The sequence below is a fragment of the Tessaracoccus sp. O5.2 genome (genome assembly GCF_964266725.1).
Classification (GTDB): domain Bacteria; phylum Actinomycetota; class Actinomycetes; order Propionibacteriales; family Propionibacteriaceae; genus Arachnia; species Arachnia lapidicapta.
This window is the reverse complement of record NZ_CAXWGV010000034.1, coordinates 1-179,320: the sequence shown is the minus strand read 5'-3', so window position 1 is coordinate 179,320 and position 179,320 is coordinate 1. Positions and strand designations below refer to the sequence as shown.

General features: G+C 71.8%; 185 protein-coding genes, 3 tRNA genes, 1 other RNA gene, 3 pseudogenes and 1 riboswitch. Of the genes and pseudogenes, 110 read left to right on the top strand and 82 right to left on the bottom strand.

Features of this window, described 5'->3' with window-relative positions; all coding sequences use genetic code 11:
- A partial coding sequence (locus ACFQPD_RS11005; RefSeq protein ID WP_385900690.1) for a transposase occupies positions 1-181 on the bottom strand: 181 nt, incomplete at its 3' end.
- 137 nt (positions 182-318) lie between these two features.
- On the opposite strand from ACFQPD_RS11005, the gene ACFQPD_RS11000 reads away from it, so the two are divergent.
- From ACFQPD_RS11000 to ACFQPD_RS10970, 7 genes are all read left to right on the top strand, one after another.
- The gene (locus ACFQPD_RS11000; RefSeq protein ID WP_385900688.1) at positions 319-708 is read left to right on the top strand and encodes a hypothetical protein; all 390 of its coding nucleotides are present in this window, start codon (positions 319-321) and stop codon (positions 706-708) included.
- Positions 705-1,844, top strand: a complete 1,140-nt coding sequence (locus tag ACFQPD_RS10995; RefSeq protein ID WP_385900686.1) for a tyrosine-type recombinase/integrase — start codon at positions 705-707, stop codon at positions 1,842-1,844. Before ACFQPD_RS11000 ends, ACFQPD_RS10995 begins: the two co-directional genes overlap by 4 nt.
- A complete protein-coding gene (locus tag ACFQPD_RS10990; RefSeq protein ID WP_385900684.1) occupies positions 1,841-2,455 on the top strand; it encodes a hypothetical protein in 615 nt (204 codons plus the stop codon). Before ACFQPD_RS10995 ends, ACFQPD_RS10990 begins: the two co-directional genes overlap by 4 nt.
- Positions 2,456-2,649: 194 nt before the next feature.
- Entirely contained in the window at positions 2,650-2,859 is a 210-nt protein-coding gene (locus ACFQPD_RS10985) for a helix-turn-helix domain-containing protein (RefSeq protein ID WP_385900683.1), read from the top strand.
- Entirely contained in the window at positions 2,856-3,152 is a 297-nt protein-coding gene (locus ACFQPD_RS10980; protein WP_385900681.1) for a hypothetical protein, read from the top strand. The genes ACFQPD_RS10985 and ACFQPD_RS10980 overlap by 4 nt, the downstream gene beginning before the upstream one ends.
- The gene (locus ACFQPD_RS10975; protein WP_385900680.1) at positions 3,149-3,496 is read left to right on the top strand and encodes a hypothetical protein; all 348 of its coding nucleotides are present in this window, start codon (positions 3,149-3,151) and stop codon (positions 3,494-3,496) included. Before ACFQPD_RS10980 ends, ACFQPD_RS10975 begins: the two co-directional genes overlap by 4 nt.
- Positions 3,493-4,662, top strand: coding sequence for an AAA family ATPase (locus tag ACFQPD_RS10970; RefSeq protein ID WP_385900679.1), 1,170 nt, complete (start codon positions 3,493-3,495; stop codon positions 4,660-4,662). The genes ACFQPD_RS10975 and ACFQPD_RS10970 overlap by 4 nt, the downstream gene beginning before the upstream one ends.
- 1,332 nt (positions 4,663-5,994) lie before the next feature.
- Here ACFQPD_RS10970 and ACFQPD_RS10965 read toward each other — a convergent pair.
- A complete protein-coding gene (locus ACFQPD_RS10965) occupies positions 5,995-6,933 on the bottom strand; it encodes a DUF368 domain-containing protein (RefSeq protein WP_385900677.1) in 939 nt (312 codons plus the stop codon).
- 117 nt (positions 6,934-7,050) lie between these two features.
- Here ACFQPD_RS10965 and ACFQPD_RS10960 point away from each other — a divergent pair, with 117 nt between their 5' ends.
- Positions 7,051-7,980: a GNAT family N-acetyltransferase gene (locus tag ACFQPD_RS10960; RefSeq protein WP_385900675.1), complete on the top strand. Its 930-nt coding sequence runs from the start codon at positions 7,051-7,053 to the stop codon at positions 7,978-7,980.
- Here the strand turns inward: ACFQPD_RS10960 and ACFQPD_RS10955 are convergent.
- From ACFQPD_RS10955 to ACFQPD_RS10915, 9 genes and pseudogenes are all read right to left on the bottom strand, one after another.
- Complete coding sequence (locus ACFQPD_RS10955) at positions 7,977-8,345, bottom strand: hypothetical protein (protein WP_385900699.1); 369 nt, start codon at positions 8,343-8,345, stop codon at positions 7,977-7,979. The genes ACFQPD_RS10960 and ACFQPD_RS10955 overlap by 4 nt on opposite strands.
- Before the next feature lie 38 nt (positions 8,346-8,383).
- Positions 8,384-8,674 (bottom strand): annotated as a pseudogene (locus ACFQPD_RS10950) (sugar phosphate nucleotidyltransferase); the annotation flags it as partial.
- Between the two features lie 31 nt (positions 8,675-8,705).
- Positions 8,706-9,269 (bottom strand): dihydrofolate reductase family protein, encoded by a 564-nt coding sequence (locus ACFQPD_RS10945; RefSeq protein WP_385900673.1) that lies wholly within the window; start codon positions 9,267-9,269, stop codon positions 8,706-8,708.
- An 11-nt stretch (positions 9,270-9,280) separates the two neighbouring features.
- Positions 9,281-9,943: an HAD family hydrolase gene (locus ACFQPD_RS10940; RefSeq protein ID WP_385900671.1), complete on the bottom strand. Its 663-nt coding sequence runs from the start codon at positions 9,941-9,943 to the stop codon at positions 9,281-9,283.
- Between the two features lie 190 nt (positions 9,944-10,133).
- The gene (locus tag ACFQPD_RS10935) at positions 10,134-10,979 is read right to left on the bottom strand and encodes a MetQ/NlpA family ABC transporter substrate-binding protein (protein ID WP_385900670.1); all 846 of its coding nucleotides are present in this window, start codon (positions 10,977-10,979) and stop codon (positions 10,134-10,136) included.
- Positions 10,980-11,070: 91 nt separating this feature from the next.
- Positions 11,071-11,673, bottom strand: a complete 603-nt coding sequence (locus ACFQPD_RS10930) for a methionine ABC transporter permease (RefSeq protein ID WP_385900698.1) — start codon at positions 11,671-11,673, stop codon at positions 11,071-11,073.
- 74 nt (positions 11,674-11,747) lie between these two features.
- Positions 11,748-12,767, bottom strand: a complete 1,020-nt coding sequence (locus ACFQPD_RS10925) for a methionine ABC transporter ATP-binding protein (protein ID WP_385900669.1) — start codon at positions 12,765-12,767, stop codon at positions 11,748-11,750.
- A 105-nt stretch (positions 12,768-12,872) separates the two neighbouring features.
- Positions 12,873-13,427 carry a type II toxin-antitoxin system PemK/MazF family toxin gene (locus ACFQPD_RS10920; RefSeq protein WP_385900668.1) on the bottom strand — a complete coding sequence of 185 codons (555 nt, stop codon included), beginning with the start codon at positions 13,425-13,427 and terminating at the stop codon, positions 12,873-12,875.
- A gap of 19 nt (positions 13,428-13,446) precedes the next feature.
- A complete protein-coding gene (locus ACFQPD_RS10915; protein ID WP_385900666.1) occupies positions 13,447-14,022 on the bottom strand; it encodes a hypothetical protein in 576 nt (191 codons plus the stop codon).
- 64 nt (positions 14,023-14,086) lie between these two features.
- Here ACFQPD_RS10915 and ACFQPD_RS10910 point away from each other — a divergent pair, with 64 nt between their 5' ends.
- Positions 14,087-14,680, top strand: a complete 594-nt coding sequence (locus tag ACFQPD_RS10910) for a class I SAM-dependent methyltransferase (RefSeq protein ID WP_385900664.1) — start codon at positions 14,087-14,089, stop codon at positions 14,678-14,680.
- Positions 14,681-14,684: 4 nt separating this feature from the next.
- On the opposite strand, the gene ACFQPD_RS10905 is transcribed toward ACFQPD_RS10910, so the two are convergent.
- The 4 genes from ACFQPD_RS10905 to ACFQPD_RS10890 all read right to left on the bottom strand — a co-directional run bounded on the left by ACFQPD_RS10905 (position 14,685) and on the right by ACFQPD_RS10890 (position 19,098).
- Positions 14,685-15,671, bottom strand: coding sequence for a hypothetical protein (locus tag ACFQPD_RS10905; protein WP_068749762.1), 987 nt, complete (start codon positions 15,669-15,671; stop codon positions 14,685-14,687).
- Positions 15,672-15,699: 28 nt separating this feature from the next.
- Positions 15,700-16,872: a M20 family metallopeptidase gene (locus ACFQPD_RS10900; protein ID WP_385900663.1), complete on the bottom strand. Its 1,173-nt coding sequence runs from the start codon at positions 16,870-16,872 to the stop codon at positions 15,700-15,702.
- A gap of 13 nt (positions 16,873-16,885) precedes the next feature.
- Positions 16,886-17,479 (bottom strand): MarC family protein, encoded by a 594-nt coding sequence (locus ACFQPD_RS10895; protein WP_385900661.1) that lies wholly within the window; start codon positions 17,477-17,479, stop codon positions 16,886-16,888.
- A 104-nt stretch (positions 17,480-17,583) separates the two neighbouring features.
- A complete protein-coding gene (locus tag ACFQPD_RS10890; RefSeq protein WP_385900660.1) occupies positions 17,584-19,098 on the bottom strand; it encodes an acetyl-CoA hydrolase/transferase family protein in 1,515 nt (504 codons plus the stop codon).
- A gap of 272 nt (positions 19,099-19,370) precedes the next feature.
- Here ACFQPD_RS10890 and ACFQPD_RS10885 point away from each other — a divergent pair, with 272 nt between their 5' ends.
- Entirely contained in the window at positions 19,371-19,970 is a 600-nt protein-coding gene (locus tag ACFQPD_RS10885) for a histidine phosphatase family protein (RefSeq protein ID WP_385900658.1), read from the top strand.
- Here the strand turns inward: ACFQPD_RS10885 and serB are convergent, their stop codons facing one another.
- The 3 genes from serB to ACFQPD_RS10870 form a co-directional block, all read right to left on the bottom strand.
- Positions 19,971-20,855 (bottom strand): phosphoserine phosphatase SerB, encoded by an 885-nt coding sequence (gene serB, locus ACFQPD_RS10880; protein ID WP_197971746.1) that lies wholly within the window; start codon positions 20,853-20,855, stop codon positions 19,971-19,973.
- Between the two features lie 59 nt (positions 20,856-20,914).
- Positions 20,915-22,273, bottom strand: a complete 1,359-nt coding sequence (locus ACFQPD_RS10875) for a S1C family serine protease (RefSeq protein ID WP_385900656.1) — start codon at positions 22,271-22,273, stop codon at positions 20,915-20,917.
- Positions 22,274-22,358: 85 nt separating this feature from the next.
- Positions 22,359-23,351 carry a class I SAM-dependent methyltransferase gene (locus ACFQPD_RS10870; protein ID WP_385900654.1) on the bottom strand — a complete coding sequence of 331 codons (993 nt, stop codon included), beginning with the start codon at positions 23,349-23,351 and terminating at the stop codon, positions 22,359-22,361.
- Positions 23,352-23,483: 132 nt separating this feature from the next.
- Here ACFQPD_RS10870 and cobA point away from each other — a divergent pair, with 132 nt between their 5' ends.
- From cobA to cobS, 3 genes are read left to right on the top strand one after another with little or no spacing between them, the layout of a single operon-like run.
- Entirely contained in the window at positions 23,484-24,230 is a 747-nt protein-coding gene (cobA, locus tag ACFQPD_RS10865) for a uroporphyrinogen-III C-methyltransferase (RefSeq protein WP_385900653.1), read from the top strand.
- 1 nt (position 24,231) lies between these two features.
- Entirely contained in the window at positions 24,232-24,861 is a 630-nt protein-coding gene (gene cobU, locus ACFQPD_RS10860) for a bifunctional adenosylcobinamide kinase/adenosylcobinamide-phosphate guanylyltransferase (protein ID WP_385900652.1), read from the top strand.
- A complete protein-coding gene (gene cobS / locus ACFQPD_RS10855) occupies positions 24,858-25,643 on the top strand; it encodes an adenosylcobinamide-GDP ribazoletransferase (protein WP_385900650.1) in 786 nt (261 codons plus the stop codon). The genes cobU and cobS overlap by 4 nt, the downstream gene beginning before the upstream one ends.
- 4 nt (positions 25,644-25,647) lie before the next feature.
- Here cobS and ACFQPD_RS10850 read toward each other — a convergent pair whose 3' ends face one another.
- From ACFQPD_RS10850 to ACFQPD_RS10830, 5 genes are all read right to left on the bottom strand, one after another.
- On the bottom strand, positions 25,648-26,058 hold the full coding sequence (locus ACFQPD_RS10850) for an Hsp20/alpha crystallin family protein (protein WP_385900649.1): 411 nt from the start codon (positions 26,056-26,058) through the stop codon (positions 25,648-25,650).
- Between the two features lie 118 nt (positions 26,059-26,176).
- Complete coding sequence (locus ACFQPD_RS10845) at positions 26,177-26,842, bottom strand: 2'-5' RNA ligase family protein (RefSeq protein WP_385900648.1); 666 nt, start codon at positions 26,840-26,842, stop codon at positions 26,177-26,179.
- A 14-nt stretch (positions 26,843-26,856) separates the two neighbouring features.
- Complete coding sequence (locus ACFQPD_RS10840; protein ID WP_385900647.1) at positions 26,857-28,347, bottom strand: alanine/glycine:cation symporter family protein; 1,491 nt, start codon at positions 28,345-28,347, stop codon at positions 26,857-26,859.
- A gap of 181 nt (positions 28,348-28,528) precedes the next feature.
- Positions 28,529-28,616: transfer RNA gene (locus ACFQPD_RS10835), tRNA-Ser, on the bottom strand.
- Between the two features lie 48 nt (positions 28,617-28,664).
- Entirely contained in the window at positions 28,665-29,564 is a 900-nt protein-coding gene (locus ACFQPD_RS10830) for a L,D-transpeptidase (protein WP_385900646.1), read from the bottom strand.
- 16 nt (positions 29,565-29,580) lie between these two features.
- Between ACFQPD_RS10830 and ACFQPD_RS10825 the strand changes: the two genes are divergently transcribed.
- Positions 29,581-29,742 carry a hypothetical protein gene (locus ACFQPD_RS10825; protein WP_385900644.1) on the top strand — a complete coding sequence of 54 codons (162 nt, stop codon included), beginning with the start codon at positions 29,581-29,583 and terminating at the stop codon, positions 29,740-29,742.
- A gap of 196 nt (positions 29,743-29,938) precedes the next feature.
- Here the strand turns inward: ACFQPD_RS10825 and ACFQPD_RS10820 are convergent, their stop codons facing one another.
- Positions 29,939-31,288: a Na+/H+ antiporter family protein gene (locus ACFQPD_RS10820; protein WP_385900643.1), complete on the bottom strand. Its 1,350-nt coding sequence runs from the start codon at positions 31,286-31,288 to the stop codon at positions 29,939-29,941.
- 76 nt (positions 31,289-31,364) lie between these two features.
- Positions 31,365-32,345, bottom strand: coding sequence for an asparaginase (locus tag ACFQPD_RS10815; protein ID WP_385900641.1), 981 nt, complete (start codon positions 32,343-32,345; stop codon positions 31,365-31,367).
- A 57-nt stretch (positions 32,346-32,402) separates the two neighbouring features.
- On the opposite strand from ACFQPD_RS10815, the gene ffs reads away from it, so the two are divergent.
- The 4 genes from ffs (at position 32,403) to recR (ending at position 35,754) form a co-directional block, all read left to right on the top strand.
- An RNA gene (gene ffs, locus ACFQPD_RS10810) (signal recognition particle sRNA small type) lies at positions 32,403-32,499 on the top strand.
- Positions 32,500-32,540: 41 nt separating this feature from the next.
- The gene (locus ACFQPD_RS10805) at positions 32,541-34,721 is read left to right on the top strand and encodes a DNA polymerase III subunit gamma and tau (RefSeq protein ID WP_385900640.1); all 2,181 of its coding nucleotides are present in this window, start codon (positions 32,541-32,543) and stop codon (positions 34,719-34,721) included.
- A 42-nt stretch (positions 34,722-34,763) separates the two neighbouring features.
- Complete coding sequence (locus ACFQPD_RS10800; RefSeq protein WP_385900639.1) at positions 34,764-35,093, top strand: YbaB/EbfC family nucleoid-associated protein; 330 nt, start codon at positions 34,764-34,766, stop codon at positions 35,091-35,093.
- A 7-nt stretch (positions 35,094-35,100) separates the two neighbouring features.
- A complete protein-coding gene (recR, locus tag ACFQPD_RS10795; protein WP_385900637.1) occupies positions 35,101-35,754 on the top strand; it encodes a recombination mediator RecR in 654 nt (217 codons plus the stop codon).
- 18 nt (positions 35,755-35,772) lie between these two features.
- Here the strand turns inward: recR and ACFQPD_RS10790 are convergent, their stop codons facing one another.
- The gene (locus tag ACFQPD_RS10790) at positions 35,773-37,143 is read right to left on the bottom strand and encodes a PLP-dependent aminotransferase family protein (RefSeq protein ID WP_385900636.1); all 1,371 of its coding nucleotides are present in this window, start codon (positions 37,141-37,143) and stop codon (positions 35,773-35,775) included.
- A gap of 83 nt (positions 37,144-37,226) precedes the next feature.
- Between ACFQPD_RS10790 and pdxS the strand changes: the two genes are divergently transcribed.
- The 9 genes and pseudogenes from pdxS to ACFQPD_RS10745 all read left to right on the top strand — a co-directional run bounded on the left by pdxS (position 37,227) and on the right by ACFQPD_RS10745 (position 47,111).
- Positions 37,227-38,120 carry a pyridoxal 5'-phosphate synthase lyase subunit PdxS gene (gene pdxS, locus ACFQPD_RS10785; protein WP_068749733.1) on the top strand — a complete coding sequence of 298 codons (894 nt, stop codon included), beginning with the start codon at positions 37,227-37,229 and terminating at the stop codon, positions 38,118-38,120.
- A complete protein-coding gene (gene pdxT / locus ACFQPD_RS10780) occupies positions 38,114-38,779 on the top strand; it encodes a pyridoxal 5'-phosphate synthase glutaminase subunit PdxT (RefSeq protein ID WP_385900634.1) in 666 nt (221 codons plus the stop codon). Before pdxS ends, pdxT begins: the two co-directional genes overlap by 7 nt.
- A gap of 175 nt (positions 38,780-38,954) precedes the next feature.
- Complete coding sequence (locus ACFQPD_RS10775; RefSeq protein ID WP_385900633.1) at positions 38,955-40,994, top strand: PhoX family protein; 2,040 nt, start codon at positions 38,955-38,957, stop codon at positions 40,992-40,994.
- Positions 40,995-41,519: 525 nt separating this feature from the next.
- Positions 41,520-42,455 carry an ABC transporter ATP-binding protein gene (locus tag ACFQPD_RS10770; RefSeq protein ID WP_385900631.1) on the top strand — a complete coding sequence of 312 codons (936 nt, stop codon included), beginning with the start codon at positions 41,520-41,522 and terminating at the stop codon, positions 42,453-42,455.
- Positions 42,452-43,294 (top strand): ABC transporter permease, encoded by an 843-nt coding sequence (locus ACFQPD_RS10765; RefSeq protein WP_385900629.1) that lies wholly within the window; start codon positions 42,452-42,454, stop codon positions 43,292-43,294. Before ACFQPD_RS10770 ends, ACFQPD_RS10765 begins: the two co-directional genes overlap by 4 nt.
- Entirely contained in the window at positions 43,291-44,112 is an 822-nt protein-coding gene (locus ACFQPD_RS10760; RefSeq protein WP_068749726.1) for an ABC transporter permease, read from the top strand. Before ACFQPD_RS10765 ends, ACFQPD_RS10760 begins: the two co-directional genes overlap by 4 nt.
- Before the next feature lie 289 nt (positions 44,113-44,401).
- Positions 44,402-45,064: pseudogene (locus tag ACFQPD_RS10755) on the top strand (SulP family inorganic anion transporter); the annotation flags it as partial.
- A gap of 76 nt (positions 45,065-45,140) precedes the next feature.
- Positions 45,141-45,350: a hypothetical protein gene (locus tag ACFQPD_RS10750; protein WP_385900696.1), complete on the top strand. Its 210-nt coding sequence runs from the start codon at positions 45,141-45,143 to the stop codon at positions 45,348-45,350.
- A 45-nt stretch (positions 45,351-45,395) separates the two neighbouring features.
- Positions 45,396-47,111: an NAD-dependent malic enzyme gene (locus tag ACFQPD_RS10745; protein ID WP_385900628.1), complete on the top strand. Its 1,716-nt coding sequence runs from the start codon at positions 45,396-45,398 to the stop codon at positions 47,109-47,111.
- Between the two features lie 357 nt (positions 47,112-47,468).
- Here ACFQPD_RS10745 and ACFQPD_RS10740 read toward each other — a convergent pair whose 3' ends face one another.
- The 3 genes from ACFQPD_RS10740 to ACFQPD_RS10730 are packed head-to-tail and all read right to left on the bottom strand — an operon-like array spanning position 47,469 to position 50,535.
- Entirely contained in the window at positions 47,469-48,275 is an 807-nt protein-coding gene (locus ACFQPD_RS10740; RefSeq protein WP_385900627.1) for an HAD-IIA family hydrolase, read from the bottom strand.
- A 7-nt stretch (positions 48,276-48,282) separates the two neighbouring features.
- The gene (locus tag ACFQPD_RS10735) at positions 48,283-49,329 is read right to left on the bottom strand and encodes a Gfo/Idh/MocA family protein (RefSeq protein WP_385900625.1); all 1,047 of its coding nucleotides are present in this window, start codon (positions 49,327-49,329) and stop codon (positions 48,283-48,285) included.
- Between the two features lie 18 nt (positions 49,330-49,347).
- The gene (locus ACFQPD_RS10730) at positions 49,348-50,535 is read right to left on the bottom strand and encodes an MFS transporter (protein ID WP_078920068.1); all 1,188 of its coding nucleotides are present in this window, start codon (positions 50,533-50,535) and stop codon (positions 49,348-49,350) included.
- Between the two features lie 193 nt (positions 50,536-50,728).
- On the opposite strand from ACFQPD_RS10730, the gene ACFQPD_RS10725 reads away from it, so the two are divergent.
- On the top strand, positions 50,729-52,006 hold the full coding sequence (locus ACFQPD_RS10725) for a thymidine phosphorylase (protein WP_385900624.1): 1,278 nt from the start codon (positions 50,729-50,731) through the stop codon (positions 52,004-52,006).
- 14 nt (positions 52,007-52,020) lie between these two features.
- On the opposite strand, the gene ACFQPD_RS10720 is transcribed toward ACFQPD_RS10725, so the two are convergent.
- Positions 52,021-53,904, bottom strand: coding sequence for a phosphoenolpyruvate carboxykinase (GTP) (locus tag ACFQPD_RS10720; RefSeq protein WP_385900623.1), 1,884 nt, complete (start codon positions 53,902-53,904; stop codon positions 52,021-52,023).
- Between the two features lie 131 nt (positions 53,905-54,035).
- Here ACFQPD_RS10720 and ACFQPD_RS10715 point away from each other — a divergent pair, with 131 nt between their 5' ends.
- Positions 54,036-54,647 (top strand): hypothetical protein, encoded by a 612-nt coding sequence (locus ACFQPD_RS10715; RefSeq protein ID WP_385900621.1) that lies wholly within the window; start codon positions 54,036-54,038, stop codon positions 54,645-54,647.
- A 7-nt stretch (positions 54,648-54,654) separates the two neighbouring features.
- Here ACFQPD_RS10715 and ACFQPD_RS10710 read toward each other — a convergent pair whose 3' ends face one another.
- From ACFQPD_RS10710 to ACFQPD_RS10695, 4 genes are all read right to left on the bottom strand, one after another.
- A complete protein-coding gene (locus ACFQPD_RS10710) occupies positions 54,655-56,094 on the bottom strand; it encodes an NAD-dependent succinate-semialdehyde dehydrogenase (protein WP_385900620.1) in 1,440 nt (479 codons plus the stop codon).
- Between the two features lie 177 nt (positions 56,095-56,271).
- Positions 56,272-56,345, bottom strand: a tRNA-Pro gene (locus tag ACFQPD_RS10705).
- A 45-nt stretch (positions 56,346-56,390) separates the two neighbouring features.
- Entirely contained in the window at positions 56,391-57,299 is a 909-nt protein-coding gene (locus ACFQPD_RS10700) for a metallophosphoesterase (RefSeq protein WP_385900618.1), read from the bottom strand.
- The gene (locus ACFQPD_RS10695) at positions 57,299-59,707 is read right to left on the bottom strand and encodes a transglycosylase domain-containing protein (protein WP_385900616.1); all 2,409 of its coding nucleotides are present in this window, start codon (positions 59,705-59,707) and stop codon (positions 57,299-57,301) included. Before ACFQPD_RS10695 ends, ACFQPD_RS10700 begins: the two co-directional genes overlap by 1 nt.
- Before the next feature lie 146 nt (positions 59,708-59,853).
- Between ACFQPD_RS10695 and ACFQPD_RS10690 the strand changes: the two genes are divergently transcribed.
- Positions 59,854-60,165: a WhiB family transcriptional regulator gene (locus ACFQPD_RS10690; protein ID WP_068749685.1), complete on the top strand. Its 312-nt coding sequence runs from the start codon at positions 59,854-59,856 to the stop codon at positions 60,163-60,165.
- Positions 60,166-60,216: 51 nt separating this feature from the next.
- Here the strand turns inward: ACFQPD_RS10690 and ACFQPD_RS10685 are convergent, their stop codons facing one another.
- From ACFQPD_RS10685 to ACFQPD_RS10655, 7 genes are all read right to left on the bottom strand, one after another.
- Positions 60,217-60,852: an NUDIX hydrolase gene (locus ACFQPD_RS10685; protein WP_385900614.1), complete on the bottom strand. Its 636-nt coding sequence runs from the start codon at positions 60,850-60,852 to the stop codon at positions 60,217-60,219.
- On the bottom strand, positions 60,849-61,466 hold the full coding sequence (locus tag ACFQPD_RS10680) for a TlpA family protein disulfide reductase (protein ID WP_385900612.1): 618 nt from the start codon (positions 61,464-61,466) through the stop codon (positions 60,849-60,851). The genes ACFQPD_RS10685 and ACFQPD_RS10680 overlap by 4 nt, the downstream gene beginning before the upstream one ends.
- Before the next feature lie 20 nt (positions 61,467-61,486).
- Complete coding sequence (nth, locus tag ACFQPD_RS10675) at positions 61,487-62,167, bottom strand: endonuclease III (protein WP_385900610.1); 681 nt, start codon at positions 62,165-62,167, stop codon at positions 61,487-61,489.
- Positions 62,167-62,622, bottom strand: coding sequence for a RidA family protein (locus ACFQPD_RS10670; RefSeq protein WP_068749681.1), 456 nt, complete (start codon positions 62,620-62,622; stop codon positions 62,167-62,169). The genes nth and ACFQPD_RS10670 overlap by 1 nt, the downstream gene beginning before the upstream one ends.
- Positions 62,622-62,783 carry a hypothetical protein gene (locus tag ACFQPD_RS10665; RefSeq protein WP_176715166.1) on the bottom strand — a complete coding sequence of 54 codons (162 nt, stop codon included), beginning with the start codon at positions 62,781-62,783 and terminating at the stop codon, positions 62,622-62,624. Before ACFQPD_RS10665 ends, ACFQPD_RS10670 begins: the two co-directional genes overlap by 1 nt.
- Positions 62,784-62,823: 40 nt before the next feature.
- A complete protein-coding gene (locus ACFQPD_RS10660; RefSeq protein ID WP_068749676.1) occupies positions 62,824-63,318 on the bottom strand; it encodes a phage holin family protein in 495 nt (164 codons plus the stop codon).
- A gap of 74 nt (positions 63,319-63,392) precedes the next feature.
- On the bottom strand, positions 63,393-64,136 hold the full coding sequence (locus tag ACFQPD_RS10655) for a class I SAM-dependent methyltransferase (protein WP_061620511.1): 744 nt from the start codon (positions 64,134-64,136) through the stop codon (positions 63,393-63,395).
- A 123-nt stretch (positions 64,137-64,259) separates the two neighbouring features.
- On the opposite strand from ACFQPD_RS10655, the gene ssd reads away from it, so the two are divergent.
- From ssd to ACFQPD_RS10635, 4 genes are read left to right on the top strand one after another with little or no spacing between them, the layout of a single operon-like run.
- Positions 64,260-65,261: a septum site-determining protein Ssd gene (ssd, locus tag ACFQPD_RS10650; RefSeq protein ID WP_176715165.1), complete on the top strand. Its 1,002-nt coding sequence runs from the start codon at positions 64,260-64,262 to the stop codon at positions 65,259-65,261.
- Positions 65,254-66,396, top strand: coding sequence for a TadA family conjugal transfer-associated ATPase (locus tag ACFQPD_RS10645; RefSeq protein ID WP_068749672.1), 1,143 nt, complete (start codon positions 65,254-65,256; stop codon positions 66,394-66,396). The genes ssd and ACFQPD_RS10645 overlap by 8 nt, the downstream gene beginning before the upstream one ends.
- Positions 66,393-67,175, top strand: a complete 783-nt coding sequence (locus tag ACFQPD_RS10640; protein WP_068749670.1) for a type II secretion system F family protein — start codon at positions 66,393-66,395, stop codon at positions 67,173-67,175. The genes ACFQPD_RS10645 and ACFQPD_RS10640 overlap by 4 nt, the downstream gene beginning before the upstream one ends.
- Positions 67,172-67,759: a type II secretion system F family protein gene (locus ACFQPD_RS10635; RefSeq protein WP_385900609.1), complete on the top strand. Its 588-nt coding sequence runs from the start codon at positions 67,172-67,174 to the stop codon at positions 67,757-67,759. Before ACFQPD_RS10640 ends, ACFQPD_RS10635 begins: the two co-directional genes overlap by 4 nt.
- A gap of 5 nt (positions 67,760-67,764) precedes the next feature.
- Here ACFQPD_RS10635 and ACFQPD_RS10630 read toward each other — a convergent pair whose 3' ends face one another.
- The gene (locus ACFQPD_RS10630; RefSeq protein WP_232087637.1) at positions 67,765-68,319 is read right to left on the bottom strand and encodes a polysaccharide deacetylase family protein; all 555 of its coding nucleotides are present in this window, start codon (positions 68,317-68,319) and stop codon (positions 67,765-67,767) included.
- Here ACFQPD_RS10630 and ACFQPD_RS10625 point away from each other — a divergent pair.
- From ACFQPD_RS10625 to ACFQPD_RS10535, 19 genes are all read left to right on the top strand, one after another.
- Positions 68,309-68,719: a hypothetical protein gene (locus tag ACFQPD_RS10625; protein WP_068749666.1), complete on the top strand. Its 411-nt coding sequence runs from the start codon at positions 68,309-68,311 to the stop codon at positions 68,717-68,719. The two genes, ACFQPD_RS10630 and ACFQPD_RS10625, sit on opposite strands and share 11 nt — an antisense overlap.
- A gap of 191 nt (positions 68,720-68,910) precedes the next feature.
- Positions 68,911-71,160 carry a DEAD/DEAH box helicase gene (locus tag ACFQPD_RS10620; RefSeq protein WP_385900607.1) on the top strand — a complete coding sequence of 750 codons (2,250 nt, stop codon included), beginning with the start codon at positions 68,911-68,913 and terminating at the stop codon, positions 71,158-71,160.
- Between the two features lie 148 nt (positions 71,161-71,308).
- On the top strand, positions 71,309-71,515 hold the full coding sequence (locus tag ACFQPD_RS10615; protein ID WP_068749663.1) for a DUF4244 domain-containing protein: 207 nt from the start codon (positions 71,309-71,311) through the stop codon (positions 71,513-71,515).
- A 10-nt stretch (positions 71,516-71,525) separates the two neighbouring features.
- Complete coding sequence (locus ACFQPD_RS10610) at positions 71,526-71,882, top strand: TadE family type IV pilus minor pilin (RefSeq protein WP_141679976.1); 357 nt, start codon at positions 71,526-71,528, stop codon at positions 71,880-71,882.
- Positions 71,879-72,238, top strand: coding sequence for a hypothetical protein (locus ACFQPD_RS10605; RefSeq protein WP_385900605.1), 360 nt, complete (start codon positions 71,879-71,881; stop codon positions 72,236-72,238). The genes ACFQPD_RS10610 and ACFQPD_RS10605 overlap by 4 nt, the downstream gene beginning before the upstream one ends.
- 46 nt (positions 72,239-72,284) lie before the next feature.
- A complete protein-coding gene (mgrA, locus tag ACFQPD_RS10600; protein WP_385900604.1) occupies positions 72,285-73,334 on the top strand; it encodes an L-glyceraldehyde 3-phosphate reductase in 1,050 nt (349 codons plus the stop codon).
- Positions 73,335-73,374: 40 nt separating this feature from the next.
- Entirely contained in the window at positions 73,375-74,844 is a 1,470-nt protein-coding gene (locus ACFQPD_RS10595) for a methyltransferase (protein ID WP_385900603.1), read from the top strand.
- An 86-nt stretch (positions 74,845-74,930) separates the two neighbouring features.
- The gene (gene topA / locus ACFQPD_RS10590) at positions 74,931-77,591 is read left to right on the top strand and encodes a type I DNA topoisomerase (RefSeq protein ID WP_385900601.1); all 2,661 of its coding nucleotides are present in this window, start codon (positions 74,931-74,933) and stop codon (positions 77,589-77,591) included.
- A gap of 24 nt (positions 77,592-77,615) precedes the next feature.
- Entirely contained in the window at positions 77,616-78,998 is a 1,383-nt protein-coding gene (locus tag ACFQPD_RS10585; RefSeq protein ID WP_385900600.1) for a hypothetical protein, read from the top strand.
- Entirely contained in the window at positions 78,995-79,609 is a 615-nt protein-coding gene (gene tmk, locus ACFQPD_RS10580) for a dTMP kinase (RefSeq protein WP_385900598.1), read from the top strand. The genes ACFQPD_RS10585 and tmk overlap by 4 nt, the downstream gene beginning before the upstream one ends.
- A gap of 31 nt (positions 79,610-79,640) precedes the next feature.
- Positions 79,641-80,789: a DNA polymerase III subunit delta' gene (locus tag ACFQPD_RS10575; protein WP_385900596.1), complete on the top strand. Its 1,149-nt coding sequence runs from the start codon at positions 79,641-79,643 to the stop codon at positions 80,787-80,789.
- An 81-nt stretch (positions 80,790-80,870) separates the two neighbouring features.
- Entirely contained in the window at positions 80,871-81,995 is a 1,125-nt protein-coding gene (locus tag ACFQPD_RS10570; RefSeq protein WP_385900595.1) for a DoxX family membrane protein, read from the top strand.
- Between the two features lie 78 nt (positions 81,996-82,073).
- A complete protein-coding gene (locus tag ACFQPD_RS10565) occupies positions 82,074-82,925 on the top strand; it encodes a stage 0 sporulation family protein (protein ID WP_385900593.1) in 852 nt (283 codons plus the stop codon).
- On the top strand, positions 82,918-84,576 hold the full coding sequence (locus ACFQPD_RS10560) for an alpha/beta hydrolase (protein WP_385900592.1): 1,659 nt from the start codon (positions 82,918-82,920) through the stop codon (positions 84,574-84,576). Before ACFQPD_RS10565 ends, ACFQPD_RS10560 begins: the two co-directional genes overlap by 8 nt.
- Positions 84,577-84,628: 52 nt before the next feature.
- Positions 84,629-84,701: transfer RNA gene (locus tag ACFQPD_RS10555), tRNA-Thr, on the top strand.
- Between the two features lie 60 nt (positions 84,702-84,761).
- Complete coding sequence (locus tag ACFQPD_RS10550; RefSeq protein WP_385900590.1) at positions 84,762-85,742, top strand: acetylxylan esterase; 981 nt, start codon at positions 84,762-84,764, stop codon at positions 85,740-85,742.
- Between the two features lie 8 nt (positions 85,743-85,750).
- On the top strand, positions 85,751-87,004 hold the full coding sequence (locus ACFQPD_RS10545) for an AGE family epimerase/isomerase (protein WP_385900588.1): 1,254 nt from the start codon (positions 85,751-85,753) through the stop codon (positions 87,002-87,004).
- Positions 87,005-87,091: 87 nt separating this feature from the next.
- The gene (locus ACFQPD_RS10540; protein ID WP_385900587.1) at positions 87,092-88,441 is read left to right on the top strand and encodes a flavin monoamine oxidase family protein; all 1,350 of its coding nucleotides are present in this window, start codon (positions 87,092-87,094) and stop codon (positions 88,439-88,441) included.
- 25 nt (positions 88,442-88,466) lie between these two features.
- Positions 88,467-89,516 (top strand): winged helix DNA-binding domain-containing protein, encoded by a 1,050-nt coding sequence (locus ACFQPD_RS10535; protein WP_385900585.1) that lies wholly within the window; start codon positions 88,467-88,469, stop codon positions 89,514-89,516.
- A 79-nt stretch (positions 89,517-89,595) separates the two neighbouring features.
- Here ACFQPD_RS10535 and ACFQPD_RS10530 read toward each other — a convergent pair whose 3' ends face one another.
- The 5 genes from ACFQPD_RS10530 to ACFQPD_RS10510 form a co-directional block, all read right to left on the bottom strand.
- Positions 89,596-89,934, bottom strand: coding sequence for a P-II family nitrogen regulator (locus ACFQPD_RS10530; protein WP_068750113.1), 339 nt, complete (start codon positions 89,932-89,934; stop codon positions 89,596-89,598).
- Complete coding sequence (locus ACFQPD_RS10525) at positions 89,931-91,262, bottom strand: ammonium transporter (protein ID WP_385900584.1); 1,332 nt, start codon at positions 91,260-91,262, stop codon at positions 89,931-89,933. Before ACFQPD_RS10525 ends, ACFQPD_RS10530 begins: the two co-directional genes overlap by 4 nt.
- A 114-nt stretch (positions 91,263-91,376) precedes the next feature.
- Positions 91,377-91,865, bottom strand: coding sequence for a histidine phosphatase family protein (locus tag ACFQPD_RS10520; protein ID WP_078920082.1), 489 nt, complete (start codon positions 91,863-91,865; stop codon positions 91,377-91,379).
- Positions 91,866-91,880: 15 nt separating this feature from the next.
- A complete protein-coding gene (locus ACFQPD_RS10515; protein ID WP_385900582.1) occupies positions 91,881-92,888 on the bottom strand; it encodes a TRM11 family SAM-dependent methyltransferase in 1,008 nt (335 codons plus the stop codon).
- 85 nt (positions 92,889-92,973) lie between these two features.
- Positions 92,974-93,504: an inorganic diphosphatase gene (locus ACFQPD_RS10510; protein ID WP_068750213.1), complete on the bottom strand. Its 531-nt coding sequence runs from the start codon at positions 93,502-93,504 to the stop codon at positions 92,974-92,976.
- A gap of 115 nt (positions 93,505-93,619) precedes the next feature.
- On the opposite strand from ACFQPD_RS10510, the gene dacB reads away from it, so the two are divergent.
- The 11 genes from dacB (at position 93,620) to ACFQPD_RS10455 (ending at position 103,149) form a co-directional block, all read left to right on the top strand.
- A complete protein-coding gene (dacB, locus tag ACFQPD_RS10505; RefSeq protein WP_385900580.1) occupies positions 93,620-95,041 on the top strand; it encodes a D-alanyl-D-alanine carboxypeptidase/D-alanyl-D-alanine-endopeptidase in 1,422 nt (473 codons plus the stop codon).
- Positions 95,035-96,009: a zinc-dependent metalloprotease gene (locus ACFQPD_RS10500; protein ID WP_385900579.1), complete on the top strand. Its 975-nt coding sequence runs from the start codon at positions 95,035-95,037 to the stop codon at positions 96,007-96,009. Before dacB ends, ACFQPD_RS10500 begins: the two co-directional genes overlap by 7 nt.
- A complete protein-coding gene (gene tilS, locus ACFQPD_RS10495) occupies positions 96,002-96,949 on the top strand; it encodes a tRNA lysidine(34) synthetase TilS (protein ID WP_385900577.1) in 948 nt (315 codons plus the stop codon). Before ACFQPD_RS10500 ends, tilS begins: the two co-directional genes overlap by 8 nt.
- A gap of 10 nt (positions 96,950-96,959) precedes the next feature.
- Positions 96,960-97,511 carry a hypoxanthine phosphoribosyltransferase gene (gene hpt, locus ACFQPD_RS10490; RefSeq protein ID WP_385900576.1) on the top strand — a complete coding sequence of 184 codons (552 nt, stop codon included), beginning with the start codon at positions 96,960-96,962 and terminating at the stop codon, positions 97,509-97,511.
- 80 nt (positions 97,512-97,591) lie between these two features.
- Entirely contained in the window at positions 97,592-99,640 is a 2,049-nt protein-coding gene (ftsH, locus tag ACFQPD_RS10485) for an ATP-dependent zinc metalloprotease FtsH (protein WP_385900574.1), read from the top strand.
- Between the two features lies 1 nt (position 99,641).
- Entirely contained in the window at positions 99,642-100,208 is a 567-nt protein-coding gene (gene folE / locus ACFQPD_RS10480; protein ID WP_068750129.1) for a GTP cyclohydrolase I FolE, read from the top strand.
- A 17-nt stretch (positions 100,209-100,225) separates the two neighbouring features.
- Positions 100,226-101,023, top strand: coding sequence for a dihydropteroate synthase (gene folP, locus ACFQPD_RS10475; RefSeq protein WP_385900695.1), 798 nt, complete (start codon positions 100,226-100,228; stop codon positions 101,021-101,023).
- Entirely contained in the window at positions 101,020-101,445 is a 426-nt protein-coding gene (gene folB, locus ACFQPD_RS10470) for a dihydroneopterin aldolase (protein WP_078920086.1), read from the top strand. The genes folP and folB overlap by 4 nt, the downstream gene beginning before the upstream one ends.
- Positions 101,438-102,001 (top strand): 2-amino-4-hydroxy-6-hydroxymethyldihydropteridine diphosphokinase, encoded by a 564-nt coding sequence (gene folK / locus ACFQPD_RS10465; protein WP_353081444.1) that lies wholly within the window; start codon positions 101,438-101,440, stop codon positions 101,999-102,001. The genes folB and folK overlap by 8 nt, the downstream gene beginning before the upstream one ends.
- On the top strand, positions 101,998-102,489 hold the full coding sequence (locus ACFQPD_RS10460; protein WP_385900573.1) for a DUF3180 domain-containing protein: 492 nt from the start codon (positions 101,998-102,000) through the stop codon (positions 102,487-102,489). The genes folK and ACFQPD_RS10460 overlap by 4 nt, the downstream gene beginning before the upstream one ends.
- A gap of 57 nt (positions 102,490-102,546) precedes the next feature.
- Entirely contained in the window at positions 102,547-103,149 is a 603-nt protein-coding gene (locus tag ACFQPD_RS10455; RefSeq protein WP_068750134.1) for a hypothetical protein, read from the top strand.
- A gap of 20 nt (positions 103,150-103,169) precedes the next feature.
- Here ACFQPD_RS10455 and ACFQPD_RS10450 read toward each other — a convergent pair whose 3' ends face one another.
- Positions 103,170-104,270: an NADH-quinone oxidoreductase subunit D gene (locus ACFQPD_RS10450; protein WP_385900572.1), complete on the bottom strand. Its 1,101-nt coding sequence runs from the start codon at positions 104,268-104,270 to the stop codon at positions 103,170-103,172.
- A gap of 82 nt (positions 104,271-104,352) precedes the next feature.
- Between ACFQPD_RS10450 and ACFQPD_RS10445 the strand changes: the two genes are divergently transcribed.
- Positions 104,353-104,673, top strand: a complete 321-nt coding sequence (locus ACFQPD_RS10445; RefSeq protein ID WP_353081442.1) for an Lsr2 family protein — start codon at positions 104,353-104,355, stop codon at positions 104,671-104,673.
- Between the two features lie 120 nt (positions 104,674-104,793).
- Entirely contained in the window at positions 104,794-107,304 is a 2,511-nt protein-coding gene (locus tag ACFQPD_RS10440; RefSeq protein ID WP_385900570.1) for an ATP-dependent Clp protease ATP-binding subunit, read from the top strand.
- Positions 107,305-107,366: 62 nt separating this feature from the next.
- Here the strand turns inward: ACFQPD_RS10440 and ACFQPD_RS10435 are convergent, their stop codons facing one another.
- Together ACFQPD_RS10435 and ACFQPD_RS10430 are read right to left on the bottom strand one after the other, a co-directional pair.
- Positions 107,367-107,696 carry a DUF202 domain-containing protein gene (locus tag ACFQPD_RS10435; RefSeq protein ID WP_176715173.1) on the bottom strand — a complete coding sequence of 110 codons (330 nt, stop codon included), beginning with the start codon at positions 107,694-107,696 and terminating at the stop codon, positions 107,367-107,369.
- A complete protein-coding gene (locus ACFQPD_RS10430; RefSeq protein ID WP_385900568.1) occupies positions 107,693-108,055 on the bottom strand; it encodes a YidH family protein in 363 nt (120 codons plus the stop codon). Before ACFQPD_RS10430 ends, ACFQPD_RS10435 begins: the two co-directional genes overlap by 4 nt.
- 68 nt (positions 108,056-108,123) lie before the next feature.
- On the opposite strand from ACFQPD_RS10430, the gene pgsA reads away from it, so the two are divergent.
- Entirely contained in the window at positions 108,124-108,798 is a 675-nt protein-coding gene (gene pgsA / locus ACFQPD_RS10425) for a phosphatidylinositol phosphate synthase (protein ID WP_385900566.1), read from the top strand.
- 30 nt (positions 108,799-108,828) lie between these two features.
- On the opposite strand, the gene ACFQPD_RS10420 is transcribed toward pgsA, so the two are convergent.
- The 5 genes from ACFQPD_RS10420 to ACFQPD_RS10400 all read right to left on the bottom strand — a co-directional run bounded on the left by ACFQPD_RS10420 (position 108,829) and on the right by ACFQPD_RS10400 (position 115,432).
- Positions 108,829-109,803 (bottom strand): ABC transporter ATP-binding protein, encoded by a 975-nt coding sequence (locus tag ACFQPD_RS10420; protein ID WP_385900565.1) that lies wholly within the window; start codon positions 109,801-109,803, stop codon positions 108,829-108,831.
- The gene (locus ACFQPD_RS10415; protein WP_068750149.1) at positions 109,797-111,461 is read right to left on the bottom strand and encodes an iron ABC transporter permease; all 1,665 of its coding nucleotides are present in this window, start codon (positions 111,459-111,461) and stop codon (positions 109,797-109,799) included. Before ACFQPD_RS10415 ends, ACFQPD_RS10420 begins: the two co-directional genes overlap by 7 nt.
- A complete protein-coding gene (locus ACFQPD_RS10410; RefSeq protein WP_068750151.1) occupies positions 111,440-112,492 on the bottom strand; it encodes a thiamine ABC transporter substrate binding subunit in 1,053 nt (350 codons plus the stop codon). The genes ACFQPD_RS10415 and ACFQPD_RS10410 overlap by 22 nt, the downstream gene beginning before the upstream one ends.
- A gap of 32 nt (positions 112,493-112,524) precedes the next feature.
- Positions 112,525-112,631: riboswitch (TPP riboswitch) on the bottom strand.
- Between the two features lie 49 nt (positions 112,632-112,680).
- Positions 112,681-113,718, bottom strand: coding sequence for a DNA integrity scanning diadenylate cyclase DisA (gene disA, locus ACFQPD_RS10405; protein ID WP_385900564.1), 1,038 nt, complete (start codon positions 113,716-113,718; stop codon positions 112,681-112,683).
- A gap of 37 nt (positions 113,719-113,755) precedes the next feature.
- Positions 113,756-115,432: an ABC1 kinase family protein gene (locus ACFQPD_RS10400; protein WP_385900563.1), complete on the bottom strand. Its 1,677-nt coding sequence runs from the start codon at positions 115,430-115,432 to the stop codon at positions 113,756-113,758.
- A gap of 132 nt (positions 115,433-115,564) precedes the next feature.
- On the opposite strand from ACFQPD_RS10400, the gene ACFQPD_RS10395 reads away from it, so the two are divergent.
- Positions 115,565-116,320 (top strand): HEAT repeat domain-containing protein, encoded by a 756-nt coding sequence (locus tag ACFQPD_RS10395; protein ID WP_078920091.1) that lies wholly within the window; start codon positions 115,565-115,567, stop codon positions 116,318-116,320.
- On the opposite strand, the gene ACFQPD_RS10390 is transcribed toward ACFQPD_RS10395, so the two are convergent.
- Genes ACFQPD_RS10390 through ACFQPD_RS10380 form a run of 3 tightly spaced genes read right to left on the bottom strand, consistent with a single transcriptional unit; the run spans position 116,275 to position 119,442 of the window.
- On the bottom strand, positions 116,275-117,393 hold the full coding sequence (locus ACFQPD_RS10390) for a HEAT repeat domain-containing protein (RefSeq protein WP_385900562.1): 1,119 nt from the start codon (positions 117,391-117,393) through the stop codon (positions 116,275-116,277). The genes ACFQPD_RS10395 and ACFQPD_RS10390 overlap by 46 nt on opposite strands.
- Positions 117,390-118,772, bottom strand: a complete 1,383-nt coding sequence (gene radA / locus ACFQPD_RS10385) for a DNA repair protein RadA (RefSeq protein WP_353081433.1) — start codon at positions 118,770-118,772, stop codon at positions 117,390-117,392. Before radA ends, ACFQPD_RS10390 begins: the two co-directional genes overlap by 4 nt.
- 31 nt (positions 118,773-118,803) lie before the next feature.
- Complete coding sequence (locus ACFQPD_RS10380; RefSeq protein ID WP_068750161.1) at positions 118,804-119,442, bottom strand: VOC family protein; 639 nt, start codon at positions 119,440-119,442, stop codon at positions 118,804-118,806.
- Positions 119,443-119,528: 86 nt separating this feature from the next.
- Here ACFQPD_RS10380 and ACFQPD_RS10375 point away from each other — a divergent pair, with 86 nt between their 5' ends.
- The 3 genes from ACFQPD_RS10375 to ACFQPD_RS10365 are packed head-to-tail and all read left to right on the top strand — an operon-like array spanning position 119,529 to position 121,997.
- The gene (locus ACFQPD_RS10375) at positions 119,529-120,341 is read left to right on the top strand and encodes a sugar phosphate isomerase/epimerase family protein (protein WP_385900560.1); all 813 of its coding nucleotides are present in this window, start codon (positions 119,529-119,531) and stop codon (positions 120,339-120,341) included.
- Positions 120,328-121,236, top strand: a complete 909-nt coding sequence (locus tag ACFQPD_RS10370) for a proline dehydrogenase family protein (protein WP_353082469.1) — start codon at positions 120,328-120,330, stop codon at positions 121,234-121,236. Before ACFQPD_RS10375 ends, ACFQPD_RS10370 begins: the two co-directional genes overlap by 14 nt.
- The gene (locus ACFQPD_RS10365; protein WP_385900558.1) at positions 121,233-121,997 is read left to right on the top strand and encodes a CPBP family intramembrane glutamic endopeptidase; all 765 of its coding nucleotides are present in this window, start codon (positions 121,233-121,235) and stop codon (positions 121,995-121,997) included. The genes ACFQPD_RS10370 and ACFQPD_RS10365 overlap by 4 nt, the downstream gene beginning before the upstream one ends.
- A 4-nt stretch (positions 121,998-122,001) precedes the next feature.
- Here ACFQPD_RS10365 and ACFQPD_RS10360 read toward each other — a convergent pair whose 3' ends face one another.
- Genes ACFQPD_RS10360 through ACFQPD_RS10350 form a run of 3 tightly spaced genes read right to left on the bottom strand, consistent with a single transcriptional unit; the run spans position 122,002 to position 123,310 of the window.
- A complete protein-coding gene (locus ACFQPD_RS10360) occupies positions 122,002-122,358 on the bottom strand; it encodes a fluoride efflux transporter FluC (protein WP_385900557.1) in 357 nt (118 codons plus the stop codon).
- Complete coding sequence (locus tag ACFQPD_RS10355) at positions 122,355-122,780, bottom strand: fluoride efflux transporter FluC (RefSeq protein WP_385900555.1); 426 nt, start codon at positions 122,778-122,780, stop codon at positions 122,355-122,357. The genes ACFQPD_RS10360 and ACFQPD_RS10355 overlap by 4 nt, the downstream gene beginning before the upstream one ends.
- Positions 122,771-123,310 (bottom strand): universal stress protein, encoded by a 540-nt coding sequence (locus tag ACFQPD_RS10350; RefSeq protein ID WP_385900553.1) that lies wholly within the window; start codon positions 123,308-123,310, stop codon positions 122,771-122,773. Before ACFQPD_RS10350 ends, ACFQPD_RS10355 begins: the two co-directional genes overlap by 10 nt.
- 58 nt (positions 123,311-123,368) lie before the next feature.
- Here ACFQPD_RS10350 and ACFQPD_RS10345 point away from each other — a divergent pair, with 58 nt between their 5' ends.
- The 11 genes from ACFQPD_RS10345 (at position 123,369) to ACFQPD_RS10295 (ending at position 133,181) form a co-directional block, all read left to right on the top strand.
- Positions 123,369-124,397, top strand: a complete 1,029-nt coding sequence (locus tag ACFQPD_RS10345; protein ID WP_141680009.1) for an aspartate-semialdehyde dehydrogenase — start codon at positions 123,369-123,371, stop codon at positions 124,395-124,397.
- Entirely contained in the window at positions 124,394-125,185 is a 792-nt protein-coding gene (proC, locus tag ACFQPD_RS10340) for a pyrroline-5-carboxylate reductase (protein WP_068750176.1), read from the top strand. The genes ACFQPD_RS10345 and proC overlap by 4 nt, the downstream gene beginning before the upstream one ends.
- 106 nt (positions 125,186-125,291) lie before the next feature.
- Positions 125,292-125,393, top strand: coding sequence for a 30S ribosomal protein bS22 (locus tag ACFQPD_RS10335; protein ID WP_042842924.1), 102 nt, complete (start codon positions 125,292-125,294; stop codon positions 125,391-125,393).
- Entirely contained in the window at positions 125,393-125,692 is a 300-nt protein-coding gene (locus tag ACFQPD_RS10330; protein WP_068750179.1) for a glutaredoxin family protein, read from the top strand. The genes ACFQPD_RS10335 and ACFQPD_RS10330 overlap by 1 nt, the downstream gene beginning before the upstream one ends.
- 13 nt (positions 125,693-125,705) lie before the next feature.
- A complete protein-coding gene (locus ACFQPD_RS10325; RefSeq protein ID WP_385900549.1) occupies positions 125,706-127,304 on the top strand; it encodes a uroporphyrinogen-III synthase in 1,599 nt (532 codons plus the stop codon).
- Between the two features lie 37 nt (positions 127,305-127,341).
- Positions 127,342-127,971, top strand: a complete 630-nt coding sequence (locus tag ACFQPD_RS10320) for a histidine phosphatase family protein (protein WP_385900547.1) — start codon at positions 127,342-127,344, stop codon at positions 127,969-127,971.
- Positions 127,968-128,519: a TlpA family protein disulfide reductase gene (locus ACFQPD_RS10315; protein WP_385900545.1), complete on the top strand. Its 552-nt coding sequence runs from the start codon at positions 127,968-127,970 to the stop codon at positions 128,517-128,519. The genes ACFQPD_RS10320 and ACFQPD_RS10315 overlap by 4 nt, the downstream gene beginning before the upstream one ends.
- Before the next feature lie 41 nt (positions 128,520-128,560).
- Positions 128,561-129,271, top strand: a complete 711-nt coding sequence (locus ACFQPD_RS10310) for a cytochrome c biogenesis CcdA family protein (protein WP_385900693.1) — start codon at positions 128,561-128,563, stop codon at positions 129,269-129,271.
- Positions 129,241-130,827 (top strand): cytochrome c biogenesis protein ResB, encoded by a 1,587-nt coding sequence (locus tag ACFQPD_RS10305; protein ID WP_385900544.1) that lies wholly within the window; start codon positions 129,241-129,243, stop codon positions 130,825-130,827. The genes ACFQPD_RS10310 and ACFQPD_RS10305 overlap by 31 nt, the downstream gene beginning before the upstream one ends.
- The gene (gene ccsB, locus ACFQPD_RS10300; protein WP_068750186.1) at positions 130,824-131,735 is read left to right on the top strand and encodes a c-type cytochrome biogenesis protein CcsB; all 912 of its coding nucleotides are present in this window, start codon (positions 130,824-130,826) and stop codon (positions 131,733-131,735) included. The genes ACFQPD_RS10305 and ccsB overlap by 4 nt, the downstream gene beginning before the upstream one ends.
- Positions 131,736-131,738: 3 nt before the next feature.
- Positions 131,739-133,181 (top strand): GerMN domain-containing protein, encoded by a 1,443-nt coding sequence (locus ACFQPD_RS10295; RefSeq protein WP_385900542.1) that lies wholly within the window; start codon positions 131,739-131,741, stop codon positions 133,179-133,181.
- On the opposite strand, the gene ACFQPD_RS10290 is transcribed toward ACFQPD_RS10295, so the two are convergent.
- On the bottom strand, positions 133,178-133,939 hold the full coding sequence (locus ACFQPD_RS10290; RefSeq protein WP_385900540.1) for an SDR family NAD(P)-dependent oxidoreductase: 762 nt from the start codon (positions 133,937-133,939) through the stop codon (positions 133,178-133,180). The two genes, ACFQPD_RS10295 and ACFQPD_RS10290, sit on opposite strands and share 4 nt — an antisense overlap.
- A gap of 77 nt (positions 133,940-134,016) precedes the next feature.
- On the opposite strand from ACFQPD_RS10290, the gene ACFQPD_RS10285 reads away from it, so the two are divergent.
- Genes ACFQPD_RS10285 through ACFQPD_RS10275 form a run of 3 tightly spaced genes read left to right on the top strand, consistent with a single transcriptional unit; the run spans position 134,017 to position 137,555 of the window.
- Positions 134,017-135,423: a mycothione reductase gene (locus ACFQPD_RS10285; protein ID WP_385900539.1), complete on the top strand. Its 1,407-nt coding sequence runs from the start codon at positions 134,017-134,019 to the stop codon at positions 135,421-135,423.
- A complete protein-coding gene (locus ACFQPD_RS10280) occupies positions 135,420-136,625 on the top strand; it encodes a glycoside hydrolase family 3 N-terminal domain-containing protein (RefSeq protein ID WP_385900537.1) in 1,206 nt (401 codons plus the stop codon). The genes ACFQPD_RS10285 and ACFQPD_RS10280 overlap by 4 nt, the downstream gene beginning before the upstream one ends.
- Before the next feature lie 51 nt (positions 136,626-136,676).
- Positions 136,677-137,555 (top strand): sucrase ferredoxin, encoded by an 879-nt coding sequence (locus ACFQPD_RS10275; RefSeq protein ID WP_385900536.1) that lies wholly within the window; start codon positions 136,677-136,679, stop codon positions 137,553-137,555.
- Between the two features lie 6 nt (positions 137,556-137,561).
- Here ACFQPD_RS10275 and pstB read toward each other — a convergent pair whose 3' ends face one another.
- The 8 genes from pstB to ACFQPD_RS10235 all read right to left on the bottom strand — a co-directional run bounded on the left by pstB (position 137,562) and on the right by ACFQPD_RS10235 (position 146,288).
- The gene (gene pstB, locus ACFQPD_RS10270; RefSeq protein WP_385900534.1) at positions 137,562-138,341 is read right to left on the bottom strand and encodes a phosphate ABC transporter ATP-binding protein PstB; all 780 of its coding nucleotides are present in this window, start codon (positions 138,339-138,341) and stop codon (positions 137,562-137,564) included.
- A gap of 18 nt (positions 138,342-138,359) precedes the next feature.
- Positions 138,360-139,427: a phosphate ABC transporter permease PstA gene (gene pstA, locus ACFQPD_RS10265; protein WP_385900533.1), complete on the bottom strand. Its 1,068-nt coding sequence runs from the start codon at positions 139,425-139,427 to the stop codon at positions 138,360-138,362.
- Positions 139,427-140,419: a phosphate ABC transporter permease subunit PstC gene (gene pstC, locus ACFQPD_RS10260; RefSeq protein ID WP_385900532.1), complete on the bottom strand. Its 993-nt coding sequence runs from the start codon at positions 140,417-140,419 to the stop codon at positions 139,427-139,429. The genes pstA and pstC overlap by 1 nt, the downstream gene beginning before the upstream one ends.
- A 104-nt stretch (positions 140,420-140,523) precedes the next feature.
- Positions 140,524-141,633, bottom strand: a complete 1,110-nt coding sequence (pstS, locus tag ACFQPD_RS10255) for a phosphate ABC transporter substrate-binding protein PstS (protein ID WP_385900530.1) — start codon at positions 141,631-141,633, stop codon at positions 140,524-140,526.
- A 188-nt stretch (positions 141,634-141,821) separates the two neighbouring features.
- A complete protein-coding gene (locus tag ACFQPD_RS10250; protein WP_385900528.1) occupies positions 141,822-142,694 on the bottom strand; it encodes an NUDIX domain-containing protein in 873 nt (290 codons plus the stop codon).
- On the bottom strand, positions 142,691-144,769 hold the full coding sequence (locus ACFQPD_RS10245) for an RNA degradosome polyphosphate kinase (RefSeq protein WP_385900527.1): 2,079 nt from the start codon (positions 144,767-144,769) through the stop codon (positions 142,691-142,693). The genes ACFQPD_RS10250 and ACFQPD_RS10245 overlap by 4 nt, the downstream gene beginning before the upstream one ends.
- A gap of 6 nt (positions 144,770-144,775) precedes the next feature.
- Complete coding sequence (gene mshD / locus ACFQPD_RS10240; RefSeq protein ID WP_385900526.1) at positions 144,776-145,645, bottom strand: mycothiol synthase; 870 nt, start codon at positions 145,643-145,645, stop codon at positions 144,776-144,778.
- Positions 145,635-146,288 carry a response regulator transcription factor gene (locus ACFQPD_RS10235; protein ID WP_068752729.1) on the bottom strand — a complete coding sequence of 218 codons (654 nt, stop codon included), beginning with the start codon at positions 146,286-146,288 and terminating at the stop codon, positions 145,635-145,637. The genes mshD and ACFQPD_RS10235 overlap by 11 nt, the downstream gene beginning before the upstream one ends.
- Before the next feature lie 93 nt (positions 146,289-146,381).
- Here ACFQPD_RS10235 and ACFQPD_RS10230 point away from each other — a divergent pair, with 93 nt between their 5' ends.
- Positions 146,382-147,140 (top strand): hypothetical protein, encoded by a 759-nt coding sequence (locus tag ACFQPD_RS10230; RefSeq protein WP_385900524.1) that lies wholly within the window; start codon positions 146,382-146,384, stop codon positions 147,138-147,140.
- Here ACFQPD_RS10230 and dtd read toward each other — a convergent pair whose 3' ends face one another.
- Positions 147,141-147,578, bottom strand: coding sequence for a D-aminoacyl-tRNA deacylase (gene dtd / locus ACFQPD_RS10225; protein ID WP_385900522.1), 438 nt, complete (start codon positions 147,576-147,578; stop codon positions 147,141-147,143).
- A gap of 34 nt (positions 147,579-147,612) precedes the next feature.
- On the opposite strand from dtd, the gene ACFQPD_RS10220 reads away from it, so the two are divergent.
- From ACFQPD_RS10220 to ACFQPD_RS10205, 4 genes are read left to right on the top strand one after another with little or no spacing between them, the layout of a single operon-like run.
- Positions 147,613-147,741, top strand: a complete 129-nt coding sequence (locus ACFQPD_RS10220) for a hypothetical protein (protein WP_257787953.1) — start codon at positions 147,613-147,615, stop codon at positions 147,739-147,741.
- The gene (locus ACFQPD_RS10215; protein ID WP_385900692.1) at positions 147,737-148,234 is read left to right on the top strand and encodes an FABP family protein; all 498 of its coding nucleotides are present in this window, start codon (positions 147,737-147,739) and stop codon (positions 148,232-148,234) included. Before ACFQPD_RS10220 ends, ACFQPD_RS10215 begins: the two co-directional genes overlap by 5 nt.
- A 1-nt stretch (position 148,235) precedes the next feature.
- Positions 148,236-149,165 carry a YgfZ/GcvT domain-containing protein gene (locus tag ACFQPD_RS10210; RefSeq protein WP_385900520.1) on the top strand — a complete coding sequence of 310 codons (930 nt, stop codon included), beginning with the start codon at positions 148,236-148,238 and terminating at the stop codon, positions 149,163-149,165.
- Between the two features lie 28 nt (positions 149,166-149,193).
- A complete protein-coding gene (locus ACFQPD_RS10205; RefSeq protein WP_353081769.1) occupies positions 149,194-150,543 on the top strand; it encodes an acyltransferase in 1,350 nt (449 codons plus the stop codon).
- Here ACFQPD_RS10205 and tpx read toward each other — a convergent pair.
- Positions 150,536-151,033, bottom strand: coding sequence for a thiol peroxidase (gene tpx / locus ACFQPD_RS10200; protein WP_385900519.1), 498 nt, complete (start codon positions 151,031-151,033; stop codon positions 150,536-150,538). The genes ACFQPD_RS10205 and tpx overlap by 8 nt on opposite strands.
- A 276-nt stretch (positions 151,034-151,309) precedes the next feature.
- On the opposite strand from tpx, the gene ppk2 reads away from it, so the two are divergent.
- Positions 151,310-152,266, top strand: coding sequence for a polyphosphate kinase 2 (ppk2, locus tag ACFQPD_RS10195; RefSeq protein WP_385900518.1), 957 nt, complete (start codon positions 151,310-151,312; stop codon positions 152,264-152,266).
- The gene (locus ACFQPD_RS10190; protein ID WP_385900517.1) at positions 152,263-152,691 is read left to right on the top strand and encodes a low molecular weight phosphatase family protein; all 429 of its coding nucleotides are present in this window, start codon (positions 152,263-152,265) and stop codon (positions 152,689-152,691) included. The genes ppk2 and ACFQPD_RS10190 overlap by 4 nt, the downstream gene beginning before the upstream one ends.
- Here the strand turns inward: ACFQPD_RS10190 and ACFQPD_RS10185 are convergent, their stop codons facing one another.
- Positions 152,692-153,321 carry a SatD family protein gene (locus ACFQPD_RS10185; RefSeq protein ID WP_385900516.1) on the bottom strand — a complete coding sequence of 210 codons (630 nt, stop codon included), beginning with the start codon at positions 153,319-153,321 and terminating at the stop codon, positions 152,692-152,694.
- A gap of 82 nt (positions 153,322-153,403) precedes the next feature.
- On the opposite strand from ACFQPD_RS10185, the gene ACFQPD_RS10180 reads away from it, so the two are divergent.
- Positions 153,404-153,820, top strand: a complete 417-nt coding sequence (locus tag ACFQPD_RS10180) for a hypothetical protein (RefSeq protein ID WP_068752721.1) — start codon at positions 153,404-153,406, stop codon at positions 153,818-153,820.
- Between the two features lie 27 nt (positions 153,821-153,847).
- Here the strand turns inward: ACFQPD_RS10180 and typA are convergent, their stop codons facing one another.
- Positions 153,848-155,710: a translational GTPase TypA gene (typA, locus tag ACFQPD_RS10175; protein WP_078920104.1), complete on the bottom strand. Its 1,863-nt coding sequence runs from the start codon at positions 155,708-155,710 to the stop codon at positions 153,848-153,850.
- A gap of 126 nt (positions 155,711-155,836) precedes the next feature.
- Here typA and ACFQPD_RS10170 point away from each other — a divergent pair, with 126 nt between their 5' ends.
- Together ACFQPD_RS10170 and ACFQPD_RS10165 are read left to right on the top strand one after the other, a co-directional pair.
- Positions 155,837-156,316, top strand: coding sequence for an RNA polymerase sigma factor (locus ACFQPD_RS10170; protein WP_188426963.1), 480 nt, complete (start codon positions 155,837-155,839; stop codon positions 156,314-156,316).
- Positions 156,313-157,383, top strand: coding sequence for a hypothetical protein (locus ACFQPD_RS10165; RefSeq protein WP_385900514.1), 1,071 nt, complete (start codon positions 156,313-156,315; stop codon positions 157,381-157,383). Before ACFQPD_RS10170 ends, ACFQPD_RS10165 begins: the two co-directional genes overlap by 4 nt.
- A gap of 127 nt (positions 157,384-157,510) precedes the next feature.
- Here ACFQPD_RS10165 and ACFQPD_RS10160 read toward each other — a convergent pair whose 3' ends face one another.
- The 5 genes and pseudogenes from ACFQPD_RS10160 to dhaK form a co-directional block, all read right to left on the bottom strand.
- Positions 157,511-157,951: a DUF3151 domain-containing protein gene (locus ACFQPD_RS10160; RefSeq protein ID WP_197971749.1), complete on the bottom strand. Its 441-nt coding sequence runs from the start codon at positions 157,949-157,951 to the stop codon at positions 157,511-157,513.
- Positions 157,952-157,975: 24 nt separating this feature from the next.
- Complete coding sequence (locus ACFQPD_RS10155; RefSeq protein ID WP_197971818.1) at positions 157,976-158,296, bottom strand: HPr family phosphocarrier protein; 321 nt, start codon at positions 158,294-158,296, stop codon at positions 157,976-157,978.
- Between the two features lie 3 nt (positions 158,297-158,299).
- Positions 158,300-158,698, bottom strand: a pseudogene (gene dhaM / locus ACFQPD_RS10150) (dihydroxyacetone kinase phosphoryl donor subunit DhaM); the annotation flags it as partial.
- The gene (gene dhaL / locus ACFQPD_RS10145; protein WP_068752716.1) at positions 158,698-159,333 is read right to left on the bottom strand and encodes a dihydroxyacetone kinase subunit DhaL; all 636 of its coding nucleotides are present in this window, start codon (positions 159,331-159,333) and stop codon (positions 158,698-158,700) included. The pseudogene dhaM and the gene dhaL, both read right to left, overlap by 1 nt.
- A complete protein-coding gene (dhaK, locus tag ACFQPD_RS10140; protein ID WP_078920108.1) occupies positions 159,330-160,325 on the bottom strand; it encodes a dihydroxyacetone kinase subunit DhaK in 996 nt (331 codons plus the stop codon). Before dhaK ends, dhaL begins: the two co-directional genes overlap by 4 nt.
- A 162-nt stretch (positions 160,326-160,487) precedes the next feature.
- Here dhaK and trxA point away from each other — a divergent pair, with 162 nt between their 5' ends.
- From trxA to purD, 3 genes are all read left to right on the top strand, one after another.
- A complete protein-coding gene (trxA, locus tag ACFQPD_RS10135) occupies positions 160,488-160,904 on the top strand; it encodes a thioredoxin (RefSeq protein WP_078920109.1) in 417 nt (138 codons plus the stop codon).
- A 111-nt stretch (positions 160,905-161,015) separates the two neighbouring features.
- On the top strand, positions 161,016-162,299 hold the full coding sequence (locus ACFQPD_RS10130; protein ID WP_068752713.1) for an adenylosuccinate synthase: 1,284 nt from the start codon (positions 161,016-161,018) through the stop codon (positions 162,297-162,299).
- A 9-nt stretch (positions 162,300-162,308) separates the two neighbouring features.
- Positions 162,309-163,535 (top strand): phosphoribosylamine--glycine ligase, encoded by a 1,227-nt coding sequence (purD, locus tag ACFQPD_RS10125; protein ID WP_385900511.1) that lies wholly within the window; start codon positions 162,309-162,311, stop codon positions 163,533-163,535.
- A gap of 6 nt (positions 163,536-163,541) precedes the next feature.
- Here purD and ACFQPD_RS10120 read toward each other — a convergent pair whose 3' ends face one another.
- Together ACFQPD_RS10120 and ACFQPD_RS10115 are read right to left on the bottom strand one after the other, a co-directional pair.
- Positions 163,542-165,467 carry an acyl-CoA dehydrogenase gene (locus tag ACFQPD_RS10120; RefSeq protein WP_385900509.1) on the bottom strand — a complete coding sequence of 642 codons (1,926 nt, stop codon included), beginning with the start codon at positions 165,465-165,467 and terminating at the stop codon, positions 163,542-163,544.
- A 5-nt stretch (positions 165,468-165,472) separates the two neighbouring features.
- Entirely contained in the window at positions 165,473-166,111 is a 639-nt protein-coding gene (locus ACFQPD_RS10115) for a TetR/AcrR family transcriptional regulator (protein ID WP_068752710.1), read from the bottom strand.
- A gap of 74 nt (positions 166,112-166,185) precedes the next feature.
- On the opposite strand from ACFQPD_RS10115, the gene ACFQPD_RS10110 reads away from it, so the two are divergent.
- From ACFQPD_RS10110 to ACFQPD_RS10100, 3 genes are read left to right on the top strand one after another with little or no spacing between them, the layout of a single operon-like run.
- Complete coding sequence (locus tag ACFQPD_RS10110) at positions 166,186-167,430, top strand: acetyl-CoA C-acetyltransferase (protein WP_385900507.1); 1,245 nt, start codon at positions 166,186-166,188, stop codon at positions 167,428-167,430.
- Position 167,431: 1 nt separating this feature from the next.
- Positions 167,432-168,820 carry a 3-oxoacyl-ACP reductase gene (locus tag ACFQPD_RS10105; protein WP_385900506.1) on the top strand — a complete coding sequence of 463 codons (1,389 nt, stop codon included), beginning with the start codon at positions 167,432-167,434 and terminating at the stop codon, positions 168,818-168,820.
- Positions 168,820-169,695, top strand: a complete 876-nt coding sequence (locus ACFQPD_RS10100; protein WP_385900504.1) for a MaoC/PaaZ C-terminal domain-containing protein — start codon at positions 168,820-168,822, stop codon at positions 169,693-169,695. Before ACFQPD_RS10105 ends, ACFQPD_RS10100 begins: the two co-directional genes overlap by 1 nt.
- 100 nt (positions 169,696-169,795) lie before the next feature.
- On the opposite strand, the gene ACFQPD_RS10095 is transcribed toward ACFQPD_RS10100, so the two are convergent.
- Positions 169,796-170,236: an endonuclease domain-containing protein gene (locus ACFQPD_RS10095; RefSeq protein ID WP_141680144.1), complete on the bottom strand. Its 441-nt coding sequence runs from the start codon at positions 170,234-170,236 to the stop codon at positions 169,796-169,798.
- Between the two features lie 523 nt (positions 170,237-170,759).
- Between ACFQPD_RS10095 and purB the strand changes: the two genes are divergently transcribed.
- From purB to ACFQPD_RS10050, 9 genes are all read left to right on the top strand, one after another.
- On the top strand, positions 170,760-172,190 hold the full coding sequence (purB, locus tag ACFQPD_RS10090; protein WP_385900502.1) for an adenylosuccinate lyase: 1,431 nt from the start codon (positions 170,760-170,762) through the stop codon (positions 172,188-172,190).
- Positions 172,191-172,353: 163 nt separating this feature from the next.
- A complete protein-coding gene (locus ACFQPD_RS10085) occupies positions 172,354-172,881 on the top strand; it encodes a hypothetical protein (RefSeq protein ID WP_385900500.1) in 528 nt (175 codons plus the stop codon).
- A gap of 377 nt (positions 172,882-173,258) precedes the next feature.
- On the top strand, positions 173,259-173,795 hold the full coding sequence (locus ACFQPD_RS10080; RefSeq protein ID WP_385900498.1) for a hypothetical protein: 537 nt from the start codon (positions 173,259-173,261) through the stop codon (positions 173,793-173,795).
- Positions 173,792-174,202 (top strand): hypothetical protein, encoded by a 411-nt coding sequence (locus tag ACFQPD_RS10075; protein ID WP_385900497.1) that lies wholly within the window; start codon positions 173,792-173,794, stop codon positions 174,200-174,202. The genes ACFQPD_RS10080 and ACFQPD_RS10075 overlap by 4 nt, the downstream gene beginning before the upstream one ends.
- Positions 174,203-174,298: 96 nt before the next feature.
- Complete coding sequence (locus ACFQPD_RS10070) at positions 174,299-175,966, top strand: nitrite/sulfite reductase (protein WP_385900495.1); 1,668 nt, start codon at positions 174,299-174,301, stop codon at positions 175,964-175,966.
- A complete protein-coding gene (locus ACFQPD_RS10065; protein WP_385900493.1) occupies positions 175,963-176,136 on the top strand; it encodes a hypothetical protein in 174 nt (57 codons plus the stop codon). The genes ACFQPD_RS10070 and ACFQPD_RS10065 overlap by 4 nt, the downstream gene beginning before the upstream one ends.
- Positions 176,129-176,860 (top strand): phosphoadenylyl-sulfate reductase, encoded by a 732-nt coding sequence (locus ACFQPD_RS10060; RefSeq protein WP_385900492.1) that lies wholly within the window; start codon positions 176,129-176,131, stop codon positions 176,858-176,860. The genes ACFQPD_RS10065 and ACFQPD_RS10060 overlap by 8 nt, the downstream gene beginning before the upstream one ends.
- A complete protein-coding gene (cysD, locus tag ACFQPD_RS10055) occupies positions 176,857-177,768 on the top strand; it encodes a sulfate adenylyltransferase subunit CysD (RefSeq protein ID WP_353081792.1) in 912 nt (303 codons plus the stop codon). The genes ACFQPD_RS10060 and cysD overlap by 4 nt, the downstream gene beginning before the upstream one ends.
- Positions 177,768-179,060: a sulfate adenylyltransferase subunit 1 gene (locus ACFQPD_RS10050; RefSeq protein WP_385900490.1), complete on the top strand. Its 1,293-nt coding sequence runs from the start codon at positions 177,768-177,770 to the stop codon at positions 179,058-179,060. Before cysD ends, ACFQPD_RS10050 begins: the two co-directional genes overlap by 1 nt.
- Positions 179,061-179,320: the final 260 nt, after the last annotated feature.

The window sequence follows — 179,320 nt, the reverse complement described above, 5'->3', positions numbered from 1 at the left end:
GCCAGGGGCCGAAGGACGCGGGGAGGTCCCGCCAGGCGATCCCGGTCCGCAGACGGTAGATGATCCCTTCGATCACCTCGCGGTGGTCACGGAAGGGCCGCCCCCGGCGGCCGTCCGAGGACGGCATTAACGGCTCGATCCGGGCCCACGAAGCGTCATCGAGCACAGCAAAACGAGACATGAGTCAACAATCCCGCCCATCGACCCAGATCTTTGGGAGACACGCCCTAGCCAGCCGCCCTCAGCTACAGCCCCGCAGCCGCTGGGGCCCCGCCTGTCCCTGGTCCCCCCCCACCACCTCCCGGAAGCAAAGAGCGCATGACCCACGAACCCGCCGCCATCCCCGCGACCCTCTACGCCGCCACCTGCCCGTCCTGGTGCGATGGGGGACACCCGGCGTTCCTGACCCCGGACGCCTGCGCGGACCCGGCATTCAGCGACTACGTCCTACACCGCCGCGCCCTGGCCGTGGGGGAGCGGTTCGTGGTCTCCTACGGCATCGCCGAGACCATCGACCCGGAGGACCCCGAGGGGCCCTGCTTCGTCAGCGTCATCGAACCGGGGGCCACCCATCCCGGCGCGCTATTGCACGGCACCCCCGACCAACTGCGCCAGTGGGCAGGCACCCTCCTGGCCGCGGCCGACCTGGCCGACCAGATCACCGCCCAAGGCGACGGCGACCAGACCCGGACGGGGGCCCGGCCGTGAGAGACTCCCGCGCCCTGTGGGCCGACGCCCTAGAACAACTCGCCGCCTACATGACGCGCCGCGACTACTCCCCGGCCACCATCGAGCGCGTTGCCAAGCACCTGCGCCGCTTCGCCGGATCGGTGGACCTCGCCCCCTGGGACGTGGGCCCCCACCACATCACCGCCTGGCTGGAGTCGCAGCATGTCACCCCGGCTGGGCTCTACGCCTACCGCACCAGCCTGCGCACGTTCTACCGCTGGGCCGTGGCAACCGGCCGGGTCCTGGCCGATCCCACCGAGGGCCCCCGACCACACGACCACCTGCGCAGACTGGCACCGCCCGCGTGGGAGCACGCCCTCACCGGATGGGTGCGCTACTTGCGCGCCTCAGGCAAACCCCGAACCACCATCACCACCCGACTCCAGCAACTGCGCCGCCTGGGCCGCGAGATCGGGGCCGGCCCCTGGGAGGTCACCCCCGATGACCTGGTGGACTGGCTCGCCGGTCACCGCTGGAGCCCCGCAACCTCACGGTCCGTCCGCTCTGCCGTGCGCAGCTTCTACACCTGGGCCGTGGACCTGGGCCACACCACCGCAAACCCGGCTCTAGCGCTGCCCGTCGTGCGGGTCAGCCCGCCAGTGCCCCGGCCCGCGGGGGAAGATGCCTACACCGCCGCACTGCACGGCGCCGACCCGCGTCAGCGGCTGATGCTGCGCCTCTCCGCAGAGTTGGGCCTCCGGCGCGCCGAGGTCGCCGCCGTCCATACCTCAGACCTGCACACCGATGAACTGGGGCCGTGGCTGTGGGTGCGGGGCAAGGGCAGCAAGCTGCGTCGCGTGCCCGTCCCCGCCGACCTCGCCCGCGAACTCCGCGGCCGCCCGCCGGGCTACCTGTTCCCGAGCCAGCGCGCCGACCACCTGCGCCCCCGATGGGTCGGTCACCTCGTCAGCCAGCTACTGCCCCCCGGGGTCACCATGCACCAGCTGCGCCACCGGTTCGCCACCAACGCCTACGGCCGCACCCGCGACGTGTTCGCCCTGCAACAGGTCCTGGGCCACGCCAGCCCCACCACCACCCGCCAGTACGTCCGCAGCAACGACGCCGCCCTACGCGCCCTCGTGGACGACGCCCCCGAGATGAGAGCAGCATCATGACCACCAGCACAGCACTGCACCTGACCTGCCCCGCCGGGCATCGCGTGGGGACCCTCGCCCTGGTTGGATCGGCACTCACCCTGGAGCCCGTCACCCACCGCGGGCACATCTGGAAGAGCACCCGGCGCGCCGAAGCGGAGACCCTCGCGGACCTCGCCGAAGCTCCCGACTACATCGACCCCGACGAGGTCGACCATCTCCGCAGCGAGATGCACGAGCACACCGCACTGGACTCCCTCACCCTCACCCCGGACCGCGGGGCCCTGACGTGGGCCTGCCTCGACTGTTTCCGCGCCGGGATATCCGGGGCCACCCACCGACGCCGCTCCACGTACCACCACGGACGCGCCAAGCTCCGCCCATTCCTGGCGCTACTGGCTGCCCTGGACGAGACCGCCACCGTGACCGCCATGGAGTCCCGAGCCAAGCGCCTACTAGCCACGCTGGAACAGCCTGACCCCCGAGACGTCGAGCACCTCGCAGCCCTCGCCGGGGGTCTTCCTGCGCCAGCAACTGCCCGGGAGTACGACGATTGGGAACAGTTGGTCTACGTCATCCCCTCCAGCCGCGCCGCTGCGGCACGCTGGAGACAGCGCCGCCACAGCACCTGATCCGCCTGTGGACTGTAAGCCCCCGTGAAAATGACACACCGCCCGGTAACGTAGGCAACGCCCGCATACAGCCACACGCTGAGCGGGAGTAGCCGAGCCCCCACCGGGGGCCGTGCAACCCGGGTAGTCCGACCCTCGCCAGACGAGGGAAGGCACGCGGGTTATTCGCCGCACTCGAAAGCGAGTAACCCGCAATGTCCCTACGCCCCATCCCCGAACTGCTCACCGTGGCCGACGCCGCAGCAGAGACCGGCCTCAAAGAGCGCACCATCCGCCACCTGTTCGACACCCGAGCCGTGCCCCTGGTCAAGATCGGTACGCGCCTCTACGTCCGCCGCGCCGACCTCGTCGCCTACCTCGACTCCGCCACCGTCCCAGCGGCCGGACCGGAGCGCCGCCGATGAGCACCCTCACTGTCCGCAACGCACCGCCCTGGCCTGGCCCCGCCATCACCGCGGCAGCCTCTGAGGTCCTGACCGCCTACGCCCTCTACGCACTCGCCGCACCCCACGGGCAGCCCCTGGCATTCCCCAGCAGCCGCCACCTGCGCCGCGCCTACGTACCCACGCTCAGCCGCCGAGAATGGGGCAGAGCCCTGCGCGAACTCATCGACCTGGGACTAGTGGACCCCACACCCCAACGCGTGACCGTCACCCTCCCGACGAACCTGGTCCACAGCCCGGAGCGCGCATCATGACCGCGACACCATCCCCCGCGCTCTGCGTAGCGCAAATCCGACTCACCCGCGACGAGGTCGACGACACCGGCCGCCCCATCCCCGAGGCCTGCCGCAAACTGTTCGATGCCACGTTCACCGGCGTACCCGACAACGCGCCCGTCAGAGTTGAACTGCTCCTGGGCCCGGTGACCGTGCTGCCCTTCCGAGACCCTCCGGCGAACCTCGTCTGTCCCGTCCGACCCATCCTGCTCGACCTGTGGAAGAGCGTCAGGCCGCGTCCTGTGCAACTCCACGTCAAGGGCCCTCGCCACCTCGTGGCCGAGAGCTGGGCACAGCTCTGGAACGGGGGCCCCGGCGCATGACGTCGAACGAATGGGACTACTGGACCCCTGAGCCGCCCGAGGAACCCGCGAACGAGGAACCCGAGCACACCGCCCCACCGTCGAGCTGGGCCCCCGTCGACCTGGAGCCCGTGCTCAGTGGCACCTACGTTCCACCCACACCCACGCTATGGCCCCGGGCCGATGGGCTCTGCCTGCTCTACCCCGGCCTGACCCACTCCGTCCACGGAGAGTCTGAATCCGGGAAGTCACTCATCATCCAAGCCGAGACCGCACGACTCCTGAGCGCTGGGCATGACGTGCTCTATCTCGACTTTGAGTCTGACCCCGGGAGCGTCATCGACCGACTGAGGATGTTCGGGGCCGAGCCCGACGCCATCCGCAGCCACCTGCACTACGTCCACCCAGAGACGAACCTCCAGCGCTCCGACGCCCTCCGAGACTGGGACCAACTGCTAGCCCACCCCTACGCCCTGGCAGTCATCGACGGAGTGACAGAAGCGCTGACCATGTTCGGATGGGCCACCAAAGAGAACGACGACATCACCACCTGGCATAGAGTCATGCCCCGCCGCATCGCAGACAGCACGGGGGCCGCAGTCGTCCTGATCGACCACGTAACCAAGGACTCCCAGACCCGCGGCCGGTTCGCCATAGGTGGGCAGGCCAAGCTCGCAGCGCTCAGCGGTCCCGCCTACAGCGTGGAAGTCACCCAACCGCTGGGCCGTGGCCTACGCGGTGTGCTGTCGCTGAGGATCGGCAAGGATCGGCCGGGCTACCTGCGCCAGCGGTGCGGGCCCTTCCGGCACAACGACCGCACCCAGCAAGCCGCGGTAATCACCCTGGATGCCACGGTGGACCCACCGCGCTACGAGGTCGAGCCACCACGTGAGGGGCCCGACGAGGAAGCACACGAGTTCCGCCCAACCGCTCTGATGCAGAAAGTATCCAAGGAACTGGAAGACGCCCCGACGCCTCTCAGCCTCACCCAGATCGAGAAGCGCGTGTTTGGGAATACCGCACACATCCGGACCGCGGCAGCTTGCCTGGTCTCCGAGGGATTCGCCGCGATAGAGGACGGACCCCGCAACTCCAAGCTTCACCGCATGGTCAAGCCCTACCGAGAGCGAGAGGACCCCAAGAGCGACAACTACCGCCCCGAACCTCCAGCCCTGCCCGAACCATGATCACCGCCCGCCGCTCTCACTCGCTCAGCAGCGCTGGAACGTGGTCGGGAACGGCACTCGAAAGAGCGGACGGGGTCAACCCTCAACAACACCCCTGAGTGACTCCGACCCCGTCCACGTCCTTATAGACGTGGACGTGGTCGGGGTCACTCTCACCACGTCTACGGACGGAGTCGGACGCGGTCCCGGACGTGGTCGGGGTCGCGATCTCCGAGGATGTACCCAGACCGCACCAGCCCCGGGAAACCGCCCCCGTTTTTTCTGAGCCGGTCCCCAGACAACCCCGCGCCAGTCGCCATTTTCACACGCGGTCTCTAGAAAAACGGCAGTCACTGTGGACCCCTCACCGCGGGCAGCCCTGGTGCTCTCCGGTCCGCCGGCTCACCCTCGTCCGCCGGCCGGGACTCTCGTGGTCGCCCTCGCGGGGCCACGGCTCTCGTGGTCCGCCCGGCTCACCCTCGTCCGCCGGCTGGCTGCCCTGGTGCTCTCGTCCGCCGGCCGGGACTCTCGTGGTCGCCCTCGCGGGGCCCGGCTCTCGTGGTCGCCCGCCGAGGTGGTCGGGATCCCGACCACGTCCGACGCGAGCGCCCCGGCCGCGCTCTCGTCCGCCGGCTGGCTGCCCTGGTGCTCTCGTCCGCCGGCCGGGACTCTCGTGGTCGCCCTCGCGGGGCCACGGCTCTCGTGGTCCGCCGGCTCACCCGCCGGCCGGGACTCTCGTGGTCGCCCTCGCGGGGCCCGGCTCTCGTGGTCGCCCGCCGAGGTGGTGCGATCCCGACCACGTCCGACGCGAGCGCCCCGGCCGCGCTCTCGTCCGCCGGCTGGCTGCCCTGGTGCTCTCGTCCGCCGGCTCACCCTCGTCCGCCGGCCGGGACTCTCGTGGTCGCCCTCGCGGGGCCCGGCTCTCGTGGTCGCCCGCCGAGGTGGTCGGGATCCCCACCACGTCCGACGCGAGCGCCCCGGCCGCGCTCTCGTCCGCCCCTGGTGCTCTCGTTCGCCGGCCGGGACTCTCGTGGTCGCCCTCGAGGGGCCACGGCTCTCGTGGTCCGCCGGAGCAACCGAGGCGACTCTGCCTGACTCCGGGGGCATCGGAAACGTGGGCTTTCGTGGGCTTTCGTGGGCTATCTCGCTGTATTTCCGTGTATCATGACGTTACGCAAGAGCCCCCGAAATGGCCTCTGGTTAGGCGAAATGCCTAGTTGGTGGCAGGGGTCCTGGCCCGTTCCCAAGCTTGATACGCGGGTTCGATTCCCGTCGCCCGCTCCACGCGCGCCCCGGCCACACCGGCCGGGGTTCGTTCATTCCCGCCTCTCAGCGTCGCCTTCGGCGCCGTCGTCAGAGGGGGGTGTTCGCGGACTCCTCGATCTCGTGGCGCTTGTCGCTCACGTTGTCCTCCACCTTGCTGAACAGGTAGGAGGCGATCGCGCCCACCACCAGCATCGCGACGGCGAACAGCACCGCGACCGGCAGCGTCAGCCCGCTGGCGGTCAGGCCGGCGTCGGTGAAGGCCGGGAACACGACGGTGGGGAAGATCGCCAGCGACGACCCGACGACCATGCCGAGGATCAGGTGGTACATGGCGGCGTAGTAGCGGTCGAACAGCCATGCCGCGCCTCTGGCGAGCAGCAGGACGCACACCACGACGCCCACGGCGAGCGGGATGATGACCCCGAGGTCGCCGTCCTTGATGCCGCCGGCCATCTTGTCGTAGAGGCCGAAGTAGATGAGGAAGTTCGACGGCGACATGCCCGGCACGATGACGCCGAGGCCGATGAGGGCGCCGGACCCGAACCAGACCGGGATGCTCGGTGTCACCTGCACCAGCATCTGCCCTCCGGCGAGCATGAGGAGGAAGATGGCCGCCGCGGCCACGCCGAGGATGACGAGGTGCCGCGAGGTGCGCCCATGACGGCCCGCCTGACGGTAGAGCGAGGGGAACGTGCCGATGACGAAGCCGATGAACAGGCACGTGAACTGGGCCGCGTAGGAGTCGAACGCCGCCTTGACCAGGACGGAGAACGCGAAGATGCCGATCGCCATGCCGAGCGCGATGGGGATGAAGAAGGCGACGTTGCGCCAGAACCGCTTCCGCATGTCGGCAAGGAACCGGATCATCGGGTCGTACAGGCCGAAGATGACCGCCAGGACACCGCCGGAGAGCCCGGGCAGGATCGCCCCGACCCCCACCGCGACGCCCTTCAACAGCCGCCCGATCCACGAGCGGAGGCTCTCGGGGCGGTCGATGACCGAATCATGCAGGGCGGGTGCGGCCATGGGCTCTCATTTCTCGAAGGCGTCAGCCCCTCCACACTACGCCACCGCACCGGCCGGGCCGATATGCCGCGGGCCCGGGACTGTCCGCCTGGCACCGGCGCCCGTTAGGCTCGCCCGGTGCTCACCATCACGCCCCTGAGCCCGCCGGACTCGCCCGAGGAGCCGCGCTGGCTCGAGTTCTGCGGCCTCGTCAACGCCAACGAACACGAGCTGATCGGCGGACCGCACTGGGACGTCGACCCGGTCGAGCTGTTCACCACCCAGCGGGCCGACGCCGACACCCGCCGGCTGCGCTACGTCGCCCACGTCGACGACGTCCCAGCCGGCTACCTGGTAGCCGAGACCGACCTCGTCGACGCCCCCGACAGCGCCACCGTGGCCGTGTTCGTGCACCCCGGGTTCCGCGGGCGAGGTGTCGCCGAGGCGTTGGTGGCGCGACTCCGCGCGGAGCTCCCCGAGGATGTCCGCCGGGTCCGGGCCTGGGTGGAGACCCCCGTGACCGACGGCGCGGCCCTGCGCCCGCCGTCGGGCCACGGCGCCATCGATGAGCGGCACCCAGGAGTCCGGCTCGCGCTGCGGCACGGGCTCTCGCTCGGCATGGTGGAGCGCGTCAGCCGCTACGACTTCGCCGCCCCCGGCATCGACCCCGACACCGCGTTGGCCGAGGCCGGCGCCGTCGCCGGCGAGGACTACGAGGTGCGGGAACGCGAACGCGTCCTGCTGCTCGGCAACCGCCTGTTCCACGCCGTGGTGCTGCATCGGCCGACGGGGGAGGTCGTTGCGCTCAGCGATCTGGCGCTGTCGCGGGCGAACCCCGCCGCGTTCGTCGACCAGATGGACACCATCGTGCTGCCCGGCCACCGCGGGCGCCGGCTCGGGATGCTCGTCAAGGCGGCCAACCTGATCCAAGTCCGCCGCCTCGCTCCGTCGGCCGCGGGCATCGTGACGTGGAATGCGGCCGAGAACCGCTACATGCTCGCGGTCAACGAGGCGCTGGGCTTCGTCCCGATGCTCACCAGCGGCGGCTTCGAGGCGACTCGGGGCTAGTCCCGGCCGCCCCCGGCCGGCCCGACCCGGTCGCCGCGCCGCAGCTTACGGCGCCCCCGCACGTGGGCTCCCATGCCCACCAGCACGAGACCCTCGGTCGACACCTCTCCTGCCAGGTCCTCACCGACTCCTGCCAGGTCCTCACCGACCTCAGCGCCCTTGCCGACGACGGCGCCCTCGTCGACGACGGCGAAGCGGACCTGGGCCTCCTCCCGGATCTCGACGTCGGCCAGGACGACGGCGTGCTCCACGACCGCGCCCGCGGCGACGGTGACGCCTGGACCCAGCACCGAGTCGCGGACGGTGCCGTCGATGACGCAGCCGGGGGACACCAGCGAGTTCTCGATGACCGCGCCGCGGCGCACGCGCGCCGGGAGGCGCTGGTGGTCCCGAAATCGGTCACCCGGCCGTCGTCATCGACGACGACCCCGTGGTGCGGGGCCTGGCCGATGGGGACCCGGGTGGAGACGATCGTGAGGTCGGCCTCGCGGTCCAGGTGCGCGGCCACCACCTCGGAGAAGTCGAGCCGGTACACGTGGTCGGCGCTGAGGACGAGCACGACGTCGGGGTCGAGCTCGCGGATGTGATCGCGGGTCGGGAGGTCGATCAGCCGGTAGACGCCCGCGAACGGCAGGGCGGGCTTGGCCCGCCGGTCGGTGAGGACCTCCATGCGGCCGCCCTCGCCGCCCGCCATGACGAGCGCGAGCACCCTTGGCCGCGACATCTCAGGCCTCCTGCTTCTCGACCCGGTAGACGAGCCGGGCGAACTGGCCGACGGCGGCGGCCGACACCAGGCGCAGCCGGTCCGACTCCACCCGCCGCGGAAGCAGCGGCGCGCCCCCCGTGAGCGCCACCGGCGCCACGGACAGCGCTATCTCGTCGAGCGCCCCCGCGTCGAGGAACTGCCCGGCCAGGTCACCGCCGCCGACGACCCAGATGTCGCCGTCGCCGGCCGCCTCCCGGATGGCCGGCAGCGCGTCGACCACGGGCCCGGAGACGAATCGGACGTCCGCGCCGGCGGGGACGGGGAGGTCGCGGCTCGTGAAGACGAAGGTGGGGCGGTCGCCGTGGAACTCGCTCCACTTCTCGGGGTGGGCCAGGATGTCTGACTCGGCCAGCACCCACTCGTACGTGGTGGACCCCTCTACCATGACGGTGATCCCGGAGGGGAACAGGCCCTCGTCCGGGTGCTCGCCCCCGTCGACGGCGAAGAGCCAGGCGAGGGAGTTGTGCTCGTCGGCGATGTAGCCGTTCAGGCTGGTGGCGGTGTCGAAGACGATGCGTCCCATACCCGCCGAGACTACCCGCGGACCAGGCCCACCACGTCGGACGCGTGGCCGACGACGACCTCGGCCCCCGCCTCCCGCAGCTCCTCCTCGGTCGCCGCGCCCGTGGTGATGCCCAGGGCCCGCATGCCCGCGGCCAGGGCCATGGCGACGTCCGAGACGGCATCGCCGACGTACCAGGTGTCGCCGGCGGTCGCACCGAGCCGGTCCAGCCCCAGGAGGGCCGACTCCGGATCGGGCTTGCCGCGGGTCACGTCGTCGGTGGTGATGAGGACGTCGATGAACTCGCGCAGCTCCGTGATGGTCAGCAGGTGCTCGGCCTGCGGGCCACCCTTGGCCGTCACCACTCCGATGGCGAAGCCGGCGTCGCGGAGGTCGCGGAGCATCGCCCGCACCCCGGGCAGGACGAGGTCCGGACCCGCGGCGTTCACCGCCTCATGCAGCGCCGCGCGGTACTCCGCGATGATCGCCCGCATCCGGGACTGGCCGTCGCCGGAGAACTCGTGCAACTCGTGCATCGCGTCCTCGATGGGGCGGCCGATCAGCGGGTACACGTCCCTCGGCTCGCAGGCGATGCCGTGGGCGACCAGCGTGTCGCTGATGTGCTGCGCGATGAGCGGCACGGTGTCGGCCAAGGTGCCGTCGAGGTCGAACAGGACTGCGCGGGGGGTGCTCACGCGCCCAGCCTACGGCGTCAGCACACGAGGGCGGTGGGTCGCTGGGGCGTCTGGACGCCCTGGTTGCGGCACACCCCGATGCCGCGTTCGGCCAGGCCGGCCGTGGCCGCCCTGTCCCGGCGGCGGGAATGCCCCGGGGCACGACAAGGGGCCGCCGCGGTTGCCCGCGACGGCCCTCGTCAGCGACGGATCAGGCGTTGCCCGGGATCACGTCACCCGACGGCCAGGTCTCGGCGATGAAGTCGGCGACCTCCTGCGAGTGCAGGAGTTCCTCGAGCTTCTGGATGCCCGGGTTGTCGTCACCGGTGCGCCACACGAGCATGTTGGCGTAGGGGTTGCCCTCGACCTCCTCGGACGCGATGGCCTCGCTCGGGTCGAGCCCGGCGGTGAGGATGAAGTTGGCGTTGATGACGGCCGCGTCGACGGCGGGGTCGGACAGCTGCTGCACGACCACCTCTGGCTGCGTCTCCTCGAACTTGAGACCCTTCGGGTTCTCGGCGTCCGTGAGCGTCAAAACGGTCGCGCCGTCCGGCACGTCGGTCAGGAGGCCGGCCTTCTCCAGCAGCTTGAGGCCGCGGTACTGGTTCGACACGTCGTTGGTGATGACGATGGTCGCGCCGTCGGGAATGGCGTCGATCGAGTCGTGCTTGTCCGAGAACACCTTGAGCGGCTCGATGTGCACGCCCTCGCCGGCGGTGAACTCGTAGCCCTTCTCCTCGATCTGGCTCTCGAGGTAGGGCTGGTGCTGGAAGTAGTTCGCGTCGAGCTCCTCTGAGGCGAGGGCCTCGTTGGGCAGCACGTAGTCGTCGAACTCGCGGATCTCGATCTCGAGCCCGGCCTCCTCGGCCAGGTTGTCGCGGACGAACTCCAGGATCTTGGCGTGGGGGACCGGGCTGGCGCCGACGACGAGGCTGGTGACCTCGCCCGCGGAGGCGGAACCGGCGGGTGCGCTGCTGTCGGCAGGCTCTGCGGAGCCGCACGCGGAGAGAGCGAGGGTGGCTGCCAACGAGGCAGCGACGGCGGTGAGAACTCGCATCAGGAGGATTCCTTACTGCTCGGGGCCAACAACAAGTTGGCCGATTTCTGCTGTGCCCGCTGACGCGGGCGACCCACGAGACGTGGGGGGACTATCGGTGGTCGACGCGCCGGGAGACGGTGTCGCCGAGCCATTGGACGCCCTGCACCATGATGACGATGAGGATCACCGTGATGACCATGACGTCAGGCTGGTAGCGCTGGAAGCCGTAGTTGTACGCGAGCCGGCCGAGACCGCCGCCGCCGACGAGGCCGGCCATCGCCGAGTAGCCGATGATCGTGACCACGGTCGTCGTGACGCCGGCCACGAGCCCCGGCATGGCCTCAGGGATCAGGACCTTGGTGATGGACTGCATCTTCGTCGACCCCATGGCGTGGGCGGCGTCCAGCTTGCCCGGATGGACCTCGCGCAGCGCGGTCTCCACGAGCCGGGCGAAGAAGGGGATGGCGGCGATGGCCAGCGACACCGACGCGGCGATGGGGCCCAGAGCCGTGCCGACGATCCAGCGGGTGACGGGGATGAGCGCCAGCATGAGGATGGCGTAGGGGATGGAGCGGGTGATGTTGACCACGATGCTCGACAGGAGGACGTTCAGCCAGCGGTTCTCGCCCAGCGCGCCCTTCTGCGTGACGTAGAGCACCACGCCGAGTGGCAGCCCGATGGCGACGGTCGCGAGGCTGGAGATGCCGACCATGAGCAGCGTCTCCCAGATGGCGGGGAGGACGGCCTTCTGCAGTGCCGGGTTGTTGAACCAGGTGTCGAGGAGGATCACGGGACCAGCCCTTCGACGGCGGCGGGGGTGACGGTGGTGAGCTTCGCGTCGGCGCCCTGGCTGCGCAGCACGTCGATGACGCGCTGGGGGTCGGTGCCCGGCGGGACCGAGATCCGCAGGTGGGAGAACGTGGTGCCGGCGAGATGCTCGACGCTGCCCGCCACGATGTTGAGTTCGGCGCCCACCTCGTGCGAGGTGTGGGCGACCACCGGCATGGCAGCCCGCTCGCCCGAGGACAGGACGTCGATGAGCGTACCGCCCACCGCATCCAGCGGGGCGTGCGGCGGTATGCCGAGCAGCGCCTCGGCGAGGCGGCTGTCGAGGCTGTTGACGACCTCGACCAGAGGGCCGGACTCGACGATGCGGCCACCGTCGAGGAGGGAGACCGAGTCGCAGATCTTCTTCACGACGTGCATCTCGTGCGTGATGACCAGCACCGCCAGGCCGTCGCGGCCCTTGAGGCTGAGGATGAGGTTCAGAATCTCGTCGGTGGTCTTCGGGTCGAGTGCCGACGTGGGCTCGTCGAACAGCAGCACGTCGGGCTCGGTGGCGAGCGCCCGGGCGATCCCCACCCGCTGCCGCATGCCACCCGACAGCTGCGCCGGGTAGGCGGGACCGGAGTCCGGCAGACCGACGACCCGCAGCAGCTCGGCGACCTTCGCGTCGCGCTCGGCCTTCTTCATGCCGACGAGCTCCAGGGGGTAGCCGACGTTGTCCGCGATGGTGCGGGAGTCGAACAGGTTCGCCTGCTGGAAGACCAGGCCGATCCGGCGGCGCGCGGTGCGCAGTGCGTCGGCACGGGCGGCGGTGAGGTCCACGCCGTTGATCTCGACCCTGCCCGACGTCGGGTGGTCCAGGAGGGTGAGGCACCGCACGAGCGTTGACTTGCCCGCGCCGGAGTGGCCGATGATGCCGTGGATGGATCCCGCGGGAACGGTGAGCGTCACGCCGTCCAGGGCGCGCACCTCGCGCCTGCCCTGTCGGTAGACCTTCGTGAGGTCGGTGACGGTGATCATGGGGCCCTCTCGTTCCTGCTGGTGCACTATTCAATCAGGGGAGGGCCCCGCGCCCCGAATCGGGTGGGGCGCTGTTCACCGCCGGCGAAACGCCGGCAGGCATGCTCAGTAGTGGCGGCGGACCTCGCGCGCGACGGCGTCGAACGTCTCGCGGTCCAGTACCGCGCCGACGCGGCGCACCGCGTCCGGGTCGATGCGCACGATGCGGTTGACTCGCACCTCGCTGGCGCGGCCGCGGTGGTCCCAGCCTCCGGTGCCGATGTCTATCCAGTAGCGGCCTGCCGCCGCCTCCTGGGCCTCGTCGACGTCGTGGTCCTGCGACGTCACCTGCAGGCCGAGCAGCCACGGCCCGTCGCGCCCGATGAGGAGCACCGGCCGGTCCTTGCCCTGCGCGGGATCGTCCTCGTAGGGCACCCACGTCCAGACGACCTCGCCGGGGTCCGGCCGCCCGTCCGCGAGGGGATGGTAGGTGATCGCCGGTGAGCCGCGGAAGTCGCCCGGGTAGTCGGCCGGCGTGGCTGAAGTGGGCCGCGGGGCCGGTCGCGGCGTGGTCCGGCGGCGCTTCGTCGGGGACGTCGGCCGGCTGGCGCGGTCCAGGGCACGCAGCGCGACCTCGCGCACGACTCTGAGGGCGCCGTCGAACAGGGGATTGCGAGCCATGTCGGCGAGCCTACGCGAGTCAGCGGAACCGGGGCAGCCGTCCGTACACGATGTGGTCGGGCCGCCGGTAAGGGGTGGGGGAGACGCCGCGCACCTGCTCCCAGCGCCGGACGTAGACGCCGACCGGCCGCAGCAGGAGCAGTGCGCCGCCCGCGAGGCTCAGCCCCGCGCCGATGAAGGCCCAGTCCGTCAGCACGACGGCGAAAGCGCCGGCCAGGACGACCGCGACGCCCCCGCCCCAGCGTGTCCACCGCCAGCCGTTCCAGGCGTGGAACCCGACCACCCCGCACGCCCCCGCGGCCAGTACGAGTGCGGCGGCGAGTGCCCCCTCGGCCGTGAGCGACTGCCAGGTGCCCGGTTTCGGCGACACCCACTCGACGAGGCGCGCCGACGTCGGGTACGTGTCAGGGTGCGCGGCCGCCCACCAGTGCAGCCCATACGCCACGGCCAACGCCGCCGCGGCCAGGTACTGCAGCAGCGTCGAGGCGACCACCGCCGCCGGGCGGCGCGGCTCCCCGGTCCTGGGGCTCAGGGGCACGTCGTCGCGCAGCTCCTCGATCGGGGGGAGCGTCGCGATCTCTGGCTGCTCGGACATCGCCCCCAGCGTAGCCCGCTCCCAGACTGTTGCCCGGTCCAGCGGCCGGGCGGGATACTGAGCCATGACGCGCGAGCACGACTGGGACAAGGTCTACCGCGACGCCGACCGCCTCTGGAGCGGGGAACCCAACCAGGCGCTGGTGGCCGAGGCGACGAGACTGCGACGCGGCCGAGCGCTCGACGTCGGCTGCGGCGAGGGCGCCGATGCGCTGTGGCTGGCGTCCCACGGCTGGGAGGTCACGGCGCTCGACCCGTCGCTGGTGGCGCTGGAACGCGGTCAGCGCGCCGCCGAGGGCACCGGCCTCATCGTCGAGTGGGTGGCCGGCGAGATCGGGGCGCGGCCGCTGCCGCACGACGACTACCAGCTGGTGTCGGCGTTCTACGTGCCCCTGCTGAAGGACTCACCGGCCGTCGACGCGATGCTCGCGCTGGTCGCCGACGGCGGCCGGCTGCTGCTGGTCCACCACGCTGACTTCGAGCCGAAGCACGGCAACGTGAACCCGGCCACGCTGCTCATGCCGGACGACCTGGCGGCTCGCCTGGGGGAGGGGTGGACGATCGAGGTGCACGAGCGACGGCCACGCTCGGTCGCCGTCGGCGCCGGTGCCCACCACCTCGACGACCTCGTGCTGCTCGCCCGCCGCGACGCCGGGTGACCGGTCAGGGAGCCGTCGGCAGCAGGGCCGCCGCGGCCGCGTCGACCGGCGACACATCCGGCCGCAGCGCCCGCAGCACCGGCTGCCGCAGCGCCCCGTCGGGTGTGACCTCCAGGTAGCGCACCTGCACGCACAGCATGGGCTCCACCCACCGCGCCCGGCGCGCCATCGGGTCCGTGGGCGCGGGATCGAACGGGGGCGTCGGCCGCTCCGTGTCGCGCAGGACGGCCAGGAGCGTGTCCCGCTCGCCCCTGCCCAGGCCGGAACCGACCCGCCCCATCGGGTAGAGCACCGGCCGCGAGTCGAACGTCGCCTCGTCGGCCGGCTGGCCCACCCACAGCGCGCCGAGCGCGTGCAGGTTCCCCGACTCGGGCAGCCAGCCGCCGATGACGGCGACCAGCTCCGAGCGGTGGGGGGTCTTCACCCAGGCCTCGCTGCGGTGGCCGGGCAGGTAGGGCGAGTCACGCCGCTTGCTCATCACGCCCTCCAGGCCGGCTTCGCGGGTGAAGCGGGCGAGGGCGTCGCCGTCGTCGAAGGTCTCGGAGCGGCGCCACGCCGGCCGGTCGAGGTCGAGCCGCTCCAACAGCGCCCGGCGTTCGGTCCACGGCCGGGCGGTCACGTCCTGCCCGCCGACGCGCAGCACGTCGAACACGACGAACGTGACGGGACGCTCGGCGGCCCAGCGGGCGGCCCGCGCCGCGTCGCGCACGTGCATGCGCGGCATGATCGCGTGGAACGACGGCGTGCCGTCGGGTCCCAGGGCCACCACCTCACCGTCCACCACGAGCCCGTCGGGCAGCCCCGCCGCCCCGGCGGCGACCTCCGGGTAGGCCACCGTGATGTCGCCCTCGGTCCGGTTGAGGAGCCGGATGCCGTCGGCCCGGGTCTCGGCGAGGGCGCGAATGCCGTCCCACTTGACCTCGTGCACCCAGCCGGGCCCCGACGGCGGGACCCCCGGGGTCCGCGACGGCGTGGCGAGCATGGGGCGCATGGCGTCCATCATGCCCGCGCGGCCGGGGTCAGGCGCCGATCTTGCGCAGCGTCAGCTCGGTGAACAGCCGGGCGCCGTCGGCCAGCACGCCGTCGTCGAAGCGGGCGTAGGCCGAATGGTTGAACGGGGCGGTCGCCGGATCGAGCTCCGGAGGACACGCCGACAGTCCGATGAAGCAGCCCGGCGCCTCCAGCAGCAGCCGCGAGAAGTCCTCCGCGCCCGCCAGTGGCTTCTCCCAGCGCAGGTGCCGGTCGGCGCCGAAGAGGTCGGTCACCGCCGCCGCGACCGCGTCCGCCTCCGCCGGGTTGTTGACCGTGACGGGATACTGCTCGACGATCTCGGTCTCGCCGGTGACGCCGTGTGCGGCGGCGATGCCTGAGACCACCTCCGGGATGGTCGCGAGCAGCTTGGCGCGGACGTCGGTGTCGAAGGTGCGCAGCGTCGCCTCGAGCCGGCCGTCTTCGGGGATGACGTTGGCGATGGTGCCCGCCTGCAGCAGCCCGACGGTGACGACGACGGGGTTCTGGACGTCGAACCGCCGGGTCACCATGGTGTTGAGGGCGGTGGTGATCTCGGCCAGCGCCGGGACGGGGTCGGCGGCGGCGTGGGGCGTGGAGCCGTGCCCGCCGCGGCCGACGACGCGGACCTTGGCGACGTCGGAGCTGGCCATGACCGTGCCGGGCTTGGTGGAGAACGTGCCGTGGGGGTCCAGGGCCGCCCACACATGGATGGCGTAGACCCAGTCGGGGCGGGACCCGGCGACGTCGAGGAGGCCCTCCTCGAGCATGTACCGCGCGCCGTCGACCCCCTCCTCGCCGGGCTGGAACATGAAGACGACGTCGCCGGCCAGCCGGTCGCGCCGGGCGCAGAGCTCGTGTGCGGCCCCGACCAGCATCGCCATGTGCAGGTCGTGTCCGCAGGCGTGCATCGTGCCGGTGTCGGCGGCGTACTCGAGGCCGGTGCGCTCCTCGACGGGGAGCGCGTCCATGTCCGCGCGCAGCAGCACGACCGGCCGCTTGCCCTGCGTCGCGACCTCGCCGCGCAGCACCGCGACCACGCTCGTGACCGTCTCGCCGAGGGTGATCTCCAGCGGCAGGCCGTCCAGAGCCTCGAGGATCATGGCCTGGGTCTTCGGAAGCTGGAGCCCCACCTCCGGGATCCGGTGGAGGGCGTGGCGCAGAGCGATGAGGTCCGGGGTCATGCACCCATTCATATCAGGCGAGGAAGAAGGCCTTCGCGCCCTCGAACGTCATCTGCACGGCCATGATCACCAGGATCATGCCCATCAGGCGTTCGACGGCGACGAGCGCGCGGGTGCCGACGACCCGCTGCAGGAAGCCGGAGAAGTACAGCGTGATCGCGGTGAGGGCCCACGCCGCGACCAGGCCGCCGAGGAACCAGGGCCAGTCCCCGGGATCCTGGCTGACGAGGACGACGATGACTGCGAGCAGCGACGGGCCGGCGATGTAGGGCACCGCCAACGGGACGATGAACGGCTCGTCATGCGTCTGGGGCTCCGACAGGTTCCGCTCGGGGGTGGGGAACACCATGCGGATGGCGATGAGCAGCAGGATGACGCCGCCGGCCGCCTGCAGGGCGGCCCCGTCGATGTGGAGCAGGGTCAGCAGGCCCTGTCCGAGGAACAGGAACGTCACCATCACCGCCAGCGCGATCAGGCACTCCCGCAGAATCACCCACTGGCGTCGTTCCGGCTTGGTGTTGCGCAGCGAGGTGAGGAACAGGGGCACGTTGCCGAGCGGGTCCATGACGAGGAGGAACGTGACGAACGACGACACGAGCAGCGTCATGGCAGGGGGACTCCTTGTCCGGGGGCAGAGGCGGGGCGGTCCCATCCTGCCGCATGGCACGGGGCTCCGCCGCCGAAGCGACGGGGCCCCGTGGCGTGGGTGGGTCAGAGCGCCATGGTGCCGGTCTCGAGGAACCGGACGTGCCAGCCGAGCGCGGTGGCGAGGTCGTGCGGGGTGTGATGCCCGTTGGCCTTCTTCTCGGCGAGCTTGACGTACTCGAGCAGCGGCTCACGGTAGTCCGGGTGCGCGCAGTTCTCGATCACCTTGATGGCGCGCTGGCGAGGCGCCAGCCCGCGCAGGTCCGCGAGGCCCTGCTCGGTGATGAGGACCTGCACGTCGTGCTCGGTGTGGTCGACGTGATTGACCATCGGGACGATGCAGGAGATGGCCCCGCCCTTCGCCGTCGACGGGGTCACGAAGCACGACACCCACCCGTTGCGGGTGAAGTCGCCCGAGCCGCCGATGCCGTTCTGCATGCGCGAACCCATGACGTGGGTCGAGTTCACGTTGCCGTAGATGTCGGCCTCGATCATCCCGTTACAGGCGATGACACCCATGCGGCGGATGGCCTCGGGGTGGTTCGACACGTCCTGGGGACGCAGCACGATCTTGTTACGGTAGTCCGCGGCGTTGTCGTTCATCTTCTCGGCCGCCGTCGGGCTCAGCGAGAACGCGGTCGCCGACGCCACCGTCAGCTTGCCGGAGTCCAGGAGGTCGACCATGCCGTCCTGGATCACCTCGGTGTAGGAGGTGAGATTCTCGAACGGGCCCTCCAACAGGCCGGCGAGCACCGCGTTGGCGATGTTGCCGACGCCCGACTGCAGCGGCAGCAGGTTCTCCGGCAGGCGGCCGGCCTTGACCTCGTTGCCGAGGAAGTCGAGGAAGTAACCGGCGATGGCGCGCGAATCGTCGTCGAGGGCCTTGAACGGCGTGTTGCGGTCCGCCGAGTTGGTCTCGATGACCGCGACGACCTTGTCGGCGTCGACCTTCAGCACCTTGCCGCCGATGCGGTCGCCCGCGTTCTGGATGGGCAGGGGCACGCGGTTCGGGGGCAGCGCGCCGATGGGGTAGTAGATGTCGTGCATGCCGAAGAGGTCTTCGGACTGCCACGAGTTCACCTCGATGATGATCTTGTCCGCGTGGTCCAGGTAGGTGCGGTTCATGCCCACCGAGGAGGACGGGACGATGTCGCCGTCCTCGGTGATCGCGGTGGCCTCGACGACGGCCAGGTTGAGGTGGCCCAGGAAGCCCTGCGAGACCTGCGGCCCCATGTGGGACAGGTGGATGTCCTGGTAGTACGAGACGCCGGTGTTGATGGCGCTGCGCATCTCGGGGTCCGACTGGTAGGGCGCGCGGTAGGAGATGCCGCCGGTGCGGGCCAGGGCGCCGTCGAGCTCGGGGGCGGTCGACGCTCCGGTCCACACGCCGATCCGGAACTCCTCACCCTTGGCGTGGTGGGCGTCGATGATGGCGGCGAGTGCCTCCGGGAACACCTTCGGGTAGCCGGACCCGGTGAAGCCCGAGAATCCGACATTCCATCCGTTTTCGACGAGGGCGGCGGCGTCGTGGGCCGACATCACCTTCTGCTTGAACGCCTCGTTGCGGATGCGACCTGACATCTGTCCTCCTTGAGAGATTGCGGTGCGGTCCCACCCTAGCGGGAGGGGCGCACCGATTCCGCCGCCCGTTTGGCTCTCGGACGGCGGGACGGCAACACACGGACCAGCGGCGCTCAGGGGCCGCCGGGCCCCGTCGGCTGCTACGGGATCATCCTTGCATCCCTGTGGGGCACCGACAGCGCCGGGGTGGTCGGACCACAGCCGGTTCGGCGTGCTAGGAGTGTCGGCTGACGCGTGTGCCTAGGCTGGGGAGGCAACGGGAGGAGGCCGCTGTGGCCGAGGATGATCGAACCCAACTCTGGCTGGTGCGCCACGGAGCGACGGAGTGGTCGCGGGACGGGCGCCACACGTCCACGACCGACCTGGACCTGCTGCCACAGGGACGCGAGGACGCCGAGGTCATCGCACGCAGGCTGGAGGGCGAGCACTTCGACCTGGTCCTGAGCAGCCCCCGGCTGCGGGCGCGGGAGACGGCGCGGCTGGCGGGCTTCACCGCGCCTGAGATCGACCCGGACCTGGTCGAGTGGGACTACGGCCCGGGCGAGGGCCTGACCAGTGTCCAGATCGGCGAACTCGTCCCAGGGTGGCGCATCTGGACCCACGGGGCTCCGGACTTGGACCGCGACGGCATGGCCCCCGGCGAGTCCCGGCAGCAGGTCGAGGAACGACTGGGCCGCGTGGTGGCGCGGGCCAAGGCGTCCGGTCTGCCGCGGATCCTCGTGTTCGGCCACGGTCACGCGCTGCGGGCCCTCGCCATGCTGTGGATCGAGCAGCCGGTTCCGTTGGCGGCCAGTTTCCCGTTCGTCACGGGCGCCCTGGGGATCCTGGGCTGGGAGAAGGACTCGCCCGCGCTGGTCCGCTGGAACAGCTGATCAGGCCTCGAGGGGAGCCCGGACCGTGTTGAACGCGAACGCGGCGACGGCGTCGAGGCGGGGGAACCCGATCGCGACGTCCGCGGCCGCTGCCGTGACCGGCTTGGCGCAGTAGGCCACCGACAGGCCGGCCGCGGCGAACATGCCGAGGTCGTTGGCGCCGTCGCCGACCGCGACGGTGAGCGCGGGATCGATGCCCTCGGCGTGGGCGAAGCGCAGCAGGTCCCGGGCCTTTTGGTCCCGGTCGACGATGGGACCGCTCACGCGGCCGGTGAGGCGTTCCTCGCCGTCGACGTGGTGCGTCTCGAGTTGGTTGGCGTTGAAGAAGTCGAGGCCGAGCCGCTCCGCCAGGGGCGCCACCAGCTGCGTGAACCCGCCCGACGTCACGCCCACCTTCGCGCCGCTGGCGTGTGCGGCGGCGATGAGCTCCGCCGCGCCGTTGGACAGCGTCATGGCCTGCCCCACCTCCGTGAAGATGGCCGTGGGCAGCCCCTCCAGCGTGGCGACCCGCTCCGTCAGCGATTGCGCGAAGTCCAGCTCGCCGCGCATGGCGCGCTCGGTGATCTCCGCGACCCTCGGCCCGACCCCCGCGTGGTGCGCCAGCAGATCGATGGCCTCGGTGGTGGTGAGGGTGGAGTCGACGTCCATGAGGAGCAGCCGGGCCGGCACTTTCGCCAAGGGCCCGGTCACGACCCCCACCGCGACATCGCCCGCCACCGCCCGCAGCGCGGCGCGCAGCGCCCGCGGGTCGTCGTGCTCCGTGAACATGCTGATCCGCTGCCCGTAGAGGGTCTCGTCGCTGATGACATGGCCCGTGCTGGGGATGAGGGCGACGAGGGACTCGGGAATGGGGCCCTGGGCGGCGAGCGTGACGCGGATCTCCATGAGGGACAGGCTAACCGGCAGCGGCGGGCGCAAGCCGTGGCTGCGCCCGCCGTGGACCGTCAGCGGGCGGCCGCGACCGGGGTGACGGTGATCTCGATCTCCTCGTCGTCGCGCACGACGCTCAGCGTCATCTCGCGCCCGACCCGTCCGTTGCGCACCAGAGCCACCAGCGACTCGGTGGACGAGACGGGGGCGCCGTCGACCTCGGTGATGAGGTCACCGGCCCGCAGTCCTCCCGCCTCGGCCGGCGAGCCGGCAACCACCTCAGCCACGACGGCGCCGAGCGGGCCGGTGCCGCTGACGTCGGAGGCGCTGATTCCGATCTGCGGGTGCTCGGCGACGCCCTTCTCGATCAGCTGCTCCGTGACGTACTGCACCTGCCCGGCGCCGATCGCGAAGCCGAGCCCGATGTTGCCGGCCTGGCTGGACGACGACGAGGCGAGCGACGCGATCGACGACGTGACCCCCACGAGCTGCCCCTCGCCGTTGACGAGGGCCCCGCCGGAGTTGCCGGGGTTGATCGCGGCGTTGGTCTGGATGGCGGCGGTCACGACCAGGTCGTCGCGGCCCTGCGCGATGGTGGTGTTGCTCACCGCCCGCGTGGTGACGGGGCGGTTGAGGGCGGAGACGATGCCGGTGGTGACCGTGTCGGCCAGTCCGAGCGGGTTGCCGATCGCCATCACCGGGTCCCCGACCTGGAGCTCCGACTCGTCCGCGATGGACATCACGGTGAGCTTCGACGGCGGGTCGACGAGCTTGATGACGGCGAGGTCCGTCGACGGGTCGGTCCCGACGACCTCGGCCGCGTACGACGTGTCGTCGAGCAGCACGACGATCTGGGCGTTCGAGCCGCTGCCCGACACGACGTGGTTGTTGGTGACGATGTGTCCTTCGGCGTCGATGATGACGCCCGAGCCCTGCCCGGCGGACCCGTCCTGGCCCTGGACCTGGATCGCGACGACCGCCCGGACGGCTGATTGCGCCACCTCGGTCCAGTTGGGGTTGTTGGGATCCGCCTGGACGATCTGCGTCTCGGTCGCCCCGGTGCTGGCCGAGGCCGAAGCCGATGCGGCCGAGTCAGCCACGCCGCCCGTCCACTGGGACGCGGCGAACCCGGCACCTCCGCCGACACCCGCGGCCAGGACCGCCACGGCGAGCAGGCCGGCGAGCCCCGAGCGGCGGTGGGTCGCCGAGGCCGTGGACGTGGGGGTCCCGAACGGGCTCGGCGGGCCGTACGACGCCGAGGCGTGCGACGCGGGCTGGGGGGTCGGCTGCGGATACGGCGTGCGCTGATCCTGCGTCGGGTGGGTCTGCGGGCCCGGCTGAGCCGGGGCATTCGGGTGCGCCGGGGGCTGCCACGTGTCGGGCGCCCGCCAGCCGTCACGGCTCCAGGGGTTCGGGTGCTGCTCGTTGGTCATTCAGGCCTCCTGATCGGTACCACCCCAGTTAACCCATCGAGTCTATGAGCTTCCTGTGAAACCCCTGAGCTGACTCTGATAGCGCTCAGCGCGCGGTCGTCACCGTCACCGTGTACTGAGGGTCCTGCGCGGCCACCCGGGTGGGCCCGACGCGGTCGTTCAACTCGCGCCGCCACGGCAGATGCGAGTTGAACACGCACCACAGCTGGCCGCCCGGCCGCAGCACGCGCCGGGCGTCGTCGAACATGGCCAGCGTGTCCTCGGAGTCCTTGGCCATCCCGCGGTGGAACGGGGGGTTGGTGACGATGGCATCGACGCTGGCGTCGGCCTGCGCCGCCAGGCCGGGGCCCCAGGCCACGTCGACGTCCACCCGGTTGACTTCGGCCGCGACGGCGGTGGCCGCCACGGCCGCCCAGCTGACGTCCGTCGCCGAGACGCGGCGGCCCTCGCGGGCCAGCCACATCGTCAGCGTGCCGTTGCCGCACCCGAAGTCGAGGACGTCGTCGCCCTCGAGGCCGGGGGTGCGGCCGGCGCCGGCCAGCGCCGAGATGAGCAGCCGGGAGCCCGGGTCGATCTTGGTGCCGCCGAACGTGGCGCCGTGGGCCGCGACAGCGAAGCCGAGGTCGGGGTGCTCGCGGACCTTCGGCCATTCGTTGGGCAGCCCGTTGGGCCCCCATGCGCGCAGCACCCGGCTCTTCGCGCGGCCGAGGCTCGCCGAGACCGCCGTGAAGTGGCGGCCCAGGACCTCGTTCATCGAGCGGTTGAGGTGCTTGATCCGAGCCCCGCCGATGAACGTGACGTCCGTGGCCCCCTGAACCACGGCGCACATCTCGTCGAGGGCGCCGAGGGACTTCGGCAGCCGCGCCAGGGCGAGGTCGACGCCCGCGAGGTCGGTCGGGTGCTCGACCAGATACTCAGCCGGCACCAGCTCTGCGTCGCGCCAGTCGTCGCACCAGACCCGGACATCGTCGGTGAGGGTGCGGGCGTCGTCGAGCAGGGCGGGGGCGTCGAGCAGCGCCACGGCGCCCGCCTGCCGCGGGGCCTCGTCCCAGATCAGGTCATCCACGGCATCACGCATGGGGGGGAGTCTACGGGGCCGGCAGCCCCGTCGCCGCCCCATCGGGCGGCCCCACGGCGCACACGCTGGGCACCTTCGGCCGAGAGCCGCGCCGTCGATAGGGTTGCCCCGAACCTAGCGAGGAGAGAGTCCATGGAGCAGGAGTTCGCGCCCGGCACCGTCGTGCTGGTCGGGGGAGGCCCCGGAGACCCGGGCCTCATGACGGTCGCCGGCCTGGACGCGATCCGGGCGGCCGACGTCATCGTCCACGACCGGCTCGGGGCGCTGCGGTGTCTCGACGAGGCGCGCGCGGACGCGGAGATCATCAACGTCGGCAAGATTCCCCGCGGCGAGTTCACGCCCCAGGAGGAGATCAACGCCATCCTCGTCGACCGCGCCCGCCAGGGGCGGCGCGTGGTACGCCTCAAGGGCGGGGACAACTACGTCTTCGGCCGCGGCGGCGAGGAGTGGCTGGCCTGCCACGCCGCTGGCATCCCGGTCCGGGTCGTTCCGGGCGTCACGTCGGCGGTGAGCGTCCCGGCGTTGGCGGGGATCCCCGTCACGCACCGGGGGCTCACCCAGGGCTTCGTCGTCGTCTCCGGGCATGTTCCGCCGTCGGATCCGCGCAGCGAGGTCAACTGGGCGGCGCTGGCCGGAGCCAACCTCACCCTCGTCGTGCTGATGGGCGTCCAGAACCTGCCGGAGATCTCCGCCGAGCTGCAGCGGCACGGGCTGCCGCCGGACACGCCCGCGGCCGTGATCGCCGACGGCACCACACCCGGGCAGCTCACGATCCGGGCAACCCTGGCGAGCATCGCCGGCGAGGCGGCGCGGGCGGACATCCGGCCGCCGGCGATCGTGGTGATCGGGGCCGTCGCCGCGCTCGAGCTCGAGGCCTGAAGTGGAGTTCTCCGTCCGCATCGACCCCGCCGACGCCGCCGCCGTCGAGCTGCTGGAGCGGCTCGCCGAGCGCGCCGACGTGGCTCCCATGGCCCACGCGCCGGTTCCGACCCTGGTCCTGGGCGGGGCCCGGTCGGGCAAGTCCTCGTGGGCGGAGGCGCAGTTGGCGGCGGCCCGTGACGTCGACTACGTCGCCACCTCAGAGGTGCGCGACGACGACCCCGAGTGGGCGCACCGCGTCGCCCTGCACCGCGACCGTCGCCCCGGCTCGTGGCGGACCGTGGAGACGATCGACCTGGCCTCCGTCCTGGACCGCGACGACGCCGCCCCGGTACTCATCGATTGTGCGGCCGTCTGGTTGGACCGCGTCCTCATGGCCGCGGGCGCATGGGACGACTCGCCCGGCTGGCGCGAGCGGGTCGAGCGGGAGGTGTCGCGGGTGGCCGACGCGCTGCGCCGGACGACGCGCGAGGTCATCATCGTGAGCAACGAGGTGGGATCGGGCGTGGTGCCGGCCACGCCGTCGGGCCGCCTGTACCGCGACGAGCTCGGCCGGCTGAACGCGCGCCTCGCGGAGGCGTCACGGGAGGTCTGGCTGTGCACGGCCGGGATCGCGAGGCGGATCAAGTGACGGGCTTCGTCGCGGCGCTGGGACTGTTCACGGTCATCCCCGTGCCGTCGGTGGCGGAGATCGACCGGCGACTGGCCGCCCGGGCCATGGCGGCCTTCCCCTGGGTGGGGCTGCTCGTCGGTGCCGCCGCCGGCGCCGTCCTCTGGCTGGTGACCGCCTCGGGTGCGGGTGGCCTCCTGGGGTCCGCGCTGGCCCTCGCCGTCGCCGCCGGTCTCACGGGCGCGCTGCACCTGGACGGACTGGCCGACACCGCCGACGGGCTGGGGTCGCGCAAGCCCGCGGAGGCGGCGCTGGCGATCATGCGCAAGTCCGACATCGGACCCATGGGGGTAGCGGCCCTGGCCCTCGGCCTCCTTATCGACGCGGCAGCGCTGACGTCGCTCGCGGAGCGCGGTGGCGCCTTGGCGGCGGCGGCGCTGGCAGTCGCCGCCATGGCGGGCCGGGCCGTGGTGACCGGGGCGACGGTGTCGCGGGACTCGGCCCGTCAGCAGGGGTTCGGCGCCCTGTTCATCGGCGTCACGGGGCCCGTGACCGCGGCCGTGACTGCGGCCGCGGGCTTGGTCGTCGCGGCGGTCGCGGGCTGGTTGGCGGGTGGGGTCCCGGGGGCGGTGGCCCTCGCGGTCGCGGCGACCGCGGCGGGTGCGGTCGGGCTGCTGTGGGCACGACGGCTGGCGCGCCGCCTCGGCGGCATGACCGGCGACGTGTTCGGGTCGGTCATCGAGGTGACGCAGGGGACGTGCCTCGTCGCGTCCGCAGTCCTCGCCGGCGCCCTGGGCGCCTGACGCCTCAGCCTCGCGTAACCGGGATCTTCGCCGCGGGCGCCGCCACCTGGGCGGCCACGGGCACGCGAATCTCCAGGACGCCGTCGCGGTAGGTGGCCGTGACGTCGTCCGTGGTTGCCCCGGAGGGCAGCTTGACGGTCCGGTAGAACGAGCCGTACCGGAACTCCGACCGGTAACCGTCCTTGTCCTTGTGTTCGGACTTGGCCTGCCGCTGCGCGCGGATGGTCAGGTCGCCGTCGTCGATGGCGATCTCGACGTCCTTGTCCGGGTCGATGCCCGGCAACTCGGCGCGGACGACCAAGGTGTCGTCCTCCGTGAACTCTTCGACGCGCAACCAGGACTTGTCCACGTCTCCTTCGAACCACCGCTGCACCAGATCCTGCAGGTCCGGCCAGTCGCGTCGCACCAGTGCCATGGCGAACTCCTCTCCTCCCCGGGACGACGGGGTGTCGCCCCGCTCACCTCCGCGACCATGGCGGAAGTTCTCCTTCGATTCTGCGCCCGTCAGGGGGTGGAGTCAACGGCTGCCGCAGTCACCCGAAGCCGGGCAGCCGGGCCGTCCGCAGCCACGCGCCGTCGGCCAGACGGAGCCGCCCGACGGTGGTGAGCGGACCGGCGATGTCGCGGGTCGCGTAGGCGAGCAGGGAGATCTCCGCGACATCGAGCGGGTCGATCCGCGGCGCCCGCCACCCGGCGGCCCGGGCCCGCAACTCGTCCATCGGCCGCGACACCGCGTAGTGCCCGATCGTCACGTGTGGCACGTAGCCGCCTTCGTGTGGCGATCCCTGCGTGAGCGCGGCGTTGAGGCGCACGAGCTCAGGGGCGGTCGCTGGCAGGTAGGGCACCATCGGGAACGTGTCCCACCCGCTGACCCTGACCGCGAACGGGCCGACGCCGACGGCCCGCAGCCGCTCGAGGTCCGACACCAGTCGGTCCCGGGTGTAGGGGGCGTCGACCGGGTTCGCCCCCGGCGTCGGGACGGGGCCGGCGTAGGCAACCGTGATGTGGGGCTGGCGCTGGTGGCGGGGGAGCAGCACGTCGCCCCACCGCTCCCGCGCCGAGGCCACCGCCGCCCGGACGGGAGCCGCGTCCGCCTCCACCGCCCAGACCAGGGCGTGTTCGCATCCGCCGTGCCATTCGACGAAGTCGCGGTCCTCGCAGGCGATCGTGCGGTCCGGCCCCTCCGTGGTGCCGGGCACGGACCCGCGCGCCGTCACTGCTCCGGCAGCCGCGCGAGGGTGGGGTTGTCCGCCACCCAGATGTCAGACTCCAGTTTCCCGGGCAGGTAGGGGTTGTCCGTGGCCACGAAGGGCGCGCCCTTGCGCTCGGTGAAGTCGCGCAGCGTCCCGAAGGCCCACTTGCCGAGCAGGACGATCGCGACGAGGTTGATCAGGGCCATGACGCCCATGGACACGTCCGCGAGGCTCCACACCACGTCCAGCTTGAGGAAGGCCCCGACGACGACGGAGGCGATGACCACGAGCCGCAGGGCGAGGTCGTGCTCGTGCTTGCGCCCCGTCAGGTAGTCGAGGTTCACCTCGGCGTACGCGTAGTTGCCGATGATCGTCGAGTAGGCGAACGTGAAGATCAGGATGGTCATGGGCAGCGTCATCCACTCCCCGAGATGGTGCGCGACGGCCGACTGCGTCAGCGTCGCGCCCTCGACGTCCATGCCGGGTGCGTACACGCTGGCGTCCGACAGGAGGATCACGAACGCGGTGGCCGAGCAGATGAGCATGGTGTCGACGAAGACGCCCATCGACTGGATGAGGCCCTGGCGGGCGGGGTGGCTCGTGGTCGCGGTCGAGGCGGCGTTGGGTGCGGAACCCATTCCCGCCTCGTTCGAGTAGAGGCCGCGCTTGACGCCGTTGAGGAGCGCCGCGGTCACGCCGCCGGCCGTCCCCGCGAGGGCCTCGTTGAGCCCGAAGGCGGAGGCGATGATCTCGTAGAACACGAAGCCGAGCCGGTCGATGTTGAGCACGAGGATGACCAGTGCGAGGAGGATGTAGAGGCCGGCCATGATCGGCGCGACCCACTCGGCCACGCGGGCGACGGCCTTGATGCCGCCGAGGATGACGGCTCCGGTCAGGATCGCCAGCGCGATCGCCGAGACCCACACCGGAACGCCGTGGGAGGCGTCCAGGGTTTGGGCGATGGTGTTGGCCTGCACCATCTCGAACGCGATACCGAAGGTGAACAGCAGCGCGACGGCGAAGGCTGCACCCCATCGCCACGACTTCAGGCCGCGCCAGATGTAGAACGCGGGACCACCGCGGTAGGTCCCGTCGGGCCAGGACACCTTGAAGACCTGGGCCAATGTCGCCTCCACGAAGGCGGTGGCCATGCCGATGAGGGCGATGACCCACATCCAGAACACGGCCCCCGGGCCGCCGAGCGTGATGGCGATCGCGACCCCCGCGATGTTGCCCGTGCCGACCCGCGAGGCGAGGCCGATCGAGAACGCCTGGAAGGGCGTGATGCCCGTCCCCTCATGGCGCCCGGAGTGGAGGATGGTGCGGATCATCGCGGGGAACATGCGCAGCTGCATGCCCCGGGTCCGGACCGTGAAGTAGATCCCCACCGCCGCGAGGACGTAGATGAGCACCCACGTGTACATGTAGGTGTTGATGGTGTCCAGGAACCCCAGGATCGCGTCCATGGTCTGCTCCGTCCGTGAGGGGCGGTCGATGTCTGGAGACATCATGGCACCGACGACGTGGCCGCGACCGGTAGGGCACGAACCCCTCCGGGGGTGCCACCGGCGCCGCCCCAGGTGGGCGACGGGGTGGCGGTGCTGTCGCGTGATTCCGGGCTACGCCTCGGGGCTCGGGGGCACCCCCGGCAACGAACATCGGGTCCTGTCCCCGAGGGGGCAGGACCCGATGTGGCGGAGGATACGAGATTCGAACTCGTGAGGGCGTGAACCCAACCCGCTTTCCAAGCGAGCGCCATAGGCCTCTAGGCGAATCCTCCAAGGAGGAACCCTACCCGAGGGGCCGACGGCGGCTCAAATCACGTGGATCAGTTGTAGACGATCACCTTGTCTCCGACGCGGGCCAGGTCGAACAGGCGCGCGATCGCGGCCCGGTCGCGGACGTTCACGCAACCGTGAGAGGCCCCGTTGTAGCCGTTGGCGGCGAAGTCGGCGGAGTAGTGGATGGCCTGGCCGCCGCTGAAGAACATCGCATACGGCATGGCCGTGTGGTAGAGGCTCGACACGTGGTCGCGCGACTTCCAGCCGATGGTGAAGGCGCCGTTGCGGGTGGGCGTGAGCTCGGAGCCGAAGCGCACGTCGACCACCACGTCGACCTTCCCGTTGACGACCCAGGCCATCTTGCGCTGATCCTTCGACACGCAGAACCCGCGACCGGTGAGGCACCGCGAGTCGAGCCGGAAGCCCTTCTGCACGAGGGCGTTGTAGACGATGGGCTGGAGCGGGCCGGGCGACGGCACGCCCGAGGGGGTCGGCGCCGTGGCCGGGATCCGGGTCACCGCCGGGCGACCCGCGGTGGCAAAGTTCACGAACCCGTTGAAGCGCCAGGTCCAGACCTGCTTGACGACGCCGTCGCTGAGCGTGGGCGCGGAGGCCCAGATGTAGACGCGGCACGCGCCGTACCCCGTCGCTGCGGTGTTGCACTCGCTCTTCCAGGTGCGCCCGCCGGAGTAGAACACGTCGCCGGAGACCAGGTTGTTGCCCTTCCATGCGGCCTCAGGTGACGGGAGGTAGGTCAGGTTGTTGAACGTCCAGGTGTTCTGCTTGTACCAGACGCCGTTGACGCTCTTGATCACGGTGGCGTAGATGTCGGTGAAGCAGCGCACGGTGGTGGTCGAGTACATCTCGCAGCGCGTCTTCCAGTACCGGCCGTTGACGTAGTGGTAGCCGGGCGTCACGTACAGCTTCTGCGCCGCCGTCAGCGGCACCGCCGAGACGGTCGGCGTGGGGCTGGGCGTCGGGGTCGGCGAGGCCGACTTCGTCGGGCTGGCCGATGCGGTCACGGTGGGCGTCGGGGACGCCGCCGTCGTGGGCGTGGTGCTGGCCGTCGCCGAGGGCGACGGGGAGGCCGACAGGTCGGGCACCGGGCTTGCCGTCTCGGCGTGAGCCAGCGGCGTGATGAGGAGGAGGCCGAGCGCCGCGACGGCGACTCGGAGGACAGGTGTGCGCATATCTCTCAGTTCCCTTGTGATCCGACCACGGCCATGCTAAGCCCGGGCCGGGTCGGGACGAAAACGCCTGACACCCTGTCTACGCCCCCGCGCTCGGCGGGGTTGCATCGAGATCCGATTGTCGCCGCGGGTCAGAGCACCATCGCGGCGAGCCATCCGGCCGCCAGCAGCGGCAGGTTGAAGTGCAGGAAGGTCGGGATCACCGTGTCGCGCATGTGGTCGTGCTGTCCGTCGGCGTTGAGGCCGGCGGTGGGGCCTAGCGTGGAGTCGGACGCGGGGGAGCCGGCGTCGCCCAGCGCGCCGGCCGTGCCGATGATGGAGACCGTGGCCAGGGGCGAGAATCCGAGCGACACGCAGAGGGGGACGTAAATCGCCGCGATGATCGGCAGCGTCGAGAAGGAGCTGCCGATGCCCATGGTCACCAGCAGGCCGACCAGCAGCATCGCGATGGCCGCAACTCCCTTGTTGCCCGCGAACAGGGCCGTCGTGCCCTCGACGAGCGGAGCGATCTGCTCCGTCGCGCGCATCACCGACGCGAAGCCCTGGGCCGCGATCATGATGAGGCCGATGAGCGCCATCATGCGCATGCCGCCGGTGAACACGGCGTCGGCGTCGGTCCACTTGACGGCCCCGGTGATGATGAACAGGCACAGGCCGAGCAGGGCGCCCACGAGGAGGGGGTCGGCGTCGGAGCCGGCCATCGTCAGCCAGGTCTGGACGCCGAACGACGCGACGATCGCCGCGAGCGCGACGGCGATGCGGTAGGGCTTGATCTCGGCGGGCGCGTCATGGTCGACCACGGCGTCGGGGTCGTAGTCGCGGGGGCGCCGGTAGGTCACGAACACCGCGATGAGGAGGCCGGCCACCATGCCCAGGGCGGGGATGCCCATGGCCGTCATCGGGTTGACGTCGCTGACGTCGAGGCCGGAGGAGATGATGTTGCCGTAGAGGATGTCGGTCAAGAAGATCTTGCCGAAGCCGATCGGCAGGAACATGTAGGTGGTCACCAGGCCGAACGTCAGGACGCTCGCGATCGCGCGCCGGTCGAGCCGCAGCCGGTTCATGATGACCAGCAGCGGCGGGATGAGCAGCGGGATGAACGCGATGTGCACCGGGATGATGTTCTGGCTCATGATCGACATCGCGAGGATGCCGGCGATGAGGCCGAAGGTGGTCCAGCGGGTGACCTTGTGCGACGGGGACAGGTCGTCGGCGTCGAGCTTGCGGATCATCCAGTTGGCCAGCAGTTGCGGCAGGCCCGAGTGCGCCACCGCCATGGCGAAGGCGCCGAGCAGGGCGTAGCTGAGCGCGATCTTCGCGCCCCCGGCCAGGCCGTCCTGGAAGGCGACCATCGTGGCCTCGAGGCCCAACCCCGCCAGCAGGCCGCCGGTCAGCGCGCCGAGGAAGAGGGCCAGTACGACGTGCACGCGGAGCACGGACAGCACCAGCATGACGACGACGGAGATGACGACGGCGTTCACAAGGACCCCTGGGGTGGGCGACGGTGGGCGCGCGCAGCTTATCGGACGCGGCCAGTGGCCGGCCGCCCGGGCCGGTTCAGCCGAGGGACGTCGCGATCGCGCCCCGCACGGGCTCGGCGAGCGTGACGGCGCCCACCCTCCGGCCGTGCCCGAGGACGGGCTCCGGATCGAGGGCCGACAGGGCGGCGGTGCCGTGGCCGAGCGCGGTGAGCACGGCGATGAGCACCGGCACCGTGGCGCGGTGGTGACCGTCGCCGACCTTGACGGCGATGCCCGTGCCGTCCGGCAGGCCGACCGCGTAGCAGCCCTCCGCCCCGACCTTGCACATGAGGCCGGGGACCTCGCGGTGAAGCACCACCTCGTCGCGGCGGGTCCCGGAGGCGTACTCCGGGTGGGCGCGGAAGGCGTCGGCGACGTGCCGTTCGGGCCCCTCGGCGGCGGCCGCGAGCCGCCCGAAGGACCGGGCCAGCCCCACCAGGCTGACGGCGAAGGCCGGAGCCCCGCAGCCGTCGACGACCGGGCCGCCCGCGTCCTCGCCCGTCAGATCCGCGATCGCCAGCCCGCAGGCGAGCTGAAGGGGGTGCGCCGGATCGAGGTAGGAGGCGGTGTCCCACCCCGCGCGCACGCAGGTGCGCAGCATCGCGGCGTGTTTGCCCGAGCAGTTGTGGGCCAGCGGCTCGCGGCCTCGGCCGGAGGCCAGCCACGCCGCCTGGGCGTCCTGATCGAGGGGGAGCCCCGGCGTCGTCCGGAGGTCCGAGGGCGTCAGCCCCGCGCCGGAGAGGATCGCGCGGACGCCGTCGAGGTGGAAGGGCTCGCCGGAGTGGGAGGCGCCGGAGAGCGCCAGGAGGGCGCCGTCGAGGTCGAGGCCGTGGCGGAGCATCGCGACGGCCTGCAGGGGCTTGAGCGACGAACGGGGCAGCATGGGCGAGCCGGTGTCGCCCAGCGAGAGCAGGGAGCCGCCGCCAGGCCCGGTCACGGCCAGCGCCCCGTGATGGAGACACTCGAGGTGGTCCCCACGCCACACCTCGGCCAGTACGGGATCCGCTGCATTCACCATGCGGGGGAGCCTAGGGCAGGAGTGGCGGAGGGCGTCTGTCGATGGGGTAGAGTTGGCGAAGGTTCCTCGCGCGGCGGTATCTCGCCCAACCCCCCCAGGGTCGGAAGGCAGCAAGGGTAAGTGAGCTCTGCCGGGTGCGCGAGGGGCCCTTTTCTTTGCCCTGGAATTGTCTGGCCTCTGGAATAGGGTGGGCGCGTGGACGACGAGTACGACGAGGACGAGAATGCCCTCCTCGACGAGGGATACGGCTCAGCGGACCTTCCGGACTTCGAGCCGATGGAGGGCGCCGGGCTGTTCGACGAGCCCGCGGAAGAGATCACGCAGCAGGCACCGACTATGGCCGCCGCGGTCGCCAGGGCGCCCGCCCCGCGCCGTCCCGAGGCCCCGCCGTCGCCGCTGGCGCTCTACCGCCGCTATCGGCCGGACACGTTCGCCGACGTCATCGGGCAGGAGCACGTCACCGTCCCGCTGCAGCGCGCGCTGTCCAGCAACCGGGTCAACCACGCCTATCTGTTCTCCGGGCCCCGCGGCTGCGGCAAGACCACCTCCGCCCGCATCCTGGCGCGCTGCCTGAACTGCGTCGAGGGACCCACGCCCGCCCCGTGCGGCGTGTGCGACTCCTGCCAGGACCTGGCGCGCGGCGGGCCGGGCTCCATCGACGTGATCGAGATCGACGCCGCGTCGCACGGCGGCGTCGACGACGCCCGCGACCTGCGCGAGCGCGCCTACTTCGCGCCCGTCGCGAGCCGCTACAAGATCTACATCATCGACGAGGCGCACATGGTCACGACGCAGGGCTTCAACGCCCTGCTCAAGCTCGTCGAGGAGCCCCCGCCACACACCAAGTTCATCTTCGCGACCACGGAACCGGAGAAGGTCATCGGGACCATCCGGTCGCGTACGCACCACTACCCGTTCCGCCTGGTTCCGCCCCGGCTGCTCACCGATTACCTCGGCGAGATCTGCCGCACCGAGGGAGTGGCGGTGGACCAGGCCGCGCTCCCGCTCGTCGTGCGCGCCGGCGCCGGGTCGGTGCGCGACTCGCTCTCGGTCCTCGACCAGCTCCTCGGCGGCGCCGGGGACGACGGCGTCAGCTATGACCAGGCCGCGGCTCTCCTCGGCTACACGCCCGACGCTCTGCTCGACGAGATCATGGACGCCTTCGCCGCCGGGGACGCCGCCGGGGTGTTCCGCACGGTGGACAAGGTCATCGAGGTCGGCCAGGATCCGCGTCGCTTCGCCGAGGACCTGCTCCGGCGGCTGCGCGACCTCGTCATCCTCGCTGCCGTGCCCGAGGCAGCGACCAACGGGCTGCTCGACGTCGCCGCGGACCAGGCGCAGCGCCTGCAGACGCAGGTGGCCGGCCTCGGCGCCGGGGAGCTGACCCGCGCCGCGGAGGTCATCGCTACCGGCCTGACCGACATGCGAGGCACCACGGCCCCCCGGCTGCACCTCGAGCTCATGTGCGCCCGGGTCCTGCTGCCGGGTGCCGACTCGGACGAGCGTGGCCTGCATGCCCGCATGGACCGCCTCGAACGGCGCGTCGGGATGATGGGCGGCCAGGCGGGGCCGGCCCCCGTCGAGGACTGGGCCGACGCCGGAGAGCCCACGGTGCGGATGCAGCGCCCGGCGGACCAGAGCCGCCGCGCCTCCGGCCAGGCACAGACTGCTCCGGCGGCTCCCGCTCCGGCGCCGGAGCCCGCCCCGGCCCCGGCAGCCGCGGCTCCTGCTCCTCCCGCCCCCGCCGCCGCAGTCCGCGAACCCGTGGCCGAGCGGCGGCCGGCCGCTGAAGCGCCCCGGCGCCGTCCCGCAGGCGCCCCGCCGGGATCCACCGTCGCGCCGCCCCCCGCGGCGCCTGAGCCTCCGGCCCCGGCCGGGCCCCGGCCGGACGGCGGCCCCGGGCAGCTCACCGCGGCGGAGTTGCGTCGCGTGTGGCCCAACGTGCTGGAGGAGGTCAAGCGTCGCCGGCGCTTCACCTTCATGCTGCTCAGCCAGCACGCGCAGGTGCTCGACGTCGCCGACGGCGTGCTCCACCTCGGGTTCGCCCAGACCGGGCCGCGCGACAACTTCGGCAGCGGTGGCAGCCAGGACGTCCTCGCGGACGCCATCATCGAGACCATCGGCGTCGAACTGCGGATCAACGCGGTCCTCGCGTCGGGGGAACAGGCCCAGGAACGCCCCGCCCAGCGGCCGTCCGGCGCCCCCGTCACGCCGCCCCCGCCCCCCGAGCCCGTCCGCGCGCCCGAGCCACCGGAGCCAGACGTCGACATCTCGTCCGACGACGAAGTGCTGGACAGCGCCCACAACGCCGAGGAACTGCTCAGCAGCACCTTCGGGGCCGAGATCATCGCGGTGCGCGACGCCGACGATGCCTGAGGCGCGGGCGCATAAGCTGTCCCCAGACCCATTCCAGGAGTGATGACCATGTTCGGTGACTTCGACATCAACGCCCTCATGCAGCAGGCCCAGCAGCTGCAGGAGGATCTGCAACGCGCTCAGGACCAGCTGGCCGACGCTCGCTTCACCGGCACGGCCGGCGGCGGTGCGGTCACCGTCGTGGTGAGCGGCAAGGGCGACCTCGAGGAGCTCGACATCACTCCCGAGGCGTGGGACCCCGAGGACACCGAGACCCTGTCGGCGCTCGTCATCGCGGCCTTCCGCGCCGCGAAGGCGGAGGCGGACGCCGCGACAGCCGCCGCGATGCCCGACCTCCCCGCCATGCCGGGCATGCCCGGTCTCGGCGGCTGACCCAGCCGTGTACGAAGGGCCCATCCAGGACCTCATCGACGCCCTGAGCCGCCTCCCAGGCATCGGTCCGCGGGGCGCGCAGCGCATCGCGTTCCACCTGCTCGACGCCCCCGAGGAGGACGTCATCGAGCTCGCGGACATGCTGCGGCGCGTCAAGCAGTCCACGCGGTTCTGCGAGGTGTGCTTCAACGTGTCTCAGGAGGAGCGCTGCCGCGTCTGCCGCGACCCGCGTCGGGACCGGTCCCAGCTGTGCGTGGTGGAGGAGTCCAAGGACGTCGTCGCCATCGAGCGCACCAACGAGTTCCGCGGCCTGTACCACGTGCTCGGCGGCTCCATCTCGCCCATCGACGGCCGCGGGCCGGCGGATCTGCACACGCGTGAGCTGTTCCAGCGGCTGGCGGACGGCGAGGTGTCGGAGGTCATCCTCGCCACGGATCCGGACACGCAGGGGGAGGCCACCGCCGCCTATCTCAGCCGGATGCTGCGCGACTTCGGCGTGCGGGTCACCCGGCCCGCGAGCGGACTACCGGTGGGCGGAGACCTGGAGTACGCGGACCAGGTGACGCTCGGCCGGGCTTTCGAGGGGCGGCGAGCCATGTTCGAGCCGGACCCGCGGCCTGCGCAGGCGGGCCTGCCGCACCCGTCCCCGGCGACACCCTGACCGTGCGGGCCTGCCCGGTCATCTGGGCGCGAGCGCGCGCAGGAGCGTCGCGACGGCGGAGGTCGCCTCCTCCGGCGTGCGGCCCCCGTAGTTGAGCAGGACGCCGCTGCGCCCCGGCCCGCCCGCCCAGCCTTCCGCGAGGTCCGCGACCCGGAGCCCCGCGGCCGCGCAGGCCTCGCGGACGCAGGCCGCCTCCGCCGGCCCCATCTCGAGCACCAGCAGGTGCCCGCTGTCGGTGACCGACGTCACCCCGGCCGCGGCCCGCAGCGCGTCGAGATGCCCCGCCACGGCCTCGGCCGCGGCGGACGAGCGACGCCGCGCGCGCCCGAGGCGCCGCTTGAGGCCGCCCGCCTGGAGGTAGCGGGCGAGGGCCCGCTGCAGCAGGGGGGCGACGCCCGCACCGAGGGCCTGCCGCGCCGCCGACAGGTCTTCGGCCCAGGACGGCGGGACCAGCAGGTACCCGGTTCCCACGTCACGGCCGAGGACGGCCGAGAACGTGCCGAGGTGCGCGACCCGGTCCGGCGCCAGGCTCCACAGCGGGGGCAGAGGCGGGCCCAGGTGCCGGTACTCGGAGTCGTAGTCGTCCTCGACCAGCAGCACCCCGCTGCGGGTCGCCCACGCGATGAGCGCCTGCCGGGCGGCGACGGGCATCGAGGTGCCGGATGGGAACTGGTGGTTCGGGGTCACGACGACGAGGTCGAGCGGCAGCGCGGCGTCCAGCGCCGCAGCGTCCATCCCGCCCTCCCGCACCGGGACCGGGATCACGTCGACGGCGAGCGCCTCCAGCACGCGCCGCAGCCCCGGGAACCCGGGGCTCTCCACGGCGACCCGGGGCGTCCGGCCGGACCGGCGTGCCGCCACGCCCAACAGCAGCGCGAGCCCCGCCCTGGCTCCCGCGGTGACGACGACGGTCGCCGCGGGCACCGCCATGGCCCGGACGAGGCGCAGGTGCTGCGCGACGGCGTCCTCGAGCTGCGGACCCCCGGGGGCGACGGCGGCCCGCAGCGCGCTGCGCCACGCCGCGTCGTCGAGGGGCCGCTCCGGCTCGGCCCCGGCCGTGAAGTCGGCGTGCGCGCGGCGCGGTGCTGCGCGCCCCAGGGCACCGAGCTCCGTCCGGGGCGCTGTGGCCACCAGGCGAGGTGCGACGCGGTAACCCGAGCGGTCCCGCGCGACCAGGTAGCCCTCGGCCACGAGCTGGTCGTAGGCGGCGGTGACGGTGCCGCGCGAGACCGACAGCGTGCGGGCTGCCGCGCGGCTCGACGGCACCGCGTCGCCGGAGGCCAGCGCTCCCGTGGCCACGAGCGCCCGCAGCGCCGCAGCGATCTGCGTGGGCAGCGGGGCTGACCCCGTGGCCCGGTCCAGGGTCACCGTGGCGAGCGCGTCGTGCATCACCCCAGAGTACAACTGGACCACTAGAATGCACCTGTATCTGGCTCTTGTCTGGTCCAGTGTGCGGGGCAAGGATCGACTGCATGACTGTAGAACTCGCTGCCGACCGCTCCCTCGTCAACACCGGCCTCGCCGAGATGCTCAAGGGCGGCGTCATCATGGACGTCGTCACCCCCGAGCAGGCCCGCATCGCGGAGGAGGCGGGCGCCGTCGCCGTCATGGCGCTGGAGCGCGTGCCGGCGGACATCCGGGCCCAGGGCGGAGTGGCGCGGATGAGCGACCCCGACCTCATCGACGGCATCATCGACGCCGTGTCGATCCCCGTCATGGCGAAGGCGCGGATCGGCCACTTCGTCGAGGCGCAGGTGCTGGAGGCGCTCGGGGTGGACTACATCGACGAGTCTGAGGTGCTGTCCCCGGCCGACTACGTCAACCACATCGACAAGACCCGGTTCCGCGTGCCGTTCGTGTGCGGGGCCACCAACCTCGGTGAGGCCCTCCGGCGCATCACCGAGGGCGCGTCCATGATCCGCAGCAAGGGCGAGGCGGGCACGGGCGACGTGTCGGAGGCCATGCGGCACCTGCGCACGATCCTGGGCGAGATCCGGGCCCTCGCGTCCCGCACCGACGACGAGCTCTTCGTCGCCGCGAAGGAACTGGCCGCCCCCTACGAACTCGTGCGGCGGGTCGCGCGCGATGGCAAGCTCCCCGTCGTGCTGTTCGTCGCCGGCGGCGTCGCCACGCCCGCGGACGCCGCGATGATGATGCAGCTCGGCGCCGACGGCGTGTTCGTCGGGTCCGGCATCTTCAAGTCCGGCAACCCCGCCAAGCGGGCCAAGGCCATCGTCGAGGCGACCACGCACTTCGACGACGCGGAGGTCATCGCGGCGGTGTCGCGGGGACTGGGCGAGGCGATGGTGGGCATCAACGTCGCCGACGTGCCGGCCCCCCACCGGCTCGCCGAGCGCGGATGGTGACGGTCGGCGTTCTCGCGCTGCAGGGGGCCGTCCGCGAACACGAGGCGGTCCTCGCCGGTCTCGGCTGCCACACGCGGCGCGTCCGGCGGACCGACGACCTCGACGGCCTGGCCGGCCTGGTCATCCCCGGCGGGGAGTCGACGGCGATCGCGCGGCTTGCGCGCGGCAGCGGCCTCCTGGGGGCGGTCCGGGCGCGCATCGACGCGGGGATGCCGGCCCTGGGGACGTGTGCGGGGCTCATCCTGCTCGCCGACGAGGTGGCGGACCCGGCTGCGCTCGCCGGACTGCCCACCGTCGGTGGGCTGGACGTGACCGTGCGCCGCAACGCGTTCGGGGGGCAGCTCGCCTCGGGCGAGTGGGACGTGGACCTGACGGTGTCCGCGACGACCGACGGTCAGCTCGCCTCCGGGACCGGGGCCGACCCGACCGATGGTCGGATGCGGGGCGTGTTCATCCGGGCGCCGCGCATCGAGCGCGTCGGGCCTGGCGTCGAGGTGCTGGCGGTCCGCGACGGCGAACCGGTCGCGGTCCGGCAGGGTCCGGTGGTGGCGTGCACGTTCCACCCCGAGCTGGTCCCCGACGCGACGCTCCATCGCCTCTGGCTCGCCGGCGCTGACCTGCACGACACGCCGTCGAACTCCGCCGTCGAGCCCTCATAGGGCCGCGACACCCGAGTTCGCCTGTCATTCGTGCTGGCCAGGGCGGCCCCCGGCGCCGACCGGCACCCCAGGCGGGTTCGCCAAACGTTCACCCAACAGTCACCCGAAGGTTGGGGACCTCGCCGCCCACGTGGCCTTGGATGGGGGAGTCCACCGACCCCTGAGGAGACTGACAATGAAGCGCCTGCTTCCGATGCTCGGCCACACCCGCGGCAACCGATCCGCCGTCACCTGCGAACTCAAGTGCGGCAGCGCCTGCGCGCACCCCGCCCCCAACACGTCCGGGACCGAGTCGTTCCGCGACATCGTGAGCGGGGTGTTCTCCCGCCGTGCCGCGCTCGGTGCAGGCGCGGGCGTCACCGGCGCGATCGTCGTCGGCTGGGCCGGCCAGCCCGCCGCCGCTGACTACGGCAACCCGCCCCGCGGCGGCGGCAAGCTCCCCTTCACGGCGATCGCGCCCACGGCCCGCACCGTCGACACGGTCACGGTGCCCGAGGGCTACCGCTGGGACCCGATCATCCGGTGGGGCGACCCGCTGTTCGACGACGCGCCCGAGTTCGACATCACCGCCCAGACCGGCGCCACCCAGAGCACGCAGTTCGGCTACAACTGCGACTACCTCAACATCATCTCCGACGGCCGCAACGACCGGTCCGGCTTCCTGGTGACGAGCCACGAGTACACCAACGAGAACATCATGTTCGCCCCGGAATACCGGGCATCGAACGCCAAGGACGTCGTCGACGCCGCCCTCGCCGCGCATGGGCTCTCCATCGTCGACCTCGCCCGCGACAAGGAGGGCGACGTCTGGCGCTACGTGCGCGGCGGCCGTCGCAACCGGCGCATCACCGGCTTCACCGAGTTCACCGTGAGCGGCCCGGCGGCGGGCTCCGATCTGCTCAAGACCGTCGAGGATCCCACCGGCACGCGGGTCCTGGGCACCCTCAACAACTGCGCCGGCGGCACCACCCCCTGGGGGACCGTCCTGTCCGGTGAGGAGAACTTCAACCAGTACTTCCGCGGCACCGGCTCGGCCGAGGAAGGGCGCTACGGGATCGGCGCCCGGGCCACGAGCCGCGGGTGGGAGCTCCACTACGACCGCTTCGACCTCACCAAACCCGGCTACGCGAACGAGGCCAACCGCTTCGGCTGGATCGTCGAGGTGGACCCCGAGGACCCGACGTCGACGCCGGTCAAGCACACCGCGCTGGGCCGCTTCAAGCACGAGGCCGGCGCCGTCGCGCTGTCCCCGTCCGGCCACGCGGTGGTCTACATGGGCGACGACGAACGTCACGACTACGTCTACAAGTTCGTCTCGTCGGGCACGTACCGCGAGGGTGACCGGGCGCACAACATGACGCTGCTGCAGGACGGCACGTTGTACGTCGCGCGCTTCTCCGGCAACTCGCCGCAGGCCGAGATCACCGGCACCGGTGCTCTCCCGGCCGACGGGGCGTTCGACGGCACCGGCGAGTGGATCCCGCTGGTGAGCGGTTCCGACTCCCACGTTCCCGGCATGAGCGCGGAGGAGGTGCTCGTGTTCACGCGCCTCGCGGCGGACAAGGTCGGCGCCACCCCGATGGACCGGCCCGAGGACGTCGAGCCCAACCCGGTCACCGGCAAGGTGTACCTGGCGCTGACGAACAACAGCCGACGCACCGCCGTCGACGAGGCCAACCCCGTCACCGCGAACCGCGACGGTCACGTCATCGAGCTGACGGAGTCCGACGACGACGCCGCCGCCGCGACCTTCACCTGGAGCATCCTGCTGCTGTGCGGCGATCCGGAGTCCTCGGTCTCGGCCTACTTCGCGGGCTTCCCGAAGGACAAGGTGTCGCCGATCAGCTGCCCGGACAACCTGGCGTTTGACTCGGAGGGCACCCTCTGGATCTCGACCGACGGGCAGCCCGGCACCCTCGGCCTCAGCGATGCCCTGCACAAGGTGACGCTCACCGGCCCGGAGCGTGGCCGCGTCCAGCAGTTCCTCGCGGTCCCCGTCGACGCTGAGACCTGTGGCCCGGTCATCCACGACCAGGACCAGTCGGTGTTCGTCGCCGTGCAGCACCCGGGAGAGGACGGCGAATGGGGCGCCCACACGTCGCACTTCCCGGACCAGCTGACCGACGGCCGGGTCCAGGCGGGCGACAAGGTCGCCGCCCCGCGTCCGAGCATCGTCCAGGTGACCCGCACGTCGGGCAACCGCTCGCGGAGGTGACATCCTCCCCTGAGGAGGTCGGCGTCGCGTAGCGACAGTCGGCCGTCTGTCTCCGGTCCCTGAGGAGGTCGGCGTCGCGTAGCGACCGTCGGCCGTCTGTCTCCGGTCCCTGGGGAGGTCGGCGTCGCGTAGCGACCGTCGGCCGTCTGTCTCCGGTCCCTGAGGAGGTCGGCGTCGCGTAGCGACCGTCGGCCGTCTCGAAGGGTTGTGGGTCTGGCTCTGTCTGGCGTGGAGGTTGCGTCACGACCCTTCGAGACAGCCCACGCGCCGTCGGCGGTGGGCTTCCTCAGGGATCGGGGGTGCGCCTGCGGCGGTGGGCTTCCTCAGGGGTCGGGGGGTGCGCCTGCGGCGGTGGGCTTCCTCAGGGATCGGGGGTGCGGCTGCGGCGGTGGGCGTCCTCAGGGATCGGGGGGGCGCGCCGTCGGCGGCGGGCTTCCTCAGGGATCTGGGCGGGTGCCTTCCACTGGCGGCATCTTCGTGCGCGACGATGCCAGGCCGGAGGAATCGGCGGTGGGGTGTCGTAGTGTGGCACGGGTGACGGAGCCAGTGATCACCGCCCGGGCGCTCACGAAGCGCTACGGCACCCTCACCGCGGTGGATGGGATCGATTTCGAGATTGCCCGCGGGGAGTCGTTCGGGTTCCTCGGCCCGAACGGGGCGGGCAAGTCCACGACCATGCGCATGATCGCCGCGACGTCGACCCGCACCGACGGCGAACTGACCGTCCTCGGCCTCGACACCAACCGGCACGGTCCCGAGATCCGCGCGCAGCTCGGCATCGTTCCGCAGGGGGACCTACTCGACGAGGAACTGCGCGTCATCGACAACCTCACCGTGTATGGCCGCTACTTCGGGCTGCCGCGCTCCTACGTCAAGCAGCGCGCCGAAGAGCTCCTCGACTTCGCGCAGCTGAGGGAGAAGCGAACCGCCCGGGTCGACGGCCTGTCCGGTGGCATGAAGCGCCGTCTCACCATCGCCCGCGGACTGATCAACAACCCCCGGATCATGCTCCTCGACGAGCCCACGACCGGCCTCGACCCCCAGGCCCGCCACATCCTCTGGGATCGGCTGTTCCGGCTCAAGGAGGAGGGGGTGACGCTGGTCGTCACCACCCATTTCATGGACGAGGCGGAGCAGTTGTGCGATCGGCTCGTGGTCATCGACAAGGGGCGGATCGTCGCCGAGGGCAGCCCGTCGTCGCTCATCAGGCACTACTCCACCCGCGAAGTGCTCGAGGTGCGGTTCGGCTCCGGCCGCAACGCCGACGCGGCTGCCCAGCTGGCGGGGATCGGGGACCGGCATGAGGTGCTGCCGGACCGGGTCCTGGTGTACGCCGACAACGGTGAGCACGCGCTCCAGGCCGTGCTCGAACGCGGGCTGGACCCGGTCACATCCCTTGTCAGGCGGTCGTCGCTCGAGGACGTCTTCCTCCGCCTCACCGGACGGAGCCTGATCGAGTGAGCGCGCGCCTCACCACTCACGCACCGGTCGTCGACCGCAGCATGGCCGCCGACCATCGCGTCGTCGCGCGATGGGGCTGGTGGGCGGTCGTCGAACACCATCTCCACCGGATGCGCCGCTATCTCGTGACGCTCCTCGTCACCGGCATCGGTTCGCCGGTCGTCTACCTTCTGGGGCTGGGCGCCGGCCTCGGGGTCCTCGTCGACGGCGGCTCCGGCATCGAGGGAGTGCCGTACCTCACGTTCATCGCGCCGGCTCTCGTGATGTCGACGGTGATGCTCACGTCGTCGCAGGAGAACACCTACGGCGTGTTCGGTGGCTTCAAGTGGTTCAACACCTTCACCGCGATGCGTCTGACGCCCATCAGCCCGGCCCAGATGGCGGTCGGGGTGCAGGTGGCGGCGCTGCTGCGCGTGGTGCCGGTCATCGCGTTCTACCTGGCGGCGCTGGTGCTGTTCGGGATCGCGGACCCGCTGCGCGCGCTGGCGCTGCTCCCCGTGGGGCTGCTGTTGTCGGGGGCGTTCGGCTTCGCCGTCATGGCCTGGGTGGCCACCCAGAAGGACGACCGGGGCCAGCTGTCGTTCATCGAGCGGTTCGTCGTCGTGCCGCTGACGCTGTTCTCCGGCACCTACTTCCCCCTCGACACGCTCCCTGGATACCTCCAGCCGATCGGGTGGATCTCCCCGCTGTGGCACGCCGCCGAGCTGGGCCGCTGGGCCATGTACGGGCACGTGCTATCGGCGGCCCGGGTCGCCACGCACGTCGGTGTCCTCCTCCTGGTGGCGGCCGTGGGCGCATGGTCGTCGATCAGGACGTTCCGCCGGAGGCTCGACGAATGAGCGTCGGACTGCGCGCGCGGGCGCCCCGGGTGCCCGCGCCCCTCAGAGGCCTCTACGGCGGCAACACCCGATCCGTCGTGGCCCGCGGCATGCGCGTCATCGCCCGCAACAACTGGCTCATCGTGCTGACGGGTTTCTTCGAGCCCGTGTTCTACCTGCTGTCGATGGGCCTCGGGCTGGGCGCCCTCATCGGCACCGTCGACTTCTACGGCCGCGACGTGCCCTACGCGGCGTACATCGCTCCGGCCCTCATGGCGGTCTCCGCCATGAACGGAGCCCTGTACGACTCGACGATGAACGTCTTCTTCCGCATGCGCTACGGCAAGCTGTACGACCAGATGTTGTCAACGTCGCTCGGGCCGATGGACGTGGCGCTCGGCGAGATCATCATGGCCCTCTTCCGCGGCCTGCTGTACGCCTGCGGTTTCATGGTCGTCACGACGGCGCTGGGCCTGAACCTGGCCTGGACGGCCGTGCTGGCGATCCCGGCGGCGCTGATGGTGGCCTTCGGGTTCGCCGCCGTCGGATTGGCGGCCACCAGCTACATGAAGTCGTTCCAGCACCTCGACATCGTCTACTTCGTCATGCTGCCGATGTTCCTGCTCTCGGCGACCTTCTTCCCGATCTCCGTCTACCCGGAGTCGGTGCAGTGGGCGATCATGGCCATGCCGCTGTGGCACGCCGTCGACATGGTGCGGCAGCTGACGACGGGGCTGATCCAGCCCTCGATCTGGGGTCACCTGGGCTACTTCGCGGTGATGATCGTGATCGGCACCACCGTCGCGACGCTGCGCCTGCGCGCCCTCTTCCTGCGCTGAGGCCCCGCCCCGCGTCCGGAGCCGGGTGCCCACAGGCGTACCCTGTCGGAGGAAGGGGTGCACGTGGGCAACAGGGACTTCAGGATCGAAGCGACGAGGCTCACCCCCCGAGAGGCCGTGGAGCACTACCGCTCCCTCGTCGGCCAGCACCTCATCAGCGTCGCCGGCCTGTGGCCGACGCGGCGCGATTACACGGGGCTGCGCTCCTCCTGGGCCAAGGACCTGCTCGCCGGCGTGACGGTCGGCGTCGTGGCCCTGCCGTTGGCGCTCGGCTTCGGGGTCGCTTCCGGGAGTGGGCGCCGCGGCAGGGCTCGTCACCGCCATCGTGGCCGGCGTCGTCGCGGCGGTGTTCGGCGGCAGCCACCTGCAGGTGTCCGGGCCGACGGGCGCCATGACCGTCGTGCTGCTCCCGGTGACCGCCAAGCACGGCGTCGCCACCGTGCCGCTGCTGGCCATCCTGGCCGGCCTCCTCGTCATCGCCATGGCGCTGACGGCGGTCGGACGGGCCGTCGAATTCATCCCGGTCTCGGTCGTCGAGGGATTCACCATCGGCATCGGCGTCATCATCGGGCTGCAGCAGCTCCCGCTGATCCTCGGCACTGAACGCGGTGAGGCGGAGTCGACGCTGGTGTCGTCGTGGCTGACGCTCGGCGCCACGGACTGGACCCGTGCCTGGCAGCCACTGGTGGTCGCGGCCGGCGTCATCGCGCTGCACCTCGTGGGCCACCGGTTCTTCCGGCACCTCCCGCTGTCGCTGATCGCGATCGTGGTCGCCACCGGCGCCATCGCCCGCACCGCCGTCAACGTGCGGTCGGGGGCCCGCACCCGGCTGGCGTCGGTTTCCCACGCCGTCGTGCTGCTGCTCGTGATGCTGCTGCTCGGGCCCTTGGTGTCGCGGATCCCCATGGCGGCGCTCGGCGGCGTGCTGCTGGTCACGGCTGGGCGCATGATCAACCTCCGGCTCGTGCGGACGCTCACCCACCGCCGTGGACGAGGCGACCCAGGCCGTGATCCTGCGCTGCCACCGCATGCGCATCCTGGACGCGTCCGGGGCAGATGCCATCAAGGCGGTGGCCCGGCAGCTGCGGGCCCGCGACATCGTGTTCGTGGTGCAGGGCATGACCGAGTCGCAGCTACGGACCTGTCGCCTCATGCGGGCCTTCGACGAGGACTGCCACGTGCGGGAACTCTCCGAGGCCGTCACCCGCGTCGAGCGGGACCTGGCGTCGCGGGTCTGATGCCCCGCCGTCGCCGGCCACCGTGGTCGGAGTAGCGTGGCCGCTGTGACCGAACAGCGACGTTACGAGGTCCTTCCCGGCAACCATGGCTCCCGGGTCAAGGTCAATATCCGCGGCGGAGACATCCTGTGGACCCCGCGACTCAACCGTGGCACCGCCTTCACGCACGAGGAGCGTGAACAACTGGGGCTCGTCGGGCTGCTGCCGACGGGCATCACGCCCATCGACGCCCAGCTGCACCGCGCCTACGAGCAGTTCCTCGACGCCCGCACGCCGATGGCCAAGTACCGGCGGCTGACGGCCCTGCGCGACCGCAACACCGTGCTCTTCTACCGGCTGCTCAGCGAGCACCTCGAGGAGATCATGCCGATCGTCTACACCCCGACGATCGGTGACGCCATCGAGCAGTTCAGTCACCAGTTCACCCGCCTGACCGGCGTGTTCCTGTCCATCGACGCCCCCGACACCATCGAGCAGTCGCTCGAGGCCAGCGGGAGGGGCGCGGACGACGTCGACATCATCATCGTCACCGACTCGGAGGGCATCCTCGGCATCGGGGACCAGGGTGTGGGCGGAATCCAGATCTGCCACGGTAAGAAGAGCCTCTACACCGCCGGCGCAGGCGTCGACCCGGACCGCATGCTCGCCGTCGGCCTCGACGTCGGCACCGACAACCTGGGGCTGCTCAACGACGACCTGTACCCGGGGCTGCGGCACGCGCGGGTCCGGGGCCGGCGCTACGACGAGTTCATCGAGGCCTTCGTCGCGGCCGCGCAGCAGCTCTACCCGCACGCCATGATCCACTGGGAGGACTTCGGGGCCGCCAACGCCCACACGATCCTGACCCGGTACCGCGACCGCATCTGCACCTTCAACGACGACGTGCAGGGCACCGCCGCCGTGGTCAGCGCCGCCGCGCTGGCGGCCATCAAGGGTCTGGGGGAGCGGCTGCGCGACCAGCGCATCGTCATCCACGGCGCCGGAACGGCCGGCATCGGCATCGCGGACCTGTGCCGCGACATGATGGTCGAGTCGGGGCTGTCCGAGCAGGAGGCGCACGACAGGTTCTGGTGCCTCAACAGCCGCGGCCTCATCCTGGAGGACTCCGCCGGGGTGCGCGACTTCCAGCGCCCCTACGCGAGGCGCCCCGACGAGGTGGCCGCGTGGGACACCGACGACCGCGGCCGCGTCACGCTGGCCGACGTGGTGCGCAACGTGCATCCGACGATCCTCATCGGCACGTCCGGACAGCCGGGCGCGTTCTCGGAGCCGATCATCCGCGACATGGCGGCCCACGTGTCCCGGCCCATCGTCATGCCGCTGTCGAACCCGACGACGCTGGCCGAGGCCACGCCGTCGGACGTCCTCGACTGGACCGACGGGGCGGCGCTGCTGGCCACCGGCTCGCCGTTCGACCCGGTCGTCCGGGACGAGGCGGTCTATCACGTGGCGCAGGCCAACAACGCGCTGGTGTTCCCCGGGCTGGGACTCGGGGTGGCCGTGTGCCGGGCGAGCCGCGTGACGGACCGGATGATCGCGGCCGCGGCGAGGGCCGTCGCGTCGCTCGTGCATCTGCGCGCGCCGGGCGCCCCGCTGCTGCCCCGGATCGGGGATCTGAGGCGGGTGTCCGCGACCGTCGCGATCGCGGTGGCGAGGGCCGCGGCCGAGGACGGCGTCGCGGGCGTCGAGCTGGAGAACCCGGTCCAGGACGTGTTCGACCGCATGTGGCAGCCGGTCTACCCCGAACTCGTTCTCGGTTAGGTCCGCTGGGGGTGCCGCCCTGCCGTCCCCCACCCTCGCGGTAGGCCATGGGTTTCGACCCTTCGAGACATCCCGCGGTCGCTTCGCGACGCGGGATCCTCAGGGATCGAGGGTGGGTCCCTCCGCCCAAGCGGCGTGATCCCTCCGCTCCCTGAGGAGGACCGTCCGCGAAGCGGCGTGGCCCGTCCCCCTCCGCTCCCTGAGGAGGGCCGTCCGCGAAGCGGCGTGGCCCGTCTCGAAGGGTTGTGACTGCACCGGGCAAGCAATCGCGTTGACTCTGAGGGGTAACGGAGATCTCGGGGGCTGCTCTGAGGGGGTCTCATTCGGCTAGGTCTTCCCGGCCTGACTCGCGGAAGGTCAGGAGGGGAGGAGCTGGTCGATCCGCTCGACGACGTAGGTGGGACGCTGGTCCTCCGGCAGCGCCGCGACGTCGTCGCGCGTCGACTCCCCGGTCAGGACCAGAGCCGACGGCATGCCCGCCGCGACCGCCATCGCGATGTCGGTGTGCAGCCGGTCGCCGACCATCAGACACCGCGACACCTCCAGCCCGAGGCCGCCCAGTGCCGCCTCCAGCATGACGGGGGAGGGCTTGCCCAGGCTGGCGGAGCATGCCACGCCGGTGCAGGCCTCGATGGCAGCCGTGATCGCCGCGCAGTCCGGCTCGCCGCGACCCCCGGGATACGGGCAGAACCGGTCCGGGTTGGTCTGGATGAGGATCGCGCGCTTGTGGAACCACAGCGCATCGAAGGCGATCTGCAGCTTGCGGTAGTCGAAGGTGCGGTCGTAGGACGCCACGACGATGTCGATCTCGGCGGGGTCGTCGGTCAGGCTGAACCCGGCCTCCCGGAGCGCGCGCTTGAGCGGCTCCTCGCCGACGACAAACAGCGCCGCGCCAGGGTGGTGGTCGAGCAGCCAGCGGGTGGTGGTGACGATGGTGTTGGCGATGTCCTCCAGGGCCGTCGGCAGGCCGAGCGACTCGAGGAGCGCCCGGATATCCCTGGGGTCCCGGGTCGCGTTGTTCGACAGGAACCGCACTGACCTCCCGGCCGCGCGGACCTCGCTGATGAGCCGGGCGGCGCCGGGTAGCAGGTCGTCGCCGAGCACGACGGTGCCGTCCAGGTCCAGGACGTAGGCGTCGTACCAACCGCCCGGCCGCGGGGCCATCGCGGTGCTAGAGGGTCTCGCCCGGCAGCGACACGCCCACCTGGCGGCGCAGCTCGTCCATGGTCGCCATGACGGCCAGCGTCTCGTCGAGTGGCAGGATGTCGGACTCGAGCCTGCCTTCGGCAACCAGCGCGGCGAGGTGCGCCGCCTGGTAGCACAGCCCCTCGTGGCCGGGGATGGAGCCCGCCTCGGAGGTGGCGCGCTCCCCGTCGCGGCGGGTCACGGTGACCGGCTGCGGGCCGTAGAAGGGGCCGGGGATGTCGAGGCGCGCCTCGTCGCCAGCGACGAAGGCGAGGGTGGGGGTGAGGGCGGCCAGCGTCGTCGTGACGATGCCGTGAGCCATCGGGTGCCGTTCGAATCCGGTCAGCACGGCCGAGATCTGCCGGTCCACGCCGGTGAACGCCGTCGTCCCTGCCGCCAGCGCGCGGCCGGGGGCGCCGAGGGCGAAGTGGGTGAAGCTCACCGGGTAGACGCCGAGATCCAGCATCGCGCCGCCGGCCTTCGCGGGGTCGAACAGCCGGAAATCCGGGTCCTTCGGGAACCACTGGCCGTGGTCGGCGAACGCGGTCTCGATCTCGCCGAGGGCGCCGTCGGCGAGCACCTGCCGCACCACGTCCATGTGGGGGAGGAAGCGGGTCCACATGGCCTCCATCGCCGCGACCCCGGCCGCGCGGGCGGCGTCGACCACCTCGGTGGCCTCAGCCAGGTTGCGCGTGAACGCCTTCTCCACCAGCACGTGCTTGCCGGCGGCGATGGCCAGGAGGGCGTTGTCGCGGTGTTCGCTGTGCGGGGTCGCGACGTAGACGACGTCCACCTCCGGGTCCGCCGCCACCGCCTCGTAGCCGACGGTGCTCCGCTCGATCCCGTGCCGGGCGGCGAACTCGGCGCCCTTCTCCGCGGTCCGCGACCCCACGACCACCACACGCTGCCGGGTGTGCGCGTGCAGCGCCTCGACGAAGCGTTCGGCGATCCAGCCGGTGCCGAGCATGCCCCACCGCAGCGGGGGAGCGTCCATCGGGTCGGGCGTGCGGGAAACGGGCAGCGTGAACGTCATAGGGCCCAGTCAACCACCTCAGAGGACGGTCGGCCGCGCGTTCCGGGGCGGCGTCAGCGCCGGGGTGAGGGCGAGCGCGACGAGGGCGGTGATCGGCACCACGATGAGCGCCCACCGTAGGCTCACGGTGTCGCCGACGATGCCGATCAGCGGCGGTCCCGCGAAGAAGCCCAGCCGCATGAGCCAGGTCACGAACGTCAGCCCGGAGCCGTGCGCCATGCCGGGCAGTTCGTCGGCCGCGTGCATGGCCGACGGGATGCCGGTCGCGATGCCCCATCCGGCGCAGGCGAAGCCGATGATGGTGGAGGCCGGGTGCGGGAACGCGACGGCCAGGCCCATCCCGAGCGCGGCCACGCTCACGCCCAGCGTGACCGCGGGGCGCGCGCCGATGCGGTTGACGAGGGCGTCGCCGGTGAACCGGCCGATCATCTGGGCACCCTGGAGCGCGACGAAGGCCAGGCCGGCGACGAAGGGCATGACCTCGAACATGCCGTCCATGTAGATCGCGCCCCAGGACGCGGCGCTCTCCTCCACCAGGCCGACGGACGCCCCGAGCAGGCCGAGCGCGATGAGCCGCAGCCAGAGTGAGGCGGGGATGCGGCGCTGCGGGCGGAGTTCGGCCGCGGCCTCGTCGACGGGCGCCTGGTCCTTGCCCGGCAGCAGCAGGGTGCGGGCGAACAGCGCCATGCCGCCGAACACGACGGCGGCCACGACGGCCTGCAACCACAGCGCCATCTCCACCTGCGCGGCTGCTGAACCGAGGATGCCGCCGCACACCGCGCCGATCGACCACCATCCGTGGAAGGAGTTGAGGATCGTGCGGCCGTAGAGTTTCTGGACCCGCAGCCCGTGGGCGTTCATGGAGATGTCGGTGATGGCGTCCATCGCGGCCATCGTCGCGAGCGAGGCGGCGAAGAGCGCCAGCGTCGGCGCGTTGGCGACGGCGTTGAGCATGAGGATGCCGAGCAGCAGGGTCGTTGTCGCCACCGTCGCCGACGAGAACCTCCGCACCAACCGGGCGGTGAACAGCCCCGCGATCAGGCCACCCACCGGACCCAGGCCGACCGCGATGCCGAACGCGGTGTTCGACGCTTCCAGCGCGGCCTTGATCTCCGGATAGCGCGGGAGGAGCGACGACCACGCGACGCCGTTGAGCCAGAACAGCAGGATGACGCCCCAGCGGGCGCGCACGACTTCCTTGGGCATGGGTACTTCCGAGGGGCAGGAGGGCCGTCGCGCTCGGCGCGGCGGGTGGGGTTGGAGCGCTTCGATCCTGCCAGATCGGCCCCGGCAGCACCAATGACCGGCAAACTCGGGGCCCGGCGGCGTGGGGGCGGTCGAGGGGACAGTTCGACGGCGTGTCGTGCCGGTGGGGCGGGGCGTCGGTAGCCTGGGGCGCATGAACTTCGACGTCGTTGACCTCATCCGGACCAAGCGCGACGGGGGCAGGCTCTCCGACGCGGAGATCGACTGGGTGATCGCCGCGTACACCACCGGCGGGGTCGCCGACTACCAGATGTCGGCCCTGGCCATGGCCATCCTCCTGCGCGGCATGGATCGCGCCGAGATCGCCCGGTGGACCGCCGCGATGATCGCCTCGGGCGAGCGGATGGACTTCTCGTCGCTCACCCGCCCGACCGCGGACAAGCACTCGACCGGCGGGGTGGGGGACAAGATCACGCTGCCCCTGGCCCCTCTCGTCGCGGTGTTCGACGTCGCGGTGCCACAGCTGTCCGGCCGGGGACTCGGGCACACGGGTGGCACGCTCGACAAGCTCGAGTCGATCCCGGGCTGGCGCGCGGACCTCAGCAACGACGAGATCCTCCGCCAACTCGACGACGTCGGCGCGGTCATCTGCGCCGCCGGGTCCGGCCTCGCGCCGGCGGACAAGAAGCTCTACGCACTGCGCGACACCACCGGCACCGTCGAGGCCATCCCGCTGATCGCCAGTTCCATCATGAGCAAGAAGATCGCCGAGGGCACCGGTGCCCTGGTGCTGGACGTGAAGGTGGGCTCGGGTGCGTTCATGAAGTCACTGGACCAGGCCACCGAACTGGCCCGCACGATGGTGGACCTCGGCAAGGACGCGGGCGTCACCACCGTCGCCCTGCTCACCGGGATGGACACCCCGCTGGGCCGCACCGCCGGCAACGCGCTGGAGGTGCGGGAGTCCCTCGAGGTCCTCGCGGGCGGCGGCCCGGCGGACGTGGTCGAGCTCACGGTGGCGTTGGCCCGGGAAATGTTGGCGGCCGCCGGCAAGCCGGACGTGGACCCGGCCCCGGCCTTGCGGGACGGTCGCGCCATGGACGTGTGGCGGCGGATGATCGCGGCTCAGGGCGGCGACCCTGACGCGCCGCTGCCGATGGCCGAGCATCGGCACACGGTCGTGGCCGAGCGCGGGGGATTCGTCAGCCGGATGGACGCGTTCGCCGTCGGCGTGGCCGCGTGGCGGCTCGGCGCGGGTCGCGCCCGCAAGGAGGACGATGTGCAGGCGGTCGCCGGCGTTGAGATGCATGCCAAGCCCGGCGACCGGGTCGCCGCGGGTCAGCCGCTGTTCACGCTCCATACCGCGACCCCTGAACGCTTCGATCGGGCGCTGGCGGCGCTCGACGGCGCCGTCGACTACAGCGATGCCGCCGTCGAGGTGCCGGGGCTCATCCTCGGCCGGCTCGACTGACGAACCGCCAGCGGTCACATCCGACTCGGCGCCCTCCCGAAGGCCGTCTCCAGCGCGCGCAGCTCGTCGACCATCTCGCGGGGCAGGCGCCAGCCGAACGTGTCGAACCAGCGGCCGATGCGCGGCACCTCGTCGCGCCACTCGGTCTCCGTGTATCCGACGACCCCGGCGAGGTCCTCGTCGCTGATGTCGAGGCCGTCGACGTCCAAGCCGCCCGGCGCCGGCACATAGCCGATCGGCGTCTCGACCGCGTCGACCTTCACGTCGACCCGCTCCGCGACCCACTTCAGGACGCGCGAATTCTCCCCGAAGCCCGGCCACATGAAGCGGCCGTCGGCGTCGCGGCGGAACCAGTTGACGTAGAAGATCTTCGGCAGCGCCGACGCGTCGGAGCGGCGCCCCATGTTGATCCAGTGCTGGACGTAGTCCGCGACGTGGTAGCCGATGAACGGCAGCATGGCCATCGGGTCCCGGCGCAGCACCCCGACGGCGCCGGAGGCGGCCGCCGTCGTCTCTGACGAGCAGGTGGCGCCCATGAACACGCCGTGCTGCCAGTCCCGGGACTGTGTCACGAGCGGGATGGTGTTCTCGCGGCGCCCGCCGAAGATGATCGCGTCCAGGGGCACGCCCTCGGGGCGGTGGTAGTCGTCGGACAGGATCGGGCACTGCTCGATCGGCGTGCAGAACCGGCTGTTCGGGTGCGCCGCCTTCTCGTCCGGGCGCCCGCCGACCGGCCCGCCGACGCCGCGCCACTGCCTGCCTTTCCAGTCGACGACCTGCTCGGGCTTCTCGGCCGTCATGCCCTCCCACCACACGTCCCCGTCGGGGGTGAGCGCGACGTTGGTGAAGATCGAGTTGCCGCCCTCGATGGTGCGCATGGCGTTCGGATTCGTCGCATAGCTGGTGCCGGGGGCGACGCCGAAGAACCCGGTCTCGGGATTCGTGGCGTACAGCCGGCCGTCCGCGCCGAACCGCAGCCAGGCGATGTCGTCGCCCAGCGTCTCCACCCGCCAGCCGGGGACCGTCGGCTCCAGCATGGCGAGGTTGGTCTTGCCGCAGGCCGACGGGAACGCGGCGGCGATGTGGTACTCGCGGCCCTCGGGCGAGATGAGTTTGAGGATCAGCATGTGCTCGGCCAGCCAGCCCTCGTCGCGGGCCATCACCGACGCGATCCTGAGGGCGTAGCACTTCTTCCCCAGCAGCGAGTTGCCGCCGTACCCGGAGCCGTAAGACCAGATGACCCGGTCGTCGGTGAAGTGGACGATGTACTTGGTCTCGTTGCACGGCCACGGCACGTCGGTCATCGAGCCGGTCAGGGGCATGCCGACGGAGTGGAGGGCCGGCACGAAGTCCGCGTCGCGCTCCTCCATGCGGGCCATCACCTCGGCGCCCATGCGCGTCATGATCTTCATCGACAACGCGACGTAGGCGGAATCGGTCACCTCGACGCCGAACTTCGGGTCCGGCGCGTCCAGGTGGCCCATGCAGAAGGGGATCACGTACATCGTCCGGCCGGCCATGGCGCCGTCGAACAGCGGCGTCATGATCCGCCGCATCTGGTCCGGATCCATCCAGTTGTTGGTGGGGCCGGCGTTGCGCTCGTCCTTGGAGCAGATGAACGTCTGGTCCTCCACGCGCGCCACGTCGTCGGGGTCGGTGCGGGCGAGGATCGAATTCGGCTTGAGGTCCGCGTTGAGCCGGATGATGGTGCCCTTGGCCTCCAACTCGGCCACCAGCGCGGACCACTCGTCCTCGGAGCCGTCGCAGTAGTGAATAGCATCCGGCTGGCAGAGATCCACCACCTCGTCCAACCAGGCCAGGAGGCGGGGGTGCGTGGGCGGCGTGCCCGTGGTCGGAAGGTCGACGCGGGTACGGCGGACATCTATGGCGGTGGACATTTGTCTCCTCGAAGCGACACTGCCTTACTGGACGCGCGTCGTCGTTGAGCGGCGCCCACCCCCACGTTAGCCCTCTTTGCGGCGCGAGAGGCGGCGGCGGCGCCGTTCGGGTCGCTGGTACCGTCGAGGCTGTGCGCGATGTGATGATGGCGGGCGCGGCCCTGGCCGCGGTGGCGCTGCTGGCTGCCTGCGGAGCCGCCGTGGACGACCCCGCTCCTCTTCCGACACCGTCCGGAAGTGCGGCCAGCATCGTGGCGCCGACCTCGCTTCCCCCGCTGGAGACCTCGCCGGCGCCGGAGGAGACGGCCGCAGAGCCGGAGCCCTCCCTGGAGTTGGCGCCCACGGCGACGCTCAGCCCCGTCGCCAAACCCACCCCGCAGGGCGGGCCCTGGACCGCCGTGACGGCCGCGATGTCGACGAAGGCCGACGTCGAGGCGGCGGCCGGCCTACCCGCGTCCTTCCAGGAGTTCCTCGGAGTCCGGATCGGTTACGCCGACGAGACGGGCTGCGTCACCACTCACGTGTCGGTGAGCGCCGTCCACCCGGACGGGTTCGTCGTCGGGGACGAGTCCACCACCTGTGGCGACAGGCGCACCGTGTGGGGCATCACCGAGGGCCGCTGGCACTACATCGTGGCGTTCCAGGACGCGATGCCGTGCCGCGACCTGACCCAGAACGACATCCCGCCGGGCGTGCCCGGCCTGCGCTGCCTCGACGACGTCGGCGCCGCGCGGGACTACTGAGGCCCACTCAGCGCAGTGACACCCCGACGTACTTGATCTCGAGGAACTCCTCGATGCCCTCCGGGCCGCCCTCCCGGCCGAGGCCGGAACTCTTGACGCCGCCGAACGGCGCGGCCGGGTTGGACACCAGTCCGGAGTTGAGCCCGACCATGCCGGACTCCAGCCGCTCGGCCGTCGAGAGCGCCTCGTCGAGGTTCTCGGCGAACACGTAGCTCATCAGCCCGTAGCGGGTGTCGTTGGCCAGCGCCACGGCCTCGTCCACCGAGTCGACGGTGACGATGGGCGCCACCGGCCCGAAGATCTCCTCGCGGATGCAACGCGACGACGGTGGGACGTCGGCCAGGACGGTGGGCCGCATGAAGTGACCCGGCCCGTCGACCCGTGACCCGCCGACGACGACCCGCGCCCCGTCGGCGACCGCCTCCGTCACCATGGCCTCGACGTCGTCCAGCGCCGCCGCCGACACCAGGGGGCCGACGTCGACGCCGTCGGCCATCCCGTCACCGACCGTGAGCGCCCCGACGCGGGCAGCCAGCTTCGCCGTGAACTCCTCCGCGAGGTCACGGTGGACGATGAGCCGGTTCGCGGCCGTGCACGCCTGACCGATGTTGCGCATCTTCGCGACCATCGCGCCCTCGACCGCTCGGTCGACGTCCGCGCTCGGCAGCACCAGGAACGGCGCGTTGCCGCCGAGTTCCATGGAGCACTTCAACACGTTGACGGCGGCCTGTTCGAGCAGCCTGACCCCCACGCTGGTCGATCCGGTGAACGTCAGCTTCCGCAGCCGCGGATCGGCGATCAGCGGAGCGGTGGTGGCGGAGGCCGACGAGGACACGAAGCAGTTCACCACGCCCGCCGGCACACCGACCTCGTCGAACACGTCCATCAGCAACAACGAGGTGAGCGGCGTCAGCTGAGTCGGCTTCAGGACCGCGGTGCAGCCGGCGGCCAGGGCCGGGCCGAGTTTCCGGGTGGCCATCGCCAGCGGGAAGTTCCACGGGGTGATCGCCAGGACCGGACCGATGGGCTGCTTCATCGTGAGCAGCCGCTGGCCCCCGACCGGCGCCACGGTGTAGCGGCCGTGGATGCGGGGAGTCTCCTCGGCGAACCAGCGCAGGAACTCCGCCCCGTATGTCACCTCGCCGCGGGCCTCGGCCAGCGGCTTGCCCATCTCCAGGGTCATGGTCTCGGCGAACTCGTCGGCCCGCTCCATGATGCGGGCCCAGGCCGCACGCAGCAGCTCGCCCCGGAAGCGGGGCTCGGTGGCCGCCCAGTCGGGGGCGGCCTCGACGGCGGCGTCCAGGCAGGCCATGGCGGTGGCGGCGTCCGCGTCGGCGACCCTGGCCAACTCCTCGCCGGTGGCCGGGTTCTCGATGCTGAGGGTGGGCTCGTCGTCGGTGAAACGTCCGCCGATGTAGTGCGTGGTCCGCAGCGCTGTCCAGGTCATCGTCGCTCCCGAGGTCGGTGTCCGACCAGCTTAGGGTGGCGGTCTCGGTCTGCGTCGGGGTGTTCCGGGACTTCGTCCCTCCAACCCCTTCCTCGGCCTCGGACGTGAACAAGCTCCGAGTCCCACTGAAGGCAACGAGTCCGAGGAAGGGAGCTTGCTCACTTCTCTCGGACTTCGTCGGGGTGACAGGATTTGAACCTGCGGCCTCGTCGTCCCGAACGACGCGCGCTACCAAGCTGCGCCACACCCCGATCGGCTCTGAAAGAGCCAACGGAGATACTAGCCCATCGGCGTCGTCAGGGCGAAACCGGGACCAGCGTCAGCAGCGTGACCTCCGGGCGACAAGCGAACCGGTACGGCGCGAAGGGCGACGTCCCGACGCCGGCGGAGACGTGCAGGTGCGCGGTGCGCCCCCCGGCGCGATGCGACGACAGGCCCTTCACGCGACCCGTGTCGAGGTCGCAGTTGGTGATCAGCGCCCCGTACCCGGGCACGCAGACCTGGCCCCCGTGCGTGTGGCCGGCGACGATGAGGTCCATCCCATCGGCGGTCATGGCGTCCAGCAGCCGCAGGTAGGGCGCGTGCGTGACCGCGATGTTGAGGTCCGCGGTCGGATCGGCAGGACCGGCGACGGTGGCGTAGTCGTCGCGCCCGAGGTGCGCGTCGTCGACGCCGCGGAACGCCAGGCGGTAGCCCGCGACCTCCAGCGTCGTCCGACGGTGGGTGAGATCCACCCAGCCGCGCCCGACGAACCGGTCCCTCAGCTGTTCCCACGGCAGCGTCGGGGACTTGGGCGCCCCTGACCCGTGCGACCTGCCCTCGAGCAAGTACCGGACCGGATTGCGGAACTGGGGCCGGAAATAGTCATTGGACCCGAACACGAAGGCCCCGGGCACCGCGAGGAGCCCGTCCCAGGCCGTGACCAGCGGTTCGATGGCCTCCGGCTGCGCGATGTTGTCGCCCGTGTTGAGCACCAGATCGGGCTCAAGCTCCGCGAGCGACCGCAGGAACGCCAGCTTCCGCCGCTGATACGTCATGAGGTGGACGTCCGAGACGTGCAGGATCCTCAGCTCGCGACCCCCGGCCGGCAGCACGGGCAACTCCACCCGCCGCACCGTATAGGCGGTGGCTTCGACCAGCCCCCAGCCGAAGCACGCCCCGCCGACAGCCAGCGTCGCCGCGACGGGGCGGATGGCGTGGTGCATCAGTCGCCGTCTCCGTCCGCCGGCGGCTTGCTCTCCGCAGGCTTGGTGGGCTTGGTCTCCTTGGGCGGCTCGGGCTCCTTGGTCGGCTCCGGTTCCGGCTGGGGCTTGGGCTTGGGCTCGGGCTTGGGGCCGAGGGAGACCTTGAGCCGGATGGTGGAGAACTTCACGGCCGTCTCGCTCGGAGAGATCCCGAGGAACGTGCCCTCACGGCGCGACGAGTAGACACCCTGCCGCTGAGTCTGGAAGCCGGCCGCCTCCAAGGTGCGCTTGGCCTCGTTGTAACCCATGCCCGAGACATCGGGCAGCCGTACCTTGACGCCCTCGAGGATCTCGCTGGTGGGGGCGGTGAAGTCGGTCTTCGGCTTGTCCGCCAGCGCCGACGCCATCGCGGCCTTCCAGATGAGTCCGGCGTCACCGCCGCCGGTGCCGCGCAGATACGTGCCGCTCGGGAGCCGGACGTTCTTCAGCGTCTTCTTCTTCGTCTCGTACCAGGGGTTCGTCTTGTCGATCGCGATCCAGGCGGCGCCGGCCATCTCGGGCGTGTACCCGGCGAACCAGACGGCCTGGTTCTCGTTGATCGTGCCGGTCTTACCCGCCTGCGGGCGGCCGTCGCGCAGGGCCGCAGGGCGGCCCGTGCCGTCGGCGACGACGTTCTGCAGGATGTAGTTGACGCCGTCGGCGACCTCGGGGCGGATGACCTGCTGGCAGTCCGCGGGCGGCACCGCCAGCTCGGCGCCATCCTTGGTGACGACCGACTGCAGGATGATCGGGGTGCAGTGCACGCCGCGGTTGGCGAACGTCGCGTAGGCCTCGGCCATCGACAGCGGCGTGATCTCGGCCGTGCCGAGCACGAACGATGGGGAGTTCTGGTAAATGCGGAGGTCCTGCCCCGTCGACATCTTGACGCCCACGGCGGCGGCCATGTCGATGGAGGCGCAGATGCCGGCGTCGGCCTCGAGCTGCAGGAAGTAGGTGTTGACCGAGTTCTCGGCCGCGCGCACCATGTCGATCCTCCCGTAGCTGCGGTCGTAGTTGCGGACCGTGTGGTCCTGCGTGAACTCGAAGGGCCCCGAGCAGTTGCGGAACGTCATGCCTTTGAGCGGTAGCTGCTCCGGCGCGTTGTACTCGCGCTCCGGGGTCATCCCCATGTCGAGCGCGGCGGCCATCGTGAACGTCTTGAACGTCGATCCGGCCTGGTACCCCTCGGCGCCGCCCATGGAGCGTTCGACGTTGTAGTTGTAGTACGTCTCCCCGGCGTCGGTGCCCATCTTGGGCCGCGACTGAGCCAGCGCGACGATGAGGCCGGTCTTCGGTTCGATGAGCGCCGCTCCAGCGAGGACGGGGTCGGTCGGCGCGATGAGGTCGGCAACCGCCGCCTCGGCCGCGGCCTGGGCGTCGGGATTGATGAGGGTCTGGATGGTGAGCCCGCCGCGGTTGAGCAGGTTCTCGCGCTCCTCGACCGTGTCGCCCATCGACGGCATGGCGTCGCTCAGGAGCGTCCGGCGGACGTAGTCGCACAGGAACGGGTAGGGCGACGCGGTACATCCGTTGGGGACGCGCCGCACCTGGGCGGGGTCGAACGCGACGGCCTTCGCCTCGGCCGCCCGCTCCGCGCTGATCATGCCGAGCTCGGCCATCCGGTTGAGGACGACGTTGCGGCGCTCGATCGCCTTGGCCGTGTTCTTGACGGGGTTGAGCGCCACGGGGTTCTGGACGAGGCCCGCGAGCATCGCCGCCTGCTCCAGCGTCAGATCCTTCGCCGTCGTGCCCCAGTAGTGCTGCGCCGCGGCCTCCACGCCGTACGCGCCGTCGCCGTAGTAGGCGATGTTGAGGTAGCGCTCCAGGATCTCGTCCTTGGAGAGGCGCTCCTCCAGCGCCATCGCGTAGCGCGCCTCGATGATCTTGCGCTCGAGGGTGACCTCGGTCGCCTCGCGGACGCCGTCCTTGTCACCTGCGGCTGACGCGGCCTCGACGCGGACGAGCTTGACGTACTGCTGCGTCAGGGTGGACGCGCCCTGGGTGTCTCCGGTGAGGGTCTTCACGGCAGCGCGGCCGAAGCCCTGGAAGTCGATGGCCCCGTGGTCGTAGAAGCGGTGATCCTCGATCGCGATCTGAGCGTCCTGCATGAGCGGGGAGATCTCCGACAGCGGGACGTAGACCCGGTTCTCGTTGAAGAAGGTCGCCAGCACCTCGCCGTTGGCCATGAGGATCCGGGAGCGCTCCGACTGGGGCGGGGTCTCAAAGTCCGCCGGCAGGGACTCCAGTGAGTCCGCCGCCATCTTGGCGCCGCCACCCGCCAGGGCCGCGAAGGGCACCGCCAGCCCTGACAGGAGCAGCCCCGCCAGCACGCTCACGGCGAGGAACATGAGGACGGAGTACGCCTTCTGGCTGAGCGAGGCAGACTTCATGCCCGCCAGTCTACGTGACGGTGCCGACGACGCCCCGGACGCGGGCCCGGGCCATAGTCAGCGAGAGATTGCCCCTGTTGCGATGCGCCCACAATGCGCTAGCGTCAGAGTCATCGACAGCAACTGCGCAAGGGAGGGCAGGAGATATGTCACTCGCCGAAGCTAGCGAATGGACGCTGCACGCCAAGTGCCGCGACATGGCGGACGCTCTGTTTCCGGAAGGCAAGGACCAGAAGCGGGCGAGGTCGGTATGCGTCGGCTGTCCCGTGCGGTCCGAATGCCTGGCAGAGGCCCTGGACAACCGCATCGAGTGGGGCGTCTGGGGCGGAATGACGGAGCGTGAGCGCAGGGCGCTCCTGCGCGCCAGGCCGGACATCACCTCGTGGCACGACGTCCTGGTCAGCCACCACGACACGGCGGATGCACCCATCTCGGTGCTGCCGTCCCGACGGCACTAGATCTTCCTGACGACGACGGCGCGCGGCCGGGCTGCGCGCCGTTCGTCGTCCCTAGTCCCGGAGGTAGCGCTCCGGTATCGGCTCGACTCGGCCGCGGTCCCACGGCACGGCCCAGCCGCCCAGGTCGAGGGTCCAGTCCACCAGGTGCGCGGTGAGCCCCCAGATGAACTGATCGCCCAGCACGAAGGCCGGCCCCTCGAATCCACCGGGGTGCCGCCCCAGCGCGCGCGTCGCCGGTGAGACGAGCTGCGAGATCCGGAAGGCGTGGACGGCTCCCGTCTCGCGCGGGTCCCGCGCGTACAGGGGGTGTCCGCCGGGCCAGACCGCGACGACCGTGGTGACGTCGTAGCGCGACGCCGGGACCCACAGCGGGGGCAGATGGCCGAGGATCGTCACGTGCTCCGCGGCCAGGCCCACCTCTTCGTCGGCCTCCCGCAGGGCTGTGTGCGCGAGGTCGCGGTCGGTGGGATCGACCGCACCACCGGGCAAGGCGATCTGTCCCGCGTGGCGGCGCATGGTCTCCGCCCGGGTGACGAACGTGAGGGCGGGGTCGGGCTCGTCGGTGAACAGCATCAGCACCGCCGCCGAGCGTTCCCCGCGCGGGCTGCGGTCCAGCCCGATGTGCCGGACGACCGGCTTCGCGTCGAGGGCCCGGCACAGCTCCTGGAAGACCGCTGGATGCCTCACGGGACGTCCAGGTAGGTGGTGGCCAGCTCGCGCAGCTGCTCGGTCGACTCCAGCGGGCCGGCGTGCACTCCCGTGATCCGCCCGTCGGCGTCGACGAAGTAGGTCGTGGGCAGCCCGGGGACCCGCAGGGGCACCTGCAGTGTCTTGTCCTGGTCCATGACGTGGGGATAGACCCAGCCCACGAGCCCCGCGAACTCCACCGCCCAGTCCGGCTTGGGGTCGTTGTAGTTGACGCCGACGAAGCTCACGCCGTCCAGCTCAGCCAGCCCCTCCCGCAGGAACGGCGCCTCCTCGCGACACGGCCCGCACCATTGGGCCCACAGGTTGATGATCGTCGGCGTGCGGGGCAGCCCGGCGAGGTTGACGGTAGTGTCCCCGCCGAGGCACGGCAGGGCGGTCTGGGGCAGGCCGCCGGCGACCGGAGCCGCCGCCGCGTCGGTGGCCGGGCAGTCCGGCAGCCCGAACTGCTCCCGCAACGCGGCGAGGTCCGCCGGGGCCGTGGCGGCCGTCTCCGCCGGCGCGACCGAGTCTGCCGACGGGCCTGAGGCCGCGGGCGAACAGGCGGCAAGGGCGACGACGGCCAGGGCGACGGCGAGTGCGTGGGGGAGTCTCATCGCCTCCGAGCGTACCTGCGCTAAGCGCGCGGCTCACGGATCAGACCGGCGGCCAGCACCGGATCCTGCTCCCCGATGTCGCGGCTCGGGCACAGATCCCGGACCGGGCAGGCTCCGCACGCCGGCCGCCGCGCGTGGCAGCACCGTCGGCCGTGCCAGATGACCCGGTGGCACAGCATCACCCATTCATCGGGCGCGAACAGCGCCCCGACCGCCTGCTCCACGGCGTCCGGCTTGGTGCTCGCCACCCAGCCGAAGCGGTTGGCCAGGCGGATCAGGTGCGTGTCCGGAGTGACTCCCGGGACGCCGAACGCGTTGCCGAGCACGACGTTGGCCGTCTTCCTGCCGACGCCTGGCAGCGTGACAAGGTCCTCCAGCGTGTCCGGCACCCGGCCGTCGAAGTCGTCGACGATGCGCCGGGCCAGGCCGGTCAGGGCGGCGGCCTTGCTCCGGAAGAATCCCACGGGACGGATGAGCTCTTCGATCTCCTCCAGCGGCGCGCCGGCCAGTGCCTCCGCCGTCGGGAACCGCGTGAAGAGCGCGGGGGTGACGGCGTTGACACGCCGGTCCGTGGACTGGGCCGACAGGACGGTGGCGACGAGCAGCTCGAGCGGGGAGCGGAAGTCCAGCTCGCATCGTGCGTCCGGGTAGGCCGCCCGCAGCGCGGCGTGGATGGCCGCCGGGTCACCCGGGGCAGCCATCAGACCTCGACGACCAACTCGATCTCGACGGGCGCGTCGAGCGGCAGCACCGAGACCCCGACGGCGGACCGGGCATGCGCGCCCTGGTCGCCGAACACCTCGCCCACGAGGGTCGAGGCGCCGTTGGCGACCGCCGGCTGGCCGGTGAATCCCGGCTCGCTGGCCACGAACACGACGAGCTTGACGATCCTGGTGATCCGGTCGAGGCCGCCGGCCACGTCCGCCGCGGCCGCCAGCGCGTTGAGCACCGCGACCCTCGCGGCGTCGGCCGCCTCCTCAGGTGACACCGCGCCGCCGACCTTGCCGGTCGCCACGAGGCGTCCCGCGACGGACGGCAGCTGTCCCGAGGTCCACACCTGACCGCCGACGCGGGTCGCCGGGATGTAGGCGGCCACGGGCGCGGCGACCGGCGGCAGCGCGAGGCCGAGGCCGGCCAGGCGCTCGGAGGGGAGCATCAGGCGCCCTGGATCGGCCGCTTGAAGTAGCCGACGAGGGTGTCGGGGTTGGGGCCGGGAGCGAGCTGGATCAGTTCCCAGCCCTCCGAGCCGAAGTTGTTGAGCAGTTGCTGCGCCACGTGCGAGAGGATCGGGGCGACGAAGTATTCCCACTTGGTCATGGGGCCAAGCCTGCCAGGTGGCACCGTCGAACGGCCAGCCTCACGGGCGCGCCGTGGGTCCGCTGACGTCGGCGTCGCGGAAGCGCGGCAGATCCTGCGGCCGGATCGTCACGTCGGCCCCCGGCTTCCGGGCGGTCACCGCGGCCACGACGGCGTCGAGGGTGGCCTTCGCCTCGGCGATGGTGGCGTCGGGCTTCTTCACCCGGCGGAACCGGTTCCGGCCGAGCACCGCCAGCACCAGCGCCGCGGCGACGGACACCAGCATGCTGATGAGGAACCCGAGCGTGAAGGACCCCCAGGGGCCCAGCGGGGTCACGGCGTACAGCAGCAGGCCGACGGCCAGCGCGATGAGGATGACGAGCATCCAGATGGCGTGGAAGGCGAACACGGCCGCGCCGGCGAACAGGCCTGCGCCGATGCCGGCGGCCTTCGCCGCGGGCTTCAGCTCGGCCGCTGCGAGTTCCGATTCGCGGGCGACGAAGTCGGAGACGGCATCCTTGATGTCGACCAGGGGATGGCTGGGCTCACTGGGCATGGTGCTCCTTTCGGCACTGGTCAGCCTAGTGCCCTCGGGCGCGCCGGTGGGCGTGCGACCCACTCCTGGCCCCGTCACAGGGGGATGGCCAGGCCGCTGTCGGGCAGCCGGACGGGCGAGGTCAACTCCTCGTGGGACACCCACGCGCGCCAACACAGCAGCTGGAACGGCAGACGCAGGCTCTCGCCCGGGCGCACAGCGCCGTCGTAGAGGTCCGCCACTTGGTCGAGGAGTTGGCTCAGTTGCGCCTCGTCGAGGTGGCTGGCCAGGGGCTGCGCCCGGACGAGGTTCTGCAGGTCGTCGCGGCTCACGCTGCGCCACACGCGGAACGCCCGGCGTTCCACCTCCGGGAAGTAGCGGCTCTCGTCCAGGGCCGCGAGGGCCTCGTGCCCGTAATCGCCCTTCATCGCCATGGGATCGAAGCGGCGCAGGAGCGCGGCGAGCCGGCGCACCCATGGGACCGAGTCGTCGCGGATGAGATAGGACGCGCTCAGGCACCCGCCCGGCCTGAGCACGCGCGCGAACTGCGGCAGCGCCTGCTCGAGATCGAAACGGTGCAGGCACTGGTGCGCCAGCACGACCTCGACCGCGAAAGGGTCCATGGGAAGAGCCTCGGGCCGGCCGACGACGGGGGTGACGTTGCGGATGCCGGACAGCCGCGGGACGCGGTCCACGTCGTCGCTCAGGGCGAACAGGGCGTGCCCGGCGTCCGTGAGCCGACGGGCGAGATGGGGCTCGGCGTCGACGGCCAGGCCGCGCACACCGTGCCACACCGTCAGCCAGTCGAGGGCGTCGGTGGGAAAGGCGGTGCGGCTCATCGGTTCCTTCCTGGTCTGGACGCCACCAGGGTAGCCGGGGTTCGGGCGCCGGTGGACCGGCCGGTTGTCCACAGGTCGGCATCCGCGTGGAAGATCGTCGCCCGCACCGCCCACTACGGGGGCATGACTGACACGCACGCGCTGCTCTGCGCCCGGGACCCCGTCGTCGTCGAGGCGGTCGAGGTCATCGCCGCCGCGCAGCAGGTCGAACTCCGGCACGCGAGGGACGCGGACGAGTCCAGGCAACGGTGGGCAGGCGCGGCGCTGCGGCTCGTCGCCACGGAGGTGGCGGCCCGCTGGACATCCGTGCCCCCGGGCCGTGCCTTCCTGGTGGGCGCCGACGCGGCCGAGCTGGCCCGCTGCTCGGCGGACCTGGGGCTGCCCGTACTGCCGCTGCCCGACGGCGGGGGACGGCTCGCGGAGGCCCTGGCCGGGGTCCGGTCCATGGGCGTGCCGAACGGTCGCCTGATCTCCCTCGTCGGTGCCTCGGGTGGGCTGGGCGTCAGCACGCTCGCCGTCGGGATCGCGATGACGGCACCCCGGGGTACGGCGGCCGCCGTGGTCGACCTGGCGCCGTCGAGCGGCGGGCTGGATCTGCTGATGGGCATCGAGTCGGCGGAGGGCGCCAGATGGTCGCAGCTGGCGGCGGCGCGCGGCGAGCTGGGGGACCTGGCGGCCGGCCTGCCATCGATGGGTGGCGTTCCGGTCGTCACGCAGGACCGCGAGGGGCCGCGGACCCCCACGCCGGAGGCGGTGACCGCCGTCGTCGGGGCGCTGCGCAGACAGCACGCGCTGGTGGTGGTGGACGGTCCGGCGCCACCCCTCCTGGCGCCGGACCGCACACTCCTGGTGGTCGGAGCCGACGTCCGCTCGGTGGCCGCGGCCCGCATGCGGGTGGAGGCGGGCGCAGTTGCGCCGAGCGAGCTGGTCATCCGCCGCGGACGGGGCCGGAGCCTGCCGGCAGCCGTGGTGGGCCGCGCGCTCGGGATGCCCGTCGTCTGCACCGTCGACGACGACAGGGCCGTGCCGCGACTCGCGGAGCTGGGGCTTCCGCCGGCCGACGGCCCGGCCCGCCGCTTCACCCGTCAGGTGCGCGCGCTCGCCCGGGAGCTGTGCGGTGACTGAGCCGGACCTCAGCACGCTGCAAGGACGATTGGCCGAGCTGGGGCGGCCCTACACCCCGGCCGACGTCGCAGCGGCCCTGCGGTCCCTCGGCGCCATCGTCACCGACACCACCGTCGCGGACACCCTCACTCGGCTGAGGGTGTGGAGCGCCGGGGCCGGCCCGCTGGACGACCTGTTGCGCCGCCCGGGCGTGACCGACGTCGTGGTCAACGGCCCGAGAGACGTCTACGTGGATCGGGGCATGGGCATGGAGCGCACCGACGTCGAGTTCCTGGACGACGACCAGGTGCGCAGGCTCGCCGTGAGGCTCGCGGCGCAGGCGGGGCGGCGACTCGACGATGCCTCGCCCTTCGTCGACGGTCGGCTGCCCAGCGGCGTCCGGCTGCACGCCGTGCTGGCTCCGGTCGCCTCGCCCGGCACCGCCATCTCGCTGCGGGTCCCGGCCGCGCGCAGCGTCGGCCTGGACGAGCTCCAGGCGTGGGGGGCGATGCCGCCCGAGGGGAGCAGGTTGCTGCGGTCCATCGTCGCCGGGCGGGTGCCGTTCCTCGTCACCGGAGGCACGGGGTCGGGCAAGACCACGCTGCTCGGGGCCATGCTGGCCGAGGTCCCGGCATCCGAGCGGCTGGTCCTGGTCGAGGACGCACGGGAACTGGTGCCCGACCACCCGCACTGCGTCAGGCTGGAAGGGCGCCCGGCCAACGCCGAGGGGGCAGGCGCCATCCCGCTGACCATGCTGGTGCGGCAGGCCCTGCGGATGCGCCCCGACCGGCTGGTGGTCGGCGAAGTGCGGGGCGCCGAACTCACGGACCTACTCACCGCGCTCAACACGGGCCACGAGGGAGGCTGCGGCACGTTGCACGCCAACTCGGTCGCGGACGTGCCGGCGCGGCTCGAGGCGCTCGCGGCGCTGGGTGGGCTCGGCCGCGAGGCGTGCCACGCGCAGGTCGCGGCGGCGCTGCGCGTGGTGATCCACGTCCGCAGAGCGGCCGGCGGCGCACGGCGCGTCGAACAGATCGGACTGGTACGGCGCGCGTCCGACGGTCTCGTGGTGGTGGCGCCCGCCGTCACGCTTGGTCCCGGTGGGATGGCACTCGGCCCGGAGGGCCCCGCGTTGCTGGAGCTGGTGGGGTCATGATCGCCGCCGCGGCGCTCGCGGCCCTGGCCGCGGCGGTGGCGATCGGCCCGGAGCGGCGCGTTGCGGCCGGTGCGCGGGCAGCGCGCCGGGCCGCCCTCCCCGTCCGGTCGCGGATGGTCGCGATCGCCGCCGTGGGCGCTGCCGCCGCAGCCCTGCTGGTGGCTCCCCGGTGGGCCGGATGGCTGCTCACCGTGGGAGTGATCGCGGGCACCGTCCTTCACCTCGGCGCCGCCGGGCGCCGGCGCCGCGCGCAGGAGGCGGGAGCCGCCGACTGCGCCGCGGCGACCAGGGCGCTGGCAGGGCTGCTGAGGGCCGGACAACTTCCCGCGGCTGCGCTGGGCAACGCGGCGGAGGAGTTCCCGCTGCTCCGGCCGGCCGCGGCGGCTGCGCGGCTCGGCACCGACGTCGCCGGGCAACTCTCCCGCAGCTCCGACGCCCCCGGGTATGAGGGCCTCACAATGGTGGCCGCCGCGTGGCGGCTGAGCGAGCAGACCGGCGCCCCCGTCGCCGAGGTCCTGGGCAGGGTCGCGGAGGACCTACGTGGCCGCCGGCGGGTGGCTGCGGTCGTCGAAACCGAGCTGGCGGCCGCCCGAACCACCGGCCGCATCATGGGAGCCCTGCCGATCGCCGCGCTGCTCCTGGGCGCCATGTCCGGGGTGGACACGATGGACATCCTGATCGGCCGACCGTGGGGGCAGTGGCTTGTCTTGGGCGGCGCCGTCCTGGCCGCGGGCGGCGTCCTGTGGGTCGACCGCCTCGCAGGGAGGGGGGTGCGGTGAGCACGCTCGTGCCGGCTGCGGTGCTGGCGGCGGTGGGCGCGTGGCTGCTCGCGCCAGCGCATAGCGCGCGGCTGCGGCGGCGGCAGCACCCGCCGTTCAGGATCCGGATACTGAGCCGCCCCCGCGCTCCGCGGGCGGTCCACCGCGCCCAGCTCGCCGAGTTGCCGGCCGCGCTGGACTTCCTGGCCGCCTGCCTCGAGGTGGGTCTGCCCCTGAGCCGCGCCGTGCGCGTCGTTGCCGACATCAGCCCCGCGGCCACGGCCGGGGTCCTGGCGGCGGTGGCCGCCAGGTCAGCAGCGGGCCATGCGACCAGCGAGGCGTGGACCGGAGTGCGGTCTCATCCGGTGTGGGGGCGGGTGGCCGCGGACATCGCCGGAGCCGAGCGTTGGGGGACATCGGCCGCGGGGCTGCTCCGGGCCCACGCGGAGGACGCCCGCCAGGACGGCGCCGACGCCGCCATGCGCCGCGCCCGAACGGTGGGTGTGCGCTCGGCGCTGCCGCTCATGGTGTGCTTCCTGCCGTCCTTCGTTCTGGTCGGGGTGGTGCCCATCGTGGCCGGGCTCGTCACGGACCTGCTCGGGTGACGCCCTCACCGACCGTCGTCGAGCAGATCCGGCACCGTCGTGAAGCCGTAGCCGCGCTCACGCAGGTCCTGAATGATGCCCGGAAGCGCATCGGCATCCAGCGTCGACCCGTCCTCGGGATGGGCACCGACATGCATGAGCACGACGGCGCCGGGCCGCAGCCGGTCCAGGATCCGCTGCCGGACGATGTCGGTGGTGATGCCGTCGTCGGTCCCCTTCCACCCCAGCGTGTCCACGGTCCAGCGGATCGGGATGTAGCCGGCCCGGTTGACGACCCCGATGTCATAGGGCGAGACGTCGCCGTAGGGGAACCGGAAGAGCGGGTGCGTGGTCGCGCCGGTCAGCGCCGAGATGGACCGCTCCGCCGCCGCCAGTTGCGCGCGGATCTCAACGTCCGGGATCTGCGTGAAGTACGGATGCGTGTCGCTGTGGTTGCCCACCGGATGACCGGCGGCCGCCATCGCCCGCGTCTGGCTGGGGTAGGCGCGGGCGAACTGGCCGGTCACGAAGAAGGTCGCGGGCACACCCTGCGCCTGGAGGGTCCGCAGGATGCTCGACACCGCATCGGCCGAGGCGCCGCCGTCGAAGGTCAGCGCGACGACCCGGCGCGACGTGTCGAAGGTCTCGATATCGAGCCCCGCCCACTCGGCCACGAGGCCGGCCCAGGGCACGGCCGGCGCGCTGCTGGTCTGGGTGGCGGGGGCGGATGTCGCCGGGGCCTGCGTCGAGGTGGAAGCCGGGGGAGACGAGGCCGGGCGCGTCGTGCTGGGCGCGGCCGTCGTCGCCGCGCTGCTGGTGGCAGGGGTGGGCGGCGTGTTGGATGGGGTGGGGGCCCACGAGGAGGTCGGGGTGGGGGACGGGCATGACGGCGACGGCGCGGCCGAGGACGGCGGACACGTCGGCGTGGGGCTGGCCGGTGACTCCGGTGCGCTTGACGTCCGGGTCGGAGCGGGGCTGTAGCTGCCGTCGGAACCTGGTCGGGTGGCGGGCGTCCCACAGGCTGCGAGCATCAGGGCGGCCGTCAGCGCCCCGGCCGCCACCGCGCTCCACGCCCGGCGGCGGGGATTACCCGCGCCCGTTGACCGGTGCACCGCATCCTCCTCGACACCCTCGATTCTACGCCTGTCGGTGCTGCCTGGCACAGTGGTGAGGTGCGATACGAGGGTCTGCTGAGCCGAGAGGAAGTGGCCGCCGTTTCGGTGCGCGAGTCCGCCGTCGGCGCACCGGACGCGTGGCCCGACTGGCTGTCCGCCCGCGCCGTCGCGCGCCTGGAGGCCGCCGGGATCCCTGCGCCCTGGCGGCATCAGCGGGAGTTCGCCGAGCGGCTGTTCCACGGCCGCCACGCGATCATCTGCACCCCCACCGGGTCAGGCAAGTCACTTGGCTACCTCCTTCCCATCATCGCGGCCACGGCGGAGGGCAGGCTGGGGGTGCCGGTCACCTCCACCCGCGCCCGCCTGACCGCGGCCCGGCACACCGCCCTGTACCTGGCCCCCACCAAGGCGCTGGCGCACGACCAGGCCAGGGCGGCCCAGGCGCTCGGACCCGAGAAGTGGCGGGTGGGGACCCTGGACGGCGACTCGGACGCCGCGGAACGCCGCTTCGCGCGCGACCATGCGGACCTGGTCCTCACCAATCCGGACATGCTGCACTTCTCGGTGCTGCCGGCCCACCAGCGCTGGGCCTCGTTCCTCGGCTCCCTGCGCTACATCGTCGTGGATGAGGCACACCGCTACCAGGGGGTCTTCGGCGCCCACGTCGCGCAGGTGCTCAGACGGTTGCGGCGGCTCGCGGCCCAGTACGGCGCCGAGCCGGTGGTCGCCATGTCGTCGGCCACCGCGCCCAATGCCGGCGAGTTCGCCTCGGCGCTGGCCGGCGTGGACGACGTCGCCGTCGTGGACACGGACGCCTCGCCCCACGGCCGGCGCACGGTGGCGCTCTGGCGGCCGTCGTCGTCCCTGCGGAGTGACACCGCGGAACTCCTGGCCCGCCTGACCGACGCCGGAGCCCAGACCATCGCGTTCGTCCCCTCGCGGCAGGGAGCGGAACTGGTGTCGCTGGCGGCCCAGGAGCTCGCCACCGAGCCCACCCGCATCGCGAGCTACCGCGGCGGCTACCTCGCCGACGATCGCCGCGCCCTCGAAGCCGGGCTGCACAGCGGACGGCTGCGTGGCCTGGCCAGCACGAACGCCCTCGAACTCGGGGTCGACGTCGCCGGCATGGACGCCGTGCTCGTCTCGGGCTTCCCGGGGAGGCTGTCGTCGTTCTGGCAGCAGGCCGGGCGCGCCGGACGCCGCGGGCAGGACGCAATGGTGCTGCTCCTGGCGCGCGAGGATCCCCTCGACACGTATCTGCTCGACCATCCTGAGCTCGTCTTCGACGCCCCCGTCGATCGTGCGGTCCTGCACCCGGACAATCCCCGGGTCCTGGGCCCGCACCTGGCCGCGGCAGCGCAGGAGCTGCCGCTCTCGTCCGCGGATGAGCGGTGGTTCGGCCCCACCATGCAGGCCGCGGCGCGGGCGCTCGCGGCGCAGGGCGTGCTCCGGGACAGGGGGGCGCGCTACTACTGGACCCGCCCGGACCGGGCGGTCGACTTCATCAACCTGCGGTCGCTGGGGGAGCGGCCCATCGACATCATCGAACGGGACACCGGGCGCGTCGTCGGGATGGTCGACGCCGCGGCCGCGGACCGGACGGTGCACCCGGGGGCGGTGTACCTGCATCAGGGGGAGACGTTCACGGTCGAGACCCTGGACCGGGAGGAGCGTCAGGCGCTGGTGGTGGCCAGCAGGCCGCGGTACTACACGCAGGCCCAGGCGTCGTTCGATATCGCGATCGTGCGCGAGACCGAGCGACGGGCCGTGGGCATCACCGAGGTCGTGCGCGGCGACGTGTGCCTGGACTCGCGGGTGCTGGCGTACCTGCGCCGCGACGAGGTCACGCACGAGGTGTGGGACTCGACCCCGCTGGACCTGCCGAACCGCCGCCTGACCACCCAGGCGGTGTGGTGGACGGTGCCCGCCCACGTGGCGAGCCGCCTCGGCTGGACCGCGCTCCAGATGGGTGCCGCGGCGCACGCCATGGAGCACACGGCCATCGGCCTGCTGCCGGCCTTCGCGCCGTGCGACCGGTGGGACATCGGCGGTGTGAGCACGGCCCTGCACCCCGACACGGGTCTCGCCACCATCTTCGTGCACGACGGGATGGAGGGCGGGGCCGGATTCGCGCAGCGCGGGTTCGAGGTCGCCGAACGCTGGCTCGCCGCCACCCTGGAGCGTCTCGGCTCCTGCCGATGCGACACCGGTTGCCCGGCGTGCGTCGTCTCGCCGAAGTGCGGCAACGCCAACCAGGTGCTGGACAAGGCTGACGCGACGGAGCTGCTCACCCTCCTCCTGGGGTGACCCGAGGATCCCGCCGTCCACAGGACGCGGTGTTGTCCGTGCGGATCTGTCCACAGGGTGGGCGGAGCGTGAAAGCTGCGAGGCCTTCCCCGCCATCACGGGTGCAGTCGGCTGACCGGCAGCCGGCCCCGGCCCGAGAGGATCCACCATGCATCTGCCCGCCACCACCACCCGCGCCGCCCGGGCGCGTGCCCTCGCGCAGCGAGGGCTCACCACCGTCGAGTACGCCATCGGCCTGCTCGCCGCCGCCACCGCCGCGCTCATCCTGCTGCGCGTCTTCAACGACAACAGCTTCCTGGAAACCCTCACCGACTGGGTGCTGAGCGTCTTCACCCAGGTCGCACGGCAGCGGTAGGGCCGCGAGCATGACGTCGGGACGGAGGGCCCGGTCACAGCGGGGGATGGTCACCGTCGAGTTGGCCATCGGGGTGCTGACAGCGGCGCTGCTCACCGCCTGCCTCGCCGGGCTCTCCCTCCTGGGCGTCGCGCAGGCCGCGGCGGGTGAGTCCAGCGCCCAGATCGCGAGACAGACCGCTCGGGGCGACGACGCCGCGGTCGAGCTGGCGCGGGAGCGGGTGCCCGACGGCGCCGCCGTCGAGGTGTCTCAGGAGTCGGACGGAGTCCGGGTGGCGGTCGTCGTCCCCGTCGCCGTTCCGCTGCTGGGGAGGTTCACCGTCTCCGCGGACTCATGGGCGGCCTACGAGCCCGGAGTGGGACCGTGAGCAGGAGGGGCGAGCGGGGTGCCGCGGCGAGTGTTCTCGTCGCGGGTGCCTGCCTCGCCGTCGTGTCCGTGTTCCTTGCGGCTGGCGTGCTCATCCAGTGGTTCGCGCTGATCCGAGACGGGGAACAGGCCGCGGAGCTGGCCGCGCTCGCCGCGGTCGCCGCGGCCGTGGAGGGCGAGTCGCCGTGCGCCGCGGCGGCCGCCTCCGGCACCCGGAACGGGGCGGCCGTCAGCGGCTGCGTCGTGCGCGGGTCGGGTCGCCACGTCGTCGTCGAGATCTCGGTCCTGGTGGCCCTGGACCCGTCCTTCCCGGGCGGCCCCCGCGAGGCACGGCGCACCGCGACGGCTGGCACCTGACCGCGACCTCCGGCCCGGGCGCGCGGGTGTGGCTAGAGTGAAGTCCATGACCTACGTCGCCGCTGAAGACCGGTACTCGACCATGCCCTACCGCCGGCTCGGCTCGTCCGGGCTGAAGCTGCCGGCGATCTCGCTGGGGCTCTGGCACAACTTCGGCGACGACAAGCCGCTGCAGACCCAGCGCGACATCCTGCGCCGGGCCTTCGACCGCGGCGTCACCCACTTCGACCTCGCCAACAACTACGGCCCGCCGTACGGATCCAGCGAGATCAACTTCGGCCGCATCTACACCGAGGACTTCGCGCGCTACCGGCACGAGCTCGTCATTTCGACCAAGGCGGGCTGGGACATGTGGCCGGGACCGTACGGGTTCGGCGGCTCGCGCAAGTACCTCCTGAGCTCGCTCGACGACTCCCTGGCGCGCATGCGGCTGGACTACGTCGACGTCTTCTACCACCACCGCCCGGACCCCGAGACGCCGCTCGAGGAGACCATGGCCGCGCTGGACCAGGCGGTCCGGTCCGGCAAGGCGCTCTACGCCGGAATCTCCTCCTACTCGGCCGACCTGACCCGGCGGGCGCAGGAGATCGCCAGCGGCCTGGGAACGCCACTGGTCATCCACCAGCCGTCGTACTCGGCGCTGAACCGCTGGATCGAGGAGGGGTCGCCGTCGCTGTTGGAGGCGTGCCGCGACGCCGGCATGGGGGTCATCGCCTTCTCGCCGCTGGCGCAGGGCATGCTGACCGACCGCTACCTCCACGGAGTCCCGGCCGACTCCCGAGCGGCCCAAGGCAAGTCGCTGGACGCGGACATGCTCTCGGATGAGAACATCGCACACCTGCGCGCCCTCAACGACATGGCGGCCGACCGCGGCCAGAGCCTGGCGCAGATGGCCATCGCCTGGGCCCTGCGGGATCAGGGAGACACGTCGGTGACGTCGGTCGTCCTGGGAGCGTCGTCGGTCCGCCAACTCGACGACAACCTCGGCGCCCTGGGCAACCTCGAGTTCAGCGCGGATGAACTGGCACGGATCGACGGCCACGCCGGCGTGCAGGGCGTCAACATCTGGCAGGGCGCCACCGACTCGGTGCGCTGAGGAAGCGGCGCCGGGATGCCGGCCTCGTAGGATGACGCGCATGCCCCTCGACGCAGCCGCCCTCCGCGATGCTCTCACCTCGGCCGGCTTCACCGTCGATGCGGTCCTCGACCGCATCGGGGAGGCAGGGCAGGACGGCCTGCTGCGGAACTCCACGGTCCCGGCCGACAGGGCGCTGGGCCCGGCCGACGACGCTCTCGCGCTGTTGGTGCGGCTCTTCATCCTGCAGCAGGACGTGCCGACGGCCGCCCTCACCGGCGTGATCGATGTCGCGGCCCTCACCGCGGCCGGGTACCTCCGCGACCGCGGCGCGGACGTGAGCGCCGCGATCGACATCCGGCCGTACGGCTCCGCCGACGACGGCGCCAGCGGATGGATCGTGGCCGACCCCACACCGGGGCTCGACACGCTCATGACGCCGACGCGGCCCGACTACGTCCTCGGTGTGTCGCCCGCGTCGACGACGCTCGCGCAGATCACGATGCGCCGCCCCGTCGAGCGGGCCCTCGACCTCGGCACCGGGTGCGGCGTGCAGTCCCTGCACCTTGCCCGGCACGCCCGGACGGTGGTCGCCACGGACGTCAATCCCCGGGCGCTCGAGTTGGCGGCCCTCACCGCGCGGATCAACGACGTCGCCGTCGACCTGCGCGCGGGCTCGCTGTACGAGCCGGTGCGCGGCGAGCGCTTCGACCTCATCGTGTCCAACCCGCCGTTCGTCATGAGCCCGCCGGGGGAGGACTCGCAGCGACTCACCTATCGGGAGACCAACTTCGTCGGCGACTCCCTCGTCGAAACCCTGGTGCGGGGTTCTGCCGACCACCTCAGCCCCGGTGGAAGCCTCCAGTTGCTCACGAACTGGGCCATCCTCGACGGGCCGTGGGAGGACCGGCTGCGTGAGTGGGTGCCGCGAGGGTGTGACGCCTGGGTCGTCGAGCGGGAGCGGCTCGACGTCTACGCCTACATCGAGATGTGGCTCGCCGACGCCGGCCTGGCCGGTACCCCGCGCTGGCGCCCCGCCTACGACGAGTGGCTCGCCTACTTCGACCGTCTGGGCGTCCAGGGGGTCGGGATGGGCTGGATCCTCGTCACCGCCGCGGGGCGCGCCGAGCCGCACCTGCGCCTGGAGACGTGGCCACACGCCGTCGCCCAGCCCGTCGGCGAGGTCTTCGATCGCCACGCGGCCGCCGTCGACGCCGCGACCATGCCCACCGCCGAACTCCTGGCGTCGCGGCCCCGGCTCGTCGACGTCGACCAGGAGACCATCGGCCGCCCGGGCGCCGACGACCCCGAGCACATCGTCTTCCGGCAGCGGACGGGGTTGCGCCGCGCGCTCAAGGCCGACACCGCCCTGGCCGCGACCCTGGGCGCGCTCGACGGCGAACTGGCCGTCGGGCAGGTCCTCGCGGCGGTGGCCCAGGTCCTCGAGGTGGACGCCGCGGAGCTCGCCGCGTCCGTGGTGCCGGCGCTGCGCGACGCGCTGCTCGACCAGTTGCTGCTGCCCGGGCGCTGACCCCCGCGGGGGCCGGGCGGGGCGGCGCCATTGACACCCTCAGCTATTGTTCGAGGAGTTTCCCGACCGGAGGGCAGACCACACCCATGGCATCCAAGCGTCTCGTGATCGTCGAGTCACCGACCAAGGCGACCAAGATCGCCGGTTACCTCGGCTCGGACTACATCGTCGAGTCGAGCCGTGGCCACGTCCGCGACCTGCCCACGTCGGCCGCAGAGGTGCCGGCCAAGTACAAGGGCGAGAAGTGGGCCCGCACCGGCGTCGACGTCGACCACGACTTCCGCGCCATCTATGTGGTATCACCCGACAAGAAGTCAACGATCAAGGATCTCAAGGCCAAGCTCGCGGGAGTCGACGAACTCCTGCTCGCCACCGATGGTGACCGCGAGGGCGAGGCCATCGCGTGGCACCTCATGGAGGAGCTCAAGCCCAAGGTGCCCGTCAAGCGGATGGTGTTCCACGAGATCACCAAGTCCGCCATAGACGAGGCCGTCACCAACCCCCGCGAGCTGGACGTCGATCTGGTCGACGCGCAGGAGACCCGCCGGATCCTGGACCGCCTCTACGGCTACGAGGTGTCGCCGGTGTTGTGGAAGAAGGTCATGCCCCGGCTGTCGGCCGGCCGGGTGCAGTCCGTGGCCACCCGGCTCGTCGTGGACCGCGAGCGTGAGCGCATCGCGTTCGTGCCCGCCGCCTACTGGGACCTCGACACCACGCTGGACGCCGGTCCGGACGCCGACCCGCGGACCTTCCCGGCGCGGCTCACCACGGTCGGCGACGCCAAGGTCGCCCAGGGCCGCGACTTCAACGCGGCCGGCGAGTTGACCAGCCAGGACGCGCTCATCCTCGACGAAGCCTCCGCGGGCCGGCTCGCCGAGGCGCTGCGCTCCGCGCGCCTCACCGTCGGCTCGGTCGAGGCCAAGCCGTACACCCGCAAGCCCTACGAGCCGTTCCGGACGACGACGCTGCAGCAGGAGGCCGGCCGCAAGCTGGGCTTCACGTCTCAGCGCACGATGTCCGTGGCGCAGGAGCTCTACGAGAAGGGCTTCATCACCTACATGCGTACCGACTCGGTGACGCTCGCCGGCCAGGCCATCCAGGCGGCGCGCCGGCAGGTGAAGGAGCTGTTCGGCGAGAAGTACCTCCCCGCTCAGCCCCGCGTGTACGCGTCGAAGGTGAAGAACGCGCAGGAGGCGCACGAGGCCATCCGCCCCGCGGGCGACACCTTCCGCCACCCCGACGAGACGGGACTGGTCGGCGACGCCTTCCGCCTGTACCAGCTGATCTGGCGCCGCACGCTCGCCTCCCAGATGGCCGACGCCAAGGGCGAGTCCCTCAGCATCCGGGTGGACGCCGCGTTCGACACCGCGCAGGTCGGCGGCGCCGACGTGACGACGGCGGCGCTGGTGGCCTCGGGCCGCACCATCACCTTCCCCGGCTTCCTCAAGGCGTACGTGGTCAGCGTCGACGACGACTCCGCGTCGGACGACCAGCAGACCCGGCTCCCCGTCCTGGCGCAGGGTCAGGCCCTTGAGGTGGCGGCGGTCGCCGCGTCGGGCCACGAGACCCGGCCGCCGGCGCGCTACACCGAGCCGTCCCTGGTGGCGAAGCTGGAGGAGCTGGAGATCGGCCGCCCCTCGACGTACGCGTCGATCATCCGCACGATCACGGCGCGCGACTACGTCTTCAAGAAGGGCTCCGCGCTGGTGCCCACCTGGCTCGCGTTCGCCGTCACGAGGCTGCTGGAGGAGCACTTCTCCGAGCTCGTGGACTACGCCTTCACCGCACAGCTCGAGGACCAGCTCGACGACATCGCCGCCGGCAAGGCCCAGCGGCTCAAGGTGCTGTCCGAGTTCTACCGGGGCCCCGAGGGCAGCTCGCACCACGGTCTCGAGACCCTCGTCACCGAGCTGGGCGAGATCGATGCCCGGGCGCTGTCGACCTTCCCGCTGGGCGACTCCGGCATCGACGTGCGGGTCGGCCGCTACGGCACCTACGTCGAGGCGGCCGACGGTCGCCGCGCCAACGTGCCCGACGACCTGCCGCCGGACGCGCTGACGGCCGAGGTCGCCGAGGAGCTGTTGAGCCGTCCGCTCGCCGAGGAGCGCGAGCTCGGCGTCGACGAGGCCACGGGGCATCTCGTCGTCGCGAAGAACGGCCGCTACGGCCCCTACGTCACCGAGGTGCTTCCCGAGGACGCACCGAAGTCCGCCAAGCCCCGCACGGCGTCCCTGTTCTCGTCGATGTCCCTGGACTCCGTCGACCTGCCCACGGCGCTGCAGCTGATGAGCCTGCCGAGGGTGCTCGGCGCCGACGCGGACGGCGCAGAGATCACCGCGCAGAACGGGCGCTACGGTCCGTACCTCAAGCGCGGCACCGACTCCCGGTCGCTGACGTCGGAGGACCAGCTGTTCACGATCACGCTGGAGGAGGCGCTGGAGATCTACGCCCAGCCCAAGACCCGAGGTCGCGCCGCAGCCGCGGCGCCCCTGAAGGAGTTCGGCGCCGATCCCGTCTCCGGTAAGCCGGTGGTGCTGAAGTCCGGGCGGTTCGGCCCCTACGTCACCGACGGCGAGACCAACGCCACCCTGCGCCGGGACGACGCGCCCGAGGCCCTCACGCCCGAGCGGGCCTTCGAGCTCATCGCCGAGAAGCGCGCCAAGGGGCCGGCCAAGAAGCCGGCCGCCAAGCGTCCCGCCGCCAAGCGCACCACGACGACCAAGGCCCGCGCCGCGAAGAAGTCCTGACAGCGCGGGCACTAGGGTGTCTCCATGGGCAAGAAGCGTCGCGCGGTACTGCGCCTGGAGGTCCCCTTCAGCGCGGAGCCCCCGCGGCTGACGTCGGAGGCGGTCGGGCTCGCCCGCATCCTGCGCCGGCCCGCCGCGAGTTACGCCATGGACGTGACGATCCTCGACGTCGTCGATGCGCGGCTCCTCCGCGCCGGGGTGACCCTGGCGCACCGCGTGGTCGACGGCTTCGGCGAGTGGTATCTCGCGGCGCCCGATTGGACCCCCCATCTGCCGGCCGAGCGGGCCGAACCGGTGGGCGCCTCGGGAGATCTGCCGGACGAGTTCGCCCGGCTGATCCGGCCGCTGCTGCGCCACGGGGTGCTGGGGGCGCTGGCCGCGCTGCGCTGTGAGCGCGACGAGTGGGTGCTGCGGACCACCGCCGGCGAGATGGCCGCCGTGGTCCGCGACGAGAAGGTCACCATCCGCCGCAGCGGGATCACCACCGCCCGGTATCGCGAGATCACCATCACCCCCACCGCGCACCTGACGGGCCAGCAGCGCGACTTCCTGCTCAGCGCCGCCCAGTCGGTCAACGCCACCGTGCTGGAGGAGTTCCCGACCATCCAGCAGCGGCTGGGGGCGCCGGCGACGGGCCTGACCAGTTTCCCCCGGCCCCGGGAGATCCGTCCCGACGCCAGCCTGGAGGAGTTCGTGGCCGCCATCTTCACCCGGCACCTCGACGAACTGGTGCGGGCGGAGCTCGCCCGGCGCGCCGCGGCCAGCGACGACGTCGGCGACATCAACGCCAAGCTGTGGTCGATGGGCCGGGACCTGCGCGGGTTGTCGTGGGTGCTGGAGCCGGAGTGGCGTGAGGCGACGGAGGCGGCCCTGAAGGGTCTGCCGTTCGCGACCCCTGCCGAGGCGGAGTCGCCGCTGCTGACCATCATCGACGCGCTGGCCGGAGCCGCCCGGGCCCCGCGGCTCGGAGATCTGGCGCACCGGCCGGCCGCAGAGGTCATGTTCCAGCGCGCGGAGCAGGCCACCCTGATCCTGGCGGACCGGTGCCGGTCGCTCACGGAGGACTCGTCGGACGAGCAGTGGCAGAGCGCGCTGCGGGCTGCCGAACAGCTCGAGGTGGTCGCCGCGGTGGCCGCCCCGCTGTTCCCCGCGGTCATGGGCCGCATCCTGCGCCGGCTGGGCGACGTGACCCACGATCTGCGCGGCTGTTCGTTGGGGTCGTTCGCCGGCGAGCCGGCGCTCGACGGCGTCAGCGTGCAGCAGGCGTTCCAGTTGGGCCGCGACGTGGAACGTCGCCGCGTCAAGGTCGGCGCCGCCCGCGCGGCGTTCATCGAGCGCTGGCCCGAGCGTGTCATCGAGGCGCGGAGGCTCCTGGCGAAGGCGAAGAAGAAGCGGTCGCGGAAGTGAGCGGCGGCGCGTTCGTCGTCTTCGAGGGTGGCGACGGCGTCGGCAAGACGACGCAGGTGGCCCGGCTCGCCGCATGGTTGACGGGCCGGGGCGCGCCCCACCTCGTCACCCGCCAGCCCGGGGGGACTCCGGTGGGCTCCGAGCTGCGCCGCCTGGTGCTCGACCCGGCCATGGGGCACGTCGATGCTCGCGCGGAGGCGCTGATGTACGCCGCCGACAAGGCGCAGCACGTGCACGAGGTGATCGAGCCCGCGCTGCTGCGCGGCGAGGTGGTGGTGTGCGACCGCTACGTGGACTCGATGATCGCCTACCAGGGCGCCGGGCGGGCGCTGGATATCGACGACGTGGCCCGGATCGCCTGGTGGGCCGTCGCCGGCCGACGCCCCGACCTGACCATTCTCTTGGACGCCGACCCGGCGGACGCCGTCGAGACCATCGCGGACAAGGACCGCCTGGAGGGCGCGGGCATCGAGCTGCACCGGCGCGCGCGGCGCTTCTTCCTGGACCTCGCGGCGGCGGAGCCGGACCGCTATCTCGTGCTGCCGGCGCGCTCCGGCCGCGACGACCTGGCCGCGGCCATCGCGGACCGGGTGGCCCGCCTGCTCGGCTGAGCCGTCGGCGCGGCGTGGCAGGATGTCCCGCATGGGTCAGGTGTGGGCGGAGCTCGTCGGACAGGACCGTGCGGTGGCGACGCTGCGCCGGGCGGTCGAAGGGCGTCGGCATGCCATGTCGCACGCCTGGCTGTTCGTCGGACCACCCGGGTCGGGCCGGTCGAACGCCGCCAAGGCCTTCGCCGCCGCGCTCCAGTGCGCCGACGGCGGGTGCGGGAGGTGTGAGGACTGCCGCACGACGCTGTCCGGCGCGCACCCCGACGTCACCCTGCTGCGCACCGAGCAGCTGTCGATCGGCGTCGACGAGGTGCGCTCGCTGGTCGGTCGGGCCGGGGTGTCGCCGGTCAAGCGCCGCCACCAGATCGTCGTGATCGAGGACGCGGACCGCATCACGGAGCGCGGCGCCGACGCACTGCTCAAGGGCTTGGAGGAACCGTCCCCGCGCACGGTGTGGCTACTGTGCGCCCCCAGCCCTGATGACGTCATCGTCACCATCCGCTCGCGCTGCCGCGTGGTGAAGCTGGTGACGCCCAGCGACGACGCCGTGACGCAGCTGCTCATCACCCGCGACGGCGCCTCGCCGGCGCTCGCCGCGCACGCGGCCCGGGCGGCCCAGGGCCACATCGGCCGCGCCCGCATGCTGGTGCGCTCGGAGGACGCGCGGATCCGGCGGCGCCAGGTGCTGGCGCTGCCCGGCAGCCTCACGTCGATGACGGCCTGCCTCGACGCCGCCGAGAACCTCGTGGCGGCGGCCTCGGAGGAGGCCGCGCAGACCACCGCCGAGCTCGACGCCAAGGAGATGGCTGCGCTGCAGGAGGCGCTGGGCCTGGGCGGCCGAGGCGCGAAGCCGCGATCGGCGCAGGCGGCGGTGCGGGACCTGGAGGACCAGCAGAAGGCCCGCGCCAAGCGCCTGCAGCGGGACGCCCTGGACCGCGTCCTCACCGAACTCACGGCCTACTACCGCGACGTCCTGGCCGTGCAGACGGCGCCGGGCGTGGAACTGGTCAACGCCGACCTCGCGGACGAGATCGAGCCGCTGGCCCGGCACTCCACTCCGGAACAGACCGTCCACGCGCTCGACGCGATCCTCGAGGCTCGCACGGCCCTGGAGGGCAACGTCGCCCCGCTGCTTGCGGTCGAAGCCATGCTGCTGTCGGTGTCGCGGGCGTCGCGGACCTGACGGGCCGGGCGTGTCCCGGCGGGGGCGGCGCGGCGCCGGTGCCAAGATGAGAGGGAAGTCCGCCCACCGATAGGGGAACTGATGTCGAACAACGATTGGGTCCAGCAGGGGACGCCCCGCGACGACGAATGGACCGCGGAGCAGGACGACTACGGCGTCCCCGTGGAGCCGGCCGAGTGGGACGACTACGCCTCGGAGCAGACCGTGCCCGTTCCCCCGGCGCCGGCGCAGCCGGAGCCAGTCGAAGAGCCGGCGGACCAGATCGAGGAGCCGGCCGCCGCGACGCCGGTCCCGGAGCCGGCACCGACGGATCCGGCCGGCGAGCCCGATGCGTGGGACGAGGAGCCGGCGTCGCCCGAGTTCCAGGAGACGGCCGAAGACACGACCGCGGCGCAGGAGGCCGAGGCCGGCGAGCAGGAGACCCTTCACGAGCGGGACGAGACGGCCCTCGACGAACCGACGCAGCACCACCTGCCCCCTGTGGCGCCGGAGACGGGCGCGGGCGTCGGCCCGGCCGCTGTGCCCCTCGCCGCCGGGGCCGCCGCGGGCGCGGCCGCCATGGCCGGCCTGTACCGCGGCGACACCGATCCTGAGCGCACGCAGGTCATCGACGGCGCGCAGCACCAGCGGCTCGCCGACGAACTCGCGGAGGAGGAGCGGCTCGCCGAGCAGCTCCGCGCCGATCGCGAGGCGCGGGCGCAGCGGCTCGGCCTGGTCGCGACCTCAGAGGCCAACGCGGTCCGGGAGGCTCCCGCCGCCCGGCCGCGCGGTGTGGGCCACTTCGGCAGCTTCGGGCTGTTCGTGCTGCGCCTCGTGACCGCGTCCATCCTGGGCGTGGTGGGCTACCAGATCCTCAGCGACGTCGACGCCACCGCCGAGTTCATCGGCCGCACGCTCATCCCCGAGCCCGTGACTGCGGCCTGGAGCGTCGGCTTCGGGCTGGCCGCCATGGCGGTGCTGCTGGTGATCGGCCTCGCGGTGCGCGTCGTCGGCGTGCTGCTGGCGATCGTCGCCGGCTGCTCGCTCGCGTTCATCCGCTGGGGACAGTTCAGCCCCTTCGTCGACGGCATGGAGGGCTTCCTGGGGGATCTCGACCTGCTGCTCCTCGCCGTCGGCATCGTCTTCCTCACGCTGGGCGGGGGCCGCTGGGGCATCGACGGCGCCTTCGCCAAGGCGCGGCAGAACGCCCGCGAGGCGCGGGTCTGATTTCAGGCACGGGGGCGGCGGGTCGGGGACACCGGCCCGCCGCTTTCGCCTGTTGGCGGCCTGACTACGCTGGGGCCCATGGCACGGGTGATGGCGGTCGCGTTCGAGCGTTACGGCCAGCTGCACTACCTGGACCCCGGCGACCGCGCGTACCGAGTCGGCGACTGGGTGCGGTACCCCACGCCCGACGGGGTGGAGGTGGCCCAGGTCGTCTGGGCCGCCGACGACGTCGCGGGCCCCGTCGAGGGTCTGCCCCTGTGCCCGGGCCCGGCCACGGAGCAGGACCTCCGGCGCGACGAGACGAACCGCGCACAGCGGGCGCACGCCGCGGAGGTGGCCCGCGACATCATCGCCCGGCACGGACTGCCCATGAAGGTCGTGGCGGTGGACTACGTCGACCAGTCCACCCAGTTCGACCGGCTCGTCGCCGTCTACTACACCGCGCCGCGGCGGGTCGACTTCCGGACGCTACTGGGCGACCTCGCCCGCGCGCTGGGCTCCCGGATCGACCTGCGCCAGATCGGCGCCCGGGACGCCGCCCGCCTCATCGGCGGCGTCGGGATGTGCGGCCGCGAGCTGTGCTGCACCACGTTCCTCGACGACATCGATCCGGTCTCCATGCGCCTGGCGCGGGTGCAGGGTCTCCCGCCGAATCCGCTCCAGATCGCCGGGGCGTGCGGGCGGCTGATGTGCTGCCTGACCTACGAACACCCGCTCTACGTCGACTTCGTGATGCGCGCCCCCGCCGTAGGGAACCGGGTCGACGTCGACGGGCGGGAGGGGATCGTGACCGCGCACCACGTGCCCGCGGGCTCCGTGAGCGTCCGCCACCCCGGTGGTGAGGTCGTGCGATGCCCGCTGGAGTCGGTATGTTCGACGGCGCGGAGGCGGCCGGCCTTCGCGGGTGCCGGAGAGGTCGCGGATGAGTAGGCGGGTGCGGATCACGCAGGCGGTCCTCGCCATGATCGCCCTCGCGCTGGTGTCGACCCTCTTCCTCGGCGGCATGGTGGGTGGGCGCAGCCGCGACGTGCCGGCGTCGCCCAACACACCCGGCCCGGTGACGCCGTCGCCCGTGCCGTCCGGGGAGCGGCTGCCTGGGGTGCCCGAGATCCCGGTCGCCCAGCACGAGACGTTCCCCGCCGAGCCCGGCGCCAACGCCGACCGCCAGCTCGCCTACGAGCCGCAGGGGGCCCCCGAGGTCGACCTCGCCGAGGGGCTGGGCGGCCACGCCGACTACGCGACCCAGGTCGTCGACTGGGCGCTGTGCGACGACGGCTCCGGCGCCCAGTGCGCCACCGTCACCGCGCCCCTGGACTGGGACGATCCCGACGGTTACGCCGTCGAGATCGCCGTCCGCCGCGTCATCGGCGGCGACTCGTCGCGCGGCCCGCTGTTCGTCAACCCCGGCGGCCCCGGCTTCGGAGGCCAGGAGATGGCGCAGCGTCTCGCCGGACGCTGGGAGAACTACGACACCGTCGGGTGGGACCCCCGCGGCACCGGGCAGTCGACCCGGGTGGTGTGCGGCGGCCTGGCCGAGACGGACGACTTCATGGCGCTCGACGGCAGCCCCGACGACGCCGCCGAGGATCGGGCGCTGCGCGACGGATCGGCCGATTTCGCCCAGGATTGCCGCGACGCGTCCGGGGACCTCCTCGACCACCTCACGACCATCGACGTCGCCCGCGACCTCGACCTGCTGCGCCACCTCCTCGGCGCGGAGAAGCTCACCTACGTCGGCGTCTCGTACGGCACCTACGTCGGCGCCATGTACGCCGAGCTCTTCCCGGGCTCGGTGGGCCGGCTCGTGCTAGACGCGGCCGTCGACATCACCGGCGACGACGAGGCCCCACCGCAGTCGGCCGGCTTCGAGCGGGCCCTGGGCAACTTCGCGCAGTGGTGCGCCGAGTCCGAGCTGTGTGACCTCGGCGACGATCGCGACGCCATCGTCGACGGCATCGGCGCGTTCCTCAGCGGCCTCGACGCCCGCCCCCTGCCCGTCGGCGACCGCGAGCTCACGCAGACGCTGGCGGCCGCCGGCATCGCGCTGTTCCTCTACGAGGACGAGGAGGCCTACCGCACCCTCGCCGAGGTGATCGCCCAGGGCCAGGGCGGCGACGGGGGCGCGCTCCTGCAGGCCGCCGACCTCATGAACGGCCGCAGCCCGGGCGGGTACGACACCATCGCCTACGCCTTCCCCGCCATGGTGTGCGCCGACGTCGCGGACCGCGGCATGGACGCCGTCCCCGACGAGTGGCGCGACACCTTCGACGACGCGCCGCTCATGGCGCCGCATCTCGGCATGAGCTACACCTGCGAGACGTGGACCGCCGCTCCCGCGCCCCAGATCCGCATCACAGCGGCCGGCGCCCCACCCATCCTCGTGGTGGGCACCACGGGCGACTCCGCGACTCCGTACGAGCAGGCCGTGGCCATGGCGGAGCAGCTCGAGTCCGGGGTGTTGCTCACCCTGGACGGCGCGGGACACGGCGCCGTCACCGGCGACAACGAGTGCATCGCGGAGGCCGTCGACCGCTACCTCTTCGACGGAGAGGTCCCCGAGGACGGCACCACCTGCGGGTGAGCCGCGGGCGCTTTGCTCGCGTCGGGCGACGCCGGTATAGTTCGTGCCTGCTGCCGCCCTAGCTCAGTCGGTAGAGCGACGCTCTCGTAAAGCGTAGGTCACGGGTTCGATTCCCGTGGGCGGCTCGGTGGCGAGGGCCCCGGTCGCGATCCGCGCCGGGGCCCTCGCGCTGTAGAGTGCCCGCCATGGCCAAGTTCGACCTGCCCCTCGAGGCGCTGCGCACCTACTCACCCGACATTTCCGAGGCCCCGGGCTTCGACGCCTTCTGGTCCGACACCCTCGCGGCCGATGAGCCCGTCACGCTGCTGACCGAGACCCCGGTGGACAACCGGCAGCGGCTCATTGACACCTACGACCTCACCTTCACCGGATTCGGCGGCGCCCCGGTGCGGGGCTGGCTGCACGTTCCGGCGGGCGCCACGGGTCCGCTGCCCACCGTCGTGCAGTATCACGGCTACTCCGTGTCGCGGGGGATGCCGCTGGCCTCCACGTTCGCGTCCGCGGGCTACGCGCACTTCGTCATGGACAACCGGGGTCAGGGCTGGCACGCCGCCTCGTTGTTCGACCGCACCCCCGACCCGCACCCGGCCGCCGGCGAGTTCGGCCCGCCCGGCCCGATGACCTCCGGCATCGCGGCACCCGAGACGTACTACTACCGGCGACTCCTCACCGACGCCCTGCGGTTCGCGCAGCTCGCGGCCGGCCACCGGCTGGCCGACCCGGACCGGGTCGTGGTGACCGGCGGTTCCCAGGGCGGCTACCTGACCCTCGCCGTGGCGGGCCTCGCGCCGTCCGTGGGGCTGCGCCTCGCCGGGGCGATGCCCGACGTGGCGTTCATGTGTCACATCCGCCGCGCCGTCGGGCTCACCGACGACGCGCCCTTCTCGGACATCGCCCACTTCATCAAGGCCGCTCCCCACCTCGAGGAGGCCGTCTGGGCGACCCTCGGGCACTACGACGGGGTGTCCTTCGCCCGCCGCGCCGAGTGCCCCGCCCTCTTCTCGGTCGCGCTGGCCGACACCATCTGCCCGCCGTCGACGGTGTTCGCCGCCCACAACGCGTACCCGGCACCCCGCGACATCGTCATCTACCCGCACAGCGGCCACGAGGGAGGCCAGGACGTGCAGACCTGGCGCCAGCTCGGTTGGCTCGCCGGGACCATCTGAGAGCCCCCATGACTGACCTGTTCGGAGACCACGAGGACCGGTTCACCGATCCCGTCCACCGCGAGTTCCTGCTGCGGCACCGCCGCGACCTGCTCGACTTCTACCAGCCGGAGGTGCGCCTGGCCGACGGCGGCATGGTCTGGATCGGCGCCGACGGGCACGCGATGCCCGAGATGGGTGCCCAGCTGTTCATCGGCGCACGCATGATGCACGTCTTCTCGCTGGCCGCCCTCGAGGGCCGCCCGGGGGCGGGCGACGTCGTCGAGCACGGGCTCGACTTCTACGTCGACGGCGCCGGCCGGGACCACGACCACGACGGTTGGGCGCCGATCGTGGGCGGATCCGCCCCGCAGGACCGCAAGGAGCTTTACGGGACGGCGCAACTGCTGCTGGCCGCCAGCTCGGCCACCCAGGCGGGGTTCAGCCGAGGCCCCGCGTTGCTGGCCGCCTGCTCCGATCTCATCGACCGTCGTTTCTGGCGCGAGGAGGACGGCATCTGCGTGGAGGGGTTCGACCGGACCTTCACCCACCTCGACGACTACCGGGGCCAGAACGCCAACATGCACCTCACCGAGGCCTACCTGGCGACGTTCGAGGCGACGGGGGAGCGGGTCTACCTGGACCGCGCGCTGTCGATCGCCCGCCGCATCACCGGCGCGGCGGCCTCGGGCGAGGGATCCTGGCGGCTGCCGGAGCACTTCACCGCCGACTGGCGCCCCATGCCCGACTACAACGTCGACGACCCGCGCCACGCGTTCCGGCCGTACGGCTCTCAGCCCGGCCACTGGCTCGAGTGGACCAAGCTGCTGCTGCAGCTGCGCGGCCTCGGCGCCGACGAGCCCTGGCTCCTGCCCGCGGCCACCGCCCTGTTCGACGGGGCCCTCGCGGACGCCTGGGGCGACGGCGGGGGGTTCGTCTACACCGTGGACTGGGACGGGCGCCCCGTCGTGGAGGAGCGCTTCTTCTGGGAGGTGGCCGAGGCCATGGGTGCTGCCCGGTACCTGTGGCTCGCGACCGGCGAGCAGCGCTTCCAGGAGTGGTACGAGACCTTCTGGCGCTTCGCCGACAGCCACTTCATCGATCACCGCCTCGGCTCGTGGCACTCCGAGCTGGACGCGCAGGGCAACCCGGTGGCGCTCACGTGGGACGGCAAGCCCGACCTGTACCACGTGTACCAGGCGACCCTCTACGCCGAGCTGCCCGCGGATCGCGGCTTCGCCGCGTACCTGCGCGCGGCGGGCTCGCAGCGACTAGCGGGTTAGCCGACTCCGCGAGGGTCGGGTGATGTGTGGCCTTGTAGTCTGGTGTCCGCGTCCCCCGACCCGGGGATCACGTCAAGGGAGGAACACGTGTTCGACTGCGCCATCGTCGGGGCTGGCCTGGCAGGGCTCGTGGCCGCGCAATACCTCGCGGACCGCGGGCTGAGCGTCACGGTGCTCGAGGCCCGCGACCGCGTCGGCGGACGAGTCGAGAACCGGGTCCTCAGCGACGGCTCGTACGTCGAGCTGGGCGGCCAGTGGATCGGCCCCGGTTTCGACGAGCTGCAGGCCATCATCGACGGCCTCGGTCTGGAGACCGCCGGGCTGCCCGCCCGCGGCAACCTCGTCGTCCGGCTGCGCGGCCAGGCGCTGGAGGTGCCGTCGACCGACGACAAGCCGGCGCTCACGCCCTTCGAGGTCTCGGACCTGGGGCAGGGCCTGCTCCGGCTGCGCCGCCTGGCCGAGCGCCTGCGCGACGACGCGGCGTGGCGGCGGGCCAACGACGCCTGGCTCAAGCAGGACCTGCGCCGCTGGGTCACCACCAACCTCCGCACGCAGGGCGCCCAGCGCCGCTTCGGCGAGGTCTACTCGGCCGCGTTCGGGCCCATGCCGAAGGGCGCGACGCTGCTCGAGGGCCTCCACCAGGTCAACTCCGGGCCGGACCTCGAGTCCATGCTCGCCAGCAACGGCGGCCTGCACCAGAAGCGCGTGAGCGGCGGCATGGCGACCGTCGCCGAGGCGCTTGCGGCGAAGCTCGGCGACGCCGTGCGGCTGCGCTCCGAGGTCGTCCGCGTCGAGCACGACGACCGCTCGGCCCGCCTGACGCAGGCGGACGGCGCGGTCGTCGAGGCCCGCCAGGTCATCTCGACGCTGCCGCCGCGGCTCGCGGTCGCCGTGCCCCACGTGCCCGCGCTGCCCGCGTGGCGGGCCGAGGCCGCCGACAAGGTGGCCCCGGGCAATGTCATCAAGGCCTTCCTCATCTACGACAAGCCGTTCTGGCGCGACCTCGGCTACTCCGGCCAGTCCAGCGCCGACGAGGGCGCCGTGCGCGTGACGTTCGACACCACCTCGGACAACTCGGATCGCGGCCACCTCATGGGCTTCTTCGAGGGCGCCGACGCCGACAGCCTGTCGCGGCGCTCCGTCACGCTCCGGGAGCGGGCGTTCATCGACTCCGTCGTGCGCACGTTCGGAGAGGTCGCGGCCAAGCCGCTGTCCTACATCGAGCGCGACTGGGCCGCCGAGAAGTTCACCGGCGGCTGCCACGGCGCCCACTTCGCGCCGGGGGTGTGGACCACCAACGGTCCGATACTCGCCGAGCCCGAGGGAGTGCTGCACTGGGCCGGCGCGGAGTACGCGACGCGCTTCAACGGGTACATGGAGGGCGCGGTGCGCTCCGGGCGCGAGGTGGCCGCTGTTGTCGCCCGCAACCTCGCCTGACCCCCGGCTCGGTCGCCTGCGCCTCGTGGCGCAGGGCCTCGTCTCGCGGCCGTTCGCGAGACCGGTCGACGCCGTCGCCGCGTCGATGGCCATGCAGGGCCAGGACCTCCCCGGGGTGCTGGCCTCCGCGGTGCTCCGGACGCGCTCCGGCGTCGCCGACGTCCTCGCCGATCTCGACGCGGGTCGCCTGGTGCGCGGGTACCCGATGCGCGGCACCGTCTTCCTCATGGCCGCCGACGACGTGGCGTGGCTGACCGAGCTGTGCGCACCCCCGACGCTGCGCGCGGCGGAGGCGCGCAGGCACCAGCTGGGGCTCGACGGGCACTCGGTGGACCGGGCCAGGGATCTGGCCCTCGCGGCGCTGGACGGCGGCCCCATCCCGCGGGCCGCGCTCTTCGCCCGTTGGGACGAGCACGGTCTGGTCACGGCCGGCGGACGCGGCTATCACCTCCTGTTCCACCTCATCGCCGGCGGCACCGTCTGTTACGGCCCGTGGAACGGCATCGACCAGGACGTCGTCCTCGCCTCACGGTGGCTCCCCGCGGGGTCCACGCTCGAGGGCCGGTTCAACGGCGACCGGATCGCCGCAGTGGGCGAGGCGCTGCGCCGCTACCTCACCAGCCACGGCCCGGCCACGGTGCGCGATCTGGCCTGGTGGACGAAGCTCCGGCTCGCGGAGATCCGCACGGCCCTCGCGCATGCCGAGCCGCACCTGGAGCACGATGGCGCGGTGGAGGAGCGACGCTATTGGCGCCCCGGCCTCCTCGAGGAGGCGCGGGAGGCGGGGCGCCGGGCGTCGGCGCCGCTGCTGCTGCCCGGATTCGACGAATTCATCCTCGGCTACCAGGACCGCCTGTTCGCGCTGACCGAGGCCGACCACCAGCGGCTGGTGCCGGGCAACAACGGCGTCTTCAAACGCCCGGTCGTGGCCGGGAGCGTCGTGACGGGGGTGTGGTCCCGGGCGGGCCGCCCCGGCCGCCGGTCCCTCAGCGTCGAGGAGTTCATCCCGCTGAGCGCGACGGTGCGCTCCCGGCTGGACGGCCTGTTCCGGTCGTTCCCCTTCGTCGCCGACTGACGCGCGGACGCCGATGAGGGGGCGGCGCCTGTGCGCCGCCCCCTCATCCGGAGCCTGCCTGGTGGGTGCTCGACGGCCGCTAGATGGCCGCTGCCCCCCGCTCGCCGGTGCGGATCCGGACGACCTCGTCGATCGGCGTGGACCAGACCTTGCCGTCACCGACGGCACCGGTGCGGGCCGCCGCGGTGATCAGGCTGATGATGTCCTCGGCCTCGTCGTCCTCGACCAGGACCTCGATCTTGGCCTTGGTGATGAAGTCGATGGTGTACTCGGCTCCGCGGTAGAACTCCTTGTGGCCGCGCTGACGGGCGTAGCCGGAGCATTCGGTGACGGTCATCCCGGCCACGCCGTGCTGGGCGAGGGCGATCTGGACCTGGGTCAACATGGTGGGCTGGACGATAGCTGTGACGAGCCTCATGCCTGCACATCCTCTCGGGGGGTGGGGACGATCAGCGTCTGCCGAACGCGGTAGGTGGAGTAGCCCACGTGGCTGAGGTCGTAGCCGGTCTCAGCGTGCTCCGCGGTGTCGATGCCCTGGGTCTCGGCGGCCTCGGGGACCCGCAGGCCCATGGCGACGTCGAGGACCTTGGCGATCACGAGGGTGACCACGAAGGAGTACACCAGGACCGCGCCCGCGCCGAGCGCCTGCCGCCACAGCTGGTCGACGCCGCCGCCGTAGAGCAGGCCCGCGACGCCGGCCGGCGAGTCGGGGTCGGCCAGGAAGCCGATCGCCAGCGTTCCGACCAGACCGCCGACGAGGTGGACGCCGACGACGTCGAGCGAGTCGTCGTAGCCGAGGCGGGTCTTCAGGCCGATCGCGAAGGCACACGCCACGCCGGAGAGGACACCGATGATGAGCGCGCCGAGGGGGCTGACGGAGTGTGCGGCGGGCGTGATGCCGACGAGGCCCGCGACGATGCCGGAGGCGGCGCCGAGGGACGTGGCGTGGCCGTCGCGGAGGCGCTCGACCGCGAGCCAGGCCAGCATCGCGGCTGCCGCGCCCGCCAGGGTGTTCACCCACGCGACGCCGGCGGTCGCGTTAGCGCCGAGCGCGGACCCCGCGTTGAAGCCGAACCAGCCGAACCACAGGAGCCCGGCGCCGAGCATGACCAGCGTCAGGTTGTGGGGCCGCATGGGGGTGCGGCCGAAGCCGAGGCGCGGGCCGAGGACCAGGGCGAGCGCGAGGGCGGCGGCGCCGGCGTTGATGTGGATGGCGGTGCCGCCGGCGAAGTCGATGGCCGCGATGTCGTTGGCGATGAAGCCGCCGCTCTCAGCGGTGCCGCCGTCGAAGCTGAACACCCAGTGCGCGGCCGGGAAGTACACCAGCAGGGCCCACACCGCGGCGAAGACGGCCCACGCGGAGAACTTCATGCGGTCGGCCACCGCGCCGGAGATGAGGGCCACGGCGATGATGGCGAACGCGGCCTGGAAGCCGGCGAAGACCGCCGCGGGCACCGTGAAGGTGGCCAGCTCCGGATCCATGACACCCGCCATGAACAGGAATTCGAGGGGATTGCCGAGGAAGCCGCCGATGGAGTCGCCGAACGCCATCGAGTAGCCGACCACGACCCAGAGGACCCCGACGATGCCCATCGTCGTGATCGACATCATGAGCATGTTGAGCACGCTCTTGGCTCGGACCATGCCGCCGTAGAAGAACGCGAGACCGGGAGTCATGAGGAGCACCATGGCTGCGCTCACCAGGACCCAGGCGGTGTCGCCCGCAGAGATTTCGAGAACTGTCATGGCGGAAATCCTGCTGGGGCCACGTTTCGGTGGGGCCGTCGCCCGGTAACGGTCCGGTTAGCGAATCGGCGGCCGCGGTAACAGCTCGGGGACGGCGCGTTACCGCCGCGTTAACTAGGGCCGGTTGGTGCCCTCGAGGCGCACGATTGAGAAGTCGCCGTCGGCGAGATCGGCCCAGTCGCCGTCGACGCTGAAGGTCGTGTACGCCGACGTCGGGAACCAACACTGCGCCTGGTCCGCTTCGCTGCGGTCGCTGGCGTACGCCAGTTCGGCGACCAGGCTGGGGATGCTGGGGGCGTGGCCGATCACCAGCAGCCCCGTCACCTCCGGGTCCGTCTCACCGATGCGCTGCAGCATGGTCTCGGTGCCCGAGTAGTAGAGGGCGTCCTGGAACTCGGCGGGGATGTCGAGCCCGAGAGCGGCGAACGTCTCCCGGGTGCGGGTCGACGACGACACAATCGCGTACTGCAGGCCCAGCGCGGCGAGCTCCCGACCGGCCGATTGGGCATCCTGGACGCCGCGCGGCATGAGGCGGCGGGCCTTGTCCCCCTGGGGGTTGTTGGCCTCGGTCTTGGCATGGCGCATGAGGACGAGTCGTCGCATGCGTCAGAGCCTACGTCAGGGCCTGACGGCGACGATGAGGTCGCGCTTGATGGAGGAGTCGACGCGGTGCGCGAACCGCTCCCACGCGCCGCCCGACTGCACCGTGAGGCCCGCGTCGGTGAGGATGCCGGCCAGGTCGTCGCGGGACAGCCCGAAGGTGTTCCAGCTCAGGCCGAGCGCCCCGCCGTGCATGAGCTGGCCGGCCCACACCGGGACCGCCTCCCGCAGGAGGCCCGCCGGGGACCGGTCCCGCTTGCCCGCCACGCCCCGGACGTCGGTCCCGGACGCGCCGTGGGCCACGCCGTAGGGGGCGTCGGTGACGATCGCGTCGAACTTCTTGCGGCCGAACAGCGCGGCGGAGTCCCGCGTGTCCCCCGTGAACGCGGTCACGTGCAGTGTGTGGCCGTCGGGGCGGATCTCGGCGTCGAAGCGGCGGCCGATGGCCTTGCCGTCGCGGCGCACCGACGACACGTCAGCGGTGTGCTTGATCCGCTTCCGGCGCAGGTAGGTCTTGAGATACGAGACCATCTGCTCGAACGCCTTCTGGTCCGCCTCGACCCCGTACGCGTCGTGACCGAGCAGCAGCGCCGTCGACAGCGTGGTGCCGCGTCCGGCCAGCGGGTCGAGCACCTGGCGGGGACCGGTCGGTTCGCGCGTGACCGCCGACAGCGTGACGCCCAGGAGCAGGTGCGTGAACTGCTCGTTGGTCTTGCCCGGGTACTTGGGGATCGTGACGAGGTCGTCGTCCAGGATGAACGGGCGGGGGACGGCGACGGGGCGCAGGAGGTCGCCCTCAGCGGCGAACAGCGCGAAGCACGCCGACTGGGCGGCGACGGTCTCGACCTGGCCGGCCGTCAGCTCGGGCGACTCGAACGACAGGTAGCCGACGCCGGCGACGTCGACGTCGGCGATGTCCTGGGCGAAGGGGGCCGTCAGCTCCAGCTCGGCGGCGGTCAGCGGCCCGGCCTCCCCGGCGTACACGCGGTTGGCCGACGGGGTGCGCAGCATGAGGTAGCGGGGCATTGCCCCAGTGTCCCACGAGCCGTGAGGGCGTGGTAACGCGACGGAGCCCCGCCGGGTGGCGGGGCTCCGTGGTCAGGATTGCTGCTCAGGCCAGGTTCACGTGGTGATGCTCGTAGGGCGTGCCCTTGGCGCGCTCGAACGAGGCCTGCACCTCGGCCTCGGCCTCCTCGCGCCCGGTCCACGTGGCGCCCTCGACGGACTTACCGGGCTCCAGGTCCTTGTAGACGGAGAAGAAGTGCTCGATCTCGAGGAGCATGTGCTCCGGCACCGACGACAGGTCGGTGATGTGCTTGCGGCGGGTGTCGGCGGTGGCGACGCAGAGCACCTTGTCGTCGCCGCCCATCTCGTCGGTCATCCGGAACATCGCGACGGCGTAGCACTCGATGAGGCAGCCCGGGAACGTCGGGTCCGCGCCGATGACCATCGCGTCGAGCGGGTCACCGTCCTGGCCGAGCGTGCCCTCGACGAACCCGTAGTCGTAGGGGTACTGCGTGGAGGTGAACAGGGTGCGGTCCAGCCGGATCCGCCCCGTGTTGTGGTCCATTTCGTACTTGTTCTTCGTGCCCTTGGGGATCTCCACGGTGACGTCGAACAGGATCCGGCGGCCGGGGTCCACGGGGGTGACGCCGACGGGTGCGTCTTCGCTCACTGAGGCACTCCTATGATTGAGATCGGTGCCCGCCATCGCTGCGGGTCAGCTACCCCTGCAGGATACAGGCTCGGAGGAACCTTTGACACGCACGAGCGTCGCGCGGCCGGTGCTCGCGTGGCTGCTCGTGGGCGCGATCCTCGCGGCCGCGTTCGTGGTCGCGCTGTACCGCGAGCCGCTGGCCGCCTCGGCCGGCCTGGCGCGCGACGGTGCCCCGTCCACGGCCCCGCCGTCGCTGTTCGCGCCGCCGCCGTCGCCCGAGCCGCAGCTCGGCGACGCGGGTCTGGCCGGGGCCGCGACGCCCGCCGTTCCCGGCATCGTGCCTGGTCGGGCGGCCCTGGACGCGCGCATCGCCGCCCTGGGACGCGCCGAGCTCGTCGGTGTCGACGGCGCCGCGGCGCAGGTGGCCTGGCACGCCGTCGACGTGGCGACGGGAGACGTCGTCGCCTCCAGCGGCGCGGACGCCCTGCTCATCCCGGCGTCCAACACCAAGACGCTCACCACCGTGGCCGTCATGAACGTCTTCTCAGGCGAGGAGCGTTTCGCCACCACGGTCGTGCAGCCGGAGCCCGGCCGCATCGTGCTGGTCGGGGGCGGAGACCCCTTGCTCGCCGCCGAGCCGGCGGCTCCCGACGCCTACCCGCGGCCCGCCTCGCTGCGGGAGCTGGCCGCCGCGACGGCCGCCACCCTCCTTGGGGCAGGCCAGACGAGCGTCACGCTGGGCGTCGACGCGGGGCTGTTCCCCGGGCCCGGCTGGAACGATGTCTGGCCGGCGAACTACCGCGACCAGGTCACCGAGCTGTCGGCGCTGTGGGCCGACGAGGGGCGCACGGGCGGTGGGCGCAGCCGCACGGCCGCGCTCGACGCCGCGGCCCTGTTCGCCGCGCAGCTCGCGGAGGCCGGGGTCACCGTCGTGGGGCCGCCCGTGGCCGCCGCCCGGTCGGGCGCGGAGATCGCCCGCGTGGAGTCGCTGCCCGTGCACGTCCTCGTCGAGACCGCCATGCAGCGGTCCAACAACTCATTCACCGAGGTCCTGGGGCTGCAGCTGGCGCTGGCCACCGGGCGCCCCGCGACGTTCGCCGGCGCGGTGGCCGCGATCGAGGAGCAGCTCACGGCGCTCGGCCTGTGGGATGCGGGGGCGGTCCTGACCGACGCGTCCGGCCTCAGCCGCAGCAACCGGGTCACGGCCCGGATGCTGGCCGACGCCGTCCGCCGGATGCAGACCGATCCGCGGCTGTCGGTGATCCTCGACGGGCTGCCGACGGCGGGCGTCACCGGGACGCTGGCCGACCGGTTCACCGACGCGGTCGCCGAGCCCGCCCGCGGCGTCGTCAGGGCCAAGACGGGCACGCTGTCACAGGTGGCGAGCCTCGCCGGGACCACGCAGACGGCCGACGACCGCGAGCTCGCGTTCGCTGTTGTCGTCAACGGAGCCCCGAACGGGTGGGCGGCCAAGGTCTGGACGGACCAGGTGGCCGGCGTCATCGCGTCGTGTGGATGCTGATGGAGCATCGCCCCGCGCTCGACTGGTCGGTGGCGCGCCGTGTCGCGGCCGTCACCGACGGTCAGCCCCCCGCGGTCGCACGGCCGGAGGTGGTGCGGCTGGTCGCCGACCTGCGGGTCACGGCACGGCGCGCCGGGGAGCTGGCCGCCCGGCACCTCCGCCTCGACGGCGGTGGCGCCGCCGAGATCCGGGTCGTCGACCGCCCGGGCTGGGCGCGGGCCGGCCGCCGGATGGCCGAGTCGGCGCTCGACGACCTGGGGCTTCCCGAGCGTCCCGGAGGGGCGATGACGCGCCTGCGCGCCGTCGGCAACGGGCTGGCGGCCGGCGCGGCCCTCGGCCTGGTGAGCCGCCGCATGCTCGGCCAGTACGACGCCCTGACCGGGGATGACGCGCTCTACCTGGTGGCCCCCACCATCGTCGAGCACGAGCGCAGCCACGGCTTCGTCCCCGCGGACTTCCGCCTGTGGATCGCGCTGCACGAGCAGACCCACGCGCTGCAGTTCCGCCTCGCCCCGTGGCTGCGGGGACACCTGAGCGACCTCATGCTCCGTCTGGCGGGCGACGACGCGGGACTCCTGGAGGGGCTCGCCGGCTGGCGCGCGACCCGGGACGCCGCAGCGCTGCTCGCCTCGCGACCCGGGCGGGAGGACCTGACCCGGCTGACGGCCGCCATGACCTTCCTCGAGGGACACGCCGATCACGTCGCGGACACCGTCGGGCGCCGGCACGTCCGGACCGTGGCGACCCTCCGCCGCGCCTTCCGCCGCCCCGAGGGAACCCTCATCAGCCGCGTGTCGCGCACGCTGGACAAGGGCGCGCAGTACCGCGACGGGCTCGCATTCTGTCGCGCGGTCCGGGCCGCGCGGGGGCCAGGCGCGCTGGGCGCCGCCTTCCACGACCCTGCCGCGCTGCCGACGGCCGCCGAGATCTCCGACCCCCGCTCGTGGCTGGACCGCGTCCATGGCTAGGCGCGAACTGGGCCCGGCCGCGCTGCGGGTGTCGCAGGCGGTCGCCGCGGTGCTGCCCGCGGGCGAGGTCGTGGTGGGCTGCTCCGGCGGCGCCGACTCGCTCGCGCTGGCGCTCGGGGCGGGTTGGGCCGGCCGCCGGTCGGGCACGGCAGTGCGGGCGATCGTCGTCGATCACCGGCTCCAGCCGGCCTCCGGTGAGGTCGCCGAGGCGGTGCGGGAGCTGCTGAGCGGCAGGGGGATCCCCACGACCGTCGCCCCGGTGACCGTCGACACCGCGCATCCCGGCGGGCTGGAGGCCGCCGCCCGCGACGCTCGCCTCGCCGCCCTGGCCGCGCCCGGGCTGCCGGTCCTGCTCGGCCACACGCTGGACGACCAGGCCGAGACGGTCCTGCTGGGCCTGCTGCGGGGATCCGGGACCAGGGCCCTGGCGGGCATGGCCCCGCATCGGCCCCCCTTCCTGCGGCCCCTGCTGGGCCTGCGCCGAACGGACACGATCAACGCCTGCGCCGAGTGGGGGGTGCGGCCGTGGGACGACCCGATGAACGTCGACCCGCGGTTCGCGCGCGTCGCGGTGCGCGGCCACCTCCGGGACCTGGCGGACGCGGTCGGCCGCGACGTCGCCCCCGCCCTGGCCCGTACGGCCGAGCTGGCCAGGGCGGACGCGGACCTCCTCGACGACCTCGCCGCCGCCGTGGACGTCGGCGACGACCTGCCCGTCGCCGACGTGGCGCCGCTGCCGACGGCGTTGCGTCGGCGGGTCATCCACCGCTGGCTGACGCGGCACACCGAGCCGACGATGGCGCACGTGCTCGCCGTCGCGGCGCTGTGCGAGCGGTGGCACGGCCAGGGCCCGGTCGCGGTCCCGGGTGGCCAGGTGGCCCGGCGGGCGGGGACGCTCCGGTTCGATAGGGCGGGTGCGTCCGGGATTCGGGCGCGATAGGCTGCGCTGCGTGGATGCCGCTGACGTTGCCGATGACCTCGAGAAGGTGCTCTTCTCCTCGGACCAGATCCAGGCCCGCGTGGCCGAGATCGCCGCGCTGATCGACGCCGACTACCAGGGCCGCGACGTCCTGCTCGTCGGGGTGCTCAACGGCGCCGTCATGGTGATGAGCGATCTGCAACGCGCGATGCACAGCCACGTCGAGATGGACTGGATGGCGGTGAGCTCCTACGGCTCCGGCATGCAGTCCAGCGGCGTCGTGCGGATCCTCAAGGACCTCAGCGTCGACATCGAGGGCCGCGACGTCATCGTCGTGGAGGACATCATCGACACCGGCCTCACGCTGTCGTACCTGATGAGCAACCTGGCCTCCCGCGGGCCGGCGTCGCTGGAGATCATGACGATGTTCCGCAAACCGGACGCCGCGCAGATCGACGTGCCGGTGAAGTACGTCGGCTTCGAGATCCCCAGCGAGTTCGTCGTGGGCTACGGGCTGGACTACGCCGGCCGGTACCGCAACCTGCGCGACGTCGGGACGCTCGCACCGCACGTGTACAGCTGATCGGCCGCGCCCGGGGCCGGTTGTGGGCGCTGGTAGTGTGACGGTGCGCTCGCTGTCGCCTCACTAGATCGGTCCCGACGTTGCAGAAGTTCTTCAAGAGCCCGGTTGCCTGGATCCTCATCAGCCTCCTCGTGCTGTTGCTCGGCATGCAGGTGCTCTCCACCGTCACCGGCTACCGCACGGTGCCGACGTCGGAGTCGCTCGGCGTCCTCGCCGGCGACGAGCGGCTGCAGGAGGTGCTCCTGGTCGACGGCGAACAGGTCATCCAGATCACCGACGAGGCCGGCGCCAAGACGCAGTCCTACTGGGTGGGCAATCAGGTCGACGACATCGTCCCCCTGCTCGAGGCCCGCGAGCAGGCCGGCACCCTGGACCGTTGGTCGGCGCGCAACCCCAGCCCGAGCGTCTGGTCGATGTTCCTCTACACCGGCCTGCCGTTCCTCCTGATGCTCCTGGTGTTCTTCTGGATCATGCGCTCGGTCTCCGGCGGCGGGGCCGGCGGTCCGCTGTCGTTCGGCAAGTCGAAGGCCAAGCTGGTCGCCAAGGACACCCCGAAGACCACGTTCAAGGATGTCGCCGGCGCTGCGGAGGCCGTCGAGGAACTCGAGGAGATCAAGGAGTTCCTGGCCGAGCCCGCCAAGTTCCAGAAGCTGGGCGCCAAGATCCCCAAGGGCGTGCTGCTGTACGGCCCGCCCGGCACCGGCAAGACGCTGCTCGCCCGCGCGGTGGCGGGGGAGGCTGGCGTACCGTTCTTCTCCATCTCCGGCTCGGACTTCGTCGAGATGTTCGTCGGCGTCGGCGCCTCGCGCGTCCGGGACCTGTTCAACCAGGCCAAGGAGAACGCGCCGGCCATCATCTTCATCGACGAGATCGACGCCGTCGGCCGGCACCGCGGGGCGGGCCTGGGCGGCGGCCATGACGAGCGCGAGCAGACCCTCAACCAGCTGCTGGTCGAGATGGACGGCTTCGACGTCCGCGGCGGCGTCATCCTCATCGCGGCCACCAACCGGCCCGACGTGCTGGACCCGGCGCTGCTGCGCCCCGGACGCTTCGACCGGCAGATCGGCATCGAGGCGCCGGACGTCGACGGCCGGCTCAAGATCCTGCAGGTCCACGCGAAGGGCAAGCCGCTCGCGAGCGACGTCGACCTGGCGTCCATCGCGCGCCGCACGCCCGGCTTCTCCGGCGCGGACCTGGCCAACGTGCTCAACGAGGCGGCGCTCCTGGCGGCGCGCATGAACCAGGAGATGATCCGCCAACCCCAGCTCGACGAGGCGATCGACCGGGTCATAGCCGGCCCCCAGAAGCGCACCCGCCTCATGAACGACCGCGAGCGGCTCATCACCGCCTACCACGAGGGCGGCCACGCCCTCGTCGCGGCCGCCATGCCGGGCAACGACCCGGTGCAGAAGGTGACGATCCTGCCGCGGGGCCGGGCCCTCGGCTACACCATGGTGATGCCCGACGCGGACAAGTACTCCCAGACGCGCGGCGAGCTGCTGGACCAGATGGCCTACATGATGGGCGGCCGCGCCGCCGAGGAGCTCGTGTTCCACGACCCGACCACCGGGGCGTCGAACGACATCGAGAAGGCGACCCGCGTGGCGCGCGCCATGGTCATGCAGTTCGGCATGAGCGAGCGCGTCGGGGCCGTCAAGCTCGGCGGCGGGGACACGGAGCCGTTCATGGGCATGCGCGGCACCGACTCCACGCAGGAGTTCTCCGAGGCGATGGCCGCGGTCGTCGACGAGGAGGTGGCGGCGCTCATCCACACTGCCCACCAGGAGGCGTTCGACGTCCTGCACGAGAACCGTGACGTACTCGACGAACTCGTCCGGCAGCTGTTCGCGAAGGAGACGCTCAACAAGGCCGAGGTGGCCGAGGTGTTCAAGCCGCTGCGCCGGCGGCCGAAGCGTCCGGCGTGGACGGGCTCGGACCTGCGACAGCCGTCCCAGGTCCCCCCGGTCGAGGTCCCGCCGGCGCCCGAGCGGCCCGCGGACCTGCCGGTGCCCGTCCCGTCCCCGCCGTCGCCTCCGACCGGCCCGGACTTCCGCCCCGGCGGGGATCCGCAGCCACCCGAGACCGGACCCTCCCCGTGGGGCCCGCCCGTCCCGCCCGCGGGGCACTGACATGGCGATCGACGAGGCGCGCGCGGCCGCGGCCGTCCGTGAGCTGCTGCTCGCCATCGGCGAGGACCCGGAGCGAGACGGGCTGCAGGAGACGCCGGAGCGCGTCGCCCGCGCTTGGGGCGAGCTGCTCGCCGGCCACGGCGCCGACGCGTCGGGCGTGCTGGGCAAGACCTTCGACATCGCGCACGACGAGATGGTGCTGGTCAAGGACATCGAGCTGGTCAGCACCTGTGAACACCACATGCTGCCCTTCACCGGGGTGGCGCACGTGGGCTACATCCCGTCCGAGAGCGGCCGGGTCACCGGCCTGTCGAAGCTGGCGCGGCTCGTCGACATCTTCGCGCGCCGGCTCCAGGTGCAGGAACGGCTCACCACCCAGATCGCGGACGCGCTCGTCGAGCACCTCGACGCGCGCGGCGTGATCGTCGTGGTCGAGGCCGAGCACACGTGCATGACCATGCGCGGCGTCCGCAAGCCCGGCAGCCGCACCGTGACGTCGGCGGTGCGCGGCATCCTGCGTCACCCCGCCACCCGCGCCGAGGCGATGAGCCTGATCATCGGGCGGTGACACGCGTGACCCTCGTCATGGGCATCGTCAATGTGACGCCCGATTCATTCTCCGACGGCGGGCGCTTCCTCGACCCGCAGCTCGCGGTCGACCACGCCCGCCGGCTCCTCGCCGACGGCGCGTCGATCATCGATGTCGGTGGCGAATCGACCCGCCCCGGCGCCGCCCGGGTCACCGAGGCCGACGAGCTGGAGCGCGTCATCCCCGTCGTCCGGGCGCTGGCCGCCGACGGTGTCGCGGTGTCGGTCGACACGATGCGGGCCGGGGTCGCGCAGGCGGCCATCGACGTCGGGGCCGCGCTCATCAACGACGTGTCTGGCGGCAGGGCGGATCCGGATCTGCTCGGCGTCGTCGCGCGGTCCCGGGCGGAGCTCGTCGTCATGCATTGGCGGGCCCATTCCAGCGAGATGCAGGGCCGCGCCCAGTACGGCGACGTCGTCACCGAGGTCCTCGCCGAGCTGCTCGAGCAGCGCGACGCCGCACTGGAGGCCGGGATCCCGGCCGAGCGCATCATCCTCGACCCGGGGCTCGGGTTCGCCAAGGCCTGGGACCACAACTGGACCCTGCTCCGGCACCTCGACCGCTTCGCGGCCGACGGGCACCGGGTGCTCGTGGGCGCGTCGCGCAAGGCCTTCCTCGGGGAACTCCTGGGCGGGCGCGAGCCGCGGGGCCGCGACGCCGCCACCGCCGCGGTGTCGTTCTGGTGCGCCTTGCACCGGGTGTGGGCCGTGCGCACCCACGACGTCGCCGCCCAGGCCGACGCCGTCGCCGTCGCCCGCCGCCTCCTGGCCGAGGCCCCCCTCACGCTCACATGAGCCTCCCGGCGCCCTCACCCGACGAGCCGTGCGCTAGGGTCGAGTCGACCGAAGGGAGCGAAGAGATCGACCGCATCACGCTGACGGGACTGACCGCGACCGGGTACCACGGAGTCTTCGATCATGAGCGTCGGGACGGCCAGCCGTTCGTCGTCGACGTCGTTCTCGAACTCCCCGTCGACACCCGCAGTGACGACCTGGCGACCACGGTGGACTACGGCGCGGTGGCCCGGGACGTCGAGGACGTCGTCACGGGAGAGCCGCGCAACCTCATTGAGACGGTGGCGGGCGAGATTGCGGAGCGGTGCCTCGCTCATGGCAGAGTGGAGCGTGTCACCGTCACGGTGCACAAGCCGAGTGCACCGCTCAGCCAGACCTTCACGGATGTTGCCGTCACGATCAGCAGGAGTAGACATGTCTAACGGTCCCTTCGATATCGATGTCGACACGCTGGGCAATCTGCGCCCCATCTCGAAGGTGGTGTTCAGCCTCGGCTCCAACATGGGGGATTCGGCCAGCATCCTGCAGGAGGCGGTCGACTACCTGGCCGAGACGCCGGACCTCATCGTCGTCGACGTGTCGCCGGTCTACGAGACCAAGCCGGTCGGCGACATCGAGGACCAGCCGGACTTCCTCAACCTCGTCGTCGTGGCGGAGTCGACCCTGGAGCCGCTGACGCTGCTCGACCGCGCCCAGGCCATCGAGGAGAACTTCGGCCGCACCCGCGACCTGCGCCACGGTCCGCGCACCCTCGACATCGACATCATCATGGTCGGCAAGCGCATCTCGGAGGACAGCATCGAGCTGCCGCATCCGCGGGCGCACGAGCGCGCCTTCGTCCTGGTGCCGTGGTCCGACATCGACCCCGCCGCCGAGATCGCCGGCCACGGCCGGGTCGTGGACCTGCTCGACGAGGTGGACACCTCGACGGTCACCCGCCGCGACGACGTCGTCGTCACCGCCGCCACGGGATTTTGAGCGGAGACGGCCGGCTCGGTCTGACCACCGCCCGTCAGGCCGTCATCTCGGTTCTCGCGGGCGCCGTCGTCTGCGGCCTCATCCTGCTCGGGTTCGAGGCGGCGGGTTCGTTCCCGCCGGTGGTGCCGTGGTCGGTGCCCGCCCTGATGCTCCTGCTGGCCGTCGGCGTCGCGGTGTACGCCCGATTGCTGCCCCGGCGGATCGAGGAGCGCCGCGTGGAGCCGCAGGAGTCCGTGGCCGCCCTGGCGGTCGGCAAGTCGATGATCATGACCGGCGCCGTGCTGGCCGGCGCGCACGTCGTGTACGTGGCGCGGTTCCTGCAACTGTTCGAGGCGCCGTTGCCGTCGGCCCGCGTCGTACAGGGGATCGCCACGATCATCGCGGCGCTGCTGCTGGCCGTGGCCGGTGCGATGCTGGAGCGGGCCTGCGTGGTGCACGACGATGACGACGACGAGCCCGCCGGCACCGGGGCGGCGTCGCCGGCTTGAGCCGACACGCCCACCGGCCTCCGCGGCTGGCCGCGGGGCCACACCTACACTGGCCGCATGCCTGGTCGACGCGCTTCCCAACAGTCCTCCGAGCGCACCCTCGCGCTCACCATCCTCGGGGTGGGCACCGCTGCGTCGTTGGCCTCCCTCCTCGGGGGAGTGTGGCTCGTCCGCGCCGGCGTCGTGGTGGCGGTCCTCATGGCCTTCGCCGCCACGTGGGTCGCGTGGCGTGAGGTGCGGGCCGAGCGCGAACGGCACGCGGTCGAGATGAAGCACGAGGTCGGGCTCCGCGCCCAGCAGGCCGAGCGGTTCCACGAGGAGTCCGTCGCCATGATCAGCCGCTTCAACGCGCGCGCCGAGAACCTTCAGGCGGTCATCGCGAAGCTGCGCGGCCAGCTGGGTGCCGCGAAGGCGGAACTCAGCTCGATGCGCGGCAACGCCGTGTGGTTGCGTGCCGAGGTGGCCGAGCGTCAGTCGCGGATCGAGGCGCTGGAGGCGCGCATCGCTGAGCTCGAGGCGGAGGAGACGGCCAACATCGTCGACCTGCCGCGCCGCGTCTCGCCGAGCGTGGCCGACATCTGGGGCGAGAACGAGCACCCCACGATGGTGGACCTCGCCCGTCTCAACCTCGACGGGCTGCCGGAGCTGCGGCAGGCCTGAGCCGCCGCGGGACGCCCCGCCTACTTGTCCGCATCGCCGACGGTGTAGCCCAATGAGGCCACGACGTCGGCGATGTCGTCTGTCCGGACCCCTTCCAGGGCCCGGCCCAGCGCGGACAGGTCGCTGAACGACGGCGTCCGCAGCGCCACCCGCCACGGCGTCTGGCCGCCCCGCGAGACCAGCAGGCACGACGCGATGCCCCACGGGGCCTCGATGTCCGTCTCGTGTTCGCCCTCGGGGACCTTCAGGCGGCGCGACAGCCGCACCGCCACGTCGCCGGGGGTCGCGGCGGCCAACGACCGTGCGACCCGCACCATGTCGACGCTGGTGCCGACCTCGTCGATGAGCACGGCGAACCGGGACTCGGCGTCGCCCGCGGACCGCGGGGTGACGGGCCGGAACACCTGACCGTAGGCGCAGTAGCCGCCCGCCCGGCGGTCAAGGTCCAGGCCTGCCGCGCGCGCGACGGGTCCGCTCAGCCCGTAGCCGAGACACGTCCGGGCGTCCAGGACGGCCAGACCCGAGTAGCGGCTCGTGCCGGCGAGGGTGGCGCGTAGGTCCGCCGATACCCGGGACGCGTCGTCAAGCAGGTCGTCCAGGTGGTCCAGCCAGCCCTCCGGGGCGTCGGCGGCCAGGCCGCCGACGCGGTTGAGCATGGGGTGGACCCGGTTGCCGCTCCACCCGAGCATGGCGTCGCGCAGCCGGTCCACGACCTGCCAGAGGCGGGCCGCGGCGTCCCCGTCGGCGAGGTGGCTGAGGAAGGACAGGTGGCTGTGGATGCGTGCCAGTTCCGCCAGGAGTGTCCGCAGCACGGTGGCCCGCGGTGGGGGAGTGAGCCGCATCGCATTTTCCACCGTGAGGGTCAGGCTCAATTCACCGCTGAATGCGGCGAGCCAGTCGTGGCGGTCGCCGAGCATGATCATGGAGCGGTAATCGCGGACCTCGAATAATTTCTCGGCAGCCCGATGCCCATATCCGGACGTGACGTCGGCGCTCCGGATGACTCCGGCCTCTGTCTCCACCACCACCCGCACCATTCCGGCGGAGGTGGGGTGCCGATACCCCAGCGAAATACCGGTGTGGTCGGGCAGAATGAGCCCACCGATGCTGAATTGCTGCATATTCGACAATGCCGACCCCTTTTGCGGATTCCCCGGACAGCGGTAATCTCAGCGGAGAAATCCCTACCCCCAGGAGGACACTATGGCACGCCAAGTTCGCGTGTTTCTCGTCGATGATATCGACGGGTCGCCCGACGCACGCACGATCGAGTTCTCGCTCGGCCGCGATTCCTACACCATCGACCTGACCGAGAAGAACGCCGCGAAGCTGGAGAGCGCCCTGGCGCCCTTCATCGAGAAGGCCACCAAGGCCGGCCGCAAGGCCGGCGCCGCCCGCAAGCCCGCGTCCCGCAAGTCGGACAACAACGCGGTCCGCGAGTGGGCGAGGGAGAACGGCCGCAAGGTGTCGGACCGGGGCCGCATCCCCGCCGACGTCATCGCCGCCTACGAAGCGGCTCACTGACCGCTCGCCGGGCGTGCGTTCGCGGGGGGTGAACCACGGAGCATTCGGTCCCTTCGCTTCGTTAGTAAGCTAGAAGCGGTTGCCCGGCGCGCGTCGCCGGACAACAGGAGGGAAGTTTTCATGTTCGAACGGTTCACGGACCGCGCCCGGCGCGTGATCGTCCTGGCGCAGGACGAGGCGAAGCTGCTCAATCACAACTTCATCGGCACCGAGCACATCCTGCTCGGGCTCATCCACGAGGGCGAGGGCGTGGCCGCCAAGGCCCTCGAGTCGCTGGGCATCGCCCTGGAGGCGGTGCGTGAGCAGGTCGAGGAAATCATTGGCCAGGGGCAGCAGGTGCCGACGGGGCACATCCCCTTCACGCCGCGCGCGAAGAAGGTTCTCGAGCTCTCGCTGCGCGAGGCGCTGCAGATGAACCACAACTACATCGGCACCGAGCACATCCTCCTCGGCCTCATCCGTGAGGGCGAGGGCGTGGCCGCTCAGGTGCTCATCAAGCTCGGCGCGGACCTCAACCGGGTCCGCAACACCGTGCTGCAGCTCATCACGGGCTACCAGGGCCGCGAGGCCTCGATGTCCGGGGCTCCTGAGGCGGGGCCCGAGAAGGGCAGCTCGCAGATCCTGGATCAGTTCGGCCGCAACCTCACGCAGGCGGCGCGGGAGAACCAGCTCGATCCGGTCATCGGACGCACCCACGAGATCGAGCGCGTCATGACGGTGCTGAGCCGCCGCACCAAGAACAACCCGGTGCTGATCGGCGAGCCCGGCGTGGGCAAGACGGCCGTCGTGGAGGGCCTGTCGCAGGCCATCGTGCGCGGCGACGTGCCCGAGACGCTGCGCGACAAGCAGATCTACACGCTGGATCTCGGCGCCCTCGTGGCCGGTTCCCGCTACCGCGGTGATTTCGAGGAGCGCCTCAAGAAGGTCCTCAAGGAGATCAAGACCCGCGGCGACATCATGCTGTTCATCGACGAGATCCACACGCTCGTCGGCGCCGGCGCCGCGGAGGGGGCCATCGACGCCGCCTCCATCCTCAAGCCCATGCTGGCGCGCGGTGAGCTGCAGACCATCGGCGCCACGACGCTGGACGAGTACCGCAAGCACATCGAGAAGGACGCCGCGCTCGAGCGGCGGTTCCAACCCATCCAGGTGGCGGAGCCGTCGGTGGCGCTGACGGTCGACATCCTCAAGGGCCTTCGGGACCGGTATGAGGCGCACCACCGCATCACCATCACTGACGAGGCTCTCGTCGCGGCGGCCACGCTGGCGGACCGCTACATCCAGGACCGCTTCCTTCCGGACAAGGCGATCGACCTGATCGACGAGGCCGGCGCCCGGCTGCGGATCCAGCGCATGACGGCTCCGCCGGACCTGCGGGAGTTCGACGAGGCCATCGCGGCGAACAAGCTCGAGAAGGACGCCGCCATCGACGCGCAGGACTTTGAGCGCGCGGCACGGCTCCGCGACGAGGAGCAGCGCCTCCGGGCACTGCGCGCCGAGCGCGAGGAGGCCTGGAAGCAGGGCGACTCCGACCTCCCGGCCGTGGTCGGCGAGGAGGAGATCGCCGTCGTGCTGTCCGGCTCCACCGGCATCCCCGTGTTCAAGCTCACGGAGGAGGAGTCCCAGCGGCTCCTGCGCATGGAGGAGGAACTGGGCAAGCGCTACATCGGCCAGGAGGACGCGGTCAAGGCGTTGTCCCGCTCGATCCGCCGCACCCGGGCCGGTCTCAAGGACCCGAAGCGCCCCAGCGGCTCGTTCATCTTCGCCGGCCCGTCCGGCGTCGGAAAGACCGAGCTGACCAAGGCGCTGACGGAGTTCCTGTTCGGCGACGAGGACGCGCTCATCACTCTCGACATGAGCGAATACTCGGAGAAACACACCGCGTCGCGGATGTTCGGTTCGCCGCCCGGATACGTCGGCTACGAGGAGGGCGGCCAGCTCACTGAGAAGGTGCGACGCAAGCCGTTCTCCGTGGTGTTGTTCGACGAGATCGAAAAGGCCCACCCTGACATCTTCAATTCGCTGTTGCAGATTCTCGACGAGGGTCGCCTCACGGATGCTCAGGGCCGGGTGGTCGATTTCAAGAACACCGTCATTGTCATGACGACCAACCTCGGTTCCCGGGACATCTCCAAGAGCGTCAATCTCGGATTCTCCCGGGCCGGAGACGCCGAGTCGAGCTACGAGAAGATGAAGGCGAAGGTGTCGGATGAGCTGAAGCAGCACTTCCGTCCCGAGTTCCTCAACCGCGTCGACGAGATCGTCGTGTTCCACCAGTTGTCGCAGGCCGACATCGAGCGCATCGTCGACCTCATGGTGGCGCAGATCGAGTCGCGGTTGAAGGACAAGGACATGGGCATCGAGCTCACGCCGGCCGCGAAGACCCTCATCGCCAAGCGCGGGTTCGACCCGGTGCTCGGGGCCCGGCCGCTGCGCCGTGCCCTGCAGCGCGACATCGAGGACATCCTGGCCGAGAAGATCCTGTTCGGGGATCTGCAGCCGGGACAGATCGTCCAGGTCGATGTGGCCGATGAGGGCGCGGAGCTGCCGTTCAAGTTCACCGGCGTCGCCAAGGCGGAGCTGCCGGAGTTCGAGCCGGCCTCCGACGGCGAGGGTGGCCAGGCCTCCTGAACCCGATGTCGACGGGGCGGTCCCACGGGGCCGCCCCGTCGTCGCGTTCCCGGGCTCTGGGGTCAGAGCGCGAGGAGCGACAGCACGAGCACGACGATGCCGGCCGCGGCCACCGTGCCCGCCACCACGGCGGGCAGCAGGCCGTCGGCCAGGATGCGCCCGCCGCGGGTCAGCGTGCGGTGCGTGTAGTCGTAGCGGCGCCGGCCCCACACCCCGATGACCAGGGCGGCCAGCAGGCCGAGGCCGGCGAGCAGCCAGGCCCAGTTCTCCACCGTCGGCGCGGCGATCCGCGAGTAGACCAGGGCGCCGCCGCCCAGGGACAGCGCGGTGCGCTGCCACGCCAGCCCGGTGCGCTCCGGTTGGAGGCCGGGATCGGCCGGACGGTCGGTCACCGGAACAGGAATCCCAGGACGACCAGGATCCCGCTCACGCTGACCGCCAGCGTGACCGGCAGGGCGAACAGCGACGCCGGCAGCGGGCTGTAGAGCCGCAGCGCGCGCTCGTAGCGGGCCCATCCCCACCACGCCAGCGGCGCGGCGGCGATGCCGGTCAGCATGAGCACGACCGAGGCGGCGATGCGGAACGCGTCGTGCAGGTCGAGCCCCAGTACCTCGAGCGCGATGCCGGCCGCGAGGAGGGCCAGCGAGGTCCTGATCCAGGCGAGGAAGGTCCGCTCGTTGGCCAGCGAGAACCGTGCGTCGGGTTCGTCGCCGTTGTCATAGACGGAGGCAGGGAAACGCTGTCGGGCCACCGGATCACCGTAGCGTCACTTCGGCGGGCCGTCGCCTGACCGCCGGTGCAGCTGGCTAGGGTGGTGAGGTGCTGTCGTTTCTGCGTGGCGCGTATGGACGCGCCCTGACCCCCCTGGCCCGATTCCTGTTGCGGATCGGGCTCTCGCCGACCGCCGTGACGTTCGCGGGGACGCTCGGGGTGGTCCTGGCTGCGTTGTGGTTCCTGCCGCGGGGCGAGTGGATCGCCGGCTTCGCCGTCGTGGGGGTGTTCCTGCTGGCCGACGGCCTGGACGGGACCATGGCGCGTGCCGGTGGCAGGCAGACGCGGTTCGGGGCGTTCATCGACTCAACCATGGACCGCATCGCCGACGGCGCGGTGTTCGCGGCCCTGGCGGTCTGGGCCGCGGGCCGCGACGTCGCCACCCTGTGGTGCGCGCTCGCCGCGCTCGTCCTGGGCTTCGTGGTGTCCTACGCGCGGGCGCGCGCCGAGGCTGAGGGCTGGGACGCGTCGGTGGGCATCTTCGAGCGCGCCGATCGGCTGGTCGTCGCAGGGGTGGCGGCGGTCGCCGTCGACCTCGGAGCCCCGCTGTGGGTCCTGACGCTGGCTTTGGGGGTCGTCGCCGCAGGCAGCGCCGTGACCGTGGCGCAGCGTGTCGCCGCCGCCTGGGCCGCTTCCGCCGCGTCCGCCCCGCGCCGCCACCCCGGCACGACACGCCGTCGAACTCGTGGCTCGGACTCCCTGAGCGGCCCGATCGCGGAGTAGGGCTGCTATTCGTGTCGCTGCCGGCGCCCCTCAGGCGGGCGTGACCGCGCCGCCGATCAGCCGCACCCGCACGGTGGGACCCTCCACCCGCTCGGGCGCGGACACGACGGCGCGCTGCCCGTCCGGCAGCCGCACGCCGATCTCGACGTCCTCGACGGTGTAGCCCTGGTCGACGACCGGCACCTCGACGCCGGTGTCGTCGAGCACCAGCGAACTCGGCCCGATCCCCAGCACCGCACCGACGGGCAGCGTGCCGGACCAGCCCAGCTCGTGTGCCTGCTGGTGCGTCACGAAGGCCCGGAACCCCAGGAATGCCGCGACGTCCTTGCTCGACGGCGTGCGGCGCAGCGCGTCCGGGTCGTCGATCTGCAGCAGACGACCCTCCTGCAGCACCGCGACCGTGTCCGCGACGGTGAACGCCTCCTGATGGTCGTGGGTGACGTGGATGGCGGTGGTGTGGGTCTCCCGGAGGATGCGCGCCAGGTCCTCCGCCAGCCGGCGGCGCAGCCCGGTGTCCAGGGCCGAGAGCGGCTCGTCCAGGAGGAGCGCCCGCGGCGACGGCGCCAGCGAGCGCGCCAGCGCGATCCGCTGCGCCTGCCCGCCGGAGAGTTCCGTCGCGCGGCGGTCCTCGAACCCGGGCAGCCCCACCAGCTCCAGCATCTCCGCGACCCTGGTCCGCTGCGCCGCCCGGTCCCAGCGGCTCAGCCCGTACGCGATGTTGCGGCCCACGGTCATGGTGGGGAACAGCTGGGCGTCCTGGAACACGAGCCCGAAGTTGCGCCGATGCACCTTGACGTCGGCGAGATCCTCACCGTCCCACCGGATGCTGCCGGAGGCGAGGGGCTCCAGCCCGGCGACCGCACGCAGCAGAGTCGACTTGCCCGACCCGGAGGGGCCCAACAGCGCGACGACGCGGCCCGGCGGGACGGCGAGGGTGACGCCGTCGACGGCCGTCACCGAGCCGTAGCGCACCACCGCGTCGGACACCTCGAGCCCGCTCACCATGTGGCCACCTCCTTGGGGCGCACGCGTTCGGCGAGCGCCATCGTGATCCCGGCCAATCCTGCCAGCACCACGGACGCGGCCAGCGCGATGCCGTAGTTGTCGGCGCCGGGGCGGCCGAAGGCGCGGAAGATGAGGACGGGCAGGGTCGGGTTGTCGGGGCGGGCGAGGAAGGACGTTGCGCCGAACTCGCCCAGCGACGTCGCGAACGCGAAGCCGACGGCGAGCCCCAGGCCACGCGCGAGGTGCGGCAGCTCGATCCGGCGCAGCACCTGCAGCGGGCTCGAGCCGAGCGTCGCGGCCGCCTCCAGTTGTCGCGGGTCGAGCGCCCGCAGGGTGGGCAGCAGCGTGCGCACCACCAGCGGGAGCGCGACCACCGCCTGCGCGATGGGGATCAGCACGATGCTCGAGCGCAGGTCGAGGGGCGGCCGGTTGAGGGTGATGAGATAGCCGAACCCGACAGTGACGGCGCTCACGCCCAGGGGCAGCAGGAAGAGCCCTTCCAGGGTGGCCAGGGCGTGGCGGGCACCCCTGCGCCGGGGTCTCCGCGACGTGACGAGCGCCACGAGGACTCCGAGGCTGACGGCGATCGCCGTGGCGGCCGTCGCGGTGACCAGCGACGTGCGCAGCGCCTCGCCCACGCCGGCGCCGAGGCCGGTGTCGCCGCCCAGCAGCAGGAAGTTGTCCAGCGACGGCGACCCCCCTGGGGCGATCGCCCGCCACATCAGGGTCGCCAGCGGCAGGCCGAGCAGCCCGAGCACGACCACCCCGGTGACGGCGACGAGCGGCCAGTCGCGCCACGCCGCGAGGGGCCGGGCGGCGGCGACGTCGGGCTGCAGCCGCAGCGCGCGGGTCAGCGACGACTGGGCCCGCCCGCTCAGCCACAGCAGGACCGAGACGATGACCAGCTGGGCCACCGAGAGGGCCGCTGCGCCCGGCAGATCGAGCAGCTGGGTGGTGAGGAACCAGATCTCCGTCTCGATCGTGCGGTAGCGCGTCTGGCCGAGGACCATGACGATGCCGTAGGAGGAGGCGCTGAACAGGAAGACCAGCGAGCCCGACGACAGCACGGCCGGCGCGAGGGTCGGTAGGGTCACGGTGCGGAACACCCGCGACGGCGCGGCGCCGAGTGTGGCCGCAGCGTCGGCGAGCCGGGGATCGAGCCTGGCCCAGAACGTGCCGACGGTGCGGACCACGACCGAGTAGTTGAAGAACACCATCGCGGCGAGGATGGCGACGGGGGTGCCGTCGAGGCCCGTCCAGCCGAGCGGCCCGTCGGAACGGAGCAACGCCCCGAACGCGACGCCCACCACCACGGTGGGCAGGACGAACGGGATGGTCACGAGCGCGCGGAGCGCGTCGCGCCCGGCGAAGCGCCGGCGGAACAGCAGCGCCGCGCCGGGCAGACCGAGCGCCAGGCACGCCACCGTCGACGCCGTCGCTGCGCCGAGCGTGAACCCGAGTGCCTGCCACGTCCGCGGCGACCGCAGGACGGCGGCGGCCCCGTCGAGCGTCCACCCCGACCCGTCGTGGAAGCCGCGGGCGACCAGGGCGGCGGCCGGCCACGCGAAGAACACGACGAGGAAGGCGGCGGGTACGGCGGCCGCGACCGCCCAGCCCGTCCGCCACCCGAGCCGGGTCAGCTCATGGCGTCGGTCCACGCCCGGATCCACTCGTCGCGCTCGGCGCCGATGCGCTCCTGCGGCACCTCGATCGGCTCCTCGGGCAGGACGGCGAACCGCGCCCAGACCTCGGGCAGGGCGGTGCCGGGCAGCACGGGGAACATGTAGAGGTTCTCGGGCGCGGCGGCTTGGACCTCCGGGCTGAGGAGGAAGTCGATGAACTTCCGGGCCCCCACCTCGTTCTCGGCGCCCGCCACGACGCCCGCGTACTCGACTTGCCGGAAGCAGGTGTCGAGCAGCGCCGTCGTCGACGACTCGTCGCCCTCGACGGTGAACGCCGGGGACGTCGCGTAGGACAGGACCAGCGGGCGCGGTCCCTCGCCGCCGCCGCCGGAGAAGTCGGTGTAGTAGGCCTCGGTCCAACCGGCCGCGACCTTCACGCCGTTGTCCTTCAGTTGCGCCCAGTAGTCCAGCCAGCCGTCGCCCTTGGCGCCGACCGTCGCGATGAGGAACGCCAGCCCCGGCGACGACGACGCGGGGTTCGTGACGACCAGCAGGTCGCGGTACTCGGGCTTGGTCAGGTCGTCGAGCGTCGCGGGGACGGGGATGCCTTGCTCGGCGAACCAGGTCGTGTCGGCGTTGATGCACACGTCGCCGTAGTCGACGGGCGTCAGGTCGGGCGCCTGGAACTCGGCGGGGACCTCCGCGGCGGCGGGGGAGACGTAGGGGCTCAGGACCCCCTCGTCGGCGGCGCGCGAGCTGAAGGTGTTGTCGATGCCCACGACGACGTCGGCCAGCGGCGAGTCCTTGGTGAGGATGAGCTGGTTGACCAGCGCGCCGGCGTCCCCGGGCGTGGTGTAGGTGACCTCGTAGCCCGTCTCGTCGGCGAAGCGCTCGGTGAGTTCCTCAGGCAGCGTGAAGGCGTCGTGGGTGAAGACGGTGAGGGTGTCGGTCTCGGTCGGCGCCGATGAGCCGTCGGGCGACGGGCTGGCCGCCGGTGTGCCGCTGCCGCATGCGGCGAGCGCCAGGGCGGCCGCGACGGCGGCGAGGGTCCGGACGGGTCGATCCATGCTGATTCTCCTTTCGACAGGCTCGGCGCATGCCGAGGAGAATTCCCACTCCCTACGCCGGTGCTAACCGGGTCAGGTTCGAGGGTCTGCGGTGTGCCCGCACTCTCAGCGCCCCTGTGGCGCTCCCCTGTGTTCGGCGCAAGCCTATACCCGGCCCACCCGCCATCGCGGCGGGGTCCGGAGCCCGGTCAGTTGGTCTCGGCGATCCGCAGCATCGCGTCGCGGATCTGCCGGGCGCGCAGCGGCCCGATGCCCTCGACCTCCATGAGGTCCGCCACCGAGGCTCCGAAGAGTTCCTGCAGCGAGAAGCGCTCGACGAGGCGGGTGACCAGCGGCGACGGCAGCCGCCCCACCTTGGTCAGCAGCCGGATCCCGCGGGTGGTGAGCCCCTGTTCCAGGTTGGCGTTGCCGCCGAAACCCAACCGCTGCGCCACGAGCTGGGCGGCGAACAGTTCCTCGGGGGCGAAGTTGTGCAGTCGGGTGAGGTCGAACTCCGCCGGGTCCTCCAGGTTGGCGGCGTAGTCCTCCGTCAGCAGTTCGGCCACGCCGTCGAAGGCCGAGGCCAGCTCCGCGTGCTGCATGGCCACCATGCGTCCCTCGACGCCCAGCACGTCGGCGTGGAACTGCATCTCGGCCGAGAGCCGGCGGGTCAGCTCCAGCCGGTGCACGACGTGGGTGAGGTCGCGCAGCGTCACCTGCTCGCCTAGCTCCAGGGCGGTGAACTGGTCCATGAGGTCGCTCAGCCGCGTGACGACGCGCGACAGCGTCGCCAGCGTCTGGTTGGCCCGGCTGATGACCTGAGGCACCGTCTCGACGGCGTGCCGCCGACCGTCGATGAACAGCGAGATCGTCGACATCGACGCCGACACCGTGAGCACGGGAACACCGGCGGCCTGGGCCGTGCGGTCGGCGGAGCGGTGTCGCGTCCCGGTCTCGGCGGTCGGCAGGTCGCCGGCCGGGACCAGGTGCACGCCCGCGGCCACGATCCGGCTGAGGTCGGAGGACAGAATGATGGCGCCGTCGAGTTTCGCGAGTTCCCGTAGTGCCTGCTCGGTGCACTCGACGCCGATCTGGAACCCGCCGGAGGAGACCTGTTGGACCCGATTGTTGTTGCCCAGCACCACGAGGGCCCCCGTGCCGCCGTGGAGGATCCGGTCGATGCCCGCGCGCAGGGGCGTACCGGGCGCGAGCAGCTTCAGATAGCGACGTACGGTCGACTTGGGCACCGACACCTCCCCCTGGGTTCAGCCCAGTGTATGGGCGCTAGCGCCGCGTCGCGTCGTCCGAGAGGCGGGCGCGCCGCTCCTGCCGCTTGACGGTGCGCCGGAACGGCCGGTCGTGCCACATGATGCGCGCCACCATCCACAGGCCGCCGACGGCCGCGATGAGGAAGAACACCATCCCCAGCGCCGGGTATCCGAGGAACCGCGGCCCGACGTCGGCCACCATCAGCAGCGCCGCCGCGACGGTGACGGCCGCGAGGATCACCGCCGTCGCCAGCCGGTTGGCCACCTGTTGCAGCACCATGAGGGCCCGCGACTCGTCGAACGCGTCGATCTTGAACGCGAGCTCGCCCTCCGTGAGGGCGTCGAGCACGCGGTTCGCGCGGCGGGGGAGACGCTCGAGGAACTCCTTGCCCTCGATCGTGCCGAGCAGCGCCTGCCCGGCCGAGGGCGTGAGTCCGGCCGCCAGGATCGTGGGCAGGTTGTCACGGATGGCCTCCAGCGGCGTGAAGGCCGGGTCGAGGTGCTGCGTGGCCTGGTCGAGGTTGAGCAGCGCCTTGGCGATGAGCGTCATCTCCGCGGGCGGCCGCAGCCCGTGCGTGCCGGAGAGCCTCGCCAGCTGCATGAGCACACTGCCCGCCTGCAGGTCGGCGCCCATCGACAGCGTCGAGGACACGAGGTGGGAGACCTCGTCGCGGAAGGCGGCCGCGTCGTAGTCCTCGGTGGGGTGGCCCATGGCGGCGAGGATGGTCGCCACGCCCTCGCCGTCGCCGTCGCCGATCCCCACCAGGAGCTTGACCAGGGCGCTGCGCAGCCGGCTGGGCAGCCGCACCACCATGCCGACGTCGAGGATCGCCACCCGGTGGTCGGGCGTCAGGAAGAGGTTGCCCGGGTGCGGGTCCGCATGCAGGATGCCGTCGACGAGCATCGCCCCCAGCATGAACCGGAACAGCGCGGCGGCCAGGCGCTGCCCGTCGACGTCCAGCATGGCCAGCGGCCCGACGTCGGTGATCTTCTTCCCCGGCACGAACTCGAGGGTCAGCACGTCGTCGCTGGAGTAGTCGGCGATGTAGGACGGGACCAGCAGGTCGGGTTCGTCGCGCACGAGCTCGCCGAACAGGTCCAGGTTTGCGGCCTCCTTGCGGTAGTCGAGCTCGTCGGCCATCGACCGACGGAACTGCGCCAGCATGCGGGCCGCGCCCAGCCGGGGCCCGATGGGCGTGTTGGCGTCCGCGAAGTCCGCGAGCTCCGACAGCGACTCGAGGTCGCTCTTCACCTGGTCGCGAACCCCCGGCCTGAGTACCTTGACGACGACGTCGCGGCCGTTGCGGGTCACCGCCCGGTGCGCCTGCGCCAGCGAAGCCGACGCGAGTGGCGAGTCGTCGAACTCACGAAACAGCGTGCCGACGGTGGCGCCCAGCGACTCCTCGATCCGGGCGCGGATCTCCTCGCTCGGCACCGGCTCGACGTCGTCCTGTAGCCGGGAGAGGGCCTCGGTGTACGCCGGCGGCAACAGGTCCTGTCTGGTTGACAGCAGCTGCCCGAACTTGATGAAGGTGGGGCCCAGCTTCTCCAGCGCGTCGGTGAACTGCTCGGCGTCCTCGGTCTCCGCCTCGTCGGGTGTCTCCCCGGGCAGCGGGGACGCGTCGGTGTTGAAGGCCTTGAGGTGCCGGATCAGCAGGCCACCCAACTGGGTCATCATGGCGACGTCGGGCATCGTTCTCCTCGGTGATCGCTTCTGGGCACCACGCTAGCCCAGTGCGACTCTGCCGTGGCGCCGCGGGGGCGAGCGGACCCGCCCGCCGCGCGACTTGACCCTGCCGCGACGTCAAGGTTTAGCGTCGTCGACATGACCGATGTCACGACCCTCATCCAGACCCTGTCCCACGACGACGGCAGCGCACGGCGGCAGGCCGCGCTCGCGCTCGGAGCCGCCGCGGATCCCGCGATCAGCCCCGCGCTGGTCGGGCGCCTGCGCGTGGAGCGAGACTCCTGCATCCGCGAGGACCTCACCTGGGCGCTGGTGCAGCACGCCGACGAGGCGGCCGACGACCTGCTGGCCATGCTCACCAGCAGCGATCCGTCCGATCGCCGCACGGCCGCCCACGTCCTCAGCAAGATCGGCGACCCGGCGCACTTCGAGGACCTGCGACCGCTCGTCGCCGACGAGCACCCGGACGTGGCCATCAAGGCCTACCGCGCCGTGGCCAACACGGGCCGGCCCGAGGCGGCCGACGCGCTCGCGGCCCGGCTCGGCGACGGGGAGGCGCTGCAGCGCGACGCGCTCACCACGGCGATGCACCGCCTGGGCGCGGCGGCCGTTCCCGTCCTCGTCGTCGCGCTGAGCGACGGCGATGCCGAGGTGCGGGCCCATGCGGCCGAGGCGCTGGGCCACATCGGCGAGCCGGACGCCGACGCGGCGGTGGAGGCCCTGGAGGGCGCGGCTGCCGACGTCGACGCGGAGGTCCGCCTGGCGGCCGTGTCGGCCCTCGGCCAGCTGCCCGAGGCGGCCGCGGGTGCGCTCGAGCGCCTGGCCGCCGCCGGCGACCCGGTCGTCGCTCAGGTGGCCCGCGCGTTCCGGGCCCGCGGGGCCGCGAAGGCCTGACGGTCCGCCACCAGGCGGCGGGCCAGCAGCCGGGTGTGCTCGTCGGGGGAATCGACCTCGCCCTCGATGGCGCGCCCGGCCGCGTCGCCCGGGATCTGGCCCAGGGCCATCAGCGCCGCGAACCGGACCTCGCGGTCCGGGTCGTGCAGCAGCCCGGCGAGGGCCGGCCCGCTCCCGGGTGACGCGCGGAGCCCCAGCACCTCCGCGGCCAGCGAGCGGACCGTCGGCGCCGGATCCGTCACGGCGGCGAGCAGCGGCTCGTCCGCCCCGTCCACGCGCGCCAGGGCGGCCGCGACCTCGTCGCGCACCAGCGAGCGCGCGTCGCCCAGCGCCCCCATCAGGGCGTCGACGGCGCCGGCCCCGCCGATCTGGCCGAGGCCGAAGGCGGCCTTCGCCGCCACCTCCACTGCCTCGTCGCGCAGCAGCCGGGCCAGCAGCGGCACGGCCGCCGGGTCCCGCAGCTTGCCCAGGACGTGCGCCAGGGCGTGGCGGGACTGGTCGTCGCCGGTGGCGAGCGCCTGGTTCAACCGGTCCACCGCCCCATCGGGCTGCTGCGTGAGGGCCCAGGTGGCCGCCTCCCGGACCCCGGGCTCGGGATCCGAGCGCAGCAGTTCCACCAGGTCGTCGAAAGGAGCGGTCGCGTGGCCCGTGAGCGCCGCGCGGAAGCGGACGGCGGGCTCCGGATGGCGGAGCCGCTCGCTCAAGGCGATGGCGTCCAGAACCTCGTCCCATCCGGCCTCGGCCGCCCTGGCCAGCGACCGCAGGCGGGCCAGCAACTCCTGCTCGGCGACGATGCGCCGCTCGACGTCCTCGGCGTGGCGCCGCAGCAGAGACGCCGCGTCCCCGCCCGGCGCGTCCAAGGCGTCGCGCACCTCGGCCAGCGACAGCCCCAGCGACTTGAGATGCTGGATCGCCAGCAACCGCACCAGGTCGTCGTGGGAGTAGAGGCGGTAGTCGGCGCCGGACCGATCGCTCGGCACGAGCAGCCCCAACTCGTCGTAGTGCCGCAGCGTGCGCTGCGTGAGGCCCGTGCGGCGGGCCACCTCGCCGATGCGCAGCGCCTCCAACGTCACTGACCGCCGCGACGCAGGTCCAGCACGCCCAGCGCGTCGGCCAGCGACGGCACCTCCACGACGCGCAGCCCGCCCAGGCGCGGGACCTTGACGGTCACGTCGCGCGAGCCCGTCGGCACCAGTGCCAGCTCGAAGCCGAGCCGGGCCGCCTCCGCCAGGCGACGCTCCACGCCTGGCACCCGGCGCAGGTCGCCCGCGAGGCCCACCTCGCCGAGGGCCAGCAGGCGCCGCGGATGCTGCCGGTCCAGCGCCGCCGACGCGATGGCGACGGCGGCCGCCAGGTCCACCGAGGGGTCCGTCACCCGGGCGCCGCCCACCGTCGACACGTACACGTCGTGCTGGGAGAGAGGCAGGCGGGCCTTGCGCTCCAACACCGCCAACACCATCGCGATGCGCGACGTGTCGAGCCCGTGCGTGGTGCGCCGCGGCGAGGACTGGTACGGCGACGGCGCCACCAAGGCCTGGATCTCCGCCAGCAGCGGCCGCCTGCCCTCCATCGTCACCGTGACGCAGGTGCCGGGCGTGGGCTCCGAGTGCGCCGTCGTGAACAGCCCCGACGGGTCCGGGACCTCGACGATCCCGGTCTCGCTCATCTCGAAGCACCCCACCTCGTCGGCGGGGCCGAAGCGGTTCTTGGTGGCGCGCACCATCCGGAAGCCCGAGTGCCGGTCCCCCTCAAAGGTGAGCACCACGTCGACGAGGTGTTCCAGCGTCCGCGGGCCGGCGATGGAGCCGTCCTTGGTGACGTGGCCGACGATGATGGCGGCCATGTCCTCGCGCTTGGCGACGCGGGCGATGGCGCCGGTGACCTCGCGGACCTGGGCCGGGCCGCCGGGGGCGCCGTCCGCCTCCGCCGTGGCGACCGTCTGCACGGAGTCCAGCACCAGGAGGCTCGGCTTGACGGTCTCGATGTGACCCAGCACCGTGCCGAGGTCCGTCTCCGACGCCAGGTACAGCGCATCGTCGACGGCGCCCGTGCGCTCCGCGCGAAGCCGCACCTGCGAGGCGGACTCCTCGCCGGAGATGTACAGCGTGGTCTGCCCGGAGCGGGCCCACTTCGCCGCGACGTCGAGCAGCAGCGTGGACTTCCCGACGCCCGGCTCCCCGGCCAGCAGCACGACCGCGCCGGGCACCAGTCCGTCGCCCAGGACGCGGTCGAGTTCGGCGATGGTCGTCAGGCGCCGGACGGCCGTGTCGGTGGGGACCTGTGAGATGGGCACGGCCGCGTCGGTGGGCACCGACGACGACACCTGCCGCAGCTTCGGCGCGCCGCGCTCGACGACGGTGCCCCACGCCTGGCACTCGGCGCAGCGGCCGACCCAGCGCGCGCTCGTCCAACCGCACTCGGTGCAGTGGTAGGTGTCCTGTTTCTTCGCCACGGGGTGAGCTTAGGCGGAGGGTCGGACAGTCCTAGATGGTGACGGTGCCCCGGGTCGGCGATTCGAAGGTGACGTTGGAAATGCCGGGCGTGCCGTGCGGCGCCACGAGGTCGAGGTGGACCCCGTCGATCTCGTCGGCGACGGGGGCGGCCAGCCACTCCGACAGCCGGTCCGCGGACCCGGAGATCTGCACCTGGGTCAGCCGGACGTCACCGCGCAGCGCGGCGGGCCGAAGCGACTCGTCGGACTTCCACTCCAGGAAGTAGGGCAGCTGCGGGTCGGCGATGAGGCCGCGGATGCCGATCTGCACCCACTCGAGGCGCCGACCGTCCGGGAAGTGCCGCAGGCCGGGGACGGCTGCGCGCTCCAGCCGCTGCTCGAACGGCGTGATGTCGGGGACGCTGACGACCCAGCCCATCCAGCCGCCGCCCATCTCGGAGCGGGCACGCACGGCCTGGCCGAACGCGGCCTTGTCGGCGGCGGGGTGGTCGAGGACCTCGACCACTTCGATGTAGCGGGCGTCCGCCAGGGGGATGATGTGGTTCCGGGTGCCGAACCGCGGGTGGAAGCCGCCATCCTTGAAGTCGGTGCCCAGAGCGTCGGCCAGCCGGGCTGCCTCTGCCTTGAGGCCGTCGGGGCCGGTCGCGAAGATCAGATGGTCGACGTGCATGGCCACATTCTCGCCCCGACAAGCCCGAAACCACTAATCGGCCTGGCAGCGGGGGACGCACCGGGCGAGGCGGGTAGGGTGACCGTGTGTCCACGTCGAAGGTCCTCCTGTCGACCACCTCGGTCTACCCCGAGGCATCCTCCAGCGCGTTCGAACTCGCCGCGGGCCTGGGCTATGACGGCGTCGAACTGATGGTGGGCGTCGATGGGCTGTCGATCGACATCGACGCGGTCGAGAAGCTCTCCAGCTACCACGGGGTCCCGGTGCTGTCCGTGCACGCGCCGACCCTCCTGGTCACCCAGACCACCTGGGGATCGGACCCGTGGGAGAAGCTGCGCCGCTCCGGGGAGGCGGTCAGCCGGCTGGGCGGCGACACGGTCGTGGTGCACCCCCCGTTCCGGTGGCAACGCGAGTACGGCGCCGAGTTCGTGGCCGGCATCAAGCGGCTCAACGACGAGATGGACGTGACGTTCGCCGTCGAGAACATGTACCCGTGGCGCACCCCCGCCGGGCACTTCCAGGCGTACCTGCCCGGCTGGGACCCCACCCCGTACGACTACGACCACCTGACGCTGGACCTCAGCCACGCGTCGACGGCGCAGCGCCAGGCCCTCGACCTGGTCCACGCCTGGGGGGACCGGCTGGCGCACGTGCACCTCACCGACGGCCGCGGTTCCCTCAAGGACGAGCACCTCCTGCCCGGTGAGGGGGACCAGGCGGCGTGGCAGGTCGTCGAGGAGGTGACGGTCTCCGGCTTCACGGGCCACATGGTGCTCGAGGTGTCCACGCGGCGCGCCCGTTCCCGCCACGAGCGCGAGGAACTGCTGGGCGACTCGCTGGCCACCATCCGCTCCGTCATCGCCAAGGGCGCAGCGAGGAGGGCAGATGTCGCGTCTTAACACCGCGGTGCGCGGATTCATCCGCTCCCGCCGGGTGCAGGGCGCCGCCGTGGGGTCTGGCGCCGCCGAGGACTTCGCCCGCGCGTACGTCGCGGGGGAGGGCATCCCCGATGCCGTCGAGGTCGCGCGGACGCTCACCGGCCAGGGGCTGCTGGTGTCCCTGGCCTATCTGCCCCGCTCGGATGCGGAGACCGAGACCACCGGCATGCTCATCGACACCGTCGCGGCGCTGGGTGAGACCGCCCGTGGGGTCGAGGTCTCGGTGAAGCCGTCGTCGCTCGGGCTCCGGGTGGACGCCGCAGGTGCGCGGGCGCGCCTCGAGGACCTCTGCGCGGTCACCCGCGACGCGGGCGCCGTCGTCACCCTGGAGATGCAGGGCACCGAGGAGTACGACGCGACGCTGCGGCTGTGGCGCGACGCGCGCGAGCACTGCGACCGGATCGGCCTGACGCTCCCGGCGGACATCCGGCGCTCCGAACGGGAGGCGGCCGCGGTCGCCGCCGAAGGAGCCCGGGTGCGCGTGTGCGTCGGTTCCTACCCCGTGCCCCCGGGCGCCGGGTACGACTCGGAGCAGGAGAAGTCGCGGGCTCTGGTCCGCTGCCTGCGCACCGTCATGGAGCACGGCGGGTACGCGATGCTGGCCTCGCACGACCCGACGCTCGTGGCCATCGCGCAGGACCTCGCCCGCCGCAACGCGGTCGGGGCGGACGAGTTCGAGTTCCAGATGTTCTACGGCGTGCGCCCGCTCGAGCAGCGCCGCCTGGCCGACATCGGCTACCGGTCCCGCACGTACGTCCCGTTCGGTCCTGCGTGGTTCGAGTACCTCACCACACGCATCGCGGCCCGCCCGCGGACCCTGTTCAGCTACCTGCGCGCCATCGCCGACAAGCGATGAGGGTGGGAGACCGTCGGCTCCGCGCCGAGATCGGCATCGTGCTGCTGCTGTCGCTGGGGCAGTCGGCCGTCTACGCCGTGCTGTCGATCATCGAGAAGCTGACGCGCCCGACCCCGCTCAACCAGCAGACCACGGCCATCAACACCAGCGCCACGCCGGACCGGCCATGGCTCGACCTGGCCTACCAGCTGGCGTGGCTGACGTTCCCGCTGATCCCGGTCGTGCTCGCGCTGCATCTGCTGGCGACGCAGCGCCGCCCGGACGAGGGCCCGTTCCGCGTCATGGGCTTCGACCTGCGGCGCCCCGGGTTCGACCTGGGGTGGGGAGTCGGTGTCTTCGCGGTCATCGGGGTGGCCGGGCTCGCGTTCTACCTCGCCGCCGTCGAGCTGGGCATCAACACGCAGGTGAGCACGGCGAACCTCGCCGCCGCCTGGTGGACCGTGCCCGTGCTCGTACTGCGCGCGATCATGAACGGGGTGCTGGAGGAGGTGCTCATGATCGGCTACCTCTTCACGCGCTGGACCCAGACCGGTGGCCGCATGTGGGTCATCGTCGTCGTCAGCGCGTTCATCCGCGGCGGCTACCACCTCTACCAGGGATTCGGCGGCTTCCTCGGCAACCTCGTCATGGGGCTCGTGTTCGGCTGGCTCTATCTGCGGATCCGCCGGGTGATGCCGCTGGTCATCACGCATTCGCTGCTCGACATCGCGGCGTTCCTCGGGGCCCCGCTGCTGCCCGTGGTCACGGCCTGGTTCTCCTGAAGCCTCACAGCCCCGCGCCCAGGGTGAGCCCACCGACGGCGGCCGCGAGGGCGAGCGCCAGCATGGCGAGCGCCAGGGTGACGGCCATCCACGGTCGGCCCGAGCGGACTACGCGCACCAGCTCGACGCTGGCCGTGCTGAACGTGGTGAAGCCGCCCAGGAACCCGGTGCCCAGCACCGCGCGGAGCGTCCCCACCTCGAGGGCGCCGGCCACCAGCCCCAGGCCGAACGATCCAAGCACGTTGATCGTCAGGGTCGCGATGGGGAACCCGCGGGGGCCGCGCGCCGAGAGCAATCCGTCGGTCACGTAGCGGGCCGCGGCGCCCAGCCCACCGGCCAGCGCCACCCACAGCCACGTCACGGCCGCCCCCCGGGGAGGCGCCGCCCGAGCCACATGCCCGCGGCCGCGGCCAGGTAGCCCAGCACGAGGCTGCCGCCGGCGTAGCCCACCGCCAGGGCGGGCCGGTGGGCGGCGAGGGTGGCGGTCTCGACCGCGAAGGCACTGTACGTGGTGAAGCCGCCGAGCAGCCCGGTGCCCAGCGCGAGCTGCAGCGACTGGCGCCGGCGAGGCTCGCGGACGGTCGCGGCCAGCACCTCGACCAGCAGACCGAGGGCCAGCGCGCCCGCGACGTTGATCGCCAGCGTCGGCCAGGGGATCCCCAGCGGGGAGCCTCCGGTCACGCTGCCGATCGCCGAACGGAGCCCGGCCCCGATGGTGCCGCCGGCCGCGACCAGCGCGACGCGCCGAGGGTCGAGGTGCGCCGGGCGGCCGCTCAGTGCCATTCCAGCGGGGTCTTCCAGTCGACCACGGCCGTTGGCACGACGAGGACGGGCCGGTGCTGGTGGTGCGCCAGATGCGTCCCGACGGCGCCCTCCAGCAACTCGTGCCACCGGCCCGACGCGCCGGGCCGCCTCGTGCCGACGACGATCACCGCCGCGTCGACCGCCCGCGCCAGGTGGGTCAGCGCGCGGTCGGGGCGGCCGGCGAGGTAGCGGAACCGCCACGGGACCGGGGAGCCCGCCAGCAGGTCGCGGATCGCGGCGGTCAGGTCCGCCTCGCGCGCTCTCCACTGGTCCTCGTCGGCGAGATCCGGGTTGAGGTCGCTGTGGCGGACCGTCCCGTCCGGGAACTCGTGCTCGACCACCCGGGCCGGATCTACGTACGCGCAGTAGAGAGTGCCACCCTGCGCCTGGGCGAGCGACGCCGCCGTCAGGACCACGACCTCGGGCTGGTCCGGGGTGACGCCGACCACCACGTCGCTGCCGGCGAAGGGGGTGATCCGGGACGGATGGGGTTGGGGCACCTGACGCATGCGGGCCTCCTGCGGGGGGTGGGACGCGTCGAACACTACCCCCGGCCCGCCGCGTAGACTGCGCCGCATGCGAGTTGGAGTCTTTGGCGCGACCGGGCAGGTCGGCGGCGTGATGCGCCGCCTTCTGGAGGAGCGCGATTACCCCGTTGACGAGATCCGGTACTTCGCCTCGGCGCGGTCGGCCGGCACGACGCTGCCGTGGCGCGGCGCGGAGATCACCGTCGAGGACATCGAGAAGGCGGACTTCGCCGGTCTGGATGTCGCCCTGTTCTCCGCCGGCGGCTCGACGTCGAAGCAGTGGGCGCCGCGGGTGGCCGACGCCGGGGCGACCGTCGTCGACAACTCGTCGGCGTGGCGCATGGACGAGCGTGTCCCGCTGGTGGTGTCCGAGGTCAACCCCGAGGACGTCGCCCGCGCCGAGCTGGGCATCATCGCGAACCCCAACTGCACCACCATGGCCGCCATGCCCGTGCTGAAGGTTCTGCACGACCTCGCGGGGCTCGAGGCCCTGCAGGTCACCACCTTCCAAGCCGTCTCCGGCTCGGGCATCAAGGGCGTCGAGGCGCTCGCGACGCAGCTGGGCCAGATCGAGGACCCGCGGGTCCTGGCCCACGACGGGTCCGCCTTCCAGCCGGCGGACATCGCCCCGTACGTGGCGCCGATCGCCTACAACGTCGTCGCGCTCGCCGGGAGCATCGTCGACGACGGCGAGGGCGAGACCGACGAGGAGAAGAAGCTGCGCAACGAGTCGCGCAAGATCCTCCACCTTCCGGAGCTGCTCGTCGCCGGCACGTGCGTGCGGGTGCCCGTCTTCTCGGGGCACTCGCTCTCGGTGCACGCCCGGTTCTCGCGCGACATCACCCCCCAGCAGGCCCGCGCGGCGCTCGACGGCGCCCCCGGCGTGCGGCTGGCCGACGTCCCCACCCCGCTGCAGGCCGCCGGCCAGGACCCGTCGTTCGTCGGGCGCATCCGCCAGGACCGCAGCGTCGAGGGCGAGCGAGGGCTCGTGCTGTTCATCAGCAACGACAACCTCCGCAAGGGTGCCGCGCTCAACGCCATCCAGATCGCCGAACTGCTCGTCCGATGAGGCTGACCCTGGTCGGCGCCGGCGCGATGGGCGAGGCGCTGCTCACCGGCTGGCTCGGCGCCGGGCACGCGCCGGCGGACCTCGCCGTCGTGGAGCCCGTGCGTGAGCGCGCCGACGCGATCCAGGCCCGCCACGGCGTGCGCGCGGTCGACCTCGCGGAGGCGGCGCGGTCCGACGTGGTCGTGCTGGCCGTGAAACCGCATCAGATCGCCGGCGTGCTCGGCGAGCTGGCGGGCGGGTTGGCAGGCGCCGCGCCGCTGATCGTGTCGATCGCGGCCGGCACCCCGGTGGCCCAGCTGGAGGCGGCGCTGCCCGAGGGCACCGCGGTGGTCCGGGTCATGCCCAACACCCCCGCCCTCGTCGGGCAGGGCATGGCGGGCATCGTGCCCGGGACCGCGGCCTCCGCGGATCAGGTCGACACCGTGCGCGGGCTGATGGACGCCGTCGGGCGCAGCGTCGTCATTGCTGAGAAGCAGATCGACGCGCTCACGGCCCTGTCCGGATCGGGACCCGCGTACCTCTTCTATATTGCCGACGCCATGATCGAGGGCGGCGTGCACCAGGGGCTGACCCGCGCCGAGGCCACCGAGCTGGTCGTCCAGACGTTCGTCGGTTCCGCCGCGCTGCTCGCCACCGGCACCCCGGCGGCGGCGCTGCGCGAGCAGGTCACCTCACCGGCCGGGACCACCGCGGCGGCGCTGCGGGAACTCGACGAGCGGGGCGTCAGGGCCGCGTTCCTGGCCGCCGTCGAGGCGTGCGCGGAGCGCGGACGCGAGATGTCGCGATGAGGGATTGGTCGATCCCCACCGCGAACAGTTAAGATTCAGAGTCTGGCCGCTTCACGGCCGGACGTACACGTACCATCCGGGTCTTCCCGGTGAGGAAAGGCGAACAGTGGGCTCTGTCATCAAGAAGCGCCGCAAGCGCATGGCCAAGAAGAAGCACCGCAAGCTGCTGAAGCGCACCCGCATTCAGCGTCGTCGCGCCGGCAAGTAGTGACCCGACCCTCCAGGGTCCTCCTGCTGACCCGCGCGGGCTGCCACCTGTGTGTGGAGGCCGAGTCGGTCGTCCGCACCACGTGCGAGGACCTGGGGGTGGCCTGGCGCGCCGTCGACGTCGACACCGACGCGGCGCTCCGGGCCGGATACACCGATCACGTGCCGGTCACGTTCGTCGATCAGCGGCTGCTGAGCTACTGGGTCGTCGACGAATCGGCACTGCGTGCGGCGCTGGCCTCGCCGGCCCCACGGGATATGCCAGTCGAGTGGACACCGGCTCTCGCCGACCAGCCCTGAACGGAAACCCGCAGTGACCCAGCCTCTGGAACCCACCTCACCGGCCACCCCGCCGGAATTCGAACCGTCGGGCGGGTCGGTCACGTTCGTCGGGTCCGGTCCGGGAGACCTCGGGCTGCTCACGCTGTCGGGGTCGCGCGCCATGCGCTTCGCGGACCTCATCATCGTCGACCCCGGTGCCGACGTGGAGCAGGTCAGGGCGCTGGCCCCCGCGCACGCTGAGATCAAGCCGTCGGGCAGCGACGACGAGGTGGCAGACATCCTCGGCGCGGTCGCGCGCGGGCGCAAGGTGGTGCGGCTGCACGCCGGCGACTACTTCACCGACGCCGACGCCGGTGGGGTGCTGCCCGAGGTCCTGGCCGCCGCGGGGATCCGCGCCAACGTCGTGCCCGGCGTCACGCGCTGGAGCGCGGCACTGTCCTTCGGGGGAGTGACAGCGACCGCCGCGTTCGCCGCGCTGGACGCCACGCGCGAGGTCCCCGGGATCGACGCCTGGCCGTCCGCCGAGACCCTCGTGGTCCGGACCCGGGGCGCCCTCTCGCACGAGGTCGCGACCCAGGCGGCCCTCCGCTACGGGCTCACCGGCACCTGCCTCAGCATGGTCGGCGTCGGCACCACGGCCCAGGTCAGCGAGGTCGTCAGCTGGGCCGACGTGGACGTGGCCGACGCGGGGGAGTGCTACTTCATCGTCGGACCCGGCATTGAGGACTCCCGCCGCCAGCGTCTCGCCTGGTTCGAGGGCAAGCCCCTCTTCGACTGGCGGATCATCGCGCCGCGCACCAAGGACGACCTCGGCCCGCTCGTCGAGGAACTGAGCCACTACGGCGCCACCACCGAACTGGTCGCCACCATGTCCATCGAGCCGCCCCGGACCGAACAGGCCATGGAGAAGGCGGTGCGTGGGCTGGTCGACGGCCGCTACCTGTGGGTGGTGTTCACCTCGCCGCACGCCGTGACCGCGATCGCCGACCGGCTGGCCGAGTACGGCCTGGACTCGCGCGCGCTGTCGGGCATCAGCCTCGCCGCCGTGGGGCGCGGCACGGTGGAGGCCCTCGCGCGCCTCGGCCTCGTGGCGGACCTCACGCCGGTGGTGGAGAACACCACGGGCGCGCTGGCCACCGAGTTCCCCGCGTACGACAACCTCATCGACCCGCTGGACCGCGTGCTCGTTCCCTCGGCCGACGTGGCCGTGGAGCCGCTCCTCGTGGGCCTCGGCCGCCTGGGCTGGGACGTCGAGGAGGTCACGGCCTACCGCACCGTCCGGGCCGCCCCGCCGCCGCCCGAGGTCCGCGACGACATCAAGACCGGCATGTACGACGCGGTGGTGTTCACCTCGGCCACCGCGGTGCGCAACATGATCGGCATCGCGGGCAAACCGCACGCCGCCACGGTTGTCGCCGCCATCGGCCCCGCCACCGCCGCGGCCTGCGAGATGCACGGACTCCGCGTCGACGTCGTCGCCGACGCGCCCACCTTCGAGTCGCTCGCCGAGTCCCTGGCCCGGTTCGCGGACCGCAGGCGGGCAGACCAGGTGGCCGCCGGCCTCCCGGTCACCAAGCCGTCACAGCGCAAGCGTCGCAAGCGGCGCAAGCCCGTCGACCCGAGCGTCTAGTCTGGAGCGCGTGGTGGACCCGACTCAAGTGCACGTCATGAGACACGGCCAGGTGGAGAACCCTGGCGGGGTGCTGTACGGGCGCCTCCCCGGCTTCGGCCTGTCGGACCTCGGCCGCCAGATGGCGGACCGGATGGCCGAACACTGGCGTGACGTTCCCCTCACGCATCTGCGCTGCTCACCCCTGCAGCGCGCGCAGGAGACCCTCGCGCCCACGGCCCGGCTCCATCCGCACCTGGAGATCACCACCGACGAGCGGGTCATCGAGGCCGACAACCGGTTCGAGGGAAAGGTCTTCGGCGGGTCCAACAAGGCGCTGCGCGACCCGCGCATGTTCTGGCACATGCGCAACCCGCTGCTGCCGAGCTGGGGGGAGCCGTACAAGGAGGTCGCGGAGCGCATGCACGCCGCGATCCGCGACGCCGCCGTCGCCGCCGGTCCCGGTGGGCAGGCGCTCGTGGTGAGCCACCAGCTCCCGATCTGGATCGCGCGCAGCGCCGCCGAGGGCAGGCCCCTGGCGCACGACCCGCGCCGCCGTCGCTGCACCCTGTGCTCCGTCACGAGCTTCACCGTCCGCGACGGCGTCATCACCGCCGTCGACTACGCAGAGCCGGTCGCCGACCTCCTTCCCGCGGCGAGAGGCCGCCGGTTCAAGGTCGGCACGTGAGGGTCGCCGCCGCCGTGTGCGCGGCCGCGCTGGTCCTCACCGCCTGCGGTGCCCCGGCCGCCACGGATCAGGTCGGCTTCCAGGGCGGGGACGGAACCGTGACGATCATTCCCGACGGTGACCGCCGCCCCGCGCCGGTCTTGGCCGGGGAGACCCTCGACGGTGCCCAGATCTCGACGGCCGACTTCGCGGGCCGCCCGGTCGTGGTCAACGTCTGGGGCTCCTGGTGCGCGCCGTGCCGCGCCGAGGCGCCCGAACTCGTGGCGGCGCACGCGGAACTCGGCGAGGACGTGGCCTTCCTCGGCGTCAACACGCGCGACCTGGATGCGGCGCCGGCGCTGGCGTTCGAGCGCGCGTTCGGCATCACGTACCCCAGCATCTTCGACCCCGACGGGCAGTTGCTCCTGGGGTTCGCGCAGCTGCCGCCCAAGGCCATCCCGAGCACCGTCGTCATCGACGCCGACGGCGACGTCGCCGCCCGCGTGCTGGGCGCCGTCGACGCCTCGACTCTGCGCGGCATCCTCGCCGACGTCGGGGCGGTGCGGTGATCCTCCTCGAGTCGTGGGCCGGTGCTGCGCTGACGTCGTCGATGCTCGTGGCTGTGCCGGTGGCCATGCTCGCCGGGCTCGTGTCCTTCGTCTCCCCTTGTGTGCTGCCGCTCCTCCCCGGGTACCTGTCGTACGCGTCCGGCCTCGGGGCCGCGCAGATCGCGGACGGCACCGGGCCGCGGCGCGCGCTGGTCGGTGGAACGATGGGCTTCGTCCTCGGGTTCTCGGTGGTGTTCGTGCTGACCGGCGCCCTGCTGGGCGGCGTCGGGGCGGCGCTGCTGACGAACGCGCGGGCCATCACGATCGTCCTCGGCGTCGTCATCGCCGTCCTGGGCGCGGGGTTCGCCGGCTGGCTCCCGGTCCCCACCGGATGGCGGCCCAGCGTCACCCCACGGATGGGCGTGTGGGCCTCGCCGCTGCTCGGCATGGTGTTCGGGCTTGGCTGGACGCCCTGCATCGGCCCGGCGCTGTCCGTGGTGCTCACGCTGGCCCTCAACGAGGGCTCCGCCGCGCGCGGCGGCATCCTCGCGTTCTTCTACGCCCTGGGGCTCGGGCTGCCCTTCCTCGCGTTCGCGGTCGCGTTCACCCGCCTCGCTCCCCGGCTTGAGTGGCTGCGTCGGCACGGACAGGCGCTGCAGCGGGCAGGCGGCATCGCGATGATCCTGGTCGGCGTGGCCATGGTCGTGGGCTGGTGGGACGCCCTCATCGGCGTGCTGCGGCAGTGGGCCGCGAACTTCGGGACCATCCTGTGACCGCCCAGGACGCCGGGCGCGCGCTCGGCCCCGGGCAGTTCCTGCGCTGGGCATGGGGCCAGCTGACGTCCATGCGGACGGCGCTGGCCCTGCTGTTCCTCCTGGCCCTGGCCACGATCCCCGGCTCGATGATCCCGCAGCGCAGCGCCTCCCCGATCTCGGTGCTGGACTTCAAGCGCGACAACCCGTTCTGGGACGGGATCCTGGAGCCCCTCGGCTTCTACGACGTCTACACCTCGCCGGCGTTCTCGGCGGTGTACCTGCTGTTGTTCGTCTCGCTCATCGGCTGCATCCTGCCGCGCCTCGGTAAGTACGCCACCGCGGTCCGCAAGCCGCCCCCGGCGCTGCCCGCCCGCATCGACCGGCTGCCGGCGTCGGCGTCGGCGCGCACGGATGCCACGACCGAGAACGCCCTGGACGCGGGGGAGGCCTGGCTGCGGTCGCGTCGCTACCGGACGCGCCGCTCCGCCGACGGCGTTTCGGCGGAGCGCGGCTACTCGCGCGAGGCCGGCAACCTCGTGTTCCACCTGTCGCTCATCGCCATGCTCATCGGCATGGCCTGGTCCAATCTCCTGGGTTATCACGGCAGCGTCGTCGTCGTGGAGGGTCGCGGGTTCGCCAACGTCATCACGCAGTACGACGACTTCACCGCCGGCGCCCTCGTCGACACCGACCGCCTCGAGGCGTTCGACCTCGACGTCACCGAGTTCCGGGCCACTTTCGAGACCGGGGAGGTCCAGCGCGGCGCCGCCCGGCAGTTCGACGCCGACGTCACCGTCACCGACGCCACCGGCACCCGCGACGTCCTCCTCACGGTCAACGAGCCCGTCCTGACGTCCGGCGGCACGCAGGTCAACCTCATCGGTCACGGCTACGCCCCGACGTTCACGGTCCGCGACGGCAACGGCGACGTGGCCTTCAGCGGTCCGGTGGTCTTCCTGCCGCAGGATGGCAACTTCTCCTCCGTGGGGGTGGTCAAGGTTCCCGACGCCCGGCCGCAACGCCTGGCCTTCGAGGCGTTCTTCTTCCCGACGGCAGTGTTGGACGAGACGGGGCCCCGCTCCGTGTTCCCCGACGCCCTCAACCCGGAGGTGTACCTCAACGCCTGGTCCGGCCCCCCGGCCGTGGAGACGGGCCGTCCGGAGAGCGTCTACACGCTCAACACCGCTGGCCTGGCCCCGGTCCCCGGCGACGGGGGAGAGGTGCTGCGGGCGCGGATGCTGCTCGGCGCCGGGTTCACCCTGCCCGACGGCCTGGGTTCCATCAGCTTCGACGGCTGGCAGCGCTGGGTGAAGCTGCAGGTGAGCGAGACCCCCGGCAACGCCATGACGCTCATCTCGCTGGCCGTCGGGCTGGCCGGCCTGAGCGTGTCGCTGTTCGTGCGTCCCCGTCGACTCTTCGTCCGCGTCACCGACGGCGAGGCCACCGCCGGCGGCCTGGACCGCGCCGACGCGGCGACCGGTCTGGAGGACGAGGTCGCGGGGCTTTTGGCCTCCGTCGCGCCCGCTGGGCACAATGGGGTCGCGCCGGGCGGCGCGGAGGAGGAGAGCAGATGACGCTGTCGGAGTGGTCCTACACCGTGATGGTCTATGCCACCGTCGGCTACCTCCTCGCGTTCGCCATGCACGCGCTCGAGTGGTCCGCCGCCCGCGGGCTCGCCCCGGCGCGGCCGGCTGACGGGTCCGAGGACGCGCAGCGGCTGCGCGTGGACCAGTGGGGGCGCTTCGGCGTCGCGGCCACCGTCCTCGCGGCGGTGCTGCACATCTCGGCCGTCGTGCTGCGCGGGGTGGCGGCGGAGCGTCCGCCCTGGGGCAACATGTACGAGTTCATCACCTCGGCGCTCGCCTTCGCCGTCCTCATCCACCTCGTGGCCGTCGCCCGGTTCGGCATGCGGTGGCTGGGTCTGGGACTCACCCTCCTCTACTCGATCGGGCTCGGGGTGGCCGTCACGCAGTTCTACGTGGAGGTGTCGCCGTTGGTGCCGGCTCTGCACAGCGTGTGGTTCATCATCCACATCGTCGCCGCCGCGATCGCGGGCGCGGCCTTCAACGTCGGCGCGGTGGCGTCGGCGCTGTACCTGGCGCGCGACGCCGCGGAACGCCGGGCGGAGTCGCGCGGGGTGCCACTGACGGGCTACCTGGCGAAGCTGCCATCGGCCCGCACCCTGGATCTGGTGTCCTACCGCCTGCACGCCTTCGCGGTGCCGCTGTGGACCTTCACGATCGCGGCCGGCGCCATCTGGGCGCAGTACGCGTGGGGGCGGTTCTGGAACTGGGACCCGAAGGAGACGTGGTCCTTCATCACCTGGATCGTGTACGTGGCGTACCTGCACGCCCGCGCGACGGCGGGCTGGCGGGGCCGCCCCGTCGCGATCATCGCCCTGATCGGGCTGGTGACCTTCTGGTTCAACTTCATCGGCGTCAACCTGCTGTTCAGCGGCCTCCACTCGTACGCGGGGATCTGAGCCATGGAGTCCGACGAGGACCTCGACTGGCTCGCCCTGTTGTACGAGGAGCAGGGACCGATCCTGCACCGGCTCGTCGTGCTCCTCGACGCCGAACACCAGTCCGGCCGCATCGTCCGCAGCGCGCTCCTGGCGCTGCACCGGCGGGGCCACCGGCTCATCGACCCGGCCGAACGCGTCGAGTTCCTGCAGGAGCACGTCGTGCACCTGGCCCGCGCTGTTCGCGACGCCCAGGCCGGGATCCGGCTGCCGGCCGTCGCCGAGGCGCGGCAGCAAGAGATCCTCACCGCCCTGAGCGCCATGCCGGCGCGCTCGTCGGAGCTGCTCATCGTCAGCCACTACCTGTCGGTGTTCGGGCCGGAGCTGGCGGGCATCATGCGTATGTCCGTGCGGTCGTGCAACCTCCGGCTGGAGGCGGCGCTGGAGACGCTACGCCGCGCTGTGGGCGACCCCACGGCCGGTAGCCAGCCCGGCGTCATCGAGTCGCTGTCCCAGGAGGTGACCGCCGCGCTCCGATCCGCCGCCCGCACGGTCCAGTCCCCGGGGACCGAGACCCTCGAGGGCGAGCTGCGCGCGCTGTCGCGGCAGCGCGGCCGCAGCGTGGGCCCACGCGCGGCGGCGGCCGTGGCGGTCCTGGCGGTGGCGGCGGGCCTGCTGCTCGCCGCGGTCAGCCGCCCGACGACGGCGGTGCCCGAGGTCTCGAGCCCCGCTCCGTCGGCGGCTCCGACGGCATCCGCGGCGCCGCGGTCCCTCCCGGCGCAGGTCCGCGGGGTGCCGCTCTACTACGTGGGGCGCCAGGACGGCCGCCTCTACCGGGAGCAGCGGGACCTGCCCGCCACGGGCAACCTCGTCAGCGGAGCGCTCGAGGCGTTGCTCACCCTGGCCCCGTTGGACCCGGACTACGAGTCGGCGTGGGGCCCCGGCACGCTCAACGCGACCGAGACCATCGGCGACACCCTCACCGTGGACCTCTCCGCCGACGCGTACGCCGAACTGGCCACGCCCGGCGAGGCCGACCGCGCCCGCAACCAGATGGTCTACACCGCCTCGGAGCTCGTCGGCGACCCGCAGCTTCGGATCAAGTTCCTGGCCGACGGCGCCCCGCCGCCTGAGGCCTTCGTGTCGGACGAGGGATTCACGCGCGACGGCATCGAACCGATGCCCGGCCTCTGGATCAGCTCCCCGCGCAACGCGGCCCAGCTCTCTGCCGGGCAGGTCGTCGTCATCGGGACGGTCAAACCGGACATCGGCGAGCCGATCGTGACCATCACCGACATCGACACGGACACGGTCGTTGCGCAGACGTCCGCCCAGACCTCGACCGGGGTCAACGCCGACGGGTGGCGCGTCTGGTCCGTGAGCGTGCAACTCAGCGACGGCAGCTACGACATCCGCGCCGCCGTCGCCGGCACATGGGCGGAGAACAAGTCCGTCACGGTCGACTAGGTCGAGGCGACGACGCGGGCCAGCCTGGCCTGGAGCGCCACCGGCGCGAGCCGCGTGGCGAGCGCCATGGCCGCGTTCGGGAGGCCGTCGACGACGAGCGGCCGGTGGGCGGCCAAAGCCCGCATGGTCGTCTCCACCACCTGCGCGGGGGTCCGGCGGCGGCGCATCACCGCGTCGTCACCCGCCGTGGCGAAGAATTCGGTCTCCGTCGGGCCGGGGCAGATGACGACGACGCGCACCCCGGTCTCCCGCAGCTCCTCCCAGAGCGCCACGCCCAGGCGCTTGACGTAGGCCTTCGTGGCTGCGTAGACGGCCATCGTGGGGATGGGCTGGAACGCCGCCGTCGACGCGACCTGGATGATGGCGCCCGACCCGCGTGCGACCATGCCCGGGACCACGGCGCGCGTCAGCTCGGTGAGAGCGACCATGTTGAGTTCCATCTCCTGGCTCATCCGCTCCGGCTCGATCTCAGCGAACGCGCCCATGGTGCCGAAGCCCGCGTTGTTGACGAGGTGACTGACATCCAGTTCCGCCATGCGGCTCACGAGTGCGGCGCGTTGCGCGGGGTCGGTGAGGTCGGCGGGGTGGGTCTCGGCGAGCACCCCGAAGTGGCTCCGGACGCGCTCGGCGACCGCCTCGAGGAGGTCAGCCCGGCGGGCCACCAGCAGGACGTTGGCGCCGTCTGCGGCGAGCCGCTCGGCGAACTCCACACCCAGCCCGCTCGACGCCCCGGTCACGACAGCCCACGATCCATTCATGGGCGCAAGCTTAGGCGACCGGCGTCGGCGCGCTGCGGCTGTGACCCGGGGGAGGGGTTAGTGGAACAATGGGCGCCATGCAGCATTTCGATCTGGCAGTCATCGGGTCCGGGTCCGGCAACTCCTTGATCGATGAACGCTTCGCGGACTGGGACGTGGCGCTCATCGAGCGTGACCCCGTGTTCGGCGGCACGTGCCTCAACCGCGGCTGCATCCCGACGAAGATGTTCGTCGTCCCGGCGGACCTGGCGGCGTCGCCCGCCCACGCGGCCCGCCTGGGAGTCGACCTCGATCTGCGCGGCTCTGACTGGGGCGCCATCCGGGACCGGATCTTCGGCCGCATCGACCCGATCTCCGCCGGAGGCCTCGACTGGCGCGAGCGCTCGGCCAACGTCACGGTCTTCCACGCCGAGGCGTCCTTCGCGGGGCCGAAGGAACTCGCCCTGGGCGACGACCGGATCAGCGCGGACCGGATCGTCATCGCCACCGGCTCCCGCCCGCGGCTCCTGGCGGTGCCCGGTATCGAGGACGCCGCCGCCAAGGTCTACACCTCTGACACCATCATGCGCATCGCCGAGCGGCCGCGACGCCTCGTCATCGTCGGCGGGGGGTACATCGCGGCCGAGTTCGCGCATGTGTTCTCCGCCCTCGGCACCGACGTGACGCTCGTCAACCGCAGCGACGTCCTGCTGCGGCACCACGACCGCGAGATCGCCGAGCACTACGCGTCCATGGTCGCCGGCCGTGTCCGGGTCCGGCTCAACCAGGAGCTGGCGGCGCTGGAGACGGACCAGCGCGGCGAGCTGACGGTCATCACCCGGGACCGCAACGGCATCGAGTACGAGTACTACGCCGACGCCGTGCTGCTCGCCGTGGGCCGCGTGCGCAACTCCGACGCCCTGAACCTGCCGGCGGCCGGCATCGACGTCAAGCCCGGTGGCCAGATCCACGTGGACGCCCAGCAGCGCACGAACGTCGACGGCATCTGGGCGATGGGCGACGTGTCCTCGGACTACCTGCTCAAGCACGTCGCGAACGCCGAGATGCGCACCGTGCAGCACAACCTGCTCTACCCCGACAATCCGGTGGAGACGGACCACCGCTACGTTCCGCAGGCCGTCTTCAGCCACCCGCAGATCGCGTCGGTCGGCGCCACCGAGGAGCAGCTCAAGGCCTGGGGCGTGCGCTACGTCGCCTCCCGGCAGCGGTACGCCGACGTGGCGTACGGCTGGGCGCTGGAGGACGAGGGGCACTTCGTGAAACTGCTGGCCGACCCCGGCACCTGGCATCTGCTGGGCGCCCACATCATCGGGCCGCAGGCGCCGTCGCTGATCCAGCCGCTGATCCAGGCCATGAGCTTCAATCTGCCGGTCCCGCAGATGGCCCGCGGCCAGTACTGGATCCATCCTGCGCTGCCTGAGGTCGTCGAGAACGCCCTCCTGGGCCTGCTCGACGCCCACCACCCGGTGTACCTCGACCGGTGAGGCGCCGGGTCCTCCAGGCACTGGCTCCCGCAGTTGCGGCGGTGGCCGTGGTCGGCTGCGCCCCGGCGCCGACGCTCCCGCCCACCGCCGACTCGGGGGTGGCCCCCGCCGCCGCGCAGGCGACGGAGGCGCAGGCCGCCGCCGCGCCGGCGGAGAGCCCCGCCCCGCGACAGTGCGCCGAGGTCGCCGAGGAGCTCCCCCTGTCCGCCCAGGTGGGTCAGCTGTTCATGGTCGGGGTGTCCACCGCCGGACTCGACGAGACGACCAGGCGCGCCATCACGCAGGGGCGCGTGGGCTCGGTCGTCCTCCTCGAGAACACCCGCTCCGGGGCCGACGACATCCGCCTGCTCACCGCCGAGCTCGGCAGCCTCGGCACCGCCGACCTCCCGCTCCTGATCGCCGTCGACCAGGAGGGCGGGCGCGTCCAGCGCCTCCGCGGGCCCGGGTTCGACGACATCCCCACCGCCGTCGACCAGGGCGCCATGCCCGGCGACGAGCTGCGAGAGGCCGCGGAGACCTGGGGCGAGCAGCTGCGACGCGCCGGGATCCACTACAACCTGGCGCCCGTGGCCGACGTCGTCCCGGCGGACCTCGTCGAGAGCAACGCCCCCATCGGGGCGCTGTCGCGCCACTACGGCAACGACGCGGGCGCCGTCGGCGAGCAGGTGGCTGAGTACGTCTCGGGCATGGACGCGGCGGGCATTCGCACGTCGCTGAAGCACTTCCCGGGGCTGGGCAAGGTCGACACGAACACGGACTTCGGCGCGGCCCGCGACGACGTGACCGGCCGCGACGACGCGGGCCTGGATGCCTTCCGCGCCGGGATCGACGCCGGTGCCGACTCCGTGATGGTGTCCTCGGCGGTGTTCAGCAGGATCGACCCTGACCAGGAGGCCGTCTTCAGCCACACGGTCATCACCGACCTGCTGCGCGACGACCTCGGGTTCGACGGCGTCGTCATCGCCGACGACCTCGGCGCGGCGCGGTCCGTGGCCGGCATCCCGGCCGCCGAACGCGCGGTCCGGTTCCTCGACGCCGGGGGCGACCTCGCCATCAACGCCACGCCGGGGCTGATGGCGGACATGATCGAGGCCACGGCACAGCGGGCCGCCGACGACGAGGACTTCGCCGAGCGCATCGCCGAATCGGCGACCCGGGTCCTGCGGCTCAAGGCCGCCGCTGGGCTCGTCGACTGCGCCTGACGCCCCTGATCACGGCCGCCCAGGCACGGTCCGGCGGCTAGGCTGGCGGACATGTCGCGCTGTTCCGTGTTGTGGGCCGCCGCGGGGCCGCCCGCGTGGGGGACCGCCGCGCGAGCCGACTTCTGGGTGTGCCTGGAGACACCTGGCCCCTGGGGTCCGAAGGCCGCCACCAGCGCCCGAGCCCTCGACCCGGCCCTCGGAGGGCGCCTCGAGTCCCTCGTCGAGGCGATGGGCGGCAGGCTGCTGCTGCTGCGCCGCGCCACCCGCAACACCGTCGGGCAGGACCCACTGACCGTGCTCGTCTCGGGCGGCTTCACCGACGGCGGGTGGGCGACCCGCTTCGAGGTGCCGACGGCGGCGGAGCTGATGGACTGGCTTGCCCGGTGGCGCGCCGACGGGATGCCCACCCCGGCCGAGCTCGAGACCGATCCGGTGCTGCTCGTGTGCAGCCACGCGCGTCGCGATCAGTGCTGTGCGCTGGAGGGACGCCCGCTGCTGGCCGACCTGGAGGATGACATCGGCCCCGAGTCGTTGTGGGAGTGCTCGCATCTGGGTGGCCATCGGTTCGCCCCGACGGCGCTGCTGCTGCCCACCGGCCAGGTTCTCGGCCGCCTCACCCCCGCGGAGGCCGTGGCCGCCTACCGGGACGCCGGCGTCGGGCTGCTGTGGCCGGGCGGCGCCGCGCGGGACCGCGGGCGCAGCCACCTCCCCCCGGAGCGGCAGGCGGCCGAGGCGTGGGCCTTGGAACAGTTCGGGCCCGCCCGTCCGGCCGAGCTCGCGAGCCGCGACGAGGGCTCCGGGATCCGTGTCACGCACGGGCATCGGGAGGCCCTGGTGCGGGTGTCGCGGGTCGACACCGGGGCCTCCGCGCCCCTGAGCTGCGGGAAGACGGCCGAGCCGATCACCTACTGGGCCGTCGACCCCGCCTGAGACGGGTCAGCCGAAGCGGCCGGTGATGTAGTCCTCGGTGGCCTTCTGGTCAGGGTTGTGGAAGATCTTCTCGGTGGGGCCGTACTCGATCAGTTCACCGGGCTGGCCGTGAGCCTTGAGGTTGAAGAACGCCGTCGAGTCCGAGACCCGCGCCGCCTGCTGCATGTTGTGCGTGACGATGACGACGGTGTAGGTCTCCTTCAGCTCCTTGATCAGATCCTCGATCGCGAGCGTGGAGATGGGGTCGAGGGCCGAGCACGGCTCGTCCATGAGGAGCACGTCGGGGGAGACGGCGATCGCGCGGGCGATGCAGAGCCGCTGCTGCTGGCCGCCCGACAGGCCGGAGCCCGGCCGGTCGAGGCGGTCCTTCACCTCGTTCCACAGGTTGGCGCCGCGCAGGGACTGCTCGACCAGCGCGTCGGCCTCCGAGCGGCTGATCTTGGTGTTGTTCAGGCGCACCCCGGCGAGGATGTTCTCGCGGATCGACATGGTGGGGAAGGGGTTGGGCCGCTGGAACACCATCCCGATGTGCCGGCGGACCCGCACCGGGTCCACGGCCTTGTCGTAGAGGTCGACGCCGTCCAGCAGCACCTGGCCCTCGACGTAGGCGCCGTCGATGACCTCGTGCATGCGGTTGATGGAGCGCAGCACGGTCGACTTCCCGCAGCCCGAGGAGCCGATGAAGGCCGTCACCGCGCGGGGCTCGATGGTCATGTTGACCGACTTCACGGCGTGGAACTTGCCGTAGAAGATGTTGAGGTCCTTGAGCTCGATTCGCTTCGACATGGTGTGGGGGTCTCCTGATCAGCGGCCGGTCTTGGGGGCGAACTTCCACGCGATGAGTCGGCCGATCGCGTTGAGGCCCATGACGATGAGGATGAGCGTGAGGGCGCCGGCCCACGCTCGCGCGTAGAACGGATCCTGGGGTACGCCGGGGGTGATGTACTGGTAGTAGACGAACACCGGCAGCGTCGCCATCGGATCCGCGAACGGGTTGACGTTGAGCGACGACGTGATGCCGGCGGTGACGAGCAGCGGGGCCGTCTCGCCGATGACGCGGGCGACGGACAGCACCACGCCCGTGACGATGCCCGCCAGCGCGGTGGGGAGGACCACCTTGGCGATGGTGCGCCACTTGGGGACGCCCAGCGCGTAGGACGCTTCCCGCAACTCGTTGGGGACGAGCCGAAGCATCTCTTCGACCGAGCGGACCACCGTCGGGATCATCAGCACCGACAAGGCGATGGCGCCGGCGAAACCGCTGTTGGTGCCCGGACCGAAGACGAAGCTGAACAGGGTGTAGGCGAACAGGCCTGCCACTATCGAGGGGATGCCGGTCATGACGTCGACGAAGAACCTGATGGCGGCGGCCAGCCTGCCGCGGCCCGAGTACTCGACGAGGTAGATGGCCGTGAAGAGCCCGATCGGCACCGAGATGAGGCCCGCGATGCCGGTAACGATCAGCGTGCCCCAGATCGCGTGGACGGCGCCGCCGCCTTCGCCGATCACGTTGCGCATGGAGTAGGAGAAGAACTGAGCGTCCATGCGCTCGAGGCCCTTGGCGATCGTCTGCCAGATCAGCGACACCAGAGGGAACAGCGCGATGATGAAGAACCCCGTGACGACGTAGCGCGCCAGGCGATCCTTGGCTTTGCGGATGCCCTCGACGGCCCCGGACAGCGCGAACATCGCCACGAGGAAGAGCAGCGCCCCGACGATGATGATCGACGCGGGGCCCGCTGCGCCGAACAGGGCCAGGACGCCTGCGGTGATCGCCACGGCGACCACGAGCATGGCGAGGGCGGTGTGCTTCGGCAGCTGGCCGGCAGTGAGCGCCTCGCTGGGGAGGGACGACGAGGTGGTGACGGACATCAGTTGGCTCCCGAGAATTCCTTGCGCCTGGACAGGACCCAGCGCGCGGTCATGTTCACCGCGAGGGTGATGATGAACAGCACGAGGCCCGTCGCGATGAGCTGGTTGATGCCGAGACCGAACGCCTCGGGGAACGCCAGGGCGATGTTGCCGGCGATGGTGTTGGGGTTGCTCGGCGTGAGGAGCTCGAAGTGGATGACGGCCGCGGGCGAGAGCACCATGGCGATGGCCATCGTCTCGCCGAGGGCGCGGCCCAGGCCCAGCATGCACGCCGAGACGATGCCGGGCGTGCCGAAGGGCAGGACGGCCTGACGGATCATCTCCCAGCGTGTCGCACCGAGCGCCAGGGACGCCTCCTCGTGGAGGCGGGGGGTCTGCAGGAAGACCTCGCGCGAGATGGCGGTGATGATGGGCAGCACCATGACCGCCAGCACCAGGGCGGCGGTGAGGATCGTGCGTCCGGTCCCGGAGACCGGTCCGGTGAAGAACCAGCCCAGCACGGGGAGCTCGCCGAAGTTGTCCGCCAGCCACACGTAGAGGGGGCGCATCATCGGGGCGAGGGTGTTGATGCCCCAGAGGCCGAACACGACGGACGGGACGGCGGCGAGCAGGTCGATGATGTAGCCCAGGCCCTGGGCCAGCCGGCGTGGGGCGTAGTGGCTGATGAACAGCGCGATGCCGATGGCCACGGGGACGGCGAACACCATGGCCAGGGTGGCCGCCCACACCGTGCCGAACGCGAAGGGGAGCGCGTAGCTCCAGAACTCGCCGTACTGCAGGTCCTCGGCGTCGGCGGTGAGCGCCGGGAGCGAGAGGCCGACCAGGAACGTGGCGACGGCGGCCAGGATCACGAGGATCAGCGTGCCGGACCCGCTCGAGATGCCCTTTAAGACCTTGTCGCCGAAGCGGCGCCTGCTGTGCCGGAGGGTGGTGAGGTCGTCGGTGGTGTCGTTCGGCTGCGACGTGGTCGCCTCCGCGTCCGTGGTCGACATGGTTCTCCTGGGGTGGCCGGTTCAGGGGGTGGGGCCTGAGCCCACGAGTCGCGCCTCCCGCGGACGAGAGGCGCGACTCGTGTGGGTTCAGCTAGATCCTACGGTCACTTGATGCTGTCGATGGCAGCGAGCACCTTCGCGCGGAGACCCTCGGCCAGGGGTGCGGAGCCCGCACCCTCGGCGGCGTCGTTCTGGCCCTGCTCGGAGGCGACGTAGCCGAGGTAGGCCTTGACCAGTTCGGCCTTGGCCGGGTCGGCGTACTCGGCGCACGCCATGGCGTAGGCGACGAGAACGATGCCGTAGCCCTCCGCGCCGCGGTCGAGGTCGATGGCCAGGTCGTTGGCGTCACGACCGTCCTCCATCGGGGAGCCGTCGACGGCCTTCGCGGCGTCCTCGGCGGTGGGGCCGAAGAAGTTGCCGTCCGTGCCGATCTTCGCGACCGACAGTTCGCCGGCCTGCGAGGCGTCGGCGTATCCGATGGTGCCGGTGCCGTTGGTGACGGCGGCCACGACGCCTGAGGTGCCCTTGGCCGCCTCACCGCCCTCGTAGGTCCACTCGCCGTCGGCCTCGTTCTCCCAGACCGACGGGGCGGTCTTGTTGAGGTAGTCGGTGAAGTTCTCGGTGGTGCCCGAGTCGTCCGAGCGGTGGACGGCGGTGATGTCCATGTCCGGGAGCTCGACGCCCTCGTTCAGGGCGGCGATCTTCGGGTCGTTCCACTTCGTGATGTCGCCCTTGAAGATGCCGGCCAGCGTGTCGGGATCGAGGTTGAGCTCCTCGACGCCCTCCAGGTTGAAGATCACGGCGATGGGGGAGACGTAGATCGGCAGGTCGTACGCGATCGAGTCGTCGGCGCAGAGGCTGGAGGCCCCGGCGACGTTCTCGTCGAGCTTGAAGGCGCGGTCCGAGCCGGCGAAGTCCACGCCGCCGCTCATGAAGGCCTCGCGGCCGGCGCCGGAGCCGTCGGGCGCGTAGTTGACGGTGACACCCGGGTTGGCCTCCTGGAACTTGGCGATCCAGGTGGTCTGCGCGGAGTTCATCGCCGAGGAGCCCTTGCCGGAGATGGTCCCCTGCAGGTCCGAGGCGGGGGCCGAGCCGTCGGTGGCGGCGGAGCCGGTGGCCGAGTCGGCCGGAGCGGGGGTGTCCTCGTTGGCGGCGCAGGCCGAGAGGAGGAGAGCGGCGGACAGACCGAGAGCAGCGGTCAGACGGATCTTCATTCGGGTTGTGCCTTCCGAGATGGGTGGCGGGCCGACGGGCCCGGTACGCGGTGGAGCTGCGTTCCTGTACCGGACAGTAGGCACCCGAAGTAACGCGACAGTCCGCGTTGGGTGAACAGCAGGTGAACGCCCGACGAGTTCTCGCCCGCGCGGGGGCCGGCTGGGGTAGCCGTCACGGTTTGGGCCCGTCACGCGGTGGGCTTGTGCACCTCGACGGCAACCTTGTCCCCGGCCTCGTCCCGGTGGACGACGATGACCTCGCCGACGACCATCGGCCGGGCCGGCAGGTCGAGGCCGCGGAACATCGCGGGGAGGACCGGGCGGTGCCCGCACACGGCCGTGGGACCCTCGATCTCCCGGAAGAGCCTCGCCGTGTAGGCCGTCACGTCGTCGGGGTGGACGGTGCCCTCCTCCTCCGTCAGCAGGTCGGCGGTCTCGACGGCGATGCCACGGGCCTCCCCGTACGGCTTGAGTGTGTGGACGCAGCGCGTCGAGGCGGAGGAGACGAGGCGTTCGACGCCGTACGCCCCCAGCAGGGGCACGAGGCCGCGGGCCTGCCGCCGGCCCCGCCCGGACAACCGTCGCTCCTGGTCCGGGCCGGACCAGTCCTTGCGCAGCATCGCCTTGGCATGGCGGACGAGCAGCAACGGCGTGGTGCGGGGCGTGAGCAGCGCCGCCGACAGGATGCGCCGCTCATCGGCGTAGGTGAGGCGGGTCATGGCCTTGGCGACGGGGAACCAGCGGACCTTGTCGACCTCGTCGTCGGACTCCCGCGGGTGCTGGTCGACCACCTCGGCCCGCCAGTAGGCCACCGTCTTGAGCCCCTTGGCGAGCTGGTACTTGATCGACGGCAGCCGCAGCCCCAGGTGCACTACGGCGCCGGTCTCCTCGAGCACCTCCCGCACCGCGGTCTGGGGGGCGAGCTCGTCTGGGTGCCCCTTGCCCTTCGGCAGGGTCCAGTCGCCGTAGGAGGGGCGGTGGATCATGAGGACCTCGAGGTCGTCGTCGCCGCCGCGCAGCACGACGGCTCCGGCGGCCCGGATCTTGGGGCGGCTGCTCATCGGGACGCGCGTCGGGCCGCGGTGCGCTGGATCAGCGTCTCCTGCAGGTCGGTCAGGGGCTCGCCGTCGGGGCTGGTGGTGTGCGCCGTCCACCGGGAATCGACCAACTCCCAATGCACGGTGTCGGGCGCGAACGCCATGTCGAAGAGCTCCTCGACCTGCGCGACGTGGGCGGGGTTGCTGATGCCGACGATGGCCTCGACCCGGCGGTCCAGGTTGCGGTGCATCATGTCCGCCGACCCGATGCCGACGATGGGCCGGCCGCCGCCGGCGAACCAGAACACGCGGGAGTGCTCGAGGAACCGGCCGAGGATGGAGCGGACCCGGATGTTGTCGCTGAGCCCGGGTACGCCGGGACGGATGGTGCAGATGCCACGCACCCAGATGTCGACCGGTACCCCGGCCTGCGAGGCCCGGTAGAGCGCGTCTATGAGGGCCTCGTCGACCAGGGAGTTCACCTTGATCCGCACCCCGGCGGGCCGGCCGGCGCGGTGGTTGGCGATCTCCTTCTGGATGTACTCGATGAGCCCGGTGCGGATCCCGTGCGGCGCGACGAGCAGGCGCCGGTAGTTGGTCTCCTGCGTCATGCCCGAGAGGTGGTTGAACAGGCGGGCCACGTCGTCGGTGATCACCGGGTTCGACGTCAGCAGGCCCATGTCCTCGTACTGCCGGGCGGTCTTCGGGTTGTAGTTGCCGGTGCCGATGTGGCAGTAGCGCCGCAGGCCGTCGGCCTCCTCGCGCACGACGAGCGCGAGCTTGCAGTGGGTCTTGAGGCCGAGCATGCCGTAGACGACGTGCACGCCGGCTTTCTCGAGCTTGCGGGCCCACGCGATGTTGTTCTGCTCGTCGAAGCGCGCCTTGATCTCCACGACGGCCAGCACCTGCTTGCCGGCCTGGGCCGCCTCGATGAGCGCGTCGACGATCGGGGAATCGCCGGAGGTGCGGTAGAGCGTCTGCTTGATGGCAAGCACCGCCGGATCGGCCGCGGCCTGCTCGATGAACCGCTGTACCGAGGTGGCGAAGGAGTCGTAGGGGTGCTGGACCAGCACGTCGCGCAGCTTGAGCGCCTTGAACATGTCCGCGGGGCTCGCGCTCTCCACCTCGGCCAGGTCCGGATGGGTGATGGGAAGGAAGTTGGGGTACTTGAGGTCTTCCCGCTGGGAGTCGGCCAGCGAGAAGAGCCCGGTCAGGTCCAGCGGGGCGGCCAGCCGGAAGACCTCGCTCTCGCTGACATCCAGCTCGGACATCAGCATGTGGAGCATGCGCTCGTCGATGTCCTCCTCGACCTCCAGCCGCACGGGCGGCCGGCCGACCTTGCGCCGGAGCAGCTCCTTCTCGAGGGCGAACAGCAGGTTCTCGGCGTCGTCTTCCTCCACCTCGATGTCCTCGTTGCGGGTCACGCGGAAGGTGGTGTGGCTCAGCACCTGCATACCGGTGAACAGCTGTCCCAGGTGCCGGGAGATGATCTCCTCCAGCGGCAGGAACCGGCCCTCGGCCAGCTTCACGAGCCGCGACAGCACCGGGGGCACCTTGACCCGGGCGAACTGGCGGGCGCCGGTCTGGGGGTTCTTCAGCAGCACGGCCAGGTTGATCGACAGCCCCGAGATGTAGGGGAAGGGGTGTGACGGGTCGACCGCCAGCGGCGTGAGGACGGGGAAGATGCGCTCCGCGAACAGGGCACGCATCCGGTCCTTCTCGGTCGCGGTCAACTGGTCCCAGCGCAGGATCTCGATGCCCTCGGCGGCCAGCTCCGGCCGGATCACCTCTTGGAAGACGCGCGACTGCTCGGACACGAGGCGTGCGACCTCCTGCAGCAGCTCGGCGTGCAGCTCGCCGGGCATCTTGCCCGTCACCGTCGGCACCGCGACGCCGGCGGCGATGCGCCGCTTGAGGCCGGCGATGCGCACCATGAAGAATTCGTCGAGGTTGGACGAGAAGATGGCCAGGAACTTGGCCCGCTCGATGAGCGGCACCCGGGCGCGGTCGCGGGCGAGATCGAGCACGCGGTCGTTGAACTCGAGCCAGGAGATCTCCCGGTCCAGGTAGCGGTCCACGGGCAGTGGGGTCTCACTCACTTCGGCTCACCTCTCGACGCGGTAACTGGTGTCTGTCTGGACGACCGTGAACCCCGCATTCTGGTACATCGCGACGACCCTGTCCTGGTCGCCCTCCACGTAGAGCTGTACCCGGTCATCGCCCTGCTGCGCGAGGTGGTGCAGACCCTGCGCCAGGAGCCACCGGCCCAGGCCCCGTCCCTCGTGCTCCGGCGCGACCGCCAGCACGTAGACCTCGCCCAGCCGGCCGCCGTGCCGCTTCGTCCAGTGGAAGCCGATGACGTCGTCGCCTCGGACCGCGACGAAGAGCCCCGCCGGGTCGAACCAGGGGAGCCGGGTCAGGTCGTGGAACTCGTCGAGGGTGAGGCGGCCCTGCTCGGGGTGGCCGGCGAACGCGGCGGCGTTCACGGCGACGATCGCCTCCGCCAGGTCCGGCGTGTAGGTGACGATCCGGACGTCGTCGGCGCCCTGGGGGCGCTGCGTCTCCGGGTCCGGGACGTCGACGAGCGGCTTCTCCATGCGCAGCAGGCGCCGCACCGGGTACAGGCCGACCCGCTCCGCGAGCGAGGCCGCGCCGGGCAGGGTCCCGAAGGCCCAGACCGCCGAGTCCGGGTGGGACCGGATGGCCTCCTCCAGCAGCCGGGTGCCGACACCCTCGTGCCGGTGGTTCGGGTGCACGCCCAGCAGCAGAGTCCCGTCGCGCTCGTCGCACACGACGAAGCCGTAGGGATCCGACCGGCGGCCCATGAAGAAGAAGTCGGCCTCCCGGCGGCCATCGATGCCCAGCGACGCGGACTCGTTGATGGGGGACACGCCGTCGTGCTCCGTGATTTCGGCCACCAGGCGGCGCAACGCCTCCTGCATCGTCGACGTCAACGTCGTCAGACTAACCAGCACGGTGGGCCTCCCTGGCACTCGCGAACCGGTAACCCACGTTACGCACCGTGCCGATGTAGTAGTCGTACTGGCCCAACTTCGCCCTCAGCCGGCGGACGTGGACATCGACGGTGCGGGTGCCGCCGTAGTAGTCGTAGCCCCACACCTGGCTGACGAGGGTCTCGCGCGACAGGACCCTGCCCGGATGCTGCATGAGGTAGCGCAGGAGCTCGAACTCCGTGTAGGTGAGGTCGAGGGGGGTGCCGTCGACGCTCGCGGAGTAGGCGGCGCCGTCGACGCGGATCGGGCCGGCGACCAGCACATCCGGGTCCGAGCCGGCCTTGACGAGGATCCGCAGGCGGGCGTCCAGCTCGGCGGCCTCGCAGCCGGCCGCGACGAAGTCGGTGAACCCCCAGTCCGGCGCGAGGACGGCGAGCCCGGTCGGCGCGACGAGCAGCAGCACCGGGGTGCCGCCGTTCTTGGCCAGGGTCTGGCACGAGGCGCGGGCGCCCGCCAGGTCCGTCCGTCCGTCCACCATGACCACGTCGACGCCGTCGGCGTCCACCAGTGCCTGCGCCACCGAGGTCGTCCGTGCCACGTGGTGGCTGAGGAGCCCGAGTTCCGCGGGGGGCTCCGACTCCGAGACGAACAGGACGTTGCTCACGCGGGGACCCTCCCTTCCAGACCGGTCGGCCGTGCCCATGGTATCGCCGCAAGCCCGTCCGGTGATATCCGCGACGACTTGTAGCATGACGGCATGGAGCAGCGCGTTCCGGATGAATACTTCCGGCCGGCTGCTGAGTCCGACGATGTGCGCCGCGACGCGGCGGTGCCATCACTCCCGGGCACGGCGGCCGTGAAGGCTGTCGCGCCCGGCGAGGTGCGCGACGGTCTCGCGCCGCGTGCCGTGGCGACCATCGCGATCGTGGCCGTCGGCCTCGGGTTCGCGCTGGGGCGGTTCTGGCTCTTCGCGCCCGGCGCGCTGCCGCAGTCGCCCGGTCTCGCCCCGGCCTCGCCGAGCGCCTCCGCGACCGCGACGCCCTCGCCAGACGCCCTGGCCCCCTACGACGGACCCGTCGCGGCGGTCCGGGCGGTCGCCGCCGAGGGGCGGTGCGTCGAGGGCGGAATCGACGCCGACGCCCAGGCGCTCATCGACGGCGACGACGAGACCATCTGGCGCTGCCGCGGCCGGGGCGTCGACGAGGCGGCCACGTTCACGTTCCCCGGGCCGCGCCCGTTGGTCGGGCTCCGGCTGGTCAACGGCAACACCGTGTGGACCGACCGCTACCTGGCGGAGCGGCGCATCGTCGGGATCCGGTGGACGTTCGCCGACGGCTCCTACTTCGACCAGGGGCTGGTCGCCAACGACCGCAACCCGCAGGAGGTGCGCTTCCCGGAGGTGACGACGGACCAGGTGACGTTCCAGATCCTCGAGGCGACCGTGCCGGGGTCCGGAGCGGCGTCGGCCGACGCGGTCTCCATCAGCTCGCTGGAGTTCCTGGGCCCGGCCCGATAGTCAGTCCCAGTCCTTGGTGTCGATGAGGATCGTCACCGGCCCGTCGTTGACCGACGCCACGCGCATGTGTGCGCCGAAGCGCCCCCGCTCGACGTGCGCGCCCAGCGCCTCGAGGTCGCGGCAGAGCTGCTCGACCAGTGGCTCGCCCACATGTCCGGGCGCGGCCCCGCTCCACGACGGGCGGCGCCCCTTCCTCGTCGACGCGTACAGCGTGAACTGGCTGACGACCAGCAGCGGGGCCCCGACGTCCGAGGCCGAGAGCTCGCCGTCGAGGATCCGCAGGCCCCAGATCTTGCGGGCCAACGCGGCGGCGTCGTCGGCCGTGTCGTCGTGTCCTACGCCGGCCAACACGAGCAGCCCGGGCCGCCTGAGCCGGCCGACCACCTCGCCGTCGACCTCCACCGACGCCTCCGCCACCCTGGTCACCACCACGCGCATGGGCCCATTGTGGCCGGTTCGTATACTGGCCCGCATGGCCGCGGTCCTGGTGTGGGTGCTGATCGTCGCCTCCGCGGCAGTGTGCGTGGGGGCGCTGGTGGCGCTGTGGTCCACCTTGGCGGGCCTGTGGCGACAGCTTCGAGGAGACACGCGTGAACATTGACATCGAGGTGCCCGAGGGCCTGAACCCCGCGCTGACCGCGCTCGGCTGGCTGGTCGGCCGGTGGGAGGGCACCGGCAACGGGACGGACCACGAGGGCAACGCCTTCGAGTTCGAGCAGCGCATCGAGTTCAGCCACAACGGTGGGGACTACCTCTACTACGCCTCGCAGACCTTCCTGCTGGAGACCGACGGCGCCGGACAGGTGCCGCTCAGCATGGAGACGGGCTTTTGGCGGCCCAAGGCGGACGCGTCGCTCGAGGTCTTGCTGACCAGCGCCGAGGGCTGGACCGAGGTGCTGATCGGCAAGATCCAGTTGACCCGGATCGACCTGCTGAGCGACGCCGTCGTCCGGACGGAGACCGCCGCGGTCGGGCACTCGGCCGGGCAGCGCCTCTACGGCAAGGTCGAGGGCGACCTCATGTACGCCCTGGACCGCGCCACCACCGAGCACGAGCTCCGGCCCCACATGTGGGCCCGCCTCAAGCGGGTCTGACGTGGCGGTCGCGGTGGAGTCCGGTGTGGATGCCGGCCTCACCTGGCACTTCGGCAATCCGGTGACCGAGGCACGCGCCCTGGCGGCGGGCGACGGGGTGGTAGCGCTCGGCAACCGTGAGGTCGTCGAGGTCACGGGCCCGGAGCGCCTCACGTGGCTGCACGCGCTGACGACGCAGCACCTCACCGGCCTGCGGCCGGGGGAGTCCACCACGGCGCTCATCCTGTCCCCGACCGGCCACATCGAGCATGTGCTGCACGGCGTCGACGACGGCACGTCCTTCCTCGCCTGGACCGAGCCGGGGCGGGCCGCGGAGCTGGTCGACTTCCTGGGGCGGATGCGGTTCGCGACGCGGGTCGACGTGCAGATCCGCACCGACCTGACGATGGCCTGGGCCGGCCACCGGGTGGAACTGGACCCGGCCTGGCGCGTGCGGGACTCCGAGCTGGGCGGGCTCGACGTGTTCCTGCCCGCGCAGGCGGAGCTGGCCGACACCGTCGGGACGTGGGCGTTCGAGGCGATGCGCATCGCCGCGGGCGTGCCGCGGATCTTCGTCGACACCGACCACAGGACCATCCCGAACGAGATCGGTCTCGTGGGGACGCACCTCGACAAGGGCTGCTACCGCGGACAGGAGACGGTCGCCCGGGTGCACACGCTCGGCCGCCCGCCGCGCCGGCTGGTGCAGCTGCATCTCGACGGCTCGATGTCGGCGCTGCCGGCGCCTGGCGACGCGCTCGAGCTCGACGGCCGGACCGTCGGATTCGTCGGGTCGGCGGCCCGGCACCATGAACTCGGCCCCATCGCGCTGGGCCTGGTGAAGAGGTCGGTCCCCGTGACCGCGCAGCTGCTGGCCGGCGGCATTCCGGCAACGCAGGAGGCCCTCGTGGATCCGGACGTCGGCCTGCACGTGCGCCCGCTGCTCGGCTGACCCGGCCCCGGGTGGCATCATCTCCCACGTGCACATCGAGGAGGGGCGCAACCACACGGTCGACGTGGTGCGCGTGCTGTCGGTCGCGGTGGTGGTGGTCTTCCACGGCTTCATCTACCAGGCGTCGCTGACGCCGGAGGGATCGCTCCGCGCCGAGATGTGGGCGCCGCCGATCTGGGTGTGGGGGCTGTCCTGGCTGCTGATGTCCATGCCGGCGTTCTTCGCCTGCGGCGGGTTCGCCAACGCGCTCATCGTCGACAAGATGGTCTCGCGCGGCACCGGCTTCTCGCACTACCTCGCCAACCGCGGCCGCCGGTTGACCGGGGGGCTGACGCTCTTCGTCACGTTCTTCGCGGTCATCGCCACGGCGATCGCGTGGGCGGGATACCCCGACGTCGCGGCTGAGCTGAGCCGCACGCTGATGTTCCTGCTGTGGTTCATCTCCGTCTACCTGGTGATCGTCCTGGTGGCCCCCTTCATGGTGCGGCTGCACGACCGCTTCGGGGCGTGGGTCGTGGTCGCGATGCTGCTCGCCATCGTCGTCGTCGACCGCTTCCACCTCGGGTTCGGCCGGCACGACATCGGGCAGCTGAACATGTTCCTCGTGTGGCCGCTGTGCCATCAGGTCGGCATCGGCTACCAGCGCGGCTGGTTCCGGCGGGGCCGGGTCTGGGGCGCGTGGACGGTCCTCTTCGGCTCGGCGGCCGCGATCGGCGCGCTCATCGCGTGGTTCGGCTACCCGGCGTCCGCCGTCGGGTTCGCCAACGCGCCGTCGGCGAACCACCTGCCGCCGACGCTGGCCATGGCGCTGCTGGGAGTCGCGCAGGTGGCGGCGATGGGCCTCGTGGAACGCTCCCGGATCTTCGCCCGGCCGGGCGAACGCGCCCAGGCGGTGCTGTCGCGGATCAGCGCGCTCATGATGACCGTGTACCTGTGGCACGTCCCCTGCCTGCTCGTTGGGGGCGGTGGGCTGCTGCTGCTGGCGCGGATGGTGCCGGACGCGGCCCCGGTGCTGCTGTCGCAGCCGGTGGTGCTCCTGGTGGGCATCGTCCTCATCGTCACGCTGGTGCCGCTGATCGGGCTGCTCGAGTACCGGCTCATCCCGCCGCTGGGAACCACTCAGGACCGGTATCTGGCGCTGCTGTCGTTCATGCTCATGATCGCCGGCTCCATGCTGGTGTGGCACCACGGCACCGCGCTGCACTGGCGCTACCCGTTGTCGACGGTGGGCGTCGTCGCGATCTGGGCCGGAGCGTCGACCATGGTCAGGGCGTCCCGGCCCGCCGGCGTCGAGCGGGTGGCGGCCGATCCCCTCAAGCAGGGACGATCCCCGAAGGCGTCGGCCTCCGGGGATCGTGGGGTCGGTCGGGTCAGCTGAGGGCCGCGAGCGCCGCGTCGTAGTCCGGCTCCTCGGACGACTCAGCGACCTGCTCGGTGTAGACCACGCGGCCCTCGGCGTCCACGACGACCACGGCGCGCGACAGGAGCCCGCGGATGGGGCCATCGGTGTAGGTGACGCCGTAGCGCTGCCCGAAGTCCGAGCGGAAGTCCGAGGCGACGTCGACGTTGTCGATGCCCTCGGCGCCGCAGAACCGCTTCTGCGCGAACGGCAGGTCCTTGGACACGTTGAGCACCGTGACGCCATCGAGGCCCGCGGCCTTCTGGTTGAAGGCCCGGACGCTGTTGGCGCAGGTGCCGGTGTCCAGGGAGTGGAAGATGTTGAGCACGAGCGTGCGTCCGGCGTAGTCCGCCAGGGTCACGGGGGAGAGGTCCGGGCGCGTGAGCTCGAAGTCCGGGGCGGGCGAGCCCACGGAGGGCAGCTCGCCGACGGTGTGGATGGGGTTGCCTTTGAAGGTGATCTCAGCCATGGAACCGATCTTTGCCGATGGACCCAAATCCCGCCAGGGTCCCGTCGTCCCGTTCGCCGTGGGCGCACCCGCGTTGAGCCTGACACGCGGCGTGCGGGGGTCGGTTGAGCCTGACTCGCGGCTCGTCGGGGTTCGACGAGCCTGCGGCTGGTCTCGACCCCGGAATCCAGCCTGTCAGCGTTGCCATCGGCGTCGAGCCTTGGCGCAGGCTCATTCGGCGGGTCCGGTTCCGGCCGCGTTCAACTCCCGTTCACCGCGACGTGGTGAACTTGGCCCATGAGTCAGAACCTCCGCGAGTACATCGACCATTTGCGCGCCGAAGGATACGCAGTGGCCGACGTGCACGGCGAGGATCCGTACCTCATCGACCCGATGGGCAACGCCGTCGAGACCTGGCGCGACCGCTACCCGTACGACGAACTCCTCGACCGCACCGAATACGAGGTGGAGAAGCGGCAGCTGCAGATCGAGCTGCTGAAGTTCCAGTACTCGGCCCAGGACCACGGCACCAAGCACGTCATCCTGTTCGAGGGCCGCGACGCCGCCGGCAAGGGCGGCGCCATCAAGCGATTCACCGAGCACCTCAACCCGCGCACCGCCCGCGTGGTGGCGCTCGCCGCGCCGACCGAGCGCGAGCGCGGCCAGTGGTACTTCCAGCGCTACGTCCAGCACCTGCCGACGGCGGGGGAAATCGTGCTGTTCGACCGCTCCTGGTACAACCGCGCCGGCGTCGAGCGCGTCATGGGCTTCTGCACCGACGAGGAGTACGAGACGTTCGTGCGTCAGGCGCCGGTGTTCGAGGAGATGCTCATCGAGTCCGGCATCACCGTGACCAAGCTGTGGTTCTCCGTGACGCAGCGCGAGCAGCGGACCCGCTTCGTGATCCGGCAGATCGACCCGGTGCGGCGGTGGAAACTCTCGCCGATGGACCTGGAGTCGCTGGGCCGGTGGGAGGACTACACCGCTGCGAAGACCGCGATGCTCAAGCACACCGACACCGGCAGCGCGCCCTGGTACCGCATCAAGTCCAACGACAAGAAGCGGGCCCGGCTCAACGCCATGCGGCTCTTCCTGGACCTGCATGACTACGACGGCAAGGATCCGTCGGTCATCAAGCCGACGGACCCGCTCATCGTGCAGCGTGGCCGCAAGAAATGGGCACGTGCCGACGAAGTGACCGACCGGGCCGCGAACGCGGCGCTGGAGCTCGACGACGAGGGAGACGACGAATGACCGACACCGACCGCAGGCCCAGCGTCCTGTTCGTCTGCGTCAAGAACGGCGGCAAGAGCCAGATGGCAGCGGCGCTGGCCAGGCTGCACTCGCAGGGCGCCGTCGATGTCTACTCCGCGGGAACACAGCCCGGGTCGGCGCTGAACGAGGAGTCACGGGCGAGCGTCGAGGAGGTCGGTGCCACGTTCGACGGCGAGCACCCCAAGCCGCTCGACGAGGATCTGCTGCGCTCCGTCGACCGCGTGGTGCTGGTTGGTGGGGAGGCCGAGGTAGCGCCCGTGGAGGGCATGCGCGGCACGATCGAGACGTGGATCACCGACGAGCCGTCGCTGCGCGGCATCGACGGCGAGGAGCGCATGCGACTGGTCCGCGACGACATCGACCGCCGCGTCCGCGCCCTGGTGGCGGAGCTCGTCGGCGCCTGATCAGGGCAGCTCGCCCAGCGCCCGCATGGTGTCGACGAGCGGGCGCAGCTGGTTCGTGCGGATCCGCTGCGAGTTCGCCGAGGGGCTGATGCCCTCGCGCTCCGCCGCCGCGGCGTTGTCGAGGCCCTCCCACAGCCCCCGCAGCGTGCCGACCACGGCGGGCCGCAACCGGGCGATGTGGGCGTCGACCAGCCGCGCCGTCGGATCGGCCAGGGGGTCGGCCGCAGGCCGCTCGTCGCGGATGGCGGTGCGGACCGCCTCGTACCCGGGCCGGGTGGACCGTTCCGCGACCCAGTCGATCGCCTCTCTCGCGAGCCACCACGCCGAGCCGTCCTGGATCCGGCGCGCCGCGTCGACGACGATCACCTCGCCTCCGCCCAGCCCGCAGCGCACGTCCCAGCCGGGGGCGAGGGTGAGCCGCAGTGTGAACGCCGCGCGCAGGGCGTCGCCCAGGGAGCGGTAGACGCCCTGGAGCTCGTCGCCGACGGTGGGGTGCAGGGGGTCGACGGCGGGGACGGCCGCGTTCGCCGCGTCGGCGGCGGCCAGGATGGCGGCATGGAGGGCCGAGCGGTCGGCGGCCCGGGAAGCGACGACGTCGATCAGCAGGGCGATGCGAGGGGTGACGTCCATGTGTAGACAATACCTGAATCTCGAATGAATGTAGCGTAAACCTGAACTGAGTCTGTCAGGGCGGCCGTGTAGCGTGCGGGGCATGGACTGGATGCTGTTCGGCCGGGCCGCGACGGTCGTCGTCGCGGGGGTCCTGGCGACGTTCGGCAATCCCGTGGTCCGGGGCCTGCTGCGGCGCATGGATCGCCCGCCGCGCGTGGACGACGCCGACGTCGCAGTCGCCCGGGCCAACCTGGGGCTGGCGGCCGCGCAGCGGGAGCTCCCGGGTGGCCGGTGGATCGGCATGCTCGAGCGGCTCGCGGTGTACGCCTGCATCGTGACGGGATTCCCGGCGGGCATCGCCATGGTGCTGGCCGTCAAGGGCCTCGGCCGCTACGCGGACCTCGCCACCTCCGACACGCCCCGGACGGGCGAGCTCTTCATCGTGGGCACGTTCGCGAGCCTGCTGTGGGCGGCGCTGTGGTCCGGCGTCGGCTGGCTCGCGGTCTGGTGGTTCTGACGGGCCGGCGCACCGGCCCGTCACCACTCAGTTGCGCTTGGCGCGGTTGCGTTCCTTCGCTCGGTCGTTGCCGTTGAGCGTGACCTTGCGGATGCGGACGGCAGACGGGGTCACCTCGAGGCACTCGTCGCCGGCGCAGAACTCCAACGCCTGCTCCATGGACATCTGCTTGGCGGGGATCAGCCGCTCGAGCTCGTCGCCCGTGGAGGAGCGCACGTTGGTGAGCTTCTTCTCCTTGGCCGGGTTGACGTCCATGTCCTCGGCGCGAGGGTTCTCGCCGACGATCATGCCCTCGTACACCTCCATGCCGGGCGAGACGAACATCGTGCCGCGCTCCTGCAGGTTGAACAGGGCGTAGGCGGTGACGACGCCCTGCCGGTCCGCGACCAGCGAGCCCGTGGGCCGGGTCCGGAAGTCGCCGGCCCACGGCTCGTAGCCCTCGCCGACGTGGTGCATGATGCCGGTGCCGCGGGTCTCGGTGAGGAATTCGGTGCGGAATCCGATGAGTCCGCGGGCGGGGATGATGAACTCCATGCGCACCCAGCCGGTGCCGTGGTTGACCATCATCTCCATGCGCCCGCGGCGCAGCCCCATCAGCTGGGTCACCACGCCCACGAACTCCTCGGGGATATCGATGGTGAGGCGCTCGATGGGCTCGTGGACCTTGCCGTCGACGACCTTGGTCACGACCTGCGGCTTGCCGACCGTCAGCTCGAAGCTCTCGCGCCGCATCATCTCCACCAGGATGGCCAGCTGCAGCTCGCCGCGACCCTGCACCTCCCAGGTGTCGGGCCGCTCCGTGGGGTTGACCCGGATGGACACGTTGCCGACCAGCTCCTGGTCGAGGCGGGCCTTGACCAGCCGGGCCGTGAGGTTCTTCCCGGACTGGCCCGCCAGCGGCGACGTGTTGATGCCGATCGTCATCGAGATCGACGGCTCGTCGACGTGGATGAGCGGCAGCGGCTTCGGGTTCTCCGGGTCCGACAGCGTCTCGCCGATCATGATCTCGGGGATGCCGGCGATGGCGACGATGTCGCCCGGCCCTGCCTTCTCGGCCGGCACCCGGTCCAGTGCCTCGGTCATCAGGAGCTCGGTGAGCTTGACGTTCTGGATGCTGCCGTCGCCCTTGCACCACGCCACCTGCTGCCCACGGCGGAGTTCGCCGGAGACGATGCGGCAGAGCGCCAGACGCCCGAGGTACGGGGAGGCGTCGAGGTTGGTCACGTGCGCCTGCAGGACCTCGCCCTCCTCGTAGACCGGGGCGGGGATGTGCTCCATGAGCGCGTCGAACAGCGGTTCGAGGTTGGGGCTGTCGGGCATGCCGCCGTCGTCGGGCTGCGTCATCGAGGCGCGGCCGGCCTTCGCCGAGGCATAGACGATGGGGAAGTCGAGGACGTGCGCTGCGTCGTCGTCGATGAGGTCCATGAACAGGTCGTAGGTCTCCTCGACGACCGCGGAGATCCGCGCGTCCGGCCGGTCCACCTTGTTGACCACCACGATGATGGGGAGGTTCTTGGCCAGCGCCTTGCGCAGCACGAACCGGGTCTGGGGGAGGGGGCCTTCGGACGCGTCGATCAGCAGGACCACGCCGTCGACCATCTCGAGGCCGCGCTCCACCTCGCCGCCGAAGTCGGCGTGGCCGGGGGTGTCGATGATGTTGATCGTGACGCCGGTGCCGTCGGGGCGGATGTGCCGGACGCCGGTGTTCTTCGCGAGGATCGTGATGCCCTTCTCGCGCTCGAGGTCCATCGAGTCCATGACGCGGTTGTTGACGTCGGACCCCTCGCGGAAGGCGCCGGACTGCCACAGCATGGCGTCGACGAGCGTCGTCTTTCCATGGTCGACGTGGGCGACGATGGCGACGTTTCGCAGGTCTTCGCGTGTGGGCATGGGTGATCTCCCGGGGGATCGACGGTGGAGGGCCGCGGACGAGTCTACGGCCAGCGGGGCGCCTGCCACGATTCCTGGCCCGCTGCAACGAGACTGGAGCGCGTCGCGTTGAGGGAGGGTGTGAGCGTGTCCACGTCGTTCGACGCCTGGGTGGTGTCGTCGCAGCCGAAGCTCCTGGCCTACGCGTATCTGCTGTGCGCGGACCGGGAGGAGGCCCGCGACGTCGTCCAGGACGTCTACAGCCGCCTGGCTCGGCGGTACGACCGCCTAGCTGACGACGGCGGGATCGACGCCTACGCGCGGCGGTCCGTCACGAACGAGGTTGCCTCGCGGCGTCGCCGACGCCGTCCGGTGACGGTCCCACTGATCAGCGAGCCCGCTGTCGCGGCGGTGGCCGACCGGGTCCCCGATCGGATGCTGGCCTGGCGTCTGTGTCAGGAGCTGCCCACGGCCCAGCGGGCTGCCGTCGTGCTGCGGTTCTTCGACGACGCCAGCTACGCCGAGATCGGCAGGATCCTCGGCATGCCAGAGGCCACCGCGCGCTCACACGTCCACCGCGCCCTCGCCGCGTTGCGGGAGCGCCTGACCGAGGAGGATTCCCGATGAGTGACCGCGCCGAACAAGCCTTCCGCGACGCCTTCGCCGAGCAGGCGCGGATCCCGCTGGGCAGGGTGGCGCCCAAGCCGCCGCACCGGGCGCACCGCGCGTGGGCCGTCGCTGCGGCGGTCGCGGCCGTGGCCCTCGCAATCCCTCTGGCGGTCGTGCTCGGCACCCGTCCCGTCCAGGTCACGACTCCCGCGGTTCCCGCGACCGTCAGCGGGCTGCCTGCGCCGGAGGAGGGCTGGCGGTGGGTGTCGCGGGGAGACGTCGCCGTCCAGGTCCCGGACGAATGGGGGTGGAGCGACTACGCGTGGACACCGTGGTGCCTGGGCGAGACTCCGGAGCCTCAGCCCCCCGCTACTCCGTTCGTCTCCACGCCCGCCGGCCCCGTCGCCGCGATCGCCTGCCCCGAGTGGCAGCCCGAGTGGGTCCAGACCTACCTGGACTTCGCCGATCCTGCCTCCGAGCCTCCGAGCCTCACGCCGGTGCTCAGCCGAACCGTCGGAACCACCGACGTGCGGGTGGTGCTGCGAGCGGACGCGACTGCCGCCGACGAGGCGGTGGCCCAAGGGATCCTGGACTCCGCGACGGTGTTCGAGCGGGACGCCGCGGGATGCGCCCCGGTCGCGCCCTTCGCCGACCTCGAGGCGCGCCCGGAGGCGTGGGACGTGACCGGCGCAGAGGGCGTCGTGGAGGTGGGGCTGTGCCGGTATCTGGACTACGCGCTCGAGGCCGACCGCCCCAATCTGACGGCGTCGCGGGTCCTCGGTGGTGAGGAGGCCCGAGCGCTCATCGCCGCGGTCGCCGCCGCACCCGAGGGCGTCAGCGGAAACCCCGCCGACTGCCTGTCTGACTACGACCAGCGCTCCGGGCTCGTCCTGAGGGTGCTTGACGCCACAGGGGTCCACGACGTCTACCTCCGCGTCGACGGGTGCCGCAACCTCGGCTTCGACGACGGCACCACCCGCAGGGAACTCACCCGTGACGGGTGCACCCCCGTCTTCGCGGCACCGCCCCTCAGATTCGACGGGGGGCAGCCGGAGGCGGTGTCGGCCTGTTTCGCGGGCGAGTGAGCCTCAGCCGATCCGGAGTTCGCCCATCTCGTCCCAGCCGGCGCCGTCGATGGTGCGGGAGATGATCTTCGGCGTGGCCACCAGGTGGGGGCGCATCGCTTCGAGGCCCTGCGGGAGGATGCCCAGCCTAGCCAGCGGGCTGGGCGAGCACCTGGTACGCGGTCTCCGACGAGTCCCGCAGGAATTGGGCGCAGCGCTCCTGCTCCTCGGCCTCCCCGATCCGGCCCGCCGCGACGCTGAGCGCCCACAGAGCGCGCAGGAAGCCGCGGTTCGGCTCGTGTTCCCACGGGATCTGGCCCGACCCCTTCCAGCCGTTGCGGCGCAGCGTGTCCAGGCCGCGGTGGTAGCCGGTGCGGGCGTACGCGTAGGCAGCGACCGCGCTGCCGAGGTCGTCCTCGGCGAGGCAGGTCTCGGCCAGCAGTGCCCAGCACAGTGACGACGCCGGGTGGTGAGCGACCACGTCCAGGAACCGCTCCTTGCCGTGTTCGGCGATGGCGGCCAACGCCGGGTCCTCCGGCAGGCGCACGACGACGTCGGAGGCCATGAGGTTGGGATGCGTGTCGCTCATGCCGCTCAGCCTAGCGACGCTGGTTCAGAGCTCGCCGAAACCCGCCGAGATGAGCGCCACGAGGGTGTCGACGGCCTCGCGGGCCTGCGGGCCCGTCGCGGTCAGCCGGAGGGTGTCGCCCTTGCGGGCGTTGAGCGTGGCGAGCCCGATGCTGCTGGTGGCCTTCACGGGGCCGGCGTCCCCGTTGCGCAGCTGGATGTCCGCGTCGAAGCGACGGGCCTCGGCCACGAACAGAGCCGCTGGACGCGCGTGCAGCCCCGTCTCGTTGACGAGTACGGCCTCGCCCGACACGTCCCCGTCGCCGCTGGGTGGTGGTTCGGCGGGGGCGTCGCCGCCGGTGGTCATGCCGAGGGCGGCGAGTTTCGGCGACAGCGCAGCCTCGGCCTCCTCCGCGACCTCGGCGAGCGTGGCCCCGCCCACGGCGCGGACCACGGCCGCCGTCAGCCCCTCGACGAAGGGCGCGGCCAGGATCCGCACGGTGCCCTCCGCCAGACCGGCGAACTCGACGCCCATCTCGGCGCTCATCAGCGCCGAGCCCATGTCGACCAGCACCGCGACCCCGGCGCCCCGGTCCACCTCTGTGATGGCCGCGGCGACCGCCGCGGCGTCCGTGCCGAGCCCGCCGTCGGGCATACCGGCCGCGACCGCCACCGGCGGCGGGTCCTCGTGCACCATCTGCATGGCGAGATCGACGGCGGCATCGGCCAGCGCGCGACTGTGCGACACGACGACGATCCCGACGGTCATCAGGCGCCGATCACATCGGCCAGGGCATCGAACAGGTACGTCGACGACGTGGCCCCCGGATCCTGGTGGCCGGCGGAGCGCTCGCCCAGGTAGCTGGCGCGGCCCTTCTTCGCGACCATCGGCGTGGTGGCGTCGCGACCGGCGGCTGCCGCCTGCGCGGCCGCCGCGACGGCGTCGTGCAGGTCCGATCCGTCGGCCAGGGCGGCGTCGTACGCGTCCAGTGCCGGCGCGAGCGCGTCGACCATCGTCTTGTCCCCGAGCTCGGTCTTGCCGCGCGCGACGAGCCCCTCGAGCCCGGCGCGCAGCGCCTTGCCGAAGTCCTCCGCGCTGAGCTCGACGACGCTGCCGGTGGCCATGCCCATCTTCATCAGCAGGGTCCCGTACAGCGGCCCTGAGGTGCCGCCGACGGTGCTCACCAGCGTCATGCCCGCCTTCTTCAGCAGGGCGTCGATCGTGGTGGCGTCGTCGACGTGCGTGAGGACCGCCGCGGTGCCGCGGGCCATGTTGGCGCCATGGTCCGCGTCACCGATGGCCGAGTCGAGCTCGGTGAGGTAGGTCTTGTGCTCGTCGACGATGGCGGCATACCGGCGCAGCCAGTCGGCGAGCAGGTCCAGAGTCAGTAGTTGTTCGCTCACAGACCCCACCGTAGACCTGCGGTCTTGACCGGGGCGTCCCAGAGGCGAATCATCTCCTCGTCCGCCTTGACCAGGGTGAGCGAGCAACCGGCCATGTCCAGGCTGGTGATGTAGTTGCCCACCAGGTTGCGGCTGATCTCGACGCCCGCCTCCTTGAGCAGCGCCACGACCTCGCCGTACATGAGGTACAGCTCGATGAGCGGCGTGCCGCCCATGCCGTTGAGCATGGCGATCACCGGCGAGCCGGTGAAGTCGAGGTCCTGCAGGATCGGGTCGACGAGTTGCTTGGCGATCGACTTCGCGTCGCCGATCGGCTCGCGGTGCCGGCCGGGCTCGCCGTGGATGCCGATGCCGATCTCCATCTGGTCCTCGGGCAGGTCGAACGTGGGCTTCCCGGCCGACGGGACGGTGCACGAGGTGAGCGCCATGCCCATGGAGCGGCCGTTGTCGGCCACCTTCTGCGCGAGTACCTTCACCGCGCCGAGGTCCTGGCCCTCCTCCGCGGCCGCGCCGACGATCTTCTCCAGCAGCACCGTGGTGCCGACGCCGCGGCGGCCGGCCGTGTAGAGGGAGTCCTGCACCGCGACATCGTCCGCGACGACGACCGTCTCGACGGGGATGCCCGCGTCGGCGGCCATCTCGGCGGCCATCTCGAAGTTCATGATGTCGCCGGTGTAGTTCTTGACGATGTGGAGGACGCCGGCGCCGGTGTCGACGGTGGTGGTGGCCTCGAGCATCTGGTCCGGCGTGGGGGAGGTGAACACCTGCCCGGCGCACGCGGCGTCGAGCATGCCGACCCCGACGAAGCCGCCGTGCATCGGCTCATGTCCCGAACCACCACCGGAGATGATGGCGACCTTGCCCGCCTCCTTGGGCGTGGCGCGGTAGATGACCCGGTTCGCGTGGTCCACGCGGACGTTGCCGTCCGACGCCTCGACGCCCTTGAGTGCGTCGGCGATCACGTCGTCGGGGGAATTGATGAGCTTCTTCACGGTCCCTGACCTCCTGCGTCGTTGCGGGGATGCATCGATCCTGATTCCCCACAGTGATGCTAGGCAAGAGGACTGACCTTTCGTGCAGATTCCCGCCAGGCCATGCCACCGATGTGCGCGCGGGCGCGCCCCTCGCGTGCCGCCGCGGGCCAGAATGGGGGCATGAGCATCGTCAGCTGCGTCTCGTGTGGTGCCAAGAACCGGGTCCCCGCCGCCGCCTCCGGGCTGCCCCGGTGTGCGAAGTGCAAGGCGGACCTGCCCTGGCTGGTCGAGGGCACCGACCGCGACTTCGACGCCGTCGCGGCGGCCAAGGTCCCCGTCGTCGTGGACCTCTGGGCACCGTGGTGCGGGCCCTGCCACATGGTGGCGCCGGTCCTGGAGAAGCTGTCGCGGGAGCGCGCCGGGCGGCTCAAGGTCGTCAAGGTCAACGTCGACGACAACCGCGAGGTCCAGGCCCGGTTCGGTGCCATGAGCATCCCCACGCTCGTGCTGCTGCGTGACGGGCGGGAGGTGTCGCGGCAGGTGGGCGCACTCCCGGCGCGGGAGCTGGAACGCTGGGTGGACCAGCACAGCGCCTGAGCGTCCGGCAGCGCCCCGCGGCCCCGCCGGCGACACGAGGGTCCGTTAGACTGCCCCGGTCAGGCCCCCGCGGAGAGCAGGGGCTTCATCCATGTGTGTGGAGGTGGCGAGATGCCGAGCGTTGTCGTGGTCGGTGCTCAATGGGGAGACGAAGGCAAGGGCAAGGCGACGGACCAGCTGGGGGACCGCGTCGACGTCTGCGTGCGCTACTCGGGCGGTAACAACGCCGGCCACACGCTGGTGGTCGGCGGCGAGAAGTTCATCCTCCACCTGCTGCCGTCGGGCATCCTCAACCCCGGCACCACGACGGTGATCGGCAACGGTGTGGTGGTGGACCTCGACGTCCTGGCCGAGGAGCTCCACGTGCTCGCGTCGCGCGGCGTCGACGTGCCGCATCCGCTGATCTCCGCCAACGCCCACATCATCACGGAGTACCACAAGGTCCTCGACAAGGTCACCGAGCGCTTCCTCGGGAAGCGGCGCATCGGTACCACCGGCCGCGGCGTCGGGCCCTGCTACTCGGACAAGGTCAACCGGCTCGGCATCCGGGTGCAGGACATCCTCGACGAGTCGATCCTCCGGCAGAAGGTCGAGGCCGCGCTGGATCAGAAGAACCAACTGCTGGTGAAGGTGTACAACCGGCGCGAGATCATCGCCGAGGAGGTCGTGCAGGCACTGCTCAAGCACGCGGACACCATCCGGCCCCACATCGTCGACTCCGGCCGCTACGTCAACGATGCGCTCGACGCCGGAAAGGTCGTCCTGTTCGAGGGGGCGCAGGCGCACCACCTCGACGTCGACCAGGGCACCTACCCGTACGTGACGTCGTCGAACCCGACGGCGGCCGGCGCGACCACCGGCGGCGGCGTCGGCCCCACGCGCATCGACCGCACCATCGGCATCGCGAAGGCCTACACGACGCGCGTCGGCGAGGGGCCGTTCCCCACCGAGCTGTTCGACGAGGACGGCGAGAAGCTGCGCACCATCGGCGCCGAGTTCGGCGCCACCACGGGCCGCCCCCGCCGCTGCGGATGGTTCGACGCCGTGCTGGTCGAGCAGGCCGTGAAGATCAACGGCTTCACCGACATCTTCCTCACCAAGCTCGACATCCTCAGCGGCTGGGACAAGATCCCCGTGTGCGTGGCCTACGACGTCGACGGCGTCCGGCACGACGTCATGCCCATGACGCAGTCGGAGTTCCACCACGCCAAGCCCGTCTACGAATACCTCGACGGCTGGACCGAGGACATCAGCGGCTGCCGCAGCTTCGATGAGCTGCCCCCGACCTGCCAGGCGTACGTGCGCCGCCTCGAGGAGCTCATCGGGTGCCGGATCAGCGGCATCGGGGTGGGCCCCGGCCGCGAGCAGTCGGTCGCCATCCACGACCTCATCTAGGAGACGCCCGTGAAGATCCTCCTGCTCGGCTCGGGCGGACGCGAGCACGCGCTCGCCCGCTCCCTGGCCGCCGACCCGTCCGTGACCGAGCTGCACGCCGCCCCCGGCAACCCGGGCATCGGGCGCCTCGCGACCCTGCACGCCGTCGACCCGGCGTCGCCCGAGGCCGTCGTCGACGCCGCCCGCGCGCTGGGCGTCGACCTCGTCGTCATCGGGCCCGAGGCACCTCTCGTGGCCGGGGTCGCGGACGCGCTGCGCGCCGCGGGGATCGACACGTTCGGACCGGACCGCGCCGCCGCCGAGCTCGAGGGATCGAAGGCATTCGCCAAGGACGTCATGCTCGCCGCGGGAGTCCCGACGGCGGACGCCCGCGTCTGCACGACGCCGGAGGAGGCCGCGGCCGCGCTCGACGAGTTCGGCGCGCCCTACGTGGTCAAGAACGACGGGCTGGCTGCCGGCAAGGGCGTCGTCGTCACCGAGGACCGCGAGGCGGCCCTCGCGCACGCCGCGGCGTGCGGGCGCGTCGTCATCGAGGACTACCTCGACGGACCCGAGGTGTCGCTGTTCGCGATCTGCGACGGCGAGCGCGCGCTTCCGCTGCTGCCCGCGCAGGACTACAAGCGCGTCGGCGACGGCGACGCCGGGCCCAATACGGGCGGGATGGGCGCGTATAGCCCGCTGGCCTGGGCGGATCGCGGGCTCACCGGGCAGATCATGCGCGAGGTCGTCGAGCCGACGCTGGCCGAGATGAACCGGCGCGGCACGCCCTTCGTCGGGCTGCTCTACGCGGGGCTGGCGCTGACGTCGCGCGGGCTGCGGGTGGTCGAGTTCAACGTCCGCTTCGGTGACCCGGAGACCCAGGCCGTGCTCGCGCTGCTCGAGACCCCGCTGGCGGGCGTGCTCCGCGCGGCGGCGCGCGGCGAGTTGGACACGGTCGGCGGTCTCGCCTGGCGCGACGGGGCGGCGGTGGTCGTCGTGTCCGCCGCCGCCGGATACCCCGGGACGCCCGCCACGGGCGGGCGCATCACCTTGCCGGACGACGAGGACGACGCCTACGTCCTGCACGCCGGGACCCGCCTCGACGGAGACACGCTCGTCGCGGCGGGCGGCCGCGTGCTCGGCACCGTCGGGCGGGGCACCGACGTCGAGGAGGCCCGGGCCCGCGCCTACGCGCTGGCGGCCCGGATCGACTTCCCCGACGGGTTCCACCGCACCGACATCGGCGTCGCCCACTGACCCCGGTCAGGGCAGCAGCGGAGGCACCGCCTCGCGGGGGTGCTTGAGCCACTCCTCGGGGACGCCCAGGCCCTCGGCCAGTTCGCGGGCCTTGGGCCGCAGCTCGCCGCACAGGTCGTCGACGGTGGCCGTGATCGACTTGCTCCGCTTGGCGTCGAACACCTCGTGCTCGAGGAACCAGGCGCGGTTCGCCTCGACGGTGCTGAGCGCGTAGAGGTCGCACACCTTGACCAGGATGGCCTTGATGTAGTCGTCCTCGCACTCCTCGATGCCCTCGATGAACGCCTCGAGCACCACGCGGTCCACGTGAGCCTTCGCGGCCTCAAGCATGTGCGGCTGACAGGCCATGATGGCCGCCTGCTGCTCGGCGCCCTGCAACTTCCCGGCCGCGCGCATGCGCTTGGCCAGGCCCTCGACCGTGTGCTTCTCGCGGAACTCGAACAGCTGCACGTGCCAGCCGCGCGCCCGGATCCGCTCGGACTCGGGCTTGCGGTCCGCCACCGCCACCAGTCGCTCGATGACGGAGCGCGCCGTCGTGCGCTCCAGGACCGTCTGGCCCAGCATCGCGGCGGTCTTCTGGGCGGTGCCCCGGAGATCCATGTCGCCCCACGTCGACTTGTACTCCAGCAGCAGCGCCTTCGCCACCAGCTGCAGCAACACGGTGTTGTCGCCCTCGAACGTGGCGAAGATGTCGGCGTCCTGCCGGGCCATCGTGATGCCGTTGTCCGACATGTATCCCGCGCCGCCGCACGCCTCGCGGGCCTCCTGCATGGAGTCCAGCGCCCAGCGGGTCAGCAGGGCCTTCATGCCGGCGGCCCGGGTCTCGAGCTCGCGGGAGTCGCGGACGTCGCCGTCGCCGTCGGACACCCGCTGCAGCTGCAGCGCCAGTTCGTTCTGCGCGAAGCCGTACGCATAGGCCCGCGCCACGTGGGGGAGGAGGCGGCGCTGGTGCGTGAGGTAGTCGAGCAGGAGGATCTCCTCGCCCAGGCCGGGGCTGCGGAACTGGCGCCGCCGGTCGCCGTAGCGCACCGCGATACTCAGCGCCTTCCGGGCCGCCGAGGCGGCGCCGCCGCCAACGCAGATCCGGCCCCGGACCAGCGTGCCCAGCATGGTGAAGAACCGCGCGTTCTTGCTCTCGATCGGCGAGTGGTACCGGCCCTCCTCGTCGACGCCGCCGTAGCGGTCGAGCAGCATCTCCCGCGGGACGCGGACGTGGTCGAACCGGATCGTGCCGTTGTCGATGCCGAGCAGGCCACCCTTGTGGCCGTGGTCGCCCGTGGTGACGCCGGGCAGGTCAGCGCCCGCCTCGTCGCGGATCGGCACCAGCACCACGTGCACGCCCTGGTGCTCGCCGTCGACGATGAGCTGGCCGAACACGGCGGCCATCCGGCCGTCGCGGGCGGCGTTGCCGATGTAGGCCTTGGTGGCCGATGGCGTCGGCGAGTGCACCTCGAACTCGCTGGTGTCGGGCAGCCAGGTGATGGTGGTCTCGAGCGACTGGACGTCCGAGCCGTGCCCCAACTCGGTCATCGCGAAGCAGCCGAGCAGGTCGGTGCTGATGGCGCCGGGCAAGAAGGTGCGGTGGTGGTAGTCGGTGCCCAGGTTGGTGATGGCGCCGCCGAACAACCCGTGCTGGACGCCGGTCTTGATCGTCAGGGACAGGTCGCCCATCGCGACCATCTCGAAATTCGCCACGGACGCCGCGACGTTCCCGGTCCCGCCGACCTCCGCGGGGAAGCCTGCCGTGACGAGATCTCGGTGGGCGAGCCGGACGACGCGGTCCAGGGTCCACTCGCGGGCCTCCTCGACGCTGAGGGCGGTGTCGCGGACGATGTCGTCGGCGGTCACCTCGTCCCGCCAGCGCTGCTTGAGGTCGTGGAACGGTCCGTCCAGGGCTCGGCGGAGGCCTTCACCGGTGGGGGAGAGGGTCATCAGGGTCAACTCCTTCGTTGTGCGTCGAACGCGGGCGTGAACAGTCGGTCGATGTAGTCGACGACCTCGGCGCGGGGTCGTCTGAGGTTGGTGAGGATCCAGCGGTCGGCCACCGCCCAGATGAAGCCGACGGCGCCGTGGCCCCACGTGTTGGCGGGCTCCTCGTCGAGGCCCTCGCGGTGCAGCCAGGCCCGGAACGCGGCCGACACCTCGTTGCCGATGCGGGTGGTGATGGTGAACACCGGGTCGTCGACGGGGGTCTCGCCGGCCGGCCGGGACGCGACGAACAGGTAGAGGTTGCGGTCCCGTTCGACGACGGCGAGGTAGGCGTCGGCGAGGTTGCGCACCAGCTCGCGCGGCTCGAACGACTCGGCGTCGGCGAGGGGCAGCTTGCGCAGGATGAAGTCGTGCACGGATTCGACGACGGCCTGGTACAGGCCCGCCTTGTCCCCGAAGTGCCGGTACAGCACGGTCTTGGAGGTGCCGCTCTGGGCGGCGATCTCGTCCATCCCGATGGCCGGTCCGTGGGCGCGGATCGCGCGGACGGCCTCCTCGACGAGCGCGCGGCGGCGCTGGATGTTGTGTTCCTCCCAGCGGGCTGCGCGGCCGTCGGGCGTCGGGGCGACGCCGGTGTCGATCTTCATGACACCGAGAGTATCGGAAACTTTGCGTACCTGCTACTGTGGGTATCGAATAACCCGACTGGGAGGACTCAACGATGACGTCACGCACAGCTGTGGTGGTGGGCGGCAACCGCACACCCTTCGTCAAGGCCGGCGGCCGCTACGCGGACGCCTCCGCGCAGGACCTGCTCACCGCCGCACTCGATGGGCTCGTCGCCCGCTTCGGCCTGGCCGGACAGGAGGTCGGCGAGGTGGTCGCCGGCGCCGTGCTCAAGCACACGCGGGACTTCAACCTCACCCGCGAGGCGGTCCTCGGCTCGGCGCTGTCTCCGCACACGCCCGCGTGCGACCTGCAACAGGCCTGCGGCACCGGGCTCGAGGCCGTCGTCTACGCCAGCAACAAGATCCGCCTGGGGCAGATGGACGTGGCGATCGCAGGCGGGGTCGACTCGGCCTCCGACGCCCCGCTCGTCGTGACCGAACGGCTCCGCAAGGCCATGCTCGCGCTGTCGCGGGCCCGCAGCCTTCCGGACAAGCTGACGGCCCTGGCCCGCGTGCGCCCGGCCGACCTGGCTCCGGTGCCCCCGGCGGTCGTCGAGCCCCGGACCGGACTGAGCATGGGCGAGTCCCAGGCGCTGACCACCGCCAAGTGGGGCATCACGCGCGAGGAGCAGGACGATCTGGCGCTGGCCTCCCACCGCAACCTCGGCGCCGCGTGGGACGCGGGCTTCTTCGACGATCTCGTGACCCCCTACCTCAAAGTCGCCCGCGACTCCATCCTGCGCGCCGACACCTCGAAGGAGGCGCTCGCCAAGCTCCGCACCGTCTTCGGCAAGGGCGACAGCGCCACCATGACGGCCGGCAACTCGACCGCGCTCACCGACGGCGCGGCGCTGGTACTGGTGGCCGAGGAGGAGTACGCGCGCGGCCGGGGCTGGCCGGTGTGGGCGAAGGTCGTCGATGCCCAGGTCGCGGCCGCGGACTACGTGACGGGGCGCGAGGACCTGCTCCTGGCCCCGACGAGGGCGATCCCGGTCCTGCTGGAGCGCAACGGCCTGACGCTGGACGACTTCGACTTCTTCGAGTTCCACGAGGCGTTCGCCTCCACGGTGCTGGCCACGCTGAAGGCGCTGGAATCCAACGGCGTGGGCACCGTCGACCGCTCGAAGCTCAACGTCAAGGGCTCGTCGCTCGCCGCGGGCCACCCGTTCGCCGCGACCGGCGGACGCATCGTCGCCTCCCTGGCGAAGATGCTGCATGAGCGCGGCCCCGGGTCGCGCGGACTGGTGTCGATCTGCGCTGCCGGCGGCCAGGGTGTCGTCGCGATTCTGGAGGCCTGACATGGACGTGTTGGAGAAGCTGTACGCCACCCCCGCGGGGAAGTTCGTCGCCCGGAAGGCCGGCCTCGCCGATCCGCCGCGGCTCCGGCGGGGGCGGGTCCTGCCCACCGGGCCCGTGGTGCTCGCCGAGCTCGACGGCGGCGGCCTGGGTCGGGCCACGCTCGCGCAGCTCGGCATCGAGGCGGCCGAGCCCTTGCTGGACCTGCCCGAGTCGCGCACCACGGACGAGAAGGGCCGCGACGTGCCGCCGCGGTACTCGACGCGCCCGGGCGCGATCGTCGTCGACGCCACCGGCGTGCGGGAGATCACGCAGCTCGAGGGGATCCGCCGGGCGCTGCGCCCGGTCATGCGCTCACTGGAGGATTCGGGGCGCGTGATCGTCCTGGCCACCGACGCGGCCGACGTGGAGGGGCTGGAGGCGAAGGCCGTGGCACAGGCCGTCGACGGCATCAACCGCACCGTGGGCAAGGAGCTGCGCGGCGGCGCGACGGCGAACCTCGTGTTCGTGCGCCGGGGCACGGAGCCCGCCGACCTGGCGTCCACCATGTCGTTCCTCCTGGAGGGTCGCTCGGCGTTCGTCAGCGGGCAGGCCTGGCGCGTGGGGACCGCGGAGCGTCGGCACAGCGTCACGGCCCGGCCGTTCGACGGCCGTGTCGTGGTGGTGACCGGAGCCGCGCGCGGTATCGGCGCGGCGATCGCGCGCACCTTCGCCAGGGACGGGGCGACGGTGGTCGCCGTCGACATCCCCGCGTCGGGTGACGCGCTGGCGTCGGTCGCCAACGAGGTCGGGGGGTCGGCCCTGCAGCTCGACATCACGTCGGCCGACGCGGGCGCCCGCATGGCGGAGCATGTCGCGCGCGTGCACGGCGAGTCGTCGCGGATCTGGGCGGTGGTGCACAACGCCGGCATCACGCGCGACAAGCTGCTGGCCAACCTCGACGAGAAGCGCTGGGCGTCCGTGCTCGACGTCAATCTCGCGGCCGAGATGCGCATCAACGACTACCTCCTCACTCACGACGTCCCCGGCGGGCTCGCCGAGGAGGCGCGCATCGTCGGCATCGCCTCGACCTCCGGCGTCGCGGGCAACAAGGGCCAGACGAACTACGCGGCGTCGAAGGCCGGCGTCATGGGCCTGGTCTGGGCCATGCGGGACGAACTCGCCGCCCGGCCGATCACCGTCAACGCGGTGGCTCCCGGATTCATCGAGACCGAGATGACCGCGGCCATCCCGTTCGTGCAGCGAGAGATCTTCCGTCGCTCCAACTCGTTGAACCAGGGCGGTCGCCCGGTCGATGTCGCGGAGACGCTCGCCTACCTGTGCGATCCCGCCTCCGGCGGCGTGAACGGGCAGGTCATCCGCGTGTGCGGCCAGAACCTGGTGGGTGCCTGATGGGCCGCGACGTGGTGGTGCTCCCCACCCTCCCGGAACCGAAGGGCGTCCTCGCGAAGGCGCTGCGGGGACTGACGAAGAAGCCAGGCGACGTGGCCACGCTGCCCGCGCGCACCCACATGGTGTTGGAGCACCGGGTGGCGGTGTCGCGGCTGGCGGCCTACTGCGCCGAGACCGGCTTCGCCCTGCGCGACGAGATGCCCGCCACCTGGCTGCACGTGCTGACCTTCCCGCTCCAGATGGAGGCGATGGCCGCGGACGACTTCCCGTTCCCGCTCGCCGGGCTCGTGCACGTCACCAACGACATGACGCTGCACCGTCCCGTTCGGGTGGACGAGGTCCTGCGCGTGTCGGTCCGGGCCGGGAACCTGCAGCCCCACGCGAAGGGCGCGACGTTCGACATGGTGGGCGAGGTGCACGTCGGCGACGAGCGGGTCTGGCACGGCACATCGGTGTATCTGGCGAGCGGGGCCCGCGTGGCCGGCGATGCGCCGCCTCCCGTGCGCCTGGCCGCGCCGTCGGTGGCGCCGTCGCAGGAGTGGCGGTTGCCCGGCGATCTGGGCCGCCGCTACGCGTCCGTGTCCGGGGACCACAACCCGATCCACCTCAACGCGCTGACGGCCCGGCTGTTCGGGTTCCCGCGGCCGATCATCCACGGGATGTGGACGCATGCGCGGGCGGTCGCGGCGTTGGGTGGTGAGCTGCCCGACGCGTACCGCGTGCGGGTCCAGTTCGCCAAGCCGATCCTGCTGCCCGCGAAGGTGGGCTACGGCGTGGTCCGCGAGGACGGGCAGTGGCGGTTCGCGGTCGTCAACCGGGAGGGCAAGCCTCATCTCGTCGGCGAGTTGAGCGTGGCCCGGCGCGGGGAGCCCTGAGACGAGGAGCCTACGGCCTCCCTGCCTCGCACAATGTGCCGCGCCACCGCAGTGAGGATCCGGGGAGATAGCCGTCTATGGGAGCCATCTCCCCGGATTCTCACTGTTCCGGTAGAGGCGACGGCGGGGCGAGGTGCTTGCCCGTCCGCAGGATGCGCAGCACCTTGGCCTGTGTCTTGCTCCATGTTCTGTGGATCTGGCTGTAGCTCAGCCGCACCGTCGAGTAGCCGAGTTCGCGCGCAGCAAGGTCGCGGCGTCGGTCCTCCCGATGGTCCGTATGGTGGGCGGCGCTGTCGCATTCGATGATCAGCGATTTCCCCACGAGCAGATCCACCGCTCCAACTCCTGCGATCTTCTGCTGGGGGCGGACGTTGAAGCGATGCTGCTGCAGGAACAGCCTTACCCGTGTCTCCGAGCCGGACCCGGCCCTCCCGTCGAAGAACTGCAAGGTGCGCCGTTTGTGGACCGAGGCTTCGCGGATCAGGGCGTGGGCGTCGTCGTCGCTCAGTAGCGCCTTCTGGACCGCCGACTCCAGAACCATCAGCGCCTCCTCGGCAGTGTGATGCCGGATGACCTGGGTGAGGCACTCCGTCAGCGGAAAGAGTGCCGTCCTCGGTAGGCCCAGAGGCGACCGATGCCAGCTCGTCCTCAGGCAGGCGGATCCCCTGCCGATGATGACGTGCGGTTCTGCATGCTGGGGCGTCCAGAGGCCGTGTAGATGGCACCCGCTCAGGCAGCCGACTCGCCCGCCGACTGCGAGCGCCTCCAACTCCCACGCGTGTGTCTCCGGGCTCGCGTACCAGCCTCGCGAGACCTTCCGCAGTCTTCCGTCAGCCAAGGCGGCCCTGATTCTGTCCGGGGTGAAGCCGAGCGAGCTGAGATGGCTCGTGGACACTGCCCCCAGGCGCGGTGAGAGTGAAGATCCGGGGAGTTGGCCCTCTATGTGTGCTATCTCCCCGGATTCCAACTGGTTCGATGATGGATCTCGCGTCACCCTCGGCATGGTTGGACGAGGGCAGGGGCATTTTCCGGTATCCACAGGCTGAGTCCTAGGCTGTGGTGCCATGAGCGTCCCCAACGTGCTGGCCAACCGTTACGCATCGCAGCAGCTCCGCGACATCTGGGCCCCGGAGGCCAAAATCCTGTCCGAGCGCCGCCTCTGGCTGGCCGTGCTGCGGGCCCAGCGCGACCTGGGCGTGGACTTCGGCGGAGCGGACCCCGATGCGGTGATCAGCGCCTACGAGGACGTCATCGATCAGGTGGACCTCGATTCGATCAACGCCCGGGAGCGGGTCACCCGCCACGACGTGAAGGCCCGCATCGAGGAGTTCAACGCCCTGGCCGGTCACGAACACATCCACAAGGGCATGACGTCGCGGGATCTGACCGAGAACATCGAGCAGTTGCAGGTCCTCGAGTCGCTGCGGGTGGTCCGGGTCCGCGTGGTCGCGACCCTGGCGCAGCTCGCACGGCTTGCCACCGAGTACGCGGATCAGCCGCTGACGGGACGCTCGCACAATGTCGCGGCGCAGCTGACCACGCTCGGCAAGCGGTTCGCGACGGCTGCCGACGAACTGCTCGTGGGCCTCGGCCGGCTCGACGACCTCATCGCCCGCTACCCGGCTCGGGGCATCAAGGGACCGGTCGGCACGGCGCAGGACATGCTCGACCTCCTCGGTGGGGACGCCGACAAGCTCGCCGAACTCGAACGTCGCATCGCCGACGAACTCGGCTTCGCCGCTGTCCTGACATCCACCGGCCAGGTCTACCCGCGCTCCCTCGACTACGACGTCGTCACCGCCCTGGCCCAGATCTCGGCGGCGCCGTCCAACGTGGCCACCACCATCCGGCTCATGGCCGGCCTCGAGCTGGTCACGGAGGGGTTCAAGGAGGGGCAGGTCGGCTCGTCCGCGATGCCGCACAAGATGAACACGCGCTCGTGTGAGCGGGTCAACGGCCTGGCCGTCGTGCTGCGCGGCTACGTCTCCATGGTGGGGGAGCTGGCGGGCGACCAGTGGAACGAGGGCGACGTGTCCTGCTCCGTGGTCCGCCGCGTGGCGCTGCCGGACGCGTTCTTCGCCCTCGACGGGCTGTTCGAGACGTTCCTGACCGTGCTCGCGGACTTCGGCGCGTTCCCTGCCGTCATCGCGGCCGAACTGGAGCGGTACTTCCCGTTCCTCACCACCACGAAGGTGCTGATGGCTGCGGTGCGCAAGGGTGTTGGTCGCGAGGTCGCGCACGAGGCGATCAAGGAGCATGCGGTGGCCGTCGCGCTCGACCTGCGCCGCGGGGCGCGGGCCAACGACCTGCTCGACCGGCTGGCCGCGGACGAGCGGCTCCACCTCTCGCGCGACGAGCTCGACGCGCTGGTCGGCAGCCCGCTCGACCTCGCCGGAACGGCGCAGGCCCAGGTGGCTCGCGTGGCGGGCCGAGTGGCTGAGGTGGTCGCCGCCGACCCGGAGGCTGCGGCCTACCGCCCCGGCGCTGTGCTCTGATCGCCTTCCGGAGGTAGTTGTCCACAGGTGGCCGATTGGGGGGTGATTGTGACCCCTCGGGTTGGTTGAATGGCGGGCGAGTCGACCGATCGGAGTGCCGATGCGCCACTTGCTCGTCCCTGGTGTACTCGCCGCGTGCGTGGTGAGTGCGTGTACGCCTGCCGTGGAGGAGCCGACGACGGCGCCTCCGTCGAGTCCGACTGCGTCGGTGTCGGCTTCGCCCAGCCCGACGCCGGAGCCGTCGCCCAGCCCGACGGTCGCGGAGTCGTTTCCCCCGGCGCCGGCGTCGGAGTCGCCGGAGCAGGCGGCGGTGCGGGCAGCCTGGATGGAGTACTGGGAGACGTTTGAGACGTACGCCCAACGCCCCGAGCTGACTGACTTCACGCGGCTTCAGAATCTCCTTGAGGGCGAGGAGGCACGCCTGAGTCTGGAGTCCATCCGCAATCTGCGGGAGAGCGGAAAGAAGGCTGCAGGGGGTCTGGCATTTCGATCCGTCGAACTTGAGGTCCAACAGAGTTCCGCTTCGGTGGCGTACTGCTTGGACCGGTCAAATCTCGCGCTTGAGGATCTCAGTACTGGTGAAGTTGAGCTAGGCAGCCTCCCCAATCTGTCTGAGACGGCAACCCTGTCCAAGGGCGATGACGGCAAATGGCGAGTCTCACAGATCCGGAATGTGGAGGCCGAGTGCTGAGGAGGCTGTCAGCGGCACTGGGCTTGGCCAGCCTCATGCTCATGTCCCACACTCTCGTAGCCGCTGCAGACCCGCAATGTGAGCGGTCGGATGCTTGGGGCACCACTTGCAGCATCGTGGCCGAAGAGCCTAAGGGCTCCCCGGCGACAGGGGGCCACGGTGGGGAAGCGCCCAGCCCTGAATCCGAACGCGAGTGCTTCGTCGGTGACCGTGCTGTGTCATGTCGGACATACGCCGGCTCATGGAGCGAAATAGTCGATGCGTGGTGCAGGCTTGCAGAACCTCAGCCTCCGCTCACAGACCCTGTTTGGCGAAGCAACGGTGAAGGGGCCATCTATCTGTGCACAGGACCGAGCGGTGCCGTTCCGGACCCGGGAATGACTTTCCTGTGGTGGTTGCCGGCGGCGCCGGACGCGGTGACGCGGGCGGATGCGGAGGCCGCGGCGCGGCGGGTGTTGGCGTCGTTGGGACTGACTGCCATTGACCTGGGTATTCATCCGCGTGGCGACACCGTCGATCGGATGGGCTACGTGGGCTGGCATATGTGGTTGTGGGCGGAGTCGCCGTCGGATCGGCAGTGGGGGCCGATGGAGGCGCGGGCCTCGGATTCTGGTATCTCGGTGTCGCTGAGCGCGCGGGTGGCTGAGGTCACGTGGGACATGGGTAACGGCGAGGGCGTGACCTGTCAGCGGGGGACGGCCTGGTCGGAGGCGCGGACGCAGGGTGGGCGTAATGTGGCGTCGCCGGATTGCGGCTACGTGTATGCGGAGGATGGGCGTTACACGGTGACCGCGACATCTGAGTGGGCCGTCGACTGGTCGGCGGCCGGGTACACAGGCACGTTGCCGTTGACGCTCAGCCGGTCCGCCGACGTGATCGTGGGCGAGCTGCAATCCGTGGCGGTGGGCGGATGACCCGGCGCCGTGATCAGCGCGGGCTCGCGCTCTCGGTGTGGACGGCCGCCGCCATGCCGGGGCTGATCATCACCGTCGGGCTCGGCGTCGACTTCTCAGGCCACGCGGCGGCGGAGCAGGAGGCCCGCGCCGTCGCCGCCCAGGCCGCCCGCGCCGCGACCCACGAAGTCCGCGTCACCGCAGCCGGAGCCGCTCTCGACGCTCCCGCCGCACGGCGCGCCGCCGTCGCCTTCCTCCGCGACGCCGGCTACGACGGCTCCGCGACCGTCACGGCCGACAGCGCCGTCGTCTCCGCCCACGGCTCCTACCGCACGCTGTTCCTGGGGCTCATCGGCATCGCGGCGATCCCCGTCGAGGTCACGGGGTCGGCGCGGGCGGTCGCGACTGTCGACGGATCCGAGGCCTGACTGTTCGCCCCTGGCGATCAGGGTGCCGATCGGGGAATGACGAGCCACGCCGCCCGGTTGCACGCGGTCAGTAAGGCCCCCGACGAAGGACTACCGATGACCGAAGCCGCAGCCCGCCCCAAGCGCAACCAGGCCACCGGCGCGTGGGCCGACGGCGACACCACGCCGCTGAACCCCAACGAAGTGTTCAAGCAGGCCGACGACGGGCTGAACGTCCGCACCCGCATCGAGGAGATCTACTCCAAGGAGGGCTTCGCGAGCATCCCGGGCGACGACCTCCGGGGCCGGATGCGCTGGTGGGGCCTCTACACCCAGCGCAAGCCGGGGATCGACGGCGGCAAGACCGCCTCCCTGCCCCCCGAGGCCCTCGACGACGAGTTCTTCATGCTCCGCGTCCGCTCCGACGGCGGCGCCCTCAGCAACGAGCAGCTGCGCACCATCGCCGGCATCTCCACCGAGTTCGCCCGCGACACCGCCGACATCTCGGATCGGCAGAACATCCAGCTCCACTGGATCCGCGTCGAGGACGTCCCGGAGATCTGGCGTCGGCTGGAGTCTGTGGGCCTCATGACGACGGAGGCGTGCGGCGACACCCCGCGAGTCATCCTCGGCTCGCCGGTCGCGGGGATCGCCGAGTCGGAGCTCATCGACGGCACCCCCGCCCTGGAGCACATCCGCGACACCTACATCGGCAGCCCCGAGTTCTCCAACCTGCCGCGCAAGTTCAAGACCGCAATCTCCGGCAGCCCCAGCCTCGACGTCGCGCACGAGGCCAACGACATCTCGTTCGTCGGCGTCGTCCACCCGGAGCACGGGCCCGGCTTCGACCTGTGGGTGGCCGGCGGCCTCTCCACCAACCCGATGTTCGCCCAGCGCCTGGGCGCCTGGGTGCCGCTGGCAGAGGTTCCGGAGGTGTGGACGGGCGTCGTGTCGATCTTCCGCGACTACGGCTATCGCCGGTTGCGTAACCGCGCCCGCCTGAAGTTCCTCATGGCGGACTGGGGGCCGGAGAAGTTCCGCGAGGTCCTCGAGACGCGCTACCTGAAGCGCCGCCTGCTCGACGGCCCCGCGCCCGACGCGACGAACGTCCGCCGCGATCACGTCGGCGTCCACCCGCAACGCGACGGCCTCTTCTGGGTGGGCGTCGCGCCCATCGCCGGCCGCGTCTCGGGCACGATCCTCGCCCGGGTCGCCGACCTCGCGGCGACGCACGGGTCCGGGCGCGTCCGCCTAACGCCGCACCAGAAGCTGCTCGTCCTCGATGTGCCTGAGGGCGCCGTCGAGGCCCTCGTCGGTGAACTCGACGCCCTGGGCCTCCAGGCCCGGCCGTCGGAGTTCCGACGCGGCGTGCTGGCCTGCACCGGCATCGAGTACTGCAAGCTGGCGCTCGTCGAGACCAAGGCCCGCGCCCGCACGATCGTCACCGAACTCGAGGCCCGCCTGCCGGACTTCGACGTCCCGTTCACCATCCACGTCAACGGCTGCCCGAACGCGTGCGCCCGCACGCAGGTCGCCGACGTGGGCCTCAAGGGCATGGTCCAGACCGACGCCGACGGCAACCTCGTCGAGCTGTTCCAGGTCCACCTCGGCGGCAGCCTCGGTGCCATCAGCCAGCTCGCCCGCAAGACCCGCGCCCTCAAGGTCGCCGCCCCCGACCTGCCCGACTACATCGAGCGGCTCGCCCGCACGTTCCTCGCGCAGCGTGACGGCGACGAGTCCTTCGCGCAGTGGGCCCACCGCGCCGACGAGGACGACCTCCGATGAGCGCGGTCATCTTCCACTGCCCGTTCTGCGCGGAGGAGGACCTGCGTCCGGTCGAGGAGCCCCGCGGCGCCTGGCACTGCCTGGCTTGCGCCCGGGTGTTCTCCGTCACGCAGCATCGGGTCGCCGCGGAGTACATCCCGGCGCGCATCCAGGAGGAGCGCAATGACTGAGCCGCAAGCGCAGCTGCGTCAGCTGGCCGACGAGGCAGCGGCCCGGTTCTCCGCGCTCGAGACCGAGCCCGCCTACGCCGGCCACCTGGGCCGCGTCGAGCTCAGCCGCGAGGTCCTCCGCTGGGCCGAGGAGACGTTCGGGCAGGAGCTCACCGTGGCATCGTCGATGGGCGACGAGGTCCTGCTTGAGCTCATCGCCCAGTCGGCGCCGTCGCTCGACGTGTTCTTCCTCGACACCGGCTACCACTTCCCCGAGACCCTCGCCACCCGCGACCACTACGCCGAACGCCTCCACCTGCGCACGGTGCTGCCGCTGCTGACGGTCGCGGAGCAGGACGCCGAGTACGGCCCCCGGCTGCACGACCGCGACCCCGACCGCTGCTGCGCCATGCGCAAGGTCGACCCGCTCAACTTCGCCGTCCAAGGCCGCCGGGCCTGGGTCACGGGCATGCGTCGTGTCGACGCGCCGACCCGGACCGACATCACGCTGGTCGGCTGGGACGAGAAGCGCTCCATGGTCAAGATCAACCCGATCGCAGCGTGGGACGACGAGGACGTGGACCGGTTCGCGTTCGAGGAGGACGTCCACCTCAATCCACTGCGCGCGCAGGGCTATCCGTCGATCGGCTGCGCGCCCTGCACCCGTCCGGTCGCCCCGGGCGACGACCCCCGAGCCGGCCGCTGGGCCGGGAAGAACAAGACGGAATGCGGACTCCACACATGACACGTGCCACCGACTACACCCTCGACCACCTGGACCACCTGGAGTCTGAGGCGATCCACATCTTCCGCGAGGTGGAGGGCGAATTCGAGCGTCCCGTCATCCTGTTCAGCGGAGGCAAGGACTCCGTCGTCATGCTGCACCTGGCGCTCAAGGCGTTCGCGCCCGCACCGCTCCCGTTCGCGCTGCTGCACGTCGACACCGGCCACAACTTCCCGGAGGTCCTCACCTACCGCGACGACACGGTGGCGCGCACCGGCGCCCGGCTGCACGTGGCCAAGGTGCAGGACTACATCGACGACGGCCGCCTGCGGGAACGCCCCGACGGCACCCGTAACCCGCTGCAGACCGTCCCGCTGCTCGACGCCATCGAGTCCGGCCGGTTCGACGCCGTGTTCGGCGGGGGGCGCCGCGACGAGGAGAAGGCCCGCGCGAAGGAGCGGGTGTTCTCGCTGCGCGACGCGTTCGGTGCCTGGGACCCGCGCCGCCAGCGCCCCGAGCTGTGGGACCTGTACAACGGCCGGCACGCGCCCGGCGAGCACGTCCGGGTCTTCCCGCTGTCGAACTGGACCGAGCTCGACGTCTGGCGCTACATCGAGCGCGAGCGGATCGAGTTGCCGGCCATCTACTACGCGCACCGCCGCGAGGTCTTCCTCCGCGACGGCATGTGGCTGACGGCGGGCGACTGGGGCGGCCCCCGGCAGGGCGAGACGGTGGAGGAGCGCACGGTGCGCTACCGCACCGTCGGCGACATGAGCTGCACGGGCGCCGTCGAGTCCGAGGCGGCCGACGTCGCCGACGTGATTCTCGAGGTCGCGGCCTCGCGCGTCACCGAACGCGGCGCCACCCGCGCCGACGACCGGCTCTCCGAGGCCGCCATGGAAGACCGCAAGAAGCAGGGGTATTTCTGATGACGCACGACCTCCTCCGCCTCGCGACGGCTGGCTCCGTCGACGACGGCAAGTCCACGCTCGTCGGCCGGCTGCTCTACGACACCAAGTCGGTGCTCGCGGACCAGCTCGACGCCGTCGAGCGGGTGTCGCGGGAACGCGGCCTCGACGGCGCCGACCTCGCCCTGCTGACCGACGGGCTGCGGGCCGAACGCGAGCAGGGCATCACCATCGACGTGGCCTACCGCTACTTCTCGACCGCCACCCGCTCCTACGTGCTGGCCGACACCCCCGGCCACGTGCAGTACACGCGCAACATGGTCACCGGGGCGTCGACGGCCGAACTCGCGCTCATCCTCGTCGACGCCCGGCACGGTGTCGTCGAGCAGACCCGCCGGCACCTGGCCGTCACCGGACTGCTGGGCGTGCGGCACGTCGCGGTGGCCGTGAACAAGATGGACCTCGTGGACTGGGACCGGTCCCGCTACGACGACATCGTGGCCGACGCGCGCGCTCTGGCCGCCCGCTTCGACATCGAGGACGTCGTCGCGGTGCCGCTGTCGGCGCTGCTGGGCGACAACGTCGTCGAGCGCTCCGCGCACACCCCGTGGTACGACGGCCCGACGCTGCTCGAGCACCTCGAGGCCGTGCCCGTCGGTACCGACCCCGCGACGCAGCCGTTCCGGTTCCCCGTGCAGGTCGTGATCCGGCCGCAGGCGGGGGAGTACCGCGACTACCGCGGCTACGCCGGCCGCATCACCGCCGGGGTCGTCCGCGTCGGCGACGAGGTCGCCGTCCTGCCGGGTGGCCGCACGACCCGCGTGGTCGGCATCGACCTGGGGCGCGGCGACGGCACGGTCACGGAACTCTCCGAAGCCTTCGCGCCGCAGTCCGTGACGCTGCGGCTCGCCGACGACATCGACATCTCCCGCGGCGACCTCCTCGCCGATCCGGGCCGCCCGGGCCACGTCACCCGGTCGGTGGGCGGCACCGTCTGCGTGCTGTCCGAGCGCCCCGTCCGGCCCCGCGACCGGGTCCTGCTGCGGGCCGGCACCCGGACGGTCCGGGCGATGGTCGAGGAGATCATCGACCAGCTCGACATCGACACGGTCGACTACCGCCGCGCGCCGCAGGAACTACGGCTCAACGACATCGGCCGCGTCCGCGTCCGGCTCGCCAACGACCTGCCCATCGACGACTACCACGAGCTGCGCCGCTCGGGCGCGTTCCTCCTGATCGACGACGCCGACGGCGCCACGCTGGCCGCCGGTATGGCCGACGCCCCGGACCGCTACGCCGGCGCCGACATCTGACGCGCCACCCCCCGCCCGGCCGTCCGCGGAGGCGCGGCGCGACGCGGTGACCTCCGATACAACTGATATGGGTGTGGTTCCTGTCAAGAGGGCAGGATGAGGCGCCACCGGGCTGGATGCCGGGTGGCGCCTCTCCTTGTGTTGGCCCGAAGTGGTTTTGACGAGGGGTTTCGCGTGTCTGTCGACGGCGATGTCAGTCTGATATTCGCGGGTTGGTTACCGCAGGACGGTGCTTTCGGCTCGGAACGTCACGCGTGTCT

Excerpts from the sequence above, each read along its gene's own strand:
- ACFQPD_RS11000 (WP_385900688.1), top strand. The coding sequence starts at position 319 with ATGACCCACGAACCCGCCGCCATCCCCGCGACCCTCTACGCCGCCACC.
- ACFQPD_RS10990 (WP_385900684.1), top strand. The coding sequence starts at position 1,841 with ATGACCACCAGCACAGCACTGCACCTGACCTGCCCCGCCGGGCATCGC.
- ACFQPD_RS10985 (WP_385900683.1), top strand. The coding sequence starts at position 2,650 with ATGTCCCTACGCCCCATCCCCGAACTGCTCACCGTGGCCGACGCCGCA.
- ACFQPD_RS10980 (WP_385900681.1), top strand. The coding sequence starts at position 2,856 with ATGAGCACCCTCACTGTCCGCAACGCACCGCCCTGGCCTGGCCCCGCC.
- ACFQPD_RS10975 (WP_385900680.1), top strand. The coding sequence starts at position 3,149 with ATGACCGCGACACCATCCCCCGCGCTCTGCGTAGCGCAAATCCGACTC.
- ACFQPD_RS10970 (WP_385900679.1), top strand. The coding sequence starts at position 3,493 with ATGACGTCGAACGAATGGGACTACTGGACCCCTGAGCCGCCCGAGGAA.
- ACFQPD_RS10965 (WP_385900677.1), bottom strand. The coding sequence starts at position 6,933 with ATGGCCGCACCCGCCCTGCATGATTCGGTCATCGACCGCCCCGAGAGC.
- ACFQPD_RS10945 (WP_385900673.1), bottom strand. The coding sequence starts at position 9,269 with ATGGGACGCATCGTCTTCGACACCGCCACCAGCCTGAACGGCTACATC.
- ACFQPD_RS10935 (WP_385900670.1), bottom strand. The coding sequence starts at position 10,979 with ATGCGAGTTCTCACCGCCGTCGCTGCCTCGTTGGCAGCCACCCTCGCT.
- ACFQPD_RS10930 (WP_385900698.1), bottom strand. The coding sequence starts at position 11,673 with ATGGTCGGCATCTCCAGCCTCGCGACCGTCGCCATCGGGCTGCCACTC.
- ACFQPD_RS10925 (WP_385900669.1), bottom strand. The coding sequence starts at position 12,767 with ATGATCACCGTCACCGACCTCACGAAGGTCTACCGACAGGGCAGGCGC.
- ACFQPD_RS10920 (WP_385900668.1), bottom strand. The coding sequence starts at position 13,427 with ATGGCTCGCAATCCCCTGTTCGACGGCGCCCTCAGAGTCGTGCGCGAG.
- ACFQPD_RS10915 (WP_385900666.1), bottom strand. The coding sequence starts at position 14,022 with ATGTCCGAGCAGCCAGAGATCGCGACGCTCCCCCCGATCGAGGAGCTG.
- ACFQPD_RS10910 (WP_385900664.1), top strand. The coding sequence starts at position 14,087 with ATGACGCGCGAGCACGACTGGGACAAGGTCTACCGCGACGCCGACCGC.
- ACFQPD_RS10905 (WP_068749762.1), bottom strand. The coding sequence starts at position 15,671 with ATGCGCCCCATGCTCGCCACGCCGTCGCGGACCCCGGGGGTCCCGCCG.
- ACFQPD_RS10900 (WP_385900663.1), bottom strand. The coding sequence starts at position 16,872 with ATGACCCCGGACCTCATCGCTCTGCGCCACGCCCTCCACCGGATCCCG.
- ACFQPD_RS10895 (WP_385900661.1), bottom strand. The coding sequence starts at position 17,479 with ATGACGCTGCTCGTGTCGTCGTTCGTCACGTTCCTCCTCGTCATGGAC.
- ACFQPD_RS10890 (WP_385900660.1), bottom strand. The coding sequence starts at position 19,098 with ATGTCAGGTCGCATCCGCAACGAGGCGTTCAAGCAGAAGGTGATGTCG.
- serB (WP_197971746.1), bottom strand. The coding sequence starts at position 20,855 with ATGGAGATCCGCGTCACGCTCGCCGCCCAGGGCCCCATTCCCGAGTCC.
- ACFQPD_RS10875 (WP_385900656.1), bottom strand. The coding sequence starts at position 22,273 with ATGACCAACGAGCAGCACCCGAACCCCTGGAGCCGTGACGGCTGGCGG.
- ACFQPD_RS10870 (WP_385900654.1), bottom strand. The coding sequence starts at position 23,351 with ATGCGTGATGCCGTGGATGACCTGATCTGGGACGAGGCCCCGCGGCAG.
- cobA (WP_385900653.1), top strand. The coding sequence starts at position 23,484 with ATGGAGCAGGAGTTCGCGCCCGGCACCGTCGTGCTGGTCGGGGGAGGC.
- ACFQPD_RS10850 (WP_385900649.1), bottom strand. The coding sequence starts at position 26,058 with ATGGCACTGGTGCGACGCGACTGGCCGGACCTGCAGGATCTGGTGCAG.
- ACFQPD_RS10840 (WP_385900647.1), bottom strand. The coding sequence starts at position 28,347 with ATGATGTCTCCAGACATCGACCGCCCCTCACGGACGGAGCAGACCATG.
- ACFQPD_RS10815 (WP_385900641.1), bottom strand. The coding sequence starts at position 32,345 with ATGGTGAATGCAGCGGATCCCGTACTGGCCGAGGTGTGGCGTGGGGAC.
- ACFQPD_RS10800 (WP_385900639.1), top strand. The coding sequence starts at position 34,764 with ATGACCATGTTCGGTGACTTCGACATCAACGCCCTCATGCAGCAGGCC.
- ACFQPD_RS10790 (WP_385900636.1), bottom strand. The coding sequence starts at position 37,143 with ATGCACGACGCGCTCGCCACGGTGACCCTGGACCGGGCCACGGGGTCA.
- pdxS (WP_068749733.1), top strand. The coding sequence starts at position 37,227 with ATGACTGTAGAACTCGCTGCCGACCGCTCCCTCGTCAACACCGGCCTC.
- pdxT (WP_385900634.1), top strand. The coding sequence starts at position 38,114 with ATGGTGACGGTCGGCGTTCTCGCGCTGCAGGGGGCCGTCCGCGAACAC.
- ACFQPD_RS10775 (WP_385900633.1), top strand. The coding sequence starts at position 38,955 with ATGAAGCGCCTGCTTCCGATGCTCGGCCACACCCGCGGCAACCGATCC.
- ACFQPD_RS10760 (WP_068749726.1), top strand. The coding sequence starts at position 43,291 with ATGAGCGTCGGACTGCGCGCGCGGGCGCCCCGGGTGCCCGCGCCCCTC.
- ACFQPD_RS10750 (WP_385900696.1), top strand. The coding sequence starts at position 45,141 with ATGCGCATCCTGGACGCGTCCGGGGCAGATGCCATCAAGGCGGTGGCC.
- ACFQPD_RS10740 (WP_385900627.1), bottom strand. The coding sequence starts at position 48,275 with ATGGCCCCGCGGCCGGGCGGTTGGTACGACGCCTACGTCCTGGACCTG.
- ACFQPD_RS10735 (WP_385900625.1), bottom strand. The coding sequence starts at position 49,329 with ATGACGTTCACGCTGCCCGTTTCCCGCACGCCCGACCCGATGGACGCT.
- ACFQPD_RS10730 (WP_078920068.1), bottom strand. The coding sequence starts at position 50,535 with ATGCCCAAGGAAGTCGTGCGCGCCCGCTGGGGCGTCATCCTGCTGTTC.
- ACFQPD_RS10725 (WP_385900624.1), top strand. The coding sequence starts at position 50,729 with ATGAACTTCGACGTCGTTGACCTCATCCGGACCAAGCGCGACGGGGGC.
- ACFQPD_RS10720 (WP_385900623.1), bottom strand. The coding sequence starts at position 53,904 with ATGTCCACCGCCATAGATGTCCGCCGTACCCGCGTCGACCTTCCGACC.
- ACFQPD_RS10710 (WP_385900620.1), bottom strand. The coding sequence starts at position 56,094 with ATGACCTGGACAGCGCTGCGGACCACGCACTACATCGGCGGACGTTTC.
- ACFQPD_RS10700 (WP_385900618.1), bottom strand. The coding sequence starts at position 57,299 with ATGCACCACGCCATCCGCCCCGTCGCGGCGACGCTGGCTGTCGGCGGG.
- ACFQPD_RS10695 (WP_385900616.1), bottom strand. The coding sequence starts at position 59,707 with ATGAAGTCTGCCTCGCTCAGCCAGAAGGCGTACTCCGTCCTCATGTTC.
- ACFQPD_RS10690 (WP_068749685.1), top strand. The coding sequence starts at position 59,854 with ATGTCACTCGCCGAAGCTAGCGAATGGACGCTGCACGCCAAGTGCCGC.
- ACFQPD_RS10680 (WP_385900612.1), bottom strand. The coding sequence starts at position 61,466 with ATGAGACTCCCCCACGCACTCGCCGTCGCCCTGGCCGTCGTCGCCCTT.
- nth (WP_385900610.1), bottom strand. The coding sequence starts at position 62,167 with ATGGCTGCCCCGGGTGACCCGGCGGCCATCCACGCCGCGCTGCGGGCG.
- ACFQPD_RS10670 (WP_068749681.1), bottom strand. The coding sequence starts at position 62,622 with ATGCTCCCCTCCGAGCGCCTGGCCGGCCTCGGCCTCGCGCTGCCGCCG.
- ACFQPD_RS10665 (WP_176715166.1), bottom strand. The coding sequence starts at position 62,783 with ATGACCAAGTGGGAATACTTCGTCGCCCCGATCCTCTCGCACGTGGCG.
- ACFQPD_RS10660 (WP_068749676.1), bottom strand. The coding sequence starts at position 63,318 with ATGCCCAGTGAGCCCAGCCATCCCCTGGTCGACATCAAGGATGCCGTC.
- ACFQPD_RS10655 (WP_061620511.1), bottom strand. The coding sequence starts at position 64,136 with ATGAGCCGCACCGCCTTTCCCACCGACGCCCTCGACTGGCTGACGGTG.
- ssd (WP_176715165.1), top strand. The coding sequence starts at position 64,260 with ATGACTGACACGCACGCGCTGCTCTGCGCCCGGGACCCCGTCGTCGTC.
- ACFQPD_RS10640 (WP_068749670.1), top strand. The coding sequence starts at position 66,393 with ATGATCGCCGCCGCGGCGCTCGCGGCCCTGGCCGCGGCGGTGGCGATC.
- ACFQPD_RS10625 (WP_068749666.1), top strand. The coding sequence starts at position 68,309 with ATGCTCGACACCGCATCGGCCGAGGCGCCGCCGTCGAAGGTCAGCGCG.
- ACFQPD_RS10615 (WP_068749663.1), top strand. The coding sequence starts at position 71,309 with ATGCATCTGCCCGCCACCACCACCCGCGCCGCCCGGGCGCGTGCCCTC.
- ACFQPD_RS10610 (WP_141679976.1), top strand. The coding sequence starts at position 71,526 with ATGACGTCGGGACGGAGGGCCCGGTCACAGCGGGGGATGGTCACCGTC.
- mgrA (WP_385900604.1), top strand. The coding sequence starts at position 72,285 with ATGACCTACGTCGCCGCTGAAGACCGGTACTCGACCATGCCCTACCGC.
- ACFQPD_RS10595 (WP_385900603.1), top strand. The coding sequence starts at position 73,375 with ATGCCCCTCGACGCAGCCGCCCTCCGCGATGCTCTCACCTCGGCCGGC.
- topA (WP_385900601.1), top strand. The coding sequence starts at position 74,931 with ATGGCATCCAAGCGTCTCGTGATCGTCGAGTCACCGACCAAGGCGACC.
- ACFQPD_RS10585 (WP_385900600.1), top strand. The coding sequence starts at position 77,616 with ATGGGCAAGAAGCGTCGCGCGGTACTGCGCCTGGAGGTCCCCTTCAGC.
- ACFQPD_RS10575 (WP_385900596.1), top strand. The coding sequence starts at position 79,641 with ATGGGTCAGGTGTGGGCGGAGCTCGTCGGACAGGACCGTGCGGTGGCG.
- ACFQPD_RS10570 (WP_385900595.1), top strand. The coding sequence starts at position 80,871 with ATGTCGAACAACGATTGGGTCCAGCAGGGGACGCCCCGCGACGACGAA.
- ACFQPD_RS10565 (WP_385900593.1), top strand. The coding sequence starts at position 82,074 with ATGGCACGGGTGATGGCGGTCGCGTTCGAGCGTTACGGCCAGCTGCAC.
- ACFQPD_RS10560 (WP_385900592.1), top strand. The coding sequence starts at position 82,918 with ATGAGTAGGCGGGTGCGGATCACGCAGGCGGTCCTCGCCATGATCGCC.
- ACFQPD_RS10550 (WP_385900590.1), top strand. The coding sequence starts at position 84,762 with ATGGCCAAGTTCGACCTGCCCCTCGAGGCGCTGCGCACCTACTCACCC.
- ACFQPD_RS10545 (WP_385900588.1), top strand. The coding sequence starts at position 85,751 with ATGACTGACCTGTTCGGAGACCACGAGGACCGGTTCACCGATCCCGTC.
- ACFQPD_RS10530 (WP_068750113.1), bottom strand. The coding sequence starts at position 89,934 with ATGAGGCTCGTCACAGCTATCGTCCAGCCCACCATGTTGACCCAGGTC.
- ACFQPD_RS10525 (WP_385900584.1), bottom strand. The coding sequence starts at position 91,262 with ATGACAGTTCTCGAAATCTCTGCGGGCGACACCGCCTGGGTCCTGGTG.
- ACFQPD_RS10520 (WP_078920082.1), bottom strand. The coding sequence starts at position 91,865 with ATGCGACGACTCGTCCTCATGCGCCATGCCAAGACCGAGGCCAACAAC.
- ACFQPD_RS10515 (WP_385900582.1), bottom strand. The coding sequence starts at position 92,888 with ATGCCCCGCTACCTCATGCTGCGCACCCCGTCGGCCAACCGCGTGTAC.
- ACFQPD_RS10500 (WP_385900579.1), top strand. The coding sequence starts at position 95,035 with ATGCTGATGGAGCATCGCCCCGCGCTCGACTGGTCGGTGGCGCGCCGT.
- tilS (WP_385900577.1), top strand. The coding sequence starts at position 96,002 with ATGGCTAGGCGCGAACTGGGCCCGGCCGCGCTGCGGGTGTCGCAGGCG.
- folE (WP_068750129.1), top strand. The coding sequence starts at position 99,642 with ATGGCGATCGACGAGGCGCGCGCGGCCGCGGCCGTCCGTGAGCTGCTG.
- folP (WP_385900695.1), top strand. The coding sequence starts at position 100,226 with ATGGGCATCGTCAATGTGACGCCCGATTCATTCTCCGACGGCGGGCGC.
- folB (WP_078920086.1), top strand. The coding sequence starts at position 101,020 with ATGAGCCTCCCGGCGCCCTCACCCGACGAGCCGTGCGCTAGGGTCGAG.
- folK (WP_353081444.1), top strand. The coding sequence starts at position 101,438 with ATGTCTAACGGTCCCTTCGATATCGATGTCGACACGCTGGGCAATCTG.
- ACFQPD_RS10455 (WP_068750134.1), top strand. The coding sequence starts at position 102,547 with ATGCCTGGTCGACGCGCTTCCCAACAGTCCTCCGAGCGCACCCTCGCG.
- ACFQPD_RS10450 (WP_385900572.1), bottom strand. The coding sequence starts at position 104,270 with ATGCAGCAATTCAGCATCGGTGGGCTCATTCTGCCCGACCACACCGGT.
- ACFQPD_RS10445 (WP_353081442.1), top strand. The coding sequence starts at position 104,353 with ATGGCACGCCAAGTTCGCGTGTTTCTCGTCGATGATATCGACGGGTCG.
- ACFQPD_RS10440 (WP_385900570.1), top strand. The coding sequence starts at position 104,794 with ATGTTCGAACGGTTCACGGACCGCGCCCGGCGCGTGATCGTCCTGGCG.
- ACFQPD_RS10420 (WP_385900565.1), bottom strand. The coding sequence starts at position 109,803 with ATGGTGAGCGGGCTCGAGGTGTCCGACGCGGTGGTGCGCTACGGCTCG.
- ACFQPD_RS10410 (WP_068750151.1), bottom strand. The coding sequence starts at position 112,492 with ATGGATCGACCCGTCCGGACCCTCGCCGCCGTCGCGGCCGCCCTGGCG.
- ACFQPD_RS10400 (WP_385900563.1), bottom strand. The coding sequence starts at position 115,432 with ATGCCCGACGTCGCCATGATGACCCAGTTGGGTGGCCTGCTGATCCGG.
- ACFQPD_RS10395 (WP_078920091.1), top strand. The coding sequence starts at position 115,565 with ATGACCGATGTCACGACCCTCATCCAGACCCTGTCCCACGACGACGGC.
- ACFQPD_RS10380 (WP_068750161.1), bottom strand. The coding sequence starts at position 119,442 with ATGCACGTCGACCATCTGATCTTCGCGACCGGCCCCGACGGCCTCAAG.
- ACFQPD_RS10370 (WP_353082469.1), top strand. The coding sequence starts at position 120,328 with ATGTCGCGTCTTAACACCGCGGTGCGCGGATTCATCCGCTCCCGCCGG.
- ACFQPD_RS10365 (WP_385900558.1), top strand. The coding sequence starts at position 121,233 with ATGAGGGTGGGAGACCGTCGGCTCCGCGCCGAGATCGGCATCGTGCTG.
- ACFQPD_RS10355 (WP_385900555.1), bottom strand. The coding sequence starts at position 122,780 with ATGGCACTGAGCGGCCGCCCGGCGCACCTCGACCCTCGGCGCGTCGCG.
- ACFQPD_RS10350 (WP_385900553.1), bottom strand. The coding sequence starts at position 123,310 with ATGCGTCAGGTGCCCCAACCCCATCCGTCCCGGATCACCCCCTTCGCC.
- proC (WP_068750176.1), top strand. The coding sequence starts at position 124,394 with ATGAGGCTGACCCTGGTCGGCGCCGGCGCGATGGGCGAGGCGCTGCTC.
- ACFQPD_RS10320 (WP_385900547.1), top strand. The coding sequence starts at position 127,342 with ATGAGACACGGCCAGGTGGAGAACCCTGGCGGGGTGCTGTACGGGCGC.
- ACFQPD_RS10310 (WP_385900693.1), top strand. The coding sequence starts at position 128,561 with ATGCTCGTGGCTGTGCCGGTGGCCATGCTCGCCGGGCTCGTGTCCTTC.
- ccsB (WP_068750186.1), top strand. The coding sequence starts at position 130,824 with ATGACGCTGTCGGAGTGGTCCTACACCGTGATGGTCTATGCCACCGTC.
- ACFQPD_RS10295 (WP_385900542.1), top strand. The coding sequence starts at position 131,739 with ATGGAGTCCGACGAGGACCTCGACTGGCTCGCCCTGTTGTACGAGGAG.
- ACFQPD_RS10290 (WP_385900540.1), bottom strand. The coding sequence starts at position 133,939 with ATGAATGGATCGTGGGCTGTCGTGACCGGGGCGTCGAGCGGGCTGGGT.
- ACFQPD_RS10285 (WP_385900539.1), top strand. The coding sequence starts at position 134,017 with ATGCAGCATTTCGATCTGGCAGTCATCGGGTCCGGGTCCGGCAACTCC.
- ACFQPD_RS10275 (WP_385900536.1), top strand. The coding sequence starts at position 136,677 with ATGTCGCGCTGTTCCGTGTTGTGGGCCGCCGCGGGGCCGCCCGCGTGG.
- pstB (WP_385900534.1), bottom strand. The coding sequence starts at position 138,341 with ATGTCGAAGCGAATCGAGCTCAAGGACCTCAACATCTTCTACGGCAAG.
- pstA (WP_385900533.1), bottom strand. The coding sequence starts at position 139,427 with ATGTCCGTCACCACCTCGTCGTCCCTCCCCAGCGAGGCGCTCACTGCC.
- pstC (WP_385900532.1), bottom strand. The coding sequence starts at position 140,419 with ATGTCGACCACGGACGCGGAGGCGACCACGTCGCAGCCGAACGACACC.
- pstS (WP_385900530.1), bottom strand. The coding sequence starts at position 141,633 with ATGAAGATCCGTCTGACCGCTGCTCTCGGTCTGTCCGCCGCTCTCCTC.
- ACFQPD_RS10250 (WP_385900528.1), bottom strand. The coding sequence starts at position 142,694 with ATGAGCAGCCGCCCCAAGATCCGGGCCGCCGGAGCCGTCGTGCTGCGC.
- ACFQPD_RS10230 (WP_385900524.1), top strand. The coding sequence starts at position 146,382 with ATGGAGCAGCGCGTTCCGGATGAATACTTCCGGCCGGCTGCTGAGTCC.
- dtd (WP_385900522.1), bottom strand. The coding sequence starts at position 147,578 with ATGCGCGTGGTGGTGACCAGGGTGGCGGAGGCGTCGGTGGAGGTCGAC.
- ACFQPD_RS10220 (WP_257787953.1), top strand. The coding sequence starts at position 147,613 with ATGGCCGCGGTCCTGGTGTGGGTGCTGATCGTCGCCTCCGCGGCAGTG.
- tpx (WP_385900519.1), bottom strand. The coding sequence starts at position 151,033 with ATGGCTGAGATCACCTTCAAAGGCAACCCCATCCACACCGTCGGCGAG.
- ppk2 (WP_385900518.1), top strand. The coding sequence starts at position 151,310 with ATGAGTCAGAACCTCCGCGAGTACATCGACCATTTGCGCGCCGAAGGA.
- ACFQPD_RS10190 (WP_385900517.1), top strand. The coding sequence starts at position 152,263 with ATGACCGACACCGACCGCAGGCCCAGCGTCCTGTTCGTCTGCGTCAAG.
- ACFQPD_RS10185 (WP_385900516.1), bottom strand. The coding sequence starts at position 153,321 with ATGGACGTCACCCCTCGCATCGCCCTGCTGATCGACGTCGTCGCTTCC.
- ACFQPD_RS10180 (WP_068752721.1), top strand. The coding sequence starts at position 153,404 with ATGGACTGGATGCTGTTCGGCCGGGCCGCGACGGTCGTCGTCGCGGGG.
- typA (WP_078920104.1), bottom strand. The coding sequence starts at position 155,710 with ATGCCCACACGCGAAGACCTGCGAAACGTCGCCATCGTCGCCCACGTC.
- ACFQPD_RS10165 (WP_385900514.1), top strand. The coding sequence starts at position 156,313 with ATGAGTGACCGCGCCGAACAAGCCTTCCGCGACGCCTTCGCCGAGCAG.
- ACFQPD_RS10160 (WP_197971749.1), bottom strand. The coding sequence starts at position 157,951 with ATGAGCGACACGCATCCCAACCTCATGGCCTCCGACGTCGTCGTGCGC.
- ACFQPD_RS10155 (WP_197971818.1), bottom strand. The coding sequence starts at position 158,296 with ATGACCACCGGCGGCGACGCCCCCGCCGAACCACCACCCAGCGGCGAC.
- trxA (WP_078920109.1), top strand. The coding sequence starts at position 160,488 with ATGAGCATCGTCAGCTGCGTCTCGTGTGGTGCCAAGAACCGGGTCCCC.
- ACFQPD_RS10130 (WP_068752713.1), top strand. The coding sequence starts at position 161,016 with ATGCCGAGCGTTGTCGTGGTCGGTGCTCAATGGGGAGACGAAGGCAAG.
- ACFQPD_RS10120 (WP_385900509.1), bottom strand. The coding sequence starts at position 165,467 with ATGACCCTCTCCCCCACCGGTGAAGGCCTCCGCCGAGCCCTGGACGGA.
- ACFQPD_RS10115 (WP_068752710.1), bottom strand. The coding sequence starts at position 166,111 with ATGAAGATCGACACCGGCGTCGCCCCGACGCCCGACGGCCGCGCAGCC.
- ACFQPD_RS10110 (WP_385900507.1), top strand. The coding sequence starts at position 166,186 with ATGACGTCACGCACAGCTGTGGTGGTGGGCGGCAACCGCACACCCTTC.
- ACFQPD_RS10105 (WP_385900506.1), top strand. The coding sequence starts at position 167,432 with ATGGACGTGTTGGAGAAGCTGTACGCCACCCCCGCGGGGAAGTTCGTC.
- ACFQPD_RS10100 (WP_385900504.1), top strand. The coding sequence starts at position 168,820 with ATGGGCCGCGACGTGGTGGTGCTCCCCACCCTCCCGGAACCGAAGGGC.
- ACFQPD_RS10095 (WP_141680144.1), bottom strand. The coding sequence starts at position 170,236 with ATGGTTCTGGAGTCGGCGGTCCAGAAGGCGCTACTGAGCGACGACGAC.
- purB (WP_385900502.1), top strand. The coding sequence starts at position 170,760 with ATGAGCGTCCCCAACGTGCTGGCCAACCGTTACGCATCGCAGCAGCTC.
- ACFQPD_RS10080 (WP_385900498.1), top strand. The coding sequence starts at position 173,259 with ATGACTTTCCTGTGGTGGTTGCCGGCGGCGCCGGACGCGGTGACGCGG.
- ACFQPD_RS10075 (WP_385900497.1), top strand. The coding sequence starts at position 173,792 with ATGACCCGGCGCCGTGATCAGCGCGGGCTCGCGCTCTCGGTGTGGACG.
- ACFQPD_RS10070 (WP_385900495.1), top strand. The coding sequence starts at position 174,299 with ATGACCGAAGCCGCAGCCCGCCCCAAGCGCAACCAGGCCACCGGCGCG.
- ACFQPD_RS10065 (WP_385900493.1), top strand. The coding sequence starts at position 175,963 with ATGAGCGCGGTCATCTTCCACTGCCCGTTCTGCGCGGAGGAGGACCTG.
- ACFQPD_RS10060 (WP_385900492.1), top strand. The coding sequence starts at position 176,129 with ATGACTGAGCCGCAAGCGCAGCTGCGTCAGCTGGCCGACGAGGCAGCG.
- cysD (WP_353081792.1), top strand. The coding sequence starts at position 176,857 with ATGACACGTGCCACCGACTACACCCTCGACCACCTGGACCACCTGGAG.
- ACFQPD_RS10050 (WP_385900490.1), top strand. The coding sequence starts at position 177,768 with ATGACGCACGACCTCCTCCGCCTCGCGACGGCTGGCTCCGTCGACGAC.